The sequence below is a fragment of the Stutzerimonas stutzeri genome, from assembly GCF_002890915.1.
GTDB lineage: Bacteria > Pseudomonadota > Gammaproteobacteria > Pseudomonadales > Pseudomonadaceae > Stutzerimonas > Stutzerimonas stutzeri_AF.
In genome coordinates, this window is record NZ_POUT01000006.1 from 1 (window position 1) to 222,285 (window position 222,285).

General features: G+C 65.4%; 217 protein-coding genes, 1 other RNA gene and 1 pseudogene (1 of these 219 only partly in view). 119 read left to right on the forward strand and 100 right to left on the reverse strand.

Features of this window, described 5'->3' with window-relative positions:
• Nucleotides 1–635 (reverse strand): LysE family translocator (locus CXK94_RS11710; RefSeq protein ID WP_102894475.1); only part of this gene is annotated, 635 nt, incomplete at its 3' end.
• A gap of 119 nt (nt 636–754) precedes the next feature.
• A complete protein-coding gene (locus CXK94_RS11715) occupies nt 755–1,594 on the reverse strand; it encodes an AraC family transcriptional regulator (RefSeq protein ID WP_037041856.1) in 840 nt (279 codons plus the stop codon).
• A 537-nt stretch (nt 1,595–2,131) separates the two neighbouring features.
• On the opposite strand from CXK94_RS11715, the gene CXK94_RS11720 reads away from it, so the two are divergent.
• Genes CXK94_RS11720 through CXK94_RS11730 form a run of 3 tightly spaced genes read left to right on the forward strand, consistent with a single transcriptional unit; the run spans nt 2,132 to nt 4,160 of the window.
• Entirely contained in the window at nt 2,132–2,776 is a 645-nt protein-coding gene (locus CXK94_RS11720) for a hypothetical protein (protein WP_102894476.1), read from the forward strand.
• Nucleotides 2,773–3,480, forward strand: a complete 708-nt coding sequence (locus CXK94_RS11725; protein WP_102894477.1) for a nucleotidyl transferase AbiEii/AbiGii toxin family protein — start codon at nt 2,773–2,775, stop codon at nt 3,478–3,480. The genes CXK94_RS11720 and CXK94_RS11725 overlap by 4 nt, the downstream gene beginning before the upstream one ends.
• A complete protein-coding gene (locus tag CXK94_RS11730) occupies nt 3,480–4,160 on the forward strand; it encodes a hypothetical protein (RefSeq protein WP_102894478.1) in 681 nt (226 codons plus the stop codon). The genes CXK94_RS11725 and CXK94_RS11730 overlap by 1 nt, the downstream gene beginning before the upstream one ends.
• A 172-nt stretch (nt 4,161–4,332) precedes the next feature.
• Here CXK94_RS11730 and CXK94_RS11735 read toward each other — a convergent pair whose 3' ends face one another.
• Nucleotides 4,333–5,565: a TIGR03862 family flavoprotein gene (locus tag CXK94_RS11735; protein WP_102894479.1), complete on the reverse strand. Its 1,233-nt coding sequence runs from the start codon at nt 5,563–5,565 to the stop codon at nt 4,333–4,335.
• A 47-nt stretch (nt 5,566–5,612) separates the two neighbouring features.
• Nucleotides 5,613–6,533: a histone deacetylase family protein gene (locus tag CXK94_RS11740; RefSeq protein ID WP_102894480.1), complete on the reverse strand. Its 921-nt coding sequence runs from the start codon at nt 6,531–6,533 to the stop codon at nt 5,613–5,615.
• Between the two features lie 40 nt (nt 6,534–6,573).
• Between CXK94_RS11740 and CXK94_RS11745 the strand changes: the two genes are divergently transcribed.
• The 3 genes from CXK94_RS11745 (at nt 6,574) to CXK94_RS11755 (ending at nt 8,700) form a co-directional block, all read left to right on the forward strand.
• A complete protein-coding gene (locus tag CXK94_RS11745) occupies nt 6,574–7,173 on the forward strand; it encodes a GNAT family N-acetyltransferase (RefSeq protein ID WP_102894650.1) in 600 nt (199 codons plus the stop codon).
• A gap of 64 nt (nt 7,174–7,237) precedes the next feature.
• Nucleotides 7,238–8,107 carry an acyl-CoA thioesterase II gene (gene tesB, locus CXK94_RS11750; RefSeq protein WP_037041868.1) on the forward strand — a complete coding sequence of 290 codons (870 nt, stop codon included), beginning with the start codon at nt 7,238–7,240 and terminating at the stop codon, nt 8,105–8,107.
• Nucleotides 8,104–8,700, forward strand: a complete 597-nt coding sequence (locus CXK94_RS11755; protein WP_037041870.1) for an HAD family hydrolase — start codon at nt 8,104–8,106, stop codon at nt 8,698–8,700. Before tesB ends, CXK94_RS11755 begins: the two co-directional genes overlap by 4 nt.
• A 619-nt stretch (nt 8,701–9,319) precedes the next feature.
• Here CXK94_RS11755 and ypfJ read toward each other — a convergent pair.
• Nucleotides 9,320–10,177 (reverse strand): KPN_02809 family neutral zinc metallopeptidase, encoded by an 858-nt coding sequence (ypfJ, locus tag CXK94_RS11760; RefSeq protein WP_102894481.1) that lies wholly within the window; start codon nt 10,175–10,177, stop codon nt 9,320–9,322.
• 116 nt (nt 10,178–10,293) lie between these two features.
• Nucleotides 10,294–10,728, reverse strand: a complete 435-nt coding sequence (locus tag CXK94_RS11765) for a DUF411 domain-containing protein (RefSeq protein WP_102894482.1) — start codon at nt 10,726–10,728, stop codon at nt 10,294–10,296.
• Between the two features lie 184 nt (nt 10,729–10,912).
• Between CXK94_RS11765 and CXK94_RS11770 the strand changes: the two genes are divergently transcribed.
• The gene (locus CXK94_RS11770; protein WP_102894483.1) at nt 10,913–11,449 is read left to right on the forward strand and encodes a DUF4345 domain-containing protein; all 537 of its coding nucleotides are present in this window, start codon (nt 10,913–10,915) and stop codon (nt 11,447–11,449) included.
• Between the two features lie 18 nt (nt 11,450–11,467).
• On the opposite strand, the gene CXK94_RS11775 is transcribed toward CXK94_RS11770, so the two are convergent.
• The 4 genes from CXK94_RS11775 to CXK94_RS11790 form a co-directional block, all read right to left on the reverse strand.
• The gene (locus CXK94_RS11775) at nt 11,468–12,253 is read right to left on the reverse strand and encodes a type IV pili methyl-accepting chemotaxis transducer N-terminal domain-containing protein (protein WP_102894484.1); all 786 of its coding nucleotides are present in this window, start codon (nt 12,251–12,253) and stop codon (nt 11,468–11,470) included.
• A gap of 67 nt (nt 12,254–12,320) precedes the next feature.
• Nucleotides 12,321–13,574 carry an alginate export family protein gene (locus CXK94_RS11780; RefSeq protein WP_102894485.1) on the reverse strand — a complete coding sequence of 418 codons (1,254 nt, stop codon included), beginning with the start codon at nt 13,572–13,574 and terminating at the stop codon, nt 12,321–12,323.
• Between the two features lie 214 nt (nt 13,575–13,788).
• The gene (gene narL / locus CXK94_RS11785) at nt 13,789–14,400 is read right to left on the reverse strand and encodes a two-component system response regulator NarL (RefSeq protein ID WP_256046204.1); all 612 of its coding nucleotides are present in this window, start codon (nt 14,398–14,400) and stop codon (nt 13,789–13,791) included.
• Nucleotides 14,378–16,303 carry a type IV pili methyl-accepting chemotaxis transducer N-terminal domain-containing protein gene (locus CXK94_RS11790; RefSeq protein ID WP_102894486.1) on the reverse strand — a complete coding sequence of 642 codons (1,926 nt, stop codon included), beginning with the start codon at nt 16,301–16,303 and terminating at the stop codon, nt 14,378–14,380. The genes narL and CXK94_RS11790 overlap by 23 nt, the downstream gene beginning before the upstream one ends.
• A gap of 327 nt (nt 16,304–16,630) precedes the next feature.
• Here CXK94_RS11790 and CXK94_RS11795 point away from each other — a divergent pair, with 327 nt between their 5' ends.
• The 11 genes from CXK94_RS11795 (at nt 16,631) to glp (ending at nt 31,246) form a co-directional block, all read left to right on the forward strand.
• Entirely contained in the window at nt 16,631–18,232 is a 1,602-nt protein-coding gene (locus tag CXK94_RS11795; protein WP_102894487.1) for a NarK/NasA family nitrate transporter, read from the forward strand.
• A 15-nt stretch (nt 18,233–18,247) separates the two neighbouring features.
• Nucleotides 18,248–18,706, forward strand: coding sequence for a universal stress protein (locus tag CXK94_RS11800; protein WP_102894488.1), 459 nt, complete (start codon nt 18,248–18,250; stop codon nt 18,704–18,706).
• A gap of 14 nt (nt 18,707–18,720) precedes the next feature.
• Nucleotides 18,721–20,208 (forward strand): MFS transporter, encoded by a 1,488-nt coding sequence (locus CXK94_RS11805; RefSeq protein WP_102894489.1) that lies wholly within the window; start codon nt 18,721–18,723, stop codon nt 20,206–20,208.
• Between the two features lie 102 nt (nt 20,209–20,310).
• A complete protein-coding gene (locus CXK94_RS11810) occupies nt 20,311–24,066 on the forward strand; it encodes a nitrate reductase subunit alpha (protein ID WP_102894490.1) in 3,756 nt (1,251 codons plus the stop codon).
• A gap of 11 nt (nt 24,067–24,077) precedes the next feature.
• Nucleotides 24,078–25,616 carry a nitrate reductase subunit beta gene (gene narH / locus CXK94_RS11815; RefSeq protein WP_102894491.1) on the forward strand — a complete coding sequence of 513 codons (1,539 nt, stop codon included), beginning with the start codon at nt 24,078–24,080 and terminating at the stop codon, nt 25,614–25,616.
• Nucleotides 25,617–25,619: 3 nt separating this feature from the next.
• A complete protein-coding gene (narJ, locus tag CXK94_RS11820; RefSeq protein WP_102894492.1) occupies nt 25,620–26,375 on the forward strand; it encodes a nitrate reductase molybdenum cofactor assembly chaperone in 756 nt (251 codons plus the stop codon).
• On the forward strand, nt 26,368–27,165 hold the full coding sequence (gene narI / locus CXK94_RS11825) for a respiratory nitrate reductase subunit gamma (RefSeq protein ID WP_037043551.1): 798 nt from the start codon (nt 26,368–26,370) through the stop codon (nt 27,163–27,165). Before narJ ends, narI begins: the two co-directional genes overlap by 8 nt.
• An 82-nt stretch (nt 27,166–27,247) precedes the next feature.
• Nucleotides 27,248–28,204 (forward strand): peptidylprolyl isomerase, encoded by a 957-nt coding sequence (locus CXK94_RS11830; RefSeq protein WP_102894493.1) that lies wholly within the window; start codon nt 27,248–27,250, stop codon nt 28,202–28,204.
• A gap of 110 nt (nt 28,205–28,314) precedes the next feature.
• Nucleotides 28,315–29,304, forward strand: coding sequence for a GTP 3',8-cyclase MoaA (moaA, locus tag CXK94_RS11835; RefSeq protein ID WP_102894494.1), 990 nt, complete (start codon nt 28,315–28,317; stop codon nt 29,302–29,304).
• Between the two features lie 155 nt (nt 29,305–29,459).
• Nucleotides 29,460–30,017: a molybdenum cofactor biosynthesis protein B gene (moaB, locus tag CXK94_RS11840; RefSeq protein WP_102894495.1), complete on the forward strand. Its 558-nt coding sequence runs from the start codon at nt 29,460–29,462 to the stop codon at nt 30,015–30,017.
• Nucleotides 30,014–31,246 carry a gephyrin-like molybdotransferase Glp gene (gene glp, locus CXK94_RS11845; RefSeq protein ID WP_102894496.1) on the forward strand — a complete coding sequence of 411 codons (1,233 nt, stop codon included), beginning with the start codon at nt 30,014–30,016 and terminating at the stop codon, nt 31,244–31,246. The genes moaB and glp overlap by 4 nt, the downstream gene beginning before the upstream one ends.
• A gap of 55 nt (nt 31,247–31,301) precedes the next feature.
• Here glp and CXK94_RS11850 read toward each other — a convergent pair whose 3' ends face one another.
• The 9 genes from CXK94_RS11850 to CXK94_RS11890 all read right to left on the reverse strand — a co-directional run bounded on the left by CXK94_RS11850 (nt 31,302) and on the right by CXK94_RS11890 (nt 39,027).
• Nucleotides 31,302–31,853: a cytochrome b gene (locus CXK94_RS11850; RefSeq protein ID WP_102894497.1), complete on the reverse strand. Its 552-nt coding sequence runs from the start codon at nt 31,851–31,853 to the stop codon at nt 31,302–31,304.
• Nucleotides 31,854–32,128: 275 nt separating this feature from the next.
• Nucleotides 32,129–33,559 (reverse strand): ATP-binding protein, encoded by a 1,431-nt coding sequence (locus CXK94_RS11855; protein ID WP_102894498.1) that lies wholly within the window; start codon nt 33,557–33,559, stop codon nt 32,129–32,131.
• Entirely contained in the window at nt 33,553–34,212 is a 660-nt protein-coding gene (locus CXK94_RS11860) for a response regulator (protein WP_102894499.1), read from the reverse strand. The genes CXK94_RS11855 and CXK94_RS11860 overlap by 7 nt, the downstream gene beginning before the upstream one ends.
• 51 nt (nt 34,213–34,263) lie before the next feature.
• Nucleotides 34,264–34,914: a tetratricopeptide repeat protein gene (locus tag CXK94_RS11865; protein WP_102894500.1), complete on the reverse strand. Its 651-nt coding sequence runs from the start codon at nt 34,912–34,914 to the stop codon at nt 34,264–34,266.
• On the reverse strand, nt 34,911–35,729 hold the full coding sequence (locus tag CXK94_RS11870; protein ID WP_102894501.1) for an SDR family oxidoreductase: 819 nt from the start codon (nt 35,727–35,729) through the stop codon (nt 34,911–34,913). The genes CXK94_RS11865 and CXK94_RS11870 overlap by 4 nt, the downstream gene beginning before the upstream one ends.
• Before the next feature lie 10 nt (nt 35,730–35,739).
• Nucleotides 35,740–36,387 (reverse strand): TenA family transcriptional regulator, encoded by a 648-nt coding sequence (locus CXK94_RS11875; protein WP_037043732.1) that lies wholly within the window; start codon nt 36,385–36,387, stop codon nt 35,740–35,742.
• Nucleotides 36,388–36,395: 8 nt separating this feature from the next.
• A complete protein-coding gene (locus tag CXK94_RS11880) occupies nt 36,396–37,844 on the reverse strand; it encodes an AMP-binding protein (protein WP_102894502.1) in 1,449 nt (482 codons plus the stop codon).
• Nucleotides 37,828–38,517, reverse strand: a complete 690-nt coding sequence (locus CXK94_RS11885; RefSeq protein ID WP_102894503.1) for a thermostable hemolysin — start codon at nt 38,515–38,517, stop codon at nt 37,828–37,830. The genes CXK94_RS11880 and CXK94_RS11885 overlap by 17 nt, the downstream gene beginning before the upstream one ends.
• A 120-nt stretch (nt 38,518–38,637) precedes the next feature.
• The gene (locus CXK94_RS11890) at nt 38,638–39,027 is read right to left on the reverse strand and encodes a YkvA family protein (protein ID WP_037043736.1); all 390 of its coding nucleotides are present in this window, start codon (nt 39,025–39,027) and stop codon (nt 38,638–38,640) included.
• 79 nt (nt 39,028–39,106) lie between these two features.
• On the opposite strand from CXK94_RS11890, the gene CXK94_RS11895 reads away from it, so the two are divergent.
• Nucleotides 39,107–40,057, forward strand: a complete 951-nt coding sequence (locus tag CXK94_RS11895; RefSeq protein WP_102894504.1) for an SdiA-regulated domain-containing protein — start codon at nt 39,107–39,109, stop codon at nt 40,055–40,057.
• Between the two features lie 142 nt (nt 40,058–40,199).
• Nucleotides 40,200–40,595 (forward strand): hypothetical protein, encoded by a 396-nt coding sequence (locus tag CXK94_RS11900; protein WP_336435872.1) that lies wholly within the window; start codon nt 40,200–40,202, stop codon nt 40,593–40,595.
• A gap of 116 nt (nt 40,596–40,711) precedes the next feature.
• Here CXK94_RS11900 and CXK94_RS11905 read toward each other — a convergent pair whose 3' ends face one another.
• Together CXK94_RS11905 and CXK94_RS11910 are read right to left on the reverse strand one after the other, a co-directional pair.
• Nucleotides 40,712–41,452 carry a phosphatase PAP2 family protein gene (locus tag CXK94_RS11905; protein WP_102894505.1) on the reverse strand — a complete coding sequence of 247 codons (741 nt, stop codon included), beginning with the start codon at nt 41,450–41,452 and terminating at the stop codon, nt 40,712–40,714.
• 37 nt (nt 41,453–41,489) lie between these two features.
• Complete coding sequence (locus tag CXK94_RS11910; RefSeq protein ID WP_102894506.1) at nt 41,490–43,448, reverse strand: LTA synthase family protein; 1,959 nt, start codon at nt 43,446–43,448, stop codon at nt 41,490–41,492.
• Nucleotides 43,449–43,557: 109 nt separating this feature from the next.
• Here CXK94_RS11910 and CXK94_RS11915 point away from each other — a divergent pair, with 109 nt between their 5' ends.
• From CXK94_RS11915 to CXK94_RS11940, 6 genes are all read left to right on the forward strand, one after another.
• Entirely contained in the window at nt 43,558–44,241 is a 684-nt protein-coding gene (locus CXK94_RS11915) for a response regulator transcription factor (RefSeq protein ID WP_102894507.1), read from the forward strand.
• Complete coding sequence (locus CXK94_RS11920) at nt 44,231–45,505, forward strand: sensor histidine kinase (protein ID WP_102894508.1); 1,275 nt, start codon at nt 44,231–44,233, stop codon at nt 45,503–45,505. The genes CXK94_RS11915 and CXK94_RS11920 overlap by 11 nt, the downstream gene beginning before the upstream one ends.
• Before the next feature lie 81 nt (nt 45,506–45,586).
• A complete protein-coding gene (locus CXK94_RS11925) occupies nt 45,587–46,264 on the forward strand; it encodes a class I SAM-dependent methyltransferase (protein ID WP_102894509.1) in 678 nt (225 codons plus the stop codon).
• A gap of 2 nt (nt 46,265–46,266) precedes the next feature.
• Complete coding sequence (locus CXK94_RS11930) at nt 46,267–46,992, forward strand: lipopolysaccharide kinase InaA family protein (RefSeq protein WP_102894510.1); 726 nt, start codon at nt 46,267–46,269, stop codon at nt 46,990–46,992.
• A complete protein-coding gene (locus CXK94_RS11935) occupies nt 46,982–47,377 on the forward strand; it encodes a diacylglycerol kinase (protein ID WP_102894511.1) in 396 nt (131 codons plus the stop codon). The genes CXK94_RS11930 and CXK94_RS11935 overlap by 11 nt, the downstream gene beginning before the upstream one ends.
• Nucleotides 47,378–47,400: 23 nt before the next feature.
• Nucleotides 47,401–49,560: an LTA synthase family protein gene (locus CXK94_RS11940; RefSeq protein WP_102894512.1), complete on the forward strand. Its 2,160-nt coding sequence runs from the start codon at nt 47,401–47,403 to the stop codon at nt 49,558–49,560.
• A 47-nt stretch (nt 49,561–49,607) separates the two neighbouring features.
• On the opposite strand, the gene CXK94_RS11945 is transcribed toward CXK94_RS11940, so the two are convergent.
• Both CXK94_RS11945 and CXK94_RS11950 read right to left on the reverse strand, forming a co-directional pair.
• Complete coding sequence (locus tag CXK94_RS11945) at nt 49,608–50,135, reverse strand: cytochrome C (protein WP_102894513.1); 528 nt, start codon at nt 50,133–50,135, stop codon at nt 49,608–49,610.
• Nucleotides 50,136–50,145: 10 nt separating this feature from the next.
• Entirely contained in the window at nt 50,146–50,550 is a 405-nt protein-coding gene (locus CXK94_RS11950) for a DUF1924 domain-containing protein (RefSeq protein WP_102894514.1), read from the reverse strand.
• 140 nt (nt 50,551–50,690) lie between these two features.
• On the opposite strand from CXK94_RS11950, the gene CXK94_RS11955 reads away from it, so the two are divergent.
• The gene (locus CXK94_RS11955) at nt 50,691–52,229 is read left to right on the forward strand and encodes a 2Fe-2S iron-sulfur cluster-binding protein (protein ID WP_102894515.1); all 1,539 of its coding nucleotides are present in this window, start codon (nt 50,691–50,693) and stop codon (nt 52,227–52,229) included.
• Between the two features lie 46 nt (nt 52,230–52,275).
• Here the strand turns inward: CXK94_RS11955 and trmA are convergent, their stop codons facing one another.
• The gene (trmA, locus tag CXK94_RS11960; protein ID WP_102894516.1) at nt 52,276–53,364 is read right to left on the reverse strand and encodes a tRNA (uridine(54)-C5)-methyltransferase TrmA; all 1,089 of its coding nucleotides are present in this window, start codon (nt 53,362–53,364) and stop codon (nt 52,276–52,278) included.
• Nucleotides 53,365–53,584: 220 nt separating this feature from the next.
• Nucleotides 53,585–54,880: an NCS2 family permease gene (locus CXK94_RS11965; protein ID WP_102894517.1), complete on the reverse strand. Its 1,296-nt coding sequence runs from the start codon at nt 54,878–54,880 to the stop codon at nt 53,585–53,587.
• Between the two features lie 157 nt (nt 54,881–55,037).
• Between CXK94_RS11965 and CXK94_RS11970 the strand changes: the two genes are divergently transcribed.
• The 5 genes from CXK94_RS11970 (at nt 55,038) to CXK94_RS11990 (ending at nt 60,728) form a co-directional block, all read left to right on the forward strand.
• Nucleotides 55,038–55,595 carry a DJ-1 family glyoxalase III gene (locus CXK94_RS11970; RefSeq protein ID WP_102894518.1) on the forward strand — a complete coding sequence of 186 codons (558 nt, stop codon included), beginning with the start codon at nt 55,038–55,040 and terminating at the stop codon, nt 55,593–55,595.
• Between the two features lie 42 nt (nt 55,596–55,637).
• A complete protein-coding gene (locus tag CXK94_RS11975; protein ID WP_102894519.1) occupies nt 55,638–56,240 on the forward strand; it encodes a nucleotidyltransferase family protein in 603 nt (200 codons plus the stop codon).
• A 782-nt stretch (nt 56,241–57,022) separates the two neighbouring features.
• Entirely contained in the window at nt 57,023–57,547 is a 525-nt protein-coding gene (locus CXK94_RS11980; protein WP_102894520.1) for a (2Fe-2S)-binding protein, read from the forward strand.
• Nucleotides 57,544–58,530 (forward strand): FAD binding domain-containing protein, encoded by a 987-nt coding sequence (locus CXK94_RS11985; protein ID WP_102894521.1) that lies wholly within the window; start codon nt 57,544–57,546, stop codon nt 58,528–58,530. Before CXK94_RS11980 ends, CXK94_RS11985 begins: the two co-directional genes overlap by 4 nt.
• Nucleotides 58,527–60,728: a xanthine dehydrogenase family protein molybdopterin-binding subunit gene (locus CXK94_RS11990; RefSeq protein WP_102894522.1), complete on the forward strand. Its 2,202-nt coding sequence runs from the start codon at nt 58,527–58,529 to the stop codon at nt 60,726–60,728. Before CXK94_RS11985 ends, CXK94_RS11990 begins: the two co-directional genes overlap by 4 nt.
• Before the next feature lie 23 nt (nt 60,729–60,751).
• On the opposite strand, the gene CXK94_RS11995 is transcribed toward CXK94_RS11990, so the two are convergent.
• Nucleotides 60,752–61,879, reverse strand: coding sequence for a methyltransferase (locus tag CXK94_RS11995; RefSeq protein ID WP_102894523.1), 1,128 nt, complete (start codon nt 61,877–61,879; stop codon nt 60,752–60,754).
• Nucleotides 61,880–61,975: 96 nt separating this feature from the next.
• Between CXK94_RS11995 and CXK94_RS12000 the strand changes: the two genes are divergently transcribed.
• Nucleotides 61,976–62,752, forward strand: coding sequence for a ferredoxin--NADP reductase (locus tag CXK94_RS12000; protein WP_102894524.1), 777 nt, complete (start codon nt 61,976–61,978; stop codon nt 62,750–62,752).
• A 284-nt stretch (nt 62,753–63,036) separates the two neighbouring features.
• Here the strand turns inward: CXK94_RS12000 and gdhA are convergent, their stop codons facing one another.
• From gdhA to ettA, 6 genes are all read right to left on the reverse strand, one after another.
• Complete coding sequence (gene gdhA / locus CXK94_RS12005; RefSeq protein WP_102894525.1) at nt 63,037–64,374, reverse strand: NADP-specific glutamate dehydrogenase; 1,338 nt, start codon at nt 64,372–64,374, stop codon at nt 63,037–63,039.
• A 440-nt stretch (nt 64,375–64,814) separates the two neighbouring features.
• Complete coding sequence (siaD, locus tag CXK94_RS12010) at nt 64,815–65,600, reverse strand: biofilm regulation diguanylate cyclase SiaD (protein ID WP_102894526.1); 786 nt, start codon at nt 65,598–65,600, stop codon at nt 64,815–64,817.
• 9 nt (nt 65,601–65,609) lie between these two features.
• Nucleotides 65,610–65,987 (reverse strand): biofilm regulation phosphoprotein SiaC, encoded by a 378-nt coding sequence (gene siaC, locus CXK94_RS12015; protein ID WP_037038332.1) that lies wholly within the window; start codon nt 65,985–65,987, stop codon nt 65,610–65,612.
• Between the two features lie 18 nt (nt 65,988–66,005).
• Entirely contained in the window at nt 66,006–66,548 is a 543-nt protein-coding gene (siaB, locus tag CXK94_RS12020; RefSeq protein ID WP_102894527.1) for a biofilm regulation protein kinase SiaB, read from the reverse strand.
• Nucleotides 66,549–66,572: 24 nt separating this feature from the next.
• Nucleotides 66,573–68,561, reverse strand: a complete 1,989-nt coding sequence (gene siaA, locus CXK94_RS12025; protein ID WP_102894528.1) for a biofilm regulation protein phosphatase SiaA — start codon at nt 68,559–68,561, stop codon at nt 66,573–66,575.
• A 156-nt stretch (nt 68,562–68,717) separates the two neighbouring features.
• The gene (gene ettA, locus CXK94_RS12030) at nt 68,718–70,385 is read right to left on the reverse strand and encodes an energy-dependent translational throttle protein EttA (protein WP_037038334.1); all 1,668 of its coding nucleotides are present in this window, start codon (nt 70,383–70,385) and stop codon (nt 68,718–68,720) included.
• Between the two features lie 256 nt (nt 70,386–70,641).
• On the opposite strand from ettA, the gene glyA reads away from it, so the two are divergent.
• From glyA to CXK94_RS12050, 3 genes are all read left to right on the forward strand, one after another.
• Nucleotides 70,642–71,895, forward strand: a complete 1,254-nt coding sequence (gene glyA / locus CXK94_RS12040; RefSeq protein ID WP_037038335.1) for a serine hydroxymethyltransferase — start codon at nt 70,642–70,644, stop codon at nt 71,893–71,895.
• 134 nt (nt 71,896–72,029) lie between these two features.
• Entirely contained in the window at nt 72,030–72,491 is a 462-nt protein-coding gene (locus CXK94_RS12045) for a methyltransferase family protein (protein WP_102894529.1), read from the forward strand.
• A 74-nt stretch (nt 72,492–72,565) separates the two neighbouring features.
• Nucleotides 72,566–72,934 carry a PilZ domain-containing protein gene (locus CXK94_RS12050; protein WP_102894530.1) on the forward strand — a complete coding sequence of 123 codons (369 nt, stop codon included), beginning with the start codon at nt 72,566–72,568 and terminating at the stop codon, nt 72,932–72,934.
• Nucleotides 72,935–73,146: 212 nt separating this feature from the next.
• Here CXK94_RS12050 and radA read toward each other — a convergent pair whose 3' ends face one another.
• The gene (gene radA / locus CXK94_RS12055; protein ID WP_037038338.1) at nt 73,147–74,508 is read right to left on the reverse strand and encodes a DNA repair protein RadA; all 1,362 of its coding nucleotides are present in this window, start codon (nt 74,506–74,508) and stop codon (nt 73,147–73,149) included.
• A gap of 116 nt (nt 74,509–74,624) precedes the next feature.
• On the opposite strand from radA, the gene CXK94_RS12060 reads away from it, so the two are divergent.
• Nucleotides 74,625–75,059, forward strand: a complete 435-nt coding sequence (locus CXK94_RS12060) for a CopD family protein (protein ID WP_102894531.1) — start codon at nt 74,625–74,627, stop codon at nt 75,057–75,059.
• 213 nt (nt 75,060–75,272) lie between these two features.
• Here CXK94_RS12060 and CXK94_RS12065 read toward each other — a convergent pair whose 3' ends face one another.
• On the reverse strand, nt 75,273–75,542 hold the full coding sequence (locus tag CXK94_RS12065) for a YdcH family protein (protein ID WP_037038340.1): 270 nt from the start codon (nt 75,540–75,542) through the stop codon (nt 75,273–75,275).
• A gap of 219 nt (nt 75,543–75,761) precedes the next feature.
• Between CXK94_RS12065 and mscL the strand changes: the two genes are divergently transcribed.
• Nucleotides 75,762–76,175 (forward strand): large-conductance mechanosensitive channel protein MscL, encoded by a 414-nt coding sequence (gene mscL, locus CXK94_RS12070; RefSeq protein ID WP_102894532.1) that lies wholly within the window; start codon nt 75,762–75,764, stop codon nt 76,173–76,175.
• Between the two features lie 9 nt (nt 76,176–76,184).
• On the opposite strand, the gene CXK94_RS12075 is transcribed toward mscL, so the two are convergent.
• From CXK94_RS12075 to CXK94_RS12100, 6 genes are all read right to left on the reverse strand, one after another.
• Entirely contained in the window at nt 76,185–78,218 is a 2,034-nt protein-coding gene (locus tag CXK94_RS12075; protein ID WP_102894533.1) for a nitric oxide reductase activation protein NorD, read from the reverse strand.
• Between the two features lie 14 nt (nt 78,219–78,232).
• Nucleotides 78,233–79,048: a CbbQ/NirQ/NorQ/GpvN family protein gene (locus CXK94_RS12080; protein WP_102894534.1), complete on the reverse strand. Its 816-nt coding sequence runs from the start codon at nt 79,046–79,048 to the stop codon at nt 78,233–78,235.
• A gap of 7 nt (nt 79,049–79,055) precedes the next feature.
• Nucleotides 79,056–80,429, reverse strand: a complete 1,374-nt coding sequence (locus tag CXK94_RS12085) for a cbb3-type cytochrome c oxidase subunit I (RefSeq protein ID WP_102894535.1) — start codon at nt 80,427–80,429, stop codon at nt 79,056–79,058.
• Nucleotides 80,430–80,484: 55 nt separating this feature from the next.
• The gene (locus tag CXK94_RS12090; RefSeq protein WP_037038344.1) at nt 80,485–81,354 is read right to left on the reverse strand and encodes a c-type cytochrome; all 870 of its coding nucleotides are present in this window, start codon (nt 81,352–81,354) and stop codon (nt 80,485–80,487) included.
• 170 nt (nt 81,355–81,524) lie between these two features.
• Nucleotides 81,525–81,860, reverse strand: coding sequence for a hypothetical protein (locus CXK94_RS12095; protein ID WP_102894536.1), 336 nt, complete (start codon nt 81,858–81,860; stop codon nt 81,525–81,527).
• Between the two features lie 139 nt (nt 81,861–81,999).
• Nucleotides 82,000–83,028: a cytochrome-c peroxidase gene (locus tag CXK94_RS12100; protein WP_037038346.1), complete on the reverse strand. Its 1,029-nt coding sequence runs from the start codon at nt 83,026–83,028 to the stop codon at nt 82,000–82,002.
• 323 nt (nt 83,029–83,351) lie between these two features.
• On the opposite strand from CXK94_RS12100, the gene CXK94_RS12105 reads away from it, so the two are divergent.
• The 4 genes from CXK94_RS12105 (at nt 83,352) to CXK94_RS12120 (ending at nt 87,621) form a co-directional block, all read left to right on the forward strand.
• Nucleotides 83,352–85,784 (forward strand): Lon protease family protein, encoded by a 2,433-nt coding sequence (locus CXK94_RS12105; RefSeq protein WP_102894537.1) that lies wholly within the window; start codon nt 83,352–83,354, stop codon nt 85,782–85,784.
• 160 nt (nt 85,785–85,944) lie between these two features.
• Nucleotides 85,945–86,280 (forward strand): hypothetical protein, encoded by a 336-nt coding sequence (locus tag CXK94_RS12110; RefSeq protein WP_037038348.1) that lies wholly within the window; start codon nt 85,945–85,947, stop codon nt 86,278–86,280.
• A 162-nt stretch (nt 86,281–86,442) separates the two neighbouring features.
• Entirely contained in the window at nt 86,443–86,931 is a 489-nt protein-coding gene (locus CXK94_RS12115; RefSeq protein ID WP_102894538.1) for a TIGR00645 family protein, read from the forward strand.
• Between the two features lie 72 nt (nt 86,932–87,003).
• On the forward strand, nt 87,004–87,621 hold the full coding sequence (locus CXK94_RS12120; protein WP_102894539.1) for an FKBP-type peptidyl-prolyl cis-trans isomerase: 618 nt from the start codon (nt 87,004–87,006) through the stop codon (nt 87,619–87,621).
• Between the two features lie 157 nt (nt 87,622–87,778).
• Here the strand turns inward: CXK94_RS12120 and CXK94_RS12125 are convergent, their stop codons facing one another.
• Nucleotides 87,779–88,006 (reverse strand): hypothetical protein, encoded by a 228-nt coding sequence (locus CXK94_RS12125; protein WP_102894540.1) that lies wholly within the window; start codon nt 88,004–88,006, stop codon nt 87,779–87,781.
• A gap of 155 nt (nt 88,007–88,161) precedes the next feature.
• The gene (locus CXK94_RS12130; protein ID WP_037038351.1) at nt 88,162–89,130 is read right to left on the reverse strand and encodes a polyprenyl synthetase family protein; all 969 of its coding nucleotides are present in this window, start codon (nt 89,128–89,130) and stop codon (nt 88,162–88,164) included.
• A gap of 241 nt (nt 89,131–89,371) precedes the next feature.
• On the opposite strand from CXK94_RS12130, the gene rplU reads away from it, so the two are divergent.
• From rplU to CXK94_RS12155, 5 genes are all read left to right on the forward strand, one after another.
• Nucleotides 89,372–89,683, forward strand: coding sequence for a 50S ribosomal protein L21 (gene rplU / locus CXK94_RS12135; RefSeq protein ID WP_037038352.1), 312 nt, complete (start codon nt 89,372–89,374; stop codon nt 89,681–89,683).
• A gap of 35 nt (nt 89,684–89,718) precedes the next feature.
• A complete protein-coding gene (gene rpmA / locus CXK94_RS12140) occupies nt 89,719–89,976 on the forward strand; it encodes a 50S ribosomal protein L27 (RefSeq protein WP_011912146.1) in 258 nt (85 codons plus the stop codon).
• A 170-nt stretch (nt 89,977–90,146) separates the two neighbouring features.
• Complete coding sequence (cgtA, locus tag CXK94_RS12145; RefSeq protein ID WP_102894541.1) at nt 90,147–91,364, forward strand: Obg family GTPase CgtA; 1,218 nt, start codon at nt 90,147–90,149, stop codon at nt 91,362–91,364.
• A gap of 105 nt (nt 91,365–91,469) precedes the next feature.
• Nucleotides 91,470–92,588: a glutamate 5-kinase gene (gene proB / locus CXK94_RS12150; RefSeq protein WP_102894542.1), complete on the forward strand. Its 1,119-nt coding sequence runs from the start codon at nt 91,470–91,472 to the stop codon at nt 92,586–92,588.
• 7 nt (nt 92,589–92,595) lie between these two features.
• The gene (locus CXK94_RS12155) at nt 92,596–93,051 is read left to right on the forward strand and encodes a CreA family protein (protein ID WP_037038384.1); all 456 of its coding nucleotides are present in this window, start codon (nt 92,596–92,598) and stop codon (nt 93,049–93,051) included.
• A gap of 159 nt (nt 93,052–93,210) precedes the next feature.
• On the opposite strand, the gene rpsT is transcribed toward CXK94_RS12155, so the two are convergent.
• Entirely contained in the window at nt 93,211–93,489 is a 279-nt protein-coding gene (rpsT, locus tag CXK94_RS12160) for a 30S ribosomal protein S20 (protein WP_003288018.1), read from the reverse strand.
• A 226-nt stretch (nt 93,490–93,715) separates the two neighbouring features.
• Here rpsT and murJ point away from each other — a divergent pair, with 226 nt between their 5' ends.
• The 6 genes from murJ (at nt 93,716) to ispH (ending at nt 101,195) form a co-directional block, all read left to right on the forward strand.
• The gene (gene murJ, locus CXK94_RS12165) at nt 93,716–95,263 is read left to right on the forward strand and encodes a murein biosynthesis integral membrane protein MurJ (RefSeq protein WP_102894543.1); all 1,548 of its coding nucleotides are present in this window, start codon (nt 93,716–93,718) and stop codon (nt 95,261–95,263) included.
• Between the two features lie 84 nt (nt 95,264–95,347).
• The gene (gene ribF / locus CXK94_RS12170; protein ID WP_102894544.1) at nt 95,348–96,298 is read left to right on the forward strand and encodes a bifunctional riboflavin kinase/FAD synthetase; all 951 of its coding nucleotides are present in this window, start codon (nt 95,348–95,350) and stop codon (nt 96,296–96,298) included.
• Between the two features lies 1 nt (nt 96,299).
• Nucleotides 96,300–99,131 carry an isoleucine--tRNA ligase gene (gene ileS / locus CXK94_RS12175; RefSeq protein WP_102894545.1) on the forward strand — a complete coding sequence of 944 codons (2,832 nt, stop codon included), beginning with the start codon at nt 96,300–96,302 and terminating at the stop codon, nt 99,129–99,131.
• A 39-nt stretch (nt 99,132–99,170) separates the two neighbouring features.
• Nucleotides 99,171–99,674 (forward strand): signal peptidase II, encoded by a 504-nt coding sequence (gene lspA / locus CXK94_RS12180; RefSeq protein WP_037038356.1) that lies wholly within the window; start codon nt 99,171–99,173, stop codon nt 99,672–99,674.
• Complete coding sequence (locus tag CXK94_RS12185) at nt 99,667–100,104, forward strand: FKBP-type peptidyl-prolyl cis-trans isomerase (RefSeq protein ID WP_037038357.1); 438 nt, start codon at nt 99,667–99,669, stop codon at nt 100,102–100,104. Before lspA ends, CXK94_RS12185 begins: the two co-directional genes overlap by 8 nt.
• Nucleotides 100,105–100,250: 146 nt before the next feature.
• Entirely contained in the window at nt 100,251–101,195 is a 945-nt protein-coding gene (ispH, locus tag CXK94_RS12190) for a 4-hydroxy-3-methylbut-2-enyl diphosphate reductase (RefSeq protein ID WP_102894546.1), read from the forward strand.
• 75 nt (nt 101,196–101,270) lie between these two features.
• Here the strand turns inward: ispH and CXK94_RS12195 are convergent, their stop codons facing one another.
• The 9 genes from CXK94_RS12195 to CXK94_RS12230 all read right to left on the reverse strand — a co-directional run bounded on the left by CXK94_RS12195 (nt 101,271) and on the right by CXK94_RS12230 (nt 110,418).
• Complete coding sequence (locus tag CXK94_RS12195) at nt 101,271–102,005, reverse strand: transposase (protein WP_256045994.1); 735 nt, start codon at nt 102,003–102,005, stop codon at nt 101,271–101,273.
• Nucleotides 101,971–102,276, reverse strand: coding sequence for an IS110 family transposase (locus CXK94_RS22625; RefSeq protein ID WP_256045995.1), 306 nt, complete (start codon nt 102,274–102,276; stop codon nt 101,971–101,973). Before CXK94_RS22625 ends, CXK94_RS12195 begins: the two co-directional genes overlap by 35 nt.
• Before the next feature lie 395 nt (nt 102,277–102,671).
• The gene (locus CXK94_RS12200; RefSeq protein ID WP_256045996.1) at nt 102,672–103,088 is read right to left on the reverse strand and encodes a type IV pilin protein; all 417 of its coding nucleotides are present in this window, start codon (nt 103,086–103,088) and stop codon (nt 102,672–102,674) included.
• A 4-nt stretch (nt 103,089–103,092) separates the two neighbouring features.
• A complete protein-coding gene (locus CXK94_RS12205; RefSeq protein WP_256045997.1) occupies nt 103,093–107,394 on the reverse strand; it encodes a pilus assembly protein in 4,302 nt (1,433 codons plus the stop codon).
• Between the two features lie 17 nt (nt 107,395–107,411).
• Nucleotides 107,412–107,978, reverse strand: coding sequence for a pilus assembly PilX family protein (locus CXK94_RS22795; RefSeq protein ID WP_102894548.1), 567 nt, complete (start codon nt 107,976–107,978; stop codon nt 107,412–107,414).
• Nucleotides 107,975–108,790 (reverse strand): PilW family protein, encoded by an 816-nt coding sequence (locus CXK94_RS12215; protein ID WP_102894549.1) that lies wholly within the window; start codon nt 108,788–108,790, stop codon nt 107,975–107,977. The genes CXK94_RS22795 and CXK94_RS12215 overlap by 4 nt, the downstream gene beginning before the upstream one ends.
• A 2-nt stretch (nt 108,791–108,792) precedes the next feature.
• Nucleotides 108,793–109,335, reverse strand: coding sequence for a type IV pilus modification protein PilV (gene pilV, locus CXK94_RS12220; protein ID WP_102894550.1), 543 nt, complete (start codon nt 109,333–109,335; stop codon nt 108,793–108,795).
• Nucleotides 109,336–109,337: 2 nt separating this feature from the next.
• Nucleotides 109,338–109,751, reverse strand: a complete 414-nt coding sequence (locus CXK94_RS12225) for a GspH/FimT family pseudopilin (protein WP_102894551.1) — start codon at nt 109,749–109,751, stop codon at nt 109,338–109,340.
• 169 nt (nt 109,752–109,920) lie between these two features.
• On the reverse strand, nt 109,921–110,418 hold the full coding sequence (locus tag CXK94_RS12230) for a GspH/FimT family pseudopilin (protein ID WP_102894552.1): 498 nt from the start codon (nt 110,416–110,418) through the stop codon (nt 109,921–109,923).
• A gap of 143 nt (nt 110,419–110,561) precedes the next feature.
• On the opposite strand from CXK94_RS12230, the gene thiO reads away from it, so the two are divergent.
• The 3 genes from thiO (at nt 110,562) to speA (ending at nt 114,522) form a co-directional block, all read left to right on the forward strand.
• Nucleotides 110,562–111,659 (forward strand): glycine oxidase ThiO, encoded by a 1,098-nt coding sequence (gene thiO, locus CXK94_RS12235; RefSeq protein ID WP_102894553.1) that lies wholly within the window; start codon nt 110,562–110,564, stop codon nt 111,657–111,659.
• 452 nt (nt 111,660–112,111) lie between these two features.
• The gene (locus CXK94_RS12245) at nt 112,112–112,483 is read left to right on the forward strand and encodes a translation initiation factor Sui1 (protein ID WP_037038364.1); all 372 of its coding nucleotides are present in this window, start codon (nt 112,112–112,114) and stop codon (nt 112,481–112,483) included.
• Between the two features lie 125 nt (nt 112,484–112,608).
• Nucleotides 112,609–114,522 carry an arginine decarboxylase gene (gene speA / locus CXK94_RS12250; protein WP_102894554.1) on the forward strand — a complete coding sequence of 638 codons (1,914 nt, stop codon included), beginning with the start codon at nt 112,609–112,611 and terminating at the stop codon, nt 114,520–114,522.
• Nucleotides 114,523–114,640: 118 nt separating this feature from the next.
• Here the strand turns inward: speA and CXK94_RS12255 are convergent, their stop codons facing one another.
• The 4 genes from CXK94_RS12255 to CXK94_RS12270 all read right to left on the reverse strand — a co-directional run bounded on the left by CXK94_RS12255 (nt 114,641) and on the right by CXK94_RS12270 (nt 118,472).
• A complete protein-coding gene (locus CXK94_RS12255) occupies nt 114,641–116,143 on the reverse strand; it encodes a PAS domain-containing sensor histidine kinase (protein WP_102894555.1) in 1,503 nt (500 codons plus the stop codon).
• Between the two features lie 74 nt (nt 116,144–116,217).
• A complete protein-coding gene (locus tag CXK94_RS12260; protein WP_037038367.1) occupies nt 116,218–116,676 on the reverse strand; it encodes a DUF2214 family protein in 459 nt (152 codons plus the stop codon).
• A gap of 2 nt (nt 116,677–116,678) precedes the next feature.
• The gene (locus tag CXK94_RS12265) at nt 116,679–118,055 is read right to left on the reverse strand and encodes an MATE family efflux transporter (protein WP_102894556.1); all 1,377 of its coding nucleotides are present in this window, start codon (nt 118,053–118,055) and stop codon (nt 116,679–116,681) included.
• 123 nt (nt 118,056–118,178) lie between these two features.
• Nucleotides 118,179–118,472, reverse strand: coding sequence for a hypothetical protein (locus CXK94_RS12270; RefSeq protein ID WP_037038368.1), 294 nt, complete (start codon nt 118,470–118,472; stop codon nt 118,179–118,181).
• A 289-nt stretch (nt 118,473–118,761) separates the two neighbouring features.
• Here CXK94_RS12270 and CXK94_RS12275 point away from each other — a divergent pair, with 289 nt between their 5' ends.
• The gene (locus CXK94_RS12275) at nt 118,762–119,589 is read left to right on the forward strand and encodes an SdiA-regulated domain-containing protein (RefSeq protein ID WP_256045999.1); all 828 of its coding nucleotides are present in this window, start codon (nt 118,762–118,764) and stop codon (nt 119,587–119,589) included.
• Between the two features lie 43 nt (nt 119,590–119,632).
• On the opposite strand, the gene CXK94_RS12280 is transcribed toward CXK94_RS12275, so the two are convergent.
• The 6 genes from CXK94_RS12280 to CXK94_RS12305 all read right to left on the reverse strand — a co-directional run bounded on the left by CXK94_RS12280 (nt 119,633) and on the right by CXK94_RS12305 (nt 124,149).
• Nucleotides 119,633–120,082, reverse strand: a complete 450-nt coding sequence (locus tag CXK94_RS12280) for a DMT family transporter (protein WP_037038369.1) — start codon at nt 120,080–120,082, stop codon at nt 119,633–119,635.
• 74 nt (nt 120,083–120,156) lie between these two features.
• The gene (locus tag CXK94_RS12285; protein WP_102894558.1) at nt 120,157–120,714 is read right to left on the reverse strand and encodes a DUF4136 domain-containing protein; all 558 of its coding nucleotides are present in this window, start codon (nt 120,712–120,714) and stop codon (nt 120,157–120,159) included.
• A gap of 81 nt (nt 120,715–120,795) precedes the next feature.
• A complete protein-coding gene (locus tag CXK94_RS12290) occupies nt 120,796–121,392 on the reverse strand; it encodes a DUF4136 domain-containing protein (protein ID WP_102894653.1) in 597 nt (198 codons plus the stop codon).
• Nucleotides 121,393–121,409: 17 nt separating this feature from the next.
• Nucleotides 121,410–122,159, reverse strand: a complete 750-nt coding sequence (locus CXK94_RS12295) for a methyltransferase domain-containing protein (RefSeq protein ID WP_102894559.1) — start codon at nt 122,157–122,159, stop codon at nt 121,410–121,412.
• Nucleotides 122,156–122,461, reverse strand: coding sequence for a nucleotide pyrophosphohydrolase (locus CXK94_RS12300; RefSeq protein ID WP_037038372.1), 306 nt, complete (start codon nt 122,459–122,461; stop codon nt 122,156–122,158). The genes CXK94_RS12295 and CXK94_RS12300 overlap by 4 nt, the downstream gene beginning before the upstream one ends.
• A 104-nt stretch (nt 122,462–122,565) precedes the next feature.
• On the reverse strand, nt 122,566–124,149 hold the full coding sequence (locus CXK94_RS12305) for a peptide chain release factor 3 (protein ID WP_102894560.1): 1,584 nt from the start codon (nt 124,147–124,149) through the stop codon (nt 122,566–122,568).
• A 404-nt stretch (nt 124,150–124,553) separates the two neighbouring features.
• Here CXK94_RS12305 and CXK94_RS12310 point away from each other — a divergent pair, with 404 nt between their 5' ends.
• The gene (locus CXK94_RS12310) at nt 124,554–125,717 is read left to right on the forward strand and encodes a type III PLP-dependent enzyme (protein ID WP_102894561.1); all 1,164 of its coding nucleotides are present in this window, start codon (nt 124,554–124,556) and stop codon (nt 125,715–125,717) included.
• Nucleotides 125,718–125,776: 59 nt separating this feature from the next.
• On the opposite strand, the gene CXK94_RS12315 is transcribed toward CXK94_RS12310, so the two are convergent.
• Both CXK94_RS12315 and CXK94_RS12320 read right to left on the reverse strand, forming a co-directional pair.
• Nucleotides 125,777–126,535 carry a tetratricopeptide repeat protein gene (locus CXK94_RS12315; protein WP_102894562.1) on the reverse strand — a complete coding sequence of 253 codons (759 nt, stop codon included), beginning with the start codon at nt 126,533–126,535 and terminating at the stop codon, nt 125,777–125,779.
• The gene (locus CXK94_RS12320) at nt 126,535–127,215 is read right to left on the reverse strand and encodes a Fe2+-dependent dioxygenase (protein ID WP_102894563.1); all 681 of its coding nucleotides are present in this window, start codon (nt 127,213–127,215) and stop codon (nt 126,535–126,537) included. Before CXK94_RS12320 ends, CXK94_RS12315 begins: the two co-directional genes overlap by 1 nt.
• Before the next feature lie 137 nt (nt 127,216–127,352).
• On the opposite strand from CXK94_RS12320, the gene CXK94_RS12325 reads away from it, so the two are divergent.
• Nucleotides 127,353–129,614, forward strand: a complete 2,262-nt coding sequence (locus CXK94_RS12325) for a TonB-dependent receptor (RefSeq protein WP_102894564.1) — start codon at nt 127,353–127,355, stop codon at nt 129,612–129,614.
• A gap of 193 nt (nt 129,615–129,807) precedes the next feature.
• Here the strand turns inward: CXK94_RS12325 and CXK94_RS12330 are convergent, their stop codons facing one another.
• From CXK94_RS12330 to CXK94_RS12350, 5 genes are all read right to left on the reverse strand, one after another.
• Nucleotides 129,808–131,361: a sulfite reductase subunit alpha gene (locus CXK94_RS12330; protein ID WP_102894565.1), complete on the reverse strand. Its 1,554-nt coding sequence runs from the start codon at nt 131,359–131,361 to the stop codon at nt 129,808–129,810.
• Between the two features lie 71 nt (nt 131,362–131,432).
• On the reverse strand, nt 131,433–132,308 hold the full coding sequence (locus CXK94_RS12335; RefSeq protein ID WP_102894566.1) for a DUF4198 domain-containing protein: 876 nt from the start codon (nt 132,306–132,308) through the stop codon (nt 131,433–131,435).
• Nucleotides 132,309–132,322: 14 nt separating this feature from the next.
• Complete coding sequence (locus CXK94_RS12340; protein WP_102894567.1) at nt 132,323–132,832, reverse strand: DUF2271 domain-containing protein; 510 nt, start codon at nt 132,830–132,832, stop codon at nt 132,323–132,325.
• 9 nt (nt 132,833–132,841) lie between these two features.
• The gene (locus tag CXK94_RS12345) at nt 132,842–133,435 is read right to left on the reverse strand and encodes a PepSY-associated TM helix domain-containing protein (protein WP_102894568.1); all 594 of its coding nucleotides are present in this window, start codon (nt 133,433–133,435) and stop codon (nt 132,842–132,844) included.
• Between the two features lie 156 nt (nt 133,436–133,591).
• A complete protein-coding gene (locus CXK94_RS12350; RefSeq protein WP_102894569.1) occupies nt 133,592–135,823 on the reverse strand; it encodes a TonB-dependent receptor domain-containing protein in 2,232 nt (743 codons plus the stop codon).
• A gap of 233 nt (nt 135,824–136,056) precedes the next feature.
• On the opposite strand from CXK94_RS12350, the gene CXK94_RS12355 reads away from it, so the two are divergent.
• From CXK94_RS12355 to CXK94_RS12365, 3 genes are read left to right on the forward strand one after another with little or no spacing between them, the layout of a single operon-like run.
• Nucleotides 136,057–136,803 carry a 5-oxoprolinase subunit PxpA gene (locus CXK94_RS12355; protein WP_102894570.1) on the forward strand — a complete coding sequence of 249 codons (747 nt, stop codon included), beginning with the start codon at nt 136,057–136,059 and terminating at the stop codon, nt 136,801–136,803.
• Entirely contained in the window at nt 136,800–137,474 is a 675-nt protein-coding gene (pxpB, locus tag CXK94_RS12360; RefSeq protein WP_102894571.1) for a 5-oxoprolinase subunit PxpB, read from the forward strand. The genes CXK94_RS12355 and pxpB overlap by 4 nt, the downstream gene beginning before the upstream one ends.
• Nucleotides 137,471–138,385: a biotin-dependent carboxyltransferase family protein gene (locus tag CXK94_RS12365; RefSeq protein WP_102894572.1), complete on the forward strand. Its 915-nt coding sequence runs from the start codon at nt 137,471–137,473 to the stop codon at nt 138,383–138,385. Before pxpB ends, CXK94_RS12365 begins: the two co-directional genes overlap by 4 nt.
• A gap of 148 nt (nt 138,386–138,533) precedes the next feature.
• On the opposite strand, the gene CXK94_RS12370 is transcribed toward CXK94_RS12365, so the two are convergent.
• Nucleotides 138,534–139,238, reverse strand: coding sequence for an SIMPL domain-containing protein (locus CXK94_RS12370; protein ID WP_102894573.1), 705 nt, complete (start codon nt 139,236–139,238; stop codon nt 138,534–138,536).
• A gap of 153 nt (nt 139,239–139,391) precedes the next feature.
• Here CXK94_RS12370 and CXK94_RS12375 point away from each other — a divergent pair, with 153 nt between their 5' ends.
• The 6 genes from CXK94_RS12375 (at nt 139,392) to CXK94_RS12400 (ending at nt 144,318) form a co-directional block, all read left to right on the forward strand.
• Complete coding sequence (locus CXK94_RS12375) at nt 139,392–140,645, forward strand: ATP-binding protein (protein ID WP_037042630.1); 1,254 nt, start codon at nt 139,392–139,394, stop codon at nt 140,643–140,645.
• A gap of 33 nt (nt 140,646–140,678) precedes the next feature.
• Nucleotides 140,679–141,239, forward strand: a complete 561-nt coding sequence (locus CXK94_RS12380) for a response regulator transcription factor (protein ID WP_102894574.1) — start codon at nt 140,679–140,681, stop codon at nt 141,237–141,239.
• Between the two features lie 257 nt (nt 141,240–141,496).
• Nucleotides 141,497–142,438, forward strand: coding sequence for an AEC family transporter (locus CXK94_RS12385; protein ID WP_037042629.1), 942 nt, complete (start codon nt 141,497–141,499; stop codon nt 142,436–142,438).
• 124 nt (nt 142,439–142,562) lie between these two features.
• A complete protein-coding gene (locus CXK94_RS12390) occupies nt 142,563–143,537 on the forward strand; it encodes a M23 family metallopeptidase (RefSeq protein ID WP_102894654.1) in 975 nt (324 codons plus the stop codon).
• The gene (locus tag CXK94_RS12395; protein ID WP_102894575.1) at nt 143,518–143,874 is read left to right on the forward strand and encodes a hypothetical protein; all 357 of its coding nucleotides are present in this window, start codon (nt 143,518–143,520) and stop codon (nt 143,872–143,874) included. The genes CXK94_RS12390 and CXK94_RS12395 overlap by 20 nt, the downstream gene beginning before the upstream one ends.
• 18 nt (nt 143,875–143,892) lie before the next feature.
• A complete protein-coding gene (locus tag CXK94_RS12400) occupies nt 143,893–144,318 on the forward strand; it encodes a bactofilin family protein (protein ID WP_037042624.1) in 426 nt (141 codons plus the stop codon).
• A 66-nt stretch (nt 144,319–144,384) separates the two neighbouring features.
• Here the strand turns inward: CXK94_RS12400 and CXK94_RS12405 are convergent, their stop codons facing one another.
• The 6 genes from CXK94_RS12405 to gatC form a co-directional block, all read right to left on the reverse strand.
• The gene (locus CXK94_RS12405; protein ID WP_102894576.1) at nt 144,385–145,470 is read right to left on the reverse strand and encodes a calcium/sodium antiporter; all 1,086 of its coding nucleotides are present in this window, start codon (nt 145,468–145,470) and stop codon (nt 144,385–144,387) included.
• 34 nt (nt 145,471–145,504) lie between these two features.
• Nucleotides 145,505–146,590 carry a calcium/sodium antiporter gene (locus CXK94_RS12410; protein ID WP_037042619.1) on the reverse strand — a complete coding sequence of 362 codons (1,086 nt, stop codon included), beginning with the start codon at nt 146,588–146,590 and terminating at the stop codon, nt 145,505–145,507.
• Nucleotides 146,591–146,669: 79 nt separating this feature from the next.
• Nucleotides 146,670–147,074, reverse strand: coding sequence for a septal ring lytic transglycosylase RlpA family protein (locus CXK94_RS12415; RefSeq protein WP_037042617.1), 405 nt, complete (start codon nt 147,072–147,074; stop codon nt 146,670–146,672).
• A 159-nt stretch (nt 147,075–147,233) separates the two neighbouring features.
• Nucleotides 147,234–148,682 (reverse strand): Asp-tRNA(Asn)/Glu-tRNA(Gln) amidotransferase subunit GatB, encoded by a 1,449-nt coding sequence (gene gatB / locus CXK94_RS12420; RefSeq protein ID WP_102894577.1) that lies wholly within the window; start codon nt 148,680–148,682, stop codon nt 147,234–147,236.
• Nucleotides 148,683–148,695: 13 nt separating this feature from the next.
• Nucleotides 148,696–150,147: an Asp-tRNA(Asn)/Glu-tRNA(Gln) amidotransferase subunit GatA gene (gene gatA, locus CXK94_RS12425; RefSeq protein ID WP_102894655.1), complete on the reverse strand. Its 1,452-nt coding sequence runs from the start codon at nt 150,145–150,147 to the stop codon at nt 148,696–148,698.
• Between the two features lie 14 nt (nt 150,148–150,161).
• Nucleotides 150,162–150,449 carry an Asp-tRNA(Asn)/Glu-tRNA(Gln) amidotransferase subunit GatC gene (gene gatC, locus CXK94_RS12430; protein WP_037042614.1) on the reverse strand — a complete coding sequence of 96 codons (288 nt, stop codon included), beginning with the start codon at nt 150,447–150,449 and terminating at the stop codon, nt 150,162–150,164.
• Nucleotides 150,450–150,762: 313 nt separating this feature from the next.
• Between gatC and mreB the strand changes: the two genes are divergently transcribed.
• The 9 genes from mreB (at nt 150,763) to tldD (ending at nt 163,123) form a co-directional block, all read left to right on the forward strand.
• Nucleotides 150,763–151,800, forward strand: coding sequence for a rod shape-determining protein MreB (mreB, locus tag CXK94_RS12435; protein ID WP_003292433.1), 1,038 nt, complete (start codon nt 150,763–150,765; stop codon nt 151,798–151,800).
• Between the two features lie 169 nt (nt 151,801–151,969).
• Nucleotides 151,970–152,917: a rod shape-determining protein MreC gene (mreC, locus tag CXK94_RS12440; RefSeq protein ID WP_219726491.1), complete on the forward strand. Its 948-nt coding sequence runs from the start codon at nt 151,970–151,972 to the stop codon at nt 152,915–152,917.
• Complete coding sequence (mreD, locus tag CXK94_RS12445; RefSeq protein ID WP_037042612.1) at nt 152,914–153,402, forward strand: rod shape-determining protein MreD; 489 nt, start codon at nt 152,914–152,916, stop codon at nt 153,400–153,402. The genes mreC and mreD overlap by 4 nt, the downstream gene beginning before the upstream one ends.
• A gap of 175 nt (nt 153,403–153,577) precedes the next feature.
• Nucleotides 153,578–154,726, forward strand: coding sequence for a PEGA domain-containing protein (locus CXK94_RS12450; RefSeq protein ID WP_037042610.1), 1,149 nt, complete (start codon nt 153,578–153,580; stop codon nt 154,724–154,726).
• Nucleotides 154,727–154,818: 92 nt separating this feature from the next.
• On the forward strand, nt 154,819–155,409 hold the full coding sequence (locus CXK94_RS12455; protein ID WP_102894579.1) for a Maf family protein: 591 nt from the start codon (nt 154,819–154,821) through the stop codon (nt 155,407–155,409).
• An 87-nt stretch (nt 155,410–155,496) separates the two neighbouring features.
• A complete protein-coding gene (rng, locus tag CXK94_RS12460; RefSeq protein WP_037042606.1) occupies nt 155,497–156,954 on the forward strand; it encodes a ribonuclease G in 1,458 nt (485 codons plus the stop codon).
• A gap of 40 nt (nt 156,955–156,994) precedes the next feature.
• Nucleotides 156,995–160,795, forward strand: a complete 3,801-nt coding sequence (locus CXK94_RS12465) for a YhdP family protein (protein WP_102894580.1) — start codon at nt 156,995–156,997, stop codon at nt 160,793–160,795.
• Between the two features lie 31 nt (nt 160,796–160,826).
• The gene (locus tag CXK94_RS12470) at nt 160,827–161,678 is read left to right on the forward strand and encodes a carbon-nitrogen hydrolase family protein (protein WP_102894581.1); all 852 of its coding nucleotides are present in this window, start codon (nt 160,827–160,829) and stop codon (nt 161,676–161,678) included.
• Between the two features lie 2 nt (nt 161,679–161,680).
• Nucleotides 161,681–163,123, forward strand: coding sequence for a metalloprotease TldD (tldD, locus tag CXK94_RS12475; RefSeq protein ID WP_102894582.1), 1,443 nt, complete (start codon nt 161,681–161,683; stop codon nt 163,121–163,123).
• 51 nt (nt 163,124–163,174) lie between these two features.
• Here tldD and yjgA read toward each other — a convergent pair whose 3' ends face one another.
• Entirely contained in the window at nt 163,175–163,696 is a 522-nt protein-coding gene (yjgA, locus tag CXK94_RS12480; protein ID WP_037042600.1) for a ribosome biogenesis factor YjgA, read from the reverse strand.
• 112 nt (nt 163,697–163,808) lie between these two features.
• Between yjgA and pmbA the strand changes: the two genes are divergently transcribed.
• Nucleotides 163,809–165,155 (forward strand): metalloprotease PmbA, encoded by a 1,347-nt coding sequence (pmbA, locus tag CXK94_RS12485; RefSeq protein WP_102894583.1) that lies wholly within the window; start codon nt 163,809–163,811, stop codon nt 165,153–165,155.
• A gap of 331 nt (nt 165,156–165,486) precedes the next feature.
• On the opposite strand, the gene CXK94_RS12490 is transcribed toward pmbA, so the two are convergent.
• The 10 genes from CXK94_RS12490 to CXK94_RS12535 all read right to left on the reverse strand — a co-directional run bounded on the left by CXK94_RS12490 (nt 165,487) and on the right by CXK94_RS12535 (nt 172,493).
• Nucleotides 165,487–165,759, reverse strand: coding sequence for an HPr family phosphocarrier protein (locus tag CXK94_RS12490; RefSeq protein WP_037038451.1), 273 nt, complete (start codon nt 165,757–165,759; stop codon nt 165,487–165,489).
• 14 nt (nt 165,760–165,773) lie between these two features.
• Nucleotides 165,774–166,631: an RNase adapter RapZ gene (gene rapZ, locus CXK94_RS12495; protein WP_037038453.1), complete on the reverse strand. Its 858-nt coding sequence runs from the start codon at nt 166,629–166,631 to the stop codon at nt 165,774–165,776.
• Nucleotides 166,632–166,643: 12 nt separating this feature from the next.
• A complete protein-coding gene (gene ptsN, locus CXK94_RS12500; RefSeq protein ID WP_037038458.1) occupies nt 166,644–167,108 on the reverse strand; it encodes a PTS IIA-like nitrogen regulatory protein PtsN in 465 nt (154 codons plus the stop codon).
• An 8-nt stretch (nt 167,109–167,116) separates the two neighbouring features.
• Nucleotides 167,117–167,425 carry a ribosome hibernation-promoting factor, HPF/YfiA family gene (gene hpf / locus CXK94_RS12505; RefSeq protein ID WP_037038460.1) on the reverse strand — a complete coding sequence of 103 codons (309 nt, stop codon included), beginning with the start codon at nt 167,423–167,425 and terminating at the stop codon, nt 167,117–167,119.
• 76 nt (nt 167,426–167,501) lie between these two features.
• A complete protein-coding gene (locus CXK94_RS12510; RefSeq protein ID WP_102894584.1) occupies nt 167,502–169,010 on the reverse strand; it encodes an RNA polymerase factor sigma-54 in 1,509 nt (502 codons plus the stop codon).
• A gap of 146 nt (nt 169,011–169,156) precedes the next feature.
• Nucleotides 169,157–169,882, reverse strand: coding sequence for an LPS export ABC transporter ATP-binding protein (gene lptB, locus CXK94_RS12515; protein WP_102894585.1), 726 nt, complete (start codon nt 169,880–169,882; stop codon nt 169,157–169,159).
• Nucleotides 169,882–170,427: a lipopolysaccharide transport periplasmic protein LptA gene (gene lptA / locus CXK94_RS12520; protein WP_037038463.1), complete on the reverse strand. Its 546-nt coding sequence runs from the start codon at nt 170,425–170,427 to the stop codon at nt 169,882–169,884. Before lptA ends, lptB begins: the two co-directional genes overlap by 1 nt.
• On the reverse strand, nt 170,414–170,986 hold the full coding sequence (lptC, locus tag CXK94_RS12525; RefSeq protein WP_102894586.1) for an LPS export ABC transporter periplasmic protein LptC: 573 nt from the start codon (nt 170,984–170,986) through the stop codon (nt 170,414–170,416). Before lptC ends, lptA begins: the two co-directional genes overlap by 14 nt.
• Nucleotides 170,987–170,994: 8 nt before the next feature.
• Nucleotides 170,995–171,519: a KdsC family phosphatase gene (locus CXK94_RS12530; protein ID WP_037038465.1), complete on the reverse strand. Its 525-nt coding sequence runs from the start codon at nt 171,517–171,519 to the stop codon at nt 170,995–170,997.
• Nucleotides 171,519–172,493: a KpsF/GutQ family sugar-phosphate isomerase gene (locus tag CXK94_RS12535; RefSeq protein WP_037038466.1), complete on the reverse strand. Its 975-nt coding sequence runs from the start codon at nt 172,491–172,493 to the stop codon at nt 171,519–171,521. Before CXK94_RS12535 ends, CXK94_RS12530 begins: the two co-directional genes overlap by 1 nt.
• A 284-nt stretch (nt 172,494–172,777) precedes the next feature.
• On the opposite strand from CXK94_RS12535, the gene CXK94_RS12540 reads away from it, so the two are divergent.
• The 11 genes from CXK94_RS12540 (at nt 172,778) to hisC (ending at nt 181,462) form a co-directional block, all read left to right on the forward strand.
• Nucleotides 172,778–173,593, forward strand: a complete 816-nt coding sequence (locus CXK94_RS12540) for an ABC transporter ATP-binding protein (protein WP_102894587.1) — start codon at nt 172,778–172,780, stop codon at nt 173,591–173,593.
• Nucleotides 173,586–174,383 carry a lipid asymmetry maintenance ABC transporter permease subunit MlaE gene (mlaE, locus tag CXK94_RS12545; protein ID WP_037038467.1) on the forward strand — a complete coding sequence of 266 codons (798 nt, stop codon included), beginning with the start codon at nt 173,586–173,588 and terminating at the stop codon, nt 174,381–174,383. Before CXK94_RS12540 ends, mlaE begins: the two co-directional genes overlap by 8 nt.
• Entirely contained in the window at nt 174,383–174,841 is a 459-nt protein-coding gene (mlaD, locus tag CXK94_RS12550) for an outer membrane lipid asymmetry maintenance protein MlaD (RefSeq protein ID WP_037038468.1), read from the forward strand. The genes mlaE and mlaD overlap by 1 nt, the downstream gene beginning before the upstream one ends.
• A gap of 6 nt (nt 174,842–174,847) precedes the next feature.
• Nucleotides 174,848–175,495, forward strand: a complete 648-nt coding sequence (locus tag CXK94_RS12555) for an MlaC/ttg2D family ABC transporter substrate-binding protein (RefSeq protein WP_037038470.1) — start codon at nt 174,848–174,850, stop codon at nt 175,493–175,495.
• Nucleotides 175,488–175,817 (forward strand): STAS domain-containing protein, encoded by a 330-nt coding sequence (locus CXK94_RS12560; RefSeq protein WP_102894588.1) that lies wholly within the window; start codon nt 175,488–175,490, stop codon nt 175,815–175,817. Before CXK94_RS12555 ends, CXK94_RS12560 begins: the two co-directional genes overlap by 8 nt.
• Nucleotides 175,814–176,302, forward strand: a complete 489-nt coding sequence (locus CXK94_RS12565; protein ID WP_102894589.1) for a phosphate-starvation-inducible protein PsiE — start codon at nt 175,814–175,816, stop codon at nt 176,300–176,302. The genes CXK94_RS12560 and CXK94_RS12565 overlap by 4 nt, the downstream gene beginning before the upstream one ends.
• 99 nt (nt 176,303–176,401) lie before the next feature.
• Nucleotides 176,402–176,641, forward strand: coding sequence for a BolA family protein (locus CXK94_RS12570; RefSeq protein WP_102894590.1), 240 nt, complete (start codon nt 176,402–176,404; stop codon nt 176,639–176,641).
• 106 nt (nt 176,642–176,747) lie between these two features.
• A complete protein-coding gene (gene murA, locus CXK94_RS12575) occupies nt 176,748–178,013 on the forward strand; it encodes a UDP-N-acetylglucosamine 1-carboxyvinyltransferase (protein ID WP_102894591.1) in 1,266 nt (421 codons plus the stop codon).
• A gap of 191 nt (nt 178,014–178,204) precedes the next feature.
• Entirely contained in the window at nt 178,205–178,837 is a 633-nt protein-coding gene (gene hisG / locus CXK94_RS12580; RefSeq protein ID WP_102894592.1) for an ATP phosphoribosyltransferase, read from the forward strand.
• Nucleotides 178,838–178,993: 156 nt separating this feature from the next.
• Nucleotides 178,994–180,301 carry a histidinol dehydrogenase gene (gene hisD / locus CXK94_RS12585; protein WP_037038478.1) on the forward strand — a complete coding sequence of 436 codons (1,308 nt, stop codon included), beginning with the start codon at nt 178,994–178,996 and terminating at the stop codon, nt 180,299–180,301.
• A 114-nt stretch (nt 180,302–180,415) separates the two neighbouring features.
• Nucleotides 180,416–181,462 (forward strand): histidinol-phosphate transaminase, encoded by a 1,047-nt coding sequence (gene hisC / locus CXK94_RS12590; RefSeq protein ID WP_102894593.1) that lies wholly within the window; start codon nt 180,416–180,418, stop codon nt 181,460–181,462.
• A gap of 205 nt (nt 181,463–181,667) precedes the next feature.
• Here hisC and algW read toward each other — a convergent pair whose 3' ends face one another.
• Entirely contained in the window at nt 181,668–182,822 is a 1,155-nt protein-coding gene (gene algW / locus CXK94_RS12595; RefSeq protein WP_037038482.1) for a Do family serine endopeptidase AlgW, read from the reverse strand.
• Nucleotides 182,823–182,992: 170 nt separating this feature from the next.
• On the opposite strand from algW, the gene CXK94_RS12600 reads away from it, so the two are divergent.
• From CXK94_RS12600 to cysN, 4 genes are all read left to right on the forward strand, one after another.
• A complete protein-coding gene (locus CXK94_RS12600; RefSeq protein WP_102894594.1) occupies nt 182,993–183,751 on the forward strand; it encodes a Nif3-like dinuclear metal center hexameric protein in 759 nt (252 codons plus the stop codon).
• Nucleotides 183,752–183,930: 179 nt separating this feature from the next.
• On the forward strand, nt 183,931–184,848 hold the full coding sequence (cysD, locus tag CXK94_RS12605) for a sulfate adenylyltransferase subunit CysD (RefSeq protein ID WP_102894595.1): 918 nt from the start codon (nt 183,931–183,933) through the stop codon (nt 184,846–184,848).
• 62 nt (nt 184,849–184,910) lie between these two features.
• Nucleotides 184,911–185,258 carry a four helix bundle protein gene (locus CXK94_RS12610; RefSeq protein WP_102894596.1) on the forward strand — a complete coding sequence of 116 codons (348 nt, stop codon included), beginning with the start codon at nt 184,911–184,913 and terminating at the stop codon, nt 185,256–185,258.
• Between the two features lie 81 nt (nt 185,259–185,339).
• The gene (gene cysN, locus CXK94_RS12615) at nt 185,340–187,238 is read left to right on the forward strand and encodes a sulfate adenylyltransferase subunit CysN (RefSeq protein ID WP_102894597.1); all 1,899 of its coding nucleotides are present in this window, start codon (nt 185,340–185,342) and stop codon (nt 187,236–187,238) included.
• A gap of 192 nt (nt 187,239–187,430) precedes the next feature.
• Here cysN and CXK94_RS12620 read toward each other — a convergent pair whose 3' ends face one another.
• A complete protein-coding gene (locus tag CXK94_RS12620; RefSeq protein WP_102894598.1) occupies nt 187,431–187,841 on the reverse strand; it encodes a hypothetical protein in 411 nt (136 codons plus the stop codon).
• 89 nt (nt 187,842–187,930) lie between these two features.
• Here CXK94_RS12620 and CXK94_RS12625 point away from each other — a divergent pair.
• A pseudogene (locus CXK94_RS12625) lies at nt 187,931–188,481 on the forward strand (REP-associated tyrosine transposase).
• Nucleotides 188,482–188,678: 197 nt separating this feature from the next.
• Here the strand turns inward: CXK94_RS12625 and CXK94_RS12630 are convergent.
• From CXK94_RS12630 to CXK94_RS12640, 3 genes are all read right to left on the reverse strand, one after another.
• The gene (locus CXK94_RS12630) at nt 188,679–190,091 is read right to left on the reverse strand and encodes an IS1182 family transposase (RefSeq protein WP_102894599.1); all 1,413 of its coding nucleotides are present in this window, start codon (nt 190,089–190,091) and stop codon (nt 188,679–188,681) included.
• A gap of 184 nt (nt 190,092–190,275) precedes the next feature.
• A complete protein-coding gene (locus tag CXK94_RS12635; RefSeq protein WP_102894600.1) occupies nt 190,276–191,649 on the reverse strand; it encodes an O-antigen ligase family protein in 1,374 nt (457 codons plus the stop codon).
• A 384-nt stretch (nt 191,650–192,033) separates the two neighbouring features.
• Nucleotides 192,034–192,456 (reverse strand): pilin, encoded by a 423-nt coding sequence (locus tag CXK94_RS12640; protein ID WP_102894601.1) that lies wholly within the window; start codon nt 192,454–192,456, stop codon nt 192,034–192,036.
• A 319-nt stretch (nt 192,457–192,775) separates the two neighbouring features.
• On the opposite strand from CXK94_RS12640, the gene pilB reads away from it, so the two are divergent.
• The 5 genes from pilB to yacG all read left to right on the forward strand — a co-directional run bounded on the left by pilB (nt 192,776) and on the right by yacG (nt 197,720).
• Entirely contained in the window at nt 192,776–194,479 is a 1,704-nt protein-coding gene (gene pilB, locus CXK94_RS12645; RefSeq protein ID WP_102894602.1) for a type IV-A pilus assembly ATPase PilB, read from the forward strand.
• A gap of 2 nt (nt 194,480–194,481) precedes the next feature.
• Nucleotides 194,482–195,699, forward strand: coding sequence for a type II secretion system F family protein (locus CXK94_RS12650; RefSeq protein ID WP_102894603.1), 1,218 nt, complete (start codon nt 194,482–194,484; stop codon nt 195,697–195,699).
• 2 nt (nt 195,700–195,701) lie between these two features.
• Nucleotides 195,702–196,571 (forward strand): prepilin peptidase, encoded by an 870-nt coding sequence (locus CXK94_RS12655; RefSeq protein ID WP_102894604.1) that lies wholly within the window; start codon nt 195,702–195,704, stop codon nt 196,569–196,571.
• A 346-nt stretch (nt 196,572–196,917) separates the two neighbouring features.
• Entirely contained in the window at nt 196,918–197,526 is a 609-nt protein-coding gene (gene coaE / locus CXK94_RS12660) for a dephospho-CoA kinase (protein WP_102894605.1), read from the forward strand.
• Nucleotides 197,523–197,720 carry a DNA gyrase inhibitor YacG gene (gene yacG, locus CXK94_RS12665; protein ID WP_037038493.1) on the forward strand — a complete coding sequence of 66 codons (198 nt, stop codon included), beginning with the start codon at nt 197,523–197,525 and terminating at the stop codon, nt 197,718–197,720. The genes coaE and yacG overlap by 4 nt, the downstream gene beginning before the upstream one ends.
• Before the next feature lie 127 nt (nt 197,721–197,847).
• Here yacG and CXK94_RS12670 read toward each other — a convergent pair whose 3' ends face one another.
• The 4 genes from CXK94_RS12670 to CXK94_RS12685 form a co-directional block, all read right to left on the reverse strand.
• Nucleotides 197,848–198,147: a type II toxin-antitoxin system RelE/ParE family toxin gene (locus CXK94_RS12670; protein ID WP_102894606.1), complete on the reverse strand. Its 300-nt coding sequence runs from the start codon at nt 198,145–198,147 to the stop codon at nt 197,848–197,850.
• The gene (locus CXK94_RS22840; protein ID WP_423835241.1) at nt 198,144–198,581 is read right to left on the reverse strand and encodes a YlcI/YnfO family protein; all 438 of its coding nucleotides are present in this window, start codon (nt 198,579–198,581) and stop codon (nt 198,144–198,146) included. The genes CXK94_RS12670 and CXK94_RS22840 overlap by 4 nt, the downstream gene beginning before the upstream one ends.
• A gap of 113 nt (nt 198,582–198,694) precedes the next feature.
• Nucleotides 198,695–199,378: an energy-coupling factor ABC transporter permease gene (locus CXK94_RS12680; protein ID WP_102894608.1), complete on the reverse strand. Its 684-nt coding sequence runs from the start codon at nt 199,376–199,378 to the stop codon at nt 198,695–198,697.
• Between the two features lie 60 nt (nt 199,379–199,438).
• A complete protein-coding gene (locus CXK94_RS12685) occupies nt 199,439–200,476 on the reverse strand; it encodes an NADP(H)-dependent aldo-keto reductase (RefSeq protein ID WP_037038498.1) in 1,038 nt (345 codons plus the stop codon).
• A 384-nt stretch (nt 200,477–200,860) separates the two neighbouring features.
• On the opposite strand from CXK94_RS12685, the gene rplM reads away from it, so the two are divergent.
• The 7 genes from rplM (at nt 200,861) to CXK94_RS12720 (ending at nt 205,648) form a co-directional block, all read left to right on the forward strand.
• Nucleotides 200,861–201,289 (forward strand): 50S ribosomal protein L13, encoded by a 429-nt coding sequence (gene rplM, locus CXK94_RS12690; protein ID WP_003281188.1) that lies wholly within the window; start codon nt 200,861–200,863, stop codon nt 201,287–201,289.
• 14 nt (nt 201,290–201,303) lie between these two features.
• Nucleotides 201,304–201,696, forward strand: coding sequence for a 30S ribosomal protein S9 (rpsI, locus tag CXK94_RS12695; protein ID WP_037038506.1), 393 nt, complete (start codon nt 201,304–201,306; stop codon nt 201,694–201,696).
• A 251-nt stretch (nt 201,697–201,947) separates the two neighbouring features.
• Nucleotides 201,948–202,541: a ubiquinol-cytochrome c reductase iron-sulfur subunit gene (petA, locus tag CXK94_RS12700; RefSeq protein ID WP_102894609.1), complete on the forward strand. Its 594-nt coding sequence runs from the start codon at nt 201,948–201,950 to the stop codon at nt 202,539–202,541.
• Entirely contained in the window at nt 202,541–203,752 is a 1,212-nt protein-coding gene (locus tag CXK94_RS12705) for a cytochrome b (protein ID WP_037038512.1), read from the forward strand. The genes petA and CXK94_RS12705 overlap by 1 nt, the downstream gene beginning before the upstream one ends.
• Entirely contained in the window at nt 203,752–204,531 is a 780-nt protein-coding gene (locus tag CXK94_RS12710) for a cytochrome c1 (protein ID WP_037038519.1), read from the forward strand. Before CXK94_RS12705 ends, CXK94_RS12710 begins: the two co-directional genes overlap by 1 nt.
• A gap of 86 nt (nt 204,532–204,617) precedes the next feature.
• Nucleotides 204,618–205,235 carry a glutathione S-transferase N-terminal domain-containing protein gene (locus tag CXK94_RS12715; protein WP_102894610.1) on the forward strand — a complete coding sequence of 206 codons (618 nt, stop codon included), beginning with the start codon at nt 204,618–204,620 and terminating at the stop codon, nt 205,233–205,235.
• A gap of 14 nt (nt 205,236–205,249) precedes the next feature.
• The gene (locus tag CXK94_RS12720) at nt 205,250–205,648 is read left to right on the forward strand and encodes a ClpXP protease specificity-enhancing factor (RefSeq protein WP_037038526.1); all 399 of its coding nucleotides are present in this window, start codon (nt 205,250–205,252) and stop codon (nt 205,646–205,648) included.
• An 87-nt stretch (nt 205,649–205,735) separates the two neighbouring features.
• On the opposite strand, the gene CXK94_RS12725 is transcribed toward CXK94_RS12720, so the two are convergent.
• From CXK94_RS12725 to CXK94_RS12740, 4 genes are all read right to left on the reverse strand, one after another.
• Nucleotides 205,736–206,314 carry a BON domain-containing protein gene (locus CXK94_RS12725; protein WP_037038528.1) on the reverse strand — a complete coding sequence of 193 codons (579 nt, stop codon included), beginning with the start codon at nt 206,312–206,314 and terminating at the stop codon, nt 205,736–205,738.
• The gene (locus tag CXK94_RS12730; RefSeq protein ID WP_037038530.1) at nt 206,311–206,904 is read right to left on the reverse strand and encodes a phosphoheptose isomerase; all 594 of its coding nucleotides are present in this window, start codon (nt 206,902–206,904) and stop codon (nt 206,311–206,313) included. The genes CXK94_RS12725 and CXK94_RS12730 overlap by 4 nt, the downstream gene beginning before the upstream one ends.
• 108 nt (nt 206,905–207,012) lie before the next feature.
• Nucleotides 207,013–207,375, reverse strand: coding sequence for a YraN family protein (locus tag CXK94_RS12735; protein WP_037038532.1), 363 nt, complete (start codon nt 207,373–207,375; stop codon nt 207,013–207,015).
• Complete coding sequence (locus tag CXK94_RS12740; RefSeq protein WP_128576104.1) at nt 207,372–209,183, reverse strand: penicillin-binding protein activator; 1,812 nt, start codon at nt 209,181–209,183, stop codon at nt 207,372–207,374. Before CXK94_RS12740 ends, CXK94_RS12735 begins: the two co-directional genes overlap by 4 nt.
• Before the next feature lie 120 nt (nt 209,184–209,303).
• Here CXK94_RS12740 and rsmI point away from each other — a divergent pair, with 120 nt between their 5' ends.
• From rsmI to murC, 13 genes are all read left to right on the forward strand, one after another.
• A complete protein-coding gene (rsmI, locus tag CXK94_RS12745) occupies nt 209,304–210,170 on the forward strand; it encodes a 16S rRNA (cytidine(1402)-2'-O)-methyltransferase (RefSeq protein WP_102894611.1) in 867 nt (288 codons plus the stop codon).
• A 100-nt stretch (nt 210,171–210,270) separates the two neighbouring features.
• Nucleotides 210,271–210,630, forward strand: an RNA gene (gene rnpB, locus CXK94_RS12750) — RNase P RNA component class A.
• A gap of 295 nt (nt 210,631–210,925) precedes the next feature.
• Entirely contained in the window at nt 210,926–211,381 is a 456-nt protein-coding gene (gene mraZ, locus CXK94_RS12755) for a division/cell wall cluster transcriptional repressor MraZ (protein ID WP_037038536.1), read from the forward strand.
• Entirely contained in the window at nt 211,378–212,325 is a 948-nt protein-coding gene (rsmH, locus tag CXK94_RS12760; protein ID WP_102894612.1) for a 16S rRNA (cytosine(1402)-N(4))-methyltransferase RsmH, read from the forward strand. The genes mraZ and rsmH overlap by 4 nt, the downstream gene beginning before the upstream one ends.
• A gap of 5 nt (nt 212,326–212,330) precedes the next feature.
• Complete coding sequence (gene ftsL / locus CXK94_RS12765) at nt 212,331–212,612, forward strand: cell division protein FtsL (protein WP_272888630.1); 282 nt, start codon at nt 212,331–212,333, stop codon at nt 212,610–212,612.
• Nucleotides 212,609–214,336 (forward strand): peptidoglycan D,D-transpeptidase FtsI family protein, encoded by a 1,728-nt coding sequence (locus CXK94_RS12770; RefSeq protein ID WP_102894613.1) that lies wholly within the window; start codon nt 212,609–212,611, stop codon nt 214,334–214,336. Before ftsL ends, CXK94_RS12770 begins: the two co-directional genes overlap by 4 nt.
• Complete coding sequence (locus CXK94_RS12775) at nt 214,336–215,799, forward strand: UDP-N-acetylmuramoyl-L-alanyl-D-glutamate--2,6-diaminopimelate ligase (RefSeq protein ID WP_102894614.1); 1,464 nt, start codon at nt 214,336–214,338, stop codon at nt 215,797–215,799. Before CXK94_RS12770 ends, CXK94_RS12775 begins: the two co-directional genes overlap by 1 nt.
• Entirely contained in the window at nt 215,792–217,168 is a 1,377-nt protein-coding gene (locus tag CXK94_RS12780; RefSeq protein ID WP_102894615.1) for a UDP-N-acetylmuramoyl-tripeptide--D-alanyl-D-alanine ligase, read from the forward strand. The genes CXK94_RS12775 and CXK94_RS12780 overlap by 8 nt, the downstream gene beginning before the upstream one ends.
• A complete protein-coding gene (gene mraY / locus CXK94_RS12785) occupies nt 217,168–218,250 on the forward strand; it encodes a phospho-N-acetylmuramoyl-pentapeptide-transferase (RefSeq protein ID WP_102894616.1) in 1,083 nt (360 codons plus the stop codon). Before CXK94_RS12780 ends, mraY begins: the two co-directional genes overlap by 1 nt.
• Nucleotides 218,251–218,255: 5 nt before the next feature.
• Nucleotides 218,256–219,599 carry a UDP-N-acetylmuramoyl-L-alanine--D-glutamate ligase gene (murD, locus tag CXK94_RS12790; RefSeq protein WP_102894617.1) on the forward strand — a complete coding sequence of 448 codons (1,344 nt, stop codon included), beginning with the start codon at nt 218,256–218,258 and terminating at the stop codon, nt 219,597–219,599.
• A complete protein-coding gene (gene ftsW / locus CXK94_RS12795) occupies nt 219,599–220,822 on the forward strand; it encodes a putative lipid II flippase FtsW (protein ID WP_102894618.1) in 1,224 nt (407 codons plus the stop codon). The genes murD and ftsW overlap by 1 nt, the downstream gene beginning before the upstream one ends.
• Entirely contained in the window at nt 220,812–221,882 is a 1,071-nt protein-coding gene (gene murG, locus CXK94_RS12800; RefSeq protein WP_102894619.1) for an undecaprenyldiphospho-muramoylpentapeptide beta-N-acetylglucosaminyltransferase, read from the forward strand. The genes ftsW and murG overlap by 11 nt, the downstream gene beginning before the upstream one ends.
• On the forward strand, nt 221,875–222,285 hold the 5' end (the start) of the coding sequence (gene murC / locus CXK94_RS12805) for a UDP-N-acetylmuramate--L-alanine ligase (RefSeq protein WP_102894620.1). 1,050 nt of this gene lie beyond the right edge of the window; the window shows 411 of its 1,461 coding nt (coding positions 1–411); its start codon is at nt 221,875–221,877; its stop codon lies off the right edge, out of view. The genes murG and murC overlap by 8 nt, the downstream gene beginning before the upstream one ends.

Genomic DNA, 222,285 nt, shown 5'->3' on the forward strand with positions numbered 1-222,285 from the left:
GAAATGTACGGCGCTGTCGAGACACGAAACCCTCCAGAAAGTGGCTTGAAATGGTGTCCACCAAAAATAGGTGGACACCATGCCGTTATCTGGAAGAAGCGGGGAGATGGGTTCGGCGGACGGTTACGCAGCTTAGCCGCGCCCAGCCCGAGCACTGCCCAGGTGGTCAGGCAGGGTAGGGCGATCAGGAAGAACAGCAGGGCATGGAGCAGGTAGCGGCCGGCATCCGCATTGGCGCCCGCGAACACGCTGACTACCGCGAACGCCATCATCCAGGTTTTCGGGTTGACCAGTTGCAGGCCGGCGGCGCCGAGTGCGCCGAGTCGTCGGCTGGTCGCGGGTGCCAGGAGTGGGTCGGCCGGGCTGGTCGCGATCTGCCAGGCCAGGTAGAGCAGCCAGCCCAGGCCGAGCCAGGTCATCGACTGTTGCAGTTGCGGATGGCGCAGCAGCCATTCGCCGGCGCCGAGGCCCACCAGCAGCACGATGGCGGCTGCGGCCGAGCCCGCGCCGAGGATGATCGGCACGGCGGCGATCACCCCGAAGCGCGAGCTGTTGCTCAGCACCAGGATATTGGTCGGCCCCGGTGTGATGGACGCGACGAAGGCGAACAGTGCGAATGGCAGCCACTGGCTCATTGTGCACTCCTCGTCGTGGTGTGCGGGGCGAAGGGCTGATCGAGAGGGGTTGCGGTGGTGGTGCTGGGCATGGGCAGGACTCGTTCGTGGCTGACGAGCGATTGTTGCCCTGGCTCCTTTCAAGCGTCTGGAAGATTCGAGCAGCGCCTGCGGTAATGCGCCGGCGTCAGCCCGTAGGCGCGCCGGAACCAGCGGCCCAGATGGCTCTGGTCGGCGAAGCCGAGCGTCATGGCGACCTGTGCCGGCGGCTGTCCGGCTGCCAGCAGTTGCCGGGCCTTGGCCAGGCGAAGCTGGACCAGGTAGGCATGCGGCGCGAGGCCGAAGGCCGCCTTGAAGGCCCGTGACAAGCGAAAGCGGTCTACGCCGGTCACCGCTGCCAGATCGTCCAGCCCCAGGTCCTGATCCGCATGCGCATGCAGGTAATCCCGCGCCCGCAGCGCCACCATCGGCAACCGGGGATCGGATACGTCGCGGGGGCGCCAGGACAGATGCCGCGCCAGCGTGCCCAGCAGTGCATCCAGCGCCGCTTGCCGCACGATGCGCAGCTCCCTGCCCTGCAACGCCTGAAAGGCATCGGCGATGACCGCCACCAGTGCCGGCTCGCTCGCCAGCGTCTTGGCGAACGCCGGTTGGCACTGGTTCGGCGCATCCTCGAACAAGGCCCGCAGCTCGCGCTCGATCCACTGCGGGTCCAGATACAGCATCGAATAGGTGAAGCCGCCCTGGGCCGGGGCGTGGCCGTCATGAATCTCGCCGGGCTCGAGCAGGAACACCTGCCCCGGCGTGCTGCTGTGCAGTTCCCGGCGGCAGTGGAACTGCTGGATGCCTTGCTCGGTGAAGCCGATCAGGTAGCTTTCGTGAAAGTGCGGGTCGTAGGCGTGGCCTTCGAAATGGGCACGGATCGTCTCGATGCCGGTCTCGGCATCCTTCTTCAGATCGATCCAGTCATGCGTACCCATGGCGGCTCCGGAAACGCGCGGCGTGCTTGGGAAGGTAAAGCGCATTCGACTTCATTTTCGACCAAGGCGAGCGGGGATTCTGGAATATTTGTGCAGCGGAATGCGGCGGTGCACGCCGGCCTTCTCGCCACGTGTATGTCGCACCAGTGTGTCAGTAGACCACGGTCTGCTGATCCAGATGGCGTTCAACGACCGTCGGCATGGACCACGGGATCGGGGCAGGGCCTACCGAAAAAAAGCCGCCCGGATGGGCGGCCAACCAACAGGCGCGCTGGAAACAGGTTTGGCGCCGGCGGACGTCAGCGGATGCCGAGCGTACGCAGCGCTGCCGGCGTAAAGTCCGAGGTCTTGGCCTTGAGGCCGAACTGATAGGCTTTGTTCACCTTGTTGAACATGTAGTTGGCCAGGTAGCGCCGGAGATCAGGTCGTAGGTAGGCATGAGCTGCATTATTTCCCGAAAAGATCTTGCTTCCAGGATGAATGCATGGGCTAATTGTCCCAAGTCCCGGGATCAGGGACAGATGGGTCGAGGGAAACATGAAAGGTCAAGACATCGGCGTACTCCTCAAACTGGTTTGTCTGCAGCGACACGAATCTCACGGAAAGGCTGTGGCTACCTGGCCGCATGACTGGAAAGACTGGCAGAGCCTTGAAGAGGATCCATTGGGAGCAACTGCGGAAGAGCTGGACCCGGATGTCGGAATCATCAGCCTTTCACGCTATACGGCCCGCTCTCTGGAGATGCAGACTGGCATCAGCAAGACACAGATAAACCGCTCGCTCAAACACTGCATGGACATTGGTCTGGCTAGGAACGACCGCAAGCTAAATGTTCCTAGGGCCAATACCAAGGCGCTGATGGAGTTCATCGTTTACGGTTTGAAATACGTTTTCCCTGTTCGACCAGGCGAACTGACTCGTGGCATTTCGACCAGCTTTGCCGCCCCTGTGCTGGCCAATCAGCTTCTCAGTGCTGGAGAGCACCCGCTGGTTTGGTCATACGCACGCGGCAACACCATGGGCATGAAGGTAGAACCGCTGTTCAAGACAGCGCCCGATGCGGCGAGAAGGGATCCGGAAATGTACGCGCTACTCGCCTTGGTCGATGCAATACGCCTCGGCCAGCCACGCGAAAGCAACCTGGCAGCAAAAAACCTGCAAGAGCGCTTGGAGTTTCGATGAGTGTATTCAATGTCCTGCAAGACATGCTCAAAGAGGTTGCCAAGGCACTTGGGCCCGATATGTGCCAGCAGATGACCTTCGTTGGTGGTTGTACCACCGGTCTGCTGCTGACCGATGACTTCACCCGCGAGCAGGTCCGAAGTACGGAAGATGTCGATCTGATCGTGCATGTCATGGGGGCAATAGGCTTCGTCCGCCTACAAGAACAGCTTTCCCAGCGAGGCTTTCGGCTCAGCCCGAACGACGAGGGGGATGATCTACCGATCTGCGCTATGAAGTTGGGCGAGTTGCGCGTCGACTTCATGCCGGACGACGATACCCTCGGATTCAGTAATCGTTGGTACAAAGACGCCATGGCCACTGCAACGCCATATGAGTTGGATGCGGAAACCACCATCAATCTCGTCAGCCCCGTCTACTTTGTCGCCACCAAACTGGAGGCGTGGAAAGGCCGTGGCCGTGGCGATGCGCTAACCAGTCGAGACATTGAGGACATTCTCCACTTGGTCGACGGGCGTCCCGAGTTGCTGGGCGAAATTCAGAGCGCCAAGGTTGAGGTCAGCACTTACATAAGCCACGAAGTCGCCAAGCTACTGGACGATAACAATTTCGAGTATGCCGTAAGCGCTCAGTCTAGAGGCGATTCAGATCGCGAAAATCTGTTGTTCGAACGGCTGGAGTCACTGGCCGGAGTCCGCCCTTGATGCAAATTGACTGGAGCAGTCGCCAAGGACGGCGGACACGAAGCAACAATGATGCCGCCGCTGTCGGCCACAAAGGTCACTACCTGCTGGCAATGCTGGTGGATGCAGCCGAGAAAGGTGATGGTCACGCCTTGGCGCGACACTGGGCCCAAATCATTGTCAAAAATGCACTTGCCGCCAACGAGCCGCCGAATACGGCTAGCCTGGTCGATGTGATGCGCGTCGAACAGCATAAGCTGCGCCATCAACACCTGCATGCCGTCGCCAGCTACTGCTGCGCGCTTGTCGACCTGCGGCTGCAGCAACTGCATCTCCTGCACGTGGGAGATTGCCGGGCCGGCATCCGCCAGAGCAGCGGTCATATCGACTGGCTGACCCGTCCGCATGATCTGAGCCAGCAACCCATCTGGCCGGCCTCATACGTGGAAGCTTCGCAGTACCGCCATATGCTGACCCGCTCTTTGAATGCAAAGCGCTTCTACGTCCCGGAATGTCAGAACATCCCTTTCCCCGTGGATGCCAGTCTGGTCCTTTGCAGCGATGGCTACTGGTACGAACACCAGCAATTGGGTGTTGCTCTGCAAGAAGTAGAGGACGACACAAGCATCTTGGTTTTGCAGCCGAACAAACCTGCTCGCGCCTCAACGAACAGCGAAGGCCTTTTCATCATTTCGGTATGAGCCGAATCGATTAACCCGACTTGGTAGGCACCAGATGCTCGCTTCTGGGCCGGTTTTGGTTTTTGGCAAATGGCCGTTTTCTGCCGCTCACCATCGGCCCTCTGAGGCAAATCTATTTTTAGGTTCTTGCGTTCAGCTATGTCCGGTACTGTATCGGACAACATCAATTCGCTTACCGCCCCTCCAACCACCGCAACACCCCCTCGGCCGCTGCCTTCCCCGTAGCGAAACACGCAGTAAGCAGATAACCCCCGGTCGGCGCCTCCCAATCGAGCATTTCGCCGGCGCAGAACACGCCGGGGAGCTGGCGCAGCATCAGGTTGGTGTCCAGTGCCTCGAACGGTACGCCGCCGGCGCTGCTGATGGCTTCGTCCAATGGGCGCGGGCGGAGCAGGGGGATGGGCAGGGCCTTGATCGCGGTGGCCAGGGCTTGCGGGTCGTGGAAGGTGTCGGCGTCGGTGAGCTCGCGCAGCAGGGCGGCCTTGGCGCCATCCAGGCGCAGGTGGCGGTGCAGGTGCTTGGCCATGGAGTGCGAGCCGCGCGGTTTGGCCAGGGCAGTGGCGATCTGCTGTTGCGAGCGGTCCGGCAGCAGGTCGAGCAGCACGGTGGCCGAGCCCTGTTGCTCGATGCGCTCGCGAATCGGCGCTGACAGCGCATAGACCAGGCTGCCTTCGATGCCCGTGGCGGTCAGGACGAATTCGCCCTTGCGCGGGGTATCGCCGGGCAGCGCGAGGGTGACGGTCTTGAGCGGGGTGCCGGCGAAGCGTTCGCGCAGGTGGGCGCTCCAGCCGGCCACTTCGAAGCCGCAGTTGGCTGGCCGCAGCGGTGCGATGGCGATGCCGCGGGCCTGCAGCAGCGGCACCCAGGCGCCGTCGGAGCCCAGTCGTGCCCAACTGCCGCCGCCCAGGGCGAGCAGGGTGGCGTCCGGGGCGAGCAGGCTTTCGCCTTCCGGGCCGGCGATACGCAGCGCGCCGTGCTCGTCCCAGCCCAGCCAGCGCCGGCGGGTATGGATCTGTACGCCTCTGTCGCGCAGGCGCTTGAGCCAGGCGCGCAGCAGCGGCGCGGCCTTCATGTCGGTGGGGAAGACGCGGCCGGAGCTGCCGACGAAGGTGTCGATGCCCAGGCCATGAATCCACTCGCGTAGCGCATTCGGTGTAAAGGCTTCCAACAGCGGGCGCAGTTCGCCGGCCCGTTCGCGGTAGCGCTCGATGAAGGCGGCGAAGTTCTCGGCATGGGTGATGTTCATGCCGCCGACGCCGGCCAGCAGGAACTTGCGGCCCACCGAGGGCATGGCGTCGTACAGGTCCACCGTTACGCCGGCCTGGCTCAGCACTTCGGCGGCCATCAGGCCGGAGGGGCCGCCGCCGATGATGGCGATACGGGAAGGCGTGGCGGTCGGGAGCATGGTTCTGGCCTGGCGGTGTGGGGCGGGGCGGGCATTGTAGCGGCTGTTCAGCCCAGCCCGTAGCGCCGCCAGGCCGCGGCGGCGCTGAAATGCAGCTGGGCGTGGCGGCGGGCGAGCAGAGCGCGGTCCTTGTCGTAGCCGCCGCCGATCAGCCCGACCACCGGGATGTCGCGGCCCAGGCAGTGCTCGAGCACGGCGCTGTCGCGCGCGGCCAGGCCGGCGTCGCTGAGTGCGAGCAGGCCCAGGGCGTCGTCGCGGTGCACGTCGACGCCGGCGTCGTAGAGCACCAGGTCCGGCTGGTAGATCGGCAGCAGGTAGTTCAGCGTGTCGTGCACCGTCTTGAGGTAGGCCGCATCGCCCATGCCCGGCGGCAGCGGGATGTCCCAGTCGCTCTGGGCCTTGCGGGCCGGGAAGTTCTTCTCGCAGTGCAGCGAGACGGTGACCGCGTCGGGCACGTTTTCCAGGATGCGCGCGGTACCGTCGCCCTGGTGCACGTCGCAGTCGAAGATCAGCACGCGGCTGGCGCGCCCGCTTTCCAGCAGGTAGAGGGCGATCACCGCCAGGTCGTTGAAGATGCAGAAGCCCGAGGCATGGTCGCGATGAGCATGGTGGGTGCCGCCGGCCAGGTGGCAGGCCAGGCCGTGCTGCAGTGCCTGTTCGGCGGCGAGCAGCGAGCCACCCACGGCGCGCACCGTGCGCTGCGCCAGCTGCGGGCTCCAGGGCAGGCCGAGGCGGCGCAATTGCTCGCGGCTCATGTCGCCGCTGCAGTAGCGCTCGACGTAATCGGCATCGTGGGCGAGGGCGAGGACCTCGCGGCTGCACGTTTCGGGGCGCAATAGTGCCGCGTCCGTGGTCAAACCACTGGCGACCAGGTGGTCGCGCAGCAGGCGGAATTTCTCCATGGGGAAGCGATGGCCTGATGGCAGGGGCGGACTGTAGTCGTCGTGATACACCAGGGGCAGCGACATGAGCGATGCGAGTTCGACGAGGCGGGTAATGCGCCGGAGTATGCCGGCAGGCTGTCGGCACGCTCAAGGAGCGGGGGTGGCGGAGAAGCGGATCGAGCTGGAAACGCCGCGCCTGCGTTTGCGCCGCTGGCATGACGAGGACCTCGACCCGCTGGCGCAGATTTGTGCCGATCCGGAGGTGATGCGCTACCTGCCGGCTCCCCTGTCGCGCGACGAGAGCGCGGCGTTGCTGGTGCACTGCCGGCTGCACTTCCTGCGCTACGGTTTCGGCCTGTGGGTGATGGAGCGCAAGGATAGCGGGGCGCTCATCGGCTTTTGCGGGCTGGCCTGGAGTGCGCCGCAGCTGCCGTTCGCGCCGGCGGTGGAACTCGCCTGGCGGCTGGCGTGCGCGCATTGGGGGCAGGGCCTGGCCTACGAGGCGGCCGGGGCAGTGCTGGCCTGTGCCTTCGAGCGCCTCAAGTTGCCGGAGGTGATCGCCTATACCGCGCAGCTCAACGAACCCTCCCGCCAGCTGCTCGAGGCGCTCGGCATGCAGGCCGATACAGCGGGCGATTTCGACCATCCCGGCTTGCCACCAGGACATCCCTTGCGGCGCCAGCTATTTTATCGACAGCGCCGCAGCGATTGGCGTGGAGGCTGACCCGCGCAGGCGAAGCCCGTAACATTGCGCGCCTGCTCCGTCCCCTTATTCAAGGAAGCTGCAAATGACCCAGATACTCGACGCCCTGGTCCATCTGCTGACGCTGGAACGCATCGAGGAAAATCTCTTCCGCGGCACCAGCCAGGACCTCGGTTTTCCCCAGCTATTCGGCGGGCAGGTGCTCGGCCAGGCGATTTCCGCCGCGAGCCAGACGGTCGTCCCTGAGCGCCATGTGCATTCGCTGCACGGCTACTTCCTGCGCCCGGGTGATTCGCACCAGCCGGTGGTGTATGACGTCGACCGCGTACGCGATGGCGGCAGCTTCACCACGCGCCGGGTCAGTGCGATCCAGAAAGGCCAGACCATCTTCACCTGCATCGCCTCGTTCCAGGCCCAGGAGAGCGGCTACGAACACCAGCTGCCGATGCCCGACGTGATCGGCCCCGACGACCTGCCCAGCGAGTGGGAGCTGCTGGACAAGCTGTCGCCGATGGTGCCGGAGCGGGTGATGGAGAAGCTGCGCCGGCCCAAGCCCATCGAGATCCGTCCCGTCACGCTGGCGGACCCGGCCAACCCGCAGCCCATGGAGCCGGTGCGGTATATCTGGTTCCGTGCCGACGGCACGCTGCCGGACAGCCCGGCGCTGCACAAGTACCTGCTGGCCTATGCCTCGGACTTCAACTTCATCGGTACCGCGCTGCAGCCCCACGGAGTCAGTTCCTGGAGCAAGTTCATCCAGCTGGCGAGCCTGGATCATGCGATCTGGTTCCACCGCGAGTCGCCGGTCGACGACTGGCTGCTCTACGCCATGGACAGCCCCTGGGCCGGCAATGCCCGCGGCTTCGCCCGTGGCAACATCTTCAACCGCGAGGGCCAGCTGGTGGCCTCGGTGGCCCAGGAAGGGTTGATCCGCGTGCGCGAGGACTGGATGTGAAGATTGCCGAGGTGCGGCACTGGGTGTTCGACATGGATGGCACGCTGACCATCGCCGTGCATGACTTCGCCGCGATCCGCCGCGCCCTGGACATTCCGCCGGAAGACGACATCCTCCACCACTTGGCCGCACTCCCCGCCGACGAGGCGGCGGCCAAGCGCGCCTGGCTGCTGGAGCATGAGCGCGAGTTGGCCTATGCGGCCCGGCCGGCGGCCGGTGCCCGCGAGCTGCTGCAGCTGTTGCGCGAGCGCGATTGCCGCCTCGGCGTGCTCACCCGCAACGCCCACGAGCTGGCGCTGGTGACCCTGCAGGCGGTGGGTCTGGGCGACTGTTTCCTGCCCGAGGACATTCTCGGCCGCGACGAGGCGCCACCCAAGCCGCACCCGGGCGGCCTGCTGCAGCTGGCCGAGCGCTGGGGCGTCGATCCGCGGGAAATGGCGATGGTCGGCGACTACCGCTTCGACCTGGAATGCGCCCGCGCCGCCGGCGCCCATGGCGTGCTGGTCAACGTGCCGGAGAACCCGTGGCCGGAGCTGTGCGACCTGTATGCGCGTGATTGTCATGCGCTGCGTGGTGGGTTGTTCGGGACCTGAGGCCTAAAAACCATCGCCCCGGGTCGGGCCTCCCACCAGGGCAGCGAACGCCCCGCGAACCTGTAGGCGGCGCGCCCTCGCGGCGATGCGGGCCGCAGGCCTGCTAGAAGCCCAAGAGCATCGCCCCGGGGTCGGGCCTCCTACCAGAACAGCGAGCGCCCCGCGAACCTGTAGGAGGCGCGCCCTCGCGGCGATGCGGGCCGCAGGCCTGCCAGAAGCGCAAAGGCATCGCCCCGGCTCGGGCCTCCCACCAGGGCAGCGAGCGCCCCGCGAACCTGTAGGCGGCGCGCCCTCGCGGCGATGCGGGCCGCAGGCCTGCTAGAAGCCCAAGAGCATCGCCCCGGGGTCGGGCCTCCTACCAGAACAGCGAGCGCCCCGCGAACTTGTAGGGGCGCGCCCTCGCGGCGATGCGGGCCGCAGGCCTGCTAGAAGCCCAAGAGCATCGCTCCGGGGGCGGCCCTCCCACAAAAGCAGCCGCTGCACGCCGGTCCCAGTGTGGGCGCGCCCGCGCGGCGATGCAGGCCCCGCAGGCCTGCCAGGGGCTGAAAAAGCGTCGCCCCGGTCGGGGCCTTCACAAAAGTCCGTTAACACCGAACCCCTGTGGCAGTGGGCCGGGACGCTAAAGCCGTGCCACGCCGAAGGTATCGCAGCGGCCGGGGTCGCCGTGCTCGAAGCCGTCGCGGAACCAGCGTACGCGCTGCGCCGAGGTGCCGTGGGTGAAGGCGTCGGGGACCACGCGGCCCTGGCTCTGTTGCTGCAGGCGGTCGTCGCCGATGGCGTTGGCGGCGTTCAGCGCTTCTTCCAGGTCGCCTTCCTCCAGCCAGTCATGGCGCTGCTGCGCGTGGTAGGCCCAGACGCCGGCGAAGCAGTCGGCCTGCAGCTCCTGGCGCACCAGCAGGCCGTTGTCGCCCTCCATGCGTGCGCCGCGCTGGCGGGCGGCCTGCATCTGCCGCGAGACGCCGAGCAGGGTCTGCACGTGGTGGCCGACCTCGTGGGCGATCACGTAGGCCTGGGCGAAGTCGCCGGCGGCGGAGAAGCGCCGGGCCATGTCGTCGAAGAACTGCAGGTCGAGGTACACCTGCTGGTCGCCCGGGCAGTAGAAGGGGCCGACGGCCGAGCTGGCGAAACCGCAGGCCGAGTTCACACCGCCGCGAAACAGCACCAGGGTCGGATCGCGATACTGCGCGCCGCCCTGCTGGAACAGGGCGCGCCAGGTGTCTTCGGTGTCGCCGAGCACGGCGCGGACGAATTCCACCTGCGGATCGTCGCCGCTGGGCCGCTGGCCCTGCGGGGAGACGCTGGTGCCGGTCTGGTTGGCCAACTGGTCGAGAATCTGCAGCGGGTCCTGGCCGGAGAGCAGGCCGATCACCACGACGATGGCGATGCCGCCCAGGCCCAGTCCACCGCCCAGGCGCATGCCGCTGCGGCCCCTGGCGTCCACCACGTTGTCGCTGCGTCGGGCTCGATTCCAGCGCATGAGTTATCCCTCTGAAACGGTTGGCGGGAGCGCGCGGCCGTAGCGAAGCGGCCGCTGTTTTCCACTCAGACCCGTTCGGCGCGAAAAAGCTGCAGTCGTGACAGGCGCTGGATCGATCAGTTGCCCGGGTACTCGGCGATCACGCGCTCCTGGCCCTGCCCGCTGACGCCGATCACCTGGTAGGCATCCTTGCGCTCGCCCATTTCCATGCCCGGCGAGCCGAGCGGCATGCCGGGCACCGCGGCACCGATCAGGTCGGGCTGGGCGCGCAGCTTGAGGATGTCGGCAGCCGGCACGTGGCCTTCGACGAACTTGCCGTCGATCACGCCGGTATGGCAGGAGCCCAGGCGATGCGGCACGCCATGTTCCAACTTCACCGCGGCCATGTCGTTGACCACGTGGTCGGCGACGGCGAAGCCGTTTTGCTCGAGGTGATCGATCCAGGCGCTGCAGCAGCCACAGTTGGGGTCGCGGTAGACATCGATGGCGATCGGCTCGGCCGCCTGGGCGAGGCCGGCGAGCAGGGTGGGCAGAAGCAGGAAACGGCGCATAAGGGCTACTCCGACAAGCGAGGTGGGCAGGATAACGCCCGCCCAGCGGCCAACCCAAGGGCTGATCTGTGAGTGTTTGTCACATGCCAGGAGGCTTCCGACGGCCGGCGCAGGCGAACCAACCGCCGCTCGGAGCAGTCCGATGCCTATCGGGATGCCGAGTCGCACATCAGGAGAGTTTTCGATGCGTTTTGCCCGTTGCGTGTTGCTTGTGCAGGCGCTGGTAATGGTCAGCTTCAGCCTGGCTTATTGGCTGCGCCCCTACGAGATGGCGAACCTGAACGGCATGTTGCTCATGGAGGGCGCCTCGGTCAGCCACATGCGTGTCTACTACGGAGGCTTGCAGCTGGGGCTGGCGCTGTTTCTGCTATGGGCGACGCGGGCGCCCGAGCGGGCCCGGCCGGCGTTGGTGATGCTGATGATCACCATGACGGCACTGGTGCTCGGGCGGTTGGTGTCGCTCTGGCTGGATGGCGGCGAACTGGTCGGCTTCGACCTGGCCTCGCTGGTCTACCGGGTGCTGGCCGCCGCGCTGGCTGGCGCCGCCTGGCTGGCGATCCGCGAGCGCCCCGAACCGGCTTCGGAACGCATCGAGCCCCCGACCCGGCAGCTGGCCGGCGAGCCGCCGCAGCCGTTCAAGCGCGGCGATGCGCCGGAGCCGCCCGAGCCCGCCGACAGGGACGTGCCGCAACCCTTTCGCCGTGGCGACCCCGGCCCGTAGCCGCCGCTGCGCTTCGGTCTAGCGGGTGCTGCCGGCCAGGCGCTCGTATTCGCGGGTCAGGTCTTCCATCTTGCGTAGCAGCGATTCGCTGGTGGTGACGATGACCGTCGGCACGAAGCGCGAGTCGTCCGCCAGGCTGAAGCCGGCCTGGGCGAAGCGCCACTGGGTGCCGACCTGCTCGAGCTGGCGGTTGATCCGTTCGCTGTTCTGCGGCGCGGCGCGCAGTTCCTGCAGGCCGCGGTCGAATTCGGCCACGGCGGTCTCGAAGTCGTCGCGCAGGCGGTTGTCCGGCAGTTTCCAGCTCATGGCCAGGTAGAGCATGGCGATGCGCTGGCTGAGCATGCGCTGGCGGCCGCTGCGATTGACCAGCCGTGCCGCCTGGTTGCCGCTCTGCCGCTCGATTTCCAGTACCAGCGCTTCGCTCTGGGTGAGGAAGCGGTCGGCGAGGCGCAGCAGTTCGGCCGATTGCTGGCGGTCCGGGCGGGTCAGCGCCAGTTGCCGGTACTGCTGCCAGGTCTCGACGGCTTGGTCGAGCGCCTTGCGCACGCTGCTGCTGGAGGCGTAATCGTCCAGGGCCAGGGTGTTTTCCTCGACGCTGGCGATGCTCGCGTCCAGCTGGCTGGCCGCCAGGTCGGCGCGGGTTTCGGTGGCGATCATCAGGTAGCTCTTGGCGATGCGCTGGCTGAGCATGCGCTGCATGCCGGCGCGGTTGACCGCCTCGGCATCGCTGATGGCGGCGTGGCCGGGGAGGCCGGCGAGCAGCAGGGCCGCCAGCAGCGCGAGCCGCAAAAGGTGTTGGAGCATGGGTGAGAATCCTTGGTCGTAGGGCTGCATGCCGGGCCGCCGTTGCGCGGGCGGCCCGGCTGGTCGGTCAGTAGCTGTACTGCAGCTGCGCCCAGAGTTTTTCCGTGTCGACCGAATAGTCGTCCGCGTCGTAGCCGGCGTACTTGACGGTGGCGACCAGCCCCTTGAGCAGCGGGATGGCGTGGCTGTAGGCGATGTCGATCTCCTCGCCGTACTGCCGGCTGCCGCGTTCGGCGCGGAAGTCGTGGTACCAGGCCTGCAGGGTGCCGCCGAACAGCGGCAGGCTGCCGCCGAGGTAGACGTCCTGCACGCCGTCCTCGGGGGTCAGCAGGAAGCTGTCGGCCCAGCCCTGGAACATGTGCTTGGTGGCCAGCGGGGTCTGGAAGGCGCGGTTGCCCGGCGTCGAGTCGCCGCCGAGCACTTCCATGCCGGCCTTGAGCGCCACGCCCTTGAGCGTGTAGCCCAGCTCGGCCAGGTAGTACTCGCTGTCGAGGTCCAGCGGATTGTCGGCGTAGTCCTTCTGCCGGGCGTATTCCAGGGCATAGCCGACGCCGGCAAGGGTGCCGTTCAGGCGTACGCCGGTGGTCTTGCTGGACAGCGTGCCGTAGTCGGCGGCCGCGCTGGCGGCGAGGTTGTCCAGGCCCAGCAGGTAGCCGTAGGCGGTCACGGTCAGTTCGGGGCCGAACTGGTACTGGGCGTTGAGCAGGTGGCTGTGGCCTTCGATGTTGGCCGGGTTGCTGCGGTTGTCGAAGCGGTTGTCCTCGGGGCCGAAGATGCTGTTGATGTTGTCGATGTAGGCGTAGGTCAGGGTCATCCCGTCGAGCGGCTTCAGCTGGCCGAGCGCGCCGTCGTAGGTCTGCTCGTTCTGCCGCCAGCCGACGCCGCCGACGAAGCGCTGGTTGTCCAGGTTGATGCGCTGGCGGCCGACCACGGCGCTGCCCAGGGCGTGGTCGTAGCGCAGCAGCGCCTGGTTGATCTCGCTGCCGTCCGGATCGGGCACCGCCGAATAGTCGCTCTGGCCGTTGCGGGTGTCGTTGTAGGCCGCTTTGCCCAGGCGACTGACGTTGTCCGCTTCGATCAGTGCCGAGAGACCGTACCACTTACCGCTCTGCACGCCGACGCGGGTACGCAGGGTCTGCGCGTTGGCATGCTCGAGCGCGTTGTCCTGGTCGACGTGCTCGTAGCGGTAGCGCAGGTCGAAGATCGGCTTCGCTTCGCTGAACAGGTTGCTGAAGTTTTCCTCCGCGCTGGCGGTGGCGCTGCAGGCGAGGCCCGCGGCGAGCAGGGCGAGGGTCAGGCGGGATGGCTGGATGCTGCTCATGGTGTGCTCCTGATTGGCTTCGGAGCAAACGATAGGCTGCTTGCCATCTTTGCAATTGATTGCCGTCAAGATGGCAAAAACGCCAATGTATTTTGTGCTAAAAGCCACAGTTGGCGTGGCTTTCATAAAGTATTGAGGGTGTGGATGGCATTTTTGCCATGCGAGCGGAAGGGCGGCCGGCGCAGGTTTTCGCCGGCCTGCGGTGGAAGGGGGATCAGGCGCGCATCTGCTGGTTTTCCAAGGTCCAGACCGCGGCTTCGACCCGCGAACGCAGCCCCAGCTTGTGCAGCAGGTTCTTCACATGGACCTTGACGGTGCCCTCGGTGATGCCCAGCTTGCGGGCGATCATCTTGTTGCTCTGGCCCTTGGCGATCAGCCGCAGCACTTCCTTCTCGCGCTTGGTCAGGCTGGAGAACTGCACCTGGCCGGACGGCTTGGGGCGGACCCGGATGGCCTCGGCCAGCACCTGGGTCAGCTCCGGGCTGAGCACCATCTTGCCGGTGGCCGCCGTGCGGATCTGTTCGACCAGCTGCTCGGCGTCCATGTCCTTGAGCAGGTAGCCGTCGGCGCCGTTGCGCAGGGCTTCGAGCACGTGGCTCTGCTCGTCGGAGACGGTGAACATGATGATATGCGCGTCGACGTCGGCGTCGCGCATGCGGCGGGCGGTCTCCAGGCCGTCCATGCCGGGCATGTTCAGGTCCAGCAGGATCAGGTCCGGCTCCAACTGCACGGCCAGCCTGATGGCGTCCTCGCCGTTGCCCGCCTCGCCGACCGTTTCCAGGTCGTCTTCCAGGTCCAGCAGGTCACGCAGGCCGCGACGCATCATCGGGTGATCGTCCACGAGCAGGATGCGGGTGGTGGTCGTCGTTCCTTCGTTCATGCGTGACAGACTCCTGTTGCAGGGGAATGTGGCGATAGGCGGGCGGGAAGTGCAGGTGCACCCGCGTGCCGCCCTCGGGGCGTGGGCCAATGGTGATCGTGCCGTTCAGGCTGCTGGCGCGCTCGCGCAGGATGATCAGCCCGTAGTGACCGGCACGGCTGTCTTCGGTGGAGATTCCGATGCCATCGTCATCGATCCTGACGCGAATGGCGCCATTCGGCTCCTGGGTCAGGCTCAGCCAGCAATGGCTGGCCTCGGCATGCTTGACGACGTTGCTCAGCGCCTCGCGGACGATCTGCAGGCAATGCACTTCTTCGTTGGGGGTCAGCGGGCAGTGGTCGAGCTGGAAGTCGAGCGCGATCTGCAGCCCGGAGTTGGCGCTGAACTCGTCGATGGTCGCCTGCACGGCCGGCTTGAGCCCCGGCTCGTCGACCTTGATGCGGAAGGTGGTCAGCAGTTCGCGCAACTGGCGGTAGGCCGAGTTCAGCCCGCGGTCGATCTGTTCGACGCTGTCGTCCAGCTGGGCCTTGCCGCTGTCCTTGTGCATCAGGCGCTTGAGCCGTGCCAGCTGCAGCTTCTGCGCCGACAGCGCCTGGGCCAGGGAGTCGTGCAGCTCGCGGGCGATCACCGCGCGTTCTTCCATCAGTGCCAGGCGCGCCTGTTTCTGGCCCAGCTGCGCCAGGCTGAGGGAGGCGGCGAAGAGGTCCGCCAGGGTGGTCAGCAGCAGCGTCTGCCAGGGCTCCAGGAGCTCGCTCTCGGCGTGCGCGACCCTCAGCAGGCCCAGCTCGTCCTGGCCGGAGCGCAGCTCGAAGCTGGCCAGCTTTTCCCCGCTCGGCAACACGCCGCAGCGGTTCACCGGGCACTGTGCGCAGTCGGGCAACTGGCAGTACTCCGGGGGGCGCTGGTCCCGCGAGGTCATCGCCGTGTGGCTGCCGGCCTCGGAGGCGTAGTTCAGGCACAGCGAGATCTGCCCGGTGCCGAGCACCTGCTGCACCTTGCCCAGCAGCGAGCCCATCATCTGCGACGGGTCTTCGGGCTGGCTGTAGAGCATCTGCGCGCTGTTGAACAGCAGCTGCAGGGTGGCGTTGCTGCGGGTCAGGGCGGCGGTCTTCTCGTCCACCTTCTGTTCCATCTGCGCATACAGGCTGGCCAGTTCCTGGCTCATCTGGTTGAGCGTGCGCGCCAGCAGGCTCAGCTCGGTCTCGCCGGGAATCCGCACCTGGCCGCTGAAGTCGCCCTGGCCGATGTCGCGCGCCATCTTGGTCAGGCTGCGCAGCGGCGTCGCCAGGTTGTTGTGCAGGCCGTAGACCAGCACGAAGGCGATCGCCACGATGACGAACAGGGTGCCGGCCTGCAGGGCGCGGATGACGCCCAGCTTGCCTTCCGACGCCTCCTGCAGCGTGTGCACGAAGACGTCCAGTTCGCTGACGAAGGTGTGTGCTTCCTGGCGGTACTCGGCCAGCCGCGCGTTCGGGCCGTCCAGCAGCGGGCGCATGCGTTGCTGCCAGTGCCGCAGGACGGTGGCATGCAGGGCCGGCAGGTCGCTGTTGCGATGGCGGTGCAGGGCCGAGCGCAGCGAAGACGACTCCAGGGTGTTTTCCAGCGCGGCGATGTGTTCCGCGAGCGCCTGCGGCGATCCCTGTTCGGCGACGAAGGCCAGCCGGTAGGTCTGCATGCGCAGGCTGCCGGCATGGTTGATCGCCTCGGCGTCGCCTTCCAGGGCATCGGCCAGATACAGGCTGCCGAGCAGGCTCATGAGCGAGAAACCGATGATCACCACGAACGCCACGAGCGTGTTGAACACGATCGAGTGGCGGGTGGAGAGCTGCTCGCTTTCGGAGGAATACATGGCGGGCTCACAGGGGCATCGAGGACGTCATTCTGCGCTCTGTAAAGGCGGCTTGACCATGGCGCTGGCTATACCTCCAACGCTTTTCGGCGACGAACGGTACGCTCTGGGGCGACTTAGTCCTTCTTATAGCTATTTGATTTAAAAGGATTTTATTTCGATGGGTGGGAGTAACCCGAAAGAGGTAGAAAAGCCCGGGTAAGCAAATTGTCGCGCCCTGCGTGTTGATTTGAATCAACTGTGGATCGATCCCCGGCCCTTAGCGTGCGGGCCATTCCTGACCCCCGTTGCGTTAGCAGCAGGGTCTCGGCGCCAAGAGGATCGACCATGAGCAATATCGAAAAGTGGGACGTGGAGGACCAGACCTTCTGGGATACCACTGGCAAGCGCGTAGCCAACCGCAATCTGTGGATCTCCATTCCAAGCCTGCTGATGGGCTTCGCCATCTGGCTGATGTGGGGCATCGTCACGGTGCAGATGCTCAACCTGGGCTTTCCCTTCGAGCCCGCCGAGCTGTTCACCCTCACCGCCATCTCCGGCCTGACCGGCGCCACCCTGCGCATCCCGGCGTCGTTCATGATCCGCATCGCCGGCGGGCGCAACACCATCTTCCTCACCACCGCCCTGCTGATGATTCCGGCGGCCGGCGCCGGCATCGCCCTGCAGAGCCAGGACACGCCGCTGTGGGTGTTCCAGCTGCTGGCCTTCCTCTCCGGCATCGGCGGCGGCAACTTCGCCTGCTCGATGAGCAACATCAGCGGCTTCTTCCCGAAGAGCCAGCAGGGCCTGGCCCTGGGCCTGAACGCCGGCCTCGGCAACTTCGGCGTGACCACCATGCAGATCCTCATTCCGCTGGTGATGACCGCCGGCGTGTTCGGCGCGCTGGCCGGTGCGCCGATGGAGCTGGTCAAGGACAGCGGCACGCTGATCGGCAAGATCCCCGCCGGCACCGAGACCTGGATCCAGAACGGTGGCTGGGTCTGGCTGGTGTTCCTGATCCCGCTGGCCTTCGCCGGCTGGTTCGGCATGAACAACCTGCTGGTGATCTCGCCTACCCCCGGCTACCCGGTGCACGCCTTCGGCAAGATCCTCGGCCTCTACGCCGTGGCCTTCGTCGCCGCCGCCATCGGCCTGTACCTCTACCTGCCGGCGCCCACCGGGCTCGGCGTGCTGAACATGTGGGCCGTGATGCTGCTGACCATCGGCCTGACCCTCGGCCTGCTGCGCCTGCTGCCGGGCAGCATCCAGCCGAACATCAAGCGCCAGTTCACCATCTTCCGCGACAAGCACACCTGGTCGATGAGCATCCTCTACATCCTGACCTTCGGCTCGTTCATCGGCTTCTCCATGGCGCTGCCGCTGTCGATCACGGTGATCTTCGGCTTCATGAACGACGTGGCCGCCGACGGCACCGTCACCCGCATCGCCAACCCCAACGCGCCGAGCGCACTGACCTACGCCTGGATCGGCCCCTTCATCGGCGCGCTGATCCGTCCGCTGGGCGGCTGGATCTCCGACAAGGTCGGTGGCTCCATCGTCACCCAGGTGATCTCGGTGGTGATGGTCATCGCCTCGGTCGCGGCCGGCTACGTGATGCACCAGGCCTATGGCTCCAGCCAGCCGGAGCAGTACTTCTTCGTCTTCCTGCTGCTGTTCCTGGTGCTGTTCGCCGCCAGCGGCATCGGCAACGGCTCCACCTTCCGCACCATCGGCGTGATCTACGACCGCGAGAAGGCCGGCCCGGTACTCGGCTGGACCTCGGCGGTGGCCGCCTACGGCTCCTTCGTCGCGCCCATCGTGATCGGCGAGCAGGTCAAGGCCGGCACCCCCGAGGTGGCGATGTACGGCTTCGCGGTGTTCTACGCGCTGTGCCTGATCCTCAACTGGTGGTTCTACCTGCGCCCCAACGCCTACGTGAAGAACCCCTGAGTCCGGAGTGCCGCCATGAAAATCATGATTGCCTACGACAACTCGCGTAACGCCAGGAAGGCCCTGGACGCCACCCTCGACATGTTCGGCCCGCTCAAGCCACTGATCATCCTCATCGGCGTGGTGGAAGAAAGCCGCGACACCAGCGACTCGGCCGTCGAGCTCTACGAGCGCGATCGCGGCGAGTTCCAGGCCTTCCTGCACGAGGCCGCCGACCGCGTCAGCGCCTTCGGCCTGGACGCCGACGTGATCCTCGCCGAGGGCGACGCCCGCAAGATGATCCTCAAGGCCGCCGAGCACAAGAAGCCCGACCTGCTGGTCATCGCGCGGCATTCCAACGAGCCGGACGGCGGCTTCATCTCCCGCTCGCTGAATCTGTTGGTCGACGAGCTCGACTACATGACCTTCGGCAGCGTCAGCGCCTTCCTGGCCCGCCGGGCACCGTGCCCGGTCCTGATCCAAGCCTGTCCCTGAGTGAGGAGCTCATCATGAGAGTTTCTACGCTGTTCGAATGGAAGCGCCCCGAGATCCGGGCCCTGCACCTGACCTGGATCGCCTTCTACATCTGCTTCTTCGTCTGGTTCGGCATGGCGCCGCTGGCCTCGAGCATGCTGAAAAGCGTGAACTGGCTGACGCCCGAAGACCTCAAGCTGTTCGCCATCGCCAACGTGGCGCTGACCATCCCGGCGCGCATCCTGGTCGGCATGGCGCTGGACCACTGGGGCCCGCGCCGGGTGTTTTCGGTGCTGCTGGTGGTGATGGCGATCCCGGCGCTGTTCTTCGCCTTCGGTGACAGCCGCGTCCAATTGCTGGTCTCGCGGCTGATCCTCAGCTCCATCGGCGCCAGCTTCGTGGTCGGCATCCACATGACCGCCATGTGGTTCAAGCCCAGGGACATCGGTTTCGCCGAAGGCTTCTATGCCGGCTGGGGCAACTTCGGTTCCGCCGCCGCCGCCATGAGCCTGCCGGCCATCGCCATCCACGCCTTCGGCGGGCCGGAAGGCTGGCGCTGGGCGATTGCCAGCTCGGCGATCATCATGGCCATCTACGGCGTGTACTACTGGTTCGCCCTCACCGACGGCCCGGCCGGTACCGTGCACCGCAAGCCGCACAAGGCCAGCGCGCTGGAAGTCAGCACCTGGGCGGACATGATCAAGCTGATCGTCTGGACCATCCCCATGGTCGGCGTGCTCGGCATCCTGGTCTGGCGCATCGAGAACATGGGCTACCTGGGCGCCACCGGCGCCATGATCTGCTACGCGGTGATCGCCCTGGTGGTGATCTTCCAGGTCGTGCAGATCCTGCGGGTCAACGTACCGATCCTGAAGAAGGGCGTGCCGGAGGACGACAAGTACCCCTTCAACACCGTGGCCGCGCTGAACTCCACCTACTTCGCCAACTTCGGCGCGGAGCTGGCGGTGGTGTCGATGCTGCCGATGTTCTTCGAGCAGACCTGGGGGCTGACGCCGACCACCGCCGGCATCATCGCCGCCTCCTTCGCTTTCGTGAACCTGGTGGCGCGGCCCATGGGCGGCCTGGTCTCCGACCGCTTCGGCAACCGCCGCTTCGTCATGCTGGCGTACATGCTGGGCATCGCCATCGGCTTCCTGCTGATGGGCCTGATGAACGCCAAGTGGCCGCTGATCGTGGCCGTGGCGATCACCGTGCTCTGCTCGGTATTCGTCCAGGGCGCCGAGGGCGCGACCTTCGGGATCATCCCGTCGATCAAGCGCCGCGTCACCGGGCAGATCTCCGGCATGGCCGGGGCCTACGGCAACGTCGGTGCCGTCTGCTACCTGACCCTGTTCACCTTCGTGAACCCCTCGCAGTTCTTCATGGTGATCGCCGCCGGTGCGTTCCTCAGCTTCGGGCTCTGCCTGCTCTGGCTGAAGGAACCCGAGGGCGCGTTCTCCGACGAGTACTACGTCTCCAGCGTCGACCGCGAACTGGAGGCCCGCCACAAGCTCGCGTCCTGACAATTTCAACGAAACGCGCCGGCCACATGGCCGGCGCCAGCCGAGATCGATAAGCCGACCGGTCGGGCCAGTGGTTCGCAACCGGAGTGAGGAGAGAAAACGATGAGCCACTTGCTCGATCAACTGCGCTTCTTCAACAGGAAGCAGGGCGAGTTCGCCGATGGTCATGGTGAAACCCGCATCGAATCCCGCGACTGGGAGAACGTCTACCGCTCGCGCTGGCAGTACGACAAGATCGTGCGTTCCACCCACGGGGTGAACTGCACCGGGTCGTGCTCCTGGAAGATCTACGTGAAGAACGGCCTGATCACCTGGGAAACCCAGCAGACCGACTACCCGCGCACCCGCAACGACCTGCCCAACCACGAGCCGCGCGGCTGTCCGCGCGGGGCCAGCTACAGCTGGTACATCTACAGCGCCAACCGCCTGAAGTATCCGAAGGTGCGCAAGCCGCTGCTGAAACTGTGGCGCGAGGCGCGGCGCAACATGACCCCGGTGGACGCCTGGGCCAGCATCGTCGAGGACAAGGCCAAGGCCGAGTCCTACAAGAGCAAGCGCGGCATGGGCGGCTTCATCCGCTCCAGCTGGGACGAAGTCAACGAGATCATCGCCGCGGCCAACGTCTACACCGTCAAGCAGTACGGCCCGGACCGCGTCATCGGCTTCTCGCCGATCCCGGCGATGTCCATGGTTTCCTACGCCGCAGGTTCCCGTTACCTGTCGCTGATCGGTGGCGTGTGCCTGTCGTTCTACGACTGGTACTGCGACCTGCCGCCGGCCTCGCCGCAGATCTGGGGCGAGCAGACCGACGTGCCGGAGTCGGCCGACTGGTACAACTCCAACTACATCATCGCCTGGGGCTCCAACGTCCCGCAGACGCGTACGCCGGATGCGCACTTCTTCACCGAGGTCCGCTACAAGGGCACCAAGACCGTCGCCATCACCCCGGACTACGCCGAAGTCGCCAAGCTCACCGACCTCTGGCTCAATCCGAAGCAGGGCACCGACGCCGCGCTGGCCCAGGCCTTCGCCCACGTCATCTTCAAGGAATTCCACCTCCAAAAGCCGAGCGCGTACTTCCGCGACTACGCCAAGCGCTACACCGACCTGCCGGTGCTGGTGCGCCTGAACGAGAAGGACGGTAGCTTTGTGGCCGATCGCTTCCTGCGCGCCTCGGACCTCGCCGATAACCTCGGCCAGGAGAACAACCCCGAGTGGAAGACCATCGCCGTCGACGACAAGACCGGCGTGCTGGTCTCGCCGCTGGGGTCGATCGGCTACCGCTGGGGCGAGAAGGGCAAGTGGAACATCGAGGCCCGCGAAGGCCAGGAAGGCCGTGACGTCGACCTGCGCCTGAGCCAGATCGAGGGCGGCGAGACCGCCGAGGTCGCCTTCCCGTACTTCGGCGGCATCCAGCACGAGCACTTCCAGCACGCCGAAGGCGAAAGCATCCAGCTGCGCCGCGTGCCGGTCCGTACCATCACCCTGGCCGACGGCAGCACCACCAAGGTCGCCACCGTGTTCGACCTGATGGCCGCCAACCTGGGTATCGACCGTGGCCTGGGCGGCGCCAATGTCGCGTCCAGCTACGACGATGCCAGCGTGCCGGGCACCCCGGCCTGGCAGGAAAAGATCACCGGCGTCTCGCGCGAGAAGGCCATCCAGATCGCCCGTGAGTTCGCCGACAACGCCGACAAGACCCATGGCCGTTCCATGATCATCGTCGGTGCGGCGATGAACCACTGGTACCACATGGACATGAACTACCGCGGCCTGATCAACATGCTGATGTTGTGCGGTTGCGTGGGCCAGACCGGTGGCGGCTGGGCGCACTACGTGGGTCAGGAAAAGCTGCGTCCGCAGTGCGGCTGGCTGCCGCTGGCCTTCGGCCTCGACTGGAGCCGTCCGCCGCGGCAGATGAACGGCACCAGCTTCTTCTACAACCACAGCTCGCAGTGGCGCCACGAGAAGATGAGCATCCACGAGGTGCTCTCGCCGCTGGCCGACAAGTCGCAGTTCCCCGAGCACATGCTCGACTACAACATCCGCGCCGAACGCGCCGGCTGGCTGCCGAGCGCACCGCAGCTCAACCGCAACCCGCTGCAGATCTGCCGTGACGCCGAGGCTGCCGGCATGTCGCCGGTCGACTACGTTACCCAGTCGCTGAAGGACGGATCGCTGAAGTTCGCCTGCGAACAGCCGGACAATCCGGATAACTTCCCGCGCAACATGTTCGTCTGGCGCTCCAACCTCCTGGGCAGTTCGGGCAAGGGCCACGAGTACATGCTCAAGTACCTGTTGGGCACCAGGAACGGCGTGATGAACGAGGACCTCGGCAAGCGCGACGGCTTCAAGCCGCTCGAAGCCGAATGGCAGGACGAGGGCGCTATCGGCAAGCTCGACCTGGTCACCACCCTCGATTTCCGCATGTCCTCGACCTGCGTGTACTCCGACATCGTTCTGCCGACCGCGACCTGGTACGAGAAGGACGACATGAACACCTCGGACATGCACCCCTTCATCCACCCGCTGTCGGCGGCCATCGATCCGGCCTGGGAAGCCAAGTCCGACTGGGAGATCTACAAGGGCATCGCCAAGGCCTTCTCGAAGATGGCCGAAGGTCAGCTGGGCGTGGAGAAGGACCTGGTCACCGTGCCGCTCCTGCACGACAGCCCCGGCGAACTGGCGCAGCCGTTCGGCGGCAGCGACTGGAAAACCGCGGGCGTCGATCCGCAGCCGGGCAAGAACTGCCCGAACATGGCCGTGGTCGAGCGCGACTACCCGGCCACCTACAAGAAGTTCACCTCCCTCGGCCCGCTGCTCGACAAGCTCGGCAACGGCGGCAAGGGCATCAACTGGAACACCCAGCACGAGGTCGATTTCCTCGGCGAGCTGAACTACACCGTGCGCGAGGAGGGCGTCAGCCAGGGCCGGCCGCAGATCGAATCGGCCATCGATGCTGCCGAGGTCATCCTCAGCCTGGCACCGGAAACCAACGGTCACGTTGCCGTGAAGGCCTGGGCCGCGCTGTCGGAATTCACCGGCCGCGACCACAGCCACCTGGCGCTGCCCAAGGAGCACGAGGCGATCCGCTTCCGTGACATCCAGGCGCAGCCGCGCAAGATCATCTCCAGCCCGACCTGGTCAGGCCTGGAAGACGAGCATGTGTCGTACAACGCCGGCTACACCAACGTCCACGAGTACATCCCGTGGCGCACCATCACCGGTCGCCAGCAGTTCTTCCAGGATCACCCCTGGATGCAGGCCTTCGGCGAGCAGCTGATGAGCTACCGGCCGCCGATCAACACCCGCACCATCGATTACGTGAAGGGCAAGAAGAGCAACGGCAACCCCGAGATCGTCCTGAACTGGATCACCCCGCACCAGAAGTGGGGCATCCACAGCACCTACTCGGACAACCTGATCATGCTCACCCTCAGCCGTGGCGGCCCGATCGTGTGGATGTCCGAAGTCGACGCCAAGAAGGCCGGCATCGAGGACAACGACTGGATCGAGTGCTTCAACGCCAATGGCGCTCTGACCGCCCGCGCGGTGGTCAGCCAGCGCGTGATGGAAGGCATGGTGATGATGTACCACGCCCAGGAACGCATCGTGAACGTGCCGGGCGCCGAGAGCACCAAGACCCGCGGCGGCCACCACAACTCGGTGACCCGCGTGGTGCTCAAGCCCACCCACATGATCGGCGGCTACGCCCAGCAGGCGTACGGCTTCAACTACTACGGCACCGTGGGTTGCAACCGTGACGAGTTCGTCGTGGTGCGCAAGATGGCCAAGGTCGACTGGCTCGACGGCCCGAACGGCAATGACCTGCCGCAACCCCTGCCGCAAGACATCTGAGGAATAAGGCCATGAAGATTCGTTCACAAGTAGGCATGGTCCTGAACCTGGACAAGTGCATCGGCTGCCACACCTGCTCGATCACCTGCAAGAACGTCTGGACCAGCCGCGAAGGCATGGAATACGCCTGGTTCAACAACGTCGAGACCAAGCCCGGCATCGGCTACCCGAAGGAGTGGGAAAACCAGGACAAGTGGAAGGGCGGCTGGGTGCGCAACGGCGACGGCACCATCAACCCGAAGATCGGCGGCAAGTTCCGCGTGCTGGCGAACATCTTCGCCAATCCGGACCTGCCGACGATCGACGACTACTACGAGCCGTTCGACTTCGACTACCAGAACCTGCACACCGCGCCGATTTCCGAGCATCAGCCGGTGGCACGTCCGCGCTCGCTGGTCTCCGGCCAGCGCATGGAGAAGATCGAGTGGGGCCCGAACTGGGAGGAAATCCTCGGTACCGAGTTCGCCAAGCGCCGCAAGGACAAGAACTTCGACAAGGTGCAGGCCGACATCTACGGCCAGTACGAAAACACCTTCATGATGTACCTGCCGCGCCTGTGCGAGCACTGCCTGAACCCGGCCTGCGCCGCGTCCTGCCCGAGCGGTGCGATCTACAAGCGCGAGGAGGATGGCATCGTCCTCATCGACCAGGAGAAGTGCCGCGGCTGGCGCATGTGCATCAGCGGCTGCCCGTACAAGAAGATCTACTTCAACTGGAAGAGCGGCAAATCCGAGAAGTGCATCTTCTGCTTCCCGCGCATCGAGGCCGGCATGCCGACCGTCTGTGCCGAGACCTGCGTGGGCCGCATCCGCTACCTCGGCGTGCTGCTGTACGACGCCGACCGCATCCATGAAGTGGCCAGCACCGTCAACGAGCAGGACCTGTACGCCAAGCAGCTGGAGATCTTCCTCGATCCGTTCGACCCGAAGGTCATCGAGCAGGCGCTCAACGACGGCGTTCCGATGTCGGTGATCGAAGCCGCGCAGAAGTCGCCGGTCTACAAGATGGCGGTGGACTGGAAGCTGGCCCTGCCGCTGCACCCGGAATACCGCACGCTGCCGATGGTGTGGTACGTGCCGCCGCTGTCGCCGATCCAGAACGCCGCCAGCGCCGGTCACGTCAGCATGGACGGCGTGCTGCCGGACGTCGACAGCCTGCGCATCCCGCTGCGTTACCTGGCCAACCTGCTCACCGCAGGTGACGAGGAGCCGGTCAAGCTGGCGCTCAAGCGCATGCTCGCCATGCGTGCCTACAAGCGCGCCGAGCAGGTCGATGGCGTGCAGGACCTCAAGGTGCTGGAGAGCGTCGGTCTGTCGGTGGCCCAGGTGGAGGACATGTACCGCTACCTGGCCATCGCCAACTACGAGGACCGCTACGTGATCCCGACCGCGCACCGCGAAGAGGCCATGAGCGATGCCTTCGCCGAGCGCTCCGGTTGCGGCTTCAGCTTCGGCAGCGGCTGCTCGGGCGCCTCGGACACCAATATGTTCGGCGCCAGGAAGGCCAACCGCCGCGACATCATCAAGACCGTCCAGCTGTGGGAGGACTGAGCCATGCGCATCCTTAAAGTGATTTCCCTGCTGCTGGACTATCCCGACCAGCACCTGCGCGACGGCCATGCCGAACTGGCCCAGGCCATCGGCTCGGCTCGCGAGATCAGCCCGGAGCAGCGCATCGCGCTGCGCCGCCTGCTCGACGAGCTGACCGAAGGCGACCTGATGGACGTGCAGGAGCGCTACACCGACCTGTTCGACCGCGGCCGCGCGCTGTCGCTGCTCCTGTTCGAGCACGTGCATGGCGAGTCCCGCGATCGCGGCCAGGCCATGGTCGACCTGATGGCGCAGTACACCGAGGCCGGCTTCGCCATCGGCGTGCGCGAGCTGCCGGACTACATCCCGCTGTACCTCGAGTATCTCGCCACCCGCGAGGAACTCGAGGCCCGCGAGGGGCTGGCCGATGTCGCCCATCTGCTGGCCTTGCTGGCGGCCCGTCTGCAGGAACGCGAGAGCCCGCATGCCGCGTGCTTCACCGCACTGCTGCAGATCGCCGGCGAGCCGGTGCAGGAAACCCTGGCCGGCCTGCAGGAGCAGGTTGCCGCCGAGGAACGCGACGACTCGCTGGAGGCCCTGGACAAGGTCTGGGAGGAGGAGCAGGTGAACTTCCTCCAGGCCGAGCAGCAGGATCGCTGCCCATCCATGCCGAGCGGGCCGGGCAAGGCCCGCGAGGAAAGCCCGGTGCCGCTGCACTGGACCGATTTCAAGCATGACGGGCAGGCCGCCGCGCTCGCCCAGGAGGTGCGCAATGTCTAACTTCAATTTCCTGCTGTTCGGGGTCTACCCCTACATCGCCCTGGCCATCTGCCTGATCGGCAGCTGGGCGCGCTTCGACCTGTCGCAGTACAGCTGGAAGGCCGGCTCGAGCCAGATGCTGTCGAACAACCGCATGCGCCTGGCGAGCAACCTGTTCCACGTCGGCATCATCTTCATCCTGGCCGGTCACTTCGTCGGCCTGCTGATGCCCGAGGCGCTGTATCACCACTTCATCAGCAGCGGTCAGAAGCAGATCGTGGCGATGGTGTCCGGTGGCTTCTTCGGCATCCTCTGCCTGATCGGCCTGGTGATGCTGATCCAGCGCCGGCTGACCGACGCGCGCGTGCGGGCCACCTCCAACACCAGCGACATCATGATCCTGTTCGTGCTGCTGGCGCAGCTGGTGCTGGGTCTGCTGACCATCGTCGCCTCCACCGGCCACCTGGACGGTTCGGTGATGGTGCTGCTGGGCACCTGGGCGCAGAGCCTGGTCACCCTGCAGCCGGTCAAGGCCGCAGGCGCCATCGAGTCGGTCAGCGTGATCTACAAGCTGCACGTGTTCCTCGGCATGACCCTGTTCGTGCTGTTCCCCTTCACCCGCCTGGTGCACATCGTCAGCGCGCCGGTGTGGTACCTGGGGCGGCGCTACCAGATCGTCCGGCAGAAGGGCGTCAAGCCGGCCATGCCGCGCCCGCAGCGCCCGCGCACCTACGAGGCGCCGGCCCGCGAAGGCAGCGCACCGGCCGCCGTGCCGGGCTACGCCACCGCCAAGAGCAAGACCCCGGCCTGAGGTCCCGGCGGCCGGTGCTTAGCGCGCCGGTCGCCGTGGCCGATCGGATCGACCTTCAACGGTTTTTATCGAGGTAGTCATCATGGGTTGTGGATGTGGTGGAAGCACGGGAGGCGGCGGCTGCGGTGGTGGCGCCCGCCCGGAAATCGAAGTGCCGGCCGAGGCCCCTCTGTTCGAGGAGCTGCCGCATGAAGAAGAAATCGAGCCCGTCGGGGAACAGGCCGCCGGCGAACCGCTGCTGATCGCCAGCAGCGAACAGGAATGGCCGCGGGTGCGGGTCAACGGGGTGGCGATCGCGCCCCAGGCCATCGCCCAGGAATTGCAGTATCACCCCGCCGAGAGCCGCGACGAGGCGGTCTTTCTGGCGACCCAGGCACTGGTGGTGCGCGAGCTGTTGCAGCAGCGCATCGCCGAACTCGGCCTGGTGGTGCAGGCGGCGTCCGGCGAAAGCGAGGAGGAAGCGGCCACGCGGACGCTGATCGAACAGGAAGTGCCGCTGCCGCTGGCCGACGAGGCGACCTGCCGGCAGTACTACAACGGCAATCGTCAGCGCTTCTTCAGCGCGCCGCTGCTGGCCGCGCGGCACATCCTGCTGGCCTGTCCGGCGGATGACGCCGAGGCACGTAGCCTGGCGCGCGAGCAGGCGCTGGGCCTGTTGCAGCAACTGCAGGCGGCGCCGCAACGCTTCGCCGAGCTCGCGCTGCAGCATTCGGCCTGTCCGTCCAAGGAGCAGGGCGGGGCGCTGGGGCAGATCAGCAAGGGCCAGACCGTGCCGGAGTTCGAGCGCCAGCTGTTCCGTCTGCCGGTCGGCCTCTGCCAGCAGCCGCTGGAAAGCCGCTACGGCTACCACCTGGCGTTCGTCGACCAGCGTATCGAGGGCGAGCAATTGCCCTACGAGGCGGTCGCCGGTGCGATTCGCGCCGAACTCAACCAGCGCGTCTGGCAGATCGGCGTCAGCCAGTACCTGCAGAACCTGGTGGAGGCGGCGAACATCGAGGGCATCCACCTGCAGGGCGCGGAAACCCCGCTGATGCAGTAACCGCGGCTTGGCTCTACGTAGGGTGGATGACGCTTCACCCATCCACCGGGCAGGGCCCTGGTGGATGAAAAAAGCGTCATCCACCCTACGAGGCTTCAGAGGTGTTATCGATGACTCAACTACGCGATGCCCACGACCGCCAGATCGACTACCTGCGCATGTCGGTGACGGACCGCTGCGATTTCCGCTGCGTCTACTGCATGGCCGAGGACATGACCTTCCTGCCGCGCCAGCAGGTGCTCGGTCTGGAGGAGCTGGAGCGCATCGCGCGCATCTTCGTCGGGCTGGGCGTGAAGAAGATCCGCCTCACTGGCGGCGAGCCGCTGGTACGCCAGGGCATCGTCGGTCTCTGCGAGCGCATCGCGGCCTTGCCCGGGCTGCGCGAACTGGTGATGACCACCAACGGCTCGCAGCTGGTCAGGCTTGCCGAGCCACTGGCGCGGGCTGGCGTGAAACGGCTGAATATCAGCCTGGATAGCCTGGACGCCGAGAAATTCCACGCCATTACCCGCACCGGCCAGCTGCAGCAGGTGCTCGACGGCATCGATGCGGCGCGCGCCGCCGGCTTCGAGCGGATCAAGCTCAATGCCGTGGTGATGAAGGGCCGCAACGCCGAGGAGGTCGCCGACCTGGTGGATTTCGCCATCGCCGGCGGGCTGGATTTGAGCTTCATCGAGGAAATGCCGCTGGGCGATGTCGGCCGTTCGCGCGGCGAGAGCTTCTGCTCCAGCGACGAGGTCAAGGCGCTGATCGCCGCGCGTCACGCGCTGATCGATTCGGCCGAGCAGAGCGGCGGCCCGGCGCGCTATGTGCGCCTGCCGGAGCATCCGCAGACGCGCATCGGCTTCATCTCGCCGCATTCGCACAACTTCTGCGCCACTTGCAACCGCGTGCGGCTGACCGTGGAGGGGCGCCTGCTGCTGTGCCTGGGCCACGAGCATTCCATCGACCTGCGCGCACTGCTGCGCCGCCACCCGACCAGCGACCAGCCGCTGATCGACGCCATTCACGCCGCGTTGCAACGCAAACCGCTGCGCCACGAGTTCTCCCACGCTGGCGAGGTCCAGGTGCTGCGCTTCATGAATGCCAGCGGCGGTTGAAACGGCCGGCGCCTGACGCGTTTGCGACGCGTGGTCGCAGCCGGCGGCGCGCCCGGCAGAGAGCGGCTAGGGTGAGGAAATACCTCCAACGGGGAATGGTCCCCGACCCACCGCAGGCTCAGCCTGCAGCAAATTTTTCCACGGAGTTGCGAGCCATGGCTCATCTGTCCACCCATGAATTCCAGCCGCTCAATATCGCGGTGCTGACCGTCAGCGACACCCGCACCCTGGCCAACGACACCTCGGGGCAGGTGCTGGTCGACCACCTCGCAGGTGCCGGCCATGCGCTGGCCGAGCGCGCCATCGTCATCGACGACATCTGGCAGATCCGCGCCCGGGTCAGTAACTGGATCGCCGATGCGACGGTGCAGGTGGTACTGATCACCGGCGGCACCGGCTTCACCGCCCGCGACAACACCCCGCAGGCGGTACAGCCGCTGCTGGACAAACAGGTCGACGGCTTCGGCGAGCTGTTCCGCCATGTCTCGCTGGCCGAGATCGGCACCTCGGCGCTGCAGTCGCGGGCCCTGGCCGGGATCAGCAACGGCACCCTGGTGTGCTGCCTGCCGGGCTCGCCCAATGCCTGCCGCGCTGCCTGGCAGAAGATTCTTGGCGAGCAGCTCGACAGCCGCACCGGCCCGTGCAACTTCGTCGCCCACCTGAAAGCCTCGCTGGATGAGCAGCCGCGCGTTTGCTGCGGGAGCCGCTCATGAGCGCCTGCGGTTGCGACAGCAAGGGCCTGCGGCCGGTTGACGAGGCGATCGACGAGCTGCTCGCCCGTGTCCCGCCCCTGCCCGCGGTGGAGTACGTGGCGCTGTCCGATGCCCTCGGCCGCGTGCTGGCCGAGCCGTTGAGCGCACCGTTCCCGGTGCCGGCCTGGGACAACAGCGCGATGGACGGCTACGCCTTGTGCGCCGCCGACCTGCCCGCCGAGGGCGGCTGGCTGCCGCTGGCCGGGCGGATCGCCGCCGGCGACGCGGCCGAGCAGCGACTGCCGGCCGGGCATGCCGTGCGCATCTTCACCGGCGCACCGCTGCCACCGGGGGCCGACACCGTGGTGGCGCAGGAGGATTGCCAAGTCGAGGCCGATCGCGTGCACCTGCCGGCGGTCAGCCGCGGCGCCCATGTACGCCGCCAAGGCGAGGAGCTGGCGGCCGGGGCGCCGGTGCTGCAGGCCGGCAAGCGCCTGCGGCCGCAGGAACTGGGGCTGCTGGCGAGCTTCGGCGTCGCCCGCGTCGCGGTCTACCGCCGGCTGCGCGTCGGCCTGCTGTCCAGCGGCAACGAGTTGCGCGAACCGGGCCAGCCGCTGGCGCCGGGGCAGATCTACAACTCCAACCGCTACTGCCTGCTCGGCGTGCTGCGCAGCCTCGGCCTGGAGGTGCACGACTACGAGATCCTGGCCGACGAACTGGCCGCCAGCCGCGACGCCCTGGCCCTGGCCGCTTCGGAGTGGGACCTGCTGATCACCTCCGGCGGTGTCTCGGTGGGCGAGGAGGATCACCTCAAGCAGGCGATCCGCGAACTCGGCGAGCTGCACCTGTGGCGCCTGGCGATCCAGCCGGGCAAGCCGTTGGCTTTCGGTGAAGTGGGCGGCAAGCCGTGGATCGGCCTGCCGGGCAATCCGGCCGCGGCGCTGATCACCTCGCTGGTGGTGGCGCGGCCGTTCCTGTTGCGCGCCCAGGGCTGCAGCGAGGTGCTGCCCAAGCCGCTGCGCCTGCCGGCCGGCTTCGCCTGGCGCAAGCTCAACAGCCGGCGCCAGTACCTGCGCGCGCGGCTGGAGACGGTCGAGGGCGAGCTGCGTGTCTGCCTGCATCCGCGCCAGGGCTCGGCGATGCTGACCTCCGCCAGCTGGGCCGAGGGGCTGGCCATCGTCGAGTGCAACCGCACGCTCGAAGAAGGCCAGCCGGTGGAGTACCTGCCGTTCAGCGACCTGCTCGGCTGAAACAGGCGAACGCCCGGTCGCTGGCGAGCCGACCGGGCGTTTTCACGTCCGCGCCTCAGGCCTGGCGCCGGTGCGGCAGCATCCGCTGCAGGGTGCCGTCGCGGCGCACGTACTGGTGGAACAGCGCGGCCGCCGCGTGCAGGCCGATCAGCCAGTAGCCGGCCTGCGCCAACACTTCATGCAGCTCCTTGAGTTGCCCGGCCCGGTCGGGATTCGGCGCGACCAGCGCCGGCAGTTCGAGGCCGAAGAAGGGGATCGGCTTGTCCGCGGCGCTGAGTGTCAGCCAGCCCAGCAGCGGCAGGCCGATCATCAGCCCGTACAGCGCCAGGTGCATCGCTTTCGCCAGCGCCTGTTCCCAGGCGGCACCCGCCACGGCGTTCGGTGCCGGCCGCAGCCAGCGCGCCAGCAGGCGCAGCCAGACCAGCGCGAACACCGTCAGGCCGAGCATGAAGTGCCAGTGCTTGAGCAGCTCGCGCGGCTCGCTGCCCTTGGCGAAATTGCCCTTGAGTTCGATGGTCGCGTACACCGCGGCGATCAACAGCAGCATCAGCCAGTGCAAACCGATGGACAGCCGCCCGTAGCTCGCCGGTCCCGTTTTACCGTTCATTTCACTACTCCGCGTATGGGTAATGCGGCCATTCTAGGTAGCGAAACTTAAGCGAAGCTTAGCGAGGGGTAGGGCGTGTTGCCGCAGCCGGTTGGCGGTGGATGGCTTCGGCCATCCACCCTACGGACTGCACGGGTTCTGGCTGCCGTAGGGTGGAAAACGGCCAAAGGCCTTTTCCACCGCCACGCCCCGTCGCGGCAGCGCTGTCCATTTGCCGGACTGGTTCGCGGGATAAGGCAGCGCCGTTATCCAGCCCACGGCGCGGGGAGGGGCCGTCAGCGCTGCCGCTGTCTGGGCAGGCGCACCACGACCCGCAGCCCACCCAGCGGCGAGTCCAGCAGCTCGACCGTGGCGCCGTGCAGCTCGGCGATGCGGGCGACGATCGACAGGCCGAGCCCGGCGCCCTGGCCTTCGCCGAGACGGAAGAAGCGTTCGAACAGCTGCGGACGCAGTTCGACGGCGATGCCCGGGCCGCTGTCGGCGACTTCGAGGGTCAAGCGATCGCTGTCGCCATGCAGCTGCACCTCGATGCGTCCGCCGCACGGCGTGTATTCCAGCGCATTGCCCACCAGGTTCTGCAGCAGGGTGGCCAGGCTTGCGGCATCGCCGTCCAGGCGCAGGTCGGCGTGTTCGTCGGCCTCCAGGGTCAGCTCCTGCTCGCGCGCCAGCGCCAGCGGCGTCAGCTCGGCGAGCGTCTCGCGCACCAGGGCGCGAAGGTCCAGCGGCGCCAGGCGCAACTGCTGGGCGCTGGGCTCCAGGCGGGCGAGGGTGAGCAGCTGGGTGACCACCCGGGTGGTGCGGTCGACGCCGGCGAGCAGTTGTTCGAGCGCTTCTTCGCGTTCCCGCTCGCTTGCGGCCTGTTGGGCGTTCTGCGCGTGGATGCGCAGCACCGCCAGCGGCGTGCGCAGTTCGTGGGCGGCGTCGGCAATGAAACGCTTCTCGCGCTCGACCAGCTGGTTGAGCTGCTGCAGCAGGCGGTTCAGCGAGGCGGCGACCGGCTCCAGCTCCCGTGGCAGTGGCGCCAGCAGCAGTGGTGCGAGGTTGTCCGGATCGCGCGCCTTGAGCAGCTGCGCCATGCGCGCCAGCGGCCGCAGGCCCCAGCCCACCGCCAGCCAGATCAGCAGGGCCAGCAGCGGCAGGCCGATGAGGTCCGGCAGCAGGCTGCGCCGGGCGATCTTGCCGACCAGCTCGCCGCGCACGTCGCCGCGCTCGCTGACCAGGATCCACAACGCGTCCTGGTGGTCCTGCAGCAGGAACAGCCGCCAGGCGCGGCCGTCGAGCACGACGTCGTGATAACCGCCGCCCAGCCGGGCGAAGGGCTGCTCCGTCGCCGCGCCGGTACTGGCCAGCAGTTGCTGCAGCGCGCCATCCGGGGCGCCGGCCGATTGCAGCACGGTGCGGCCGTCCGCGGCGAAGACCTGGAAGCCCAGCTTGCTCTCGTAGTCGTGGCCGGGCACGCCCTGGTCGCGCCGCGCGTTCACCGCCGCGTCCAGCGCCGTCTGCAGGGCCTGCCGTGCCTGCGGGCTCATCTCGCTCACGATCAGACCCTGCACCAGCCGCGCGCTCTGCGCCAGCTGGGCGTCGAACAGCTCTTCGATCTCGTGGTGGGCGTCGCGGTAGCTGCGCCAGGAGATCAGGCTCAGCGACAGCAGCAGGGTGCCGAGCAGCAGCGCCAGGGTGCGCTGGCGGATCGAGCGCTTCAGCATTTATCCACCAGGTAGCCGACGCCGCGCACGGTGCGGATCAGCTCGGGGAAGAACTTGCGGCGCAGGTGGTGGATGTGCACTTCCAGCGCGTTGCTCTCGATCTCCTCGTCCCAGCCGTAGAGCGCCTGCTGCAGCCGGTCGCGGGTCAGCACGCGGCCGGGCTGGGCGAGCAGTTCGTGGAGCAGGACGAACTCCTTGCGCGGCAGGTTGACCGACGCGCCCTGGTAGCTGACCTGCTGGTTGACCGGATCGAGCAGAATGCCACGGTACTCCAGCACCGGCTCCGGGCGATTGAAGCTGCGCCGCAGCAGCGCGCGCAGACGCGCCTTGAGCTCGGCGACGTCGAACGGCTTGACCAGGTAGTCGTCGGCGCCGGCATCCAGCCCGGCGATGCGGTCGCTGGTGGCATCGCGCGCGGTGAGCACCAGCACCGGCACCGGGTTGGCCGCGGCGCGCAGGCGCTTGAGCACGTCCAGACCGTCGAGGCGCGGCAGGCCAAGGTCGAGGATGGCCAGCTCGAAGCTCTCGTGGCTCAGCGCATGCAGCGCGCTGGCGCCGTCCTGCAGCCAGTCGACCGTGTAGCCCTCGGGTTTGAGCGCGGTGCGGATGCCCTCGCCGAGGGCGCGATCGTCTTCCACCAGCAGAATGCGCATGTGGTTCCTCTTGCTCCGGTGTTGCCGTGCATTCAACGCCGTAGCGCGTGGTTATTCCAGCTTTTCCTCGACTTGGGCGAGCAAGGCGCGGGCCTCGTCGCGGCGGCCGGCATCGGCGACTGCGCGGCCGGGGCGGTCCGGCGCGGCGAGGGCCTTCTGCAACGCCGCGCGGGCTTCGCCGTAGCGTTTCTGGCGCAGCAGGAAATCGCCATGGAAATAGTTCGGGTCGATGCCGTTCGGGTTTTGCGCCAGCGCCTGTTTGAACAGCGCCTCGGCCTTGTCGTCGTCGCCGAAGCCGATCGGCCAGCCGGGCACCTGGTAGTAGAGGCTGGCCAGGCTGGTGTAGGCCGAGCCGTCCAGCGCCCTGGGGTCGAGCTCGATGGCCTTCTCCAGCTCGGCCTTGGCCTGCTTGACCAGGCCGAGCGCGCCGAGGCCGCCCTTGGCGCCGGCCCAGGTGCTCAGCACGATGCCGTGCCAGATATGCAGCTCGGCGGCCCGCGGTTCGCCGGCCACGGCGCTTTCGGCCTCGGTGGCGAGCCTGGCGAAGGCCGCTTCGCGCTGCGCCGGTGGTAGCCGGTAGTTGATCTCGGCCCAGCGCGCCTGCACCTGGCGCAGCGCCGTCTCGCTGGCCGGGCTGAGGGCGAAGGAGGGCTGGCTGGCCAGCGCCAGCAGGGTGCAGCAGAGACCGATGAGGTATTTCATGGCTGTTCTCCAGGTGGGGTCGGACGGGGCGCGCTGCGGGCGAAGCGCTTGATCACCGGCAGCTGCTTGCGCAGCGCCTGGTCGACCAGCCGCGGCAGCAGGCTGTTGAGGCGCACGAAGAGCTTTTCCGGCCAGCCGAGGTAGAGCTCCTCGCGCTCGGCGACGATGGCGCGGACGATCTGCCGGGCGACGGCCTGCGGGTCGTCCATGCCGACCTTGAGTGCGTCGTTCATCGCCACCACGTCGGCGCTGTTCATCGCCGTGCGGGTGGCCCGCGGCGCGATGTAGAGCACCTTGACGTGGCTGTCGGCCAGCTCGCGGCGCAGCGCCTCGGAGAAACCGCGCACGGCGAACTTGCTGGCGCAGTAGGCGGCGAAGCCCGGGTAGCCGATCGAGCCGAAGGTCGAGCCGAGGTTGACCAGCAGTGCCTGCGGTTGCTGGCGCAGCAGCGGCAGCAGCAGGTGGGTGAGTTGCAGCGTGGCGGTGACGTTGACGCCGATCAGCCGGGCGATGGCGTCTTCGTCCTGCTGTTCGAGCAGTGTGAACTGGTTGATCCCCGCGGCGTTGATCACGCAGTTGAGCCCGCCGAAGCGGCGCGCGGCGTCGAGCACCGTCTGCCGGCCGCTGCGCTGGGCGAGGTCGGCGCAGACCAGGCTGAGCTGGCCGGGATAGCGCCGGGCGAGGTCTTCCAGGGCGAGGCTGTCGCGCCCCACCAGCAGCAGCCGGGCGCCGCCGGCACAGAGCCGTTCGACCAGCATCCGGCCGATGCCGCCGCTGGCGCCGGTGAGCAGGGCGCGACATTGATTGAGTTGCATGGTCGCGCCCTCAGGCCGTCAGGCTGCGGAAGATGTCGCCGTAGAGGCGGTACACCACGCGGGCCGTATGCACCACGGCGGCCTTGTCGTGCTCGTCGTCGAGGCGGTTCATCAGCTTCTTGAAGAACTCGATGTGTTCCAGATCCAGGCTGCCGTGGGAGGTCAGGTAGCTGAACGCCTTGGCCGGCAGCTCGAGCTTGGCCTGCAGCACGCCGGCGGCCTGGGTGGCCAGGGCGATGCTGGTGCCTTCGAGCACGTTGACCATGCCGAAGAAGCTCGCCGGGTTGTGCCGGGCGATGCGGTCGTAGACATAGGCGACCATCAGCTCGGTGGGCAGCGCCGGCTGGCCGTGGCGCACCGCCTCGGCATCGCCGCCACAGGCGCGGATGTCGTTGAGGATCCACTCCTGGTGGCCGATCTCTTCCTCGATGTATTCGGCGATGGCCTCGCGCAGCCATTCCAGCCGCTCCGGCAGGCGCGCGCCGCAGGCCATCAAGAGCGGCACGGTGTGCTTGACGTGGTGATAGGCCTGGGTGAGGAAGGCGATGTACTGCGCGTGGCTGGCGGTGCCGGCCAGCGCGGCATGGATGATCGGCGAGGCCAGCAGGTATTCGCGTTCGGCGCTGGTCTGGTGTTGCAACTGGTCGAAGAATTCCATGGTGTACCTCATCGGGATTGAAGGGCGTCGATCGCCGCCAGGTAGCGTTCCAGCAGGGCCGGGCGGCGCAGCCGGCCGTTGGCGGTGGCCAGGCCGTTGTCGCTGCAAAAGGGTTCGGCTGCGCGCAGCCAGTGGTGTGCGCGGGCGTAGTCCGGCAGGCCGGCATTCACCCGCTCGACCGCCCGGGCCAGTTCGGCATCGCTGCAGTCGGCGCGTCGTGGCACCAGCACGGCGACGTTCTGCGCCAGCGCTTCGCCGTGCAGCCAGGCCTGGGCGATCGGCGCCTGCTGGACCAGCTCGGCCTCCACCCATTCGGGGTTGACGTTGCGCCCGTAGGCGGTGACGAACTGGTGCTTCTTGCGCCCGTGGAGGATGAGGAAGCCGTCCTCGAAATGCCCCAGGTCGCCGCTCGCCAGCCACTCACCGTCGAGCGCCGGCTCGCCGAGATAGCCGAGCATGCGCGGCCCCCGGACCAGCACCTCGCCGTCATCGGCCAGGCGCAGCGCCAGGTGTGGCAGCGGCCGGCCGACGCTGCCGATGCGCCGCGCTTCGGGTGTGTTCAGGCAGACCACCGAGGCGCACTCGGACAAGCCATAGCCCTCGTACACCGGCAGGCCGAGCCGCTCGGCGCGTTCGAGCAGCTGCGGTGCCACCCGCCCGCCACCGACCGCGACGAAGCGCAGCGAGGCCGGCAGCGGCAGGCCCTGCTCGGCGGCGCTGACCAGCGCCAGCAGCAGCTGCGGCAGCAGGATCAGGCTGTGCGGCCGGCTTTCATTCAGCGTGGCGAGAAAGCGCGGCAGGTCGAAGCCGGCACTGCCGGAGAAGCCGATCTGCGTCAGCGGCCGCAACTCGATCCGGGCACCGGCCAGCAGCGGCGCATAGAGCCCGGCGATGTTCTCCAGCAGGGTGGCCAGCGGCAGCACGCACAGGTGATGGCGGATGTCGCACGGGCCGCTGGCCTGCCACAGGCTTTCGGCCACCGCCAGCTGCGCCGCGGCGTCCAGGCAGACGCCCTTGGGCTGGCCGGTGGTGCCGGAGGTGTAGGTGATCTTCCGCGTGCCGGCCGGTACCGGCGTGGCGGCGGTGTGCGAACGCAGCAGCAGGCCCGGCTCGTGCTGCGCGAAACCGGCGCGCGCGGTCAGCGTGCTGGCCGCGCCGATCAGGCAGTCGATGCCGGCATGCTGCAACACGTGCGCCTGCTGGGCGGGCGAGAAGAAGCCGGGCAGCGGGACGCAGACCAGCCCGGCGCGCAGCAGGGCCAGATCCCACAGCGCCCAGTCCAGGCCGTTGTCCAGCGCCAGGGCGACGCGCTGCACGCCGAGCGTTTCGAGCCGGCTGGCACGGGTGGCGATCTCATGGCGCAGTTCGGCGTAGCTCAGCTGGCGCGCGCCTTCGCTCAGCGCGATGCCGGCGTGCCGTTCGAGCGCGGCCCAGAAGCGTTCAGCTGCAGGCTGCATGGGGCACCTCGCCGGCGATGAACAGGGGCTGGTAGCCGAGCCGCGCATAGACGCCGAGCTGCAGCAGGTGCTGATGGCCCGGCAGGATCTCGCCGGCCATCACCTGGGGCCGGCTGGCGTAGTAGCTGCCCCAGTCGGGGAGTTCTTCACCCATCCGCGCCGGGTCGGCCAGGCCCAGCGGCAACGGGTTGAGTGCCAGGCGCTGAAAGCTGTTGAGCAGCGCCGGCGTGCCGGTGAACACCACCCAGCGAAAGCCCTGGGCGACCAGCAGATCGGTCAGCGCGACGATCAGCAGGCGCGCCGAGGCATTGCCGAAGGCGGCCAGGTTGCCCACCTCGACGATCTCCGCGCGGGCCACCTCGCGGCCGCAGCGCTGGCTGACGGCCTGCTCGATCGGCAGGTCCAGGTAGCGTTCGAGAAACAGCGGGCGACGCTGGGCGCTGCGCAGACCGACCGCGCCCTGTACCTCGCCGTTCGCGCTGTGCAGGCCAAGCAGGCAGGGCATGAAATGCCGCACCCGTGCCTGATAGTGCTCGGCGAAACGCCGGCGGATGAAGTCTTCCAGCGCCGCGCGTCGCGCCCCTTGGCTGGCGTGTGCCAGTTGCAGGGTCAGTGGCGGTTCGCGGCCGATACGCGCCAGTGCGTCGGTGTGATCAACCCAGGGCAGTTCCATCGGGGAACCTCGGTTATGAGCCTGGGCCGGATTGTTGGTCGGCAAACTTAAGGCAGTCTTAAGGCGCGAGCGCGGTCCTGGTGCCGCTTGGGCCGCTACGTTTTTTTCACATTCGTTTGGTTATGTTCGGCCACGCCCGATCAGCCAGTAGCCGACCAGCGCGGCGCCGATCAGCCAGAGCAGCAGGATCACCACGGCACCGGCGCGGCTGACCGGCCGTGCCGCCCGCTGCGCTTCCCAGGCCAGGGCCCGGCTGCGGCATTCGGCAAGGACGCCCGGCGGCATCAGGCGCAGCACCAGCCAGATGCCCAGCGGCAGCAGGAGCAGGTCGTCGAGATAGCCGAGCAGCGGAATGAAGTCGGGAATCAGGTCGATCGGGCTGAGGGCGTAGGCCACGATGGCCACGGTCAGCACGCGCAGCCACCAGGGCGTATCCGGGTGGCGGGTGCAGAACCAGAGCGCCATCACGTCACGTTTGAGGGTACGGGCCCAGCCTTGCAGGCGGGCCATGAACGGGGGCTGTCCGGACACCGGGCGCTCCTTCTATGAGCAGACGAACTGGCGGCGCCAGCGCTGAGGATGTGTCACGATGACGCAAAGCTCCCTGTACACCGGGCCCCGCATGGGCCTTCGCTTCGGCCGGCGGCGCCGGCTGTTCGGCCTGGCCGCGTTGCTGCTCGGCCTGGCCGTCAGCGTTGTGCTGCATTGGGACGAACGCCTGTACTTTTACCTGACCCGGCAGATGCATGTCACCGGCCAGGACCTGGCCAACCGCTGGCTGCCGGCCTACCGGGTCGCCATCGACGCCAAGCCGGTCGAAGGCATCGCCCGCAACCTCTCGGCCATTACCTATGATGCCGATCTCGACCGCCTGTTGGGCGTGATCAATGGCGGGCCGACGCAAATCGTCGCGCTGAGCAAGACCGGCGAACTGCTCGAGCGCTATCCGCTGGAGGGCTTCGGCGACATCGAGGGGCTGACCTACATGGGCGGCGGCCGGGTCGCGGTGTCGGACGAGCGCACCCAGCAGGTGAGCATCTTCCAGCTGCCGGCCTTGCCGCGAACCATCGATATTTCCGAAGCGAAGTTCTTTTCGCTGGGCATCGCCCTCAACGGCAACAAGGGCTTCGAGGGGGTGACCTACGATGCCGCCGGCGATCGCATGTTCATCGTCAAGGAGCGCGACCCGCGCCAGTTGTACGAGGTCGACGGTGTCGCCGCCAGCCTCGACGGGCATTTGCAACTGGCGGTCCGTGACCGCACCGATTGGATCACCAGCCAGGTGTTCGCCACCGATCTGTCGGACATTCACTTCGATGCCGCCACCGGCCACCTGATCCTGCTCAGCGACGAGTCCCGCCTGGTGATGGAACTCAGCGACGACGGCCGCATGCTCAGCTACCGCAGCCTCAACGGCCTGCTCAGCGACCTGCAGCGTTCCGCGCCGCAGCCCGAGGGTGTGACGATCGACAACGACGGTACGCTCTACGTCGTCAGCGAGCCCAACCTGTTCTACAGCTTCCGGCGTGGGGAAGGGTAGGGCGCGTTCCTGCCGGCGCCTTCACGCCTTGTTCACATCGCCTTGACGAAACCCTGACGATGCGGCGCCCAGACTGCTCAGCGTCACCGCGGCGTGCGCTGCATGGCCGCGGGCTTCGTTGTCTTTCGCAGGGGTGAACCCGATGTCCTCGCGCCTTTCGTATCCCCAACGCGCCGCCAAGCGGCGGCGCCAGTCACCGCGCAACCGCCGGGCATTGCTGGCGGCGATGCTTGCCGGGCTCTCGCTGGCCGGTTGCCAGGGTGTTCCCGGGCAATTGGCCGGTGACGACTATCCGCCGGAATATGCCGAGGGGTTCCGCGCCGCCGGCGCACTGGCGCAGTTTCGCAAGGATGTACCGCACTACATGAGCCAGCCGCTGTATGCCGAGGGCTGGGACGATGGCTTCCGGCAATGCCAGGCCCTGCAGGCGAGCAGCGGCGGGCTGGCCGCCTGGCGGAGCAATGCCCTGGAGCGCGAGCGCGACCGCGACTGGCGCCACCATGTGGACCAGGCCAAGGCCCAGGCCTTGCGCCGCTGAGCACGAGGGCCGCGCCAGGGCCGGCCGGCACCCATGCATGAAGGCTCTGTCCCGATTGCGTATTGCCTGAAGTGCCCTTGTAGGCGCGGGTATGGCCCGCTCCTACAGGGGCACGTCTAGATCGCCGGCTCGACCGCCGCGGCCGGCTGCATGGCGGGCGCCGGCCGATAGAGCACCAGCCGGTAGCAGGCCAGGCAGATGGTCCAGTCGAACAGCAGCGTCCAGAGGTTGTGCGAGAGGAAATGCGCGCCCTGCATGATGCGCCCGAGCGACAGCACCAGGCCCAGGCCCAGCGCCAACCCCAGGGCAGAGCGCGCCAGCCGCGGATGCCTGTCGCGCAGCACGAAGAACAGCGCCAGCAGCGAAAAGCCCGCCGAGGCGTGGCCGCCGGGCCAGCAGCGCCCCGGCTTGAGGGTCGGCGCACGCGCGGACAGTAGCGGGGTGAAGGTCTCGCTGCCGCCGAATTCACTGAGGCTCCAGGGGCAATGCACGCCGGTGAGGGTCTTGAGCGGGGTGACGATGCTGGTCGACAGCCCGAGCGCCAGCACCAGGTAACCCAGCGGGCGGCGCCAGCGGGCCAGGCGGGTCGGCAACAGGCTGAGCAGGAAACCGGCGATGGCCAGCACGCCGATGACGATCACCAGCTGCTTGACCCGATCATGCAGGAAGTCCTCGAGCAGCCAGCTGTGCCGGCCGACGAAGCCCACGCCCGGCTCGTAGAACAGTCGCGACAGGGCGAAATCCAGTCGTGTCGGGTCGCCGAACAACAGCGCTGCCATCGCCGCGGCAGACACGCCGAAGCCCAGCGCGAAGTTGAATGGCCGGCTCGTGTTGCCGGCATTGGAATGGGGGGGCATCGATGCTCCAGAGGCGCCGCAGGCGGCGCCGGCAGGTTCAGCGCTGGCTGAGTTGGTTGGCGTTGGCCGGTACGTTCTGCCAGCCCAGCAGGGCATGCCGGTAGTCGTAGCTGGCGCCCTGGTAGTAGGCGACGTCGCGCTGCACCAGCGGGTCCTCCAGCGGCGCCTGGGACTCGCGGCTCGAGTGCAGCGCATCGTCGTGCCGGCGTATGCCGCGCCGTGGGCTGAGAATCGCCAGGTCCTTGCCGTCGAACAGGCCCAGGTGCTGGTAGTTGCCGATCAGTGCCCGGCCCGGCCGGGTCGCGTCGTGCAGCAGGTCGCGGCCGAAGAAGGTCGAGACGTAATCCATGTTCAGCAGGCCGAGCAGGGTGGGGGCGAGGTCGATCTGGCTGGCGACGCCGTCCACCTCGCGCGGTTCGACCAGCCCGGGTGCGTAGACGAACAGCGGGATGTGGTAGCTGGCTACCGGCAGGTCCTGGGAGCCGGCGCTGCCTGCGGTATGGTCGGCGACGAAGACGAACAGCGTGTTGGCGAACCAGGGCCTGCCGCGTGCCTGCTCGAGGAACTTGCCGATGGCGTAGTCGGTGTATTTCACCGCGCCTTCGCGGCCGGCACCGGACGCAATATCGATGCGCCCGTCGGGATAGGTGTAGGGGCGGTGATTGGAGGTGGTCATCAGTTGCAGCAGGAAGGGCTTGCCGACGGCATGGTCGGCGTCCGCTTCGCGCAGCGCCAGCGTGTAGAGGTCCTCGTCGGCCATGCCCCAGGCGTTCTTGAAATGGATGTCCGCCTCGTTCGCGCTGCTCTGGTCGACCACGCGGTAGCCGTTGCCGCCGAAGAAGGCGCTCATGTTGTCGAAGTAGCCACGCCCGCCATAGAGGAACACGCTGTCGTAGCCCTGGGCGCGCAGCTGTTGGCCGAGGCTGGCGAAACCGCTCTCGCGGCCGATGCGCTTGACGATCGAGCGGCCCGGGGTCGGCGGCACCGACAGGGTGATCGCCTCCAGGCCGCGGTCGGTGCGGGTGCCGGTGGCGTAGAAGTGATTGAAGAACAGGCTCTGCTGGCGCAGGGCGTCGAGGTTGGGCGTCAGCCCGCGCGGGTCACCGAAGCTGCCCAGGTACTTGGCGCTGAGGCTCTCGATGGTGACCAGTACGATGTTCAGCTGGCGTGGGCTGCCCGGGTTGTCGATCATCCGGCGGATGTCCAGCGGGTCGCTGCCGATGAAGCGCGCGTTCGGCGCGCTGACCTCGGCGCGCAGCTGGCTGGCGACATTCTGTTCGGGCAGGGTGGCGTAGAACTGCGGGTAGTCCAGCTCGTTGTTGCGGAAGGCGGCGAAGAACTGGTACGGGCCGTTGCTCGCCAGTTCGCGCTGGTAGGGGTTGCCGGCCGCACTGCGCGGGAAGTCCTGGCCGATGACCGCGGCGCCGGCCAGCGCCATGCCGGCCACGCCTGCCAGCATGCCGACGCCACCGCGCCAGGTCAGGCCCGGTGCGTCCAGCGCGCGGCCGACCAGCCGCTGCAGGGCCAGGCCCAGCACCAGCGACAGCCCGGCCAGCAGGCTCAGCAGCGTATGGATCGGGTAGGACTCCATGATGTTGCGGATCACCTCGTCGGAATACACCAGGTAATCCACGGCGATGAAGTTGAAGCGCACGCCGAACTCGTCCCAGAACAGCCATTCGGCCACCGCGGTGAACAGCATTGCGAAGAGACTCGGCACCACCAGCATGCGCAGGCCGAGGCGATGCCAGCGGCTGGCCCAGATCCGCGGCGGGCAGAGCGCGAGGTACAGCGCCAGCGGCACGGCGGCGAAGGCCAGGTAGGCCAGGTCGTAGAGCGTGCCTTCGGCATAGATCCGCAGCAGGTCGAGCGGCGCGGCGGCCGCCTCCTGCCAGTGCGCGGCCAGCAGCGCCGAGCGGGTGAGCAGGAACACCCCGAGCCAGAGACCGAGGAGCAGGCAGAGGTAACGAAGCTGAGCATGACGGAGGAGAGGCATCGTATGATCCACGGAGCGGGTTGAATGCGCCGCAGTCTGCGTTCGTGCCCGTGAGCCCTTCGTAAAGAAGGCGTGAAAATTTCATCATCGACCCCACCCGCGAGGCGATATGCGCATCCTCGTCATAGAAGACAACCGGGACATCCTGGCCAACGTGCTGGACTATCTGGAGCTCAAGGGCTACGTGGTCGACTGCGCCCAGGACGGGCTCAGCGGCCTGCACCTGGCGGCCACCCAGGACTACGACCTCATCGTGCTGGACATCATGCTGCCGGGCATCGACGGCTATCAGGTCTGCAAGCGCCTGCGCGAGGACGCCGGGCGCGACACGCCGATCATCATGCTCACCGCCCGCGACGCGCTGCCCGACCGGCTGCAGGGGCTCGGCGCCGGGGCCGACGACTACCTGATCAAGCCCTTCGCCCTGTCGGAACTGGTGGCGCGCATCGAGGCGATCCTCAGGCGCAGCCAGGGCTCGCGCAAGCGCCAGCTGCAGGTCGGCGACCTGTGCTACGACCTCGATACCCTGCAGGCGGTGCGCGCCGGCCAGCCGCTGCGGCTCAATCCCATCGGCCACAAGCTGCTGGCGATCCTGATGCAGAAGAGCCCGGCGGTGGTGCGCCGCGAGCAGCTCGAAGAAGCGCTCTGGGGCGAGGACGTTCCCGACAGCGACAGCCTGCGCAGCCATATCCATCAGCTGCGCCAGGTGCTGGACAAGCCTTTCGGCAGGCCGCTGCTGCATACCGTGCATGGAGTGGGCTTCCGCCTGGCGGAGGACGCCGATGCTCGCTAAGCAGCCGCTCGCGCGACGAATCGTCATCGCCTTCACCCTGATGACACTGGTGGTCAGCGGCACCTTCGCCCTCGGTATCGTCGGCGTGGTGCATTTCATCGAGGAGCATCTGGTCACCGAGGAACTGGGGCGCGAACTGGACACCGTGTTGAACGACGTGCTGGTCCAGCGCGCCGCGCCGCGCCTCGACTCGGCGACCCGCTTCTTCGCCTCGAACCTGCCGGAGCGCGCCATTCCGAGGGCATTCCAGGGGCTTGCCGACGGCTTCACCGAGGTCGTGCGCGACGAGGATGCGTTTTACGTCTACCAGCGCGGGATCGGGGGCGAGAAGTATCTGCTGGTGCAGGAGCAGCACGAATTCGAGGCCCGCGAGAATGCGCTGTTCAACGTGGTGCTGGCCGGCTTCCTGCTCAGCGTGCTGGGCGCCTGGGGGCTGGGCCGGTTGATGGCGAACCGGGTGATGGCGCCGGTGAGCCGGCTGGCCAACCAGGTGCGCCACCGCGACCAGCTGCATCCGCTGGCACCGCCCCTGGCCTTGCAGTACCCGGACGACGAGGTGGGGCACCTGGCGGCCGCCTTCGACAGTACCCTCAGCCAGCTGCGCCAGACCCTGGAGCGCGAGCGGCTGTTCACCGCCGACGTCAGCCACGAGCTGCGTACGCCGCTGATGGTGGTGCTCGGTGCCTGCGAACTGCTCGAGCAGGCCGAGCTGCCGGATCGCGCGCAACGGCCGGTGGCCCGCATCCGCCGCGCCGCGCAGGAGATGCACGCGCTGGTGGACACCTTCCTGCTGCTGGCCCGGGCGCGGCCGGAGCAGGCCTCCTTCGGCGGTGCCGCCAGCCTGCAGAGCGTGGCGGCCGAGCAGAGCGAGCGCTGGGGGCCGTTGCTGGCGGAAAAAGGCCTGGCCTTCGAGCTGGTCGAGGAGGAACGGGACGACGGTGCCTACAACCACACGCTGCTCAGCACGGTGATGTCCAATCTGCTGCGCAATGCGCTGCACTATACCGAGCGCGGCGCGGTGCGGCTGGTTCTCGCCAGCGGCGGCTTTCGCGTCGAGGACAGCGGCGTGGGCATCCCGCTGGAGCAGCAGGAGCGCATGTTCCAGCCGTTCGTGCGGGGCGCCGAGGCGCGCGGCGAAGGGCTCGGGCTGGGGCTGTCGCTGGTCAAGCGGATCTGCGCGCACCAGGGCTGGGAAGTCGGCGTGCAGCCGTGCGAACCGCAGGGCAGCTGCTTTCGGGTGCGGTTGAACGCGGGCGACGCTTGACGTTTTTTTCACATCCTTTTGACAGGGCCTTGATGCCGGCCTCGTTAGTTTGGCGTTCTGCTCATTACCGGAACGCCCGCCATGACGAGATCGAGCCCCATCGAACTGGAGTTCTCGCGCAAGTACGATCGCGAGCACGCCCACGAATACCTGCTCAAGCACCAGGACGGCCTGGCCCGGCGCCTGTCGCACTGGCGTGACGAGCAACTGGCCCGCCGCGCGCTGAAAGTCGCCGGCGACCCCGACCTGGTCCTCGACCTGCCCTGCGGCGCCGGGCGCTTCTGGCCCCTGCTGGCCGAACACCCGACGCGCATGATCTTCGCCGCGGACAATTCGCCCGACATGCTGGCCATCGCCGAGGCCGCGCAGCCGCTGGAGGTGCTCAAGCGGGTGGAGACGTTCCAGACCTCGGCGTTCGCCATCGACATGGGCGACAACGCGGTGGACAGCATCTTCTGCATGCGCCTGCTGCACCACATCGCCGATCCGGCGCACCGCCTGGCGATGCTGCGCGAATTCCACCGCGTCACCCGCGACACGCTGGTCGTCTCGCTGTGGGTGGATGGCAACTACAAGGCCTGGAAGCGCAAGCGCCTGGAGCGCCGCCGCCCGGCCAAGGACAACCAGAACCGCTTCGTCGTCGCCCGTTCGCTGATCGAGGCGGAGTTCGATCAGGCCGGCTTCGACATCCTGGATCGCAGCGACTTCCTTCCCGGCTACGCCATGTGGCGCGTCTACGTGCTGCGCAAGAGGGGTTGAGCATGGGCCTGCAACTCGTATTACCCGGCCCGCAGGCACGGGCCAGCACCTTCGAGCGCTGGTGGAACGCACAGGGCGAGTGGGTCGAGGAGCCCAACCTGCGGCGCGCCGGCGAAAGCGGCGTCAAGCGCCTGCGCCTGGGTGATTCGCGCCTGCCGCTGCTGTATTGCAAGCGCCAGACCGGGCACCTGTATCGCTCGCTGGGCCACCCGTTCGGCCGCCCCACCGCACTGCGCGAATACCATGCGCTGCGGGCGCTGGAGCGGCTCGGCATCCGCGTGCCGCGGGTGGTCTATTGCGCCGCGCAGCGCCCACAAGGGCAATGGCGGGCGCTGCTGGTCACCGAGGAACTCAGCGGCTTCGTCAGCCTCGCGCAGTGGTACCACGGCGCGGCCCGAAGCGTCGGCGAGGAGGTTCGGCGTCAGGTGCTCCGGCGCCTGGCCGAGATGCTGGCACGCCTGCACCGCGCCGGCTGGCAGCATGGCTGCCTGTACCCCAAGCACATCTTCGTGCGGGTCGAAGGCGAGGGTGACCGCGCCCAGGTCGAGGTCGCCCTGCTCGATCTGGAGAAGTGCCGCCGCCGGCTGTCTTGCCGTCGCGCTTCGCGGCGGGACATGGCGCAGTTGCGCCGCCACGCCGAGCCCATGCCGGACGCCGACTGGTTCCGGCTCGAGGCCGAATATCGCCAGGCGCTGGCCGCCGTGCGGGAGAGCGCCGATGGATTCTGAACCGCTGGCCGCCGCCCTCGACGCGCAGAGCCTCAAGGGCCGCCAGGGGCTGCGGCGCATCCTGCAGGCCGGCGGCTATTCGCTGGCCGGGCTGCGCGCGGCGTTTCAGGGCGAGGCGGCCTTCCGCCAGGTGCTGCTGCTCAACCTGCTGCTGATCCCGCTGGCGTTGCTGCTCGATGTCAGTCGCGTCGAACGCGCCGTGCTGATCGCCGTGGTGCTGCTGGCGCCGATCGTCGAGCTGCTCAATTCGGCCATCGAGGCCACCGTCGACCGCATCTCCCTGGAGCTGCACCCGCTGTCCAAGCGCGCCAAGGACATGGGCAGTGCCGCGCAGCTGCTGACCATGACGCTGATCGCCCTGGTCTGGGCGGTGATCCTGCTCTGAGCACCTCTTCCAAGGAACCTGTCATGACCCATGGAGCCACCCGTGATCCGGGCAAGGCCACGGCCCGGCCGGGGCTGCGTCACCACCTGCTGTTCATGGCCGGCAGCGCCCTTGCGCTGCTGGTCCTGTTTTCCCTGCTGCGCCTGGCGCTGCTGCTGTTCAATCGCGAGCTGATCGGCGGCGCCTCGCCGGCGACGGTGCTCGAAGGCTTCGGCAACGGCCTGCGCTTCGACCTGCGCCTGCTGGTCTACATCCTGCTGCCGCTGTCGCTGGCGGTGCTCAGCCGCCGGGCGATGGCCGCGCGCGGCCTGCAGCGGATCTGGCTGAGCGGCTGCGCCAGCCTGGCGATCCTGCTCGGCATGGTCGAGCTGAACTTCTATCAGGAATTCCACCAGCGGCTGAACAGCCTGGTGTTCCAGTACCTGTCCGAAGATCCGGCCACGGTGCTGAGCATGCTCTGGCATGGTTTTCCGGTGGTGAAGCTGCTGAGCGTCTGGGGCGGGCTGACGCTGGCCTGGGCGCTGCTGTTCGGCTGGCTCGACCGTCGCTGCCGGCCGCACGCTGGCGCACTGGCGGGCCGCCCGGCGCCGCGCACGAAGCCTGGCTGGCACTGGCGCAGTGCAACACTCGTGACATTGGTGCTGATCAGCGTGGTGGCCGCCCGCGGCACCCTGCGCCAGGGCCCGCCGCTGCGCTGGGGCGATGCCTTCACCAGCGACTCGGTGTTCGTCAACCAGCTCGGCCTGAACCCGGCGCTGACCCTCTACGAGGCGGCGAAGAATCGCTATTCCGACCATCGCGACAATGTCTGGAAGGCCACGCTGCCCGAAGAGCAGGCCCTGGCGATCACCCGCGAGCTGCTGCTGACCGGCAACGACCAACTGGTCGACGGCGGGCTGGCCGCCCTGCGCCGCGACTATCGCGCGCCCGAGGCGGGCCGTCTGCCGGTGCGCAACGTGGTGGTGATCCTCATGGAGAGTTTCGCCGGGCGCTATGTCGGCGCGCTGGGCAGCAAAGATGGCATCACCCCGAACTTCGATCGCCTGGCCGGCGAGGGCCTGCTGTTCGAGCGCTTCTTCGCCAACGGTACCCACACCCACCAGGGCATGTTCGCCAGCATGGCCTGTTTTCCCAACCTGCCAGGGTTCGAATACCTGATGCAGTCGCCGGAGGGCAGCCACCGCTTCTCCGGCCTGCCACAGCTGCTCGGCAGCCGTGCGTTCAACGACGTCTATGTCTACAACGGCGATTTCGCCTGGGACAACCAGCTGGGCTTCTTCGGCAACCAGGGCATGACCCGCTTCGTCGGGCGCAACGACTACCGCGACCCGGTGGTTGCCGACCCGACCTGGGGCGTCTCCGACCAGGACATGTTCGACCGCGCCGTGCAGGAGCTCGACGGCCTGGCCACGGGCGAGCCGTTCTACGCGCTGCTGCAGACGCTGTCCAACCACACGCCCTATGCGTTGCCCGAGCCGCTGCCGGTGCCGCCGGTCAGCGGCCATGGCTCGCTGGATGCGCACCTGACCGCCATGCGTTACTCCGACTGGGCACTGGGACGCTTCTTCGAGCAGGCCAGGCGCCAGAGCTGGTACAAGGACACCCTGTTCGTGGTGGTCGGCGACCATGGCTTCGGCGCGCCGGAACAGCTGACCGAGATGGACCTGTTCCGCTTCCACGTGCCACTGCTGTTGATCGCGCCGGGCATCACCGAGCGCTTCGGCGCTCGCCGGGCGGTGGTCGGCACCCAGGTCGACGTGGTGCCGACCATCATGGGCCGGCTCGGCGGCGAGGTGCGCCATCAGTGCTGGGGCCGCGACCTGCTGGCGCTGGATGCGCGCGACCCCGGCTTCGGCATCATCAAGCCCTCGGGCAGCGACCAGACCGTGGCGATGATCCGTGGCGACCGAATCCTGGTCCAGCCCAAGGATCAGGAGCCGCGCCTGTATCGCTATGAGCTGGGCGCCGGCGCCCGGGCCCAGCGGATCGAGGATGGGGACGGCTCGGCTGCGTTGCTGCGTCAGTTGCAGGCCTACCTGCAGGTCGCTACCGGCAGCTTGCTGGCCAATACCACCGGCGATCGCGCGCGTGAGCAGGATGACGCCGCTCCGCTGGCTCGCACCGCCGAGCGCAGCGCAGTGCCTGTGCCGGTGCATCGGCACAAGCAGCCCGCCGAGAGCTGAGGCCGCCCCGGACGGGGCGGCAGGGGGGCCCCTGCCGGGGGCAATGGTCAGCGCGGAATCTTCACCCGGTCGTCGTCGAAATCGCCGCGTTCGGCGTCGCGGTGGCAGGCCACGCAGTTGAAGCGGCCGCCGACCGACTCGCGGGCGAACTTGGCGTCGCTGACTTCGTCGTGCTTGCGCTCGAACCAGCGGGTCTGGCTGATGCGCGGCGGCTCGCCGGCGCGGGGCGAAGGCTCCAGCGGCAGCCGGTTGCCCGCCGAGGCGCGAACCAGGAAGTCGAGGATTGCCTTTTCCTGCACCGGGTCCAGGCTGGCGTTGCTGCCGTAGTGCTCGCCGAGGGTGCGCATCTGCTGGCGCCAGGCCTCGGCCGGCAACAGCCCCGGCGCGTAGAGCATGTGGCAGGCGGCGCATTCCTCCTGCCATACCATCGGCGCGTCGCGCGGTACGGCCAACCGCTTGGGGCGCTTGTAGCGCTGGCGGTCGTGATGCTCGTCGTCGTCGGCCAGGCTGAAACCGGCCAGCGCCAGTGCCAGGGCCAGCCCGGCGACGGTGGAAAGCGCGGCGATGCGTTTCATGGACTTGCTCCTACTTCAGGCCATTGATCCAGGTGATGAAGTCGCCCTTTTCCTGCGCCGTGCATTCGCGGGCGAAGACGTCGTCGCAGTTGCGGCGAAACCATTTCTCCACCTTCTTCGGGTCGCTGAAGCGCTCGGGATTGGCCACGGGCGCCAGCGGCTCGACCTTGCGGTGGGCGGGCGTCTTGCCGACCTGACGCGGGTCGGCGGTGTGGCAGGTGGTGCAGCTCATGGGCTTGCCGTTGCGCTGTGCCTCGACGAAGTACAGCGCGCGACCGCGCTCGGCGGAAAAACCGGCGAAGGCCGGGTTTTCCTGGCGGGCCTGGGCGGTGTAGCCGGGCAGCAGCGGGTGTTCGGTCTCGGCCAGGGCCGGCAGGCTCAGGCAGCAGGCCAGGGCGATCCAGTGGGTTTTCATGAGCGTTCTCCAGGTGGGTGGACGCAGACCCTACCCAGTGCTTCTTAAACGAAGCTGAATGCTCTGTTCCGGGGGCGTTCAGCTTCGCTTCAGCTCGCGGGTCTACAAGGAGCGGCATCCATTCACAGAGGATCGCCGTCGTGGCCGTTTTCACCCGTTTGCGCCTGTTCCACTGGCTGTTGGCCGGTTTCTTTCTCGCGGCCTACCTGAGCGGCGATGGCGCCGAGCTGCTGCACGTCTGGCTGGGCTATGGTCTGGTCGGGCTGCTGCTGGTGCGCCTGCTGATCGCGCCGTTGCGCCTGCGCGGCTTCCCGCGGTTGCTGCCGCCGAAGGGGCAGCGACGCAAGCCGGGCCTGACCGCGTTCGGCACCTGGCTGACCTTCGCGACGCTGGCGAGCCTGGCCCTGGCCAGCCTGATCGGCCTGGGCATGGTCGACAACGGGGATGTACTGGCCGCCTTGCCGGGCGTTGGGCCGGAGCTGTTCGGCGCGGCCAGCGACATCGACTTCGTTGGCTGGATGGGCGATGCCGAGGAGGTGCACGAGTTCTTCGCCAACCTGGCGCTGGGCCTGGTCGGCCTGCACGTCGGCTATGTGCTGCTGTTTCGCCGGCCCGCCGCCTGGTCGATGCTGCGCGGTCTGCGCCAGCCGCCCGGGCCTGCCGCGCTGCTGTCGAGCGCGCCCGGGGCGCCGGCCTTCGCCGCGCTGGAGGTGGTCGGGCGCCAGGTCGAGACGGCCGATACGGGCTCGTTCAGCCTGCGCCTGCCGGACGCGCTGCGCGAGCGTTTCACCGCGCAGCCGGGGCAGTTTCTCACGCTCAGGGTGCCCTGCGCCGAGCCGCCGCTGCTGCGCTGCTATTCGCTGTCGCAGCCGTCGGACGGGCAGTTGCTGCGCATCACGGTCAAGCGTGTCGCCGGCGGCCGTGCCTCGAACTGGCTGCTCGATCGACTGCAGCCCGGTGACCGTATCGAGGCGTTGCCGCCGGCGGGAGCGTTCGTGCCGCAGGATCTGGACGCCGACCTGTTGCTGCTCGGCGCCGGCAGCGGCATCACCCCGCTGCGCTCGATCCTCGAGGCGGTGCTTCGCCAGGGGCGGGGGCGGGTCTTCCTGTTCTATGCCAGCCGCGATGCCGGCTCGCTGATCTTCGCCGAGGAGCTGGCCGAGTTCTCCCGGCGCTACCCCGAGCGGCTGCAACTGCGCATCTGGCTCGACGCCGAGCAGGGCGTGCCGAGCCGCCAGGCGATTGCCGCGAAGATCGCCGACTGGCCCGCCGCCGAGGCCTTCGTCTGCGGGCCGCAGGCGTTCATGGACGGCGCCTGCGCCGCGCTGGGCGAGCGGGGCCTGGCTGCCGCGCGCATCCATCTGGAGCGCTTCGGCGCCGCTGTGCCGGCCGCCGCGCCGAGCGGCCGTCGCAGCCGCCTGCGGGTCGCGCTCGACGGCCGTCGCCATGAACTGGATGTGCCGCGCGGCGAGGTGCTGCTGGAGGCGATGGAGCGGGCCGGCCTGCAACCGCCGAGCGCTTGCCGCTCGGGTGTCTGCGCCGCATGCAAGTGCCGGGTGCTGAAAGGCAGCGCGAGCATGCGCAGCAACCAGGTGCTGAGCGCAGGAGAAGTGCGCCAGGGCTGGGTGCTGGCCTGTCAGGCCGAGCCGAGCAGCGCCGAGCTGCAGGTGGAGTATTGAGACGGAGATGACGGCGCCGGCTTATCCGCCGCGCCGCAGGTGCCGCTCAGCGGCGGACCAGCAGCACCCCGGCTTCCATGTGGTGGGTATAGGGAAACTGGTCGAACAGCGCGCAGCGCTCGATGCGGTGGCTGTCGGCCAGCTGGGCGATGTTGGCCGCCAGGGTCTCGGGGTTGCAGGAGATGTAGAGGATGCGCTCGAAGCGGCGGGTCAGCTCGCAGGTGTCCGGGTCCATGCCGGCGCGTGGCGGGTCGACGAATACGCTGCCGAACTGGTAGCCCTTGAGGTCGATGCCGGCCAGCCGGCGGAACGGCCGTACCTCGTTGAGCGCCTGGGTCAGTTCCTCGGCGGACAGGCGCACCAGGGTGATGTTGTCGATGCCGTTGTCGGCGATGTTGGCCAGCGCGGCATTCACCGAGGTCTTGCTGATCTCGGTGGCCAGCACCCGGCGCACGCGGGTGGCCAGCGGCAGGGTGAAGTTGCCGTTGCCGCAATACAGCTCGAGCAGGTCGTCGTCACGCTCGCCGAGCGCGTCGAAGGCCCAGTTCAGCATCTTCCGGCAGACCTCGCCGTTGGGCTGGGTGAAGGCGCCTTCCGGCTGGCGATAGCGGAAGCTGCGGCCGGCGACGATCAGTTCTTCTTCCACGTAGTCGCGGCCGATGACGATGCGCCGGCCCTTGGAGCGGCCGACGATGCTCACGCCCAGGTCGGTCGCGAGCCGTTCGGCTTCGGCCTGCCAGGCCTCGTCCAGCGGTCGGTGGTAGGCCAGAGTGACCAGCGCGTCGCCGGCCAGGGTGGTGAGGAATTCCACCTGGAACAGCTTGAAGGAAAGCGTCTCGGATGCCTGCCAGGCGGCCTTGAGCCGCGGCATCAGTTCATTGATGCGGCGGCTGGCGATGGGGAAGTCGTCGATCAGGATCGCCTGGTGCTTGTCGCCCGGCTCGAACATCGCGTAGTGGCGCTGGCCGTCCTCGCGCCACAGGCGGAACTCGGCGCGCAGGCGGTAGTGCTCGCGCGGCGAGTCGAAGACCTCCGCTGCCGGCGCGTCGAAGGGCGCCAGCAGCTCGCGCAGGCGAGCAGCCTTGTCGGCAAGTTGGCTGTCGTAGGTAGCAGGGTCGAATTGTGGAGCGCTCATGAAGACTCTTTGATTTGGAAATGTGCGTAGGGCGGGGCTCTTCATCCACCGGAACCCGCTCGAATCCAGCTTCCGGTTGCAGGGTCGAAGTTTTAACGGCCCGCCCCGAGGTCGGGCCTCCTACAAAAGCCGCAAGCGACACCCCGTAGGAGGCGCGCCCTCGCGGCGATGCAGCCGAAGGGCTGCTTGCTTTTCGCCGCTTGGAGCTTGTGAGCTGCTTTCAGCCCGTAAACCAGCCCAGTTTGATGACGAACAGTGCCGAGAGCACCCACATCGCCGGGCTCAGCTCGCGCCAGCGGCCGGCCAGCAGCTTGATCGCGGTCCAGGCGATGAAGCCGAAGGCGATGCCGTTGGCGATGGAGAAGGTCAGCGGCATGGCCAGCGCGGCGACCGCCACCGGCGCGGCGACGGTCAGGTCGTCCCAGTCGATGCCGGCCAGGCTGCTCATCATCAGCACGGCGACGAACAGCAGCGCCGGCGCGGTGGCATAGGCCGGCACGGCGCCGGCCAGCGGCGCGAAGAACAGGCTGAGCAGGAACAGCAGCGCGACCACGCAGGCGGTCAGCCCGGTGCGCCCGCCGGCGCTGATGCCCGCGGCCGACTCGATGTAGCTGGTGGTGGTCGAGGTGCCGAGCGCGGCGCCGGCCATGGTGGCGGTGCTGTCGGCGAGCAGGGCGCGGCCCAGGCGCGGCATGCGGCCGTCCTTGTCCAGCAGGTCGGCCTTCTGTGCCACGCCGATGAGGGTGCCGGAGGTGTCGAACAGGTCGACGAAGAGGAAGGCGAAGATCACGCTGAGCAGGCCGATGTCCAGGGCGCCGGCGATGTCCAGTTCGAGGAAGGTCGGTGCCAGCGACGGCGGCATCGAGACCACCGCGCCCAGCTCGGACAGGCCGAGCAGGATCGACAGCCCGGTGACCACCAGGATGCCGATCATCACCGCGCCGGTGACGCGGCGGTAGGCCAGCGCGGCGATCAGGAAGAAGCCCAGGCAGGCCAGCAGCGGGCCGCCGGCGGTGAGATCGCCGAGACCGACCAGGGTCGCCGGGTTGTCGACCACGATGCCGGCGTTCTTCAGCGCGATGATCGCCAGGAACAGGCCGATGCCCGCGGCGATGCCGGCGCGCAGGGCCAGCGGGATGCTGTGGATGATCCATTCGCGGATCTTGAAGATCGACAGGGCGAAGAAGATCGCGCCGGAGAGGAACACCGCACCCAGCGCGGTCTGCCAGGTGTAGCCCATGGTCAGCACCACGGTGTAGGTGAAGAAGGCGTTCAGGCCCATGCCCGGCGCCAGGGCGATCGGGTAGTTGGCGACCAGGCCCATGATCGCCGAGCCGATGGCCGCGGCCAGGCAGGTGGCGACGAATACCGCGCCGTGGTCCATGCCGGTCTCGGCAAGGATGCTCGGGTTGACGAAGAGGATGTAGGCCATCGCCAGGAAGGTGGTGATACCGGCCAGGATCTCGGTGCGCAGCGTGGTGTTGTGCGCCTTGAGTTGGAACAGCTTTTCCAGCATGGTCAATCCTCTCGTGCCGGTCAGGAGTGTGTTGGTGGCTGCCGCCTCTGCCGGGCGACTCGCTACAGCAAAGCCCATAAGGTGGGCGGCCGCAAAAACCGCGCATCTTACACTGGCCGGCGGTTCGGTTGAATTTCCATTGAGCAGGAGAAGCCCCATGAGCAAACGTGTCCTGATTCCGGTCGCCGACGGCTCCGAAGACCTGGAGACGGTGACCCTGATCGACGTGCTGCGCCGCGCCGAATTCGATGTGGTGGTCGCCAGCGCCGAAGAGCGGCGCATGCTGACCTGCGCGCGTGGCACGCGGGTCACCGCCGACGCCATGCTGCTCGACGTGCTGGCGCAGGAGTTCGACCTGATCGTGCTGCCCGGCGGCATGCCGGGGGCGAAGACCCTCGGCGAGCTGGAGCCGCTGGCCGAGCGGCTGCGCCGGCAGGCCGCCGGCGGGCATGCGTTCGCCGCCATCTGCGCCGCGCCGCCGATGGCCCTGCATGCCTACGGCGTACTCAAGGGGCGCCGGGTCACCTGCTATCCGAGCATGAGCGAGCATCTGGGCAGCGCCACCTTCGTCGACCAGCCGGTGGTGGTGGACGGCAACTGCATCACCAGCCAGGGCCCGGCCACCGCGCTGGAGTTCGCCCTGACCCTGGTCGAACAGCTCGCCGGCAAGGGCAAGCGCCGCCAGGTCGCGGCCGACATGCTGGTGCCCGTTTGACGGTGCGCCCGAGGGGCGGGTTGGCGGCGCCGGAGCGCTGCGGTGCCTGAGCCGGCAGCGGGCGTCTGCGCCATCGTCCTGGCGGCGGGGCAGGGCAGCCGCTATCGCCAGGCCGGCGGCGAGGACAAGCTGCTGGCGCCCAGCCGCGCCGATGCACCTTCGTCGCCGGTGCTGCGGGCCACGCTGGACGCCCTGCAGGGCGTGGCCGAGCGGATGGTGATCGTGGTGCGCGAGGACAATCACGATCTGCGCCGCTGGCTGCAGGCGCATGCCGGGCCGTTCGAGGTTCTCACCGTACAGACCCGCGGTCTCGGCCATAGCCTGGCCCAGGCCGTCGAGCGCTGCCCCGCTGCACGCGGCTGGCTGGTGGTGCTGGGCGACATGCCCTACGTGCGGCCACAGACGCTGCGACGCATCGCCGCCGCCATCGCCGCGGACACGCTGGTGGTGCCGCTCCATCAGGGCCGCCGCGGCCATCCGCGCGGCATCGGTTGCGCCTATCGCGCCGCGCTGCTGGTGCTCGACGGCGACCGCGGCGCGCAGGCGCTGTTCACCGGGCGGCCGGTGCTGGAACTCGCGGTGGACGATCCCGGCGTGCTGCAGGATATCGACCGCCCGGATGACCGCCTGAAACCTGAAGCCTGACGCTCGAAAAGCATCGCCCCGAGGTCGGGCCTCCCACAGAAGCAGCCTGTGCACACCGAGCCCGGTGGGAGGCGCGCCTTCGCGGCGATGCAGGCCGCAGGCCTGCCAGGCTTGTGCTCGGCACCGGTGCGTGGAACGAGCTTGAAGCTCAAGAGCATCGCCCCGAGGTCGGGCCTCCCACGGAAGCAGCCTGTGCACACCGAACCCTGTGGGCGCGCCTTCGCGGCGATGCAGGCTGCAGGCCTGCCAGGCTTGTGCATCGGCACCGGTGCGTGGAACGAGCTTGAAGCTCAAGAGCATCGCCCCGAGGTCGGGCCTCCCACGGAAGCAGCCTGTGCACACCGAATCCTGTGGGCGCGCCATCGCGGTGATGCAGGCCGCAGGCCTGCCAGGCTTGAGCATCGGCACCGGTGCGTGGAACGAGCTTGAAGCTCAAGAGCATCGCCCCGAGGTCGGGCCTCCCACGGAAGCAGCCTGTGCACACCGAACCCGGTGGGAGGCGCGCCCCGCGGCGATGCAGGCCGCAGGCCTGCCAGGCTTGTGCTCGGCACCGGTGCGTGGAACGAGCTTGAAGCTCAAGAGCATCGCCCCGAGGTCGGGCCTCCCACGGAAGCGGCCTGTGCACACCGAACCCGGTGGGAGGCGCGCCCCGCGGCGCGCAGGCCTGTCCGAGGCTCCAGGCCCTTCCATCCCTCGCCATGGACTGAACGTTTTCAACATCGTGCCAGTCGTACCCAGAGACGCACGGACAGCGCATCCCAACGCCCAACCGTGAGGCTGCCATGAGCGACAATCCTTCCGCGGCGGATGCCATCGGCACCTGCTCCCTGACCCTCGTGCTGAATGGCGAACGCCGCCGGCTCGAGGTGCATCCCTGGACCACCCTGCTCGATCTGCTGCGCGACCAGCTCGGCCTGAGCGGCACCAAGAAGGGCTGCGATCACGGCCAGTGCGGCGCCTGCACGGTGCTGTTGAATGGCCGGCGGATCAACAGCTGCCTGACCCTGGCGGTGATGCACGACGACGCGGAGCTGACCACCATCGAGGGGCTGGCCCGGGACGATGAGCTGCATCCGCTGCAGGTTGCCTTCGTCCGGCACGATGCCTTCCAGTGCGGCTACTGCACGCCCGGGCAGATCTGCTCGGCGCTCGGGCTCGCCATGGAACGGCGCGCCGGCAGCCGCGACGAAATCCGCGAGCAGATGAGCGGCAACCTCTGCCGCTGCGGCGCCTATCCGAACATCCTCGCTGCCATCGAGGAAGCGCTGCCGCTGGTCCGCGCACAGTGCGAGGACGATGCCCGATGACGCCGTTCAGCTACCAGCGCCCCGAGCGCATCGACCAGGCCATCGCCCTCGCCGGGCCGGACAGCCGCTACATCGCCGGCGGCACCAACCTGCTCGACCTGATGAAGGAAGACGTACTGCGGCCGCGGCGGCTGATCGACATCAACGGCCTGCCGCTGCGCGACATCGAGCAGACCCCGGGCAATGGCTTGATGATCGGCGCGCTGGTGAGCAATGCCGAGCTGGCCTGGCATCCGCAGGTCGCACAGCGCTACCCGTTGCTGGCCAAGGCGATCCTCGCCGGCGCCTCGCCGCAACTGCGCAACATGGCCAGCACCGGCGGCAACCTGCTGCAGCGTACCCGCTGCCACTACTTCTACGACACTGCCACGCCGTGCAACAAGCGCACGCCCGGCGCCGGCTGCGCGGCGCGCGAAGGGCGCAACCGCATCCACGCGATTCTCGGTGCCAGCGCGGCCTGCGTGGCGGTGCACCCGTCGGACATGTGCGTGGCGCTCGCCGCGCTGGAGGCCCAGGTGCACGTCAAGGGCCCGCACGGCCGGCGGCGGATCGCCATGGCGGATTTCCACCGGTTGCCCGGCGAGCGGCCCGAGCAGGACAACAACCTCACCGAGGGCGAGCTGATCGTCGCGGTGGAGCTGCCGGGCGAGGGCTTCGCTTGCCACTATGCCTATCTCAAGCTGCGCGACCGTGCCTCCTACGCTTTCGCACTGGTGTCGGTGGCCGCCGCGCTGGAGCTGGACGGCGAAGTGATCCGCCAGGCGCGCATCGCCCTCGGCGGCGTGGCGCACAAGCCCTGGCGGGTCGAGGCCGCCGAGGCGTTGCTGCACGGCAAGCGCGTCGGCCAGGACTGTTTTGCGGCCGCCGCCGATCGCTTGCTCGAAGGCGCGCAGCCGCTGGCCGACAATGCCTTCAAGATCGAACTGGCCCGCCGCGCGATCGTGCGGGCGCTGAGCGAAGCCGCCGAGGGGAGCATCCGATGAGCCAGGTCGATTGGCCCTTGGGGCAGCCACTGGAGCGTGTCGACGGTCCGCTCAAGGTGCAGGGCCAGGCGCGCTATGCCGCCGAGTTCGAGGTGCCCGGGCTGCTCTACGGCGCGGTGGTCTCCAGCGCCATCGCCCGTGGCCGGGTGCGCCTGATCGACAGCGTCGCTGCCGAGGCGTTGCCTGGCGTGCGGCTGGTCCTGAGCCACCTGAACCGCCCGCCGCTGGCCGGTTACGACGAAGCCTACGAAGACGCCGATGCCGCCGAAGGCTCGCCGTTCCGCCCGCTGTACAACGACCGCGTGCTCTACAGCGGCCAGCCGCTGGCACTGGTGGTCGCCGAGACGCAGGTGCTGGCGCGGCACGCGGCGAGCCTGGTGCGGATCGAATACGAGGTCGAGCCGCACCAGACCGACCTGCAGGCGGTACGCGAGCAGGCCCATCCGGCGCCGGCCGAGGTGCCGTCGCCGCGCGGCGATTTCGCGGCGGCGTTCGCCGCGGCGGCGCACCGGCTCGAGGTCGAATACGGCACGCCGGTCGAGCATCACAACCCCATGGAGCCGCACGCCTCCATCGTCCAGTACCTGCCGGGCGGCGAGTTGCTGGTCCACGACAAGACCCAGGGCGTGCAGAACTGCCAGCGCTACCTGGAGCGGGTGTTCGGCCTGCAGGGCCGGGTCCGCGTGCTGTCGCCCTTCGTCGGCGGCGCCTTCGGCTCCGGCCTGCGCCCGCAGTACCAGTTGCCGCTGGCGGTGATGGCCGCGCTCGCGCTCAAGGCCGCGGTGCGCGTCGAGCTGACCCGCCAGCAGATGTTCAGCTTCGGCTACCGACCACGCAGCATCCAGCAGCTGAAGCTGGCCGCCGATGGCGAAGGGCGGCTGCAGGCCATCGAACACCTGGCCATCGGCCAGACCTCGCGCTTCGAGGGCTTCACCGAACACGAAGTGGAGTGGTCGGGGATGCTCTATGCCTGCGACAACCTGCGCCTGGGCTACCGCCTGGCGCCGCTGGACGTGCATACCCCGCTGGACATGCGTGCGCCCGGCGCGGCCATCGGCGTCTACGCGCTGGAGTGCGCGATGGACGAGTTGGCCCATGCCGTGGGTATCGACCCGCTGGAGCTGCGCCTGCGCAACTACAGCGAGATCAACGGTAACCAGGGCAAGCGCTATTCCAGCAAGGCGCTGCGTGCCTGCTACCAACAGGGGGCCGAGCGCTTCGGCTGGTTGCGTCGGCCGCAGCAGCCGCGCAGCCTGCGCGACGGTCACGAGCTGATCGGCATGGGCATGGCCACCGGCGTCTGGGAGGCGATACAGATGCCGGCCAGCGCCCGTGCCTGCCTCGATTCGGAGGGCCGGCTGCTGGTAACCAGCGCCACCGCCGACATCGGCACCGGCACCTACACCGCCATGACGCAGATCGCCGCCGCGGCGATGGGCCTGCCGATGGCCGTCGTGGAGTTCCGCCTGGGCGATTCCAGCCTGCCGCAGGCACCGCTGGAGGGTGGTTCGGCCACCGTCTCCTCGGTGGGCAGCGCGGTCCAGCAGGCCTGCGCAGCGCTGCAGCAGAAGCTGCTGGACGCCGCGCAGCAGTCGCCGGCCTCGCCGTTCACCGGCGCCAGCCTGCGCGAGGTGGCATTCGCCGGCGGGCGGATGCGCCTGAGGGGGACTGGGCATGCGGTCGATCTTGCCGAGATCGTCAAGGGCAGCGGCGCGCTGGCGGCCGAGGCGCACGTCGAGCCTGGCGCGCAGCGCAAGCAGTGGGCGACCGCGACCCATTCGGCGGTGTTCGTCGAGGTGCGGGTCGACGAGGACCTCGGCACGATCAAGGTCAGCCGGGTGGTCAGCGCGATTGCGGCGGGACGCATCGTCAACCCGAAGACGGCCGGCAACCAGATCGTTGGCGGCGTGGTGTGGGGCATCGGCCAGGCCCTGCAGGAAGAGACGCTGATCGACCACCGGCTGGGCCGCTACATGAACCACAACCTCGCCGAGTACCACATTCCGGTGAACGCGGACATTCCCGAGATCGAGGTGATCTTCGTCGAGGAGCACGACGAGGTGGTCAACGACCTCGGCTCAAAGGGCGTCGGCGAGATCGGCATCGTCGGCGTCGCGGCGGCGGTGGCCAATGCGATCTACAACGCGACTGGCAAGCGGGTGCGGGATCTGCCGATCACCCTGGACAAGCTGTTGTAGCCGGTTGCACGGCGAAGAAAGGCTCAGGCCTTGATCGCCCGCAGGATCACGAACTTGGGTGTCGCCGCGACCTGCTCGACCTTGCCGAACAGGCGCTTGAGCTTGAGGTGGTAGCCGAGGTGGCGGTTGCCGATGATCCACAGTTCGCCGCCCTTGGCCAGGGCCGTCCTGGCCTGGCTGAACATGCGCCAGGCGAGGAAGTCGCCGACCACCTGCTGCTGGTGGAACGGCGGGTTGCACAGCACCAGGTCCAGCGAGGCCGGCGGCTGTTCGGCCAGGCCGTCGCCGGCGCGGATGTCTGCCGGGCGCTCGCCGAGGAGCGCCTGCCAGTTCTCCCGCGCCGACTGCACCGCCATGTAGCTCTCGTCCACCAGGGTCAGCCGTGCCTGCGGATTGCCCTGCGCATAGACGATGCCGAGCACGCCGTTGCCGCAGCCGAGGTCGGCCACGCGCAGGTCGCCGAGCGCCTTGGGCAGGTGCGGCAGGAAGGCGCGGGTGCCGATGTCCAGGCCCTCGCGGCAGAACAGGTTGGCATGGTTGAGCAGTTCCAGCGACGGTGCGTCCAGGCGATAGCGGGTCGGGTAGGGCGAGACTGGCGCCGGCCGCTCCGTTGGCGTGGCGAACAGCAGGCGCGCCTTCTTCACCGCCAGTGAAGCCTGTACCGGGCCGACGTACTTCTCCAGCAGGTCGCCAGCGGCGCGTGGCAGGTGCTTGACCATCGCCGCGGCGATCACCCGGGCGCCGGGGGCGAGCTGGCCGTGCAGGCGGATCAGCTGTTCCTCCAGCAGCGCCAGGGTCTTGGGGATGCGGATCAGCACATGGTCGAACGGCCCCTGCGCCACTTCGCTGGCCGGGATGAAGGCCACGCTGTCCGCGGCCAGGCCGTTGCGCGCCAGGTTCTTCTGCAAGGCTAGGTACGCCAGGTGCGAGTCGCCGCTGCTGGTCACCTCGACATGAACGGCGAGCGCGCAGGCCAGCGCGCCGAAGCTGTCGTTGAGGATCAGCACCCGTGCGGCAGCCGGCAATCGCTGTTCGTGCAGCGTGGCGAGCAGGTACTCGTCGGCGGCGTCGAAGGCCTGCAACGGCTCGTTGGCCTGCTCCGGCTGGCGGATCAGATCGAGGCTGGCGTATGGAGTGTCGAGAATAGGCATGAGAACTGGCGGTGTTTGTCGACGTCGGAAAGGAGTATCAAGAGTTCACGGGCGCTGCGCGCGGCAGACCCGGCAGAGGCTCGGAGGGAGCGAAGTATGACCGCCAGCGAAGAGAAGTTCACCCGCCAGCGCCTGCTCGAGGTGCAGACGCTGACCCCCAACCTGTTCACCCTGCGTACCAGCCGCGACCCCGGCTTCCGCTTCAGCGCCGGGCAGTTCGCCCGCCTCGGCGTGCGCAAGCCCAGCGGCTGCATCGTCTGGCGCGCCTATTCGATGGTCTCGGCGCCGCACGACGAGTTTCTCGATTTCTTCTCCATCGTGGTGCCGGACGGCGAATTCACCAGCGAGCTGAGCCGCCTGCAGGCCGGCGACGAGCTGTTGGTGGACAAGCAGGCCTTCGGTTACCTGACCCTCGACCGCTTCCCGGACGGCCGCGATCTCTGGCTGCTGGCCACTGGCACCGGCCTCGCGCCGTTCCTCTCGATCCTGCAGGACTTCGAGGCCTGGCAGCGCTTCGAGCGCATCGTACTGGTCTACAGCGTGCGCGAGGCCCGCGAGCTGGCCTACCAGCAGCTGATCCACGCGCTGCCGCAGCGCGACTACCTGGAAGGACTGGGCGACAAGCTGACCTACCTGCCGGTGGTGACCCGCGAGCAGGTACCGGGGATGCTGCACGGGCGCATCACCCGGCTGATCGAGAACGGCGAGCTGGAGCGCGCCGCCGACCTGCGCTTCGAGCCGCAGCACTCGCGGATCATGCTCTGCGGCAATCCACAGATGATCGAGGACACCCGCGCCATACTCAAGGCGCGCGATCTCAACCTCAGCCTGACCCGCAGGCCGGGGCAGGTGGCGGTGGAGAACTACTGGTAAGGACGGCTGCAAGCTTCAAGCTGCAAGTGAAAAGTAAAAGCGAAAGTCGCCATCGGGCGATCCGGCGGGGCTTTCGCTTGTAGCGTGCAGCTCGAGGCTTGCCGCTGCTTCAGGGCCGTAGGGTGGATGGCCGCAGCCATCCACGCGCGAGTCCCCGCGTGGAAAAGCGCTGCGCGCGTTTTCCACCCTACGGATCGAACGGGCTTTTCCAAACGAAAAGCCCCCAGCGGACGATCCGGCGGGGGCTCTTTCTTGCGGCTTGCAGCTTGGAGCTTGCGGCTAACCTAGACCACGCCCTGCGCCAGCATGGCGTCGGCGACCTTGACGAAGCCGGCGATATTGGCGCCCTTGACGTAGTTGATCCGGCCGTTCTCCTCGCCGTGGGCGACGCAGGCGTGGTGGATCGATTGCATGATGCCGTGCAGCTTGCTGTCCACTTCGCCGGCGGTCCAGTGCAGGCGCATGGCGTTCTGGCTCATCTCCAGGCCGCTACAGGCCACGCCGCCGGCGTTGGAGGCCTTGCCCGGCGCGTAGAGGATGCCGGCCTCGAGGAACAGGTCCACGGCTTCCAGGGTCGACGGCATGTTGGCGCCTTCGGCGACGCAGATGCAGCCGTTGTTCAGCAGGGTGCGGGCGTCTGCGCCGTCCAGCTCGTTCTGCGTGGCGCAGGGCAGGGCGATGTCGCAGGACAGGCCCCACGGGCGCTGGTCGGCCAGGTAGTTCATGCCGAAGTGCCCGGCCATTTCCTCGAGACGGCCGCGACGGACGTTCTTCAGTTCCATCAGGTAGTCCCACTGCTCCTCGCTCAGGCCGTCGGGGATATGCAGGGTGCCGCTGGAGTCGGACAGCGAGATGACCCGACCACCCAGTTCCATGACCTTCTGCGCGGCGTACTGCGCGACGTTGCCGGAGCCGGAGATGGCGACGCGCTTGCCTTCGAAGCCGCTGTGGATGCTCTTGAGCATCTCCTCGGCAAAGTACACGCAGCCGTAGCCGGTGGCCTCCGGGCGGATCAGGCTGCCGCCATAGGCCAGGCCCTTGCCGGTCAGCACCGAGGTGAACTGGTTGGACAGGCGCTTGTACTGGCCGAAGAGGAAGCCGATCTCGCGGCCGCCGACGCCGATGTCACCGGCTGGCACGTCGAGGTCGGCACCGATGTGGCGGTACAGCTCGGTCATGAACGACTGGCAGAAGCGCATCACCTCGTTGTCGCTCTTGCCCTTGGGGTTGAAGTCCGAGCCGCCCTTGCCGCCGCCCATGGGCAGCGAGGTGAGGGAGTTCTTGAAGACCTGTTCGAAGGCGAGGAACTTGAGTACGCCGATGTTCACCGACGGGTGGAAGCGCAGGCCGCCCTTGTACGGGCCGATGGCGCTGTTCATCTGGATGCGGAAACCGCGATTGACCTGGACCCGGCCCTGATCGTCGACCCAAGGCACCCGGAACAGGATGGCCCGCTCCGGCTCGACCATGCGTTCGAGAATGCCGGCCTGCATATAGCGCGGGTTGGCCGCGAGGAACGACCAGAGGCTGCGCACGACTTCTTCCACGGCCTGGTGGAATTCGGGCTGATGAGGGTCGCGCTGTTTCAGTCGGGCGAGAAAGGCATCAACGGTTTCGATCATTTAAAGGCCCTCGGCGACCGCGCTGCGGCAGTCAGTAATAAGTTTGGCGGGCGACTGTAACAAACCTGTTTTGCACCATGAAAGTGCGATTTATGGCGTTATGTTCGTTTTTAGTGCGCCATATCCGTGCCGAATGGACGGCCCGGATGAGACCGGGCGGGAAAGCGCGAGCATGTCACGGGCGCTCGGCCCGCCGCAGCGGGGTGTGGTGATCGTGCTTGTGATGGGGTTTGCGGCAGGGGCAAGACCCGTAGCGGCGGGGCGCTGGCGCCGCGTCTTCGCCTGCTCGGCGCTCAAGCGTCGCGCCCGTGACCGGCTGCGCGAAAATGCCGCGGATCGGCGGCGGGCTTCAGGCTTCGCGCGTTGGGCTTCGCTTCGCTCAACCCAACCTACGGGCTGGCAGGCGGGAGATGATCCGGGCGAGCGTATTCGCAGGGGTGCTAATCGGCCCGTTCGCAGCGGTTGCGCCCGCTGCGCTTGGCCCGCAGCAGGGCGACGTCAGCGCGGTTGATGGTGCTGGAGTAGGTTTCGTCGGGGCGCAGCTCGGCCACGCCCATGCTGGCGGTCACGCTCAGCAGGTCGTTGTTCACCCGCACGGCCAGGGCGGCGATGCTGTCGCGCAGGCGCTGCATGACCACCTCGGCCTCCTCGGCGCTGCTCTCCGGCATGAGGATCAGGAACTCCTCGCCGCCCCAGCGCCCGCACAGGTCCTGTTCGCGGGTCTCGGCTTCCATTACCCGCACCACCTCGATCAGCACGCGGTCGCCGACCTCATGGCCGTACTCGTCGTTGATCAGCTTGAAGCGGTCGATGTCCAGCATCACCACGCACATCGGACGGCCATAGCGCTTGGCCCGCTCGCTTTCCTCGCGCAGCCGCTCGGTGAGCAGGCGGCGATTGGCGATGCCGGTCAGCGAGTCCAGGGTGGAGGCCTCGTGCAGCGAGATGTTCAGGTCGCGCAGCATCATCTGGTAGCGGTCGGAGATGCGCGCGATCTTCTCCAGCTGGCGCAGCTGCTTGTCCAGGCGTGCGGACAGGCTCAGCTCGCGCTCGCGCGCGATGCTCTGGTAGCCGTCGGACACCCGGGCGATCCGCTCGATCCGGCCGATCAGGTCATTGTGGGCGTCCCACAGCTGGTCGAGCGCCTCCCTGAGTGGATTGCCCTCGTGCTGCGGATCGTCGAGAAGGATGATGACCTGTTGCTCGAGCGGAGTTGGCCCACGCATATCGACCTTCTAGTCGTGACTGAGGATGGAAAAGGGAAAGCTGCAGTCTTCCTTGAATTCCTCGGCCAGCTCTACCACGCGCTCGTTACGCCGGTCGTAATACCAGTTCACGGCGACGTTCTTGCCATCGCGGTAGGCGGCTTCGAGCAGGTCGAAGATGTCCATCATCGCCTTGATGCTGCTGGTGTTGAGGTAGAGCAGGCGCAGTTCCAGGTTGAGCGGGCGCGCGGCCTCGCCGAGGAAGCGCTCGATCCATTCGAACACCTGGTGGAACAGCTCGTAGGAGTTTTCCGGGTAGGAATCGCCCTGCATGGACAGCACGCCACGCTCCCAGTCGGACTGGATGGTGGGGGATGACTGGCTGCCGGGAATCGTAAAGTCGTTCATGTACGTTGCTCTTGAATGTCAGATGACGGCGCTCAGGCTGATGAAGGACAGCCCGTTGGCGACGGGCTGCAAGGAGGCCTGCAGCGGCTCGCTGGATTTTCTGGCGATGTCGATCAGCCCCAGGCCGGCACCGGATATCGTCTGCCCGTCGCGCGGCTTGCGCAGTTGCTCCTTGTACATCGCCTTGAGCTGGGTCTTGTCCAGGTCGGCCAGGTCGTGGATGGCGCTGAGCAGCGTCTCGCCGTCGGCGGTCTCGATCAGGTTGCCGGCGGAAACCACGTAGCGGCCGCGCTCGTCGCGGGCCACGACCACGGTCGCGGCGGCCTCCTGATCGGACCAGTTCTTCTGCCGGGTGTAGTGGCGGATGTTCTGCGTCATCTCGATATAGACGGCGAACACGTCCATCGCGGACGAGGGATGGGCATGCTCGGCGGCCAGGTAGTTGCGCAGGGCATTCCCGATTTCCTCGATCAGGCTGCGCGAGATCGGACCGTTGAAGCAGAGCATGATCTGCTGACGGTTGTAGCGCTCGCGCATGGCAAACAGGTCAAGTGATTCCATGGGCAACTCCGGGGTGGACCCTGTTCAGTCGAAGCGGAAACATAGCATCGTAATATCGTCGCGCTGGGGGTAGCCGCCTTGGTACTGCGCCAGGGCTTCGCTGAAGGCTTCGCCTTGCTCGGCCAGCGGCAGGCGCGCATGGCGTCTGATCATATCGGCAAAGCGGCTGTTGCCGAAGCCGAAACCCAATTCGCCGCCGGCCTGGTCGAGGAAGCCGTCGGTGGTCAGGTAGAAGGTACGGCCGGGGCGCAGCTGCAGCCTGGCATTGTGGTATTCGCCGATGCGCTTGTCGCCGATGGCGCGGCGCGCCGCGGGCAGTTCCTCGACCGTTTCGCCGTCGCAGTAGTACAGCGCGATCTTGGCGCCGGCGAAGGTCACTTCGCGGTGTTCGAAGTCCACGTAGGCCAGGCCGACGTCCATGTTGGTCGCCAGCTGCGCGGTTTCGTCGCACAGCGTGCCACGCACGAAGCGATCGCTGCGGGCGAGGATGCCGGCCGGGTCGCTCAGGCCGGCATCGGCGATGGCCTGGTCGAGGGCGGCGTGCGCGAGCATCGTCATCAGGGCGCCGGGTACGCCGTGGCCGGCGCAATCCACCACGCCGAACAGGCAGCCGCGCTCGCCAGCGCGGTAGATGTAGAAGTCGCCGCCGACCACGTCGCGTGGGCGCCAGAGCACGGCGTGGCGCTCGCCCATGGCGCTGACCAGTTGCCGATGCGGCAGGATCGCCCGCTGGATCAGGCTGGCGTAGTCGATGGAGTCGTCGATCTTCTTGTGCGCGGCGGCCATCTCGCGGTTGGCCTGTTCCAGTTCACGGGTGCGCTCGCGCACGTGGCTTTCCAGCTCGCTGGTGTGGTTGCGCACCTTCTGTGCCATGGCGCCGAAGGCGGCGCTGAGCTCGCCGATCTCGTCGTCGCGGTTGAGCGGCAGCGGTGCGTCGTACTGCCCGGCGGCCATCGCCTGGGCGCTGCTGCGCAGGTGACGCAGCGGCTTCAGCAGGCGCTTTTCCACCAGCCAGGCACCTGTCGCGATCAGCGCCAGGAACAGCACCAGGAACAGGCCCAGCGCTGGAAGCAGTGGCTTGAGTTCGAGGACCTGCGCGGTGTTCAGGTCGACCGTGCTGGCGACGAACCACTGCAGTTCGGGAATCCAGGCCAGCGCCAGCAGGCGGGGTTCGCCGTCCAACCTGAGCTTGAGGGTGTAGACGCTCGACGGGTCGTCACGGCTGGCCGCCAGGGTCTGGCGCAGCGTGGTGGCGGCGTCGATGTCGTCGAGCAGGCCGAGGATGTTGGTGGCCAGCGAGCGGCCCTGGGGCGAGTCGGCGTTGAGCGTGATCAGGTTCTGGTTCGGATGCACCAGGATCGAGCCATAGACGTCGAGCACCATGGATTCGACGCCGACCTTGTCGGTGCCGATGAACTGCTCGAGGAAGGCATTGAGGTTGATGCCGGTGCCGACGATGCCCAGCGCTCGCTGGTCCGCGTCGCGCACCAGCATGTTGATCCACAGCTTGAGGTCGTGGGTGAGCACGGCGCGGTCGATGTTGAGATGGTAGGGCGCGTCGGTGGCCAGGGTCTGGAAGAACCACTGGTCACGGGCCGCCTGGGGATCGAGTAGATAGCGCGGTGCGTCGCTGTAGGCCTCGCCGCGACGGTTGGAATAGTAGCCGTTGCTCTGCGCCGCGGCGACGAAGTAGAGGCGGCCATCGAAGACGCGTTGATAGCCGGCGGCTTCCTGGAAGAACGCCGCACGTTTTTTCGGATCGCTCTCGTCGCTCAGCCAGGCGCGGGTGATCTGCGATTCGGCCAGGCGCTGGGTCAGCGCCAGCTCTCGGCTGACCGGCGCGGACAGGCGCTCGCGGTTGAGCTGCACGAGGTTCTGCGCAAAGGCTTCGCCGTAGCGGTCCTGTATGTCCTGGAGGATTTCCCGACCGATCGCCCAGGCCAGCGCGAACGCCAGCAGGCTGGTCAGCAGCAGTGCCAGCAAGGATTTGCCGCGCAATCCTAATGCAGCCATGTCGAGTTCCGCTCTCTGTTCATCGTCGCCGGTCCGGCGCGAGATACCGGTGGTGTTATCGGGGGCGGCGATTATCCGGCATAAGGCGCTATGCCACCAGCGACAAAAGGTTCCAGCAAACGAAGACGGAGCCTTTCGGCTCCGTCAGGTACTGGATTACTGGGCCAGCTTCTTGTACTTGACCCGGTGCGGCTGGGCAGCCGCATCGCCGAGGCGCTTCTTGCGATCGGCCTCGTACTCGCTGTAGTTGCCCTCGAAGAACACCACGCCGCCGTCGTCCTCGTAGGAGAGGATGTGGGTGGCGACACGGTCGAGGAACCAGCGGTCGTGGGAGATCACGATGGCCGAGCCGGGGAAGTCCAGCAGCGCCTCTTCCAGCGAACGCAGGGTCTCGACGTCGAGGTCGTTGGACGGTTCGTCGAGCAGCAGCACGTTGGCGCCCTGCTTGAGGGTCAGCGCCAGGTGCAGGCGGCCGCGCTCACCGCCGGAGAGGTCCTTGACGAACTTCTGCTGGTCGGCGCCCTTGAAGTTGAAGCGGCCGACGTAGCTGCGCGACGGCACCTCGTAGTTGCCGATGCGGATCTGGTCGAGCCCGTCGGAGACCATTTCCCAGACGGTCTTGTTGCCTTCCAGGTCGTCGCGGCTCTGGTCGACGCAGGCCAGTTGCACGGTTTCGCCGATCTCGATGCTGCCGGCATCCGGCTGCTCCTTGCCCATCAGCATGCGGAACAGCGTCGACTTGCCCGCGCCGTTGCCGCCGATCACGCCGACGATGGCGCCCTTGGGCACGCTGAAGGACAGGTCGTCGATCAGCACGCGGTCGCCGTAGCCCTTGCGCACGTTCTTCAGTTCGATGACCTTGTCGCCCAGGCGCTGGCCGGCCGGGATGTAGATCTCGTTGGTCTCGCTGCGCTTCTGGAATTCCTGCGACTGCATTTCCTCGAAGCGCGCCAGGCGGGCCTTGGACTTGGACTGGCGCGCCTTGGCGCCCTGGCGCACCCATTCCAGCTCGGCCTTCATGGCCTTCTTGTGCGCCGATTCCTGCTTGGCTTCCTGCTCCAGGCGCGCGGCCTTGGCCTCCAGCCACTGCGAGTAGTTGCCCTCGAAGGGGATGCCCTGGCCGCGGTCGAGTTCGAGAATCCAGCCGGCGACGTTGTCGAGGAAGTAGCGGTCGTGGGTGATCGCCACCACGGTGCCGGGGAAGTCGTGCAGGAAGTGCTCCAGCCAGGCCACCGAGTCGGCGTCGAGGTGGTTGGTCGGTTCGTCCAGCAGTAGCATGTCGGGGGCCGACAGCAGCAGGCGGCACAGTGCGACGCGACGCTTCTCGCCACCGGACAGGTGGCCGACCTTGGCCTCCCAGGCCGGCAGGCGCAGGGCGTCGGCGGCGACTTCCAGCTGGCGCTCCAGGTTGTGCCCGTCGGCGGCCTGCAGGATGGCTTCCAGGCGCGCCTGCTCGGCGGCCAGGGCGTCGAAGTCGGCATCCGGCTCGGCATAGGCGGCGTAGACCGCGTCCAGGCGCTCCTGGGCTTCCTTGATGGCGCCGACCGCTTCCTCGACCACTTCGCGCACGCTCTTCTCGGGATCGAGCTGCGGCTCCTGCGGCAGGTAGCCGACGTTGATGCCCGGCATGGCGCGGGCCTCGCCGTCGAACTCGGTGTCGACGCCGGCCATGATGCGCAGCAGGGTGGACTTGCCCGCGCCGTTCAGGCCGAGCACGCCGATCTTGGCGCCGGGGAAGAACGACAGGGAGATGTTCTTGAGAATCTCGCGTTTCGGCGGAACGACCTTGCTCAGCCGATGCATGGTGTAGACGTATTGAGCCATGGAAACGAATGCCCGTGACAGTGGTGGAAAATGCCTGGCCCTGGGCGGCAAAGCCGGGGAAAACGGGCGGCATGTAAAGGGCGCAAAGCTACCCGAATGCTCCGGCCAGGGCAAACCACGGCGGCGCCCGGGGCCGGGATGCGCAGGCGAGTGACTGTTCATCTTGTGCATGACCATCGCTCATACCCGCAGGCGGGCGGATGAGGTAGAATCCGCGCCTCTCTTTTATACCGCCAGCTGATCTCAGAGGACTGCCATGTTCAGCCGTGACTTGACCATCGAACGCTTCGACGCCGAACTCTTCGCTGCCATGCAGCAGGAAGCCAAGCGTCAGGAAGACCACATCGAGCTGATCGCCTCGGAGAACTACACCAGCCCGGCGGTGATGGAAGCCCAGGGCAGCGTGCTGACCAACAAGTACGCCGAAGGCTACCCGGGCAAGCGCTACTACGGTGGCTGCGAGCACGTCGACGTGGTCGAGCAGCTGGCCATCGACCGCGCCAAGGAGCTGTTCGGCGCCGACTACGCCAACGTCCAGCCGCATGCCGGCTCGCAGGCCAACAGCGCCGTCTACCTGGCGCTGCTCAACGCCGGTGACACCATCCTCGGCATGAGCCTGGCCCACGGCGGTCACCTGACCCATGGCGCCAGCGTGTCCTCTTCCGGCAAGCTGTACAACGCCGTGCAGTACGGCATCAACGACCAAGGCCTGATCGACTACGACGAAGTCGAGCGCCTGGCCGTCGAGCACAAGCCGAAGATGATCGTCGCCGGCTTCTCCGCCTACTCGCAGAAGCTGGACTTCGCCCGTTTCCGCGCCATCGCCGACAAGGTCGGTGCCTACCTGTTCGTCGACATGGCCCACGTCGCAGGCCTGGTGGCCGCGGGTGTGTACCCGAACCCGGTGCCGTTCGCCGACGTGGTCACCACCACCACCCACAAGACCCTGCGCGGCCCGCGCGGCGGCCTGATCCTGGCCAAGAAGAACGAGGAGATCGAGAAGAAGCTCAACTCCGCGGTCTTCCCCGGTGCCCAGGGCGGCCCGCTGGAGCACGTCATCGCGGCCAAGGCGGTGTGCTTCAAGGAAGCCCTGCAGCCCGAATTCAAGGCCTACCAGCAGCAGGTGGTGAAGAACGCCCAGGCCATGGCCGAGGTGTTCATCCAGCGCGGCTTCGACGTGGTCTCCGGCGGCACGCAGAACCACCTGTTCCTGCTCAGCCTGATCAAGCAGGACATCACCGGCAAGGACGCAGACGCCGCCCTCGGCCGCGCCTTCATCACCGTCAACAAGAACAGCGTGCCGAACGACCCGCGCTCGCCGTTCGTTACCTCCGGCCTGCGTATCGGCACCCCGGCGGTCACCACCCGCGGCTTCCAGGAAGCCGAGTGCCGCGAACTGGCCGGCTGGATCTGCGACATCCTCGACAAGATGGGCGACGAGTCGGTGATCGACGCGGTGCGCGCCAAGGTCCAGGCCGTCTGCGCCAAGTTCCCGGTGTACGGCAACTAAGCGTCCGGACGTTGCAAACGGAAAGCCCGCGCAAGCGGGCTTTCTGCTGTCTGCTCCCGCCACCTTGATCATGGTCGTCGCATCGATGGCGGTACGCGGTAGACTCCGATAACCCGCCCGTTCGGAGTCCTTTCATGCTCAAGCGCGCCACTGGCGTGATCCTGCCGCCACCGGTCATCTACCTGCTGTTCCTCGCTGCGGCCTGGGCGCTCGATGCGCTGCTGCCGATTGCGCTGCCGCGCAACCTCTGGACGCACTACCTCGGTTGGGGGCTGATCGATGCCGGGGTGCTGCTGATGCTCTGGGCCGGGTTGCTGATGCTCTGGCGCAAGACCACGGTCAACCCTTACGGCGAGCCGGCCAGGCTGCTGGAGGAAGGCCCATTCCGCTTCTCGCGCAATCCGATCTACCTGGCCGACAGCCTGATCTACTGCGGCATCGCGCTGCTATGGGGCAGTCCCTGGCCGTGGCTGCTGCTGCCCGCCGTGATCTATGCCATGCAGCGTGGCGTGATCGTGCACGAAGAGCGTCTCCTCACCCGGCTGTTCGGCGACGACTATCGCGACTATTGCCGGCGCGTGCGCCGCTGGTTGTGACCGCGGGCGACCTGACACCGTTGTCTATAGTGAAGCTAGGGTCAGCAGACCCAGCCCCTGCGGAGTGATTCCCGATGAGCAATACCCCCAGCGAGCGCCGGCGCTTCCAGCGCATCGAATTCGACGCCGCCACCGAGCTGGTCCAGGGCGAACGCCGCTGGCCGGTCGAACTGCACGACCTGTCGCTCAAGGGACTGCTGGTCCGCCGGCCCGCGCAGTGGGATGCCGATTCGACGCAGCTGTTCGAGGCGCGGGTGCGCCTGGCCGACGACGCCGAGGTGTGCATGCAGGTGGCGATGACCCACGAGGTGGGCGAACTGATCGGTTTCGTCTGTCGGCACATCGACCTCGATTCGATCGCCCATCTGCGGCGCCTGGTCGAGCTCAATCTGGGCGACGAGCAGCTGCTGGACCGCGAGCTGGCGGCGTTGGGCGGCAGCTGAACCCACTCTAAAAAGCATCGCCCCGAGGTCGGGCCACCCACAAAAGCTGCGAGCCCCACGCCGAACCCAGTGGGAGGCGCGCCCTCGCGGCGATGCAGGCCGCCAGGCCTGCCCGGGGCTCAGAGCATCGCCCCGGGGCGGCATCTCCCTCAAAGCGACCGAACCCTGGATCGCGCCCCGCACCAAGCGTTGCGCACGCCAATGAGGCGACCTTATTCGAACAACGCGTCCAGTGCCTGTTCCAGGCGCGTCACGGCAATGATCTGCAGACCGGCCGGCGCTTCCTTCGGCGCGTTGCCCCGGGGCACGATGGCACGCTTGAAACCGTGCTTGGCGGCTTCCTTCAGGCGTTCCTGGCCGCTCGGCACCGGGCGGATTTCGCCGGACAGGCCGACCTCGCCGAACACCAGCAGGTCGGTATCCAGCGGCCGATTGCGCAGGCTGGAAATCACCGCCGCCATCAGCGCCAGGTCCGCCGCCGTCTCCAGCACCTTCACGCCGCCCACCACGTTGATGAACACGTCCTGGTCGTAGGTGGGGATGCTGCCGTGGCGGTGCAGCACGGCCAGCAGCATGGCCAGGCGGTTCTGGTCGAGGCCGAGGGTGACGCGGCGCGGGTTGGCCAGGTGGCTGGTGTCGACCAGCGCCTGCACTTCCACCAGCATCGGCCGGGTGCCTTCCCAGGTGGCCATGACCACGCTGCCGGGCACCGCTTCCTGGGCGCGGGTGAGGAAGATCGCCGAGGGGTTGGTGACTTCCTTCAGGCCCTTGTCGGTCATGCCGAACACGCCCAGCTCGTTGATCGCGCCGAAGCGGTTCTTCACCGCGCGCAGCAGCCGCAGGCGGCCGTCGGATTCACCCTCGAAATACAGCACGGTGTCGACCATGTGTTCGAGCACCCGTGGACCGGCCAGCGCGCCTTCCTTGGTGACGTGGCCGACCAGGAAGATCGCCGTGCCGCTCTGCTTGGCGTAGCGCACCAGCAGCGCGGCGCTCTCGCGTACCTGGGCGACGCCGCCGGGGGCGGACTGCAGTTGCTCGGTGAAGATGGTCTGGATCGAGTCGATCACCATCACCTTGGGCTTTTCCAGGCGCGCGGTGGCGATGATCGATTCGATGCAGGTCTCGGTCATCACCTTGAGCCGGTCCTGCGGCAGGTCCAGCCGCCGCGCGCGCATGGCCACCTGCTGCTGCGATTCCTCGCCGGTGACGTACAGCGCCGGGAAGCGCTGGGCGATGGCGCACAGCGTCTGCAGCAGGATGGTGGACTTGCCGATGCCCGGGTCGCCGCCGATCAGCACCACCGAGCCATCGACCAGGCCGCCACCGAGCACGCGGTCCAGCTCGCCGGAGGCGGTGGAGAAACGCGGCACCTCCTCGACGCTGACTTCGGCGAGGGTCTTGATATTGGCCTGGTCGCCGGCCCAGCCGGCGCGCCCCGAGGACGGTGCGGCGCTGTCGACGAGGGTTTCCACCAGGGTATTCCAGGCACCGCAGTCGCCGCACTGGCCGGCCCACTTGGGAAAGGTCGAGCCGCATTCGGTGCAGCCATACATGCGCTTGGCCTTGGCCATGGGAAACTCCGGGTCGGGGGAATGGAGTCGCATGATAACGGCTGACTTGATTGCCATCAGCCACAAGTGGCGTACGAGTCGTCAGACTGTGAACAAATGGGACGGGAGCGAGAGCCATGCGCTATCTGCTGTTTCTTCATCTGCTGGGCGCCTGTGTCTGGGTCGGTGGTCATCTGGTGCTGCTGCTGGGTGTCCTGCCCGGCGCGCTACGCCGGCGCGATCCGCAGCCGGTACGCGGTTTCGAGCAGATCTACGAGCGCATCGGTATCCCGGCGCTGCTGCTGCAGATCGTCACCGGTCTGTGGATGGCGAGCTTGTGGCTGCCCCATGCGCAGTGGTTCGGCGATTCACCCATCGCCCATCTGGTGCAGGCCAAGCTGGCGCTGCTGGGCTTCACCGCCCTGCTCGGGGTGCATGCGCGGCTGGCATTGATCCCCAGGCTCGATGCCCGGCGGCTGCCGCAGCTGGGGCTGCATATCGTGCTGATCACCCTGACGGCGGTGGCATTCGTCTGGGTCGGGGCGGGGTTCAGGTTCGGTGGGGTGTTCTAGATCACCACGCTGCCTATGCCATTCGCGAGCCGCTGCCGAACGGGCACATGCGGGTAGGTTGGCGCTGAGCGCAGCGAAGCCCAACAGGGGGGCACGAACATGTTGGGCTTCGTCGCTTCGCTCCTCAACCCAACCTACGTTCTCCAGGGCCAAGACCACGGAGCAACGAAAAAGCCCGCCATGGCGGCGGGCTTCGCGGGAGTGTCTACCGGCTCAGCCGCAGCAACCGCCGCAGCAGCTGCCCGAGGCGCGCTTGAGGTCGCGGGCGATGTCGTCCTTCATGTTCACGCGCTCCTGCTTGAGCGCGTTCAGTGCCGCGTCATCCAGAGTCTCGACGCCGTCTTCCACGCGGCAGATGCGCTTGTCCAGGGCTTCATACTCTTCAGCCTTGCGTGCGAAGGCCGGATCTTCCTGGCGCAGTTTCTGCAGTTGCTCGCGCTTTTCAGGGAAATCGTTGATCAATGGATGGTGTTCGACATGCATGGAGGCTGCTCCGGGGGTTATCGGGAAAGCCATACCTTAGTCTGGCGCCCGCGTTATCCGGTTGACGGCGATCAAGCGAACGTCATCCGCGCGATTTCGCCGACGAGCGAGGCTCCTCTGGCCTGCGCTCCGAAGGCCGCCTATGCTCTAGAACGGCCCGCGCCACCTGGGTGGTGACCGCGCAGAGGCAAGCCCATCAGCGATACAGGATTTTTCGATATGAGTCTGATCAGCGAATTCAAGGCGTTTGCCGTCAGGGGCAACGTGGTCGACATGGCCGTGGGTATCATCATCGGCGCGGCGTTCGGCAAGATCGTCTCGTCGTTCGTCGACGGGGTGGTCATGCCGCCGTTAGGCCTGTTGATCGGCGGGGTGGATTTCTCCGATCTGGCCATCGTGCTCAAGGAGGCCGTGGGGGATGCGCCGGCGGTGCTGCTGCGCTACGGGGCCTTCATCCAGACCGTGGTGGACTTCCTGATCATCGCCTTTGCCATCTTCATCGCGATCAAGGCACTCAACCACCTCAAGCGCAAGGAGGCCGAGGCTCCGTCCGCGCCGCCGGCGCCGACCAAGGAAGAACTCCTGCTGACCGAGATCCGCGACCTGCTCAAGGAGCGCAGCGGGCGCCCCTGAGGCGTTGCCTCAACGCACCACCAGCCGCCGAAGCCAGTCCAGCAGCACGCCGGGCAACAGCTCGGGACGGGGCAGCAGGGCGTATTGCCCGGTGCCGAAGACGCCGGGCAGGTAGTTGGCGGCCTGGCGGTCGATGGTCAGGCAGAACGTCGAGATGCCCTGCAGGGTGGCTTCGGTGACCGCCTGGCGCATGTCTTCCACGCCGTAGCGGCCTTCGTATTCATCCTTGTCGTTCGGCTTGCCGTCGGACAACAGCAGCAGCAGGCGATGGCTGGCGCCCTGTCGCAGCAGGCCGCTGCTGGCGTGGCGGATGGCGGCGCCGGCGCGGGTGTAGTGCTCCGGCTCCAGCGCGCTGATGCGCAGCGCCACGTCGTTGCCGAAGCCTTCGTCGAAGGCCTTGAGCTGCCGCACGATCACCGCGTCGGGGCCCTCGCCGGAAAATGCCTGCACGGCGTAGGGCTCGCCCATGCCTTCGAGGGCGATGCAGACCAGCAGCAGGGCTTCGCGCTCCACGTCGATGATGCGGCGGTTGGCCGATATCCAGCCGTCGGTGGAGCCGCTGATATCGATCAGCAGGGTGATGGCCAGGTCCCGTTCCATCGTGCGACGGGTCTGGTACAACTTCTCGGACAGCGAGCCGCCGGCACGGAAGTCGGCGTAGCTGTCGATGTAGGCGCCCAGGTCGACCTCGTCCCCGTCCAGTTGCCGCCGGCGGGTGACGCGGCGCGCACTGAGCATTTCGAAGTGCCGCCTGATCTGTCCGAGCAGCGCGCGGTGCTCGTTCAGTGTGTCGTCCACCCAGCGCTGGGAGCCCGGCAGGTTCGGCAGCTCCCTGACGATGGCGCCGGGCTGGCGGTAGTGCTGGGCGCGGTAATCCCATTCCGGGTAGTGCAGGCCCTGGCCTTCGGTCCTGGCGCGCTTCAGCTGCATGAGCGTATTGCCGTCCGGCGGATCGTCGGAAACCAGCACCTCCCTGGGCCTGCCCGGCGTCGCGACCAGCCGTGCCTCCGGCAGCTCCGAGAGCATGTCGCCGTATTCGTCGGCGCTGATGTCCTCGTCGCGGTCGACCGGGCGGTTCAGCCCGAAGGGGTCTTCGGCATGCTGGTGCGGCTCGTCGGCCTGCACCATGAAGATGCCGTCGCTGTCGTCGTCCTCGTCTTCGGCCGCCTGGCGGACGTCCGGGCGGCGCGGCAGGCTGGCGCTGCGTGGCGGCGCTGCGCTTCCGTGATCGGCTGTAGACGTTTCCTGCGCCGACATCATGACTGGCTCGGGCGCGGGCGCATGCAGGGTCCCGGTCCACCAGTCCCTGAGCAACGGGGCGTCGCCGCCGGAGCGATCGTCGGGCGAAAGACCCAGGCGGGCCAGCAGCGCTTCGGCCAGTTGCAACGAGTGCGCCGGCGATTCGCTGAGCGGGAAGCCTGGCGGCGCATGCCCGCAGGGGCTGGCGAGCAATTGCCTGAGCAGCGCCTCGAGCGGCTGGCGCGAGCGGGAAAAGCTCGAGAGCGGCGGGCGTCGTTGCAGGGCCGTTTGGCGCAATCGTTCGAGCGCAGGCGCCATGCCGGGCAGTACTTGCACCAGCCGCTCGTCCGCCGCCCAGGCTTCGAGCAGCAGGCAGGCGTCCGCCAGCAGCGGGGGGTGGGTGGGATCGAACAGTTCGGCGCTGCCGCGCTGGGCGCGCAGCGCCTGCTGCAGGGCCATGACCCGGTAGGCTTCGCTGCCGAACTCGATATCCGCCATGCCGGAGTCCGCCGGCAACCACAGGCGCCGACCATCGGTAGCCGGGACGGGCTGTTGCTGCCAGGGGTATTGAGCGCGGCGGAACAACCGCACCAGCAAGGTGGGCCGGGCGGGCGGCTGGGCGATCCGGAGCGGGTAGCTGGCGCCGGTTACCGCGGTGACCAGCAGGTCCAGACGGGGCGCGACATCGGCAAGGGTGGCGGTCGGCGGCCCTTTCGCCGGTGGCCGGTAACGCCGCCACAGCTTCTGCGCCTGGATGGTCGCATGGCGCGCGGCATCGCTGACCAGCTCCTCGGCTTCGGCCATCGTCGTCGGGCCCGCTAGACGAAGGTGCCGTCGACCAGATCGCGCAGGGCGCTGACCATCGACGACTCGTCGGACAGCGGCGAGACGATGGCCGCATGGCAGGCTTCGCGCACCGGGATACCGCAGCTGGTCAGGGTGGCGGCGGCGATCAGCAGCCGCGTGCTCGGCACTTCCGCCAGGCCGCGGTCGCGCAGCTGGCGGATGCGCCCGGCCAGGCTGACCAGGCCCCTGGCGATGGCCGGGTCGGCGCCGCTCTCGTGCTGCACGATCAGCGCCTCCTGTTCGGGCGCGGGGAAGTCCAGGTCCATGGCGACGAAGCGCTGGCGGGTGCTGGGTTTCAGGTCCTTGAGCATGCGCTGGTAGCCGGGGTTGTAGGACACCACCAGTTGAAAGCCGGGCGCCGCCTCGATGGTCTCGCCGGTCTTGTCGATCGGCAGCATGCGCCGGTAATCGGTCAGCGCGTGCAGCACCACCACGGTGTCCTGTCGCGCCTCGACGACCTCGTCCAGGTAGCAGATGGCGCCTTCGCGCACGGCGCGGGTCAGCGGCCCGTCCTGCCAGACGGTGCCGTCATGGCGGATCAGGTAGCGGCCGATCAGGTCGCTGGCCGCCAGGTCGTCGTGGCAGGGAATGGTCACCAGCGGCCGGCCGAGCCGCCAGGCCATGTGTTCGACGAAGCGGGTCTTGCCGCAGCCGGTCGGGCCCTTGAGCATGACCGCCAGGCCCCGGGCATGGCACTGCTCGAACAGGGCGATCTCGTTGCCGGCCGGCCGGTACCAGGGCTCCTCCGCCAGCTGGCGCGCGGACAGGCTGCGCAGTGCGCGATCCATGCCCACCTCAGGTGGTCCGGTCGACAGCGAGGCCGCCGTTCGGCGCCGGCTCTTCGCTCAGTGCTTCGAAGCGCGGTCGGTAGCGGAAGAAGTCGTAGATATACAGCCCCACGCCGGTGGCGAAGACGCTGGCGGTGGCGATCAGCATCACGAAGTGGATCTGGATCTTGAGCTGCGCATCCAGATAGCCCACGCCCATGATCCGCTCCAGGTACACCTGGCCGATGCCGGCGGTGGCGAAGGAGATGGTCATGCCGAACATGCCGGCCAGCTGCAGCCAGAAGGCCCAGTAGCCGATGGCGGTGCCCTCGTCCGGACGCTTGTGGGTGAGCGAGGGCAGCGCGTAGCTGATCATCGCCAGCACGATCATGGCGTAGGCGCCGTAGAAGGCGGCATGGCCGTGCATGGCGGTGACCAGGGTGCCGTGGGTCCACTTGTTGATGCTCGGCCAGGTATGGGCCAGGCCCAGCAGGCCGGCGCCGAACAGGGTGAACACGGTGCTGCCCAACGTCCAGTGCAGCGCCAGCACGTTGGGATGGCGCAGCCCCGAGCGGCGCATGGCGCCGTAGGCGTACATGGCCATGCCGACGATCGCCAGCGGTTCCAGCGCGCTGAAGAAGCCGCCGATCGGCAGCCAGTAGTAGGGCACGCCGACCCAGTAGTAGTGGTGCGCGGTGCCGAGGATGCCGGCGATGAACACCAGGCCGACGATCACGTACAGCCACTTCTCCAGCACTTCGCGGTCCGCGCCGGACAGGCGGATCAGCAGGTAGGCGAGGAAGGCGCCCATGATCATCATCCACACGCCTTCGACCCAGAGATGGATGGTCCACCAGCGGTAGAAGATGGATACCGTGTAGTTCTCGTAATGCAGCAGCGCGGGGAGGAACAGCACGGCGCTGCTGAGCAGGCCGAGCAGCAGCACGCCTTCGGTGGTGGTGAAGCGCCCGGATTTCCGGATGGTCATGCCGATGTTGTAGAGAAAGATCAGCATGCAGACGACGATGACCAGCTTGTGCGGCAGCGGTTGTTCCAGCAGCTTGTTGCCGGTGCCGTAGCGGAACAGGTAGCCGATGATCGCGGTGACGCCCATGGCGGTCCACAGGCCGAGCTGGAGGTAGGCGAGCCTGGTGCTGTGCAGCTCGGTGCGCGACTCGTCGGGCACCATCCAGTAGGTGGCGCCCATGAAGCCGGTGAGCACCCAGACGATCAGCAGGTTGGTGTGGATCACCTTGGTGACGTCGAACGGCAGGATGGACAGCAATGGATCGGGGCCCAGGTACTTCGCCGCCGAGAGCAGGCCGAACACCAGTTGCAGGCCGAACAGCACCATGGCGACGGCGAAGTACCAGTAAGCGACGGACTGTGATTGGTAGCGCATGGCCTGACCTCTGCAAGTGTCTTCCCGGCGCCCCGAGAGCGCGGCGGGGTCGCTGTTATTTGAATGTCGCGAGGTACGCGACCAGTTGGTCGAGCTGTTCGTCGCTCAGCGACTGGGCATAGGTGTTCGGCATGAACGAGGTGCCGCCCGCCGAATACATCTCGCCAGGATGCAGGTAGGCGCTGGGCGTGACGATGGATTCGCGGATGTACGCCTCGACGCTCTCGGCGCCGCCCTGGTAGTCCGCCGAGGCGATGGTCCGTTCGGCCCGCGTGGCGATGCCGGCCAGCGTCGGCCCCGCCAGGTTGACCCCGGGGGCGATGGAGTGGCAGGCATTGCAGGCCGGCGTCACCGTGCGGAACAGGGCTTCGCCCTGGGCGATGGGGGCTTCGCCGCCGCTGACCGGTCGTGCGCCGGGCGGCATCTGTTCGGGTGCGTGGCCGGGGCCGGAGGCGTCCTGCTGCGCCAGGGTCAGGTCGGTGCCGGGGATCGACGAGCCGGTCACCAGGATCGGGCGTGGCGGCCAGCCCTGGTTGTCGACACTGGCGACCCAGTCGAAGAAGGCGATCAGCGCGGCGATCTCCTCGTCGCTCAGGTCCTGGTCCGGCATCAGCCGGCGGTGGCGCTGCTCGTCGTAGAACTTCGCCGGGTCCTTGAGAAAGGCGGTGAGGTAGGGCGCGCCGCGGTGCTGGGAGATTTTCGTCAGGTCCGGGGCGTAGTAGGCCCCCTCGCCGAAGAGCGTATGGCAGTTGATGCAGTTTTTCGCGTGCCAGACATCCTTGCCGCGGGTGACTTCGGGGGTGATGGCCTCGGCATTGGTCAGGGCGGGAAACTGCCGGTGACTGTCCACCGTGAGCCCGAGAAAGACCGCCGTGGCGACGAGGGTGGAAATGATGGCGAAGAAACGCGTTTGTCGCTTGTTCATTGGGAGCGCCTCAACGGCGGATCAAACGCCGATGCCTGACCAGTGAATGATGCCGATAGCGCCGGCATAGAGCGCGGCGGCGAGCATCAGCGCAAGAACCACGAAGCTGAGAATCCTCAGGGCCTTTTCCAAGCTGTTCTCCTTCTGCCGAGTCGTTGGCGGCGGTGGCGCTAGCCACCGGGCGGCAGGCGTACCAGCGTGACCAGTACGATCGAGTCCGCCAGCAAGCGCAGGGCATGCCTGGTCTGCTCGGCCAGGTAGATCAGCTCGTTGGCGCGCAACGGCCGCCAGTCGTCGTCGACCTGGACCTCGATCGCGCCCTGCAGGCAATGGATGGTGATGGGACCCGGCACGGCATGGCCGGGAACGACATGGCCGGCGCTTAGTACCAGGCGCATGACCTCGATGCGGGGGGCGCTGACGATCGCTTGAGACTTGAGGGTGGGCAACTGCCCTGCGCAAAGCAGGTCGACCACTTCGCCCGATTGCGCGTGCTTCAAGGCCATGGCTGTTCCGCCGTTGTTGCTTGGTCTTGAGCGTAGACGAGGTGTTGGGGGTGGTCCAATTTGGGGCGCGCGTGTAAGGGGCGTGCCGCTCAGACGCAAAAAACCTTCCCGGCGCGAGGCGCCGGGAAGGACCGGGTGGTTATTCCGGCTTCGGCGTGGTCGCCGTGCTGGCCGGCAGGGTCGGGTAGGCCACCTGCGGTTGCTCGCCGGTGAGGCTGTGGAGGAACGCGGTGATGGCGCTGACTTCGTCATCGTTGAGCTGACGGCCGAGCTGGCTGTCACCCATGATCGCCACGGCCTGTTCCAGCTCCCAGACTTCACCGCTGTGGAAGTACGGCGGCGTCAGGGCGATGTTGCGCAGCGGTGCGGCGCGGAACACGTACTCGTCGTCGGCGGTGTTGGTGACCGTGAAGCGGCCCTTGTCACCGGCCGGCAGGATGTCGGCGCCCGGCTTCTTGATCACGCCGAACGGGAAGTAGCTCTGGCCGCCGACGTTGACGCCGTTGTGGCAGGCGATGCAGCCGACGTCCATGAACAGCGCGAGGCCTTTCTTCTGCTTGTCGTCCAGTGCCTTGTCCTCACCCTTGAGGAAGCGGTCGAACGGCGAATTCGGCGTGGTCAGGCTGACTTCGAAGGCTTCCAGGGCGTAGGCCATGTTGTCGAAGCTGACCGGGTCCTTGTCGTTGGGGAAGGCTTTCTTGAACTCGGCGGCGTACTCCGGAATGCTCTTGAGCGTCGCCACGACCCGCTCGGGCGTGCTGTTCATCTCGACGCTGGCCTGTACCGGGCCCTTGGCCTGCTCCTGCAGGTCCTTGGCACGGCCATCCCAGAACTGTGCGGCGTTGAACACGGCGTTCAGCACGGTCGGCGAGTTGCGCGGACCTTTCTGCCAGCCGTGGCCGATGGAGGTCGGTACGTTGTCGCTGCCGCCGATGCTCAGGTTGTGGCAGGTGTTGCAGCTGATCACGTGGCTGCTGGACAGGCGCGGGTCGAACCAGAGCTTGTGGCCGAGCATCGCCTGGTCGTCGCTGACTGTCTGGCCGCGAACCTCGGTGACCTTGTCCGGTACCGGCTTGAAGATGGCGCTGGCGCGCTCGCGCAGGTCATCGGCATTCGCTACGCCGGCGAACAGTAGGCTGCTAAGCAATAAAGGAAGGGACGGGCGCATCACGGAAACTCCTTTTGTGTTGGCTAGCCCTAGGAGGCCTCTTTTGGTCAAGTCGATGCTTGATCTGCATCAAGCCGGATGAGCAAAGCAGGGGCGGTGAATTGTGTCCGGGTATGACGGCGCCGCTGCTTTTGGCAGGCGTCTCGGAAAAACGCCGTCATCGGCAGGGATTCCGCTGGCGGCGCCCTGTCGGTCGGGCGATCGGAGCCGCTCGGGCGGCGCCGGCAGGAACCCGCGGGCGCCAGCCTTGCGGCGCGGCGGAGGCAACGCCAGAATGACGGCATCTATCGTGGCCGCGTGCGCCACTCCAGCAAGGATTCCCGATGCCTGAAACTGTCGCTGCCGGCCTGCGCCTGGCACCCGATGCGCTGACCCGTCCCTTCGAGCCCAGCCAATTCAACTTCAAGACCACCGCCGAGCTCGAGCCGTTTCTCGGCGTGCTCGGCCAGGAGCGGGCGGTCGAGGCGCTGCAGTTCGGCGTGGCGATGCCGCGTCCCGGCTACAATGTGTACGTCATGGGCGAGCCGGGCACCGGGCGTTTCTCCTTCGTGCGCCGCTACCTGAAGGCCGAGGGCAAGCGGCTGGACACGCCGTCGGACTGGGTCTACGTGAACAACTTCGACGAGCCGCGCGAGCCGCGGGTGCTGGAGCTGCCGCACGGCGGCGCCGCGGCGTTCATCGCCGACATCACGCAGCTGATCGACAACCTGCTGGCGACCTTCCCGGCGGTGTTCGAGCACCCCAGCTTCCAGCAGAAGAAGAGCGCCATCGATCGCGCCTTCAACCAGCGTTACGACAAGGCGCTGGATGTGATCGAGAAGGCGGCGCTGGAGAAGGAAATCGCGCTCTATCGCGACAGCAGCAATATCGCCTTCACCCCGATGAAGGACGGCAAGGCGATGGACGAGACCGAGTTCGCCCAACTGCCGGAGGCCGAGCGCGAGCGCTACCACGAGGACATTTCCGCACTGGAAGTGCGCCTGAACGAGGAGCTGGCGAGCCTGCCGCAGTGGAAGCGCGAGTCGACCAACCAGCTGCGCCAGCTCAATGACGAGACCATCAGCCAGGCGCTGCAACCGCTGCTGGAGCCGCTGTCGGAAAAATACGGGGAAAACGCCGGCATCGAGGCCTACCTGCAGGCGGTACAGGTCAACCTGCTGAAGACCGTGGTCGAGCAACTGGTGGACGAGAACCGCCCGGAAGCGCAGAACCGCCTGCTGCTCGAGGAGCAATACAGCCCGAGCCTGGTGGTCGGCCACCCGGTCGACGGTGGTGCGCCGGTGGTGTTCGAGCCGCACCCGACCTACGACAACCTGTTCGGCCGCATCGAATACAACACCGACCAGGGCGCGCTCTACACCAGCTATCGCCAGCTGCGCCCGGGTGCGCTGCACCGTGCCAACGGCGGCTTCCTCATGCTCGAGGCGGAAAAGCTGCTGGGCGAGCCCTTCGTCTGGGAGGCGCTCAAGCGCGCCCTGCAGTCGCGCAAGCTGAAGATGGAGTCGCCGCTGGCCGAACTCGGCCGGCTGGCCACGGTGACGCTGACGCCGCAGGTCATCCCGCTCAACGTCAAGGTGATCATCATCGGCTCGCGGCAGCTCTACTACACGCTGCAGGACCTGGATCCGGACTTCCAGGAGATGTTCCGCGTGCTGGTGGACTTCGACGAGGACATCCCGCTGGCCGAGGACAGCCTCGAGCAGTTCGCCCAGCTGATGAAGACCCGCACCTCGGAGGAAGGCATGGCGCCGCTCAGCGCCGCCGCGGTGGCGCGTCTGGCGACCTACAGCGCGCGGCTGGCCGAACACCAGGGACGCCTGTCGGCGCGGATCGGCGACCTCTTCCAACTGGTCAGCGAGGCCGATTTCATCCGCCAGCTGGCCAAGGACGAGGTGACCGACGTCGGCCACATCGAGCGCGCGCTGAAGGCCAAGGCCACCCGCACCGGCCGGGTTTCGGCGCGGATTCTCGAGGACATCCTCGCCGGGGTGATCCTGATCGACAGCGAAGGCGCGGCGATCGGCAAGTGCAACGGCCTGACCGTGCTGGAAGTCGGCGACTCGGCCTTCGGCATGCCGGCGCGCATCTCCGCCACGGTCTATCCGGGCGGCTCGGGGATCGTCGACATCGAGCGCGAGGTCAATCTCGGCCAGCCGATCCATTCCAAGGGCGTGATGATCCTCACCGGCTACCTCGGCAGCCGCTACGCCCAGGAGTTTCCGCTGGAGATTTCGGCGAGCATCGCGCTGGAGCAGTCCTACGGCTACGTCGATGGCGACAGCGCTTCGCTGGGCGAGTGCTGCGCGCTGATCTCGGCGCTGTCGCGCACGCCGCTCAAGCAGTGCTTCGCCATCACCGGTTCGATCAACCAGTTCGGCGAGGTGCAGGCGGTCGGTGGGGTCAACGAGAAGATCGAAGGCTTCTTCCGGCTCTGCGAGGCGCGCGGGCTGACCGGCGAGCAGGGCGTGATCGTCCCGTTCGCCAACGTCACCACGCTGATGCTCGACGAGCGCGTGCTGGAGGCCGTGCGCCAGCAGCGCTTCCACGTCTACGCGGTGCGGCAGGTGGACGAGGCGTTGTCGCTACTGGTGGGCGAGGACGTCGGCGCGGCCAACGCACAGGGACATTTCCCCAAGGGCAGCGTCAATGCCCGCGTGGTGGAGCGCTTGCGCGACATCGCCGAGATCGAGCTGGAGGACGAGGGCAAGGGCGAATCGCCGCAGTCGCCGGCGCTGCCGGAAGGAAGTAAACCCTGAGCGGATTTCGAACGGAACGATAGCGCGCGCGACAGGTCTGCAGTGGAGGAGGGCATCCACCCGCCATCCACAAGGTTATCCACAGCTTCAGGGGATAAACCGGCTTGCGCGCTCATTCGTCAGGAGTGTCCCGCGTCAGCCCGACGCGAGGATCGCTGCCATGTCGCATAGCCTTTGTCTCAATCGCCAGTGCCTGGGACTGGTTACCCGAATCGAATGCATCATTCGTCCGCTGGCGGGCGGCAACGGCCTATGGACGTTGCTCTGCGCCGCCGGGCTGGCCGATGGACAACCCACCGCCATCAAGGTGCAGGGCCCGTTTCACGGGCCGGCGATGGCCGAGTCGGTGCTTGCGGCGATCGCCGACAACCTGCTGGGGCAGGGTTATCGCGAATCCGACGCCCCGTCGATCTGGCAGCTGCACATGCAGGCCGAACTGCGCCGGGTGAATGCCAATCAGGCACGCTTTCTCGGTGGCTGGGAGTCGCGCCCCTAGGGCTGAGCCGATTCGAGCCGGTGGGTAGCGGGCGGTTTTTTCGGGGTGACGCCACCGCCGCGGCGTTTTTATCCACACGCACATACGGCGCCTGGGCTTGCCTTGTGTGCCCGGCCTCGCTGCGTATACTCGCCGTTCCGTTATTTCCATTTGTGAGACCCCATGGAGCGCATTCTCGAAAATGCCATGTACGCCGCGCGCTGGCTGTTGGCCCCCATCTATTTCGGCCTGGCATTCGCGCTGCTGGCGCTGGCGATCAAGTTCTTCCAGGAGATCTTCCATATCCTGCCGATGATTCTGTCCATCAGCGAAGCCGATCTGGTGTTGACGTTGCTGTCGCTGATCGACATGGCCCTGGTCGGCGGGCTGCTGGTGATGGTGATGATCTCCGGCTACGAGAACTTCGTTTCCCAGCTGGACGTGGACGAGGGAAAGGAAAAGCTCGACTGGCTCGGCAAGATGGACTCCGGTTCGCTGAAACTGAAGGTCGCCGCCTCGATCGTGGCGATTTCTTCGATCCACCTGCTGCGCATGTTCATGAACGTGCAGCAGATCGAGAGCGAGAAATTGATGTGGTACGTGATCATCCACCTGACGTTCGTGCTGTCGGCATTCGCCATGGGCTACATGGACAAGATCACCAAGCACTGATTCGCGTCGCTCGGCAAGGGTTCGCCCAGCTGTGCTAGGCTGGCCGACCTTTTATCCCATCGGAGCCCGAGCATGACCGATCTCAACCTCTCCACCGACGAAACCCGCGTGAGCTACGGCATTGGCCGCCAGCTGGGGGATCAGCTGCGCGACAATCCACCGCCGGGCGTCAGCCTGGATGCGGTGATCGCCGGCATCCGCGACGCCTTCGCCGGCGTTGCCAGCCAGGTCAGCCCGGAGGCGCTGAATGCCAGCTTCGCCGTGATTCGCGAGCGTATGCAGGCCGAGGCGCAGAAGAAGGCCGAGGCCGCGGCTGCCGAAGGCCGCGCCTTCCTCGCCGAGAATGCCCAGCGCGAAGGCGTGGTCGTGCTGGAGTCGGGGCTGCAGTACGAGGTGCTGAGCAGCGGCGAAGGTCCGCGGCCGACCCGCGAGGACAGCGTGCGCACCCACTATCACGGCACCCTGATCGACGGCAGCGTGTTCGACAGTTCCTATCAGCGCGGCCAGCCCGCCGAGTTTCCGGTCGGCGGCGTGATCGCCGGCTGGACCGAAGCCCTGCAACTGATGAACGCAGGCAGCAAATGGCGTCTCTACGTACCGAGCGAACTGGCCTACGGTGCCCAGGGCGTCGGCAGCATCCCGCCGCACAGCGCGCTGGTGTTCGACGTCGAACTGCTGGACGTGCTTTAAAAGGCGGCTCGCTTCGCGAGCGCGGACTGTTTTTGTGGGCGGCCCGACCTCGGGGCGATGCTTTTAGCTGTTGCCAGGCCGTTGGCCTGCAATCGCCGCGAGGGCGCGCCTCCCACAGGTCTGAGCGCTTTCGTCGCTTTTCGCCCGACACCGTTTCTCAAGGGCGCAACGCCCGGGCATAGCTGAACAGGAACAGGTTGCGGACCTGTTCCTTGAGCACGCAGGGCTCGCTGGTGCTCAAATCCTGCAGGTCCAGGTCGCCCTGCTCGCGCAACTCCTCGAGCGCCTCTCCTTCAAGCGAAACGCATACCGCGCCGGTGTTGCGATCGAGTATCCGCAGGTAAGGCTGTGGCCGATCCAGCCAGGCATCTATCAGATAAGTCATGCTGCACCTCCAGTTGATTTGCTTAATGAGAATAATTGTTATTTGCAAAACTGCAAGCGCAGATGATCGATGGCCTGTGCAGGCTACAGCGGGTGTCAGTCAAGAGAGGAGAGGCTGACGGCTGCGCCATGCGGCGCAGCGTCGGAAGGACGTGCTCAGTGCGTGCGGGCTACGGCGAAACGGCAAAGCTCCGCCAGGGCGTCGCGGTAGCGGTTGGCGGGAACGACTTCGAGGCAGGCGATGGCGCGCTCGGCGTAATCGCGGGCCAGCCTGGCGGTGTAGTCTAGGGCGCCGGAGGCCTCCACGGCAGCGCGGATGCTTTCCAGATCTTCCAGGCCGCCTTTCTGGATCGCCTTGCGCACCAGGGCCGCCTGTTCGGCCGTGCCTTCGCGCATGGTGTAGATCAGTGGCAGCGTGGGTTTGCCTTCGGCGAGATCGTCGCCGACGTTCTTGCCGAGGGTTTCGGCATCGCCCTGATAGTCGAGCAGGTCGTCGACCAACTGGAAGGCGATGCCGAGGTAGTCACCGAAGGCGCGCAGGGCTTCGCGCTGGGCCTCGCTGGCGCCGGCCAGGGTGGCGGCGCTATGGGTGGAGGCCTCGAAGAGCATGGCGGTCTTGGCGCGGATGACCTCCATGTAGATCTCTTCGGTGGTACTGGCGTCGCGAACCTTGGACAGCTGCAGCACCTCGCCTTCGGCGATGACCCGGGTCGCCTGGGAAATGATGCGCATGACCGGCATGGAGTCGAGCTCGACCATCATTTCGAAGGAGCGCGCATAGAGGAAGTCGCCCACCAGCACGCTCGGCGCATTGCCCCACAGCGCGTTGGCGGTCGAGCGGCCACGGCGCATGCCGGACATGTCGACGACGTCGTCGTGCAGCAGGGTGGAGGTGTGCAGGAATTCGATGATCGCCGCCAGCAGGCGCAGCTGGTCGCCCTGGTGGCCCAGCGCGCTGCCGCTGAGCAGCACCAGCAGCGGGCGCAGGCGCTTGCCGCCGGCCGAGGTGATGTAGTCCCCGATCTTTTCCACCAGCGGAACGCGCGAAGTCAGTTGCTTGCGGATGATGCCATCGACAGCGGCAAAATCGTCCGCCACAACTTGGTAGAAAGGCTGGGGTTGCATCGGGGACTCCTCGCAGATTGCGCGGCATGCTAGGGGGCGGGTCCGGCACTGTCAAGGCAGCGCCAGCTGGCTATTGCGCAGGGGGTGGCGCATGCGTACAATCGCGGACCCTGAACTTCCCCCTGGGCATTTCCCTGCCTTACGCAATTGCACGGGCGTCACTTCCGGCCCCATGCAGCCATGCCAGCCACCAACCATTCTTTCAAAGCGCTGGGTGAGCAGGATCAACGGAGATACATAGATGTACGCAGTTATCGTTACCGGCGGCAAGCAGTACAAGGTTGCCGAAGGCGAATACCTCAAGATCGAGAAACTCGAAGTTCCGACTGGCGAAGCTGTCACTTTCGACCGCGTTCTGCTGATCGGCAACGGCGAAGATGTGAAAATCGGCGCTCCGGTGGTCGATGGTGCCAAAGTCACCGCTGAAGTGGTTGCCCAGGGCCGCCACGACAAAGTGACCATCATCAAGTTCCGCCGTCGTAAGCACCACATGAAGCGTCAGGGCCACCGTCAGTGGTTCACTGAGGTCAAAATCACCGGTATTCAGGGCTAATCGGGCCTGAATCCCCTTATAGGAGTATTGAACTCATGGCACACAAAAAAGCTGGCGGTTCTACCCGCAACGGTCGCGACTCAGAAGCCAAACGCCTTGGCGTGAAGATGTACGGCGGCCAGGCCATCAAGGCCGGCAACATCATCGTGCGTCAGCGCGGCACCCAGTTCCATGCCGGTTATGGCGTGGGCATGGGCAAGGATCACACCCTCTTCGCCAAGGTCGAGGGTGTGGTCAAGTTCGAGGTGAAGGGCGCTTTTGGTCGTCGCTACGTGAGCGTCGTCGCAGCCTAACCGCGACGTTGCTGGAAAAGCCCTGTCATGCGACGGGGCTTTTTTGTTTCTGTATCCTTGTGAGGCTCTTGCAAAGAGCGGTGCGCTGCGCATTCGGCTCTTGCCGGGTTTTTTGCAAGACCCTTAGGTTTCTTGTTTCTTAGGCCCGTCCTGCGGCGGGAGGCGTTCCCATGAAATTCGTCGATGAAGTATCGATTTTTGTAAAGGCCGGCGACGGTGGCAACGGCATGATGAGCTTCCGTCGCGAGAAGTTCATCGAGAAGGGCGGTCCCAACGGCGGCGATGGTGGTGACGGCGGCTCGGTGTACCTGGAGGCCGACGAGAACCTCAATACCCTGGTGGACTACCGCTACACCCGCCGCTTCCATGCGCAGAACGGGCAGAAGGGCGGCAGCACCGACTGTACCGGCGCCAAGGGCGAGGATCTGGTCCTGCCGGTGCCGGTGGGCACCACCGTCATCGATGCTGCGACCCAGGAAATCATGGGTGACCTGACCAAGGCCGGCCAGCGCCTGCTGGTGGCCCAGGGTGGCTGGCACGGCTTGGGCAATACGCGCTTCAAGTCCAGCACCAACCGTGCGCCGCGGCAGACCACGCCGGGCAAGCCGGGCGATGCGCGCGACCTCAAGCTGGAGCTGAAGGTGCTGGCCGACGTCGGCCTGCTGGGGCTGCCGAATGCCGGCAAGAGCACCTTCATTCGCTCGGTTTCCGCCGCCAAGCCGAAGGTGGCCGACTATCCCTTCACCACGCTGGTGCCGAACCTCGGTGTGGTCAGCGTGGGTCGTTACAAGAGCTTCGTGATCGCCGATATCCCGGGGCTGATCGAGGGTGCGGCCGAGGGCGCCGGGCTGGGCATTCGGTTCCTCAAGCACCTGGCGCGCACCCGCCTGTTGTTGCATCTGGTCGACATGGCGCCGCTGGACGGCAGCGACCCGGCCGATGCGGCCGAAGTGATCCTGCGCGAGCTGGAAAAATTCAGCCCGGCCCTGATGCAGCGCGACCGCTGGCTGGTGCTGAACAAGGCCGACCAGTTGCTCGATGACGAGCGCGAGGAGCGTATGCGCCAGGTGGTCGAGCGCCTGGAGTGGGAAGGGCCGGTATTCGTCATCTCCGCGCTGGAGGGCGAGGGCACCGAGGCGCTGAGCCAGGCCATCATGCGTTATCTCGACGAGCGTACGCTGCGTATCGCCGAGGAGCCGGATTATGCCGAGGCGCTGGCCGAGCTGGACCGACAGATCGAGGACGAGGCGCGTGCGCGGTTGCAGGCGCTCGATGACCAGCGTGCGCTGCGGCGTGCCGGGGTCAAGGCGGCGGATGAGGTCGATGATGACGACTTCGACGACGATGACGATGACGAGGGCGGCGCCGAGATCATCTACGTCCGCTGAGTCGGGTTCGGGTCGCTTGGCGACCTGCTTCATGCGAGTGGTCGGCGGGCTGGCTCGTGCGCAGCCCGATCCAGAGGTGTTTTGGCCGGAGAGAAGGCGGGAACGATGCGGGACAAGGTGAGCGGTGCGCGGCGCTGGGTGGTGAAGATCGGCAGTGCGCTGCTGACCGCCGACGGGCGCGGCCTGGACCAGGCGGCGATGGCGGTCTGGGTGGATCAGATGGTGGCCCTGCGCGAGGCGGGCGTGGAGTTGGTGCTGGTGTCGTCTGGCGCGGTCGCCGCCGGCATGAGCCGCCTGGGTTGGGCGGCACGGCCGAAGGCAGTGCATGAGCTGCAGGCCGCTGCGGCAGTGGGGCAGATGGGATTGATCCGGGCCTGGGAGTCGAGCTTTGCCCGCCGCGATCAGCAGACCGCGCAGATCCTGGTCACCCATGACGACCTTTCCGACCGCAAGCGCTACCTCAATGCGCGTAGCACCCTGCGCACGCTCGTCGATCTCGGTGTAGTGCCGGTCATCAACGAGAACGACACCGTGGTCACCGACGAGATCCGCTTCGGCGACAACGATACTCTCGGTGCGCTGGTGGCCAACCTGGTCGAGGCCGATCTGCTGGTCATTCTCACCGATCGCGACGGCATGTTCGATGCCGACCCTCGTCTCAATCCCCGGGCCAATCTCATCAGCGAGGCACGTGCCGACGACCCGGCGCTGGATGCCGTGGCGGGTGGCACTGGTGGTGCGCTGGGACGCGGCGGCATGCAGACCAAGCTGCGCGCGGCGCGTCTGGCTGCGCGTTCCGGTGCGCATACGGTGATCGTCGGTGGGCGTATCGAGCAGGTGCTGGCGCGGCTCAAGGCCGGCGAGCGCCTGGGTACGTTGCTGGCGCCCGAGCGCAGCCGGCATGCGGCGCGCAAGCAGTGGCTGGCCGGGCACTTGCAGACCCGTGGCACGCTGACGTTGGATGCCGGTGCCGTGCATGCCTTGCGCCAGGGGCATCGCAGCCTGTTGCCGGTTGGCGTGAAGGCGGTGCGGGGTGGATTCCGCCGGGGTGAAATGGTGGTCTGCGTCGGCCCGCAAGGGGAAGAGGTGGCGCGGGGGTTGGTGAATTACAGTGCGGCCGAGGCACAGCGGATTCTCGGTCGCCCGTCCGACGAGATCGAGAAGCTGCTCGGCTACGTCGACGAGCCGGAGCTGATCCATCGCGACAACATGATTCTGGTCTGAGGTGATCATGTCCCGGGCTGTCATGGCGTTGCTGCTGGGGCTGGCGATGCCGCAATTCGCGTTCGCTGAACAGATTGGCGAAGTCGATACGGTGTTCAAGTGGCTCGGGCCGAACCACAAGATCGTGATCGAGGCGTTCGATGATCCCAAGGTCGACGGTGTGACCTGTTACCTTTCGCGAGCCAAGACCGGCGGCATCAAGGGTGGCCTGGGGCTTGCGGAGGATCGGGCCGAGGCGTCGATTGCCTGCCGGCAGGTCGGGCCCATCCGGGTCAATGATGGACTGAAGGATGGCGAGGTGGTGTTCAAGGAGCGCACGTCGCTGGTGTTCAAGAGCATGCAGGTGGTGCGCTTCTTCGACGAGAAGCGCAATGCGCTGATCTATCTCGTCTATAGCGACCGGATCATCGAAGGCAGTCCGCAGAATGCGGTGACGGCGATCCCGATCCTGCCCTGGCCGTAGGTTGGGTTGAGCGCAGCGAAGCCCAACGGGCAGGATGTCGGGCGGTGCTTGAGCGTGTTGGGCTTCGTCGCTGCGCTCCTCAACCCAGCCTGCGAAGCTGCCAGGAGCTGCAGGCATAAAAAAACCGGCGCGAGGCCGGTTTTTTCAAGAACGGGCAGCTCAGGCTGCAGCAGCTTCGCCGAGGGCCTTGATGTGGCCGTTCAGGCGGCTCTTGTGACGAGCGGCTTTGTTCTTGTGGATGATGCCTTTGTCGGCCATGCGGTCGATGACCGGCACAGCGGCGGTGTAGGCTGCGCGGGCCTTGTCCAGGTCCTTGGCATCGATGGCCTTGACCACATTCTTGATGTAGGTGCGAACCATGGAGCGCAAGCTGGCGTTGTGGCTGCGACGCTTCTCAGCCTGAATTGCGCGTTTTTTGGCGGAAGGGCTGTTGGCCACCGTCGAACTCCTCGAAAACGTGGGGGATTGCAAAGCAAATAAGGCCGCGAATCATGCCGACGCGGCGGGCGCTTGTCAAGCCCGCTCGAATGGCTCGCGATGCTGGTCGGACAGATGGGCTGCGGCTAAACTCGCCGCCTCGTTTCGTGTCCTAACTGGCCATCGATCCAGTCGGCAGTGGTGCTGTCCGGCCGATCCATCTCGCTGCAATTCCAGGAAAGACAAAATGTCCGAAAAAACCGGCAAGGGCGGGTTGTTGCGTTCCAGCGCGGTGGTCAGTGTCATGACCCTGTTGTCGCGCGTGCTGGGCATGGTACGCGATATGGTGGTTGCCAGCTATTTCGGCTCCGGGGCGGCGGCGGACGCCTTCTTCATCGCCTTCAAGATCCCCAACTTCCTGCGCCGGCTGTTCGCCGAGGGCGCCTTCGCCCAGGCGTTCGTTCCGGTGCTGTCGGAGTACCGCGCCAAGCGCACGCTGGCCGACGTCAAGCTGCTGGTGGATCGCACCGCCGGCATGTTGGGCCTGATCCTCGCGGGGCTGACCGCGTTGGGCGTGCTGTTCGCACCCTATGTGGTGATGCTGTTCGCGCCGGGCTTCCATGACGACCCGGCGAAGATGCAGCTGGCCGGCGAACTGCTGCGCATCACCTTCCCCTACCTGATGCTGATCTCGCTGACGGCCTTCACCTCGGGCGTGCTCAACAGCTACGGCTACTTCGCCGTGCCGGGCTTCACGCCGGTACTGCTCAACGTCTGCATGATCGCTTCGGCGATATTCCTCACGCCGTACTTCAACCAGTCGATCATGGCGCTGGCCTGGGGCGTGTTCATTGCCGGCTTCGCCCAGCTGGCGTTCCAGCTGCCCTACGTCGCCCGGCTGGGGCTGCTGCCCAGGCCGCGGGTCAAGGTCGGCGATGCGGGTGTGCGGCGCATCATGCTGCTGATGGTGCCGGCGTTGTTCGGGGTCTCGGTCAGTCAGATCAACCTGTTGCTCGATACCGTGCTGGCGTCCTTCCTGCAGACCGGCAGCGTGTCCTGGCTGTACTACGCCGATCGGCTGTCCGAGTTGCCGCTGGGGGCGTTCGGCATCGCCATCGGCACGGTGATCCTGCCGAGCCTGTCGCGCCAGCATGCCAGCGACGATCCCAAGGCCTTTTCGTCGACGCTGGACTGGGCGCTGCGGATGGTCCTGCTGGTGGGCGTGCCCGCTGCGCTGGCGCTGGGTATCCTCGCCGAGCCGATGATCGCCAGCCTGTTCTACTACGGCGCCATGAGCGAAGAGGCGGTGGTGCAGTCGGCCAGGGCGCTGCAGGCCTATTCGCTGGGCGTGCTGGCGTTCATGCTGATCAAGGTGCTGGCGCCCGGCTTCTTCGCGCGCCAGGACCTGAAGACGCCGGTGCGCGTGGCGGTCATCTGCATGGTCGCCAACATGGTGATGAACCTGATCCTGATCTGGCCGCTCAAGCATGTCGGGCTGGCGCTGGCGACGTCGCTGTCGTCGATGCTCAATGCCTTCCTGCTGTTCTGGGGGCTCTACAAGATCGGTGTATACCGTCCGGCGCCTGGCTGGTGGCTGTTCGCGCTGCGTCTGGCTGGCGCCTGCGCGGCGATGGTGGCGGTGGTCTGGTGGCTCAACGTGCCGGCGCCGGAGTGGTTCGCCTGGGGCTGGCAGCAACGCGCGTTGCGTCTGGCGCTGCTGGTTTGCGCCGGCCTGGCCGCGTTTGCCGGCGGGCTGTTGCTGCTGGGGCTGCGGCCTCGGCATTTGCGGCACTGATCGACAGTGCCGGACGGCGGCAAACCTGTCCGGAAGACTCGCCACATGCGTATAATCGGCCACTTTTCAAGCAAGAAGTGCGGTATGCAGCTGGTTCGAGGTCTTCACAACCTACGCCCCCGGCACCGGGGCTGTGTCGCCACCATCGGCAACTTCGACGGAGTGCACCGGGGGCATCAGGCCATCCTGGCGCGCCTGCGCGAACGTGCGGCCGAACTGGGGCTGCCCAGTTGCGTGGTGATTTTCGAGCCGCAGCCGCGCGAATTCTTCTCGCCGGAAAGGGCGCCTGCACGCCTGACCCGGCTGCGTGAGAAGCTGCAGTTGTTGAGCGAGCAGGGCGTCGACCTGGTGCTGTGCCTGGCCTTCAATCGGCGACTGCGGGAGCTGAGCGCGGCCGAATTCGTTCATGCCACGCTGGTGGAGGGGCTGGGGGTGCGGCATCTGGAGGTCGGCGACGATTTCCGTTTCGGCTGCGACCGTGCCGGCGACTTCAACTTCCTGCTCAAGGCCGGTGCCGCCGAAGGCTTCACCGTCGAGGCCGCCACCACCATCGAGGTGGATGGCGAGCGGGTCAGCAGCACACGTCTGCGCCAGGTGCTGGCGGCAGGCGATCTGCTACAGGCCGAAGCGTTGCTCGGCAGGCCGTTCGGCATCACCGGTCGGGTCATGCATGGGCAGAAGCTCGGTCGCCAGCTGGGCGCACCGACCGCCAACGTTCAGCTCAAGCGCCGCAATACGCCGCTCAGCGGGGTGTTCGTGGTCAGCCTCGAACTGGATGGCAAGCCGCTGGCTGGCGTGGCCAACATCGGTATGCGGCCTACGGTCGAAAGCGACGGCCGGCCACACCTGGAAGTGCATCTGCTCGATTACCGGGGCGACCTTTACGGCCGCCTGGTGCAGGTGACCTTCCTGCGCAAGCTGCGCGACGAGCAGCGTTTCGCCTCGCTGGAGGCACTCAAGACGGCGATCGACGCGGACATCGCCGCCGCCCGCGACTACTGGCGGGCTTCACCCTTCACCACGAGTCAGGACTGAAATGACCGATTACAAAGCGACCCTCAATCTGCCGTCCACGGCGTTTCCGATGAAGGCCGGTCTGCCACAGCGCGAGCCGGAGATTCTGCAGCGCTGGAATAGCATTGACCTGTACCGGAAGCTGCGGCAGATCGGCGAAGGTCGCCCGAAATTCGTCCTGCACGATGGCCCGCCCTACGCCAACGGCAACATCCACATCGGCCATGCGGTGAACAAGGTGATCAAGGACATGATCGTCCGCTCGCGCACCCTGGCCGGTTTCGACGCGCCCTACGTGCCGGGCTGGGACTGCCACGGTCTGCCGATCGAACACAAGGTCGAGACCACCTTCGGCAAGAACCAGCCGGCGGACCTGACCCGCGAGCGCTGCCGCGCCTACGCCGCCGAGCAGATCGAAGGGCAGAAGGCCGACTTCATCCGCCTCGGCGTGCTCGGCGACTGGGACAACCCCTACAAGACCATGGACTTCGTCAACGAAGCCGGTGAAATCCGTGCCCTGGCGAAGCTGGTCGAGGGCGGCTTCGTCTTCAAGGGCCTGAAGCCGGTGAACTGGTGCTTCGACTGCGGCTCGGCGCTGGCCGAGGCGGAGGTCGAATACCAGGACAAGAAATCCGATGCCATCGACGTCGCCTTCGCCGTCGAGGACGCCGACAAGCTGACCGCCGCCTTCGGCCTCGCCAGCCTGGCCAAACCGACCAGTATCGTCATCTGGACCACCACCCCCTGGACCATCCCGGCCAACCAGGCGCTCAACGTACACCCTGAATTCATCTACGCGCTGGTCGACACCGGCGAGCGCCTGCTGGTGCTGGCCGAGGAGCTGGTCGAATCCTGCCTGCAACGCTATGGCCTGGCCGGTGAGATCGTCGCCCGCTGCGAAGGCAAGGCGCTGGAACTGATCCGCTTCCGCCATCCGTTCTACGAGCGCTTCGCCCCGGTCTACCTGGCCGAGTACGTGGAAACCGGCGCCGGCACCGGTATCGTCCACTCGGCGCCGGCCTATGGCGAGGACGACTTCCGTTCCTGCAAGCACTACGGCATGGAGAACGACGACATTCTCGGCCCGGTGCAGAGCAATGGCGTCTACGTGCCGGACCTGCCGTTCTTCGGCGGCCAGTTCATCTGGAAGGCCAACCCGAACATCGTCGCCAAGCTCGCCGAGGTCGGCGCGCTGCTCAAGCACGAGTCGATCCAGCACAGCTACATGCACTGCTGGCGGCACAAGACGCCGCTGATCTACCGCGCCACCGCGCAGTGGTTCGTCGGCATGGACAAGGTCGCCCACGACGGCAGCTCGCTGCGCCGCCGCGCGCTGGATGCCATCGAGCAGACCGAGTTCGTCCCGGCCTGGGGCCAGGCGCGCCTGCACGGGATGATCGCCGGCCGTCCGGACTGGTGCATCTCGCGCCAGCGCAACTGGGGCGTGCCGATTCCGTTCTTCCTGCACAAGGAAAGCGGCGAGCTGCATCCGCGCACCGTCGAGCTGATGGAGCTGGTCGCCCAGCGCGTGGAGCGCGAAGGCATCGAGGCCTGGTTCAAGCTCGACCCGGCCGAACTGCTCGGCGACGAGGCCGCGCAGTACGAGAAGACCAACGATACCCTGGACGTCTGGTTCGATTCCGGCACTACCCATTGGCACGTGATGCGTGGTTCGCACCCCATGGGCCATGAGCAGGGCCCGCGCGCCGACCTCTATCTGGAAGGCTCCGACCAGCACCGCGGCTGGTTCCATTCCTCGCTGCTGACCGGCGCGGCCATCGACGGCCATGCACCGTACAAGGGCCTGCTCACCCACGGTTTCACCGTGGACGAGAACGGCCGCAAGATGTCCAAGTCCCTCGGCAACGTCATCGCGCCGCAGGAAATCACCGACAGCATGGGCGCCGACATCCTGCGCCTGTGGGTTTCGGCCACCGACTATTCCGGCGAGATGGCGGTGTCCAAGCAGATCCTGCAGCGCAGCGCCGATGCCTATCGACGCATCCGCAACACCGCGCGCTTCCTGCTCTCGAATCTCGACGGTTTCGACCCGGCGCAGCACATGGTGCCGAATGATCAGCTGATTGCGCTGGATCGCTGGGCCATCGACCGAGCCCTGCTGCTGCAGCGCGAGATCGAGGAGGCCTACACCACCTACCGCTTCTGGAACGTCTACCAGAAGGTGCACAATTTCTGCGTGCAGGAGCTGGGCGGCTTCTACCTCGACATCATCAAGGACCGCCAGTACACCACCGGTGCCGACAGCCTGCCGCGGCGCTCCTGCCAGACCGCGCTGTACCACATCGCCGAGGCGCTGGTGCGCTGGATCGCGCCGATCCTGGCGTTCACCGCCGAGGAGATCTGGCAATACCTGCCGGGCGAGCGCAACGAGTCGGTGATGCTCAATACCTGGTACGAGGGCCTCGCCGAGCTGCCGCAGGATGCCGCGCTGGATCGCGTCTTCTGGGACAAGGTGATGGCGGTCAAGGCCGCGGTGAACAAGGAGCTGGAGAACCAGCGCAACGCCAAGGCCATCGGCGGCAACCTGCAGGCCGAAGTCACCCTGTATGCCGAGGACGCCCTGGTTACCGAACTGGCCAAGCTGGGCAACGAGCTGCGCTTCGTGCTGATCACTTCGGCCGTCGCGGTCGCGCCGCTGGCGCAGGCGCCTGCCGCGGCGGTGGAGAGCGAGTTGGCCGGCCTCAAGCTGTTGGTGAAGAAGACCGAGCACGCCAAGTGCGGTCGCTGCTGGCACCACCTGCCGGATGTCGGTAGCCACGCCGAGCACCCGGAAATCTGCGGGCGCTGCGTGGAAAACATCGAAGGTGCCGGCGAGGTGCGTCACTATGCGTGACGGCCTCGCCATCGGCGCAAGCGGCACTGGAGCCAGGCGATGAGCGCACGCTTCGGCAAGCTCACCTGGCTATGGCTCAGCGTGCTGGTGATCGCCTTCGATCAGGTGAGCAAGCACTGGTTCGAGGCCAATTTCAGCCTGTACCAGAAGGTCGAGGTCATTCCCGGCTACTTCGCCTGGACGCTGGCCTACAACACCGGCGCGGCCTTCAGCTTCCTCGCCGATCACAGCGGCTGGCAGCGCTGGCTGTTCGCGCTGATCGCCATTGGCGTGAGCGCCGTGCTGGTGGTCTGGCTCAAGCGGCTGAAGGCCGACGAGACCTGGCTGGCCGTGGCGCTGGCGCTGGTGCTGGGCGGCGCGCTGGGCAATCTCTACGACCGCATCGTGCTGGGCCATGTGGTCGACTTCATCCTGGTGCATTGGCAGAATCGCTGGTATTTCCCGGCGTTCAACATTGCCGACAGCGCCATTACCGTGGGCGCCGTGATGCTGGCGCTGGATATGTTCAAGGGCAACAAGACCGGAGAATCCGCACATGACTGAACAGCGCATTGGGCCGGACAAGGAAGTCACCCTGCATTTCGCGCTTGGCCTGGAAACGGGCGAGCTGGTCGACAGCACGTTCGACAAGAAACCCGCCACCTTCAAGGTGGGTGACGGCAACCTGCTGCCGGGCTTCGAGCAGCAACTGTACGGCCTCAAGGCCGGCGACAAGCGCACCCTGCAGATCGCGCCGGAGCAAGGCTTCGGCCAGGTCAACCCGCAGAACGTGCAGGTGATGCCGCGTAGCCAGTTCGAGGGCATGGAGCTGTCCGAGGGCCTGATGGTGAGCTTCCAGGATGCCGCCCGCACTGAATTGCCGGGGGTGGTCAAGGCGTTCGACGGCAACCAGGTCACCGTCGATTTCAACCATCCGCTGGCCGGCAAGACGCTGTCCTTCGAAGTCGAGATCATCGAAGTCAAGCCGGTCTAGGCCCCGTCGGGTCAGGGCCGATAGATGTAGGCGCCAGCGTGCTGGCGATCGGCCTGGCAGCACACGCACGGGCGTCGAAGAACGCCCTGCAGCGTATCGCGCTACACTCTCCCCCGTTTTCAAGCTCCGCGTGCCGAGACTCCACCATGCAAATCAAACTCGCCAATCCCCGCGGCTTCTGCGCGGGTGTCGACCGCGCCATCGAGATCGTCAATCGCGCCCTGGAGGTCTTCGGCCCGCCGATCTACGTGCGGCATGAAGTCGTGCATAACAAGTTCGTGGTGGAAGACCTGCGCGCACGCGGCGCGATCTTCGTCGAGGAACTGGACCAGGTACCGGACGACGTCATCGTCATCTTCAGTGCCCACGGCGTCTCCCAGGCGGTGCGCCAGGAGGCGGAAAAACGCGGCCTGAAAGTGTTCGACGCCACCTGCCCGCTGGTGACCAAGGTGCACCTGGAAGTCGCCAAGTACAGCCGCGAAGGGCGCGAATGCATCCTCATCGGCCACCAGGGCCATCCGGAAGTGGAAGGCACCATGGGGCAATACGACACGTGCAATGGTGGCTCGATCTATCTGGTGGAGGACGAGGAGGACGTGGCGCGGCTGCAGGTGCGCAACCCCGAAGCGCTGGCCTTCGTCACCCAGACGACGCTTTCGATGGACGACACCAGCCGGGTCATCGATGCGCTGCGCAGCCGCTTTCCCGGCATCGGCGGGCCGCGCAAGGACGATATCTGCTACGCCACCCAGAATCGCCAGGATGCGGTCAAGCAACTGGCCGACGAGTGCGACGTGGTGCTGGTGGTCGGCAGCCCCAACAGCTCCAACTCCAACCGCCTGCGTGAGCTCGCCGAACGCATGAACACCCCGGCCTACCTGATCGACGGCGCCGAAGACCTCGAGCCCGAATGGTTCGAGAATATCCAGCGCGTTGGCATCACCGCCGGCGCCTCGGCGCCGGAAGTGCTGGTGCGTGGCGTGATCGAAAAGCTGAAAGAGTGGGGCGCCAGCGGCACGGACGAACTGCAGGGCCGGCCGGAGAACGTGACCTTCTCGATGCCGAAGGAGTTGCGGGTGAAGGCGCTGTAAGTCGCAGCATTCCCCTGGGTGATATTCGCACCTGACGGGCTAAGCCCGCCAGCCTTGTAGATACCGTCTTGAATCTCAGTTCGCAATGGCCAATCTGGAGTCAAATGGCAGGCCGGATTTGAGTACGCCGTAAGCGATGCACAGCAACTTGCGCATGGCCGCGCAAACGATCTGTTTGCCGGCCTTGCCCTTGGCGCGCATATGGTCGGCCATCGCCCGGATAGCCGCGTTGTGCGTCATGGATACGACAGCTGGCAGGTAGAGCCCTGCACGCAGCGAAGCTGACCCCATTCGCGATATGCAGACATGGCCCTTGAGCTTCCCTGACTCCTGCAGCTTGGGATTCAAGCCTGCAAATGCCGTAACGCTTCGAGTGCTTTTGAAGCGCTGGATATCGCCCAGCTCGGCTAGCAACAGTGCTGCCGTTTTGTCGGCAATACCATCGATGCTGGTAAGCAAATCTCGCTGCCCTTTGAGGTCATCGTTGTCATCGAAGTGTTTTTTGATCGCATCCAGCGTGTCCTGGATCTGTTGGCGTATGTGCTTGAGCATCGATTCGATCAACGCGACAGCTTTGGCATCATGGGTGACATCCAGGCGGTTCTGTTCTATCTGCTCCAGCTCCTGAAGATCCCTGAGACGTTTCACGAGGGCTCTGAGACGACGAATTTCAGGCTTCTCAGGCTCCCAGGTGCGCAGCTTGTCCAGATGCCTGAGGCCATAATCGGCAATCAGCTTGGCATCGACCTTGTCGGTCTTCACGCGCTGCAACTGGCTACCGGCATAACGCGCAGTCTGGGCCGGGTTCAACACGCAGACCTTGTAACCACGGCTTGTGCAGCCACTGAGCAAGGGCTTCGTGGTAAATGCCCGTTGCCTCCATCACGACCCAAGCCTTGGGCTCGGCGTGCGTGCTCAACCACTGCTGCAAGAGCTCGAATCCGCTTTGGGTGTTGGCCAACTTGGCCTTGGTGCGGAACTTGCCATTGGCCTGCAGGGCGGCAATGTCGAAGGTGTGCTTAGCTATGTCGATGCCGACAACCCTAGTCATCATGTCCTCCTGTAAGTGGCTGATCGTCACTGCATCCGCCCTACCTTGTCGATGCGAGCTCGTGGCTCTGGATACCGTTCGGACTTACTGGATGAGTGCGCAGGAGTGCAGCGCAATCTACGTTACAAGCTCGAAGCTTTAGGGTGGGCGCGACCTACACTTCCTCCCCCGATGATCAGTCGGGGACTCTCGCCTCCGAAGAGCCTCAAGTCGAGATACAAGGGTGGGCTTTAGCCCACGCTGGGCGCTGTTGGTGGGCTGAAGCGGAGCGCCGCCCGGCCCACCCTACGGGTTAACGCATACATAGTCTTCATAGCCATTCTGAAACCCGCCAGACAGGGTAAGACCAGGCGGGGTGCACTCGCCCTACAGGACTGAAAAGCCCGATCCATGGATCGGGCTTTTCAGTTTAGGCTGGGGTGGATTTACTTCCAGCAGTCTGCTGCCGCCTTGCTGCCGCTAACGCCTTTTACGCCTGTTGCGGTCAGGGTCAGGTTGCCGCAGGCAGTGTCGTTGAACTGCTGCTCTGCGGTGAGGGTGTAGCCGCCGTCGCCGGCGACTACGTCGATAGACAGCTCGTATTTTCCAGTCTCCGATGTGCTGCCATTCTTCAGCTTGAGCTTGTCCACGTCATCGGTGTACTCGTTGTTTTGCGAGAAGTAACGCTCCTGGCGGGCAGCAACCTCGCTGAGGAACGCCTGGCCTTCAGTGCGGTTGCCACGCTTGACGAACTCCTGATAGCTCGGAAAGGCAATCGAGGCCAGGATGCCGATGATGACCACGGTGACCATCAGTTCGATCAGCGTAAAGCCGTTCTGGCGGCGGTAGGGACTGTTGAGCACTGGATCATTCCTCGGTAGGCAGTTGCCGCCAGGTTTGGCGACCTTCTGTTAGGCCGGCATTCACGGCGTAATCCTCGACACCACTGGGGCCGTCACCTTCGTTCACATAGATGCTGCCGCTGGAGATGCTGAAGTCGCCGCCGTCGAAGATGAAACCGGAAATTCCTTCGTCATACGCACCATCGCCATCCAGATCGAAGGTTGAGTAGAGGGTGGCGCCGCCGGTCGTCGAATTGATTCCATAGGCGGTACCGGTCAGCCCTGCCTCGCAAGGGTCTTCGCTCGGGGTGATGGTGGTCAGCAGCTGAGTGTTGCCCAGCATGCGCATGTTGTAGACCAGGCGCTCGCCGTCCTCGGGGAAGTCGATATACCAGCCCCACTTATCGACATTGCTATCGGCCGTGCCCCCGCCATCGTACCAGTCAATTGTGTTCCGGCTGAGGCTGTATGCCTTCCTGCCATTGAAGGTCGTTTCGGTGAACATCTGTTCAACGAGATTGCTGCGGCTTTTGCTGTCGCTCAGCGAACTGCTGGTTGCTTGCCCAGCGGTCTTGCGATCCCAGATGCCGTATAGGCTTTGCTGATCGGTATTGCTCTTGTCGAGGGCGGTCAGGTAGCGTCCGGTGCCGAAGGTCACGATGTAGCCCAGGCCGCTCGGATGTCTGGTCAGCAGTGGCGCCGCGGTGATTGGCTGGCGCTCACCAGCCTCGTTACGGGTCACGTAGAGCGGAGCACCACCAAAGGAGACCTTGAAGTCCGCTGCGGTCGCACTGTCGATGAATGGATTGTCCGCGCCTGTGTCGATCAGGTCGAAACGCCACAGGTTGCCGAGCAGGTCGCCGGCATAGGCGTAATCAACGATACCGTCGTTGTTGATATCGAAACCCATCAGGCGAGAAAGTCCATTGGCCAGGCTATCCACGCTCTCGCCGTCCTCCAGTACCGGCGTTGCGGTCAGCTTCGTGATGACCTCGCCAGTCTCGATCTTGAGCACGAACAGCACGGCAGCATTGCCACCACTGTCGTAACCATTGGGAACCAGCGCAGCCCAGTCGCCATTGTGCAGGCGGAAGATACCTGGGGTAGGGACGCTGTAGCCCATGTCGCTGTCGTCCTCGTTGCTGAACTCCCAGAGCAATTCGGGACTGTCCGGATCCGTGACGTCCAAGGCGAAGACGGAGCGCCCGCCGGCGCCGAGACTGCCGAGCAGCACCTTGTGCCACTGACCGTTGTAGTAGACGTCTCGAGCTACAGGAGAACCATCGACAAAGTATCTGTGCGGAGTGCCACCTTCCTGGCCATAGTCCTCGGTCGTGAGTACTGGCAGGTTCTTGATCACCGCACTGGGAATGAAGGCAAAGCGCTCCTCGCCGGTTTTGGCATCGAAGGCATGCAGCATGCCATCATTGGCGCCGACGTAGATCGTGGAGTGACCTGCCTGCCCGCTCCTGTAGGCGGCGTAGCTGTCGCTGCCTTCCAGATAGTTGGCATTGCTGATGGCGTAGTTGGCGCCAGCGACCAGCAGTGGGGAGGAGTTGACGATGTCGCCTAGCTTGCTGCCACGGATCTGCCCCACGCGGGTCTGACCCAGGCTATCGGTCGTGCCGTTCGGGGCGGTGTTGAGCAGTGCTTGCTGAGCTTCGCTCAGATTGCTCCAGCTGAACGACGCCAACGTGCCATTCCGGGCGAATTTGATATTCCGGCCGGTGCTGGACAGCGTTGTGTCGGTAGTCCATTCCCCGTCGCCCTGTCCAGGAATCCTGGTGTTGACCTTTTTCAGCGTGCCACTCCAGGGATCCACATCGAAGCTGGTGGTATAGGCAAAGGTGCCATCAGCTGTACTGCTGCCTTCCGTGCTGATCGTGGGTGAGGTGACGCTGCTGTTGCGCTGCATGATGTCGTCGAAGGCCTTGGTCAACTGATCCTTCAGGGTCAGCGCGTTGGTAACCAGGAAGTAGTTGTCGGGGTCACCCTTTACTTCAGCCGGGGTACGCTTGGGCATGCCGTACTTGGCTGCGTACCACAGCGGATTGTTGAGCAGAGTAGCGCCGGATGTGTTGGAGGGGCTGAAAGTGCGGCTGGCATTGGATGGCAAACCAACGCACTCGTTACTGGTAAGGCCTGCGGAGGTACACCAACCTGGATCACGACCCGGTGGTGTATTGAGCTTGTAACGAACGCTGGCAGCACAATCGTTCTTGTCTTGAGTGCCATTGTTGGTGGCATTGTCTTTTAGGTCGCATATCTCCAGGTAGACCCCATCCTTGGTTGTTCCTGAAATTGCATAACCCATATATTGGTGGATACCACCAGCGGCGTATTCGGACTTAAGTTTGATGTCGAGTCCGCCAGTGGGATTGACTGCAAGAGTATATAGTGCGATTGCGTCCATATCATGGTCGGCGCCTTGTTCCACGTCCTCGTAGTTAATACGAAACTCGGCATAAGGGCGTCCGCCATTGATAGAGGCGTCATGGTCACTACCATCTTTGGCGGTGTTGGCAATCTGTGCCACATAGTAGTCGACGATCTGGTTGGTAGGCTGGAAGTTGCTGGTGGCGCTTATGCCGCTGCCTCCCACTGACTTGGCGAAAGGCACCACGGTGACGGTGTTGCTACCGACCGGGAATTCGATTTTCGGTAATGGCGAGGCCAGGGCGACCGAGTAGGTCATCATTTTCTGGTCGCCACCGATGGTGTTGTTGGCGCCGAAGCGGGCTACACCTGCCGAATAATACGTCCCTTGCTTGCTGGGCTCTTCCGGAGAAAGTCCGCGAACGGTGGATAGGTTGGATACTGTTTTAGCCGTGGGTGCGCTATCGGCTGTACCGTTGGATTCGCCAATGAAGACGTTTCGGCTGCCGCCTCCTTCGCTGTCCCAGATGGCGTCGACCTCACTTGAAACGTTGAGGCTGGCTATGGAAGGGGTGCCTGATGCACTCAGGTTGCTCCATTGGCTTCCAGGCAGCTTGAAGTCGTAGGAGGGGTTGATATCACTGATGACGGTCATTACCGGGATAGCGCATGCAGGGTAGTCACCGCCACCCTGAGCCGCGCTCTTGTAAGGCGATATCCAGTTCGGCTTTGGTAGTGAAAGAAGGGTGTGGTCCTTGGCGTTGCTGCCGATGTCGTAAGCGCTGTGTGGAGCGGACGCTCCGGCGAAATAGCGCATGGTTTCGTACATCATTTCACCAATGGGGTTGCCCCACATCGAGCACTGACCATCGCTGATCGGGCCGTCGGTAATCCAGCCACAGTTGACGTTGTATTGTCTGCCGGTACTGAATTCGATGGTCCTGAGGTTGTTGATGGTGGCAACGATGCCATCGCTTTTTATGAATCGACCATTCCCGTCGATTTCCTGCGAAAAGCTGGCCATATTGCTACGCAGGGTGCCGCCAGCAGTGTTCTTGGCGTAGGAGCCAGTAAGCAGGCCGAAGTACATACGATCGGCTTCGCCGAAGTCATGCAGGATACCGGTCGGCTTGCTTTTTCCATTCGAGTAGGTCTTGCAATTGTCTTCGAGCTTACCGTCGACGCAGACAGCAACCCTTACGCGGTGATCCGTAATGGTTCCACAAGATCGTCGAGAGTTATCACTGCCGCGGACGCAGTCCGATCCTGCGACTGGTTGCTCGATCGATACCCACTCCCAGATACGGAAGGTGCTGTTTTGGATATAGCGCAGCAGGGGATGCTCATTATTGTCAGCGCGCAGGGTCGTATTGGCGAAGAGATGACGTCTTCCGGCGTTCGGTTGGGACAGCGGCGTGTAGTCGCTGATCCGATAGCCGTCATGGGCCTCGGAAAGATATTCCTTCCCCCAGCTATGGGCATCCTGCGGAATGTATGCGCGCTCGAGCACGGTTTCCGTGGTGCTGTCGGTGGAACGATAGCCGCCGTAGAGCACTTTGCGCAGGGCGTCCATCCGCGAAGTAGTCAGATAGTTAAGGTAATCGCCGCTCCACTGCCCGGAACATTTCTTATTGCTGGCCGGTTCGGCAGGATTGAATCTGTTGCTGCTGTATGTATAGCAGCGGTTCGAATCGAAATAGCCGTAATAGTCAATGGTGGGCTTGTAACCAACATCGATCACGCTGTCGCCATCCAGGTCGGAGGCGTCGTTATAGGCTTCGTAATAGAGTTTGTGGTCTCGGCCCATGACCAGCATGTTCAGTGGGGGAACCGACTGGCTGACGAATAGAGGGGTCTGCGAAATTGAGTTGCTATCGGCCCAGGCCACGGGCAGGTCGATGGTCATGCCGAACAGGGAGCAGAAGGCGAAGGACGTTATCCGCTGGAACATGAAAGTCTCCTGGCGACTCATTTCTTGATGAGCAAAGTGGTCGAAGTCAGGCAGAGGGTGGCGGCAGTGCAGGAGTCGTCCTCGTCGCCGTTCTTGTAGGCCTGGGCGTTGACTTCGTAGAAGAAGCTGCTTCCCGATTCCGCAGTGTCTATGCCGGCCAGGGCGCCGCCGGTGTTGCCGGCGTCATTGGTGCCGCCGCCCCCTGCGTTGTAGGGGCCGCCAATAAAACGGATGTACCAGCGGGCATCGCGCTCCAGCGTGGTGGCTTCATCGAGGCCGCTGTAGTTCTCTGCGGCAGAGAAGTCATAGTCGTAGTCATCAGCCTTGCCGTGGTAGCACGGGATGTCGCTAACCTGGGAGCAGTCTTCGATGATCGCTGCCCTGCCTATGCGCCTTTCTGCCTCGCGCTGGGCCGACTCCGCGGCGTTGCGCAACCTCTTCTGCTCGATCAGGTTGCCGGTGATGCGGCTTTCCAGCACGACTTCACGCATGCTGCCCACGCCCAGCAGGGTGATGATCAGCAGCATGACCAGAGCGATGACCAGTACGGCGCCGTGTTGGCGGTGTTGGGGAAAAACAGTCATGGCATCAGGTTCCTCAGGGTCGAACTGCCGCTTACCATTTGATAGAGCCTGCCGGATTCACAGGTGAGCGAGTGGCCGGTGAGGTTTTCCCAGTCGCCGATTTCGTCATCGTTGTTCGGGTTGCTGCAGACCTTGCTTTCGACACCCTGGGTCAGGTTGCCTGGCGTGGCGGCCAGCAGCACGGAGTAGCGCAGGGCGCGGATGATGTCGCCGGCATCGGGGCTGGCGGTGTAGGAGTCGACCTTCAGCGTATAGAGGTCGTCGTTGACGCCGTAATCGAAGTACAGATCCTCGATGTTGCTGACCAGCTCTTGGCTATTGCATTTGAGAGCGCCGTCTTCCAGAACGATTTTCTCGACCATGATGTCGTCGGTGTTGAAGTGAGACAGAGTGGTGTCGCTGTCATAAGGGGTGCTGAGATCGCTGCTGCCGCTGAAGGTGTTGCCCAGGCAGTTGGTCTCGTTTTCATCCCTGGGTTGGTAGCGCAGGCACAGGGTGGAGTCATTTACTCGAACGACGGCTTGCCCGGCCGCGAAGGCGCAACCGTCAACAGTTCGGGAGGGAAAGGCTACGTCCATGGCGAGGGCGGGGTTGCGCCGATAGCCCGCCTTGGACAGGCGCTCATTGATCAGCATCAGGGCGAAGCGGCCGTTTTCCAGATTCTCGCCCTGACCTTGCTGGTAGAGGTAGTTGCGCTTGTTGTCGAGGTATATCTGGGTAACGCCTAGGATCAGAAAGCTGCTGAGGGCCATGGCCACCAGCAGCTCGACCAGAGACAGGCCGCGCTGGTTTCGGGAAAGTGTCGGGAACATGCTCAAAACTCCGCGCGCACCGAGTAGGTGCAATAGTCGTTTTCGTCATCGTCTTCGCTGCTGGCCAGGCATTCTCCGCCCTTGACGGCCCAGGCGAGCTGGATCTCTATGGTGGAGCCGTCTCCTGTGCAGGATCCGGAAGTCTTGGTCCGGCAGATGTGAAATTCGCCGTTCATAAGGTCTTCCGCGCCTGGCAGGTTCGCCTTGACTTTTTCCGCCCAACAGCCAAGACGTTGCGAGGCGCTGGCGTTGGCCAGGGAGGTGCAGTCGTCCGCTGGATCGGGGAAATCGGCATTCTTGGCCTTGTAGTAGTCGGACGAATTCCGTGGCAGGCCGTTGGCGATCACCTTGTCGAGGTCGGCTCGCATCATTTCCTGCAGGTCGTCGGCGAGCATGGCGGCGGCGTTGCGCAGGGCTGAGTCCTGGGTGTAGGCGATGGTGCGCCCTTGCAGGGCGACGAGGCCCAGAACGCCGATGCAGATCAGCAGGATGGTGACGAGGACTTCGATCATGCTGAAGCCGCGAATGTCGTGCGCTCTGTTCATGTTCAGTCCTGAACTTTCCTGACGAAGCCGACCGTCTGGGTCGAGATGGTGAGGGAGAGGCTGTCGTCGCTGTTTTTGAATGTGGTGCTGGATGCCGTGGCCGTGCCGTTCGGATGAAAGGCGATGCTGGTTACGCTGGGGGTGACGGTCACGCTGGGGGGAACTTCCATGCTGCGGTCGCCGCTGCTCCAGACCGCGCCGCTCTGGGTTACAGTGATGCTGGTGCGCTTGGTCACGGCGTCGCTGCGGGCAGAGTTCAGCAGTGCATGAAATTCATTGGCTGTGGCTGTAACTCGATTGTTTTCGATCAGGCGGCCGAACGACGGCACCGCGATGGATATGAATATGGCCAATACGGCGATGGTGATCATCAGCTCGACCAGGGTGAATCCGTGCATGTCGGTTCGGCGTGACATGGTGTGCTCCAGGACAATCGTGAGCGGATGATGCAAATGCGCCGTTGTCTTGTCCCTGCGGGAAAGATGGTTGGCGCGTTTATGTGGACGGGCGGTCGGGTCATCGATTTGCCCGATCCAGGCTGTGTGAGCCGCGTCAAGCTTTGCGCGGCGCTTCGGTGCGAGGCCATCAATTGCACAGGCTGGCTTTGCTTGCGTTCTCCGTTGGCGTTCCCTGGCGCAGTCGTCCTTGACGGCTGAGCACCAGCTGCCAGGCTACCTGGCCCTTGTGGCATTGGTAGAACCGCCCATTGCCGGTGGGGCTGGTGCCGTTGTCGTGAAATCGAATGCTCTGGCCGAAACCGTACCAGCGCAGCGCATCACGCGAGGGAAGCTGGGTGAGCTGCAGAATCTGGCCGCTCGCGGTGCGCACGAGCCAGCCGTCGGCCCAGCTCGCCGAGCAGTCCTGGCCGTCGTCGCTGCCGCAGATCTCGATGGTGCGACGCTGCATGACCGCCTGGGCGCGGGCATTGTGCAGGACACTCTGGATCTCGTGCATGAGCGCCTGCTGACGATTCCTCTCGATCAGTTCGTTGAATGCCGGCACGGCTATCGAGATGACGATGGCCAGTATCGATAGTGTGCTAATCAGTTCGATGAGCGTGAAGCCTTGATTTCGGTTCGGCATGGTGCAGTTCCTTTGCACGTATGATGTTCAGCCGTCCTGGCTGCTGTGGCGCGCGGTGGCATTCACAGTAGTTCTTTTAAAGCAGCCTGCCCGTCAGTCAAGTCGGGACGGGCAGAAATGTGAACCAGATGTTGGAGAGGAAAGTGGATCAAGATGTGATCATTGTCGGCGGCGGGATAATCGGCCTGCTGTCTGCCTACCGGCTGGCGCAGGCCGGCAAGTCGGTGTTGTTGCTGGAGTCCGCCGCCGTTGGCAGCGAAGCCTCTTGGGCCGGTGGCGGGATCGTTTCGCCGCTGTATCCGTGGCGCTACAGCCCGGCGGTCACCGCGCTGGCGCATTGGTCGCAGGATTTCTATCCGCAGCTGGGCGAGAAGCTGCTGGCGGAGACCGGCGTCGACCCCGAGCTGCATGTGACCGGTCTGTACTGGCTGGATCTGGCTGACGAGGCCGAGGCGCTGGCGTGGGCCGAACGACATGGGCGGCCCTTGCGTTCGGTGCCGATGGGCGAGGTACACGAGGCGGTGCCGTCGCTGGGTGGCGGGTATTCCCGTGCGCTGTATATGTCGGGCGTGGCCAACGTGCGTAACCCGCGGCTGCTGCGTGCACTGCGCGAGGCGCTGCGGCGGTTGCCGAACGTGCGCGTGGTCGAGCATTGCCCGGCGACGGCTTTCGTGCGCGACGGCGAGCGGATCGTCGGTGTGCAGACGGCGCAGGGCGAGATGCGCGCCGGGCAGGTGGTCGTGGCGGCGGGCGCCTGGAGCGGGGAACTGCTGGCGACGCTGGGGCTGGAGGTGCCGGTGAAGCCGATGAAGGGGCAGATGATCCTCTTCAAGTGCGCCGAAGACTTCCTGCCCAGCATGGTGCTGGCCAAGCGGCGCTACGCGATTCCCCGCCGCGATGGCCATATCCTGGTCGGCAGTACGCTGGAGGATGTCGGCTTCGACAAGACCCCTTCCGAGGAGGCGCTGGAAAGCCTCAAGGCGACCGCGATCGAGCTGCTGCCGGCGCTGGCCGATGCGCAGGTGGTCAGGCATTGGGCGGGGCTGCGTCCCGGCTCGCCGGACGGGGTGCCCTATATCGGGCCGGTGAATGGCTTCGAAGGGCTCTGGCTCAACTGCGGGCATTTCCGCAATGGCCTGGTGCTGGCGCCCGCCTCCTGCCAGTTGCTGACCGACCTGATGCTCGGACGTGAGCCGGTCGTCAATCCGGCGCCCTATGCGCCGGCGGGGCGCATCGTGTAGGAGGGCAATCCGCCGAGCGGAGCGGGCGCCAGCTCCTATCGGCGGGTTTCACCCGCCCTACGGGCTGGAGCGACTGTACGCTCCGCTTCTCGACGATTTCCGCAGCTTCTATCCGCAACTGCAACGGTTCGCCAGAGACGCGTAAGGCACGCCTCCTGTAGGGTGCGCTTCGCGCACCATGAGCTCAGGCAGCAAAGCTATTGGTGCGCGAAGCGCACCCTACGGGCTGAGTTCGCGGGCATGGCCCGCTCCTACAGAACGCCTCCGCGCTTCGAGCAACACGTAACGGGGCATGGTCTTCTCGAATGGTCGATTCTCGGCAACCGAAGCGCCGGAATACGGCGGAAAGTTTTGTCGAGCGATGGCGGATTCATTCGCCCCGGTCTGTTAAATTGCGCGCTTTTCCGCCGCCTGCTGGCGCGGCTTCCATCCGTTTGATCGAGAGGTGTCCGGTGGCGAAGAAAACCACCTCACTCGCCGGCCTGGGCGGGCTGGTCTATTCCACCGACTCAGGGCGCCATTGCCCCGATTGCAGCAAGCCGGTCGATGCCTGTATCTGCAAACAGACGATCATTCCCGAAGGCGATGGCATCGCCCGGGTGCGTCGCGAAAGCAAGGGCCGAGGCGGCAAGACCGTCACTACCATCACCGGCGTGCCGCTGGCCGAAGCCGAGCTCAAGGAGTTGGCCAGCGCGTTGAAGCGCCGTTGCGGTACCGGCGGTGCGCTCAAGGACGGGGTGATCGAAATCCAGGGTGAGCATGTCCAACTGCTCATGGACGAGCTGATCAAACGTGGCTTCAAGGCGAAGCGGTCCGGCGGCTGATAGCCTTCTTCTCGCTGTTCCGGTGTTTTCCGCTATTTCTTTGCCTATCGGCTGTCGAAGCCGGATAGCCTTCGCATGGCGATTCATGTCCGATGCGAAACAGTCATTTTCTTCCGGAGGCCTCGATGCCCGTACGACGTACACGTAAAGACGACGGCAGCCAATGGACTGCAGCCGACAGCCGCAGCATCTATGGCATCCGCCATTGGGGGGCGGGTTATTTCGCGATCAACGATCAGGGCAAGGTCGAGGTCCGCCCGCAAGGGCCGGACGGCGTGCCGATCGAGTTCGGCGGGCTGATCGAGCAGTTGCGCGAGGCCGGCCTGTCGCTGCCGTTGCTGGTGCGCTTCCCCGGCATCCTGCAGGACCGCGTGCGGCGTCTGACCGGTGCCTTCGACGCCAATATCGAGCGCATGGAGTACGCCGGCAAGTACACCGCACTGTATCCGATCAAGGTCAACCAGCAGGAAGCGGTGGTGGAGAACATCATCGCTACGCAGAACGTCTCCATCGGCCTGGAGGCCGGTTCCAAGCCGGAGCTGATGGCCGTGCTGGCGCTGGCGCCGAAGGGCGGCACCATCGTCTGCAATGGCTACAAGGACCGCGAATTCATCCGCCTGGCGCTGATGGGGCAGAAGCTCGGCCACAACGTGTTCATCGTCATCGAGAAGGAGTCCGAAGTCGGGCTGGTGATCGAGGAGGCCAACGAGCTCAAGCTGACGCCGCAGGTGGGCCTGCGCGTGCGGTTGTCCTCGCTGGCCTCGTCGAAATGGGCGGATACCGGCGGCGAGCGCTCCAAGTTCGGCCTGTCGGCGGCGCAACTGCTGTCGGTGATCGAGCGCTTCCGCGCGGCGGGCATCGATCAGGGCATCCGTCTGCTGCACTTCCACATGGGCTCGCAGATCGCCAATCTGGCCGACTACCGTCAGGGCTTCCGGGAAGCGATCCGCTACTACGCCGAGCTACGTGCGCTGGGCCTGCCGGTGGAGTACATCGATGTCGGCGGCGGGCTGGGGGTCGACTATGACGGTACCCATTCGCGCAACGCCAGCTCGATCAACTACGACATGGACGAGTACGCCGGCACCGTGGTCGGCATGCTCAAGGAGTTCTGCGACCGCCAGGAGCTGCCGCACCCGCACATCTTCTCCGAGAGCGGCCGGGCGATGACCGCGCACCATGCGGTGCTGGTCATGCAGGTCACCGACATCGAGCGGCACAACGACGAGGTGCCGCAGATCGACAACTACGACGAGCTGCCGGACATCGTCCAGTCGCTGGCCGACCTGCTCGGGCCGACCGATCCGGAAATGGTCACCGAGACCTACTGGCGCGCCACCCACTACATGAGCGAGTCCGGCGCGCAGTACGCCTCCGGCAAGCTGAGCCTGGCGCAGAAGGCGCTGGCCGAGCAGAGCTACTTCGCCATCTGCCGCCGCCTGTACAACCAGCTCAAGGCGCGCCAGCGCTCGCACCGGGCGGTGCTCGACGAGCTCAACGACAAGCTGGCGGACAAGTACATCTGCAACTTCTCGGTGTTCCAGAGCCTGCCGGATACCTGGGCGATCGACCAGATCCTGCCGATCGTGCCGCTGCAGCGGCTGAGCGAGGAGCCGGTGCGCCGCGCCGTGCTGCAGGACCTGACCTGCGACTCGGATGGCAAGATCAAGCAGTACGTCGACGAGCAGAGCATCGAGAGCAGCATGCCGGTGCATGAGATCGCATCCGGCGAGGAGTATTTCCTCGGCGTGTTCCTGGTCGGCGCCTACCAGGAAATCCTCGGTGACATGCACAACCTGTTCGGCGACACCGATTCGGTGAACGTCTACCAGCGCGAGGATGGCAGCTACTACCACGCCGGCATCGAGACCCACGACACCATCGAGGACATGCTGCGCTACGTGCACCTGTCGCCCGAGGAGCTGATGACCTATTACCGCGACAAGGTCGCCAGCGCCCGATTGAGCGCCAAGGAGCGGACCCAGTACATCGATGCGCTGCGCCTGGGGCTGACCCGCTCCTCGTACCTGACGCCTTGAAGAAGCATCATAGGGCGGGTGCAACCCGCCGATGGGCGTTGGCCTGTGCTCCGTTCGGCGGGTTGTAACCCGCCCTACGCCAGGCGGAATCGCGTTATATGACCCGAACAGTCTCGCCTTACAACAACTCCTGCAGTGCGCGGGAAAGGCTCTCGTAGGTATATGGCTTGTTCAGCAATGGATAGATCAGCGCCTCGCGGCGCTGCGCTTCGCTGAAGCCGGTGGTGAGCAGTACCGGCAGTTCCGGCAGCCGCTGGCGTGCCCGGTTGGCCAGCTCCAGGCCGCTGGTGCCGCCCGGCATGCGGATGTCGCTGAACAGCAGGTCCACGTGCAGCAGTTGATTGAGCGACTGCATGGCGCTCGTGGCATCATGGGCGAGGGTCACCTGGAAGCCCATCATCTCCAGCATGTCCTTGCAGACCTGGGCCAGGTTGACGTCGTCCTCCACCAGCAATATGTGCTTGGCGGCCGGGCGGGTCGGGTCTGTGGCGCCAAGCTGGCTACGGGCCGGAAGATACAGCGTGATGGTCGTGCCTTTGCCGAGCGTGGATTGCAAGCGCACACCGCCGCCGGACTGCTTGGCGAAGCCATAAACCTGGCTCAGGCCCAGGCCGGTGCCCTGGCCGAATCGCTTGGTGGTGAAGAAGGGTTCGAATACCCGTTGGGCGGTCTCCGGCGATATGCCGCAGCCGTTGTCGCTCAGGCTGATGGCGACGAAGCGTCCCCGCAGGCCATCGAATTCTTCCTGCAGGTCGCAGCTGGAGGCTTCCAGGTGGATGGAGCCGCTACCGCTGATGGCATCGCGCGCATTGACCACGAGGTTGAGCAGGCTCAGCTCCAACTGGCTCGGATCCACCTCGATGCTGGGCAGGCCTGAGGGGATATCGCTGGTCAGCCGCAATTCGCTGCGCAGCGATTGCTTGAGCAGTTGCAGGGTGTTGCACAGGGTCTCGCTGGGGTCGATGATCTGGGTCCGCAGTGGCTCGCGACGGGCGAAGTCCAGTAATTGGCGGGTGATGTTGCCACCATGGTCCGCTGCGTTCCTGATGGTCTCGAGCTGGCGCAGCAGGTTCTTGTCGGTGGTCTGCCGCGACCCCAGGTCGGCAGCGCCGCGAATGATGGTCAGCAGGTTGTTGAAATCGTGAGCGAGGCCGCCGGTAAGCTGGCCGAGAGCCTCGAGCTTCTGTGCCTGCAGCAGTTGCTCACGCGCTTCGGCCAGCCGTTGCTGGGCCTCATGGCGCTCGGTGATGTCGCGGGTGATCTTGGCCAGGCCGATCAGCGTGCCCTGCTTGTCGTAGATCGCTTCGAGCACGGTGAGTGCCCAGAAACGGGTACCGTCCTTGCGCAGGCGCCAGCCTTCGTCCTGGAAACGCCCATCATTTTTCGCCGTCTTCAGGGCTTCCCCGGGCTTGCCGCCAAGGCGGTCCTCCTCGGTGAAGAAGCAGGAAAAATGCTGGCCGAGGATTTCGTCGCGACGGTATCCCTTGATGCGTTCGGCGCCGGCATTCCAACTGATCACCCGCCCGTTCAGGTCGAGCATGTAGATGGCGTAGTCGACGATGGCATTCACCAGAACTTCGTAGTTCTCGCTGGAAAGCTGGAACGCGGGATTGTCGGACATGGAGGTTCTCGGTCGGGGACGATTCTGCTATGTCGGTGGATCGAATGCGCCGGCTCTGCGGCGAAACGGGGCGATCAGCCGGTAATTACACCGAAGCCGCGCGCCATCAAGACCGCCAATAATGGGATCAGCACGAGCAACGCCAGTTCCAGGCGGATCGCCAGCGTAACCCATCTGGCGGTCTTGCAGGTCAATTGTGGTACCTGGCCGTCCTTCAAGGCCGGGCGCCAGCGCAGAAAAGTCAGGGTCGGGTAGAGGGACAGGACGGCCACTGCCACGAACAGGCCGACCTTGGCATGGAACAGGCTGTTGTCGAGGTAATAGTCCAGGCCCTTGCCGTACAGCAGGGCGCGTGCAATGCCGGTGGCCAGCACCACGGCGGCTGCGATGCCAAAGGCGATGTCGGTGTGAAACAGGCTGCGTGCCCGTTCCAGCGTCACGGGTTGGCGGAACAGTTGATGTTCCAGCAACAGCAGGGCGAAGAGCAGGAAGATCGCCAGGAAGTGCAGGTAGGCGGCGATGGCATAGGCCATGTTCAGATTCCCTTGGCTGAATGTCCGGTGGTCCGCTGGGCAAGGATAAACCACGCTCCGCGGCTCTGCAGACCATGGGCGAGGATGCCCAGGCAGATTCCACGCAGCAGCATGAAGCCCAGGAAGGCCAGCCACAGGCCATGATTGCCCAGCCCCTGCAGCAACCAGCCCAGCGGGAGCGCCAGGGCCACCGCCAGCAGCATGCTGTCGCGCATTTCCCGCGCGCGGGTGGCGCCGATGAACAGGCCGTCGAGCAGGTAGCTCCAGACCGCGACCAGCGGCAGCGCGGCCAGGTAGGGCAGGTAACGCTGGGCCATCCGGCGCACTTCGGGAATGTCGGTCTGCATGTGAATGAACAACGGGCCGCCATAGAGAAAGAACAGCCCGAAGACCAGGCTGGCCAGCAGCGACCAGCCGCCGGCGACGATCATCACCCGGCGCAGTGCGGTGCGATCGCCCGCACCGATGGCGTGCCCGCTCAGGGCTTCCACGGCGTGGGCCAGGCCGTCCAGGGCATGCGCGGTCAGCAGCAGGCCGTTGAGCAGCAGGGCATTGGCGGCGACGGTCGTGTCGCCCAGGCGCGTGCCCTGCACCGTGACCAGGAAGAACACCAGCTGCAGCGCCAGCGAGCGCAGGAATATGTCGCGGTTGACGGCCATCAGTGGGCGCCAGTTCAGCCAGCGGCGCAAGGCATCGGTGTCGAGCCGTCCCGGGTAGCGAACCAGGGCGTTGCGGGTCAACGCCAGACCGAGCAGCGCACCGCTCCATTCGGCGATCACCGAGGCCCGCGCCGCGCCGGCGACGCCCCACTCGAGGCCGAGCACGAACCAGAGGTCCAGCCCGACATTGGCCAGATTGGTGGTGAGCAGGATGGCCAGCGGTGCGCGGGCATTCTGGGTGCCGAGAAACCAGCCGATCAGCGCATAGCTGGCCAGCGCGGCCGGCAGGCCGAGCAGGCGGGTATGGAGGTAATCGCGAGTCAGTGCGTCGAGTTCGGCCGACGGCTGCATCAGGTGCAACGCCGGGCCCTTGAGCGCGAGGGCCAGCACCCCCAGCAACAACGCGAACCCCAGCGCCAGGACCAGGCCCTGCAGCAGGATCTGGCGCAGCGCGCCGCCATCGTCGCGTCCGGCGGCCTGGGCGGCGAAGCCGGTCGTGCCCATGCGCAGGAAGCCCATCACCCAGACCAGCATGGTGTACAGGCTGCCGCCGACCGCGACTGCCGCCAGCTGATGCGCATGCGGCAGATGGCCGATCACGCTGCTGTCCACCAGCGCTACCAGCGGGACGGAGAGATTCGACAGGATCATCGGCGCGGCCAGCGCCCAGACCTTGCGGTGGGTGGGTACATGGCGCCAGGCGGCAAGCAGGCGGAACATTCTCGGGCCTCCGGGACGACCCGGCACTATACGCGGCGCACAAGGCGGGGGAAAAGCCGCGGCAACGGGCTCACAGCGCACCGCACATCCTGCGACAGGGCGTGTGGCGCGACGTGGCGAGAATCAATGAATCAACCAGCTCAGCAGCCACAGGCCGAGAAGCAACCAGATCAGGCCGCTGATGACCGCACCACGGAAGAACGCCCGCACCGCCGCGACCAGCAGTAGCAGGCCGACCACCAGGGCCGCCAGGCTGAGCAGCGAGCGATCCATGCCCAGGGTACGCGACAGGCCTTCGAGGAAATTGTGCCCGGCCCGGGCGAACAGGCCGAAGAAATCGCTGAGGCCTTCGACGATGTAGCGAATCACGGTGCCGAGCGCCTGGCCCAGCCATTCGAAAAATCCTTCAACCCGCATGCCATTCTCCAGAGGCTCCTGTGATGCGGCGCATGACGCCATGTATTTGGGCCGTTTCCCGCGGCCCGGAGTTCAACGCCCTTATGAGCGGATGTTTCATTCATGTTTCGTTAATGATTCCTGTTATACAGTGCTGCTCCGGCAGGATGGAGCGCGTCATGATGGCGCCGACTGCCTCAGGAACGATCCCATATCCTCTTCGAAAACGGTTGCAGCCATTCTGACCTCGAATCGCCGCTTCTGGCTGCTTGCCGTCCTGCTGGCAAGTCTGGCGTATGCCGCTTTCTCGATGCACCTCGGGGAACGTGTGTTCTACAGCCTGAAGACCACCTGGCATGAGAGCCGCTGGGAGCAGCGCAGCCTCTGGCTGCCCGAATATCGCGCGGTGATCGATGCGCTGCCGGTGGCCTCGGTGAAGGACAACCTGTCCGGGCTGACCTACGATGACCAACGCGACCAGCTGTGGGCGGTGCTGAACAACCCGGAGGAATTGCTGGCGCTGGGCAAGGACGGCCGCCTCATTGCACGTTATCCGCTACGCGGCTTCGAGGATGTCGAGGGCGTGACCTATCTCGGCGACGACCTGCTGGTGTTGACCGAGGAGCGCAAGCAATCGCTGGTGATCGTGCGGATTCCCGAGACCGTCGGCCCGCTGAACCGCGCTGACTACCAGTCGGTGACCCTCAACCTGCACGTGGCCGAGAACGCCGGCTTCGAAGGCATCGGCTACGATCGCAAGGGCGACCGGCTGTTCGTGGTCAAGGAACACTCGCCACGCAAGCTCTACGAGATCCAGGGCCTCAAGCGCACGCTGGATGGCCGGTTGGACCTGAGCGTCATCGACCGCAATGCCTGGATCGAGGACAAGGGCATGGCCAGCGATCTGGCCTCGGTGCACTTCGACGAGCGTACCGGCCACCTGGTACTGCTGAGCGACGAGGCGAGGATGATGCTGGAACTCGACGGGCAGGGCGAAATGGTCAGCTTCCGTTCGCTCTGGGGCGGTTTCGCCGGGCTCGAACGCAGCGTGCCGCAGGCCGAAGGCATGACCTTCGACGGGCAGGGCAATCTCTATCTGGTCAGCGAGCCCAATCTGTTCTACTCCTTCGAGCATTAGTGAGCGGGCATTTTCTTCGTCGTGCGCGCGAAAGCGATATCTGTCAGCCGCGCTGAATCAACCAGACGCCGGCGAAGATCAGCAGCAGGCCGGCCACCTTGCCCAGGCTGATCGCCGACGGGCGAAAGCCGGCCCAGCCGAAGTGATCCAGCATCAACGCCATGAACAACTGTCCGGCCAGCACCAGCGCCATGAACAGCAGGGCGCCCGTGCGCGGTGCGGCAAAGGCGGCCGTGGCGATGAAGAACGCGCCCAGCAGGCCGCCGCTCCAGTGCCACCAGTTGAGGCCCTTGAGCGTCTGCAGCGCGGGCAGGTCCCGCTGGATCAGGACGATGCAGAACAGCGCCAGGGTGCCGACCGCGAAGGACAACAGTGCCGCACCCAGCACGTTGCCCAGGTGGCGGGCCACCTGGCCGTTGATGCCGGCCTGCAAGGGCAGCATGGCACCGGCGATGAAGGGCAGGGTGAGCAACCACCAGGCGACGGCAGGCATATGCGGACTCCGGAATCAGGGAGCGCGACAGTATGGCGAGCCCCGCCCTACCTTGCCAGCGCTGAACTGCACGCTCAGCTCGGCGGGTACTGCGAAAGCACCCGGGTCACGATCTCGCGGACTGCCCCGGCGCGTTCGTCGGGCGTACCTGAGCGGCTGCGCAGAACCTGCTCGGCACTGCCGCGCCAGACCAGCTTGCCGTCGGCGCTGTCGTAGAGGTCGATCTGCAGGGTGCCGACCTGATAGTCGACGGTGCGCGTATCGGTATAGACCGGCCCGCCCCAGTAGCCGTACCAGGGATAGCCCCAGCCGCCGGACGTGGTGGTGTACTGCTGGGTGCGTTTGTCGACGATGTACCAGGCCTGGACCTGGACGTCCGCCGGCCTGCCGGCTGCCGCCGGGCGCAGGCCGCGCTGGTCGAGCTGTTCGGCGATCGCCGCGCGGATACGCTGCTCGGTGAGGTCGCTCTGGATGCGGGGATCGTCCGGGCGGTATTGCAAGGCGGGCTCTTTCCAGCTCCAGCTGCGGTAGGCGGAAAAATCCCGGGTGGGGTCGAAATCACGCTGCAGCTGCGTGCTCTGGCAGGCCGTCAGCAGCAGGATGAAAGAGATCGCTAGCAGTCGCTGGAACATGATCGTTCTCCGCGGTTGATGTGCATGCTCAGTCTACGCCTGGGCCATGCGCTTGACTGCCGTCGCCATCGCCGCACTGGATCATCGCGGCGGGTAGTCGTCCAGTGCCCGCTGTACCGCCGTTCTTACCGCATCCTTGCGCTCGGCCCGGCTGCCTGCGCTGCGTGCTTCGGCCTGGTTGCTCCACACCACATTGCCACTGGCGCCGTCGAACAGCTCAATGCGCACCACCACGACGTCCTCGCGATAGGTGCGTACCAGTGGCCGGCTGCCCCATAGGCCATAGTCGTGGCCATAGCGGCCATGTCCGTAGTAGCTGCCATAGTCGTCGTAGACCTGGCGCTCGCGGGTTTCGGTGCGTGCTGCCGCACTGACCTGCAGCGCCGCCGGAGTGGCATCCGCCGCAGGGCGCAGCCCGCGCTGTTCCAGCGCATCGGCGACGATTTCCTGCAGCTCTTCAGGGGCGAGCGAGCCGGTGCCTGCCGGCAGGCCGCGCCAGCTCCAGGAGCGATAGCGGGAGAAATCCAGCGGTGCGGCCGGATAGGCACCGCGCACTTCGCCTGGCTCCGAGGCCGACGGCGCCGCTGGCAGGGGGACCGATTCGGCCGTATAGGGGTTGTGGCTCTGGCAGGCGGCGACAGCCAGTGCCAGCAGGCAGATAGCGAGGCGGGGCGGCATGCGATCCTCCTGGCCGTTCAGCGCGGCCGGCACAACCAGTGCAGATAGCGCCCGAGCCCGGCGAAGGTCGGATGGCGGCGGTAGGCCAGTTCCATTTCCAGCAACTCGGCGGGTTCGGTGCGCGCCTGGAATTCGGGTGGCATGTAGTCGTGGAATACCCGAACGCCACTGGTACGTTCGACCTTCCACAGCGGGTCGAGTTGCGCTGCCAGCTCGCGTGGGTCCAGCGGCTGCTGTGGCGTCAGGCTCTGACGCTCGCCGGCGAAGGATTGTGTGCGCAGCTTCTTGAAATGGCCCTTGAGCAGGTTGCGGTAGATCAGCGCATCGCGGTTGTAGAAGGCCAGCGACAGCCAGCCATCGTGTGTCGTCAGGCGTTGCAGGACCGGCAGGATCGCCGCCGGTTCGGCCAGCCACTCCAGCACGGCGTGGCAGATCAGCAGGTCGAAGCGGCCCTCGACGTGCTCCTGCACCTGCTGCCAGGGCGCCTGGATGAAGCGCGCCGGCTGGCCCGCCGCGGCGAAGCGCGCGCGCGCGCCCTCCAGCATCGGTGCCGCCGGTTCGGCCAGCGTCACCTCGTGCCCCTGTTGCGCCAGCCACAGGCTCATGTGGCCAAGGCCGGCACCGATGTCCAGTACCCGCAGCGGGCGTTGCGGCAAGACCTCGGCCAGGTCGGCCTGCAGCACCGCGAGGCGGATCGCACCCTTGGCGCCGCCGTAGATCTTCTCGGCGAAGCGCGCCGCCAGTTCGTCGAAGTGCCGGTCGCTCATCGGGCGAAGCGCCTTTCGTTGTCGGCCAGCTTGGCCAGCAGCGCCTGTTCCATGTCGATGCCCAGTTCGCTGCACATCAGCAACAGGTACATGAGGATGTCGCCAACTTCCTGGCCGGCATGCTCGCGCTTGTCGGCGGGCAGCGCGCGGGACTCGTCCTCGCTCAGCCACTGGAATATCTCCAGCAGCTCGGCCATCTCCACGCTGGCGGCCATGGCCAGGTTCTTCGGGCTGTGGAAACGCTGCCAGTGGTTCTGGTCGCGGATGGTGTGCAGGCGCTGGGTGATGGCTTGGATATTCATGGTGGCTACGGTGTGCGGGAAGGCGGCTAGCTTCCTTCAGCGTGCCGCCTCCCGCAAGGGGTGCAAGCCCTGATCGCCCGCAAGCTGGCTACATGTTTGTGCCGTCAGTGGTGCTCGCGAGTGGCGCGGAATTTCACTTCGGGCCAGCGTTCCTCCATCAGCGCCAGGTTGACCCGGGTCGGCGCCAGGTAGGTGAGGTGGCCGCCGCCGTCGATGGCGAGGTTCTCGAAGGCCTTGTTCTTGAAGTCCTCGAGTTTCTTCTTGTCATCGCACTCGATCCAGCGCGCCGACCAGACGTTGATCGCCTCGTAGGCGCATTCCACCTTGTATTCCTCCTTCAGGCGGCTGGCGACCACGTCGAACTGCAGCACGCCCACCGCGCCGAGGATGATGTCGTTGTTGCGCTCGGGGAAGAACACCTGGGTGGCGCCTTCCTCGGCCAGTTCCTGCAGGCCCTGGCGCAGCTGCTTGGACTTCAGCGGGTCCTTCAGGCGTACGCGACGGAACAGCTCCGGGGCGAAGTGCGGGATGCCGGTGAAGCCCAGCACCTCGCCTTCGCTGAAGGTATCGCCGATCTGGATGGTGCCGTGGTTGTGCAGGCCGATGATGTCGCCGGCCCAGGCTTCCTCGAGCATCTCGCGTTCGCTGGAGAAGAAGGTCAGCGCGTCGGCGATCTTCAGGTCCTTCTTGATGCGCACGTGGCGCATCTTCATACCCTTCTCGTACCTGCCCGAGCAGATGCGCATGAAGGCGATGCGGTCGCGATGCTTGGGGTCCATGTTCGCCTGGATCTTGAACACGAAGCCCGAGAACTTCTCCTCGACCGGCTCCACGGTGCGCTCGTTGGCAGCGCGCGCCAGCGGCATCGGCGCCCAGTCGACCACGGCGTCGAGCACATGGTCGACACCGAAGTTGCCGAGCGCGGTGCCGAAGAACACCGGAGTCATCTCGCCGCGCAGGAAGGCGTCCTTGTCGAACTCGTGGCAGGCGCCCTGGACCAGTTCCAGTTGCTCGACGAAATCGTCGTACATGTCGCCCAGGTGCGCGCGGGCCTCGTCGGAGTCCAGCTTCTCGATGACCTGGGTCTCGATTCGCTCATGGCCGTGGCCCGGCACGAAAACGATGATGCGGTCCTCGGTCAGGTGATAGACGCCCTTGAAGTCGCGGTAGCAGCCGATCGGCCAGGTGATCGGCGCGGCCTTGATCTTCAGCACCGCTTCGATCTCGTCGAGCAGTTCGATGGGGTCGCGGATATCGCGGTCGAGCTTGTTGATGAAGCTGACGATCGGCGTATCGCGCAGGCGGCACACGTCCATCAGGGCGATGGTGCGCGGCTCGACGCCTTTACCGCCGTCGAGCACCATCAGCGCCGAGTCCACCGCGGTCAGGGTGCGGTAGGTGTCTTCGGAGAAGTCCTCGTGGCCGGGGGTGTCGAGCAGGTTGATCATGTGCTCGCGGTAGGGGAACTGCATCACCGAGGTGGTGATGGAGATGCCGCGCTGCTTCTCCATCTCCATCCAGTCGGAGGTTGCGTGGCGGTCGGATTTGCGCGACTTCACCGTGCCGGCGACGGCGATCGCCTTGCCCATCAGCAGCAGCTTTTCGGTGATGGTGGTCTTGCCCGCATCGGGGTGCGAGATGATAGCGAAGGTACGGCGCTTCGCGACTTCGGCGGCCTGAGTGGTCATCGGAATTAAGGAACCCGTCGACGAGTAGTCGGTCTGTCAAAAAAGGCGGCGATTATAGCGGTAAATGGATTTCCTGCGGTCCGCACGGCGGCGGAAAATGGCCGATTTGTGCAGTTTCCATGACGCTTTGTTTTGAATCGACAACAACGCGAAACGGATGCGCATTCGGGATGTTTTTTTGATTGATCTATGCCCCCCTTGGTCCTAAAGTTCGCGCCCGAACGTCCATGCTGGCAACGATCCATCCGGCTCAAGTACTGACGACGAGAGATCCCCTGTGATGCTCGGCGACATGCCTTGGGAAGTAGGCGAACCAAAGTGGGGAAACTGATCAGGCGTTCATGTCCGGGCCGGCGGCCCGCATCCCTCATCCGACTTTTGTTTCCCGTTTTTGGAGTCCACGCATGACGGTCAAGATCGAAGACTATTTCCCCCGCGCCACCTTCCAGAAGATGAAGGCCTTCGCCGACCAGCACGAAACCCCCTTCGTCGTCATCGATACCGACACCATCAGCCAGGCCTACGACGACCTGCGCGCCGGTTTCGAGTTCGCCAAGGTGTACTATGCGGTCAAGGCCAACCCGGCGGTCGAGATCATCGACCTGCTGCGCGACAAGGGCTCGAGCTTCGACATCGCCTCGATCTACGAGCTGGACAAGGTCATGGCCCGCGGTGTCGGCCCGGAGCGCATCAGCTACGGCAACACCATCAAGAAAGCCAAGGACATCCGCTACTTCTTCGAGAAGGGCGTGCGCATGTTCGCCACCGACTCCGAAGCCGACCTGCGCAACATCGCCAAGGCCGCGCCGGGCTCCAAGGTCTACGTGCGCATCCTCACCGAAGGCTCGACCACGGCCGACTGGCCGCTGTCGCGCAAGTTCGGCTGCCAGACCGACATGGCCATGGACCTGCTGATTCTCGCTCGCCAGCTGGGCCTGGTGCCTTACGGCATTTCCTTCCACGTCGGCTCGCAGCAGCGCGACATCTCCGTGTGGGATGCCGCCATCGCCAAGGTCAAGGTAATCTTCGAGCGCCTGAAGGATGAGGACGGCATCGAGCTGAAGATGATCAACATGGGCGGCGGCTTCCCGGCCAACTACATCACCCGCACCAACAGCCTGGAAACCTATGCCGAGGAAATCATCCGCTTCCTCAAGGAAGACTTCGGCGACGACCTGCCGGAAATCATTCTCGAGCCGGGCCGCTCGCTGATTGCCAACGCCGGCATCCTGGTCAGCGAAGTGGTGCTGGTGGCGCGCAAGTCGCGTACCGCGGTCGAGCGCTGGGTGTATGTCGATGTGGGCAAGTTCAGCGGTCTGATCGAAACCATGGACGAGTCCATCAAGTTCCCGATCTACGCCGAGAAGAAGGGCGAAGTGGAGGAAGTGGTGATTGCCGGGCCGACCTGTGACAGCGCCGACATCATGTACGAGAACTACAAGTACGGCCTGCCGCTGAACCTGGCCATTGGTGACCGCCTGTACTGGCTGTCCACCGGCGCCTACACCACCAGCTACAGCGCGGTGGAATTCAACGGTTTCCCGCCGCTGAAGGCTTACTACATCTAAGCCGTAGTCGCCGAATGAAACGCCCCGCCATGCGGGGCGTTTTCGTTTCCGCGCTTCGTTCACTGTGGACCGGCGCGTAGCTCGTCGCGTCGCCGCGCGTAGGCCTCGACGATATCGGCGATCGGCGGCAGCGCGGCAGCCTGCAGGCTGGCCAGCGCGGTTTCGATGAACTTCAGGTGGCCGAGCTCCAGCGCGAGACTCAGCCAATGCCGGGCGGCGTCCCATTGCCGCTCGGCGATTAGCACGGCGGCATGGCTGAACTGCCCGCGAAAGTCGCCGGCTTCGGCCGAACGTGCATACCAGGCATGTGCCGTGGCCAGATCCCGCGCCACGCCGCAGCCGTCTTCGAGGCAGCGGCCGGTGAGGTTCATCGACTTGGCATGACCAAGCTCGGCAGCCTGGCGATAGAGCCGGTAGGCGGTCGTGTGGTCCTTTACCACGCCACGTCCGGTGGCCAGCAGGTTGGCCAGGTTGTACATGCCCCAGTCCAGCCCCAGATCGGCGGCGCGCCGGTAGTAGTCGGCGGCGCGCTTCGTATCGGCTGTGCAACCCCAGCCGTGCTCGTGGCAGCGACCGGCCATGTTGCAGGCCATGGCATGTCCGCGTTCGGCGGCGATGTCGAACCAGGTCAGGGCCAGCGTCGGGTCGGCCTGGATGCCGTAGCCTTCCAGCAGGATCTGGCCGAGCAGCGCCTGCGCTTCGATCTCCCCGGCGGCCGCCGCACCGAGCACCAGTCGTGCCGCCCGCTGCGGCTGCTTGGCAAGGTCGTCCAGTTGTGCCGTGTCGAGAGCTTCCTCGCGGCGCAGAAGATGGCGCATCAAACCTCGACCCAGCGCCGCAGCAGGTTGTGGTAGGTGCCGGTGAGCTGCACCAGCGCCGGATGCTCGGGGACATCGGTGGTCAGCTGCTGGATGGCCTGATCCATCTCGTAGAGCAGGGTGCGCTGGGCATCCTCGCGCACCAGACTCTGGATCCAGAAGAACGAGGCCAGCCGCGCGCCGCGGGTCACCGGCTCGACCTTGTGCAGGCTGGTGCTGGGATAGAGCACCATGTCGCCGGCGGCGAACTTCACCCGCTGCGTGCCGTAGGTGTCCTGGATCACCAGGTCGCCGCCGTCGTACTCCTCCGGGTCGCTGAAGAACAGTGTGGCGGACAGGTCGGTGCGCACGCGTTCGGCGCTGTTGCGCACCTGCCGCACCGCATTGTCGATGTGATAGCCGAACTCGCCGCCGGCGGTGTAGCAGTTGAACAGGGGCGGGAAGACCTTGCTCGGCAGCGCGGCGGACATGAACTGCGGATGTTGCCAGAGACGCTGCAGCATGGCTTCGGCGATTTCACGGGCGAGCGGGTCGTCTTCGGCCAGCTGCAGATTGTATTTCGCCTTGGCCGACTGGTAGCCGGCCGTTACCCGGCCATCCTGCCAGGCGGCCTGTTCCAGCGCAGCGCGGATACGGTCGGTTTCTTCGCGGGAAAATACGTTGGCAATGCGTAACAGCATGGGGCACCGGCAGAAGGGAAAGGTCGAATGATATTAGTTTGCATTTAGATGTTTCAGAATGCGACAGAATGTATCAGAATGTCATCCGCTAATAATAGTAATTCGCAGTTGCATTAACTCCTGAGGATCTGCATTCCATGTCGCGTCAGTCTGTTGAACTGGCCCAGCCACCCCGCGTGTTGGCTTCGGCTATCGGTGTTGCGCTTACCGCTTTCTCCGTCCCTTCCATCGCCCAGTCCACGCCCGATACCGCTGCGGCGCGCGGCGAGGCGCCGGTCGCGCTCGACGAAGTGACCGTGATCGGCGAGCAGGAGCAAAGCTACAAGGCCGATACCTCCGCCTCGAAGAAGTACACCGCGCCGTTGCGCGAGACGCCCAAGTCGGTCACCGTGATCACCGACCAGGTGATCCGCGACACCGGTTCGCTCACCTTGGTCGACGCATTGCGCACCACCTCCGGCATCACCTTCGGTGCCGGCGAGGGCGGCAACCCGGCGGGCGACCGGCCGATCATTCGCGGCTTCAACGCCGAGAGCGATACCTTCATCGATGGCCTGCGTGACGTGGGTTCGCAGACTCGCGAGATCTTCAACGTCGAAAGCATCGAGGTGAGCAAGGGGCCGGGCTCGGCGTACACCGGCGCCGGCTCCACCGGCGGCAGCCTCAACCTGATCAGCAAGACCGCCAAGCAACGCGATTTCGGCGACGCCAGCATCACCCTCGGTTCGGACCAGACGCGCCGCTACACGCTGGACGTCAACCGCGTGCTGGGCGACAACGTCGCCGGGCGCCTGAACCTGATGAAGCACGAGGCCAACGTCGCCGGCCGCGATGGCGTTGACGTCAGCCGTTGGGGTGTGGCGCCGACCATCACCTTCGGCTTCGATACGCCGACCCGGGCGACGCTGTCGTACTACCACCTGGAAACCGACGACATGCCCGATTACGGCATTCCGCTGACGGTGGCCACGCCGGGCAACCCGCACCGCGAGCCGGCCAAGGTCGATCGCGACAACTTCTACGGCCTGGAAAGCCGCGACTTCCGCGAGAGCACCACGGATGCTGGCACGATCCGTTTGGAGCACGACCTGAACGAGAACCTGACCGTTTCCAACACCACCCGCGTGGCGCGCACCACCCTGGACTACATCGTCACCAACCCGGACGACTCGCGCGGCAACGTACCCAACGGCCTGGTCTCGCGTTCGGCCAAGAGCCGCAACTCCAACACCCAGAGCTGGGTCAACCAGACCGACCTGACCGCGCGCTTCGATACCGGCAGCATCGAGCACACCCTGGTCACGGGTGTGGAGATCAGCGATGTGGGTGTGCACAACCGGCCTTACGTGGTAACCCCGGGCGCTGCCGGCAACACCTGTACACCGGCGCATCTGGCCTCCGGTGACTGCACCAGCCTGTACAACCCCAGCCCCAAGGACGCCTGGACCGGCAGCATCGCGCGCAGCACGGCGACGACCGATACCGACACCGAAACGCTGGCGGCCTACGTCTTCGATACGCTGAAGTTCAACGAGCAATGGTCACTGAACATGGGCCTGCGTTACGACGACTACGAAACGACGCAGAAGGCTGTCTCCACTGCCGGTGTGGTGACCCGTCCGGAAAACAAGAGCCACTTCTGGAACTACCAGCTGGGCCTGGTCTTCAATCCGCTGCCCAATGGCAGCCTCTATGCGGCCTGGTCGACCTCCAGCAACCCGTCCGGCGAGACCGGTGGCGAAGGCGCCGATGCGCTCAGCGTGAACAACGAGGTTCTCGATCCGGAGCGCAACCGCAACTACGAGATCGGCACCAAGTGGGACTTCTTCGACGAGCGTCTCGGCCTGACCGCCGCGCTGTTCCGCACCGAGAAGACCAACGCGCGGGTGACCAACGCCAGCGGTTTCCAGGAAAGCATCGGTGAAACCCAGGTCGATGGCCTGGAACTGGGCGCCACCGGCCAGCTCACCCGCAACTGGCAGGTGTTCGCCAGCTACACCTACCTGGATGCCGAACTGGTCAAGTCCGGTGTCGCCAATATCGGCACGCGGGCCAGCCCGATCTACGTCGAGGGTCTGTACGACGGCAACGATGTGCCCAGTACGCCGAAGCACAGCTTCAGCTTCTGGAACACCTACAACCTGACCCAGGACCTGACCATCGGGGGCGGCGCCACCTACGTCGACTCGCGCTTCGGCGATGCGGCCAACAACATCGAGGTGCCGGAGTACTGGCGCTACGATGCGATGGCGGCCTATCGCGTGAGCAAGAACCTGGACCTGCAGCTGAACGTGCAGAACCTGACCGACAAGCGCTACTTCGATCAGGTCTACGGCAGCCACTATGCCCATGTCGCGGCGGGTCGTACCGCCTTGCTGAGCACCAACTTCCACTTCTGATCCGCACGCGTGAAAAAACAAAGGCCGCTCTTCGAGGCTAATGCTGTTCGGATAAGCGCGGAGAGTACTCTGTAGGAGCGCGCCAGGCGCGCGAATCGCGGGCGTGGCCCGCTCCTACAGATCCAGCATCCAGCTTGAGTCGCTAAGTGAACAGCATTGCGCTCTTCGAGGTGGCCTTTGTCGTCATGGCGCATCAATACAGGTCGCGGCGATAGCGACCCTGTTCGCTCAGTTGCTCCAGCTGCGCCTGGCCGAGCAGGCCCAGCAGTATCTGCTGCACCTCCTGACCCATGCCGTCCAGGCTGCCGCAGACATGGATCGCCGCGCCCTGGGCGACCCAGCGGCGCAACTCGTCCGCCGCATCGCGCAGGGCGTGCTGCACGTAGCGCTTGTTCGTCTGGTCACGGGAAAACGCCAGGTCCAGCCGTTGCAGGTGGCCGCTTTCACGCCACTGCGCCAACTCATCCTGGAAGAGGAAATCGTGCGCCGCGTTGCGCTCGCCGAACAGCAGCCAGTTGCGCGAGCCCGTTTTTGCGGCACGTTCGCGCAGGTGCGCACGCAGCCCGGCGATGCCCGTGCCGTTGCCGATCAGGATCAGCGGCGTAGCGGCGTCCGGGCCGTGGAATGACGGATTGCTGCGGATGCGCAGCTCGATCTCTTCGCCGATGGCCGCGTAGCGGCACAGCCAGCCGGAACCGAGCCCGGGAGTGCCGTCGGCCTGGAAGGCTTCGCGTACCACCAGCTGCACGGCGCCGTCGGCGGGTATCGAGGCGATGGAGTATTCGCGGTGCGGCAGCGGCGGCAAGGCCAGCAGCGCCTCGGCGTCGAAGCCGTGCAGGTCGCCAGTGGCGGGCAGGTGCCTTCTGGACAGCTGTGCGGCCAGGTTCTGGCCATCGAACAATGCATGAGGATCGAGGCCCACATCGTGCAACAAGGCTTCGATGCGCGCGGGCGCGTGGCGCGGGCCGACTTCGACGATATCGCCGGCGCGCCATGATGTCTGCTCGCTCGGCGGCGCCAGGGTCAGCAGTTGTACCGGCGCACCGGAACTGCCGGGGTTGAGGCAATGGCGGCCGGTCAGGCGCCAGGGTTGATAGGGCGCCGGCAGCCAGTCGCTGAAATTGCTCTCGCCGCTCAGGTGGGCGAGTTGATGTTGCCAGTGCCGCAGCACGCCAGGATCGGCGCGGTCGGCCTCCAGGCGGTCGAACAGCGGCATGCCGCCGAGCTGGCGCAGGCGCTCGTCGAGGCGGCGGCCGAAGGCGCAGAAATCCCGGTACTGGCGATCACCGAAGGCCAGCACAGCGTATTCCAGCGGCTGGCTCAGGGCGCCGCCCATGGCGAGTCGCCGCTCGAAGCGGGCCGCATTGTCCGGTGCCTCGCCTTCGCCGTAGGTGCTGACGACGAACAGGGCGCGCGGGGCCGGCAGGTCGTTCGGCTCCAGCGCGTTGAGCGGCAGCAGCAGCGTCTCGACGCCCGCAGCGCGCAACTGCTGCGCGCTGCGCTCGGCGAAATCCTGTGCCTGGCCGCCCTGGCTGGCATAGGCGACCAGCATCTGCGTCCGACCAGCAGCCGCCGGCCGCCGGCGCAGCCGCCCACGCCAGCAGTACAGCGACAGGGCGAGATAGAGCGTGGCGACCACTACCGCGCTGATTTCCCGCGCTGGCTGCCACCAGAGCAGGCCGGTCGCGATGACGATGCAGCAGAGCAGTGGCCAGCCGCGCAGGAGTGCGAAGAGGGGCGAGGGCAACGAAGGGCTCATCGGTGCAAGGGAAGCAGGCTGGCCCGAGCCGTCACCACGGCTCGGGCCAAGTCGGCGCGTCAGGGCGCCAGCACTTCCAGGGTTGCGCTGTAGCTGGCGCGGCGCGCGGTGGCCGGTTTGCTGACGCCCTTGTCGGTGGTCAGCTCGGCTTCCAGCCAGTACATGCCGGCCTGCGGCCAGGTGATGCTGAGCTTGCCGTCCTTGTCGGTCTTCGCCTTGATCTCGCCGAGCTCGTCGCGGTAGCGGTTGCCGCCGGGAATCACGCTGATCTCGACATCGGCGGCCGGCTTGCCGTCGAGCAGGAAGACGAAGTCTGCCGCTTCGCCGGCGAACAGGTCGTTGGGGTGGGTGACCGGCGCCAGCTCCAGGCCCTGGCCGGTCGGTTCGAGCACGGTTTCGCTCGGCGCGCCGGAGGTGACGAAGACTTCCATGCGACTGCTGTTCTGCGTCACCTTCAGTTCCTCGGCCTTGGCCGGCACGTCCTTGGCGAAACTCTCCGGGGTGCCCATCCAGCGGCGAACCTGGCCGTTCTCCTTCCAACTGGCGAACAGCCCGCTGTTGGCGATGGCCAGCTTGTAGGTGCCCTTCTGGTTCAGCTGTACATCGAAGGTGCTGCGGTAGCGGCCGATGCTGCCGTTGAGCGGTTCCAGACGGCTGCCGTCCGGCGCCTGGATCGACAGTTGCGCGGCCGGCCGTGGACGCATGCCGGGCGGACCGCCGGCCGGGGCCTGGTCGAGCGCGCCTACGCCGGCGATGCGCAGGGGGAAGTGCTCGAAATAGAACAGGTCGTTGGAGACGGCGGCGTCGACGGTGATCCACGGCTCTTCGCCGGAGAGCACGGTGGCCGAGGGCAGCATCCAGGCGCGGTGGGCCTGGGCCGACAGCGGCAGGCAGACGGCGAGCGCCAGGGCGGTCCATTTGATGACGGGTTTCATGGCGTGCTTCCTGTTCATGGGGTCAGCTTGAGGGTGATTGCGCCCAGTTCGCTCTGACCCTGGGCTTGGTGCTCGGCGTTCTGCTGCGGTGGCCAGCTGAACGGAACGCGCAGCAGTTCGCGGCCGCCGACTTCACGGGCGGCTTCGACCACGACGCGGTACTCGCCCGCTTCCAGCGTGTTGAGTGGCGCCTGCCGGTCGGAGAACTGCAACCTGTGACTGCCCACGGCACGGGTCGCACCGCTGACACCGTCGACCGGCATTTCCAGGCTGCGGCCACTGCGTCTCCACCACTGGCGCAGGTCCTTGAGCCACTTCTCGCCTTCCTTGTCCTTGAGCTTGGTGTCGTACCACACCGCCAGATTGGTGACATGGCTCTGGTCCGGTCGCTCGAGCCAGATAGCGACATAGGGGCGGTGGTACTCGGCGACATCCAGACGCGGGATTTCCACGTCCAGCTGCAGGTCCGCCGCGTGCAGCGGGGCGCTGAGCAGGGCGAGGGGCAACAACAGGCGTTTACGCATGGGCAGTCCTTAATGAATGAAGAGCAGCGCCAGCAGCAGCGGTATCACCAGCCCCAGGCCCACCAGCGGCCAGGTGCTGGGTCGGTTGCCGGCGTGACGTTGCAGGAGCAGCAGGCCGGTGAGGCTGAACACCACACAGGCAACGGCGAAGAAGTCGATGAACCCGCTCCAGGCCTCACCGGTGTGGCGGCCCTTGTGCAGGTCGTTGAAGTAGGCGATCCAGCCGCGGTCGGTCGATTCGTATTCCAGTTCGCCGGTTTCGATACTCAGGCTCAGCCAGGCATCGCCGCCGGGGCGCGGCAGGGCGACATAGAGTTCGCCATCGCTCCATTCGGCCTCACGGCCGGCCAGGCGAATGTCCAGCGTCTGCTCCAGCCAAGCGCGCAGTTCGACGGGCAGACCCGACTCGGGCGTTTCGGTTTGCAGTTTGGCGAGCAGCGAGTCGGGAAGCTGCGCAGCGCGGCTTTGCACCTGCGGTTTGCTTTCGATCTGGCCGGCGTGGTTGAGGGTGATGCCCGTGACTGAGAAGAGCAGCATGCCAACCAGGCACAGCGCGGAGCTGATCCAGTGCCATTGGCGCAGGGTACCGAGCCAGAGGTGCATGGTGGTCCTTGTCGTGCGGGGGATTGGCGGATTCTAGGGCGCTTGTTCGCTGGAATGCTAAAGATTTACAAACAGCATACATTCGCGTCTATCGCCGGGCCGTAGGCCATAAACAACGAAGCCGGGAATGTCCCGGCTCGTTGCGGCGCGGGTCGGTCAGAAGCTGATGTTGGCCGACAGCCAGAGGCGGCGACCCTCTTCGAGTGTGCCGCTGGTAGCCGCCGCCGACTGGATGTAATCGGAGGCCCAGCCCGTCGAACCGGTATTGGTGGTGTAGTAGGTGCCTTTGGTGAAGTCCTTGTCGAACAGGTTGTAGATGGTCGCGTTGAGTGTGACGTTCTGCGATGCCTTGAACGAGCCGCCAAGGTGGAAAACCTCGTAAGCCTTCAGGTCCCCGGCCGCGTCGTACAGGGCCTGGTTCGCGGCGGTAAGGTTCTCGTAGCGATCGGTGAAGCGCGCCCGCTCTGAGCGGTATTCGCCCTTGAACCACAGGTTCAGGCGGTCGGAAGCCTGCCAGCTGAGGCGCGCATGGGCCAGGTGTTCCGGCGTATTGGTCAGTGGCGCCCCCTTGTTGGCACCGCTCTTCTGCTCGCTGTCCGTATAGGTGTAGTTCAGCGCCAGCGCCCAGGCGGGCGCGAACTCCCAGCGACCGGCCAGTTCCAGGCCCTGGGTGACCGCTTCATCGATGTTGACGCTCTGGGCGAAGGCGTCCTGGGTGAAGCCGCTTCCGAAGCTGATGCACCCTGGTTGGTTCGGATTGCTCGCCGAGAAGCAGTTGGCGATCGGCGTACCGTCGTCGATCTTGTCGTCGAACTTGTTGTGGAACAGGGTGGCATTGGCGCTGAAGCCGGAGAGGTTGTCGAAGTAGACGCCGAATTCTGTATTGGTGGTGATTTCCGGGTCCAGGTGAGGGCTGCCGATGGTGATGATCGTGCCCTGGCCGGTGACCCCGCTGATGCCGTCATGCAGCTGATTCAGCGTCGGTGTCTTGTAGCCGCGGCTGACGCCGCCCTTCATGGTCCAGTTGTCGGTGGTGTTCCAGACCAGATAGGCGCGCGGGCTGACATGGCCACCGAACGCCTCATGATCCTCGTAGCGGGCGCCGAGCGTCAGGGCGAGGTCATGGCGCAGGTGCCATTCGTCCTCGACGAACATGGCCCAGGAGGTCTGCTGGAAATCGTCGTCGGCAATTCCATCGGTGACTTCCGCGTCCCAGTACTGACCACCGACGGTGAGCACGTGGGCGTCGCCTACCGGGCTGACCAGCTTGGTGTCGAAAACCAGGTCGGTGGATTTCAGCTCGCGATCGTCGCCGACGATGATGGAGGGGTAGCCGGTATAGGCGCTGCCGATCGGCTGGCCGGGAATCGTGCGGCCGATGGTTTCCGTGGTGTTGTGCGTCAGGCTGCTGTCCAGGGTGCCGAAGCTGAAGCGGCCGGTATGGCTGAGGGCGAACTGGTCGCGTTCGAAGCGCAGTTCGTCGGCATAGCCGTTGGCCTTGCTCGGTACGTCCGCGCTGCACCCGTCGGTGGCGCTGCCGCCGTTCTTGCCGTCCAGGCTGCCCAGCTGGCAGTCGTCATTGTTATACACCTGGCGGCCGCGCTCGAAATCCAGCGAGATGTCATGGGCCTCGTCGGGGGTCAGTGTCAGCCGTGCGCCGAGGGTGTGGTTGCGGCCCTCGACGGGTGAGGCGCCGCGCTTGCTGACCGGGCTATCGTTATCGAACGACAGGTCCGATTCGCCGCGGTCGTAGAGGCTGCCGCGCAGCGCGAGCCCGAGCAGGCCCTCGACCAGCGGCCCGCTGGCGTAGAGGCTGGTGCTGCTGGTTTCACCATAGTCGCGGTTTTCCTGGAACGTGTGGTCCAGGCTTACCGAGCCACCCCATTCGCCGGCGACCTTCTTGGTGATGATGTTGACGACCCCGCCCATGGCATCGGAGCCATACAGCGTCGACATCGGGCCGCGAATCACCTCGATCCGCTCGATGGCCGACATCGGCGGCATGAAGCTGGTGGAGGTCTCGTTGAAGCCGTTGGGCGTGACGTTGCCGGCCGTGTTCTGGCGCCTGCCGTCGATCAGGATCAGCGTGTAGTCGCTGGGCATGCCGCGGATGCTGATGTTCAGTCCACCGGTCTTGCCGGTACCCTGGCGAATGTCGATGCCCTCGACGTCATCCAGCGCCTGGGCCAGGTTGCTGTAGCGCTTTTGCTGCAGATCCTGCTGGCTGATCACACTGATGCTCGCCGGTGCCTGGGTGATCTTCTGCTCGAAGCCGGAGGCGCTGACGACCGTGTCGCCCAGGGTAACGGGCGACGTCTGGGCGGTCGCGCTCAGGCTGCTGAACAATATGGCGCCGGCCAGGACCGTGCGGGCGTAGGGGGCGTGCATCCGCGAATCTCCTTGTGCGTGATAATTATTGATTGGTGCGGATGATAGTGATTTGCGATTGCAGATTGACATGGCGCTTGCATCGCAGGGCGAAAGCAACCACGCGAAAACTACGTCAAACCCCCGGGTGGCGCGGCTTTACAGTATTGTTTCAACTTGTTGCTAGGGCTGCTTTTGCCGTTGAATGACTCCCCCTGTTGCGACGAAGCCTGCAAAAGCCGAAGCTCTACGGCATGACGAACCGCATACTTCTCAACTGCGACATGGGCGAGAGCTTCGGCGCCTGGACGATGGGCAACGACGAACTTGCGATGCCGCTGATCGACCAGGCCAATCTGGCCTGTGGCTTTCATGCCGGCGATCCGCTGACGATGCAGCGCAGCGTTGCGCTGGCGGTGCGCCATGGCGTGAGCATCGGCGCGCACCCGGCCTATCCGGACCTCGCGGGCTTCGGCCGCCGCCATCTGGCCTGCTCCATGCCCGAGATACAGGCGCTGGTGCTCTACCAGATCGGTGCGCTGGATGCGTTCTGCCGTGCTGCCGGCACCCGGCTCGCCTACGTCAAGCCGCATGGCGCGCTGTACAACGACCTGGTGCGCGACGATGCGCTGTTCGCCGCCGTGCTCGCGGCCTGCGCGGCCTATCGGCCGGGACTGCCGCTGATGGTGCTGGCGCTGGCGGATAACCGGCGGGAGATCGCCCTGGCCGAAGCCGCTGGCGTGCCATTGCTGTTCGAGGGATTCGCCGACCGGGCCTACCAGGCCGACGGCCAGCTGGCGCCACGCCGGCTGGAGCACGCCGTGCATCGCGAACCGCAGCGCATTCTCGACCAGGCGCTGGCGATCGCCCGGGGCGAGCCGTTCGCCGATCAGGACGGCAAGCCGCTGCGGCTGCATGCGGACAGTCTCTGCGTGCACGGCGACAATCCGGAGTCGCTGGCAATATTGCGCCGCCTGCGGGCCTTGCTCGACGCCGCATGATTCGCCTGCAGCCGATTGGCGCCGAGGCGCTGCTGGTGGTGCTGGCCGAACAGCCCTATCCGGAGTTACCGCTGCAGATCGCCACGTTGGCGGACGCTGCGCGCCGGGAACTCGGTCCCTGGCTCGTCGATCTGGTGCCGGGTTGGACGACCTTGTTGCTGCACTACGATCTGTTGCTGACCGACCATGCGCAGGTTGCCGAGCGCCTGGCGCCGCTGCTGGCCCGCTGGCCTGCCGAGGCCGGACGGCAATCGCCGCCGCGCCGGCACGAGATTCCCATCTGGTACGCCGGGGCGGACCTGGCCGAGGTGGCCCGGGCCTGCGGCCTGAGCCAGCAGGAGGTTATCGCCGTGCATTGCGCGACGGAGTATCGCGTCGGTGCAATCGGTTTCGCGCCGGGGTTCGCCTATCTCGGCGAGCTCGATCAACGCCTCGTGCTGCCGCGTCGCGCCACTCCTCGCACAACGGTTCCGGCGGGCTCGCTGGCGATCGCCGAGCGGCAGACCGCGATCTATCCGCAGGCCTCGCCGGGTGGCTGGCATCTGCTCGGCCGCTGCCCCTGGCGCCTGTTCGACGCCACGAAGGAACCGCCGTGCCCCCTGCAGCCGGGGGATCGGGTGCTCTTCCAGCCCATCGATGCCGTGCAGTTCCAGGCCGAGGCCAGCAGATGAAGGGCCTGCGCGTTCTCCGCAGCGGGCCACTGAGCCTGTTGCAGGATGCCGGCCGCTTTGGCTGGCAGCATCTGGGCGTTTCGCCGAGCGGCCCGCTGGATATGCACGCCGCAGCCTGGGCCAATCGGTTGCTGGGCAATCGTTGGGGAACGCCCCTGCTGGAGATCGCGCTGGGCGATTTCGAAGCCGAGGCCGAAGTGGATACCTGGCTGGCGATCTGCGGCGCGGACATGCCGGTCCGTGTGGATGGCGAGGCGCGGCCGAACTGGTCGCGCTTTGCACTGCGCAGCGGGCAGCGCCTGCGCCTGGACTTTGCCCGCAGCGGGCAGCGTGCCTACCTGGCGGTGGCCGGCGGTTTTCGCCTGGAGAAAACGCTGGGCAGCGTGGCGACCCAGGTGCGTGAGGGGCTGGGTGGGCTCGCCGGCAATGGCGGCGCGCTGCAGGCGGGGGACCGGCTGCCGTGCCCGCCGGCCCGCTTGCCGGGGGCGGCCAGCGTGCCCGTCGCGTTCGTGGCGGATTATCGATGCGAGCCGTGCCTGCGGGTGATGCTCGATTCGAGCGGCCTGGCCGCGCGTGAGCGGCAGCGCTTCATCGACCAGCGTTGGACGTTGAGCACGCAGTCCGACCGCATGGGCGCCCGGCTGTGCGGCGAGCCCTTGCGGGCGGAGGCGCTGCAATGGTCGCAAGGCGTGGTCGGCGGCAGCATCCAGGTGCCGCCGGATGGCCAGCCGATCGTGCTCATGGCCGACCGCCAGACCATGGGCGGCTATCCATTGCTGGGCTGGTTGCACCCACTGGACCTGCCGCGCCTGGCGCAGTGCCCGGCGCATCAGCGGCTAGGCTTTCGGCCTGTCGAGCGGGCGCAGGTCCAGGCCGAACTGCGGCAGTTCTATCGTTTCTTCCGTGGCTGAGAGATTGGCGGCACGCCCGACGCTCAAAAGCATCGCCCCGAGGTCGGGCCTCCCACGAAAGCAATCGATGCACACCGGACCCGGTGGGAGGCGCGCCCTCGCGGCGATTGCAGGCCGCAGGCCTGCCCGATGTTCGGAGCACCAGACCCTAGCGCATCTGTACTTCGATCACGCCATCGGCATTGACGGTCACCTGCCGGGTGCCGGCTTCGATTTCCGGTACCGGCGCGGCATCCATCATGCTCATCTTCATGGCCGCGCCGCGCATCACCGGTTGGTAACCGGCGCTGTTGAGATTGAGGCTGACCAGCTTGTAGCCGGTGCCGCCAAGGGCCTCGGTGGCCAGCTGGGCACGGGCGCGGAAGGCCGTTACCGCATCCTTGAGCAGGGCGTCCTCGTTCTGCTTGCGGATCGGATCGGAGACGGTGAAGTGCATGCCGCCCATCTTCAGGCTCTGCATCAGTTCGGCGGTGAGCTTGGACAGGCTGGCGAAATCGCTGCTTTCCAGACGCAGCTCGGCGCGCTCGCGCCAGGCGGTGATCTTCTGGCCCTTTTCCTCGTAGACCGGATAGCTGCTGCGGCTGCCCTGGCTGACGATCACTGCCTTTTCCTGGCGCGCGCGCTGCAGCGCCTGGTTGATCGTGCGGGTGGTTTCGGCGGCGAGCTGGGCCGGGTCGCTGTGTTGCGCCTCGCTGTAGAGCGTGACGTGCATGCGGTCGTGGGCGACTTCGCTACTGACTTCGGCGCGCAGGGCGACTTGGTTGTAGTGCTGTTGTTCGGCTGCAGCGGGGAGGCTGCAGGCGGCTGCGAGGCAGGCCAGCAGGACGGCGCCGCGGGAGAAGGTATGAGGCATGATGGCTCCTTGGCATGAGCACCGGCGACGGTGCGTAAACCGAGACTGTACCCTCCCCGGCGAAGGTGTGCAGCCTCCTGTGCGGCGCGTTGCCGCATTGCGGGCAGGCCCGGGAGCGGCTTGGTTATACTCCGGCGAATTGTTGGAGACTTCATGTACGCATCCGTTCCGCTGCTTTCGGCCAGCCGCCAGAACCTCCGGCTGCTGACGCTCATCCGCATCCTCGTCCTGGCGGCGCAATCCGGTGCTGTCGGGCTGGCCTATGCCACTCAGTTGCTGACGCTGCCGTGGCTGGCGCTGGGCGTTACCCTGGCGGTGTCGGCGCTTCTTTGCCTCGGTACCGCGCTGCGCCTGCGCGGCCCCTGGCCGGTCACCGAGCTGGAATACGCGGTGCACCTGGCCGGCGACCTGCTGGTCCATAGCGCGCTGCTGTATTACTCCGGTGGTTCGACCAACCCCTTCGTCTCCTATTACCTGGTGCCGCTGACCATCGCCGCCGCGACCCTGCCGTGGCTGTACTCCATCGTGCTGTCCGGGTTGGCGCTGCTGGGCTATACGCTGATGCTGGTCTGGTACGACCCGCTGACATTGCCGCCGTTCGAGCGCGCCACGCTGCAGGTCTACGGCATGTGGCTGAGCTTCGCCCTGGCGGCGGCGCTGATCACCTTCTTCGTCGCGCGCATGGCCGAGCAACTGCGCCGCCAGGAACAACAGCAGGCGCAGCGGCGCGAGGAAAGCATGCGCGACCAGCAACTGCTGGCCGTGGCCACGCAGGCGGCCGGTGCGGCCCATGAGCTGGGCACCCCGCTGGCGACCATGAGCGTGCTGCTCAAGGAGTTGCGCCAGGAATACAAGGAGCCGCAGCTGAACGAGGACCTCGGCTTGCTGCAGTCGCAGGTCCAGCTGTGCAAGGAAAGCCTGCGCCAGCTGGTGCGTGCCGCCGAGGCCGATCGTCGCCAGGCGATCGTCGAGCAGACCGCGCGCGAGTGGGTCGAGTCGGTGCTGCAGCGCTGGCACCTGATGCGTCCGGAGGCGACCTATCGCTTCCAGTGCATCGGCCGCGGCAGCGCGCCTCGCCTGATGCCGCCGGCGGATCTCAGCCAGTCGTTGCTCAACCTGCTGAACAACGCCACCGACGCCAGCCCCGAGGATCTCGATATCCGTCTCGACTGGGACGCCCAGTGGGTCAAGTTGACCATCCGCGACCATGGCGCCGGTGTACCCTTGGCCATCGCCGAGCAAATCGGCAGGCCGTTCATCACCACCAAGGGCAAAGGCTTCGGTCTTGGCCTGTTTCTCAGCCAGGCCAGCGTGACGCGCGCCGGCGGCACAGTGAAGCTCTACAATCACGAGGACGGTGGCACACTGACCGAACTGCGCTTGCCGCATGGTTCGGTTCGCGCCTGATCCTGATCGTGACCCAATGCGAGGAATGCACAGATGACCGACGAATTGCAGCAAGAGGGTGAAGAACAACCTCATCTGCTGTTGGTGGATGACGACCCGACGTTCACCCGCGTCATGGCGCGCGCCATGAGCCGCCGTGGGCTGCAGGTCAGTATTGCCGGTTCGGCCGAAGAAGGGCTGATGCTGGCCAAGCAGGACATCCCCGACTATGCGGTGCTCGACCTGAAGATGGAGGGTGATTCCGGCCTGGTGCTGCTGCCCAAGCTGCTCGAGCTGGACCCGGAGATGCGGGTGCTGATCCTGACCGGCTACTCGAGCATCGCCACCGCGGTGGAGGCGATCAAGCGCGGCGCTTGCAACTACCTGTGCAAGCCCGCCGATGCCGACGACGTGCTGGCGGCACTGCTGTCCCAGCACGCCGATCTGGACAGCCTGGTGCCGGAAAACCCGATGTCGGTCGATCGGCTGCAGTGGGAGCACATCCAGCGGGTGCTGAGCGAGCACGACGGCAATATCTCCGCCACGGCTCGCGCGCTGGGCATGCATCGCCGCACCTTGCAGCGCAAACTGCAGAAGCGGCCGGTCAGGCGATAAAAGCCTCTGTCTGAGTTGGCTGTTGCGAAGAGACGTACCCCTGTAGGAGCGGGCCATGCCCGCGAATCTTTCTGTGCGCAAAGCTTTGCGCGCATGGCCCGCTCCTACGGGCGTTCGGAACACCTCGACATCGACACTTCGAGCAACCTGCAATTGGGGCAAGCGCGATAAAAAGCCGCCCTGGACTGGCTCCGGTTTCCAGCTTAGGGCTTGTCTACGGTTAACATAGGGCGGCCTCTTCATTCCCAGGTTCGTCCATGCTTTCCGTCGTCCTGCAGACCCTGAGCATCACCGCTCCGGTATTCGCCATGCTGTTTCTCGGCGTGGCGCTCAAGCGCGTTGGCTGGATCGATGCGGCCTTCATCCAGACGGCCTCGGCGCTGGTGTTCAAGGGCACCATGCCGACCCTGCTGTTCATCTCGATCCTCAAGGCCGACCTGGATGCTGCGCTGCAGCCGGCATTGCTCGGTTACTTCGTGCTGGCGACCATCGCAACCTTCATCCTGGCCTGGTGCTGGGCGATCTGGCGTTGCCCGCCCGAGGATCGCGGGGTCTACGTGCAGGGGGCCTTTCGCGGCAACAACGGTATCGTCGGCCTGGCATTGGCCGGCAGCCTGTATGGCGACTACGGGCTGTCTCTCGGCAGTGTGCTGGCTGGGGTGGTGATCCTGGTCTACAACAGCCTGTCGGCCATGATCCTGGCCATCTATAGCCCCGACGGGCGGACCAGTGCGACGGCGATCCTCGCGAGCATTCTGCGCAATCCGCTGATCATCGGTGTGGTTACGGCCATGCCGTTCGCGTACTGGCAGATTGCGCTGCCGGGCTGGCTGATGACCTCCGGCCAGTATTTCGCGCAGATGACCTTGCCGCTGGCGCTGATCTGCATCGGCGCCACACTATCGCTGGCGGCGCTGCGCGAGAGCAGTGGCAGTGCGCTGAGCTCGAGCCTGATGAAAATGGTCTGGCTGCCCGCGATCGCCACGCTGGGGGCTTGGGCCTGCGGCTTCCAGGGCGCGGAGCTGGGCATTCTGTTCCTCTACTTCGCCAGCCCGACGGCCGCGGCCAGCTTCGTCATGGCGCGTGCGGTGAATGCCAACCACCAGTTGGCCGCCACCATCATCGTGATCACGACATTGATGGCTGCGGTGAGCATCAATGCCGGGCTCTTCCTGCTTGGCTGGCTGGGATGGCTTTAGATTTAAGAAAGCCCATGCAATGGTCGTAATCGTTCAATAGGCCTCAGAAAAAATTACCCGTTTCCCGTCAAATTGCTTCGGCCACGAGCGGGGTAGCCGTCTTTGTTTGCTGGGGATTGGGATGATGTCGTTTTTTTCACCTTCGAGCCGTTCGTTGACGCGCGATACCGCCCGCGTCGTCAGCCTGCGGCGCGTGCTCGTTCCGGGCCTGGCGCTGTTGCTGAGCCTGAATCTCGGTGCCTTCGTCGGCGGCGTCTGGCTCGGGCGCGACCTGGGGGGACGGCAGGTTTCCGCGTCTCTCGACGAGCCGGAACCGGACGGCGAAGGGCGTTTCGCCATCGCGCGGGTCGGCGAGGTGGTCGGCCGGCTGAAGTCGCTGGAGTCCGACGTGCTCGCGCTGCAGCAGATGATGAGCGAGCACCGTATCCTGAGCGGGCAACTCTCTGCCCTCGACCCGACCCTGCTGCCATCGCTGGTGCCGGCACCGCGTGACAGCGCGGGGCAGGGCGGCGTGCTGCTGGCGCCGCAGGGCTGTTCGGGCGAATTGCTGGATGGCGACAGCGTATCGCTGGACGATCTGCAGCACACCGTGACATCGGCACGCTGCATCCGCTTGGTGCTGGACGAGATGATGCAGCGCGTGGCCGAACGCAACGCGGCGCTCATGGCGATTCCCTCCCGCCGGCCCGTGGGGGAGGCGCGCCTGGGATCGGCCTACGGCAACCGCATCGACCCGTTCAGGAAGCAGCTGGCCTTCCATTCGGGGGTGGATTTCGCATTGAGAACCGGCTCGGATGTGCTGGCCGCGGCCGGCGGCCGGGTTCGCTTCGCCGGCTATCGTGGCGCATACGGCAATCTGGTCGAGATCGATCACGGCAACCGGCTGGTGACCCGCTACGCCCATCTGTCGCGGCTGCATGTGCGGGCCGGGGATGTGGTCACGCCCGAGCAGCGGATCGGCGCGGTGGGCTCCACCGGGCGCTCCACCGGTCCGCATCTTCATTTCGAAGTGCTGCACAAGGGGCGGTTCGTCGATCCGCAGCGCTTCCTCGCCCTGGGTGATCTGGAGCGGATGGGCGATGCTCAGGCTGAAGACTAGGAAACCTTCGACCCGCGAGCTGGTGCGCGCCGAGCATCGGCTGCTGGCCGTTCGCCCGGCCCGGCCCTGGCGCTGGGGCATCGCCGTGCTGCTCTGCCTGATCGCCGCGCTGCTGTTCCTGCGTGACCATGAAAACGCCGCGCATGAGCAGCGGGTCGCGGGGTTGCTCGCCGAGAACCAGGCGCTTCAGGACGCACTCGAGCGGGGCCGGTTGCAGCGCCAGGAAGCCGAGGCGACGCAGGCCCAGCTGCTCAAGCGCAGCGCCCAGTTGTCCGCGCAAATCGAACGATTGCAAACAGACCTGGCGTTCTTCCGGCAACAGAAGAAAGCCCGTTAACGACCTTTGGGAGTAGTGATGTTCAGCAAGAAGAAGCAGGTATCGCGCGTCACCATCGAACAGTTCTCGAGCCTGATCTCCGGCAATGTGTCGCTGGTTGGCGACATGCAGTTCGAGGAGGGGCTCAAGATCATCGGCGCGGTGCAGGGCGACGTCTGCCACAAGCCGGGAACCCACAGCCTCCTGGCCTTGAGCGCCGAGGGGCGGATTGAGGGCAATGTCAGCAGCTACGATGCGTTGATCGACGGCACCATCGTGGGCGACCTGGTGGTCGAGCACCTGCTCGAGCTGCATTCCAACGCGCGGGTGCGCGGCAATATCCGCTACCGCCAACTGAGCATGGAGAACGGCGCCGTGGTCGATGGCATGCTCAGCCGGATGGGCGATGAGGAGGAGACCGCACAGGTCTTCGAATTGCCGCGGCCGCAGGTCCGCGAGGGCTGAGTCAGGCGCGCGCCGGGACGATCGGCCTTGCCCGGCGCGGCCCCTGACAGACGCGCCGCCGGATTTTCAGCGCTGCCTCTTCCAGGCGCGGGCACTGATCACCAGCAGGGTGACCGCGGTCAACGGCAACGCGTAGCCGAGCATGGCGTCACCGAAGGTCTGGGCGAACGGCCGGCCAGTGCTGGCCAATACCAGATACAGGGTGTAGGCCAGGTAGTAGGCGAGGAACAGCAGGCCTTCCCAGCGGTTGATGCTGTAGCCGGCGAAGAAGATCGGCAGGCAGGCCAGCGCAACGGCGATCATCACCGGGAAGTCGAAGGCCAGTGCATTGGGCGATACGGCGATCGCCGCGGGCGATACCAGCGCCGCCAGCCCGAGCACGCAGAGCAAATTGAAGATGTTGCTGCCGACGATGTTGCCGACGGCGATATCGCGTTCGCCACGGAAGGCGGCGAGGATCGAGGTGGCCAGCTCCGGCAGCGAGGTGCCGATGGCGATCACGGTCAGGCCGATCACCAGTTCCGAAAGACCCAGTGCACGGGCCAGCGCCACGGCCCCCTCGACCAGGAAGTTGGAGCCCAGCACCAGCAGCACCAGGCCGACGATCACCAGGCCGGCGTTGATCAGGCCGGCATGGGGCTTGACCGGCTGATCCAGGCCGAACTCCTTGGCGAACTCGTCGTCCGCTCCGGCGGCCTTCTCGCGGCGGCTGCTGATGATCAGGAACAGGGTATAGGCCACCACGGCGGCGAACAGCAGTGCGCCGTCCAGCCGGCTGAGCTGGCCATCCCAGGCCAGCGCGAGCACGGCCAGGCTGGCGCCGATCATGATCGGTACGTCGAGGCGGATCAGCTGGCGCGACACCACCAGCGGCGCGACCAGGGCGGTCATGCCGAGGATCAGCAGGACGTTGGCGATATTGCTGCCCAGCACGTTGCCGATGGCGATGTCGCCGCTGCCATTGAACGAAGCCTGCACACTGACCGCCGTTTCCGGAGCGCTGGTGCCGAAGGCGACCACGGTGAGGCCGATGACCAGCGGCGAGATGCCGAACTGGGCGGCGAGCCTGGCGGCGCCGCGCACCAGTACCTCGGCGCCGGCAACGAGCAGGACCAGGCCGGCGAGGAGATAGACGAAAGTCATCAGGGTCACGATGCGATGCTCCAGAAGGGACGAAATAGAGGGCTTAGCGCTGGCGCTGCCAGGCGCGCAGGAAGATCACCAAAAGCGTGATGGCCGTCAAGGGGAAGGCGAACCAGAGCATCGCATCGCGCAGCAGGTGGATCGCCCCGAGGCCGGTGGCGAACATCACCAGGTACAGGGTGTAGGCCACGTAGTAGGCGAAGAACAGCAGGCCCTCCCAGCGGCGGATGCAGTAGCCGGAGAAGAAGATCGGCAGGCAGGCGACGAACACCGTGAGCATGATGGGGAAGTCGAACGAGCGCGCATTCGGCGAGATCGACAGGCCTTCGCTGGCCACCACCGCCCCTGCGCCGAGTACCAGCAGCAGGTTGAAGATGCAGCTGCCGATCACATTGCCCACGGCAATGTCGCGCTCGCCCCGGAGCACCGCCAGCAGCGAGGTGGCCAGTTCCGGCAGCGAGGTGCCGACGGCCACGACCGTCAGGCCGATGATCAGCTCCGACAGGCCCAGCGCGCGGGCCAGCGCCACGGCACCTTCGATCAGCAGGTTCGAGCCGCCCACCAGCAGGCCGAGGCCGAGCAGGATCAGCAGCAGCTGGAATACCCAGGCGAATGGCTTGTCGCTGCCAGCCGAGCCGAACTCGGCGGCGAACTCGTCGGCCACCGGCACGGCCTTCTCGCGCAGGCTGGCGACGATCAGGAACACCGTATAGCCGATCAGGCAGGCCAGCAGCAGGATGCCGTCGAGGCGGCTGATGCGGCCGTTCCAGGTCAGGGCGTAGCAGAGCAGCCCGGCGCCGATCATCACCGGCACGTCGAGACGGATCAGCTGGCGCGACACCAGCAGCGGCGCGACCGCCGCGCAGAGCCCGAGAATCAGCAGGATGTTGGCGATGTTGCTGCCGATCACGTTGCCCACGGCAATATCGCCGCTGCCGCTCAGGGAAGCCTGCACGCTGACCGCCGTTTCCGGGGCGCTGGTGCCGAAGGCGACTATGGTCAGGCCGATGATCAGCGGCGGGATGCCGAAGCGTCCGGCCAGCTCGGCCGCGCCGCGTACCAGCACTTCGGCACCGGCCACCAGCAGCACCAGGCCGCCGATCAGATAGGCGAAGGTCATCAGCGACATGCGGCGGCTTCCGGGGTTTGGGAGGGAACGGGTGCGGTCATGGACGCGGGAAGGGTGGCGGCTGAGGTCATGCTAAGGCTCATGGGAGGGTTTCGATGCGCACGCGGGCCACGCCGGCGTTCAGCATGTCCAGTTGCCTGGCGGCGGCGCGCGAGAGGTCGATGATGCGGCCCCGGCGGAACGGGCCGCGATCGTTGATGCGTACCACCACCTGCTTGCCGTTGTTCAGGTTGGTGACGCGGACCCGGGTGCCGAACGGCAGGCTGCGGTGGGCGGCGACGAGGGCGTTCTGGTCATGGGTTTCCCCGTTGGCGGTGCGCTTGCCATGGTGCATGCGCGCGTAATAGGAGGCCTTGCCGCTCTGGGTGAAGCCTTCCTGGCGGGACGGAGGGGGCGTGGCGGCGGGCGGCGCCGGCTGGCGCTCGGCACAGCCGCCTGCCAGCAGGGCCAGGAGCAGGAGAACGAGAAGCGGGATTTGACGCATGGGCAATCCTTCCGTTGGACCAATCGTTGACGGGCCGAAGGAAGCCCGCAGCAGCGTCCCGAGAATAGGGTATGTGCTCAGCGGTGGATGGAGCGGACGGGACGGCAAGGGATGGTGCCCGCGGCAGAGCGTGTGCTCCACCGCACGGGCGCCAGGCTCTTAGCCTTCGAGCTTTTTCTTCAGCAGTTGGTTCACCTGGCCGGGGTTGGCCTTGCCCTTGGACGCCTTCATCGCCTGGCCGACGAAGAAGCCGAACATCTTGCCGCGCTTGGCTTCGTCGCTGGCGCGGTATTGTTCGACCTGCTCGGCGTTGGCCGCGAGTACCTCGTCGAGCATCGCCTCGATCGCGCCGGAGTCGGTGACCTGCTTGAGGCCCTTCTTCTCGATGATCTCGTCGGCCGTCGCGCCTTCGCCGGCGGCCAGTGCCTCGAAGACCATCTTGGCGATCTTGCCGCTGATGGTGTTGTCCTTGATGCGCTGGATCATCCCGCCCAGTTGCTCGGCGGAAACCGGCGACTGCTCGATGTCCAGGTTGTCCTTGTTGAGCAGGCTGGACAGCTCGCCCATCACCCAGTTGGCGGACAGCTTGGCATCGCCGCAGACCTGCTGCACCGCCTCGAAGTAGTCGGCCATTTCGCGGCTGGCCGCCAGTACCGTGGCGTCGTAGGCCGACAGGCCGAACTCGCGCTCGAAGCGCTCGCGCTTCTGCACCGGCAGCTCCGGCAGGCTGGCGCGCACTTCGTCGAGGAAGCTCTGCTCGATCACCACCGGCAGCAGGTCGGGGCAGGGGAAGTAGCGGTAGTCGTTGGCTTCTTCCTTGCTGCGCATGGAGCGCGTCTCGTCCTTGTTCGGATCGTACAGGCGGGTTTCCTGCACCACCGTGCCGCCGTCCTCGATCAGTTCGATCTGGCGCTGCACCTCGTGGTTGATCGCCTTCTCGATGAAACGGAAGGAGTTGACGTTCTTGATCTCGGCGCGGGTGCCGAACGCGGCCTGGCCCTTCGGCCGCACCGAGACGTTGCAGTCGCAGCGCAGCGAGCCCTCGGCCATGTTGCCATCGCAGATGCCCAGATAGCGCACCAGCGCGTGAATCGCCTTGACGTAGGCGACCGCCTCCTTGGCCGAGCGGATATCCGGCTCGGAGACGATTTCCAGCAGCGGCGTGCCGGCGCGATTGAGGTCGATGCCGCTCATGCCGTGGAAGTCTTCATGCAGGCTCTTGCCGGCGTCCTCTTCCAGGTGCGCGCGGGTGATGCCGATGCGTCGCGTGCTGCCGTCTTCCAGGGTGATGTCCAGGTGGCCCTTGCCGACGATGGGGTGGTCCATCTGGCTGGTCTGGTAGCCCTTGGGCAGGTCCGGGTAGAAGTAGTTCTTGCGCGCGAAGACGTTCTTCCCGGCGATCACGGCGTCGATCGCCAGACCGAACTTGCAGGCCATGCGCACGGCTTCGGCGTTGAGCACCGGCAGGGTGCCGGGCATGCCGAGGTCGACCAGGCTGGCCTGGGTGTTGGGCTCGGCGCCGAAGGTGGTGGCGCTGCCGGAAAAGATCTTCGACTGGGTGGCGAGCTGTGCGTGGATTTCCAGCCCGATCACGGTTTCCCATTGCATCTGTTCGGTCTCCTCAGAATCCGGCCGGGGCGCGCAGGTGCCAATCGCTGACCTGCTGGTATTGGTGCGCCACGTTGAGCAGGCGCGCCTCCTGGAAATACGGGGCGAGCAGTTGCACGCCCACCGGCAGGCCGTCGATGAAGCCGGCCGGCATCGACAGGCCGGGGATGCCGGCGAGGTTGGCGGTGATGGTGTAGATGTCTTCCAGGTAGGCGGAAACCGGGTCGGCGTTCTTCTCGCCGAGCTTCCAGGCCAGGTTCGGCGTGGTCGGGCCGAGGATCAGGTCGACGTCCTCGAAAGCGCCGACGAAGTCGTTCTTGATCAGCCGGCGGATCTTCTGTGCCTTGAGGTAGTAGGCGTCGTAGTAGCCGGCCGACAGCGCGTAGGTGCCAACCATGATGCGCCGCTTGACCTCGTCGCCGAAGCCTTCGGCGCGTGAGCGCTTGTAGAGGTCGGTGAGGTCCACGGGGTTCTCGCAGCGGTAGCCGAAGCGCACGCCATCGAAACGCGAGAGGTTGGAGGAGGCCTCGGCCGGCGCGATCACATAGTAGGAAGGGATCGCGTGTTGCATGTTCGGCAGGCTGATGTCCTTCACCGTGGCGCCGAGCTTCTTCAGTTCTTCGACCACTTGCATCACCGCATCGGCGATCTTCGGGTCGAGACCGGCGCCGAAGTATTCCTTCGGCAGGCCGATGCGCAGGCCGGCGAGTGGCTGGCTCAGTGCGGCTAGGTAGTCGTCCAGCGGCTGTTCGACGCTGGTGGAGTCCTTCGGATCGAAGCCGGCCATGGCGCCCAGCAGCAATGCGCAATCTTCGGCGGTGCGCGCCATGGGGCCGCCCTGGTCGAGGCTGGAGGCATAGGCGACCATGCCCCAGCGTGACACCCGGCCGTAGGTGGGCTTGAGGCCGGTGAGGTTGGTCAGCGCCGCCGGCTGGCGGATCGAGCCGCCGGTGTCGGTGCCGGTGGCAGCCGGGATCAGGCGCGCGGCGATGGCGGCGGCGGAGCCACCGGAGGAGCCGCCGGGCACGCGGGTCGGGTCCCAGGGATTCTTCACCGGGCCGTAGTAGCTGGACTCGTTGGCCGAGCCCATGGCGAACTCGTCCATGTTCAGCTTGCCGAGGGTGACGGTGCCGGCGGCGGCGAGCCGTTCCACGACGGTGGCGTCGTAGGGCGCCTTGAAGGCGTCGAGAATCCGCGAGCCGCAACTGGTGCGGATGCCCTGGGTGCAGAACAGGTCCTTGTGACCGATTGGCGCACCCAGCAGCGCGCCGTCCTCGCCGGCGGCGCGGCGGGCGTCGGCGGCCCTGGCCTGGGTGAGGGCCAGTTCCTCGGTGACGCTGATGAAGCTGTTGAGCTGCGGATCGAGCTGCTGAATGCGCGCCAGCAGGGTGTGGGTCAGCTCCTCGGCGGAGAAGCGCTTCTCGGCGAGATTGCGGGCGATTTCGGCAAGCGTCAGGTTGTGCATGGCGGTGTCCTTCATCACTCGATCACCCGCGGGACCAGGTACAGGCCGTCTTCCACGGCCGGGGCGATCGCCTGGTAGGCGTCGCGCTGGTTGCGCTCGGTGACCACGTCGGCGCGCAGGCGCTGGGTGGTTTCCAGTGGGTGGGCCAGCGGCTCGATGCCGCTGGTGTCGACCGCCTGCATGCGGTCGATCAGGCCGAGGATATTGTTGAGGGTCTCGGTGGTGCGGGGCAGGTCGGCTTCAGCCAGGCCCAGGCGGGCCAGGTGAGCGATCTTTTCCACCTCGGTGCGTTCAAGCGCCATCGGATATCTCCAGCGGAAAGCGAATCGGGGCGGCCCTTGCGTCGGTCGAGCGGAGCGCGAGGGCGGCAATGTCGAGCCGCGGCAATGGGCGTTCGAGCCCGGAAAAGCCGTCAATCTTACATGTCCGGGGCGTTTCCCGGTAGCGTGGCCATGGTGCCCGGGGATGGGGCGAACTGCCGCGCAGTGCCGCCAAGCGCGCAATGGCTCACGTCTGAAGCGTCCTCGACGGACTCGCGCCTTGCCCTAAGTTCGCACCATTGTTAGAGTTTGCGGCACTTTTTTCCCCACGCGTTTGCCCCAGGGCCCTTTTCCCATGTTCAAGAAACTGCGTGGCATGTTTTCCAGTGATCTGTCGATCGACCTGGGCACTGCCAATACCCTTATTTATGTGCGCGATCGCGGTATCGTTCTCGACGAGCCGTCGGTGGTCGCCATTCGTAGCCACGGCAATCAGAAAAGCGTGGTGGCCGTGGGCACCGAGGCCAAGCGCATGCTGGGCCGTACCCCGGGCAACATCAATGCGATCCGCCCGATGAAGGATGGCGTGATCGCCGACTTCAGCGTCTGCGAGAAGATGCTGCAGTACTTCATCAACAAGGTTCACGAGAACAGCTTCCTGCAGCCTAGCCCGCGCGTGCTGATCTGCGTGCCGTGCAAGTCGACCCAGGTCGAGCGCCGCGCCATTCGCGAATCGGCGCTGGGTGCCGGTGCCCGCGAAGTATTCCTGATCGAGGAGCCGATGGCCGCCGCCATCGGCGCCGGCCTGCCGGTGGACGAGGCGCGTGGCTCGATGGTCGTCGACATCGGTGGCGGTACCACCGAGATCGCGCTGATCTCCCTCAACGGCGTGGTCTATGCCGAGTCCGTGCGGGTCGGTGGCGATCGTTTCGACGAATCCATCGTGACTTATGTACGGCGCAACTATGGCAGCCTGATCGGCGAATCGACCGCCGAGCGCATCAAGCAGGAGATCGGCACCGCCTTCCCGGGTGGCGAGCTTCGCGAAGTGGACGTTCGCGGCCGCAATCTGGCCGAAGGCGTACCGCGCAGCTTCACCCTGAACTCCAACGAAGTGCTCGAAGCGCTGCAGGAGTCGCTGGCGACCATCGTCCAGGCGGTCAAGAGCGCGCTCGAACAATCGCCGCCGGAGCTGGCCTCCGACATCGCCGAGCGTGGCCTGGTGCTCACCGGTGGTGGCGCGCTGCTGCGTGACCTGGACAAGCTGCTGGCGCAGGAGACCGGCCTGCCGGTGATCGTCGCCGAGGAGCCGCTGACCTGCGTCGCTCGTGGCGGTGGTCGCGCCCTGGAGATGATGGATCGTCACGCCATGGACCTGCTGTCCACGGAGTGAACTCCAGGCGGTAAGCTCCTGGGGGCTGTTGGCGTTTCGCCGCAACATCAACAGCCCCTAGACAAGCCGAAAGCCCGGTTCGCACCGGCTTTCGGCTTGTCGCGTTCAGTCTTCCGAAACCATCAGCCGTGAGGTAGTCGCAATCAAGCCGCTATTTGCCAAGGGACCTTTGCTCGGTGTGCGCCTGCTGGTGCTCGTCGTGCTTTGTGTCGCGCTGATGGTGGTCGATGCACGCTTCGACGCGCTGAAAACGGTACGCAGCCAGATGGGCCTGGTGCTGACGCCGTTCTACTGGCTGGCGGACATGCCGGTGCGCATCTGGAAAGGCGCCACCGAGCAGATCGCCAGCAGCAGCAGCCTGATGGCCGAGAACGAGAAGCTCAAGGCCGAAGCGCTGCTGATGCAGCGGCGTCTGCAGAAGCTGGCCATGCTCACCGAGCAGAACGTGCGCCTGCGCGAGCTGCTCAACTCGTCGGCACTGGTCGACGACCGGGTGCTCGTCGCCGAGCTGATCGGCCTCGACCCGAACCCCTTCACCCATCGCATCCTGATCGACAAGGGCGCCAAGGACGGCGTGTTCCTCGGCCAGCCGGTGCTCGACGCCAGCGGCCTGATGGGGCAGGTGGTCGAGGTGCTGCCCTATGCCGCCCGGGTCCTGCTGCTCACCGACGTGACCCACAGCATTCCGGTGCAGGTCAACCGCAACGGCCTGCGCGCCATCGCCGTGGGCACCGGCAGCCCGGACTATCTCGAGCTGCGCCACGTGGCGGAGAGCGCGGACATCAAGGTCGGCGATCTATTGGTCAGCTCCGGGCTCGGCCAGCGTTTTCCCAGCGGTTATCCGGTGGCACAGGTGACCGAAGTGGTGCATGGCTCCGGCCAGCCGTTCGCCATCGTGCGCGCGGTGCCGACGGCAATGCTCAACCGTAGCCGTTACCTGATGCTGGTCTTCAGCGATTCGCGCAGCCCCGAGGAGCGCGCCGCCGCGGCCGCCGAAGCGCAGGCCGACGCGGACCGCCAGGCCTCCGAGGAAACCGGCCAGGAGCGGCAACCACCAGCCGGCAACGATGCCGAACAAGCCGGGCAACCGGCTGCGGATGCGGGGGCGCGGCCATGATCGGCGGGCGCCCCAACAACGGCTGGGTGATCTGGCTCAGCCTGACGCTCGCCCTGCTGCTCAGCGTGGCGCCGATGCCCGGCAGTGCCGAACTGGGCCGGCCGCTGTGGCTGGGGCTGGTCATCGCCTACTGGTCGCTGACCCTGCCGCATCGTGGTGGGCTGGGGGCCGCGTTCTGTTTCGGGCTGGCACAGGATGTACTGGCCGGCACGCTGTTCGGGCAGAGCGGGCTGCCACTGATCCTGGTCGCCTTCCTGGTCTTGAGTCTGCAGCAGCGCCTGCGCATGTTCCCGTTGTGGCAGCAGAGCATGGTATTGCTGGTGATCCTCGGCCTGGCGCAACTGGTCCAGCTCTGGCTCAACACCTTGACGGGCAACCGTCCGCCGACCCTGCTGTTCCTGGTGCCGGTGCCCATCAGCGCGCTGCTCTGGCCCTGGGTCTTCGTGGCGCTGCAGTGGGCGCGTCGGCGCTTCGCCGTCTACTGAGGGGCACGGACGTTCCGTCCTGATGCCTTCTTTTCGTGTGGTTTTGTGTGGTCGCGCAAGCCCCTTGCCTTGAAGCTGCAGAGCATTTCTGAAATCATGCCGCCACTATGGCGTTCCGCCATTATCGGTTCTGCCTTCAGACAGACGACAAGTACAACAGCACGGGCGAGTGGGTATGGAAGCTGACGTTTCGATTTGTTCCAAACCGGGAGGCTCTCGTCGCGCCCGTTCGGTGATGGCTGGCAGCGGTGCAGTCGGGGCGCTGATGCTGACGCTGCTGGTCGGCAGCAGCTATTCCCAGGCCGACGGCGAGCCAAAGGCGCCGCAGCTGGCCAAGCTTTCCACACCCGTTCCGGTCACCACGCCCACAGTCGCCGATGCATCGGACGGCTCGCCCCGCGCGGAGCAGCTGGCGGCCAAGATCGCCGAACTCGATGCCCTGCTGCTCGACAAGCAGAAACTCGAAGATGCCCTGCGCATCGAGAAGAGCGCACAGGCCGCCGCCCGGCTGCAGCTGGAAAACAGCAAGAAGCTCATCCGCATGGAGGTCGACGATTTCCTCGGTCAGGGCGCAGACCGCAAGCGGCTCAACGAACTGCTCGACGAACATGCGCGCACTACCGAGGCCGAAGCCACCGTCAGCGGGCGTGTCGATGCGATCGAGAAGGATCTCGGCAGCCAGCACCTGAAGTTTTCCCTGGCGGCGCGTGACGTCGAGCGTCTCAAGGCGCAGCTGGCAGCGGAAATCCGTGAGCGCAACAGCAAGAAGATCCAGGCCATCGCCCGCAAGCTGGACAAGACGATCCGCTTCGAACAGTCGGTGTCCTTCCGTTGCTCGGCCAGCAAGAGCCTGGCCGACTGCCTGGCCGAGCATCGCAACGACGGCCAGATGTCGCAATGGGTGCTGGAGAACTACCAGCGGGTGCTCGCCGAGGACCTCAAGGATCAGGTCGCCGATCTGGCGCTGGATACCGGCTGGTATCGCTACCGCACCCGCAGCGACTTCGCCCAGGCGAGCATGAGCCTGGACGGCACCGTCAATGCCCAGGTGAGCATCGAAGCGACCGTCAGCGCGAAGAAGATGATGCCCTGCGCGATCCTCGACGTGCCTTACGAGCAGTGCGACAGCAAGACCTATTCGCTGATCGTGCGCAGCAACAAATATGGCGACCAGGTCCGCATCAATGACCAGGAGCACGGCGCGACGCCGGTCTCGCTGGTGCTCGACAGTGGCGTCTACGACATCCAGGTCACCTCCGGTGGCATCACCCAGAAGCGCACGCTGTCGCTCAAGGGCGACCAGGTGCTCAACTTCAAGTTCTGATCCGCAAGGGCTCGGCTAGGCCGGGCCCTTGCGCTTTCCTCGTAACGCCCGGGTATGCGACCCTGCCGCTTATTTTTCAAGGATCAGGCAGCATGGGCGCACTGTTTCTCGCCTCCGCATCTCCCCGTCGCCGCGAATTGCTCGCACAGATCGGCGTTCCCTTTTCCCTGCTCGACGTATCGGTCGATGAAACCCCGTCGCCGGCCGAATCGCCCGAAGCCTATGTCGAACGCATCGCGCGGGCCAAGGCGCAGGCCGGCCTGGCCCGCCTGAACGACCGCGATGGTTGTGTGCTGGGCGCCGATACCAGTGTGGTGCTCGACCAGCGCATCCTGGGCAAGCCGGAGAGTCGCGCCGATGGCCTGGCCATGCTGGCTGCCCTGTCCGGGCGCACGCACCGGGTCATGACCGCGGTGGCTCTGGCCAGCCGGGCGGCCTGCGAGGTGCGCGTAGTCGTCAGTGAGGTGACCTTTCGCACGATCGCCGAAGCCGAGGCGGAGCGTTACTGGGCCAACGGCGAGCCGCTGGACAAGGCGGGCGGCTATGCCATTCAAGGCTGGGGTGCGGCGTTCGTCAGCCAGTTGCAGGGCAGCTATTCGGCGGTGGTCGGCCTGCCGCTGTGTGAAACCGCGCAGCTTCTCGATGCGTTCGGCCTTCCCCGTTGGACCAAAGGCTCAAGCTAGAGCCTGTGGCTTCGGCACGCATGGCGGTTAGAATCGACCGCAACCATCAGCTAGCGCTGCATATCAAGCCACCGGCCGAGAACAAGAATGAGCGAAGAAATCCTGATGAACATCACCCCCATGGAATCACGGGTGGCGGTGGTGGAGAACGGTGTCCTGCAGGAGGTGCATGTCGAGCGCACCCAGCGCCGCGGCATCGTCGGCAATATCTACAAGGGCAAGGTGGTGCGCGTGCTGCCAGGCATGCAGGCAGCCTTCGTCGACATCGGCCTGGACCGCGCGGCCTTCATCCATGCGTCGGAGATTTCCGCGCGTGAAGGCAACGCCGTCGAGCCGATCAATGCGCTGGTGCACGAGGGGCAGAGCCTGGTGGTGCAGGTCACCAAGGACCCCATCGGCACCAAGGGGGCGCGACTCACCACCCAGCTGTCGATCCCCTCGCGCTATCTGGTCTACATGCCGCGCACCAGCCACGTCGGGATTTCCCTGCGTATCGAGGACGAGGCCGAGCGCGAGCGGCTCAAGCAGATCGTTGCCGAATGTGTCGCCGCCGAAGGTATCCAGGAGGCCGGCGGCTTCATCCTGCGCACCGCCGCCGAGGGCGCTGGCCGCGACGAGATCCTCATGGACATCCGCTACCTGCGCCGGCTCTGGGAACAGATTGCCGGGCAGATCAAGACCGCCTCGGCGCCCACGGTGATCTACGAGGACCTCTCGCTGGCCATGCGCACGCTGCGCGACCTGGTCAACCCGCGGATCGAGAAGATCCGCATCGACTCGCGGGAAAACTTCCAGAAGGTCAGGCAGTTCGTCGGCGAGCTGATGCCCGAGCTGGGCGACCGCCTCGAACACTACCCGGGCGAGCGGCCGATCTTCGATCTCTACGGCGTCGAGGACGAGATCCAGAAGGCCCTGGAACGCAAGGTGATGCTCAAGTCCGGCGGCTACCTGATCATCGATCCGGCCGAGGCGATGACCACCATCGACGTCAATACCGGCGCCTTCGTCGGCCACCGCACGCTCGAAGAGACCATCTTCAAGACCAATCTGGAATCCGCTACCGCCATTGCGCGGCAGCTGCGCCTGCGCAACCTGGGCGGCATCATCATCATCGACTTCATCGATATGGAGGACGAGGAGCATCGCCGCCAGGTCCTGCGCACCCTGGAGAAGCAACTCGAGCGCGACCACGCCAAGACCAACATCATCGGTATCACCGAGCTCGGCCTGGTGCAGATGACCCGCAAGCGTACCCGCGAGAGCCTCGAACAGGTACTCTGCGAGCCGTGCATGTGCTGCCAGGGGCGCGGCAAGCTGAAGACGCCGGAAACCATCTGCTACGAGATCTTCCGCGAGATCCTGCGCGAGGCGCGGGCCTATCAGGCCGAAGGCTACCGGGTGCTGGCGAACCAGAAGGTGATCGACCGCCTGCTCGACGAAGAGTCCGGCAACGTCGCCGATCTCGAGGCGTTCATCGGCCGCTCGATCAAGTTCCAGGTGGAAAGCATGTACTCGCAGGAACAGTACGATGTGGTGCTGCTCTGAATAGCGCCAGCCAGGACCGGGATGAGCGGAGCGCCGCCCCATGAATCGCCTCGCCGTCTTCCTCATAACCTTGTCGCGCCAGTTGCTCTGGATCGGCGCGGCCGGGCTGGTGCTGGCCGCGCTGTACGTCAGCCTGGGGCGGCAGCTGGTGCCGCTGGTGGCCGAGTACCGCGCGCAAGTGCAGGAGAGGGCGCAGCAGTTGCTCGCCATGCCGGTGACCCTCGGGCGGCTCGAAGGCCGCTGGGAGGGCTTCGCCCCGCGCCTGCTGGCGCATGACGTGCTGCTCGGCGAGGGCGATGGCGCGATGCGCCTGGACCGTCTGGCGATCATCCCCGACCTGGCGGGCAGCCTCTGGGCGCGCGAACTGCGCCTGGCTTCGCTGGAGTTCGAGGGCGTGCATCTGGTGCTGGCCGAGACGGCCGACGGCACGTGGCGCATCGACGGGCTGCCGGCGCGCGAGGCGCAGCCGTCGCCCGACCCGCCGCAACTGCTCGCGGCGCTGCAGAAGATCGGTGGCCTGGCATTGCTCGATAGCCAGCTCACCCTGGAGCCCTTCGGCGAAGCGCCGCTGACCCTGACCTACACCGATGTCGGCCTGCGGATCGACGGCGAGCGCCTGCGTCTGGATGGACGCACCGTCCTTCCCGATGGCCAGCCGCTGGCGCTGCGGCTGCAGGCCCGGGTACAGCCGCAACGCTGGCGGCAGGCCGAGGCGGATCTCTACCTGAGTCTGCCGCAAAGCGACTGGGCGGCCTGGCTGCCTCGACGCCTGACCGGCGACTGGCATCTGCCGCGGTTGCAGGCGGGTGGCGAGATCTGGGCCAGCTGGCGTGGGCAGCGGCTCGACCGCGCCGTGTTGCGACTGAACGTGCCGCAATTGCATGCGGCCTATGCCGATCGCCCGCCGCTGCAACTCGATGACCTGGCACTCAATGCCTACCTCGACCATCGCGAGCAGGGCTATCGGCTGCTGTTCGACGGCCTGGCGTTCAACCTCGCTGGCGATCGCTGGGGCGACGCACGGATCGTCCTGCAACAGGACCAGGCGCAGCAGCGCTGGAGCCTGCAGGCCGACCGCTTGGGGATCGCGCCACTGGCCACGCTGGTCCACGGGCTGGCCCCGCTGCCGGCGGCGGGAAGCGAGGCCTTGGCGGCGCTCGCGCCGAGCGGAATGCTGCGTAACCTGCAGCTCGATTACCGGGATGAGCCGGATTCGCCCGAGCGTCTGCGCTTTGCCGCCAACCTGGATGCCATCGGCTTCGGTGCGCACAACTGGATTCCGGCAGTGGAGAATCTGAGCGGCAGCATCCAGGGCGATCTCGCCGGCGGCGAGCTACGCCTGGACAGCGAGAACTTCAGCCTGCACCTGGCGCAGCTGTTTCCCGCTCCCTGGGGCTACCGGCAGGGTGGTGGCCGGCTGACCTGGCGGCTGGATGAGCAGGCCTTCACCCTGGCGGCACCCTATCTGCGTCTCGAGGGCGAGGAAGGCCGCATTGCCGGGGATTTCCTGATCCGCCTGCGGCGCGATCCACAGGCCGAGGACTACATGGATCTGCGTGTCGGGCTCAGCCAGGGCGATGCCCGTTACACCGAGAAGTATCTGCCGACGCGTTCCCCGGCGCTGAACCCGGCGTTGGCGAGCTGGCTCAAGGAGGCGATTCGCGGCGGCGCCATCGAGCAGGGCTATTTCCAGTACCAGGGCGCCCTGAACAAAGGGGCGGCGGATAGTGCCCGCAGCCTGAGCCTGTACTTCAAGGTGCGCGATGCCGAACTGGCGTTCCAGCCGGGCTGGCCGGCGCTACGCGAAGGGCGCGGTGAGGTACTGATCGAAGACAGCGGCGTGCGCGTACGGCTCGCCGAGGGGCGGATACTCGACAGCCGGGTACATGAGGCGACGGCGGACATCCCGCATGTCGACAAGGGCCAGGTGCCGCGTCTGGCGCTGCGGGGGCAGGTCGACAGCAGCCTGGCCGATGGCCTGAAACTGCTGCAGGAGGCGCCCATCGGCACCGGCCAACTCTTCGCCGGCTGGCAGGGCAGCGGCCCGCTGGAGGGGGCGCTCGATCTGCTGATTCCGCTGGGCAAGGGAACGCCGCAGGTTGCCGTCGATTTCGCCACCCATGGCGCGACCCTGCGGATCGACGAGCCGGCACTCGGTTTCGAACAGCTCGCCGGCAATTTCCGCTACGACACGCAGGCGGGCTTGAGCGCGCAGGACATCCGCGCCCAGGTCTTCGGCCGAACGGTGCGCGGCAAGGCCGTGGCGACCGGTTCGCCCGGCAAGCCCGCCACGCGCATCGAGGCCCAGGGTAGCGTGGCGCTGGCGCGGCTGACCGAGTGGCTGGGTATGCAGCAATCATTGCCGGCCAGTGGCGAGCTGCCCTACCAGCTCAGGCTGAATCTCGCCGGCGGCGACAGCCGGTTGCAGGTCGACTCCTCGCTGCAGGGGCTGAACATCGAATTGCCGGCCCCGTTCGGCAAGGCTACCGGGGAGCGCCGCGATACGTCGCTGCGCATGACCCTGCAGGGCACGGAGCGGCGCTACGGGGTTCAGTACGGCAATCTGGCAACGCTCGCCTTCGCCGCGCCGGCCGGCAACTGGACGGCGGGGCGCGGCGAGCTTCGCCTCGGGCCGGGCGCGGCGAACCTGCCGACGCTCGCCGGCTTGAACGTGCGTGGCACGCTGTCGGAATTGGACTGGAAGGCCTGGCAGGCTGTGCTCGAGCGCCATGGCCAGGGCGACCCGCAGCAGACAGCCGGTTCGCTGTTGCGGCGGGTGCAGGTCGATATCGGCCGTTTCGAGGGCTTCGGAACCCGTGTCGATAATCTCGCCGTGGACCTGCAGCGCGCCACCGAGGCCTGGACACTGGGCCTGCGCAGCCAGATCGTCAGCGGTACGGTGCGCCTGCCGGATGCCACTGGCGGCGTTCTGCTCGCCAATCTCGAGCACCTGCGCCTGCCGGCGGCGCAGGCCGGGCAGAGCCAGGCGCCACGGCCCGATCCGCTGGCGGACGTGGACCCCCGGAACCTGCCGCCGATGGACATTGCCATCAAGCAGGTTTCGCTGGGCGACGATCCGCTGGGAGCCTGGGCCTTGAAGCTGCGACCGGTCAGCGGGGGCGTCGAGTTCCGCGATATCGAGCTGAATCTCAAGGGGCTGAAGATCGGCGGCAGCGGCGGCTGGCACGATGCGCAGACCTGGTACAAGGGGCGCCTGGAAGGCAGCAACCTGGCCGACGTGCTACTGGCCTGGGGCTTCGCGCCCTCGGTCACCAGCGAGACCTTTCGCATGGAGGTGGATGGGCGCTGGCCGGGATCGCCGGCCTGGTTCGGCCTGGCGCGCTTTTCCGGCAGCATGCAACCGCGCTTGCGCAAGGGGCAGTTCGTCGAGGTCGAGGGCAGCGCGCAGGCGCTGCGCGTCTTCGGCCTGCTGAATTTCAACGCCATCGGTCGTCGGCTGCGCCTGGATTTCTCCGACCTGTTCGGCAAGGGCCTGAGCTATGACCGGGTGGGCGGTCTGCTGGTGGCCAGCGACGGGGTCTTCGACACGCGCGAGCCGATCAGCGTCAGCGGCCCGTCCAGCAACCTGGAGCTGAACGGCCGACTGGATCTGCTCCAGGACCGGATCGATGCCAAGCTGCTGGTGACCCTGCCGATCAGTAACAATCTGCCGCTGGCGGCGCTGATCGTCGGGGCGCCCGCCATCGGCGGCGCACTGTTCGTGGTCGACAAGCTGCTCGGCGACCGGGTCGCGCGTTTCGCCAGCGTGCAGTACGACGTCGAAGGTCCCTGGCAGTCGCCGAAGATCAGCTACGACAAACCATTCGAGAAACCCAATTGAGCAGCCGGCCATTGCGGTGGTCAATTCAGCCATGATCCAGACTCTCGCCGTGATCCAGATGGCCAGCCAGGCCGATGTAGCAGGCAATCTGACCAGCGCGCGGCGCCTGCTGGAACAGGCCGCCGCCGAAGGCGCGCGCCTGGCCGTGCTGCCGGAGAACTTCGCCGCCATGGGTTGCAGCGACTTGCCGCGGCTGGGCCGCGCCGAGGCGGCCGGCGACGGGCCGATCCTGCCCTGGTTGAAACAGACCGCTCGCGACCTCAGGTTATGGATCGTCGCCGGCACGCTGCCGCTGCCGCCGGACGATCGCCCCCAAGGCAAGCCCAACGCCTGCTCGTTGCTGATCGACGATCAGGGCCAGCGGGTGGCGCGCTACGACAAGCTGCACCTGTTCGACGCGGACGTGGCCGACAACCGCCGCCGCTACCGCGAGTCCGACGACTACGCGGCGGGGCAACGCCTGGTGCTGGCCGATACGCCCGTGGGGCGCCTGGGGATGAGCGTGTGCTACGACCTGCGCTTTCCCGAACTCTACAGTGCGCTGCGTGCGGCGGGGGCCGAGCTGATCAGCGCGCCTTCGGCCTTCACCACGGTAACCGGCGAGGCGCACTGGACGACACTGATACGCGCCCGCGCCATCGAAACGCAATGCTATGTCCTGGCCGCCGCGCAGGGTGGCGAGCATCCCGGTGGTCGCGTCACCCATGGCCATTCGTCTATCGTTGACCCATGGGGCCGGTTGCTGCGCGAGCAGGCGGCTGGCGAGGTGGCACTGGTCGCCGAGCGTGATGCGGCCGAGCAGGTCGCCCTTCGCCAGCGCATGCCGGTGCAGCATCACCGCCGATTTTCCGTACCGTGCCTGGGCACGGACAGTTTGGAGTGAATATGAGTGAACTGCTGTTACCCGTCACCGAGCGGCTGCTGACGCCCGGCGGCCTGGGGCTCGATGATCTGCCGCATCTGCTGGGCGAGCTGGCTGGCCCGGGTGTCGACGCCGCGGACCTGTACTTTCAGGATCAGGTGTCCGAATCCTGGGTGCTCGAGGATGGTATCGTCAAGGAAGGCGGTTTCCACCTCGAGCAGGGCGTCGGCGTGCGGGCGCTGTCCGGGGAGAAGACCGGCTTCGCCTACAGCAACGCGATCACCGCCGATGCGCTGCGCCAGGCGGCGCAGGCCGCCCGCTCGATTGCCCGCAGCGGGCAGCAGGGGCGGGTGCAGGTGCTGTCGACGGCCGCCTTCGCAGCGTTGTACAGCGGCGAAAATCCCCTGGACGGGCTGAGCCGCGCGGAGAAGGTCGAGCTGCTCAAGCGCATCGACGTCGCCACGCGGGCGCTGGACCCGCGCATCAAGCAGGTCACGGTAAGCCTGGCGGGCGTCTGGGAGCACATTCTGGTGGCCGGCATGGATGGCGGCCTGGCGACCGACATCCGCCCGCTGGTGCGCTTCAACGTCAGCGTGATCGTCGAGCAGAACGGCCGTCGCGAGCGCGGCGGACAGGGCGGTGGCGGCCGCACCGGCTACCAGTATTTCCTCAGCGAGGATCGCGCCATGGGCTATGCCCGCGAGGCGCTGCGCCAAGCGCTGGTCAACCTCGAGGCGGTGCCGGCACCGGCGGGCAGCCTGCCGGTGGTGCTCGGCCCGGGCTGGTCCGGCGTGCTGCTGCACGAGGCGGTCGGGCATGGCCTGGAAGGCGATTTCAACCGCAAGGGCAGCTCAGCCTACAGCGGGCGGATCGGCCAGCAGGTGGCCTCGAAACTGTGCACCATCGTCGATGACGGCACCCTGGCCGACCGCCGCGGTTCACTCAGCGTCGACGACGAGGGCACGCCGACCCAGTGCACCACGCTGATCGAGAACGGCGTGCTCAAGGGCTACATCCAGGACAAGCTGAATGCCCGCCTGATGGGCGTGGCGCCCACCGGCAACGGACGACGCGAATCCTATGCGCACCTGCCGATGCCACGCATGACCAATACCTACATGCTGGCCGGCGAGAGCGACCCGCAGGAGATCATCCGCTCGGTGAAGAGAGGCATCTACTGCGCCAGCCTCGGTGGCGGCCAGGTGGACATCACCAGCGGCAAATTCGTCTTCTCCACCAGCGAGGCCTATCTGATCGAGGACGGCAAGCTGACCGCGCCGGTGAAAGGCGCGACCCTGATCGGCAACGGCCCGGAGGTGATGAACCGGGTGTCGATGGTCGGTAACGACCTGGCGCTGGACAGTGGCGTCGGCACCTGCGGCAAGGACGGCCAGTCGGTCCCGGTGGGGGTCGGCCAGCCGACGCTGAAGATCGACGAGATCACCGTGGGGGGCACGGGAGCTTGAAGCTGGAAGCAGTACGGGCCGCTTGCGGCTTCCAGCTTCCGGCTCGTGGCTTTATTTCAGCCCGCGCTTGGTTTCGTCCAGGTCGCGGATGTACTTGAAGATCTTGCGGCTCGCCGCTGGCGGTTTGTTGCGCGCCGCTTCGTGCTGGGCATGACGGACCAGCCCGCGCAGGTGCTGGCGGTCGGTTTCGGGGTATTCGGCGACGAAGGCTTCCAGCGTCTCGTCGTTGCCGCCGACCAGGCGGTCGCGCCAGCGCTCCAGGGCATGGAAGCGCTCGTTGTACTGGCGGGTCGAGGCATCGAGCTGGTCGACCAGCGCCAGGATGGCATCGACGTCTTGGTCGCGCATGAGCTTGCCGATGTACTGGATGTGGCGTTTACGGGCGATGTGCGCCTTGTGTTTCGGAGCGTCGGCCAGGGCCTTCTGCAGGGCGTCGCTCAGCGGCAGGCGGGCGATCAGGTCGGGCTTGAGCGTGGTCAGGCGCTCGCCGAGTTCCTGCAGGGCATGCAGCTCGCGCTTGACCTGGGATTTGCTTTTCTCGTCGAAATCTTCGACGTCGGAGTGTTCAGGCATGGGGATGGTCCAGTAGGAAATGCCGCCATGATAACAGCAGCCCCGGCGGCAGGCTTCAAAGGGCGCGCCGCGGGGATGCAACTTGATTCGAATGCAGTGTTTGGGAGTTCTTATGAACGAAGTAGAGGGCATCGGTCCGCACGCGCTGCCCGGTTTGCGCGAGAAGGTCGAGCGCATCATCGAGGAGGCGCGCCGGCAGGGCGCCAGTGCCAGCGAAGTGTCGGTCTCCATGGAGCAGGGGTTGTCCACCACGGTGCGTCAGGGTGAGGTGGAAACCGTCGAATTCAACCGTGACCAGGGCTTCGGCATCACCCTGTACGTGGGGCAGAGCAAGGGCTCGGCGAGTACCACCGGCAGTGGTGAGGAGGCCATTCGCGAAACGGTCGCGGCGGCCCTGGCCATCGCCCGGCACGCCTCGGAAGACGCGTTCTCCGGATTGGCCGACGCCGCATTGATGGCTCGCGAGCTGCCCGACCTGGATCTGTTCCACCCCTGGGAGATCTCGCCCGAGCAGGCCATCGAGCAGGCGCTGAGTTGCGAGGGTGCGGCCTTCGCCTTCGACCGGCGCATCCGCAACGCCGACGGCACCAGCCTCAATACCCACCAGGGCTGCCGCGCCTACGGCAACAGCAACGGCTTCATCGGCGGTTACTGCAGCACCCGGCACAGCCTGAGCTGCGTGATGATCGCCGAGAGCGACGGGCAGATGCAGCGCGATTACTACTACGACGTCAACCGCCTGGGCGAGGCCCTGGCCGATCCGCTGAGCATCGGCCGGCGCGCCGCCGAGCGTGCGGTACGCCGCCTGGGCGCACGGCCGATTCCCACCTGCGAAGTGCCCGTGCTGTTCTCCTCCGAACTGGCGACCGGCCTGTTCGGCCACTTCGTCGCGGCGATTTCCGGCGGCAACCTCTACCGCAAGGCGTCGTACCTGGAAGATGCCCTCGGCCAGATGCTGTTCCCCGAGTGGCTGAGCCTCGACGAGCGCCCGCACATTCCGCGGGCCCTGGGCAGCGCCAGCTACGACGGCGACGGCCTGGCCACCTACGCCAAGCCGTTCGTCGAGAACGGCCGGTTGTTGTCCTATGTGCTGTCGACCTACTCCGGGCGCAAGCTGGGCATGCCGAGCACGGCCAATGCCGGTGGCGTGCACAACCTGTTCGTCAGCCATGGCGACGAAGACCAGACCGCGCTGATCCGCCGCATGGGCCGCGGCCTGCTGGTGACCGAGCTGATGGGGCAGGGGCTCAACCTGGTTACCGGCGATTATTCCCGGGGCGCCGGTGGTTACTGGGTGGAGAACGGCGAAATCCAGTTCCCGGTGCAGGAAGTGACCATCGCCGGCAACCTGCGCGACATGTTCCGCCAGATCGTCGCGGTCGGCTGCGATGTCGAGACGCGCGGCAACGTGCGTACCGGCTCGGTGCTGATCGAGCGCATGACGGTGGCCGGGAAATAGGGGAATGTCGGGTCGGGCTTCGGCGCTTTGCGCTTCAGCGGAACGCCGCCCGACCCAACTGAGGTGTAGCCACGCAGGTTGGGTTGAGCGCAGCGAAGCCCAACGAGCGAATCTCTATCAGGCTGTTGAAAAACGACCTGCGTTGCCATCGCGGCGTTAAAAACAGGCTCGTGCGCGAGTCCGATCAAAATGCTCATTTACCACTCGTAAACTGCGCTTTTTCGCCTGTTTGATTCGCTGACGCTCACCCTTCGGGCCAGCCTTCGGCTGTTACTCCCGTTGGTCGTTGCGCCTTGCGCTGGCTGCCTCGCCTACGTTTTTCAACAGCCTGCTATTCGCCTTCCTCGAAATAGTCTTCGATCAAGCCGATCAAGGCTTCGAGCGCATCTTCTTCCTGCTCGCCTTCGGTATGCAGATGCAAGGTGGTGCCCTTGCTGGCGGCCAGCATCATGACGGCCATGATGCTCTTGCCATCCACCAGGCTGGCGGGGCAGCGGCCGATGCGGATGTCGCAGGGATAGCGGTTGGCGACACCGACGAATTTGGCTGCTGCGCGTGCATGCAGGCCGAGTTTGTTGATGATGGTGATTTCGCGGGCGGGCATGGCGGCAGGTATTCCTAGGCAAGGTCCCGATGGCGGACTTGCAGATTCTTCAGCGGCCCCTTGAGTGCCTGGCCCAGGCGCTCGGCCAGATAGACCGAACGGTGATGGCCGCCGGTGCAGCCGATGGCAACGGTCACGTAGGCGCGGTTGCTGGCGGCGAAGCGCGGCAGCCATTTGCTCAGGTAGGCGTGGATGTCCTGGAACATCTCGTCGACGTCGGGCTGTGCCGCGAGGTAATCGATGACGGGTTGGTCGAGGCCGGAGAAGTCGCGCAGTTCCGCCTTCCAGTAGGGATTGGGCAGGCAGCGCACGTCGAACACCAGGTCGGCATCGACCGGCATGCCCCGTTTGAAGCCGAACGATTCGACGAGAAAGGCGGTGCCGGGCTCGGGCTTGTTGAGCAGGCGCAGCTTGAGCGTATCGCGCAGCTGATAGAGGTTCAGGTGCGTGGTATCGATCTTCAGATCGGCATGATCGACGATCGCTGCCAGCAGCTGCTCCTCGTCGTGAATGGCTTCGGCCAGCGAGCGGCTTTCGTTGGTCAGCGGGTGGCGCCGGCGGGTTTCCGAAAAGCGCTTGAGCAGCGTCTCGTCGTCCGCATCCAGGTAGATGACGTCGCACTGGATGTGCCGTGCGCGAACTTCCTCGAGCAACTCGGGGAAGCGCTTGAGCTGGCTGGGCAGGTTGCGCGCATCGATCGACACGGCGACCTGCGGATGCAGCAGCTCGGTATGCAGCAGCGCGCGTTCGGCGAGCTCGGGCAGCAGCCCGGCCGGCAGGTTGTCGATGCAGTAGAAGCCGTTGTCCTCGAGCACGTCCAGCGCGGTGCTTTTGCCCGAGCCCGAGCGCCCACTGACGATGATCAGCCGCATCTGGTCATTCCGCTAAGCGCCGTTCTGCACATCGACCACTACCTGGTAGAGGCTCTGGTTGGTGGGCGCCTGGCGCAGGCGCTGGCGTACGTCCTCGCGGTCGAGCATGCTGGCGATCTGGCGCAGCAGTTCGAGGTGCTCGTCGGTGGCCGCCTCCGGTACCAGCAGGACGAACAGCAGGTCCACGGGAACGCCGTCGATGGCGTCGAAATCCACCGGGGTTTCCAGCCGCAGTATCGCGCTCAGCGGCGCATTGCAGCCGACCATCCGGCAGTGCGGGATGGCGATGCCGTTGCCGAAGCCGGTGGAGCCCAGCTTCTCGCGGGCGATCAGGCTTTCGAAGATGGTCTGGGCATCGAGATCGGTCAGGTCCTGGGCGATCACCTTGGCGATCTGTTCCAGGACACGCTTCTTGCTACCGCCCGGGACGTTCACCAGGGAACGTCCGGGGGTCAGGATGTTTTCGAGTCGGATCATAGGAGGGGTCAGCGGGTGACGGTGCCCTGAGTATGGTCGAGCTGTTTTTCCTTGTGCTTGATCAGCTGGCGATCGAGCTTGTCGACCAGTTGGTCGACGGCGGCGTACATGTCCTCGTGCTCGGCATTGGCCACCACTTCGCGGCCCGCGACGTGCAGGGTCGCTTCGGCTTTCTGCTTGAGTTTCTCGACCTGCAGGACCACCTGGATGTTGATGATGCGGTCGAAATGCCGGGCGAGCCGGTCGAATTTCTCCTCGATGTAGTCACGCAGGGCGCCGGTTACTTCCAGATGAACACCGCTGATGTTGACTTGCATACTGCTATCTCCTTTGCCTTGTGCGAAGAGCAGGCTGGCGGACCGGCCGACCTGGAACGGTTCGATCGATGGCCGGTCACAGCAATCGTTTGCGCTCGCTGGACGGTGCGATGCCGAGGGACTCCCGGTACTTGGCGACCGTGCGGCGGGCCACTTGGATGCCCTGCGCCTCCAGTAAACCAGCGATCTTGCTGTCGCTCAACGGCTTTTTCTGGTTTTCCGCGGCGACCAGCTTCTTGATGATCGCGCGGATCGCGGTGGACGAGCATTCGCCGCCTTCGGCGGTGCTGACATGGCTGGAGAAGAAGTACTTGAGTTCGTAGATACCGCGCGGCGTGTGCATGTATTTCTGCGTGGTCACGCGGGAAATGGTCGACTCGTGCATGCCCACCGCCTCGGCGATGTCGTGCAGTACCAAGGGCTTCATCGCCTCGTCGCCGTGCTCGAGGAAGGCGCGCTGGTGCTCTACGATCTGCGTGGCGACCTTCATCAGCGTCTCGTTGCGGCTGAGCAGGCTCTTGATGAACCAGCGGGCTTCCTGCAGCTGGTTGCGCATGAAGGTGTTGTCGGCGCTGGAGTCGGCGCGTTTGACGAAGCCGGCGTACTGGGCATTGACGCGCAGGCGCGGCATGGCTTCCTGGTTGAGCTCGACCAGCCAGCGGTCGTTGTGCTTGCGCACGATGACGTCGGGCACCACGTATTCCGGCTCGCTCGCCTCGATCTGCGAGCCCGGGCGCGGATTGAGGCTCTGGATCAGCTCGATGACCTGGCGCAGCTCGTCTTCCTTGAGCTTGAGCCGGCGCATCAGCAGGCTGTAGTCGCGGCTGCCGAGGATGTCGAGGTAGTCGCCGACCAGCTGCTGGGCCTCGCTCAGCCACGGGGTCCGCTCGGGCAGCTGGCGCAGTTGCAGCAGCAGGCACTCGCGCAGGTCGCGGGCGCCGATGCCGGCTGGTTCGAATTGCTGGATGCGGCGCAGCACGACTTCGACTTCGTCGAGCTCGATCTCCAGTTCGGGATCGAAGGAGTCGACGATCTCCTCGAGCGACTCCTCGAGGTAGCCCTGGTCGTTGATGCAGTCGATCAGGGTGGTGGCGATGAGACGGTCGGTATCGCTCATGGGCGCCAGGTTGAGCTGCCACAGCAGATGGCTCTGCAGGCTCACGCCGCTGGAGGTGCGGCTGGTGAAGTCCCACTCGTCGTCGTCATTGCTGGGCAGGTTGCTGGCGCTGGTCTGGTAGATGTCTTCCCAGGCCGTGTCCACCGGCAGCTCGTTGGGAATGCGCTCGCCCCATTCCGTGTCGTCGAGGTTTTCCGCGCTATGCGTGGGTTCCTGGTACTGGCTGTCCTGGCTGGCGCTGGTCTGCGAGGCGCCGTCGCCGAGCGTATCGGCGGTCTCGGCCATCGGGTCGCCGCCGTCGTAATCGTCGCCGTCTTCCTCACGCTCGAGCATGGGATTGGAGTCCAGCGCTTCCTGGATCTCCTGCTGCAGGTCGAGCGTCGAAAGCTGGAGTAAGCGTATGGCCTGTTGCAGCTGCGGCGTCATCGTCAGCTGCTGGCCCATCTTGAGGACTAGCGATGGTTTCATGGCAGAGGACTTCGAACCTTTTATGCCGGCGCAACCGCGCCTGTTCCGACATGTGACGCGCTGGGCGCCGACAGAAAGCAAATTATATGCCTGCTGGCGAAGCCTTTGCCTAGGGCCGATTGGCCGAGCCGAGCAAAAAAACCGCTCTACAGGCGGAATTCGTGGCCCAGATAGACTTCCTTGACCAGCTGGTTGTCGAGAATGGTCTGCGCATCGCCTTCGGCGATGAGCTGGCCGTCGTTGACGATATAGGCGGTCTCGCAGATGTCCAGGGTCTCGCGCACGTTGTGATCGGTGATCAATACGCCGATGCCCTTGGCCTTGAGATGGTGGATGATCTGCTTGATGTCGCCCACCGAGATCGGGTCGACGCCGGCGAAGGGCTCGTCCAGCAGGATGAACTTGGGCGCGGTGGCCAGGGCGCGGGCGATTTCCACCCGCCGCCGCTCGCCGCCGGACAGGCTCATGCCGAGGCTGTCGCGGATATGGTTGATGTGGAATTCCTGCAGCAGGCCTTCCAGGGCCTGCTGGCGGCCGCTGCGGTCCAGGTCCTTGCGGGTCTCGAGGATCGCCATGATGTTGTCGGCCACCGACAGCTTGCGGAAGATCGAGGCTTCCTGCGGCAGGTAGCCGATGCCGGCGCGGGCGCGGCCATGCATCGGCAGATGGGTGACGTCGTGCTGGTCGATCAGCACGCGGCCCTGGTCGGCGTTGACCAGGCCGACGATCATGTAGAAGCAGGTGGTCTTGCCGGCGCCGTTCGGGCCGAGCAGGCCGACGATCTGGCCGCTCTCGATGGACAGGCTGACGTCGCGCACGACCTGGCGGCTCTTGTAGCTCTTGGCCAGATGCTGGGCTTTGAGGACGGCCATTACTGGGGTTGCTCCGCTGCCGCTTCCTTCTTGCGCGGCTGGATGACCATGTCCACCCGCGGGCGCGGTGTGGTCACGTCGGTGTTGGTCGCGCGACCGGCGTTGACGATCTGGCGGCGGGTGTCATAGACGATCTTCTCGCCTTCGAAGGTGTTGCCTTCCTGGACCACCTTGGCCTGGTCGATCAGGACGATGCGTTCGTTGGCGGCGAAATACTGGATGGTCAGGCCGTAGGCCTTGACGATTTCCTTGTCCACCGCCGGCTTCTGCTCGTAGTAGGCGGGCTTGCCGATGGAGGTGAAGACCTCGACATCGCCGTTGCTGTCCTGGGTGATGGTCACCGTGTCGCCAGTGATCTTCATGGTGCCCTGGGTGATCACCACGTCGCCGCGGTACACCGCGACGCCCTGCTTGTCGTCCAGTTCGGCGGAATCGGCTTGCACGCGGATCGGCTGGTCGCGGTCTTCGGGAAGCGCCCAGGCAGTGGCGCCAAGCAGGAATGCGCTCAAACCGAGCAGGAGGGGGAAGGTCTTAACGCAGCTCATGCTGGCCTCTTACGTTGGACAGCAGGTGCATCCTGCCGTCATCCAGATACGCTTTCATGCCGGTTGCCGTGGTCACGCCATTGGCGGCCTCGATTCTAACGGCTTGGCTTGTCTCGGCATAATCCTTCTCCGGCAGCACGGTCAGCCGGCTGGTGGTGAGGATCGTCGGTCGTCCCTTGGCGTCGGTGCGTTCGATGCGCACCTGGTCGATCAGCTCCACCTCGCTGCCGTCGGCGGACACTTCGCCGCGCTCGCTGCGCGCATGCCAGGGTAGTTCGGTGCCGCGATAGGCCAGCAGGTCGGGGCGGGTGAGCAGGCTGACTTCGCTGGCCCGCAGGTGCTCGACCTTGTCCGCGGTCATTTCATAGTGGCGCTTGCCGTCGGGCTGATACTGCACGGTGCGCGAGTTGATCGCGTAGAAGTCGATTTCCGGCTCCTCGCCGCTGACGGTGGCTGGCTGCTGCATGAAGCTTTCCGGGCGGATGTTCCAGTAGCCGATCGCCACCAGCAGGGCGGCGATCAGGGCGAGAACGGCAGCGAAGCGCAGTTTGCGAAACATCGAGGCCCCTACAGATAAGCGGTTTGAGCGGCAGCCAGGGTGCCCTGGGCGCGCATGATCAATTCGCAGAATTCGCGCGCCGCACCCTCGCCGCCGCGCGCCTGGGTTACGCCATGGGCGTGCTCGCGGACGAACGCGTCGGCGCTGGCCACGGCCATGCCCAGGCCGACCCGGCGAATCACCGGCAGGTCCGGCAGGTCATCACCGAGGTAGGCCACCTCAGAGTAGTTCAAGCGCAGTTCGGCCAGCAGCTCGTCGAGCACCACCAGTTTGTCCTCGCGCCCCTGATAGAGGTGCTGGATGCCGAGGTTCTGCGCGCGGCGCTCGACCACCGGGGTCTTGCGGCCGCTGATGATCGCGGTGCGCACGCCGGAGTTGATCAGCATCTTGATGCCGTGGCCGTCGAGGGTGTTGAAGGTCTTGAACTCGCTGCCGTCGGTGAGGAAGTACAGCCGACCGTCGGTGAGCACGCCGTCGACGTCGAAGATCGCCAGGCGGATGTCGCGGGCGCGCTGCAGGAGCTGTTCGTGCATTACATGACCCCCGCGCGCAGCAGGTCGTGCATGTTCAGCGCACCGATCGGCAGTTCCTGCTCGTCGATGACCACCAGCGCGCTGATCTTGTGGTCTTCCATGATCTTCAGCGCTTCGGCGGCGAGCATCTCGGCATTGGCGGTCTTGCCGTGGACGGTCATCACCTCGTCGATGCGGGTCTGGCGCACGTCGACGCCCTTGTCCAGCGCACGGCGCAGGTCGCCGTCGGTGAAGATCCCGGCCAGGCGGCCGTCGGCCTCGACGATCACGGTCATGCCCAGGCCTTTCTGGGTCATTTCCAGCAGCGCATCGCGCAGCGAAGTGCCGCGCGGGACCTTCGGCAGGCGCTCGCCGGTGTGCATGACGTGTTCGACCTTGAGCAGCAGGCGCCGGCCCAGCGCACCGCCGGGATGGGAGAAGGCGAAATCCTCGGCGGTGAAGCCGCGCGCCTCGAGCAGGGCAATGGCCAGGGCGTCGCCGAGCACCAGGCTGGCGGTGGTCGACGAGGTCGGCGCGAGGTTCAACGGGCAGGCTTCGATGGCGACGCTGGCGTCCAGGTTGACCGCGGCGGCCTTGGCCAGCACGGACTCGGGGTTGCCGGTCATGCTGACGAGGGTGATGCCCAGGCGTTTGATCAGCGGCAGCAGGGTGACGATTTCGCTGGTGGTGCCGGAGTTGGACAGCGCCAGTACCACGTCGTCCGGGGTGATCATGCCCATGTCGCCATGGCTGGCTTCGGCGGGGTGGACGAAGAACGCGGCGGTGCCGGTGCTGGCCAGGGTGGCAGCGATCTTGCGGCCGATGTGCCCGGACTTGCCCATGCCGACCACGACGACCCGCCCCTTGCAGTTCAGGATCAGTTCGCAAGCCTGGACGAAGCGCTCGTCGATGCGCGCCTTGAGCTGCTCCACGGCTTCGATTTCCAGGTGGATGGTGCGTTGTGCGGTCTCGATCAGTTGGCTGCTCTGGCTCATCGTTGGCGAGGTCGTCCGATTAAAAGGCGGCGATTATAGCGGGAAACGGGGCGTGGCTCATCGAAAAAGTAGCAGGGCGCGGCTGTCCGTTGCGCCGGTCGATCATCGTTGCGCAAGCTGAATCGGAGCTGAACGGGGAGGCGGTCGGTCATCTGCTGAAATGGTCGTCGGTTGGGCGGCTATCGACGCGGTGCTATAGTGCGCCGCCGTAAACGGTCATGCCGGAACGTATCCTGGCGCGGCCGGGAGCCGTCTGTTTCGCAGACTGCATGCAAGGAGACCAGATGAGCGCCAGCAACGACTACGCCGTCGAGCTGAAGGGAGTGACCTTCAAGCGCGGGGAGCGGAGTATCTTCGATAACGTCGATATCGCCATTCCGCGAGGCAAGGTCACGGCCATCATGGGGCCGTCCGGCTGTGGCAAGACGACCTTGCTGCGCCTGATCGCCGCCCAGTTGATGCCCGCCCGGGGCGAGGTCTGGGTGGCCGGGAACAACCTGCCGAGCCTCTCGCGCAGCGAGCTGTTCGACATGCGCAAGCAGATGGGCGTGTTGTTCCAGAGCGGCGCGCTGTTCACCGATCTCGACGTGTTCGAGAACGTCGCGTTCCCGCTGCGCGTGCATACCCGCCTGCCCGAGGAGATGATCCGCGACATCGTATTGATGAAGCTGCAGGCGGTGGGGCTGCGCGGTGCCGTCGAGCTGATGCCCGACGAGCTCTCCGGTGGCATGAAGCGCCGCGTCGCACTGGCCCGGGCGATTGCCCTGGATCCGCAGATCCTCATGTACGACGAACCGTTCGCCGGCCAGGACCCCATCGCCATGGGTGTCCTGGTGCGCCTGATTCGCCTGCTCAACGACGCTCTGGGGATCACCAGTATCGTGGTCTCCCACGATCTGGCCGAAACCGCTTCCATCGCCGACTACATCTACGTGGTGGGCGACGGCCAGGTGCTCGGCCAGGGGGCGCCGGCGGAGCTGATGGAGTCGGACAATCCGCGCATCCGGCAATTCATGAAGGGCTCGGCCGACGGTCCGGTGCCGTTCCATTTTCCTGCCCCGGCCTATGCCGACGACCTGCTGGGAGGCACCGATGCGTAAGCGTTCGCTGTTGGACCGGATTGTCCTGCTCGGGCGTGCCGGCCTGGACGTGCTGGCGGCACTGGGGCGCTCGACGATCTTCCTCGTGCACGCGCTGTTCGGCCGCAGCGGGCTGCACAATGGCCTGGCCCTGCTGGTCAAGCAGCTCTATTCGGTCGGCGTGCTGTCGCTGGCGATCGTCGTGGTTTCCGGCATCTTCATCGGCATGGTGCTGGCGCTGCAGGGCTACAACATCCTCAGCAGCTACGGCTCGGAACAGGCGGTCGGGCAGATGGTGGCGCTGACCCTGCTGCGTGAGCTCGGGCCGGTGGTGACGGCCTTGCTGTTCGCCGGGCGCGCCGGCTCCGCGCTGGCGGCCGAGATCGGCAACATGAAGTCCACCGAGCAGCTCTCGAGCCTGGAGATGATCGGTGTCGATCCGCTCAAGTACATCATCGCCCCACGTCTGTGGGCGGGCTTCATCTCGCTGCCGTTGCTGACGCTGATCTTCAACGTGGTTGGCATCTGGGGCGGGGCGATGGTCGCCGTGGACTGGCTCGGCGTCTACGAGGGCTCGTTCTGGGCCAATATGCAGAACAGCGTCGACTTCCATTCGGACGTGCTCAATGGCGTGACCAAGAGCCTGGTGTTCGCGCTGGTGGTCACCTGGATCGCGGTGTTCCAGGGCTACGACTGCGAGCCGACGTCCGAGGGTATCAGCCGGGCCACGACCCGCACCGTGGTATACGCCTCGCTGGCGGTGCTCGGCCTCGATTTCATTCTGACCGCATTGATGTTTGGAGATTTCTGATGCGTATCCGCACACTGGAAATGGGTGTCGGCCTGTTCCTGCTCGCCGGCCTGCTGGCCCTGTTGCTGCTGTCGCTGCGTGTCAGCGGGCTGAGCGTCGGCAACGCCGATACTTATAAACTGTATGCCTATTTCGACAATATCGCCGGTTTGACGGTCCGATCCAAAGTGACCATGGCCGGCGTGACGATCGGCAAGGTCACGGCGATCGATCTGGACCGCGACAGCTACACCGGTCGCGTGACCCTGGAAATCCAGCAGGACGTGGACATCCTGCCGGCCGACTCCACGGCATCGATCCTGACCGCCGGCCTGCTGGGCGAGAAGTACATCGGCATCAGTGTCGGCGGCGACGACGAGCTGCTCAAGGACGGCGACACCATCCAGGACACCCAGTCCTCGCTGGTGCTCGAGGACCTGATCGGCAAGTTCCTGCTCAATTCGGTTAACAAGGAGTAACTTTCCATGATGACTGCCCTGCGTCGCGGCCTGCTGGTGCTGCTGGCCGTACTGCCTCTGGTCTCCCATGCGGCCCTGAGCGCCCACCAGGTGATCCAGCGGACCACCGATGAACTGCTGGCCGACCTCAAGGCCAACAAGGAGCAATACCGCAGCGATCCGGCGGCCTTCTACGATTCGCTGAACGAGATCCTCGGCCCGGTGGTCGACGCCGACGGCATCTCGCGCAGCATCATGACGGTGAGATATTCGCGCAACGCCACGCCCGAGCAGATGACGCGCTTCCAGGAGAACTTCAAGCGCAGCCTGATGCAGTTCTACGGCAATGCCCTGCTGGAGTACAACAACCAGCAGATTCGCGTGCTGCCGCCCAGCGGCAAGCAGGATCCCAAGCGCACCAGCGTCGGCATGGAAGTGGTCGGGCGCCAGGGCGAGGTCTATCCGGTGTCCTACACCATGGTCAACGATGGCGAGTGGCGCGTGCGCAACGTGATCATCAACGGCATCAACATCGGCAAGCTGTTCCGTGACCAGTTCGCCGATTCCATGCAGCGCAACGGTGGCGATCTGGACAAGACCATCGACGGCTGGGCCGAGGTGGTGGCGCGGGCCAAGGACACCGAGGCCGGTCAGCAGGCTGCTGGCAATGACTGACGGCAGTATCGAGCGGGGCGCGGACGGCGTGCTGCGCCTGGCTGGCGTGCTGGACTATCGCAGTGGCCCGGCGCTACGCGAGGCCGGCCGGGCGCTGATCGGCGACGCTCGAGATTCGCTGACGCTGGATTGCTCGGCGGTCGAGAAGTCCAGCAGTGTCGGCTTGTCGCTGCTGCTGGCCTTCATGCGCGATGCCCGCGCTGCAGGCATCGCGCTGCACATCAGCGGCCTGCCCGAAGACATGCAGAAGATCGCCGGCGTGTCCGGCCTGCTGGATATCCTGCCGCTGGGCAGCGCTTCGCTCGAAGGAACTGCCGAATGAAGATGCGCTGGGCCGAGAATCTGCGCGAAGGCGTCCATGCGCTCGCCGAAGCGCTGGGCAACCTGCTGGTCGAGAGCTTCCACTACCTGGCGCTGTTCGCCATCGGCGGCGTGACGGCCTGGGCGGCCGTCATGGCGTTCCTCGGCATGGTCGAGAAGGGCCACATCACGGTCGATGACATCCTCCTGCTGTTCATCTACCTCGAGCTGGGCGCCATGGTTGGCATCTATTTCAAGACCAACCACATGCCGGTGCGCTTCCTCATCTACGTGGCGATCACCGCACTGACCCGCCTGCTGATTTCCGACGTCTCGCATCATCATCGTCCCGACATGGGCGTGGTCTACGTCTCCGGTGCGATCCTGCTGCTGGCGCTGGCGATCCTGGTGGTGCGCTTCGCCTCCTCGCGCTTTCCGGCCGTGCAGGGCGACAGTGCCCGGCCGCCGCGCGAGCGCAGTGAGCCGGCCGCCGAGACGCTGGATTGAGACGCTTGCGTCGGTTCGGCGCGGATCGGGGTTCGCAGCCTTCGGGCTTTTTTGTATGATGGCCGGCCCGTGCGCGTCCTGCGCCGATCGAGGTTGAACATGCAGGCCCTAGAAGTGAAGAATTTCCTGGAAGAGAAGCTTCCGGGAGCCCAGGTGGAAGTGGAAGGCGAAGGCTGCAACTTCCAGCTCAACGTGATCAGCGACGAGCTGGCCGGCCTGAGCCCGGTCAAGCGCCAGCAGCAGATCTATGCTCATCTCAATCCCTGGATCGCCGACGGCAGCATTCACGCCGTCACCATGAAATTCTTCAGTCGTATCGACTGGGCCGGGCGCGCCTGACCGAGCGCCAGCCGGCGACATCCATTCATACCAAGGCCGAGCGCGTCGCCAGCGACTGCGCCGCCCCTTCGACAGGCCTTCCGGCCTGCGGGTTACGGGAACATCCATGGACAAACTGATCATTACCGGCGGCATTCGCCTCGATGGCGAGATTCGCATCTCCGGCGCGAAGAACTCTGCCCTGCCGATCCTGGCCGCCACCCTGCTGGCCGACACCCCGGTTACCGTCTGCAACCTGCCGCACCTGCACGACATCACCACCATGATCGAGCTGTTCGGCCGCATGGGCGTGCAGCCGATCATCGACGAGAAGCTCAGCGTCGAGGTCGATGCCAGCAGCATCAAGACCCTGGTCGCGCCCTATGAGCTGGTGAAGACCATGCGCGCCTCTATCCTGGTGCTCGGCCCGATGGTGGCGCGTTTCGGCGAGGCCGAAGTAGCGTTGCCGGGCGGCTGCGCCATCGGCTCGCGTCCGGTCGACCTGCACATCCGCGGTCTCGAGGCCATGGGCGCGCAGATCGAAGTGGAAGGCGGCTACATCAAGGCCAAGGCGCCGGCCGGCGGCCTGCGCGGTGCGCACTTCTTCTTCGATACCGTGAGCGTGACCGGTACCGAGAACATCATGATGGCCGCCGCCCTGGCCAATGGCCGCAGCGTGCTGGAAAACGCCGCGCGCGAGCCGGAAGTGGTCGACCTGGCCAACTTCCTCAACGCGATGGGTGCGAAGATCAGCGGCGCCGGCACCGATACCATCGTCATCGACGGCGTCAAGCGCCTCGGCGGCGGCCGCTACAGCGTCATGCCCGACCGCATCGAGACTGGCACCTATCTGGTGGCCGCTGCGGCGACCGGCGGGCGGGTGCGCCTGAAGGACACCGATGCGACCCTGCTCGAAGCCGTGCTGCACAAGCTGGTCGAGGCGGGCGCGCATATCGATGCCGGCAGCAACTGGATCGAGCTGGACATGAAGGGCAAGCGGCCCAAGGCCGTGAACGTGCGCACCGCGCCGTACCCGGCATTCCCCACCGACATGCAGGCGCAGTTCATCGCCCTCAACGCCATCGCCGAAGGCACCGGCACGGTGATCGAAACGGTTTTCGAAAATCGCTTCATGCACGTCTACGAAATGAACCGCATGGGCGCGCAGATCCTGGTCGAGGGCAACACCGCCGTCGTCACCGGCGTCGAGCGGCTCAAGGGCGCCCCGGTCATGGCCACCGACCTGCGCGCTTCCGCCAGCCTGGTGATCGCCGGCCTGGTGGCCGAGGGCGATACGCTGATCGATCGCATCTACCACATCGACCGTGGCTACGAATGCATCGAGGAGAAGCTGCAGCTGCTGGGCGCGAAGATTCGCCGCGTGCCGGGCTAGGAGCAGAGAACGTACTGTGATGACCGGTCTCCGTAGGAGCGGGCCATGCCCGCGAAAGGCCGCCGCGCTTGTGTGCGGGATTGTTCGCAGGCATGGCCTGCTCCTACAGGAAAAGGTTACGGATAATATGTCCTTTTCCATAAGAGCCAGCTTTTGACCGCCGAACGCGCGCAACCCAAAGGATTAACGCAATGCTCACCATCGCCCTGTCGAAAGGCCGCATCCTCGATGACACCCTGCCATTGCTGGCGGCCGCCGGCATCGTGCCGACCGAGAATCCGGACAAGAGCCGCAAGCTGATCATCCCGACCACCCAGGATGACGTGCGCCTGCTGATCGTCAGAGCCACCGACGTGCCCACCTATGTCGAGCACGGCGCGGCCGACCTCGGCGTCGCCGGCAAGGACGTGCTGATGGAGTACGGCGGCCAGGGCCTCTACGAACCGCTGGACCTGCAGATCGCCAACTGCAAGCTGATGACCGCAGGCCGGGTCGGTGCGCCGGAGCCCAAGGGCCGGCTGCGGGTGGCGACCAAGTTCGTCAACGTCGCCAAGCGCTACTACGCCGAGCAGGGCCGCCAGGTCGACATCATCAAGCTCTACGGCTCGATGGAGCTGGCGCCGCTGGTGGGCCTGGCCGACAAGATCATCGACGTGGTCGATACCGGCAATACGCTGCGCGCCAACGGCCTGGAGCCGCAGGAACTGATCGCCACCATCAGCTCGCGGCTGGTGGTGAACAAGGCCTCGATGAAGATGCAGCACGCGCGCATCCAGGCGCTGATCGATACGCTGCAGGCCGCTGTCGAGCAGCATCGGCATTGATACGCTTCGCGGTTGCCACCGCGCCTGCCTATCCGTGTCATAGCCGAAATTCTCGGGTGCCCGCACGGTGGGCTTGATATTCTAGCGGCGCCTGAGAGCCTGCCTTCCGATTCGTCGTATGCAGTTTTCGATGCTTAGCCAACCATGAGGCCCGCTATGACCGCTCCCACCGCCATTCGCCGACTCAACGCTGCCGATGCCGATTTCGCCCGGCATCTGGATCATCTGCTGAGCTGGGAAAGCGTGTCCGACGACGGCGTCAATCAGCGGGTGCTGGAGATCATCCAGGCCGTGCGCGAGCGTGGCGATGCGGCGCTGGTCGAGCTGACCCAGCGCTTCGACGGGCTGGAAGTCGCCGCGATGGCCGACCTGATCCTGCCGCGTGCGCGCCTCGAGCAGGCGCTCGAGCGCATCACCCCGGCGCAGCGCCAGGCCCTGGAAGTCGCCGCCGAGCGGGTGCGCAGCTACCACGAGAAGCAGAAGCAGGATTCCTGGACCTACACCGAGGCCGACGGCACCGTGCTCGGGCAGAAGGTCACTCCGCTGGATCGCGCCGGGCTCTACGTGCCGGGCGGCAAGGCCTCCTATCCCTCGTCGGTGCTGATGAACGCGATTCCGGCCAAGGTCGCCGGGGTGCCGGAAGTGGTCATGGTGGTGCCGACCCCGCGTGGCGAGATCAACGAGCTGGTGCTCGCCGCCGCTGCCCTGGCCGGCGTCGACCGGGTGTTCACCATCGGCGGGGCCCAGGCCGTCGCTGCCCTGGCCTACGGCACCGAGAGCGTGCCGCCGGTGGACAAGATCGTCGGCCCGGGCAACATCTACGTCGCCACCGCCAAGCGCCACGTGTTCGGCAAGGTCGGCATCGACATGATCGCCGGGCCTTCGGAGATCCTCGTGGTCTGCGACGGCCAGACCGATCCGGACTGGATCGCCATGGACCTGTTCTCCCAGGCCGAGCACGACGAGGATGCGCAATCGATTCTGGTCAGCCCGGACGCGGCGTTCCTCGACAAGGTCGCCGAGAGCATCGCGCGCCTGCTGCCGACCCTGGAGCGCGCCGATATCGCGCGCATCTCTATCGAGGGGCGTGGCGCGCTGATCCAGGTCGCCGACATGCAGCAGGCCATCGAGGTGGCCAACCGCATCGCCCCGGAGCACTTGGAGCTGTCGGTCGCCGAGCCGGAGCAGTGGTTGCCGCAGATCCGCCATGCCGGCGCGATCTTCATGGGCCGCTACACCGCCGAGGCGCTCGGCGACTACTGCGCCGGGCCCAACCACGTGCTGCCGACCTCGGGCACCGCGCGTTTCTCGTCGCCGTTGGGCGTGTACGACTTCCAGAAGCGCTCGTCGATCATCAACTGCTCGGCCGAAGGTGCGTCGAACCTGGGCAAGGTCGCCTCGGTGCTGGCGCGCGGCGAATCGCTGACCGCCCACGCCCGCAGCGCCGAGTACCGGATCAAGTAAGTCGTAGGGTGGAAAACGGCCGCAGGCCTTTTCCACCTGACGTCACTGGGTGGAAAACATTTCGCGGTTTTCCACCCTACGGCAAACCGACCACATTCGAGGAGAGAAGGGCGGATGAGCAAGTTCTGGAGCCCCTTCGTCAAGGACCTGGTGCCCTACGTGCCGGGTGAGCAGCCTAAGCTGAGCAAGCTGGTCAAGCTCAATACCAACGAGAATCCCTACGGCCCGTCGCCCAGGGCGATCGCGGCGATGCAGGCGGAGCTCAACGACAACCTGCGGCTGTATCCGGACCCCAACGGCGAGCGCCTCAAGCAGGCGGTGGCCGATTACTACGGCGTGCGGCCGGCCCAGGTGTTCGTCGGCAACGGTTCCGACGAGGTGCTTGCGCATGCCTTCCACGGCTTGTTCCAGCATGGCCGTCCGCTGCTGTTCCCCGACGTGACCTACAGTTTCTATCCGGTCTATTGCGGGCTCTACGGCATCGACTACGAAACCATCGCGCTGAACGAGCAGTTCCAGATCGATGTGGCCGATTATCAGCGTCCGAACGGCGGCATCATCTTCCCCAACCCGAATGCGCCGACCGGTTGCCTGCTGGCGCTGGAGGCCATCGAGCGGCTGCTGCAGGCCAATACCGATTCCGTGGTGCTGGTGGACGAGGCCTATGTCGATTTCGGCGGCGAATCGGCCATCGCGCTGGTCGATCGCTATCCGAACCTGCTGGTGACGCAGACGCTGTCCAAGTCCCGTTCGCTGGCCGGGCTGCGCGTCGGCCTGGCGGTCGGTCATCCGGATCTGATCGAGGCGCTGGAGCGGATCAAGAACAGTTTCAATTCCTATCCGCTGGACCGTATCGCCATCGCCGGCGCGGCCGCGGCCTTCGAGGACCGGGCATATTTCCAGCAGACCTGCCGGCAGGTGATCGCCAGCCGCGAGGCGGTGGTGGCGGCCATGCAGGGGAAAGGATTCGAGGTGCTGCCTTCGGCGGCGAACTTCATCTTCGCCCGCCACCCGCAGCGCGATGCCGCCGGGATCGCCGCCAGCCTGCGCGAGCAGGGCGTTATCGTCCGCCACTTCAGGCATCCGCGCATCGAACAGTTCCTGCGCATCACCATCGGTACGCCGGAACAGAACCAGGCGCTGCTGGACGCGCTCGGCTAGCATGAGCTGCTTGCTGTAGCGGGGCATCGGGCAGGCCTGCGGCCTGCATCGCCGCGAGGTCGCGCCTCCCACAGAGGGGCGGTGTGCACTTGCTGCTTTGGTGGTGGCTCGCTGCTTTTGTGGGAGGCCCGCCCTCGGGGCGATGCTTTTTGAGCTTCAAGCTTCAAGCTTCAAGCTTGAAGCTTCAAGCTTCGGCTTTTGGCGCCTACTTCGGCGCGGTGTTCACCGGCGGACGTATGCCCACTTCGGCCGTCAGCGTCAGCGGCTTGCCGTTGCGCAGGATATCGATGTCGATCTTGTCGCCCGGGCGGGTTCGGGCGACCTGGTTCATCGAGCTGCGTCCGTCGGCCGATTGCACGCCGTCGATGCTGAGGATCAGGTCACCCGGCTGCAGGCCAGCGCGTTCGGCCGGGCCGTCCCGGTAAACGCCGGCCACCACGATGCCGGGGCGCCCCTCCTGGCCGAAGGATTCGGCGAGTTCCTGGGTCAGCGACTGCACCTCGACCCCCAGCCAGCCGCGGATCACCTGGCCGTGCTCGATGATCGATTTCATCACTTCCAGCGCGAGCTTCACCGGGATGGCGAAACCGATACCCTGGGAACCGCCGGACTCGGAGATGATCGCCGTGTTGATGCCGATCAGGTTGCCGCCGGTGTCCACCAGCGCGCCGCCGGAGTTGCCCCGGTTGATCGCCGCATCGGTCTGGATGAAATCCTCGTAGGTATTGAGGCCCAGCTGGTTGCGTCCCGTTGCGCTGATGATGCCCATGGTCACCGTCTGGCCGACGCCGAACGGATTGCCGATGGCCAGGGTGACGTCGCCGACGCGAATCCGGTCCGAATGACCGAGGGTGATCACCGGCAGGTTGGCAAGATCGATCTTCAATACCGCAAGGTCCGTCTCGGGATCGCTGCCGATCACCCGTGCCAGTGTCTCGCGGCCATCCTTGAGCGCCACCACGATCTGCTCGGCATTGGAGGTCACGTGGTTGTTGGTCAGCAGGTAGCCTTCCGAGCTCATGATCACCGCAGAGCCCAGGCTGGACTCCATGCGTTGCTGCCTCGGCAGGTTGTCGCTGAAGAAGCGCTGGAAGAGCGGGTCCTTGGCCAGGGGCTGCCGTTCGGTCTTTTCGATCACCTTGGTGGTATAGAGATTGGCCACCGCCGGGGCGGCGTCCGATACCGCGTTGGCGTACGAATAGGGGCCTTGTTGCGGGGCCGTGGCTTTCAACGGTGCCTGCTGCAGCCCGATGCTCTGCTCCTGGATGCCCACCAGATGCGGATAGCGCTGGATGATCAGCAGGGCTACGAGTACGCCGACCAGCAACGGCCAGCCAAGGAAACGCAGGGCATTGAACATCGCTTGGGGGTCCGGACAGAGTTGCGAGCGCAGGGAGCGCCCCTTAAGGTGGCGGCATTATACGAAGCTGAAGCTGAATTGCAGCTTCGTGCGTGCAGATTTGTCGCACCCGCTCGTGGGCCGCACGTTGCGCCGCGGGCACCGCGGCATCACCCAAGAGGTTTTTTTTCATGGCCATTGCGCTGACCACCCTGGTCGAAGAAGCGGACCGCTACCTGAATGCCGCCAGAATCGCCGATTACTGTCCCAATGGTCTGCAGGTCGAGGGGCGCCCCCAGGTACGGCGGATCGTCAGCGGTGTGACGGCCAGTCAGGCGCTGCTGGATGCCGCCGTCGAGGCGCAGGCCGACGTGGTGCTGGTCCATCACGGCTATTTCTGGAAGAACGAGGACGCACGCATCGTCGGCATGAAGCAGCGGCGCTTGAAGACGTTGCTGGCCAACGATATCAGCTTGCTGGCCTACCATCTGCCACTCGACGTCCATCCCGAGGTCGGCAACAACGTCCAGCTGGCTGAATTGCTCGGGCTTACCATCGAAGGGCCGCTGGAACCGGACAATCCGCGCTCGGTGGGCCTGGTCGGCTCGCTGGAAACGCCCCTGGCGCCGGTGGACTTCTTGCGCCGGGTGCACGAAGCGCTCGGTCGCGAGCCGTTGATGATCGAGGGCGAAGGCCCGATCCGGCGCATCGCCTGGTGTACCGGCGGAGCCCAGGGCTATATCGAGCAGGCGGTTGCGGCAGGAGTGGATGCCTACCTCACGGGGGAAATCTCCGAGCCCACGGCGCATATCGCCCGGGAAAATGGTCTGAGCTTCTTTGCGGCCGGCCACCATGCCACCGAGCGTTATGGCGTTCGTGCCCTGGGCGACTACCTTGCGCATCGGTTTGCCATCGAACACCTGTTCATCGACTGTCCGAATCCGGCTTGAGCTCTGGCAGGCGCCATGGCGCCTCGGATTCGGAAGGTCGGGCGCCGATCAGCAGCATCGGTATAAATCTAGAAGTTTTAGGTCTAACAGCTGGCCTGATTAGAATCTAAAGCCGTGTTAGAGTTTGCGCCACTTCGAGCGGCCGGCCGGCCGTCCCACTTGCCAATTCGTGAGTAGTCATGGTCGATAAACTGACGCATCTGAAACAGCTGGAGGCGGAAAGCATCCATATCATCCGCGAGGTCGCCGCGGAGTTCGACAACCCGGTGATGCTCTACTCCATCGGCAAGGATTCGGCCGTGATGTTGCACCTGGCCCGCAAGGCCTTCTTTCCGGGCAAGCTGCCCTTCCCGGTGATGCACGTCGATACCCGCTGGAAATTCCAGGAAATGTATCGCTTCCGCGACAAGATGGTCGCGGAGATGGGGCTCGATCTCATCACCCACGTCAATCCGGACGGCGTGGCCCAGGACATGAACCCCTTCACCTACGGCAGTGCCAAGCACACCGACGTGATGAAGACCGAGGGGCTCAAGCAGGCGCTGGACAAATACGGCTTCGATGCCGCGTTCGGCGGTGCCCGCCGCGATGAGGAGAAGTCCCGGGCCAAGGAGCGCGTGTATTCCTTCCGCGACAGCAAGCATCGCTGGGACCCGAAGAATCAGCGTCCCGAGCTGTGGAATCTCTACAACGGCAAGGTGAAGAAGGGCGAGTCGATTCGCGTCTTCCCGCTGTCCAACTGGACCGAGCTGGACATCTGGCAATACATCTATCTTGAGCAGATCCCGATCGTGCCGCTGTATTTCGCCGCCGAGCGCGAAGTCATCGAGAAGAACGGCACGCTGATCATGATCGACGACGAGCGGATCCTCGAGCATCTTTCCGACGAGGAAAAGTCCCGTATCGAAAAACGCATGGTGCGCTTCCGCACCCTCGGCTGCTACCCGCTGACCGGCGCGGTGGAGTCCACCGCCACCAGCCTGCCGGAGATCATCCAGGAAATGCTCCTGACCCGCACCTCCGAGCGCCAGGGCCGCGTCATCGACCACGATGCCGCCGGGTCGATGGAGGAGAAGAAGCGGCAGGGATACTTTTAACAACAGCCGGAAGCCGAGAGCTTTAAGCTGGAAGCTTGAAGCCAAAAGAGCAGGAGTGCTGCGTGGATTTCGAGAAACTGGACGTATGGAAACGCTCAGCGAGATTGTCGGTAGCGCTTTATCAGCACCTGAGAAACTCCCGTGAGTTGGGTTTTAAGGATCAAGTCACCCGCTCGGGATTATCGATTCCCAGCAATATTGCCGAAGGCATGAGCAGGGAGGGTATTAGGGGGAAGGTGCGGTTCCTGCTGATTGCCAACGGCTCCTATGCAGAATTGCGAACGCAACTTTATATAGGTCGTGAGGCAGGCTTCGTAGCTGAGGAGTTCGCAAGGCCGAGCATTCAGGAAACTCGTGAAATCGCCGCCATGCTGTCCAGCCTGATTCAGACCATTCGTCACGATTCATAGATCTATAGCAGAGCGCAAGCTGTCGACGCTGTGGCTGTTACTTCCAGCTTCCAGCTTCCAGCTTCCAGCTTGGAGAAGCCAATGTCCCACCAATCCGACCTGATTTCCGCCGACATCCTCGCCTACCTGGCGCAGCATGAGCGCAAGGAACTGCTGCGTTTCCTCACCTGCGGCAACGTCGATGACGGCAAGAGCACCCTGATCGGGCGTCTGCTGCACGATTCCAAGATGATCTACGAGGACCATCTCGAGGCCATCACCCGTGATTCGAAGAAGGTCGGCACCACCGGTGAGGATGTCGATCTGGCGCTGCTGGTCGACGGCCTGCAGGCCGAGCGCGAACAGGGCATCACCATCGATGTCGCGTACCGCTATTTCTCCACCGCCAAGCGCAAGTTCATCATCGCCGACACGCCCGGCCACGAGCAGTACACGCGCAACATGGCCACCGGCGCATCCACCTGCGACCTGGCGATCATCCTGGTCGACGCCCGCTACGGTGTGCAGACCCAGACCAAGCGCCACAGCTTCATCACCTCGCTGCTGGGCATCAAGCACATCGTCGTCGCCGTCAACAAGATGGACCTGATGAACTTCAATCAGGACGTCTTCGAGAAGATCAAGGCCGACTACCTCGCCTTCGCCGAGCGTATCGAGTTGAAACCGTCCTCGCTGCACTTCGTGCCGATGTCCGCGCTCAAGGGCGACAACGTGGTCAATCGGAGCGAGCGCGCGCCCTGGTACGATGGCCAGTCGCTGATGGAAATCCTGGAAAGCGTCGAGATCGCTGGCGATCGCAACTTCGACGACCTGCGCTTCCCGGTGCAGTACGTCAATCGGCCCAACCTCAATTTCCGTGGCTTTGCCGGCACCCTGGCCAGCGGCATCGTGCGCAAGGGTGACGAGATCGCGGTGTTGCCGTCCGGCAAGACCAGCCGGGTGAAATCCATCGTCACCTTCGACGGCGAACTGGAGCAGGCCACGCCGGGCGAGGCCATCACCCTGACCCTGGAAGACGAGATCGACGTCTCCCGCGGCGACATGCTGGTGCATGCCGACAACCGCCCGCGCATCGCCGACAGCTTCGAGGCCATGCTGGTATGGATGGGTGAAGAGCCGATGCTGCCGGGCAAGAAGTACGACATCAAGCGTGCCACCAGCTACGTGCCAGGCTCGATTGCCAGCATCACTCACAAGGTGGATGTGAACACGCTGGAGCAGGGCGCGGCGAGCAGTCTGCAGCTCAACGAGATCGGCAAGGTCAAGGTCAGTCTGGACGCGCCGATCGCTCTGGACGGCTACGTGCAGAACCGCACCACCGGTGCTTTCATCGTCATCGATCGCCTTACCAACGGCACCGTCGGCGCCGGCATGATCATCGCCGAGCCGGTCGCCCATGGTACCGGCGGACATCACGGTGCGCTGGCGCATGTCTCCACTGAAGAGCGCGCCACACGCTTCGGCCAGCAGCCGGCTACCGTGCTGTTCACCGGCCTGTCCGGTGCCGGCAAGAGCACCTTGGCCTATGCGGTGGAACGCAAGCTGTTCGACATGGGGCGTGCGGTCTACGTCCTGGATGGCCAGAACCTGCGCCACGACCTGAACAAGGGCCTGCAGCAGGATCGTGCCGGTCGCACCGAGAACTGGCGCCGCGCTGCCCATGTGGCACGGCAGTTCAACGAGGCCGGCCTGATCACCCTGGCGGCTTTCGTCGCCCCGGATGCCGAAGGCCGCGAACAGGCCAGGGCGCTGATCGGCGACGATCGGCTGATCACCATCTATACCCAGGCTTCGCCGCAGGCCTGCCGCGGGCGCGATCCGCAGGGGCTGTACGCCGCAGGTGGTGACAACATTCCGGGTGAGTCCTTCCCCTACGATGTGCCGCTGAATGCGGATCTGGTGGTCGATACCGAAACGTCGACGCTGGAGGAGGGGGTAAGGCAGGTGATTCAGTTGCTGCGTGAGCGCGGGGCGATCTGATTGCGCATTGGTTGTGTCGGCGCCATGCAAGCCGCGCGGGTTTCACCCGCCCTACGGCTGGTGGAATGTCTCGATCCGGCGTAGGGCGGGATTGCAACCCGTCGAGCGTGCTAGGCGACGGCACCGATGCCCGGCTCATTGAAGCGGAAATCGACACCCCGCAAGCCGCGCGGGTTTCACCCGGCCACGATTTCAATGGCTCTTGGTCAAGGTGCCTGAGAGATGTTTTTCGATAATGCCCAAGACAATGAGATTCCAGCCGCCGAGGTGTTCAGCTAGGGGGGCGTAGTGTTGCTGCTCCAATGCCTGCAAATCATCGAGGAGAGTGTTCAGGGCGCGGATATGCTGATCGGCAATACGAGCGTCCTGTAATAGTTTGAGCTGAGCACCTTGCAGCGCGAGGGTGAGGATCACGCCGAAGAAGGTGAACAGACCAAGGATGGGGCTCGCCACACCACCGAAGAAGGTGCCGAAGCCCGTGAGTCCGTTGATATTGGCCATAGCGGGCCAAACATCCGCCAGCAGGAAATAACCGGCGGCCACCCCGCCCATGGCCAGCAATGCCAGGGTGCCGATGCCTATGATGCCAAGCACTCCTTTCATATCGTCTCCGTGAAAGATGCGTTAACGGGTAATGGCAGGGCGGCGGCTTCCACCTTACGCTGTGCGCCAATAAACATGGATGTTATTGAATGTCTCGCTACCGCCGTGCTGCTGTGCCTGGGGCCTCTTACTTTTTCACCGTCGTGACGGAGCGGCGCCAGCCAACTTGACCGATCTTGCTGTTCAATCAGCTCTGCGCGAAGCCATCGTTTTGGTTCGTCAAACGCTGCCTTTTCGTATCGACGGCTGGGTTCTGCTTCCCGATCATCTACATGCGATATGGACCCTTCCCGAGGGTGATGCGGATTTTTCCAATCGCTGGCGTTTGATCAAGCGACACGTCACACGCGTCTGCGGTTCTGATTATCTCCGTCCCGAGCTCCTGACGCAGCGGCGCTCTGGCAAGCAATACGGAACGCTATGGCAGCACCGGTTCTGGGAGCATCTCATAAGGGATGAGCGTGACTTTCGGCAGCATATGGATTACTTGCACGCCAATCCATTGAAGCATGGGCTTGTAAGCGCCGTTGTCGATTGGCCATGGTCGTCATTTCACCGGTGGGTCAGGCGCGGGGTATATCCCGGCGATTGGGCCGGCGCCAAGGACGGGGGGAACGGCATCATCCGTGGTGTCGAGTGACGTAGGGCGGGTGAAACCCGCCGAGCGCGGTGCGCATCCATTCCACGGTTGGCGTTGGGCATACCCGTAAAAACAAAACCCCGCCGGTAACAGACTGTGTGAAAACCAGCCTGCATAGGCAGCGGTAACGACAAACGCCCCAACACCTGTTGGGGCGTTTGCTTTTGCGCAAAAGCAAAGCGGAGAAACGCCGGCTTTCAGACCAGCAGTTCGATCATGCGGCGAGCACCGAGCACGTTGATTGCGCGCTTGAGGTTGTAGGCCTGCACCGCCAGAGCCATTTCCGTTCGCGTCCCGCCCAACTGCCGCAATAAGAAGCGGCCGTTGCCCAACAGCCATTGCTTGAGGTTGCCGAAGGGGTGTTCGACGATCGAACGGCGCCTGTTCATCATCTCCGGGCGGGTTTCGAGTCGCTGCTCCATGCGCTCGAACGCATCCTCATGGGCATGACGCCTCAGGTAGCGCTGCCTGGCCTGGGTGCACTGTGTCTTCAGTGGACAACTCGCGCAATCATCGGCATGAGCGGTGTAGAGTCGGTGCCCTCGATTGAGCTGCTTGAGCTTCAGTACATGCCCGGCCGGGCACAGGTAATGATCCTGCTGCGCGTCGTAAACGAACGCACTGCGATCGAAATGCTGGCCATCGCCCTGGTTGTTGATCGCGCGATTGGGCGGCACGTAGGCGGTGATTTCAGCCTCTTCGCAGGCCTGGAACTGGGCGCCGTTGGAGTAGCCAGCATCTGCGACCACATCCAGCCGGCCCTGCCGCAGCACGGTTTGGCTGGCCTTGGCCATCGGTTCCAGCTGCTGGTTATCGGTGCCGTCCTGCGTCACCTCGTGGTGCAGGATCAGGCAGTGCTCGGCATCCACCGCGCTCTGCACGTTGTAAGCCACCCGCGAGCCCAGATGGGTGCGCATCTTCCTGGCATCCGCTTCGCCGACCACGAACTGCTCCAGTCCCTGCGCCTCCAGCAAGGTCTGGTTGTCGGCATGCTTGCCCTGCAACTGCTGCAAGGCAACCTTGACCGCCGCGCGATCGATCGACTCCCCAGCTTCGGCCTGATCGGCCGCCTCCAGTTGTGCCAGGTAATCGGCGATACGCTGTTCCAGTCGCTGCTGTTGGCGCTTGAGCTGCTTGAGACTCAGGTGCTTGCGCGCCGAGGCGACCGCCTGAAACTTGCTGCCGTCGATGGCGACCAGCTCGCCGGTTATCAGCCCGACCCGGCGGCAGAATTGCACGAATGCCCGGCAGGTGGCACTGAAGGCCTGGCCGTTGTCCTTGCGAAAATCAGCAATGGTCTTGAAGTCCGGCGCCAAGCGGCCCAGCAGCCACATCACCTCGATGTTGCGCTGACACTCGGCTTGCAGCCGACGCGAGGAGCGGATGCGTTGAAAGTAGCCATACAGATACAGTTTGAGCAGGTCCGCCGGATCGTAGGCCGGCCGCCCCGTACGGCTCGGCTGTGCCTTGCCAAAGCCCAGCGCCTGAAGATCCAACCGAGCCACGTAAGCCTCGATCACCCGTACCAGGTGATCTTGGAGAACCAGTTCTTCCAGCGTCGGCGGAAACAGGCTGCTCTGCTGGCGGCCTTCTCCTTGGATATAGCCCATAAACGACAATGCCCGTATCGGTCGATACGGGCATTGTCTTCAGCTCAGCCGCGGACTGCTAGTTGGGTTTTCACACAGTCTGGGTAAGGACGGGGTTTTGTGTGGCCGATCAGGCGATGTATAACCGCGCGGGTTTCACCCGCCCTACAAGGGTAGGCAGTGCGCAACCACGTGTCCACTGGGCTTACATGGGTATCCAGCCTTGTGACCAAAAGCGCGGAGTCCAGCCGGTGTGATGTTCAATCATGTAGGCTTCTATGTTTTGGGGCAGAATGGAGACTTCTCTTATGAGGACGTTCCCCAGCACCAGCAGCACTGGTATTGCGATGATGGCACAGGCGAGGCGTTGGGTGCGGGAGGGTGTTGCAGTTCTGGACCAGCGAGCCAACGCTAGGCCAATCAGCAATGCCAGCCAGGTTTCCGTATAGGGCATGACGAAAACGCCATCGACCTGCGCCAGTACCAATGCGCCGACGATTGCCCCCCATAGCCCGGCGTCCAGTTCGTTGGCGGACGCTTGGCGCAGGTGGCGGGCGCCGTGCAGCAGCCCCCAGGCGCCTAGGGCGAGGGCGATAAGGGTTGCGGCAAAGCCCCACTCAGCCAGCCATTGCAGAACAACCTGATGAGGATGGGCGGCGATGGGGTTATAGGTTGCCGAGTAGTGCATGGGGCCGGCGCCTAGCCAAGGGTTGGCCAGGGCCATTTCCCATGCCCATTGCCAGATGCGTTCACGGCCCGAAAGGCTGGTGCGCAAGTTGTCACGCAGCGCGGGATCAAGGCCCAGCCAGAGAGGGATCAGTTTGAACAGCAGCACAAATAGCAGAAAGCCGAACAATGCGGCGGCTGCCTGCAAGGCCAAAATGCGCCATAGCTTTCGGTTGATCAGCAGCAGCGCAAGATGGCTTACCAGCAGCCCCAGCCACAGGCCCCGCCCGCCAAGGGTAAAGGCGATGCACCATTGGCTCACGAGCGCCAGCGTCAGCAATGCGGCGAGTGCCCAGCGCAGCTGTTGACGGCAACGCTCCACCAACAGCGCCATCACGGGCATCAGCATGACCTGGAACTGGCCGAAAAAGCGGGGATTGGAAAAGCCGTTGAACAGAAGATCGGCATCGAGCATCCACATGCCGGAGACAAAAGCCGTCATGTAGTAAACGAGAAACTGGAACGCATGAGTAAAGCCGATAGCGGCCATTGCCCAGAGTATGGAGTTTTGCCAGGTTGGGCGTGTTTTCAAGCCGCTGATAAGCAACGCCAGCAGAAGCAGCCCGCCATAGCGACTCCATTCCTTCAGCGCCCAGTCCGGCCAGACGGCAAGCGCGGACGAGCACAGGCCCAGAAGAAGCAGGCCAGCCAAAAGCAACAGAGCAGGTCGCGGCAAGGCTGTTTGGGGTAACAACACAGCCAGCGGGGCGCCAGCGCAAAGCAGACCCAATTGGTAGATGCGTTGCTGATCATGCCAGCTATACCCAAGGTGCCAGGTCTCTGTGGCGGATAAGCAGAAGGAGGTAAAGATCAACGCAAGCAGTGTGTAGGTTATTGCAGAGAGCCTTTTCATTTTTGGTAAAGCTTTTTCAAAAAGTTAACGCACATTAGGCAATAAGTGAGCCACGCAAACAGGCTTAGGGTCGGTGGTGGTGACGCCATGCGGCAAGCCATACAAAAAATGAAACCCCGCCGGAGAGGGCATGGTTTCATTTTGGTTAGGTGATGCGTATAACCGCGCAGTTATACGGCGCAGAACAGTAGGGCTGGTGAAATTCACCGATAATCGTTTGGCGCTACGTGGAACGATTGCCGAACGCAGCAGCAATTCGCCGAACAGCGCCATCGTCCGGGGCACTCATAAAACACGAAACCCCGCCGGAGATGGCAGGGTTTCGTGTTGTCAGATGGTGCGTAACCGCGCGGTTTTCACCCGCTCTATAGGATTAACCTATGTTTAGGAGGCACTGCACTTGGTTACGAACTTTGCATCAGCATCTGTAGTGCAAGTCCACTTACCGGTAGCCTGATCGTAAGCGTAAGTTACTCTGCTGCCATTCAGGCTCGGATTTGCATTGTCAAAGATATAAACGAGGGAGTAAGTAGTTGCACCGGCGGCGGCATCTGCAGGATCTGTGATATCCCCATAAGTCCCTGCTAATTGCAACTCCAAATCCGTGCCGATAATGGCTTCACCTTGATCAATTTTTTCCTGAACAGCAACTTTTGCACCGGACAAAAGTGCGTGCGCTTCAGAAAACTGGGAACGACCGATGTAGTTTTGGTATTGCGGAATGGCGATGGCCGCCAAAATCCCGATGATCGCCACAACAATCATCAATTCAATAAGGGTAAAACCCTTCTGCATCTGAGCTTTCATTTGAGTCTCCTTGAGTGTTAAGGCATTGAGCCTGCCGCAGATAAAGCAGTTTGCATGCCAGCTTATGTTCAGGTTTCGCTCCTTGCTCAATATTGTGATGTGCGTCCTGTTTGGGGTCGTGGAGGGAGTGAGGTAATCATTCTGGATGATGGCACTTTGTGTGTATAAACCAGCTTGGCAGGTCCGGCTGCTTTTATGTTTTTCGTGCAAACAGGCTCTGGGCGGCGATATGTGACCTAGAACGTCACTTGGCACCGCTCTTGTTTGCAGCTCCCAACAACTGCGCTATAAGGCTGGCACTGACCAAAGCGAGACCGCCATGAGCGAACACATTTCCCTTTCCGGGCTGGCCCGGCAGATGGTGCTGGCCGGGGTGCTGGATGAAAAAACGGCGCAACAGGCGCAGGTGCAGGCACTGCGCAACAAGTCGCCTCTTGTTACTTATCTCGTGCAGAACAAGCTGGCGAAAGGTCGTGTAGTTGCCGAGCTTGCCTCCGAGCAGTTCGGTGTTGCGCTGCTGGATTTGTCGGCACTGGATAAGGAGTCCTTCCTCAAGGATATCGTCAGCGAGAAATTGGCCCGCCAGCACCGGGTACTGCCGCTTGCAAAGCGTGGCAACAAGCTCTTCGTAGCGGTTTCAGACCCGGCCAACCATCAGGCCGTTTCCGATGTCCAGTTCAGTACCGGGCTGAATACGGAAGCCATTCTGGTAGAAGATGACAAGCTCGGTCAGGCTATCGACAAGCTTTACGAGAGTGATTCGACAGGGTTGGAGGATCTGGGGGATGTCGACCTGGATGGTGTCGATGTCGAAAGTGTGTCGGATGATGCGAAAGGCGATGAGGCGGGTGGAGAGGCAGACGATGCGCCGGTCGTACGCTTCGTCAACAAGATGCTGCTCGATGCTATTCGTGGCGGTTCGTCCGACCTCCATTTCGAGCCCTATGAAAAGGCCTACCGTGTTCGGCTGCGTACCGACGGCATCCTGCATGAGGTGGCTCGTCCTCCGATACAGCTGGCGCCGCGTATCTCCGCGCGCCTGAAGGTAATGGCCGGGCTGGATATTTCTGAGCGCCGCAAGCCGCAGGATGGTCGGATCAAGATGAAGATCTCCAAGACCAAGGCCATCGATTTTCGTGTCAATACGCTGCCCACCCTGTGGGGCGAAAAGATCGTGATGCGTATCCTCGATCCGTCCAGCGCCCAGATGGGCATCGATGCGCTGGGCTACGAAGAGGAGCAGAAAGAGCTTTACATGAATGCGCTGCGCCAACCGCAAGGCATGATTCTGGTAACCGGGCCGACTGGTTCCGGCAAGACGGTTTCGCTGTATACCGGCCTGAATATTCTCAATACGGTGGATGTAAACATTTCCACGGCCGAAGATCCGGTGGAGATCAACCTGGAAGGCATCAATCAGGTCAACGTCAATCCGCGTCAGGGTATGGATTTCGCTCAGGCATTGCGCGCTTTCCTCCGCCAGGATCCGGATATCATCATGGTCGGTGAGATTCGCGACCTGGAAACCGCCGAGATCGCCATCAAGGCGGCACAGACCGGGCATATGGTGATGTCGACGCTGCACACCAATAGCGCTGCCGAAACGCTGACCCGCCTGCGCAACATGGGCGTGCCAGCCTTCAATATCGCCACCTCGGTGAATCTGATCATCGCTCAACGCCTGGCGCGCAAGCTGTGCAGCAGTTGCAAGAAGGAAATCGAGGTGCCGCGCGAGACCTTGTTGCGAGAAGGGTTCCCGGAAGAAAAGATAGGAACCTTCAAGATTTACGGGCCGGTTGGCTGCGATAACTGCAAGGGTGGTTACAAGGGGCGTGTCGGTATTTATGAAGTGGTTAAAAACACGCCTTCATTGCAGCGGATTATCATGGAAGACGGCAATTCCATTGATATCTCCACCCAGATGCGCAAAGACGGCTATAACGACCTGCGAACCTCGGCACTGCTGAAAGCCATGCAGGGCGTGACCAGCCTCGAAGAAGTCAACCGGGTCACCAAGGATTAAGCATGGCGCAGAAAGCGATCAGGACCAGTGTGTTCACCTGGGAGGGAACCGACCGCAAGGGCAGCAAGGTCAGTGGCGAGCTGAGTGGGACGAGCCCAGCATTGGTGAAAGCGCAACTGCGCAAGCAGGGCATCAATCCGCAGAAGGTGCGCAAGAAGTCCGCCTCGTTGTTCGGGGCGGGCAAGAAGATCAAGCCGATGGATATCGCGCTGTTCACCCGACAGATGGCGACCATGATGAAAGCCGGTGTGCCGCTGCTGCAATCTTTCGACATCATCGGCGAGGGTTTCGATAACCCGAACATGCGCAAGCTGGTGGATGACTTGAAGCAGGAGGTTGCGGCAGGTAACAGCTTTGCGACGGCTTTGCGCAAGAAGCCGCAGTACTTCGACGACCTGTATTGCAACCTGGTCGATTCAGGCGAGCAATCCGGCGCCTTGGAAACCCTGCTCGATCGCGTGGCGACCTATAAGGAGAAGACCGAGGCGCTGAAGGCCAAGATCAAGAAGGCGATGAACTACCCTATTGCGGTGGTGGTGGTGGCGATCATCGTATCGGCCATTCTGTTGATCAAGGTGGTGCCACAGTTCCAGGAAGTCTTCGCCAATTTCGGCGCCGAGTTGCCGGCTTTTACCTTGATGGTGATTGGCTTGTCGGAGGCGCTGCAGGAGTGGTGGTTCGTTGTTCTGGCGGGGTTGATCGGGGGGGGCTTTGCTTTCAAGGAGGCGCACAAGCGCTCCGAAAAATTCCGCAACTGGTTCGACCGTTTGTTGCTGAAGGTACCAATCGTTGGTGAGATTCTCTACAAGTCATCGGTTGCCCGTTTCGCCCGCACTCTGTCGACGACTTTCGCTGCGGGTGTGCCGCTGGTGGATGCGCTGGATTCGGTGGCGGGGGCTACGGGTAACGTGGTATTTCGTAGCGCCACCCAGAAGGTCAAGAATGACGTGTCCACTGGTATGCAGCTGAACTTCTCCATGCGCACCACCGGCACTTTCCCGACGATGGCGGTGCAGATGACGGCGATTGGCGAGGAGTCCGGCTCGCTGGACGAGATGCTGGGCAAGGTTGCCACCTTCTATGAGGATGAGGTCGACAACATGGTCGATGGCCTGACCAGTCTGATGGAGCCGATGATCATGGCGGTGCTGGGGGTTCTGGTCGGTGGCCTGATCATTGCCATGTATCTGCCGATTTTCCAGCTGGGCTCTGTGGTTTAAGCATGATTCTCGTCGACTATCTGGCCAGCCATGCGCTGGCCTTTGTTTTGTCCGCTGCCCTGGTGGGATTGCTGGTGGGCAGCTTTCTCAATGTGGTGATTCATCGTTTGCCGGTCATGATGCGGCGCGATTGGCGCATGCAGGCGCGGGAGTATCTGGAATACCCGCCGGAGCCGGCTGGCGAGCGCTTCAATCTTCTGCTGCCGGGCTCGCATTGTCCGCGCTGCGGCCATGAGATTCGCTCGTGGGAGAACATTCCTCTGCTCAGTTGGCTGGCGTTGCGGGGCAAATGCTCGTCCTGCAAGGCGCCGATCAGTGCTCGCTACCCGCTGGTGGAACTCGCGTGCGGGCTGCTGTCGGGCTACGTTGCCTGGCATTTCGGCTTCTCCTGGCAGGCGGGTGCCATGCTGCTGCTGACCTGGGGGTTGCTGGCGATGAGCATGATCGATGTCGATCATCAATTGTTGCCCGATGCGCTGGTGCTGCCGCTGCTTTGGTTGGGGCTCATCCTCAATGACTTCGGTTTGTTCGTCTCCCTCGAGAGCGCGCTGTGGGGGACGGTGGCGGGGTACCTGAGCCTGTGGTCCGTGTACTGGCTATTCAAGCTGCTGACCGGCAAGGAAGGTATGGGCTATGGCGATTTCAAGCTGCTCGCGATGCTGGGCGCATGGGGCGGTTGGCAGGTGTTGCCGCTCACCATTCTGCTGTCGTCGGTGGTAGGGGCTGTGCTTGGAAGCATTCTGCTGCGGGTCCAGAATGCCGAGAGCAATACGCCTATCCCCTTCGGGCCGTACCTGGCGATTGCGGGGTGGGTCGCTCTGCTTTGGGGTGACTGGATCACACAAAGCTATCTGCAGTTCGCGCGTTTCTAGGGTTGCGGAAAGTCTTCAGCTTTATCCTGGGCGATAGGTGGGGCCGCCGGCGTCGGAGAGGCTTGCCATCCAGGTTAGGTGGGGTCAGCCGTTCGGGCAGACCTTCGGCCTGTAATCGCCGCGAGGGCGCGCCTCCCGCCGGGTCCGGTGGACGCATGCCGCTTTTGTGGGAGGCCCGACCTCGGGGCGATGCTTGTCAAGCTTTTGGCTGTCCTGCCGCCAATCCTTGCGGGGCGCGCCTTCCATAGGGCTTGTCTCATTCACCTCACTGTCGGCCGGGGCTTGCGCTTCGTGAGTCGAGTGGTTACTACTGCGCGTCCTGATTCACAGCTGGTGTGTTTGCCTGATGAAACCCTGGATTCTTGGATTGACCGGCGGCATCGGTAGTGGCAAAACCGCCGTGGCCGATCATTTCGCCAGCCTGGGCGTGCATGTCGTGGATGCCGACCAGGCCGCGCGCTGGGTGGTCGAGCCTGGCCGTCCCGCCCTGCGGCAGATTGCCGAGCACTTCGGTGAAGGTATCCTTCTGCCGAATGGAGAGTTGGATCGTGCCGCGCTGCGCGAGCGGGTATTTCGTCGTCCTGAGGAGCGGAAATGGCTTGAGCAGCTATTGCATCCGCTGATCCGGGCGGAGATTGCCCGGCATCTTGCGCTTGCCGAATCACCCTACGCGATCATGGTCTCGCCGCTGCTGGTCGAGTCGGGACAGTACCGGCAAGTCGATCGTGTGCTAGTGGTGGATGTGCCGGAGGCGCTACAGATACAGCGCACCATTGGTCGGGACCAGGCCAGTGAGGAGCAGGTGCGTGCGATTCTCAAGGTCCAGGCGGGGCGCGAGGAGCGTCTACGGCATGCTGACGATGTGCTGCTGAACGACCGTGATTTGTCCTGGCTGAAGTCCGAGGTGGAGCGTTTGCATCGTTTTTATCTGACACTGCGGGGAGGCCGGCAATGACCGCGACCATCGTTGAGTGCCCCACATGTGGGGCGCCGGTAGAGTGGGGAGTGCAGAGCCCGCACCGGCCGTTCTGCTCGGATCGCTGCAAGTTGATCGATTTGGGGGCGTGGGCTTCGGAGGAGCACGCCATTCCGGGTAACGAACTGGAGGATGAGCTGTTCTCCGGTGATATGCCGCCTCGCCAGCACTAGGCGCAATCTCTGTAGGAGCCATGCTCGCGAACCCGGCCATGCAAAGCATCGCGGGCATGGCCTCAGCGTCTCCTCCCGGTTTCTGCATCGCATAAAGCGGATGCCCGCGTGATACGCCCTGAATCAGTCACTGATAATCGTCTTCACGCTGGTGTCTGAGCGCAAGGATAGTGACCGTCGTGGCGCTGTCGATCTCGAAGAGCGCCACATAGCCTTCCCGGCCGAACGGAATCAGTAATTCACGAAAGCGTGGGGTGTCGGCCAGAGGCTTGCGGCAGGAGAGGGGGAAGCTTTCTAGCAGGGCGAGAGCCTGGCGGATGGTGGAGAGTGCGCGCTCAGCCAGGTCGAGGTCGCGCTCAAGCAGGAAATCGTAAAGCCTGAGCAGGTCCGCCTGCGCTTCTTCTGTGAAGCGTATCTGGTATGTCATCGGCGCTTACTGGTTCGGGCTTGCTGCAAGCGTTCCTCAAGGGTCGCGAGTACGTCGCCTGCTGGTAGGTAGCGGCCAGTCGATCTGGCACGCGACGCGGAGGCGAGTCCGCGCTTAATGAAGTCTTCCTGATCCTGTCGGGCGGCGATACTCTGCCTCAGAGCTTGTTCCATGAGCGAAGACAGAGTTTCTCCGGGCTTGAGTACGGCTTCGGCGGCCTGTCGGAGTTCGGGCTGGACACGAATCGAGGGCAGGGTTGCGGTTTTCATGGAATAGCCTGCGTTACGTTGGTTTGCGTTGCATTTGCGATGCAGTTTGGCTGCTACTGGTGGACGTGGCAACTCTGCGATGCCATCAGGGTCATAAGCCATCTTTGCCTTCGCGCCCTCCCGTAGGAGCGAGCCATGCTCGCGAACCTGGCCCCGCGAAAGCATCGAGTGCCCCGTTCTGACTTTGTCCCGCTGTGGGGTGAACTCCGTTCGGCGGGTTGCAACCCGCCTACGACGGGCGGAGCACTATGCAGGCTTGTAGGGCGGGAGAAACCCGTCTATCGCTCATCATCCTTCCAGGGTGCCTGCAGGTAGCGGCTCTGGTTGAAGCTTTCCAGCCAGTCCGGGTAGAACACCACCAGTGCTGTGATGGCGGTGCCGTTGATGAATGCCTCTGGAAACATCACCAGCCAGATATAGCCTGCGAAGTCCTCCAGCCAAGGCGGCATCGGGAAGCGTCCATCGATCAGCAGGACTCCCAGCGAAGCCAGCACGCAAAGCAACGCGGCCAGGGCGGCCGGGAAGAAGCCGGAAAAGAAAATGAAGACGAAGAGGTTGCGGGGCTGAGCGCGCTCGACCAGGCGGGCGCAAATGACGGTGACCAGTACCGGAATCAGTACCAGCAGGACGCCGTTCAACCCCAATGCCGTCAGCTGCTGGTGACCTGTCAGCGTCAGGCCGAGTTGTGCGCTGAAGGCGGCCAGGATGGCCAGTGGCCAATCCAGCAAAAGGGTAACGGCCGTCAGGCCAATGAAGTGGAAGGACAGTCCCGAGTCGAAATCGCGCCGAACCAGCCAGAGCAGGAAAATGGCCAGCATCGCACCAAACAGCAGGTGTTGGCGCCGCGTATCGCTGAACAGCTCGACCCATGGCGCGCGCCACGCTGCCCAGAGCAAGGCGAGCGTATAGACCAGCCAGCCCGCAAGTATGCTGGATGGGGCAAGTAGGTGGGCGGAGATCATTCCCGTGGCTCCTTGGTGTGCTGCTTCCGGGGGGGGGCGTTGCTTGATCGCTGTCGGTGTTCAAGGGGCTGGGTTCGGCTGTTCGGTGTGAATCGCCTCGATCCCCGCAAGAACCTCGGCCGACAGTTTCAGGTCGGCACTGGCGAGGTTGGCCGCGAGCTGCTCGATGGTGGTGGCGCCGATGATGTTGCTGGTAACGAAGGGCTGTGCGGTGACGTAGGCAAGTGCCATCTGGGCGGGATCGAGACCGTGCTCGCGGGCGAGGGTCACGTATCTCGAACAGGCGGCTTTTGCCTGTGGGTTGGTATAGCGTGCGAAGCGCTGGAACAGGGTGATGCGTGCGTTGGCTGGCCGTGCCCCATTTTCGTACTTGCCGCTCAACATGCCGAATGCTAGGGGCGAGTAGGCGAGCAGTCCGCATTGTTCGCGGATGGCGATTTCCGCCAGCCCGACCTCGAAGCTGCGGTTGAGCAGGTTGTACGGGTTCTGGATCGAGACCGCGCGTGGCCAGCCGCGGCTTTCGGCCAGTTGCAAATATTTCATGGTGCCCCAGGGCGTTTCGTTGGAGAGGCCGATGCACCGTATCCTGCCGCCCCGCACCTCTTCGTCCAGCGCTTCCAGGGTCTCTTCGAGAGGGGTGAAGTCGCTTTCCTGGTGCCGATAGTCCAATTGCCCGAAGAAATTGGTGCTGCGCTCGGGCCAGTGCAGCTGGTAAAGGTCTATCCAATCGGTCTGCAGGCGCCGGAGGCTGGCATCGATGGCGGTGCGGATTTGCTGGCGGTCGAATCGTGGGTGCCCGTCGCGAATGTGGGTGATGCCATTGCCTGGGCCGGCGATCTTGGTCGCCAGGATCCAGTCGGCGCGATCGCCGCGTGCCTTGAAGTAACTGCCTATGTATTGCTCGGTGGTGGCGTAGGTTTCCGCTCGCGGCGGTACCGGATACATCTCCGCGGTATCGATGAAGTTGATGCCGGCTGCCTTTGCTCTGTCGATCTGGGCGAAAGCGTCGGCTTCGCTGTTCTGTTCGCCCCAGGTCATGGTGCCCAGGCAGAGCGAGCTCACTTCAAGTTCGGAGCGGCCTAGTCGACGAAATTCCATGGGTATTCCTCGGGTTGAAAACTGATGTCTGGAAGCTTAACGAAGATGGCGTCGCTCGTGCTCGTCGGCATGGGGCGGCCTGCCGACGGGCCGCGTGCATCGGTTTTGATGCCATCGTGGTCGTGTTGTTCGGTCGATGCCAAAAGTCGATTGCTATTTTCCTGGTAATCAGGATAATTCCGCAGCCTGTCGGCGGGGATGCCTAGCCTGTCGACGCAAGCCAAAGGTAGGGGATGCCTAGCCTACCGAACCACCGCCGTGGCGGACGCGCTGACCCGAGCCCCCGATAGCGTCTGTTTCCGGCTGCCCTGACCTTGCCAGGGCGAGCACTATTCAGTAAGATTCGCCGTCTTATTTTCAGGGCGGCCCCTGAGGCTATAACGAATGAAGACATTTACTGCTAAACCGGAAACCGTCAAGCGCGACTGGTTCGTCGTCGACGCTGCCGGCCAGACCCTGGGTCGTCTGGCAACCGAAATCGCTAGCCGCCTGCGTGGCAAGCACAAGCCGGAATACACGCCTCACGTCGATACCGGCGATTACATCGTCGTGATCAATGCCGAGCAGGTACGTGTTACCGGTGCCAAGACCACCGACAAGATGTACTACTCTCACTCCGGTTTCCCGGGTGGCATCAAGTCGATCAACTTCGAGAAGCTGATCGCCAAGGCGCCCGAGCGTGTGATCGAGACCGCGGTCAAAGGCATGCTGCCGAAGAATCCGCTGGGTCGCGACATGTATCGTAAGCTGAAGGTCTACAAGGGTGCCAGCCACCCGCACACCGCTCAGCAGCCCCAAGAACTGAAGATTTAACGGAATAGTTCATTATGTCGGCGACTCAAAATTACGGCACTGGCCGTCGCAAGACTGCAACCGCGCGCGTCTTCCTGCGCCCGGGTACTGGCAAGATTTCCATCAACAACCGTGAGCTGGACAACTTCTTCGGTCGTGAAACCGCCCGCATGGTGGTTCGTCAGCCGCTCGAGCTGACCGAGACCGTCGAGAAGTTCGATATCTATGTCACCGTTCTGGGTGGCGGTGTCAGTGGTCAGGCTGGCGCCATTCGTCACGGTATCACTCGCGCTCTGATCGAGTACGACGAGACCCTGCGTAGCCCGCTGCGCAAGGCCGGTTTCGTCACTCGCGATGCTCGCGAAGTGGAGCGCAAGAAGGTCGGTCTGCGCAAAGCGCGCAAGCGTCCGCAGTACTCCAAGCGCTAATTCGCGCTTTACAAGAAACGCCCAGTTTCATTCGGAGCTGGGCGTTTTTTTATGGGTCGGATTTCTGGTGCGACAGCGTGTCACGTGCCGGGAGGTCCCGTTTTACGGGGCTGCAGGTGTTTTGTGACAGGCTATTACCTTGTCAGAAGAGGGCCTTTTCTTTACCATTTGGCGAATTTTTCGCGGCTCAATTTTACGTAGTACATGCCTGCCCTAGAGCGGGTCATAAGAAGCTGATGGGAGACGACTGAATGAGCAATGACGGCGTGAATGCTGGCCGGCGTCGCTTCCTCGTAGCCGCCACTTCGGTGGTGGGTGCTGCAGGAGCGGTGGGTGCCGCGGTCCCGTTCGTGGGATCGTGGTTCCCGAGTGCCAAGGCCAAGGCTGCCGGTGCGCCGGTAAGGGTGAATATCGGCAAGATCGAGCCGGGGCAGCAGATGGTCGCCGAATGGCGCGGTCAGCCGGTATTTATCGTGCGCCGCACCGAGGAGATTCTCGGGAATCTGGAGAAGGTCGCCGTGCAGGTGGCGGATCCGGAGTCCAAGGCCTCGGAACAGCCGGCTTATGTCGATCCGAAGAACCGGTCGATCAAGCCGGAGATCCTGGTGGTGGTTGGTCTTTGCACCCACCTGGGTTGCGCCCCGTCCTTCCGCCCCGAAGTGGCTGCGGCCGATCTCGGCGCCGACTGGCTGGGTGGCTATTTCTGTCCGTGCCACGGTTCCAAATACGATATGGCTGGTCGCGTCTACAAGGCGCAGCCCGCTCCCTTGAACCTGCCGGTGCCCCCGCACTCGTACGAGACCGATAATGTCATCATCATCGGTGTGGACCAGGAGAACGCCTGATGAGCAAGTTCATGGAATGGGTCGACGCCCGCTTCCCCGCTACCAAGATGTGGGAAGATCACCTTGCCAAGTATTACGCCCCCAAGAACTTCAACGTCCTGTACTTCTTCGGTTCGCTGGCGTTGCTGGTGCTGGTCAACCAGATCCTTACCGGTATCTGGCTGACCATGAGCTTCGAGCCCTCCGCTGAGGGTGCCTTCGCTTCCGTCGAATACATCATGCGCGATGTGGAGTACGGCTGGATCATCCGCTACCTGCACTCCACTGGCGCTTCGGCGTTCTTCGTGGTGGTCTATCTGCACATGTTCCGTGGCCTGCTCTACGGCTCCTACCAGAAGCCCCGCGAGCTGGTGTGGATCTTCGGCATGATGATCTACCTGGCGCTGATGGCCGAGGCCTTCATGGGCTACCTGCTGCCCTGGGGGCAGATGTCCTACTGGGGTGCCCAGGTGATCATTTCGCTGTTCGGTGCCATTCCGGTCATCGGTGGTGATCTGACCCAGTGGATCCGCGGTGACTACCTGATTTCCGGTATCACCCTCAACCGCTTCTTCGCCCTGCATGTGATTGCCCTGCCGATCGTCATCCTCGGTCTGGTGGTGCTGCACATCCTGGCGCTGCATGAAGTCGGCTCCAACAACCCGCTGGGCGTCGACATCAAGAAGACCAAGGATGAGGCCGGTGTGCCGCTCGACGGCATCCCGTTCCACCCGTACTACACCGTCAAAGACATCGTCGGCGTAGTGGTGTTCCTGTTCGTGTTCTGTGCGATCGTGTTCTTCTTCCCCGAGATGGGCGGTTACTTCCTCGAGAAACCGAACTTCGAAGTGGCGAATGCCTTCAAGACGCCGGCACACATTGCTCCAGTTTGGTACTTCACGCCGTTCTACGCGATTCTGCGCGCTGTACCGGACAAGCTGCTCGGCGTCATTGCGATGGGCGCTGCCATTGCCGTGCTGTTCGTCCTGCCCTGGCTCGACCGCAGTCCGGTCAAGTCCATGAAGTACAAGGGCTGGATGAGCAAGCTTGCGCTGCTGGCGTTCTGCGTCTCCTTCATCATTCTCGGCGTGCTGGGCGTATTGTCTCCGACCCCTGAGCGCACTTTGTTGGCTCGGATCTGTACCGTCATCTACTTCGCGTACTTCATCCTGATGCCGTTCTACACCAAGCTCGAGAAGACCAAAGTGGTTCCGCAAAGGGTGGATGGCTGATGAAAAAGCAATTTGCTGCACTGATTCTTGCAATTCTGCCGGCCTTTGCCTTTGCTGCCGGCACCGAGGCCCACTTGGACAAGGTCGATATCGACCTGACCGACAAGGCGGCCATGCAGGACGGTCTGAAGACCTTCGCCAACTACTGCATGGGCTGCCACAGCGCGCAGTACCAGCGCTATGAGCGAGTGGCTACCGACCTCGGTATTCCGGAAGAAGTCATGATGGACAACATCGTCTTCACCGATGCCAAGTACGGCGACCACATGAAGAGTGGCATGAAGCCTGACGATGCGAAGGTCTGGTTCGGTGCTGCACCGCCGGATCTCACGCTCGTCGCGCGGGTTCGTGGCAACGACTGGCTGTATTCGTACATGCGCAGCTTCTACGAAGATCCTGCGCGTCCCTATGGCGTCAACAACACGGTATTCCCGAACGTGGGCATGCCGCATGTGCTGGCTCCGCTGCAGGGGCGCCGGGTCGTCGGTTGCAAGCAGGTCCAGGTGGTCGAGGATGGCCGCAAGCAGTTCGATCCGCTGACCGGCACGCCGATCACCAAGGAAGCCTGTGATCAGATGGTCGTAGAGCCTGGCACCGGTGAGCTGACCGAAGCCGAATACGACGAGAAGATCAAGAACCTGGTGACCTTCCTGGCCTACTCGGCCAACCCGGTCAAGCTGGAGAGCCAACGCATCGGTACCTATGTATTGCTGTTCCTGGCCGTCTTCTTCGTGTTCGCCTACCTGCTCAAGCGCGAGTACTGGAAAGACGTTCACTAAGTGCTCTAGCTGTTCAAGCTGTACCTTGCGCGCGCCCAATGGGCGCGCGTGTTTTTTCTGCCTCCAAATAAGAGAGTGAGGGGCCTATGGCTGCAGCCAACCGCCTGGTCTGCTATTCCGATCCCGCCGACCACTATTCCCACCGTGTCCGCCTCGTGCTCGCGGAGAAGGGGGTCGCTGTCGAGGTCATCGATGTCGAGGCGGGGCAATGCCCGGCCAGGTTGGCAGAGGTGAACCCCTATGCCAGCGTGCCGACGCTGGTGGATCGCGACCTAGCGCTGTATGAGCCGGGTGTGATCCTGGAATATCTGGAAGAGCGCTATCCGCATCCGCCGCTGCTGCCGGTATACCCGGTGGCTCGCGCCAATACGCGGCTACTGGCGCATCGTATCCAGCGTGACTGGTGCTCACTGGCCGATCACATATTGGATCAGCGCGTTGCCGAGCCGCAGCGTGCGCAGGCGCGCAAGGAGTTGCGTGAAAGCCTGACCGGCGTATCGCCGATATTCGGTGAAAAGCCCTATTTCATGAGCGACGAGCTGAGTCTCGTCGACTGTTGCCTGTTGCCTATCCTCTGGCGTTTGCCCAGACTCGGTATCGAGTTGCCGCGAGCGGCCAGGCCGTTGCTCGACTACATGGAGCGCAACTTCGCCCGCGAGGCCTTCCAGGCCGGTCTTTCCGCCGTCGAGCGCGACATGCGCTAAAAGAGGACGTCGTCATGAATTCAAGCCGCCCTTATCTGGTAAGAGCGCTCTATGAGTGGATCGTCGACAACGATTGCACGCCGCACCTGCTGGTCAATGCCGAGTATCCGGGCGTACAGGTGCCCGCCGGATTCGCCAGTGATGGCCAGATCGTACTGAACGTGGCCCCCAGCGCCGTGCGCCATCTGCACATGGATAACGAGGCGATCAGTTTCGAAGGCCGTTTCGGCGGTATCGCCCATTCGCTCAACGTCCCCTCTGCGGCGGTGATGGCGATCTATGCCAGGGAAAACGGTCAGGGCATGGTGTTCGAGATCGAGCCCACCCCGCCGGATGATGACGGGTCGAGCGATGACGGTGACGGTGGCGCTCCGCGCCCGGGTGGCCGCCCGAGTCTGAAGGTCGTCAAATAGCGTTAGCGACAAGCCAGGGCGGCGGTGAGCCGTCACGAAAAACGGGCGCCATTGGCGCCCGTTTTCGCTTGCCGCGTGCCGCTGTCCTCAGTCGATATACTCGAATAGCTTGACGATGCGTTGTACGCCGGATACGCCCTGCACCAGGCTGGTGGCGCGATTGCCTTCCTGGCGGGTTACGAGGCCGAGCAGGTAGACGATACCGTTTTCGGTGATGACCTTGATGCGCGAGCCCGGCACGTTGTTGTCCGTCAGCATCTGGGTCTTGATCTTGGTGGTCAGCCAGGAGTCATTGCTGCGCGCCAGGGCGGAAGAGGGCTGCAGGATCTGCAGTTCGTTGTGGACGCGCTTGACCCGTTGCACCGAGCTTGCGGCCCGTTCGGCCAGTTCCTTGAGCTCGGCGCGCGGCGTCTGGCCGGCGAGCAGCACGACGCCGTTGTAGCTGGCCACGACGATATGCGAGGCGTTGTCGAGGTCGGGGTGGGCCTTGGCGATGTTCACGGCGGCCTTGGTCTCGATCAGTGAGTCGTCGATCTTGCTGCCGATGGTGCGGGTGCCGCGGTCGTCGGCAATCGGCTCGTCGCGGGTGGCGGTCAGTACCGAACTGCAACCGCTAACGGCGAGGCAGAGGCCGAGGGCGATCGTGGGTAGGCGGGGCAGCTTCATTCCTCACTCCCGAACAGTTGGTTGTCGATCAGGTCGCACAGGCAATGGATGGCCAGCAGATGGACTTCCTGGATGCGCGCCGTGACCTTGGCCGGCACGCGGATCTCGACGTCTTCGGGCAGCAGCAGGGAGGCCATGCCGCCGCCGTCGCGGCCGGTCAGGGCCACGACCAGCATCTCCCGGTCGTGTGCAGCCTGGATGGCCTGGATCACGTTGGCGGAGTTGCCGCTGGTCGAGATGGCCAGCAGCACGTCGCCGGGCTGGCCCAGGGCGCGGATCTGCTTGGAGAAGACTTCGTTGTAGCTGTAGTCATTGGCGATCGAGGTAAGCGTCGAGCTGTCGGTGGTCAGCGCGATTGCCGGCAGGCTGGGACGCTCGCGCTCGAAGCGGTTGAGCAGCTCGGAGGAGAAATGCTGGGCATCGCCGGCCGAGCCGCCGTTGCCACAGGTGAGAATCTTGCCTTCGCTCAGCAGGGCATTGACCATGGCCTGCCCGGCTTGCTCGATGCTCGGGGCCAGGACTTCCATGGCCTGCTGCTTGGTTTCGATGCTGGCCTGGAAAAGCTGGCGGATACGGGTTTGCATGTCCATCGGTGATTGACCTTCAAGGTGGCGGGCGTGCCCGAGTGCCGCTCGGGCGATTCGCTCGCGGTTCACTAGGGCTGGGGGCATCGTACAGCGACTGCCGGGATGGATCGTTCAGCTATCAAAGGCGTTGCGGATCCAGTTCAGGTTCTGGCTCTGTCCGTGTGCGGCAATGGCGACGACATCGAAACGGCAGGGGCTGCTGGCCCAGCGGCTTTCCTTCTGCAGGAATAGCTGGGCCGCCTTGATCAGCTTCTGCTGCTTGCGCGCGTCGACGCTCTCCAGTGCGCCGCCCCAGGCGGCGTGCCGCCTGTAGCGGACCTCGACGAATACTACTGTATCGCCGTCGAGCATGACCAGATCAAGCTCGCCGCTGCGGCAGGACCAGTTGCGCTCGAGCAGGCGCAGCCCCTGCCGTGCGAGGTGGTTCAGGGCTAGCGCTTCGGCAGAGCGTCCGCTGCTCTGGCTGTCGCTCATTGGAGCGGGTTGTCCGGCATCCGCTCGACCTCGCCGCCATGGAACTCGGCCCATGGCAGCTGGCGCTCGATGCGCTGTTGCGGATTGAGGCTGAGGGTTCCCGAAAGCCCTTCGAGCCTTGTGCCCGGCAATGCCAGCAGCTGGTTCAGGCGCGGGGCGAGCAGATAGGCATCGGCCCCCATGGCGTACAGCCGGCCCAGGCTGCCCCCCGCCTGCGGCCACTTGCGCTCGACTTCCTGGCGCAGCGGCAGTTGATTGTCCAGCAGCCATGGCGTCTCGGCGAAGCGGATGCCTTCGAGGTCCAGGTACTGTGTCCGGTCATGATTGGCCGCGTGCAGGTGCGAGGTGGCATATACCGGCAGGTCGCCGGCGTATTGGAAGATCAGGGTCGGCTTGACCTGTTGCGCCTGCTGCGGGGTGGCTGCGAGGAAGATGAAATCGACATCCTGGCGGCGCGTGGGTTGCGAGGTGGTGGCGGTATCTATGGTGCTGCGCAGTTGCTGCGCACGGCTCTCGCTGTGGCGCAATTGCAGCAGGTCGGCGATCTGGTTGGCCAGCTCGACCGGCTCGGCCAGTGGCTCGGCGGCGACGAGAGTGCCGCCGGCCTCCTGCCAGCTCTGGCGGAACGCCTCGAGAATGCGGGCGCCCCAGTCGCCGCGAGGGACCAGGGCAATGGCTCGGCGATGGCCATCGGCCCAGGCGCGGCGGGCAACCTCGCGGGCTTCATCTTCGGCGGCGAGTCCGAACTGGAAGAGTTGCGGGGGCGTTCGCTGGCCGGCATCGCTGTAGTTCAGCGCCAGGGTGGTGATCGGTAGTTGGTCGCGTTCGCCGAGTTGTCGTACGAGATCCTTTTCCAGCGGGCCGACCACCAACTGGACACCGGCGGCTCCGGCCTGACGATAGAAGTCGTCGATGGAGGTCAGGCGGGTGCTGTCATACAGTTCGATCCGCAACGCCTGCCCGCTTTGTTGTTCCTGCAGGTGGGCAGCGAGGAAGCCATCACGCAGGGCGCGGGCGACGTTGGCCAGTTGACCTTCCATGGGGAGCAGCAAGGCGATATTGGTCAATGGCTGGTCGGCGAGTTCGCGAAGCTTCAGCAGTGGTTCCGGGAGCTGCTGTGCGGCGGGATGCTGCGGGTTCTGGGCGATCCAGTCGTCGATGGCGCGCTGCTGCTGGGCAACGGTGCCGGCTTGCTTGAGGGTGGCGGCGAGCGCCTGCCAGCCGGCCAGGTCCGGTTCGGTGGCGCCGTGCAGCTGTTCCGCCGGCAGGGCGGAGATCAGCTTCCAGATGGCCTCGTGATTATCCTTGGCCTGCTGGCCACTCAGCAGGGGGGCGGTGAATACCCGTTCGCGGGCGGCGGCGAGTGGCTGGCTGGTGGCCTCGAACATCTGGGCGCGAACCAGTTGGGTGCGGATCTGTTGTTCCACGGGAAGCTCGCCGAGGCGTTCGAATGCCGGGTGCTGCAGGGCTTGCTCGGCCTGGCGTGGTTGATCGTCGGCCAGTGCGAGTTCGGCTTGAAGGGTGCGCGCGAAGATTTGCTGGGCTGGCTTCAGGGCATCCAGCTGAACTTGTCCGAGAATGCTGCGGGCCTGTGCCGGATTGCCCTGGCGCATGCTCTGGTCGGCCGCGGCCAGGCGCAGTTGTGCGGCCTGCTCCGGATCGCTGCTATCGGCCTGCTGCAGCAATTGCTGCGTCGTGGCTTGCGGGGTGCGCGGCAGTTCGCCCAGCGTGGAAGAGGGCGAGCTGGCGCAAGCCGAAAGCATGGCAGCTAGGCAGATGAAGAGAAGTGGGCGAAGGCGGACCATCATGTAATCGTTCCTGAAAGCACTGGCGAGTGTGCACGGATTGTACCCAAGCCCCGACGCAGCCGCGATGTCGCGGCACTGAATCGGGCTACAATGCGCATTTCCGTGATTGAGGTAAGCCCTGTGACTGCCAGCGGTGTTGCGAATTCCGGCGCGGGTACGCTTTATGTGGTCGCCACGCCCATCGGCAACCTGGAGGACATCAGTGCCCGCGCCTTGCGGGTGCTGCGTGAGGTGGCGCTGATCGCCGCGGAGGACACTCGTCACTCCTCCCGGCTGCTGGCGCACTTCGGTATCCAGACGCCTCTGGCTGCCTGCCATGAGCACAATGAGCGCGACGAGGGTGGGCGCTTCCTCGGGCGTCTGTTGGCAGGCGACGATGTCGCGCTGATTTCCGATGCCGGTACCCCGCTCATCTCCGATCCCGGCTATCACTTGGTCCGCCAGGCGCGGGCGGCAGGCATCCGTGTGGTGCCGGTGCCGGGGGCCTGTGCCTTGGTTGCGGCATTGTCGGCGGCGGGGTTGCCGTCGGATCGTTTCATTTTCGAGGGGTTCCTGCCGGCCAAGGCTGCTGGACGTCGCACGCGTCTCGAGCAACTGAAGGACGAGCCGCGTACCCTCATATTCTATGAGGCGCCGCATCGCATTCTGGAGTGCCTGGGTGATCTGCAGGAGGTGTTCGGTGGCGAGCGCGCGGTAGTGCTGGGGCGTGAGCTGACCAAGACCTTCGAGACCTTGCAGGGTATGCCGCTGAGCGAGCTGCGCGCCTGGGTCGAGGCCGACGCCAATCAACAGCGTGGCGAGTGCGTGCTGGTGGTCGGCGGCTGGCAGGCTCCGGAAGGTGAAGATGCGGTGAGTGCCGAGGCGCTGCGGGTGCTCGATCTGCTGCTGGCGGAGATGCCGCTCAAGCGTGCCGCCGCGCTGGCGGCCGAAATCACCGGGGTGCGCAAGAACCTGTTGTACCAGGCGGCATTGGCAAGGCAGGGGTAAAGCAGCTTGAAGTCATAAGCTTGAAGCTGGAAGAAAAAGCTTGGCCGGTGTGAGCCGCTGGCTTGCAGCTTGCAGCTTGGGTCGTTACCCTTGTCGGCGGAGAGTCGATCGGACAGTCGCTGTCTCTTTTTGTTCCGGCAAGAAGGGAGGGAGGAAAGTCCGGGCTCCATAGGGCAAAGTGCCAGGTAACGCCTGGGAGGCGCGAGCCTACGGAAAGTGCCACAGAAAACAACCGCCTAAGCGCTTCGGTGCCGGTAAGGGTGAAAAGGTGCGGTAAGAGCGCACCGCACGGCTGGTAACAGTCCGTGGCTAGGTAAACCCCACTGGGAGCAAGACCAAATAGGGACCCTCTGGCGTGGCCCGCGCTGGGTCCGGGTAGGTTGCTAGAGGCAGTCAGCGATGGCTGTCGTAGAGGAATGGCTGTCCTCGACAGAACCCGGCTTACAGATCGACTCTCCAACTTTTATTCCTTCCGTTTCGCCCGTTTTTAATTCCGAAAGATTCTTGCACTTAACAAAGCACATTAACTTTGTTGGGTAAGTGCTTGTGCCTTTTCCCTCCTGGTAACCGCTTTTTGTCTTCTTCAGCCGTTTCCTCCGCTCGGGCTCGCTAAATTGCCGCTCCGTAAGGCTTTTTCCCGTCGGGCTCGCCTTGACGGTGGGGCGGGTGCGTTTCTATAGTGCGCACAAGTGGTAAGAAGTGGCATGAAGTGGGTAAATATGGGCATGGATAGCTAATTCAGGGGAAGCGCAGCCGTGTTTCGCGGAGCCAACGCCATCAGTCTCGACGCCAAAGGCCGGCTTGCCATGCCCAGCCGGTATCGCGACGAGCTGAATTCGCGTGGCGATGGCCAGTTGATCATCACGATCGATGCCGTGGATCGTTGCCTGTGCATCTATCCCTTGCCCGAGTGGGAATTGATCGAAGCCAAGTTGCGCGACCTGCCTTCGTTGCGCGAGGAAGCCCGCCGTCTGCAGCGTCTGCTGATCGGCAATGCGGTGGATCTGGAGATGGACGGAAGCGGCCGTGTGCTGGTGCCGCCGCGCCTGCGCGAGTACGCCCGGCTCGACAAGCGCGCAATGCTGGTGGGGCAGCTCAACAAGTTTCAACTGTGGAACGAGGACGACTGGAACGCGATATCCGACGCGGACCTGGCGGCCATCAAGCAACCCGGCGGTCTGCCGGAAGAACTACGTGACCTTATCCTGTGAGCCAGATCAGCAGCCTGCGACATATCACCGTGTTGCTCGACGAAGCCGTCGCGGCGCTGGCCGTGCGCCCGGACGGTCGCTATCTGGATGGCACCTTCGGCCGCGGCGGGCATAGCCGGCTACTGTTGGAGCAGCTCGGGCCTGATGGCCATTTGCTGGGGTTCGACAAGGATCCCTTAGCCATCGCTACGGGGCAAGCACTGGCGGCCGAGGACGGCCGCTTTGTCGTTGTGCAGAGAAGCTTTGCCGAACTCGGCGAGGAAGTGGCGCAGCGTGGCTGGACCGGGACGCTGAGCGGTGTTCTGCTCGACCTGGGGGTTTCCTCGCCGCAGCTGGATGACCCCGAGCGCGGTTTCAGCTTTCTCAGCGACGGCCCGCTGGACATGCGCATGGACCCCAGCCGGGGCGTCAGCGCGGCGGAGTGGATCGCCCAGGCCGGCGAAGACGAGATTGCCCGGGTGTTCAAGGAGTATGGCGAGGAGCGCTTCGCCAAGCGCATGGCGCGTGCCGTGGTGCAGCGCCGCGCGGAAAAACCCTTCGAGCGCACCGCGGACCTGGCCAAGGTGCTGACCGATGCCAATCCGGCCTGGGAAAAGGGCAAGAACCCCGCGACCCGTGCCTTCCAGGGGCTGCGTATCCACGTCAACAACGAACTCGGCGATCTGGAAAAGGGCCTAGACGCCGCGCTGGAAGCGCTCGAAGTCGGCGGGCGGCTGGTGGTCATCAGCTTCCATTCGCTGGAGGACCGTATCGTCAAGCAATTCATGCGGCGGCATGCCAAGGGCGAGGCAGACAAGCTACCGCGCGATCTGCCGATCATCCCCAAGGCCTTCGAGCCCCGCTTGAAACTGATCGGCAAGCCGCAATACGCCTCCGAGGCGGAGGTCCGGGCCAACCCGCGTTCGCGCAGCGCCGTCATGCGCGTGGCGGAGAAAGTGCGGTGAGCCGGATGCTGCGTTCCATGCCCAGCGGCAGCCTGCTGATGCTGGTGCTGTTCGCCGGCGTCCTGTTGTCGGCGATCGCCGTGGCCTACAGCGCGCACTGGAACCGCCAGTTGCTCAACGAGCTCTACGGCGAGCTGAGCGTGCGCGACAAGGCCCAGGCCGAATGGGGCCGGCTGATCCTCGAGCAGAGCACCTGGACCGCCCACAGCCGCATCGAGATTCTCGCGAGCGAGCAGCTGCGCATGCACATCCCGGCGGCCGCTGATGTGCGGTTGGTGAAGCCATGAAGATCCAGGGCGCGCTCTATCCCTGGCGCTTTCGCATCGTGCTGGCGCTGCTGGCGTTGCTCGTGGGGACGATCGCCTGGCGCATCGTCGACCTGCAGGTCATGAACCAGGGCTTCCTCAAGGAGCAGGGCGATGCCCGCAGCGTTCGCCATATTCCGATTCCCGCGCACCGTGGCCTGATCACCGACCGCAATGGCGAGCCGCTCGCCGTGAGCACCCCGGTCACCACGCTGTGGGGCAACCCGCGGGAACTGCAGGCCGCACGTGCGCGCTGGCCGGAACTGGCCAAGGCACTTGGCCAGGACGCCGCTGCCTTGACCGAGCGCCTGCAACAGCAGGCCTCGCGCGAATTCATCTATCTGGTGCGCGGCCTGACCCCGGAGCAGGGGCAGAGCGTGCTCGACCTGAAGATTCCCGGCGTCTACGCCCAGGAGGAATTCCGCCGCTTCTATCCGGCCGGCGAGGTGGCAGCCCATGTGGTGGGGTTCACCGACATCGACGACCGTGGCCGCGAAGGCATGGAGTTGGCCTATGACGAATGGCTCGCCGGCGTTCCCGGCAAGCGCCAGGTGCTCAAGGATCGCCGTGGCCGCCTGATCAAGGATGTGCAAGTAGTGAAGAACGCCAAGGCCGGCAAGGCCATGGCGCTGTCGATCGACCTGCGCCTGCAGTATCTGGCCCACAGCGAGTTGCGCAACGTGGTGCAGGAATACGGCGCCAAGGCGGCGAGCCTGGTGATGATCGACGTGAAGACCGGCGAGATCCTCGCCATGGCCAACCAGCCGACCTACAACCCCAACAATCGCCGCAACCTGCAGCCGGCCGCCATGCGCAACCGGGCCATGATCGACGTGTTCGAGCCGGGATCGACGGTCAAGCCGTTCAGCATCGCCGCGGCGCTGGGCACCGGCAAGTATCAGCCGGATTCGGTCGTCAATACCCTGCCGGGCTGGATGCGTATCGGCCGCTACACCATCCGCGACGTCTCGCGCGGAGGCATGCTGTCGCTGACCGGCATCCTGATGAAGTCGAGCAACGTCGGCATCAGCAAGATTGCCCTGGATATCGGTGCCGAGCCGGTCTACGCGGTGATGCAGCAGGCCGGTTTCGGCCAGGATACCGGGCTCGGTTTCCCCGGCGAGCGCGTCGGCAACCTGCCCAACCATCGCAAGTGGCGCGATGCCGAAACCGCATCGCTGGCCTACGGCTACGGTCTCTCGGTGACGGCGGTGCAACTGGCGCATGCCTATGCGGTGCTGGGCAATGCCGGGGTCAACGTGCCGCTGTCGCTGCTGCGCCTGGACCGCACCCAGGACGGCGTGCAGGTCATCGACAAGCAGATCGCCGGTACCGTGCTGCAGATGCTGCGGGCCGTCGTCGAAGAGGACGGTGGTGGCGGTGCCCGCGCCAAGGTGCCGGGCTATCACGTCGGCGGCAAGAGCGGCACCGCGAAGAAGATTTCCGGCACCGGCGGTTATACCAAGGACGCCTACCGCTCCTTCTTCGCCGGCGTCGCGCCGTTGTCCAATCCGCGGATCGCCGCCGTGGTGGTGGTGGACGAGCCCAGCACGGGCCAGTACTACGGTGGCCTGGTGGCCGCACCGGTATTCGGCAAGGTCATGGCGCGCGCGCTGCGGCTGATGAATGTCGCCCCGGACAACCTGCCGCCGCCGGCGGAACTGCAAACGGCCGAAGCGACGAAAGGCAAGGGAGGGCGCAGCTGATGCCGATGCCATTGAATCATCTATTGCCGCAGGCCGGCAGCGACGTGCTGATCCGCGAGCTGACCCTCGACAGCCGCAAGGTGCGCGGCGGCGATCTGTTCCTCGCCGTGCCGGGCTTGCAGCAGGACGGTCGCGACCATATCGACGATGCCATCGCCCGGGGCGCCGCAGCGGTGGCCTACGAGGCCGAAGGCGCGGGCCAGCTGCTTTCGGCGCAGGCGGTGATGCTGCCGGTGCGCCAGCTTTCCGGGCAGCTCTCCGCCATCGCCGGGCGCTTTTATGGCGAACCCAGTCGCAGCCTGCGGCTGGTCGGCGTCACCGGCACCAACGGCAAGACCAGTGTCAGCCAGCTCATCGCCCAGGCGCTGGATCGGCTCGGCGAGCCCTGCGGAATCATCGGCACCCTGGGTACCGGCTTCCATGGGCAACTGGAGCTGGGCCGGCACACCACGCCGGATGCCATCGGCGTGCAGGCGACCCTGGCCAGCCTGAAGCAGCAGGGCGCGCGGGCGGTGGCGATGGAGGTTTCCTCGCATGGCCTGGAGCAGGGGCGCGTCGCCGCGCTGGAGTTCGACGTGGCGGTGTTCACCAACCTGTCCCGCGACCACCTGGACTACCACGGCAGCATGGAAGCCTACGGTGCGGCCAAGGCGCGCCTGTTCGACGTGCCGGGCTTGAGCTGTCGGGTGGTCAACCTGGATGACGGCTTCGGTCGTGCGCTCGCCGGCGAAGCCGCCGAGTCCCGCCTGATCGGCTACAGCCTGGAAGACCCGTCCGCTTATCTCTACTGCGCCGACGCCCGGCTGGACGACGACGGCATCCATGCCCGGTTGATCACGCCGCAGGGTGAACGCTCGCTGCGCAGTCCGTTGCTGGGGCGTTTCAACGTCAGCAACGTGCTGGCGGCGGTTGGTGCGCTGCTCGGTATGGACTACCCGCTGGACGAAATCCTCGCGGTGTTGCCCGAACTCGAAGGCCCGGCTGGGCGCATGCAGCGCCTCGGCGGCGGCGAGCGGCCGCTGGTGGTGGTCGATTACGCGCACACCCCGGACGCTCTGGAAAAGGTGCTCAGCGCCCTGCGCCCACACGCGCGCGGCAAGCTGCTTTGCCTGTTCGGTTGCGGCGGCGATCGCGATCGCGGCAAGCGCCCACTGATGGCCGAAGTGGCCGAGCGGCTGGCCGACGAGGTGCTGGTCACCGACGACAACCCGCGCAACGAGGCGCCCGAGCAGATTCTCGCGGACATCCGCACGGGCTTCGCCCATCCCGAGCACGTCACCTTCCTGCACGGCCGCGGCCAGGCAATCGCCTCGCTTATCGCCGCCAGCCGGGCGGAGGATGTGGTGCTGCTGGCGGGCAAGGGCCACGAGGACTATCAGGAAATTCGCGGCGAACGGCAGCCGTTCTCCGATCTGGAAGAGGCCAGCACGGCCCTGGCCACCTGGGAGGCGCCCGATGCTTGAAGCCATGAGCCTGAGTCGCCTGCAGGAGCCGTTGGACGGCCGCCTGGTCGGTGCCGACGCCAGCTTCACCGCAGTGTGTACCGACAGCCGCGCGATCCAGCCGGGCCAGTTGTTCATCGCCCTGACCGGTCCGCGCTTCGACGGCCATGCCTACCTGGCGGACGTTGCCTCGCGCGGCGCCGTCGCAGCGCTGGTCGAGCGCGAAATCGCCAATGCGCCGCTGCCGCAGCTGGTGGTGGCCGATACCCGGCTGGCGCTGGGCCGGCTGGGCGCCTTGAATCGCGCCGGCTTCAACGGACCGGTAGCCGCGATTACCGGCTCCAGCGGCAAGACCAGCGTCAAGGAGCTGCTGGCCAGCATCCTGCGCGCGGCCCATGGCCAGGATGCGGTACTGGCTACCCGTGGCAACCTGAACAACGACCTGGGCGCGCCTCTGACCCTGCTGGAACTCGACCCGCAGCACCGTAGCGCCGTCATCGAGCTGGGCGCCTCGCGTCCCGGCGAGATTGCCTACACGGTGAGTCTGGTGCGTCCGGATGTCAGCCTGATTACCAATGCCGGCACCGCCCACGTCGGTGAATTCGGCGGTCCGCAGAAGATCGTCGAAGCCAAGGGCGAGATTCTCGACGGGCTGGGCGCGGCCGGTATCGCCGTGCTCAATCGCGACGACAAGGCGTATCCGATCTGGACCGAACGGGTTGGGGGCAAACGTATCGTCAGCTTCGGCCTGGAAAGCCCGCTGGCCGACTTCTATCCCGGCTCGATCGCCTATGACCGGCGCGGCTGTCCGAATTTCGTGCTCACCGGTCCCTGCGGGACGGCCCGTGTGCAGTTGAATCTGCTGGGGCGGCATAACGTCGCCAATGCCCTGGCCGCTGCCGCCGCCGCGCATGCCCTGAGTGTGCCGTGCGAGGCCATCGTCGCGGGCCTGGAAAGCCTGCAGCCGGTCAAGGGCCGCGGTGTGGCACAGATGCTGGCCAACGGCGTGCGGCTGATCGACGACAGCTACAACGCCAATCCGGCGTCCATATGTGCCGCGGTGGATGTGCTGGCCGGTTTTGCCGGCCGCACCGTCCTCGTGCTCGGCGACATGGGCGAACTCGGCGAGTGGGCGGAGCAAGGGCACCGCGAGGTAGGGGCCTATGCCGCCGGCAAGGTCGATGCGCTCTATGCGGTCGGGCCGCTGATGGCGCATGCGGTCACGGCCTTCGGCGCCGGTGCCCGGCACTTCGCCGACCAGCACAGCCTGATCGAAACCCTGCGTGCCGAACAGGGCAGCGCCACCACCATTCTGATCAAGGGCTCACGCAGCGCGGCGATGGACAAGGTCGTCGATGCGCTTGCCGGGCCAACCATGGAGAAACACTGATGCTGCTGCTGATCGCCGAGTATCTGCAACAGTTCCACAAGGGCTTCGCGGTCTTCCAGTACCTGTCCCTGCGTGGAATTCTCGGCGTGCTCACCGCCCTGGTGCTTTCGCTGTGGATGGGCCCGTGGCTGATCCGCACCCTGCAGCTGCGCCAGATCGGCCAGGCGGTGCGCACCGACGGGCCACAGTCGCACCTGTCGAAATCCGGCACGCCGACCATGGGCGGCGCGCTGATCCTCAGCGCCATCGGCATCAGCACCCTGCTCTGGGCCGACCTGTCCAACCGCTATGTCTGGGTGGTGCTGGCCGTGACCCTGCTGTTCGGCGCGATCGGCTGGGTCGACGACTACCGCAAGGTGATCGAGAAGAACTCCCGCGGCCTGCCGAGTCGCTGGAAGTATTTCTGGCAGTCGGTGTTCGGCCTCGGCGCGGCGGTCTTCCTTTATATGACCGCGCAGACGCCGGTGGAGACCACGCTGATCCTGCCGCTGCTGAAGAACATCGAGATCCCGCTGGGGATCGGCTTCGTGGTGCTGACCTACTTCGTCATCGTCGGCTCGAGCAACGCGGTCAACCTCACCGACGGCCTCGACGGCCTGGCGATCATGCCGACGGTGATGGTCGGCGGCGGCCTGGGCATCTTCTGCTACCTGTCCGGCAACATGAACTTCGCCGAATACCTGCTGATCCCCTACATCCCGGGTGCGGGCGAACTGATCGTGTTCTGCGGCGCGTTGATCGGCGCCGGTCTCGGCTTTCTCTGGTTCAACACCTATCCGGCGCAGGTCTTCATGGGCGACGTCGGCGCGCTGGCGCTGGGCGCGGCGCTGGGCACCATCGCAGTGATCGTCCGCCAGGAGGTGGTGCTGTTCATCATGGGCGGCGTGTTCGTGATGGAAACGCTGTCGGTGATGATCCAGGTCGCCTCGTTCAAGCTGACCGGCAAGCGCGTGTTCCGCATGGCGCCGATCCACCACCATTTCGAACTCAAGGGCTGGCCCGAACCTCGGGTAATCGTGCGCTTCTGGATCATCACGGTGATCCTCGTGCTCGTCGGCCTCGCCACCCTGAAACTGAGGTAACCAGAGTGCTCATCGCTTCCGACCAGTTCCGCATCGTCGTCGGCCTCGGCAAGAGCGGCATGTCCGTGGTTCGCCATCTGGCGCGCCGCGGCCTGCCGTTCGCGGTCGTCGACACCCGCGCGAACCCGCCGGAGCTGGCCACTCTCCAGGCGCAGTACCCGGGCATCGAGGTGCGTTGTGGCGAGCTGGACGTCGAGTTCCTCTGCCGTGCCGGCGAGCTGCTGGTGAGCCCGGGACTGGCGGTCAGCACGCCGGCTCTTCAGGAAGCGGCGGCGCGCGGCGTCAAGCTGTCCGGCGATATCGAGCTGTTTGCCCGTGAAGCCAAGGCGCCGATCGTCGCGATCACCGGCTCCAATGCCAAGAGCACCGTTACCACCCTGGTCGGCGAGATGGCCCAGGCGGCCGGGCGCAAGGTGGCGGTCGGCGGCAACCTCGGTACCCCGGCGCTGGACCTGCTGGCCGACGACGTCGAGCTCTATGTGCTGGAACTGTCCAGCTTCCAGCTGGAAACCACCGAGCGGCTCGACGCCGAGGTGGCGACCTGCCTGAACATCAGCGAAGACCACATGGACCGCTACAGCGGCCTGCCTGCCTACCACCAGGCCAAGCACCGGATCTTCCGCGGTGCACGCCAGGCGGTGATCAACCGTGACGACCGCCTCAGCCGGCCGCTGATCGGCGAGGATGTACCGGCCTGGTCCTTCGGCCTGGGCAAGCCTGACTTCAAGGGTTTCGGTCTGTTCGAGGAGAACGGCGAGAAGTACCTGGCGTTCCAGTTCGAGGCGCTGATGCCGGTGCGTGAGCTGAAGATGCGTGGCGCGCACAACCAGTCCAACGCGCTGGCCGCGCTGGCGCTGGGGCATGCGGTGGGGCTGCCGTTCGAGCCGATGCTGGAGACCCTGCGCCACTTCGCCGGTCTGCCGCATCGCTGCCAGTGGGTCGGCCAGCGCGGCGAGGTCAATTATTACGACGACTCCAAGGCCACCAACGTCGGTGCCGCACTGGCAGCCATCGAAGGGCTGGGGGCCGATATCGACGGCAAGCTGGTGCTGATCGCCGGCGGTGACGGCAAGGGGGCCGACTTCTCCGGCCTGCACGCGCCCGTCGCGCGCTTCTGCCGTGCCGTGGTGCTGCTCGGCCGCGATGCCGAACGCCTGGAACAGGCGCTCGCCGGCGCCACCACGCTGCTGCGCGTGGCGACCCTGGACGAGGCGGTGCAGCGTGCCGCCGCCTGCGCCGAGGCGGGCGACGCGGTGCTGCTGTCGCCGGCCTGCGCCAGCCTGGACATGTTCAAGAACTTCGAAGAGCGCGGCCGTCTGTTCGCCGCTGCGGTGGAGGCGCTCGACTGATGCTCGCCTTCCTGCGCCATGCCCCTTCGCCGCTGTTCGGCCGCCGTGGTCTGGACCTGGACTTCCCGATGCTGGCCGGCTGTCTGGCGCTGCTCGGCCTGGGCCTGGTGATGATCACCTCGGCGTCCTCCGAGGTCGCCGCGGTGAGCTCCGGCAATGCGCTGTATCACATGATCCGGCACCTGGTTTACGTGGCGCTGGGCCTTGGTGCCGCGGCCATGATGCTGCTGATTCCGCTGTCGGCCTGGCAGCGGCTCGACTGGATGCTGCTGCTGGCGGCTTTCGGCTTGCTGATCCTGGTGCTGCTGCCGGGCATCGGCCGCGAAGTCAACGGTTCGATGCGCTGGATCGGTTTCGGCGCCTTCAACCTGCAGCCGTCCGAGCTGGCCAAGGTGTTCGTGGTGATCTACCTGGCCGGCTATCTGGTGCGCCGCCAGGAGGAAGTGCGCGAAAGCCTGTGGGGCTTCGCCAAGCCGTTCCTGGTGTTGCTGCCGATGGCCTTCCTGCTGCTGCTGGAGCCCGACTTCGGCGCCACCGTGGTGATGATGGGCGCCGCCGTGGCGATGCTGTTCCTCGGCGGCGTGGGCATGATCCGCTTCAGCCTGCTGGTGGTGGCCGCGGTCGGTGCGGTGGTGATCCTGGTACAGACCCAGGAATATCGCCTGCAGCGCCTGATCACCTTCACCGATCCCTGGGCCGACCAGTATGGCGCCGGCTACCAGCTGACCCAGGCGCTGATCGCCTTCGGGCGCGGCGAATGGTTCGGCGTCGGCTTGGGCAACAGCGTGCAGAAGCAGTTCTACCTGCCCGAGGCGCATACCGACTTCGTCTTTTCGGTGCTCGCCGAGGAGCTGGGCATGGTCGGCGCGCTGGCGACCATCGCCCTGTTTGCCTTCGTCGGCGTGCGTGCCCTCTACATCGGCCTTTGGGCGGAGAAGGCCCGGCAGTTCTTCGCCGCTTATGTCGCCTGGGGCCTGGCGTCCCTCTGGCTGGGGCAGTTCCTGATCAACGTCGGGGTGAATGTCGGCCTGCTGCCGACCAAGGGCTTGACCCTGCCGTTCCTCAGCTATGGCGGCAGCTCGCTGGTGGTGACCTGCGCGAGCATGGCCCTGCTGCTGCGCATCGAGTGGGAAAGCCGCACCGTGCTGGGCAGCGAGGATGCCGAGTTCGACGAGTCCGACTTTGCCGAGCCCTCGGCCAAGGAGGTCGCTCATGGCCGCTAATGTCCTGATCATGGCCGGCGGTACCGGTGGGCACGTATTCCCAGCGCTGGCCTGCGCGCGCGAATTCCAGGCGCGCGGCTACGCGGTGCACTGGCTGGGGACGCCGCGCGGCATCGAGAACGAGCTGGTGCCGGCCGCCGGGCTGCCGCTGCACCTGATCCAGGTCAGCGGGCTGCGCGGCAAGGGCCTGGTGTCGTTGCTCAAGGCGCCGCTGCAGCTGATTCGCTCGCTGTTCCAGGCGCGCCGCATCATCCGTGAGCTGCGCCCGGTGTGCGTGCTCGGCCTGGGCGGCTACGTCACCGGTCCGGGCGGGCTGGCGGCGAAACTGGCTGGCGTGCCGCTGGTGATCCACGAGCAGAACGCCGTGGCCGGAACCGCCAATCGCAGCCTCGCGCCGCTGTCGCGGCGTGTCTGCGAAGCCTTCCCGGACACCTTCGCGGCGAGCGACAAGCGCCGCACCACCGGCAATCCGGTGCGCGAGGAACTGTTCCTGGAAACTCCGCGCGACACCCTGGTCGGTCGCCGGCCGCGCCTGCTGGTACTGGGTGGCAGCCTCGGTGCCGAGCCGCTGAACAAGCTGTTGCCCGCCGCGTTGGCGCAGCTGCCGGTGGAGCTGCGCCCCGAGGTCTTCCACCAGGCCGGCAAGCAGCACGCCGAGCTCACCACGCAGCGCTACGCCGAGGCCGGCGTGGTCGCCGAGGTGGCGCCGTTCATCAAGGACATGGCGCGGGCCTACGCCTGGGCCGACCTGGTGATCTGCCGCGCCGGGGCGCTGACCGTCTGCGAGCTGGCCGCCGCCGGGCTGCCGTCGTTCCTGGTGCCGCTGCCGCACGCGATCGACGATCACCAGACCCGCAATGCCGAATATCTGGCGAAGGAGGGCGCCGCCGTCCTTCTGCCGCAAGCCAAGACTGACGCGGCCACGCTCGCCGCGCAGCTGACCGAGGTAATGATGCAGCCGGAAAAACTCAAGGCCATGGGGGCCACCGCGCGCCGGCTGGCCCGGCCCGACGCCACCCGCAGCGTGGTCGATATCTGCCTGGAGGTGGCCCATGGCTAAGTCTCCTGCCGCGGTAAAAGCCGAAGTCCGCCGCATGCGGCGCATCCGCCGCATCCACTTCGTCGGGATCGGCGGGGTCGGCATGTGCGGCATCGCCGAGGTGCTGCTCAACCTCGGCTACGAGGTCTCGGGTTCCGATCTCAAGGAGTCGGCCAGCACCGAGCGGCTGCAGAGCTTCGGCGCGCAGATCTTCATCGGCCACCAGGCCGGCAACGTCGCCGGGGCCGACGTGCTGGTGGTATCCAGTGCGATCAACGCCGCCAACCCGGAGATCGCGCTGGCGCTGGAGCAGCGGATTCCGGTGGTGCCGCGTGCCGAGATGCTCGCCGAACTGATGCGCTATCGCCACGGCATCGCCGTCGCCGGCACCCATGGCAAGACCACCACCACCAGCCTGCTGGCC

Bases quoted from the DNA above. Each gene is read 5' to 3' on its own strand.
- CXK94_RS11715 (WP_037041856.1), bottom strand. From the start codon at position 1,594: ATGGGTACGCATGACTGGATCGATCTGAAGAAGGATGCCGAGACCGGC.
- CXK94_RS11720 (WP_102894476.1), top strand. From the start codon at position 2,132: ATGAAAGGTCAAGACATCGGCGTACTCCTCAAACTGGTTTGTCTGCAG.
- CXK94_RS11725 (WP_102894477.1), top strand. From the start codon at position 2,773: ATGAGTGTATTCAATGTCCTGCAAGACATGCTCAAAGAGGTTGCCAAG.
- CXK94_RS11730 (WP_102894478.1), top strand. From the start codon at position 3,480: ATGCAAATTGACTGGAGCAGTCGCCAAGGACGGCGGACACGAAGCAAC.
- CXK94_RS11735 (WP_102894479.1), bottom strand. From the start codon at position 5,565: ATGCTCCCGACCGCCACGCCTTCCCGTATCGCCATCATCGGCGGCGGC.
- CXK94_RS11740 (WP_102894480.1), bottom strand. From the start codon at position 6,533: ATGTCGCTGCCCCTGGTGTATCACGACGACTACAGTCCGCCCCTGCCA.
- CXK94_RS11745 (WP_102894650.1), top strand. From the start codon at position 6,574: ATGCCGGCAGGCTGTCGGCACGCTCAAGGAGCGGGGGTGGCGGAGAAG.
- tesB (WP_037041868.1), top strand. From the start codon at position 7,238: ATGACCCAGATACTCGACGCCCTGGTCCATCTGCTGACGCTGGAACGC.
- ypfJ (WP_102894481.1), bottom strand. From the start codon at position 10,177: ATGCGCTGGAATCGAGCCCGACGCAGCGACAACGTGGTGGACGCCAGG.
- CXK94_RS11765 (WP_102894482.1), bottom strand. From the start codon at position 10,728: ATGCGCCGTTTCCTGCTTCTGCCCACCCTGCTCGCCGGCCTCGCCCAG.
- CXK94_RS11770 (WP_102894483.1), top strand. From the start codon at position 10,913: ATGCGTTTTGCCCGTTGCGTGTTGCTTGTGCAGGCGCTGGTAATGGTC.
- CXK94_RS11775 (WP_102894484.1), bottom strand. From the start codon at position 12,253: ATGCTCCAACACCTTTTGCGGCTCGCGCTGCTGGCGGCCCTGCTGCTC.
- CXK94_RS11780 (WP_102894485.1), bottom strand. From the start codon at position 13,574: ATGAGCAGCATCCAGCCATCCCGCCTGACCCTCGCCCTGCTCGCCGCG.
- narL (WP_256046204.1), bottom strand. From the start codon at position 14,400: ATGATGCGTCGCGGCCTGCGTGACCTGCTGGACCTGGAAGACGACCTG.
- CXK94_RS11790 (WP_102894486.1), bottom strand. From the start codon at position 16,303: ATGTATTCCTCCGAAAGCGAGCAGCTCTCCACCCGCCACTCGATCGTG.
- CXK94_RS11795 (WP_102894487.1), top strand. From the start codon at position 16,631: ATGAGCAATATCGAAAAGTGGGACGTGGAGGACCAGACCTTCTGGGAT.
- CXK94_RS11800 (WP_102894488.1), top strand. From the start codon at position 18,248: ATGAAAATCATGATTGCCTACGACAACTCGCGTAACGCCAGGAAGGCC.
- CXK94_RS11805 (WP_102894489.1), top strand. From the start codon at position 18,721: ATGAGAGTTTCTACGCTGTTCGAATGGAAGCGCCCCGAGATCCGGGCC.
- CXK94_RS11810 (WP_102894490.1), top strand. From the start codon at position 20,311: ATGAGCCACTTGCTCGATCAACTGCGCTTCTTCAACAGGAAGCAGGGC.
- narH (WP_102894491.1), top strand. From the start codon at position 24,078: ATGAAGATTCGTTCACAAGTAGGCATGGTCCTGAACCTGGACAAGTGC.
- narJ (WP_102894492.1), top strand. From the start codon at position 25,620: ATGCGCATCCTTAAAGTGATTTCCCTGCTGCTGGACTATCCCGACCAG.
- narI (WP_037043551.1), top strand. From the start codon at position 26,368: ATGTCTAACTTCAATTTCCTGCTGTTCGGGGTCTACCCCTACATCGCC.
- CXK94_RS11830 (WP_102894493.1), top strand. From the start codon at position 27,248: ATGGGTTGTGGATGTGGTGGAAGCACGGGAGGCGGCGGCTGCGGTGGT.
- moaA (WP_102894494.1), top strand. From the start codon at position 28,315: ATGACTCAACTACGCGATGCCCACGACCGCCAGATCGACTACCTGCGC.
- moaB (WP_102894495.1), top strand. From the start codon at position 29,460: ATGGCTCATCTGTCCACCCATGAATTCCAGCCGCTCAATATCGCGGTG.
- glp (WP_102894496.1), top strand. From the start codon at position 30,014: ATGAGCGCCTGCGGTTGCGACAGCAAGGGCCTGCGGCCGGTTGACGAG.
- CXK94_RS11850 (WP_102894497.1), bottom strand. From the start codon at position 31,853: ATGAACGGTAAAACGGGACCGGCGAGCTACGGGCGGCTGTCCATCGGT.
- CXK94_RS11855 (WP_102894498.1), bottom strand. From the start codon at position 33,559: ATGCTGAAGCGCTCGATCCGCCAGCGCACCCTGGCGCTGCTGCTCGGC.
- CXK94_RS11860 (WP_102894499.1), bottom strand. From the start codon at position 34,212: ATGCGCATTCTGCTGGTGGAAGACGATCGCGCCCTCGGCGAGGGCATC.
- CXK94_RS11865 (WP_102894500.1), bottom strand. From the start codon at position 34,914: ATGAAATACCTCATCGGTCTCTGCTGCACCCTGCTGGCGCTGGCCAGC.
- CXK94_RS11870 (WP_102894501.1), bottom strand. From the start codon at position 35,729: ATGCAACTCAATCAATGTCGCGCCCTGCTCACCGGCGCCAGCGGCGGC.
- CXK94_RS11875 (WP_037043732.1), bottom strand. From the start codon at position 36,387: ATGGAATTCTTCGACCAGTTGCAACACCAGACCAGCGCCGAACGCGAA.
- CXK94_RS11880 (WP_102894502.1), bottom strand. From the start codon at position 37,844: ATGCAGCCTGCAGCTGAACGCTTCTGGGCCGCGCTCGAACGGCACGCC.
- CXK94_RS11885 (WP_102894503.1), bottom strand. From the start codon at position 38,517: ATGGAACTGCCCTGGGTTGATCACACCGACGCACTGGCGCGTATCGGC.
- CXK94_RS11890 (WP_037043736.1), bottom strand. From the start codon at position 39,027: ATGGCCCGCCTGCAAGGCTGGGCCCGTACCCTCAAACGTGACGTGATG.
- CXK94_RS11895 (WP_102894504.1), top strand. From the start codon at position 39,107: ATGACGCAAAGCTCCCTGTACACCGGGCCCCGCATGGGCCTTCGCTTC.
- CXK94_RS11900 (WP_336435872.1), top strand. From the start codon at position 40,200: ATGTCCTCGCGCCTTTCGTATCCCCAACGCGCCGCCAAGCGGCGGCGC.
- CXK94_RS11905 (WP_102894505.1), bottom strand. From the start codon at position 41,452: ATGCCCCCCCATTCCAATGCCGGCAACACGAGCCGGCCATTCAACTTC.
- CXK94_RS11910 (WP_102894506.1), bottom strand. From the start codon at position 43,448: ATGCCTCTCCTCCGTCATGCTCAGCTTCGTTACCTCTGCCTGCTCCTC.
- CXK94_RS11915 (WP_102894507.1), top strand. From the start codon at position 43,558: ATGCGCATCCTCGTCATAGAAGACAACCGGGACATCCTGGCCAACGTG.
- CXK94_RS11920 (WP_102894508.1), top strand. From the start codon at position 44,231: ATGCTCGCTAAGCAGCCGCTCGCGCGACGAATCGTCATCGCCTTCACC.
- CXK94_RS11925 (WP_102894509.1), top strand. From the start codon at position 45,587: ATGACGAGATCGAGCCCCATCGAACTGGAGTTCTCGCGCAAGTACGAT.
- CXK94_RS11930 (WP_102894510.1), top strand. From the start codon at position 46,267: ATGGGCCTGCAACTCGTATTACCCGGCCCGCAGGCACGGGCCAGCACC.
- CXK94_RS11935 (WP_102894511.1), top strand. From the start codon at position 46,982: ATGGATTCTGAACCGCTGGCCGCCGCCCTCGACGCGCAGAGCCTCAAG.
- CXK94_RS11940 (WP_102894512.1), top strand. From the start codon at position 47,401: ATGACCCATGGAGCCACCCGTGATCCGGGCAAGGCCACGGCCCGGCCG.
- CXK94_RS11945 (WP_102894513.1), bottom strand. From the start codon at position 50,135: ATGAAACGCATCGCCGCGCTTTCCACCGTCGCCGGGCTGGCCCTGGCA.
- CXK94_RS11950 (WP_102894514.1), bottom strand. From the start codon at position 50,550: ATGAAAACCCACTGGATCGCCCTGGCCTGCTGCCTGAGCCTGCCGGCC.
- trmA (WP_102894516.1), bottom strand. From the start codon at position 53,364: ATGAGCGCTCCACAATTCGACCCTGCTACCTACGACAGCCAACTTGCC.
- CXK94_RS11965 (WP_102894517.1), bottom strand. From the start codon at position 54,880: ATGCTGGAAAAGCTGTTCCAACTCAAGGCGCACAACACCACGCTGCGC.
- CXK94_RS11970 (WP_102894518.1), top strand. From the start codon at position 55,038: ATGAGCAAACGTGTCCTGATTCCGGTCGCCGACGGCTCCGAAGACCTG.
- CXK94_RS11980 (WP_102894520.1), top strand. From the start codon at position 57,023: ATGAGCGACAATCCTTCCGCGGCGGATGCCATCGGCACCTGCTCCCTG.
- CXK94_RS11985 (WP_102894521.1), top strand. From the start codon at position 57,544: ATGACGCCGTTCAGCTACCAGCGCCCCGAGCGCATCGACCAGGCCATC.
- CXK94_RS11990 (WP_102894522.1), top strand. From the start codon at position 58,527: ATGAGCCAGGTCGATTGGCCCTTGGGGCAGCCACTGGAGCGTGTCGAC.
- CXK94_RS11995 (WP_102894523.1), bottom strand. From the start codon at position 61,879: ATGCCTATTCTCGACACTCCATACGCCAGCCTCGATCTGATCCGCCAG.
- CXK94_RS12000 (WP_102894524.1), top strand. From the start codon at position 61,976: ATGACCGCCAGCGAAGAGAAGTTCACCCGCCAGCGCCTGCTCGAGGTG.
- gdhA (WP_102894525.1), bottom strand. From the start codon at position 64,374: ATGATCGAAACCGTTGATGCCTTTCTCGCCCGACTGAAACAGCGCGAC.
- siaD (WP_102894526.1), bottom strand. From the start codon at position 65,600: ATGCGTGGGCCAACTCCGCTCGAGCAACAGGTCATCATCCTTCTCGAC.
- siaC (WP_037038332.1), bottom strand. From the start codon at position 65,987: ATGAACGACTTTACGATTCCCGGCAGCCAGTCATCCCCCACCATCCAG.
- siaB (WP_102894527.1), bottom strand. From the start codon at position 66,548: ATGGAATCACTTGACCTGTTTGCCATGCGCGAGCGCTACAACCGTCAG.
- siaA (WP_102894528.1), bottom strand. From the start codon at position 68,561: ATGGCTGCATTAGGATTGCGCGGCAAATCCTTGCTGGCACTGCTGCTG.
- ettA (WP_037038334.1), bottom strand. From the start codon at position 70,385: ATGGCTCAATACGTCTACACCATGCATCGGCTGAGCAAGGTCGTTCCG.
- glyA (WP_037038335.1), top strand. From the start codon at position 70,642: ATGTTCAGCCGTGACTTGACCATCGAACGCTTCGACGCCGAACTCTTC.
- CXK94_RS12045 (WP_102894529.1), top strand. From the start codon at position 72,030: ATGCTCAAGCGCGCCACTGGCGTGATCCTGCCGCCACCGGTCATCTAC.
- CXK94_RS12050 (WP_102894530.1), top strand. From the start codon at position 72,566: ATGAGCAATACCCCCAGCGAGCGCCGGCGCTTCCAGCGCATCGAATTC.
- radA (WP_037038338.1), bottom strand. From the start codon at position 74,508: ATGGCCAAGGCCAAGCGCATGTATGGCTGCACCGAATGCGGCTCGACC.
- CXK94_RS12060 (WP_102894531.1), top strand. From the start codon at position 74,625: ATGCGCTATCTGCTGTTTCTTCATCTGCTGGGCGCCTGTGTCTGGGTC.
- CXK94_RS12065 (WP_037038340.1), bottom strand. From the start codon at position 75,542: ATGCATGTCGAACACCATCCATTGATCAACGATTTCCCTGAAAAGCGC.
- mscL (WP_102894532.1), top strand. From the start codon at position 75,762: ATGAGTCTGATCAGCGAATTCAAGGCGTTTGCCGTCAGGGGCAACGTG.
- CXK94_RS12075 (WP_102894533.1), bottom strand. From the start codon at position 78,218: ATGGCCGAAGCCGAGGAGCTGGTCAGCGATGCCGCGCGCCATGCGACC.
- CXK94_RS12080 (WP_102894534.1), bottom strand. From the start codon at position 79,048: ATGGATCGCGCACTGCGCAGCCTGTCCGCGCGCCAGCTGGCGGAGGAG.
- CXK94_RS12085 (WP_102894535.1), bottom strand. From the start codon at position 80,429: ATGCGCTACCAATCACAGTCCGTCGCTTACTGGTACTTCGCCGTCGCC.
- CXK94_RS12090 (WP_037038344.1), bottom strand. From the start codon at position 81,354: ATGAACAAGCGACAAACGCGTTTCTTCGCCATCATTTCCACCCTCGTC.
- CXK94_RS12095 (WP_102894536.1), bottom strand. From the start codon at position 81,860: ATGGCCTTGAAGCACGCGCAATCGGGCGAAGTGGTCGACCTGCTTTGC.
- CXK94_RS12100 (WP_037038346.1), bottom strand. From the start codon at position 83,028: ATGCGCCCGTCCCTTCCTTTATTGCTTAGCAGCCTACTGTTCGCCGGC.
- CXK94_RS12105 (WP_102894537.1), top strand. From the start codon at position 83,352: ATGCCTGAAACTGTCGCTGCCGGCCTGCGCCTGGCACCCGATGCGCTG.
- CXK94_RS12110 (WP_037038348.1), top strand. From the start codon at position 85,945: ATGTCGCATAGCCTTTGTCTCAATCGCCAGTGCCTGGGACTGGTTACC.
- CXK94_RS12115 (WP_102894538.1), top strand. From the start codon at position 86,443: ATGGAGCGCATTCTCGAAAATGCCATGTACGCCGCGCGCTGGCTGTTG.
- CXK94_RS12120 (WP_102894539.1), top strand. From the start codon at position 87,004: ATGACCGATCTCAACCTCTCCACCGACGAAACCCGCGTGAGCTACGGC.
- CXK94_RS12125 (WP_102894540.1), bottom strand. From the start codon at position 88,006: ATGACTTATCTGATAGATGCCTGGCTGGATCGGCCACAGCCTTACCTG.
- CXK94_RS12130 (WP_037038351.1), bottom strand. From the start codon at position 89,130: ATGCAACCCCAGCCTTTCTACCAAGTTGTGGCGGACGATTTTGCCGCT.
- rplU (WP_037038352.1), top strand. From the start codon at position 89,372: ATGTACGCAGTTATCGTTACCGGCGGCAAGCAGTACAAGGTTGCCGAA.
- rpmA (WP_011912146.1), top strand. From the start codon at position 89,719: ATGGCACACAAAAAAGCTGGCGGTTCTACCCGCAACGGTCGCGACTCA.
- cgtA (WP_102894541.1), top strand. From the start codon at position 90,147: ATGAAATTCGTCGATGAAGTATCGATTTTTGTAAAGGCCGGCGACGGT.
- proB (WP_102894542.1), top strand. From the start codon at position 91,470: ATGCGGGACAAGGTGAGCGGTGCGCGGCGCTGGGTGGTGAAGATCGGC.
- CXK94_RS12155 (WP_037038384.1), top strand. From the start codon at position 92,596: ATGTCCCGGGCTGTCATGGCGTTGCTGCTGGGGCTGGCGATGCCGCAA.
- murJ (WP_102894543.1), top strand. From the start codon at position 93,716: ATGTCCGAAAAAACCGGCAAGGGCGGGTTGTTGCGTTCCAGCGCGGTG.
- ribF (WP_102894544.1), top strand. From the start codon at position 95,348: ATGCAGCTGGTTCGAGGTCTTCACAACCTACGCCCCCGGCACCGGGGC.
- ileS (WP_102894545.1), top strand. From the start codon at position 96,300: ATGACCGATTACAAAGCGACCCTCAATCTGCCGTCCACGGCGTTTCCG.
- lspA (WP_037038356.1), top strand. From the start codon at position 99,171: ATGAGCGCACGCTTCGGCAAGCTCACCTGGCTATGGCTCAGCGTGCTG.
- CXK94_RS12185 (WP_037038357.1), top strand. From the start codon at position 99,667: ATGACTGAACAGCGCATTGGGCCGGACAAGGAAGTCACCCTGCATTTC.
- ispH (WP_102894546.1), top strand. From the start codon at position 100,251: ATGCAAATCAAACTCGCCAATCCCCGCGGCTTCTGCGCGGGTGTCGAC.
- CXK94_RS12205 (WP_256045997.1), bottom strand. From the start codon at position 107,394: ATGTTCCAGCGGATAACGTCCTTCGCCTTCTGCTCCCTGTTCGGCATG.
- CXK94_RS22795 (WP_102894548.1), bottom strand. From the start codon at position 107,978: ATGACTGTTTTTCCCCAACACCGCCAACACGGCGCCGTACTGGTCATC.
- CXK94_RS12215 (WP_102894549.1), bottom strand. From the start codon at position 108,790: ATGTTCCCGACACTTTCCCGAAACCAGCGCGGCCTGTCTCTGGTCGAG.
- pilV (WP_102894550.1), bottom strand. From the start codon at position 109,335: ATGAACAGAGCGCACGACATTCGCGGCTTCAGCATGATCGAAGTCCTC.
- CXK94_RS12225 (WP_102894551.1), bottom strand. From the start codon at position 109,751: ATGTCACGCCGAACCGACATGCACGGATTCACCCTGGTCGAGCTGATG.
- CXK94_RS12230 (WP_102894552.1), bottom strand. From the start codon at position 110,418: ATGCCGAACCGAAATCAAGGCTTCACGCTCATCGAACTGATTAGCACA.
- speA (WP_102894554.1), top strand. From the start codon at position 112,609: ATGCCCGTACGACGTACACGTAAAGACGACGGCAGCCAATGGACTGCA.
- CXK94_RS12255 (WP_102894555.1), bottom strand. From the start codon at position 116,143: ATGTCCGACAATCCCGCGTTCCAGCTTTCCAGCGAGAACTACGAAGTT.
- CXK94_RS12260 (WP_037038367.1), bottom strand. From the start codon at position 116,676: ATGGCCTATGCCATCGCCGCCTACCTGCACTTCCTGGCGATCTTCCTG.
- CXK94_RS12265 (WP_102894556.1), bottom strand. From the start codon at position 118,055: ATGTTCCGCCTGCTTGCCGCCTGGCGCCATGTACCCACCCACCGCAAG.
- CXK94_RS12270 (WP_037038368.1), bottom strand. From the start codon at position 118,472: ATGCGGGTTGAAGGATTTTTCGAATGGCTGGGCCAGGCGCTCGGCACC.
- CXK94_RS12275 (WP_256045999.1), top strand. From the start codon at position 118,762: ATGCACCTCGGGGAACGTGTGTTCTACAGCCTGAAGACCACCTGGCAT.
- CXK94_RS12280 (WP_037038369.1), bottom strand. From the start codon at position 120,082: ATGCCTGCCGTCGCCTGGTGGTTGCTCACCCTGCCCTTCATCGCCGGT.
- CXK94_RS12285 (WP_102894558.1), bottom strand. From the start codon at position 120,714: ATGTTCCAGCGACTGCTAGCGATCTCTTTCATCCTGCTGCTGACGGCC.
- CXK94_RS12290 (WP_102894653.1), bottom strand. From the start codon at position 121,392: ATGCCGCCCCGCCTCGCTATCTGCCTGCTGGCACTGGCTGTCGCCGCC.
- CXK94_RS12295 (WP_102894559.1), bottom strand. From the start codon at position 122,159: ATGAGCGACCGGCACTTCGACGAACTGGCGGCGCGCTTCGCCGAGAAG.
- CXK94_RS12300 (WP_037038372.1), bottom strand. From the start codon at position 122,461: ATGAATATCCAAGCCATCACCCAGCGCCTGCACACCATCCGCGACCAG.
- CXK94_RS12305 (WP_102894560.1), bottom strand. From the start codon at position 124,149: ATGACCACTCAGGCCGCCGAAGTCGCGAAGCGCCGTACCTTCGCTATC.
- CXK94_RS12310 (WP_102894561.1), top strand. From the start codon at position 124,554: ATGACGGTCAAGATCGAAGACTATTTCCCCCGCGCCACCTTCCAGAAG.
- CXK94_RS12315 (WP_102894562.1), bottom strand. From the start codon at position 126,535: ATGCGCCATCTTCTGCGCCGCGAGGAAGCTCTCGACACGGCACAACTG.
- CXK94_RS12320 (WP_102894563.1), bottom strand. From the start codon at position 127,215: ATGCTGTTACGCATTGCCAACGTATTTTCCCGCGAAGAAACCGACCGT.
- CXK94_RS12325 (WP_102894564.1), top strand. From the start codon at position 127,353: ATGTCGCGTCAGTCTGTTGAACTGGCCCAGCCACCCCGCGTGTTGGCT.
- CXK94_RS12335 (WP_102894566.1), bottom strand. From the start codon at position 132,308: ATGAAACCCGTCATCAAATGGACCGCCCTGGCGCTCGCCGTCTGCCTG.
- CXK94_RS12340 (WP_102894567.1), bottom strand. From the start codon at position 132,832: ATGCGTAAACGCCTGTTGTTGCCCCTCGCCCTGCTCAGCGCCCCGCTG.
- CXK94_RS12345 (WP_102894568.1), bottom strand. From the start codon at position 133,435: ATGCACCTCTGGCTCGGTACCCTGCGCCAATGGCACTGGATCAGCTCC.
- CXK94_RS12350 (WP_102894569.1), bottom strand. From the start codon at position 135,823: ATGCACGCCCCCTACGCCCGCACGGTCCTGGCCGGCGCCATATTGTTC.
- CXK94_RS12355 (WP_102894570.1), top strand. From the start codon at position 136,057: ATGACGAACCGCATACTTCTCAACTGCGACATGGGCGAGAGCTTCGGC.
- pxpB (WP_102894571.1), top strand. From the start codon at position 136,800: ATGATTCGCCTGCAGCCGATTGGCGCCGAGGCGCTGCTGGTGGTGCTG.
- CXK94_RS12365 (WP_102894572.1), top strand. From the start codon at position 137,471: ATGAAGGGCCTGCGCGTTCTCCGCAGCGGGCCACTGAGCCTGTTGCAG.
- CXK94_RS12370 (WP_102894573.1), bottom strand. From the start codon at position 139,238: ATGCCTCATACCTTCTCCCGCGGCGCCGTCCTGCTGGCCTGCCTCGCA.
- CXK94_RS12375 (WP_037042630.1), top strand. From the start codon at position 139,392: ATGTACGCATCCGTTCCGCTGCTTTCGGCCAGCCGCCAGAACCTCCGG.
- CXK94_RS12380 (WP_102894574.1), top strand. From the start codon at position 140,679: ATGACCGACGAATTGCAGCAAGAGGGTGAAGAACAACCTCATCTGCTG.
- CXK94_RS12385 (WP_037042629.1), top strand. From the start codon at position 141,497: ATGCTTTCCGTCGTCCTGCAGACCCTGAGCATCACCGCTCCGGTATTC.
- CXK94_RS12390 (WP_102894654.1), top strand. From the start codon at position 142,563: ATGTCGTTTTTTTCACCTTCGAGCCGTTCGTTGACGCGCGATACCGCC.
- CXK94_RS12395 (WP_102894575.1), top strand. From the start codon at position 143,518: ATGCTCAGGCTGAAGACTAGGAAACCTTCGACCCGCGAGCTGGTGCGC.
- CXK94_RS12400 (WP_037042624.1), top strand. From the start codon at position 143,893: ATGTTCAGCAAGAAGAAGCAGGTATCGCGCGTCACCATCGAACAGTTC.
- CXK94_RS12410 (WP_037042619.1), bottom strand. From the start codon at position 146,590: ATGTCGCTGATGACCTTCGCCTATCTGATCGGCGGCCTGGTGCTGCTG.
- CXK94_RS12415 (WP_037042617.1), bottom strand. From the start codon at position 147,074: ATGCGTCAAATCCCGCTTCTCGTTCTCCTGCTCCTGGCCCTGCTGGCA.
- gatB (WP_102894577.1), bottom strand. From the start codon at position 148,682: ATGCAATGGGAAACCGTGATCGGGCTGGAAATCCACGCACAGCTCGCC.
- gatA (WP_102894655.1), bottom strand. From the start codon at position 150,147: ATGCACAACCTGACGCTTGCCGAAATCGCCCGCAATCTCGCCGAGAAG.
- gatC (WP_037042614.1), bottom strand. From the start codon at position 150,449: ATGGCGCTTGAACGCACCGAGGTGGAAAAGATCGCTCACCTGGCCCGC.
- mreB (WP_003292433.1), top strand. From the start codon at position 150,763: ATGTTCAAGAAACTGCGTGGCATGTTTTCCAGTGATCTGTCGATCGAC.
- mreD (WP_037042612.1), top strand. From the start codon at position 152,914: ATGATCGGCGGGCGCCCCAACAACGGCTGGGTGATCTGGCTCAGCCTG.
- CXK94_RS12450 (WP_037042610.1), top strand. From the start codon at position 153,578: ATGGAAGCTGACGTTTCGATTTGTTCCAAACCGGGAGGCTCTCGTCGC.
- CXK94_RS12455 (WP_102894579.1), top strand. From the start codon at position 154,819: ATGGGCGCACTGTTTCTCGCCTCCGCATCTCCCCGTCGCCGCGAATTG.
- rng (WP_037042606.1), top strand. From the start codon at position 155,497: ATGAGCGAAGAAATCCTGATGAACATCACCCCCATGGAATCACGGGTG.
- CXK94_RS12465 (WP_102894580.1), top strand. From the start codon at position 156,995: ATGAATCGCCTCGCCGTCTTCCTCATAACCTTGTCGCGCCAGTTGCTC.
- CXK94_RS12470 (WP_102894581.1), top strand. From the start codon at position 160,827: ATGATCCAGACTCTCGCCGTGATCCAGATGGCCAGCCAGGCCGATGTA.
- tldD (WP_102894582.1), top strand. From the start codon at position 161,681: ATGAGTGAACTGCTGTTACCCGTCACCGAGCGGCTGCTGACGCCCGGC.
- yjgA (WP_037042600.1), bottom strand. From the start codon at position 163,696: ATGCCTGAACACTCCGACGTCGAAGATTTCGACGAGAAAAGCAAATCC.
- pmbA (WP_102894583.1), top strand. From the start codon at position 163,809: ATGAACGAAGTAGAGGGCATCGGTCCGCACGCGCTGCCCGGTTTGCGC.
- CXK94_RS12490 (WP_037038451.1), bottom strand. From the start codon at position 165,759: ATGCCCGCCCGCGAAATCACCATCATCAACAAACTCGGCCTGCATGCA.
- rapZ (WP_037038453.1), bottom strand. From the start codon at position 166,631: ATGCGGCTGATCATCGTCAGTGGGCGCTCGGGCTCGGGCAAAAGCACC.
- ptsN (WP_037038458.1), bottom strand. From the start codon at position 167,108: ATGATCCGACTCGAAAACATCCTGACCCCCGGACGTTCCCTGGTGAAC.
- hpf (WP_037038460.1), bottom strand. From the start codon at position 167,425: ATGCAAGTCAACATCAGCGGTGTTCATCTGGAAGTAACCGGCGCCCTG.
- CXK94_RS12510 (WP_102894584.1), bottom strand. From the start codon at position 169,010: ATGAAACCATCGCTAGTCCTCAAGATGGGCCAGCAGCTGACGATGACG.
- lptB (WP_102894585.1), bottom strand. From the start codon at position 169,882: ATGGCCGTCCTCAAAGCCCAGCATCTGGCCAAGAGCTACAAGAGCCGC.
- lptA (WP_037038463.1), bottom strand. From the start codon at position 170,427: ATGAGCTGCGTTAAGACCTTCCCCCTCCTGCTCGGTTTGAGCGCATTC.
- lptC (WP_102894586.1), bottom strand. From the start codon at position 170,986: ATGTTTCGCAAACTGCGCTTCGCTGCCGTTCTCGCCCTGATCGCCGCC.
- CXK94_RS12530 (WP_037038465.1), bottom strand. From the start codon at position 171,519: ATGCACGAACAGCTCCTGCAGCGCGCCCGCGACATCCGCCTGGCGATC.
- CXK94_RS12535 (WP_037038466.1), bottom strand. From the start codon at position 172,493: ATGAGCCAGAGCAGCCAACTGATCGAGACCGCACAACGCACCATCCAC.
- CXK94_RS12540 (WP_102894587.1), top strand. From the start codon at position 172,778: ATGAGCGCCAGCAACGACTACGCCGTCGAGCTGAAGGGAGTGACCTTC.
- mlaE (WP_037038467.1), top strand. From the start codon at position 173,586: ATGCGTAAGCGTTCGCTGTTGGACCGGATTGTCCTGCTCGGGCGTGCC.
- mlaD (WP_037038468.1), top strand. From the start codon at position 174,383: ATGCGTATCCGCACACTGGAAATGGGTGTCGGCCTGTTCCTGCTCGCC.
- CXK94_RS12555 (WP_037038470.1), top strand. From the start codon at position 174,848: ATGATGACTGCCCTGCGTCGCGGCCTGCTGGTGCTGCTGGCCGTACTG.
- CXK94_RS12560 (WP_102894588.1), top strand. From the start codon at position 175,488: ATGACTGACGGCAGTATCGAGCGGGGCGCGGACGGCGTGCTGCGCCTG.
- CXK94_RS12565 (WP_102894589.1), top strand. From the start codon at position 175,814: ATGAAGATGCGCTGGGCCGAGAATCTGCGCGAAGGCGTCCATGCGCTC.
- CXK94_RS12570 (WP_102894590.1), top strand. From the start codon at position 176,402: ATGCAGGCCCTAGAAGTGAAGAATTTCCTGGAAGAGAAGCTTCCGGGA.
- murA (WP_102894591.1), top strand. From the start codon at position 176,748: ATGGACAAACTGATCATTACCGGCGGCATTCGCCTCGATGGCGAGATT.
- hisG (WP_102894592.1), top strand. From the start codon at position 178,205: ATGCTCACCATCGCCCTGTCGAAAGGCCGCATCCTCGATGACACCCTG.
- hisD (WP_037038478.1), top strand. From the start codon at position 178,994: ATGACCGCTCCCACCGCCATTCGCCGACTCAACGCTGCCGATGCCGAT.
- hisC (WP_102894593.1), top strand. From the start codon at position 180,416: ATGAGCAAGTTCTGGAGCCCCTTCGTCAAGGACCTGGTGCCCTACGTG.
- algW (WP_037038482.1), bottom strand. From the start codon at position 182,822: ATGTTCAATGCCCTGCGTTTCCTTGGCTGGCCGTTGCTGGTCGGCGTA.
- CXK94_RS12600 (WP_102894594.1), top strand. From the start codon at position 182,993: ATGGCCATTGCGCTGACCACCCTGGTCGAAGAAGCGGACCGCTACCTG.
- cysD (WP_102894595.1), top strand. From the start codon at position 183,931: ATGGTCGATAAACTGACGCATCTGAAACAGCTGGAGGCGGAAAGCATC.
- cysN (WP_102894597.1), top strand. From the start codon at position 185,340: ATGTCCCACCAATCCGACCTGATTTCCGCCGACATCCTCGCCTACCTG.
- CXK94_RS12620 (WP_102894598.1), bottom strand. From the start codon at position 187,841: ATGAAAGGAGTGCTTGGCATCATAGGCATCGGCACCCTGGCATTGCTG.
- CXK94_RS12630 (WP_102894599.1), bottom strand. From the start codon at position 190,091: ATGGGCTATATCCAAGGAGAAGGCCGCCAGCAGAGCAGCCTGTTTCCG.
- CXK94_RS12635 (WP_102894600.1), bottom strand. From the start codon at position 191,649: ATGAAAAGGCTCTCTGCAATAACCTACACACTGCTTGCGTTGATCTTT.
- CXK94_RS12640 (WP_102894601.1), bottom strand. From the start codon at position 192,456: ATGAAAGCTCAGATGCAGAAGGGTTTTACCCTTATTGAATTGATGATT.
- pilB (WP_102894602.1), top strand. From the start codon at position 192,776: ATGAGCGAACACATTTCCCTTTCCGGGCTGGCCCGGCAGATGGTGCTG.
- CXK94_RS12650 (WP_102894603.1), top strand. From the start codon at position 194,482: ATGGCGCAGAAAGCGATCAGGACCAGTGTGTTCACCTGGGAGGGAACC.
- CXK94_RS12655 (WP_102894604.1), top strand. From the start codon at position 195,702: ATGATTCTCGTCGACTATCTGGCCAGCCATGCGCTGGCCTTTGTTTTG.
- coaE (WP_102894605.1), top strand. From the start codon at position 196,918: ATGAAACCCTGGATTCTTGGATTGACCGGCGGCATCGGTAGTGGCAAA.
- yacG (WP_037038493.1), top strand. From the start codon at position 197,523: ATGACCGCGACCATCGTTGAGTGCCCCACATGTGGGGCGCCGGTAGAG.
- CXK94_RS12670 (WP_102894606.1), bottom strand. From the start codon at position 198,147: ATGACATACCAGATACGCTTCACAGAAGAAGCGCAGGCGGACCTGCTC.
- CXK94_RS22840 (WP_423835241.1), bottom strand. From the start codon at position 198,581: ATGCTTTCGCGGGGCCAGGTTCGCGAGCATGGCTCGCTCCTACGGGAG.
- CXK94_RS12680 (WP_102894608.1), bottom strand. From the start codon at position 199,378: ATGATCTCCGCCCACCTACTTGCCCCATCCAGCATACTTGCGGGCTGG.
- CXK94_RS12685 (WP_037038498.1), bottom strand. From the start codon at position 200,476: ATGGAATTTCGTCGACTAGGCCGCTCCGAACTTGAAGTGAGCTCGCTC.
- rplM (WP_003281188.1), top strand. From the start codon at position 200,861: ATGAAGACATTTACTGCTAAACCGGAAACCGTCAAGCGCGACTGGTTC.
- rpsI (WP_037038506.1), top strand. From the start codon at position 201,304: ATGTCGGCGACTCAAAATTACGGCACTGGCCGTCGCAAGACTGCAACC.
- petA (WP_102894609.1), top strand. From the start codon at position 201,948: ATGAGCAATGACGGCGTGAATGCTGGCCGGCGTCGCTTCCTCGTAGCC.
- CXK94_RS12705 (WP_037038512.1), top strand. From the start codon at position 202,541: ATGAGCAAGTTCATGGAATGGGTCGACGCCCGCTTCCCCGCTACCAAG.
- CXK94_RS12710 (WP_037038519.1), top strand. From the start codon at position 203,752: ATGAAAAAGCAATTTGCTGCACTGATTCTTGCAATTCTGCCGGCCTTT.
- CXK94_RS12715 (WP_102894610.1), top strand. From the start codon at position 204,618: ATGGCTGCAGCCAACCGCCTGGTCTGCTATTCCGATCCCGCCGACCAC.
- CXK94_RS12720 (WP_037038526.1), top strand. From the start codon at position 205,250: ATGAATTCAAGCCGCCCTTATCTGGTAAGAGCGCTCTATGAGTGGATC.
- CXK94_RS12725 (WP_037038528.1), bottom strand. From the start codon at position 206,314: ATGAAGCTGCCCCGCCTACCCACGATCGCCCTCGGCCTCTGCCTCGCC.
- CXK94_RS12730 (WP_037038530.1), bottom strand. From the start codon at position 206,904: ATGGACATGCAAACCCGTATCCGCCAGCTTTTCCAGGCCAGCATCGAA.
- CXK94_RS12735 (WP_037038532.1), bottom strand. From the start codon at position 207,375: ATGAGCGACAGCCAGAGCAGCGGACGCTCTGCCGAAGCGCTAGCCCTG.
- CXK94_RS12740 (WP_128576104.1), bottom strand. From the start codon at position 209,183: ATGATGGTCCGCCTTCGCCCACTTCTCTTCATCTGCCTAGCTGCCATG.
- ftsL (WP_272888630.1), top strand. From the start codon at position 212,331: ATGCTGCGTTCCATGCCCAGCGGCAGCCTGCTGATGCTGGTGCTGTTC.
- CXK94_RS12770 (WP_102894613.1), top strand. From the start codon at position 212,609: ATGAAGATCCAGGGCGCGCTCTATCCCTGGCGCTTTCGCATCGTGCTG.
- CXK94_RS12775 (WP_102894614.1), top strand. From the start codon at position 214,336: ATGCCGATGCCATTGAATCATCTATTGCCGCAGGCCGGCAGCGACGTG.
- CXK94_RS12780 (WP_102894615.1), top strand. From the start codon at position 215,792: ATGCTTGAAGCCATGAGCCTGAGTCGCCTGCAGGAGCCGTTGGACGGC.
- mraY (WP_102894616.1), top strand. From the start codon at position 217,168: ATGCTGCTGCTGATCGCCGAGTATCTGCAACAGTTCCACAAGGGCTTC.
- ftsW (WP_102894618.1), top strand. From the start codon at position 219,599: ATGCTCGCCTTCCTGCGCCATGCCCCTTCGCCGCTGTTCGGCCGCCGT.
- murG (WP_102894619.1), top strand. From the start codon at position 220,812: ATGGCCGCTAATGTCCTGATCATGGCCGGCGGTACCGGTGGGCACGTA.